197 protein-coding genes and 19 pseudogenes (2 of these 216 running past the window's edge) are annotated in these 228,715 nt (G+C 59.6%); 81 read left to right on the forward strand and 135 right to left on the reverse strand.

Going from position 1 to position 228,715, the window contains the following annotated elements; translation table 11 throughout:
- The 4 genes in view from ACSQ8V_RS23750 to ACSQ8V_RS23765 are tightly spaced (at most 57 nt apart) and all read left to right on the forward strand, a layout consistent with a single transcriptional unit that may run on beyond the window.
- Positions 1-546: the 3' end of an MFS transporter gene (locus ACSQ8V_RS23750; RefSeq protein ID WP_436207352.1), read on the forward strand. Its footprint begins 762 nt before the window's first position; the window shows 546 of its 1,308 coding nt (coding positions 763-1,308); the start codon falls outside the window, past its left edge; the stop codon is at positions 544-546.
- Between the two features lies 1 nt (position 547).
- On the forward strand, positions 548-1,612 hold the full coding sequence (locus tag ACSQ8V_RS23755) for an amidohydrolase family protein (RefSeq protein WP_436207353.1): 1,065 nt from the start codon (positions 548-550) through the stop codon (positions 1,610-1,612).
- A 31-nt stretch (positions 1,613-1,643) separates the two neighbouring features.
- The gene (locus ACSQ8V_RS23760; protein ID WP_436207354.1) at positions 1,644-3,026 is read left to right on the forward strand and encodes an MmgE/PrpD family protein; all 1,383 of its coding nucleotides are present in this window, start codon (positions 1,644-1,646) and stop codon (positions 3,024-3,026) included.
- A gap of 57 nt (positions 3,027-3,083) precedes the next feature.
- Positions 3,084-4,286, forward strand: a complete 1,203-nt coding sequence (locus tag ACSQ8V_RS23765) for an acyl-CoA dehydrogenase family protein (RefSeq protein WP_436207355.1) — start codon at positions 3,084-3,086, stop codon at positions 4,284-4,286.
- A gap of 106 nt (positions 4,287-4,392) precedes the next feature.
- Here the strand turns inward: ACSQ8V_RS23765 and ACSQ8V_RS23770 are convergent, their stop codons facing one another.
- Entirely contained in the window at positions 4,393-4,803 is a 411-nt protein-coding gene (locus ACSQ8V_RS23770; RefSeq protein WP_436207356.1) for a Zn-ribbon domain-containing OB-fold protein, read from the reverse strand.
- Positions 4,804-4,805: 2 nt separating this feature from the next.
- Entirely contained in the window at positions 4,806-5,936 is a 1,131-nt protein-coding gene (locus ACSQ8V_RS23775; protein WP_436183942.1) for a thiolase family protein, read from the reverse strand.
- 529 nt (positions 5,937-6,465) lie between these two features.
- On the opposite strand from ACSQ8V_RS23775, the gene ACSQ8V_RS23780 reads away from it, so the two are divergent.
- Together ACSQ8V_RS23780 and ACSQ8V_RS23785 are read left to right on the forward strand one after the other, a co-directional pair.
- Positions 6,466-7,182, forward strand: a complete 717-nt coding sequence (locus tag ACSQ8V_RS23780; RefSeq protein ID WP_436207357.1) for a FadR/GntR family transcriptional regulator — start codon at positions 6,466-6,468, stop codon at positions 7,180-7,182.
- A gap of 263 nt (positions 7,183-7,445) precedes the next feature.
- Entirely contained in the window at positions 7,446-8,291 is an 846-nt protein-coding gene (locus ACSQ8V_RS23785) for an oxidoreductase (RefSeq protein WP_436207997.1), read from the forward strand.
- A 109-nt stretch (positions 8,292-8,400) separates the two neighbouring features.
- Here the strand turns inward: ACSQ8V_RS23785 and ACSQ8V_RS23790 are convergent, their stop codons facing one another.
- On the reverse strand, positions 8,401-9,093 hold the full coding sequence (locus ACSQ8V_RS23790; protein WP_213766430.1) for an ABC transporter ATP-binding protein: 693 nt from the start codon (positions 9,091-9,093) through the stop codon (positions 8,401-8,403).
- Complete coding sequence (locus tag ACSQ8V_RS23795; protein WP_436207358.1) at positions 9,086-9,880, reverse strand: ABC transporter ATP-binding protein; 795 nt, start codon at positions 9,878-9,880, stop codon at positions 9,086-9,088. The genes ACSQ8V_RS23790 and ACSQ8V_RS23795 overlap by 8 nt, the downstream gene beginning before the upstream one ends.
- Before the next feature lie 159 nt (positions 9,881-10,039).
- Between ACSQ8V_RS23795 and ACSQ8V_RS23800 the strand changes: the two genes are divergently transcribed.
- From ACSQ8V_RS23800 to ACSQ8V_RS23815, 4 genes are all read left to right on the forward strand, one after another.
- Entirely contained in the window at positions 10,040-11,302 is a 1,263-nt protein-coding gene (locus ACSQ8V_RS23800; protein WP_213766434.1) for an ABC transporter substrate-binding protein, read from the forward strand.
- 21 nt (positions 11,303-11,323) lie between these two features.
- Positions 11,324-13,249: an ABC transporter permease gene (locus ACSQ8V_RS23805; protein WP_213766435.1), complete on the forward strand. Its 1,926-nt coding sequence runs from the start codon at positions 11,324-11,326 to the stop codon at positions 13,247-13,249.
- Positions 13,249-14,205, forward strand: a complete 957-nt coding sequence (locus ACSQ8V_RS23810; RefSeq protein WP_436183948.1) for a D-2-hydroxyacid dehydrogenase family protein — start codon at positions 13,249-13,251, stop codon at positions 14,203-14,205. Before ACSQ8V_RS23805 ends, ACSQ8V_RS23810 begins: the two co-directional genes overlap by 1 nt.
- 93 nt (positions 14,206-14,298) lie before the next feature.
- A complete protein-coding gene (locus ACSQ8V_RS23815; protein ID WP_436207359.1) occupies positions 14,299-14,841 on the forward strand; it encodes a DUF2889 domain-containing protein in 543 nt (180 codons plus the stop codon).
- 175 nt (positions 14,842-15,016) lie between these two features.
- Here ACSQ8V_RS23815 and ACSQ8V_RS23820 read toward each other — a convergent pair whose 3' ends face one another.
- Genes ACSQ8V_RS23820 through ACSQ8V_RS23830 form a run of 3 tightly spaced genes read right to left on the reverse strand, consistent with a single transcriptional unit; the run spans position 15,017 to position 20,874 of the window.
- Positions 15,017-16,501, reverse strand: coding sequence for an efflux transporter outer membrane subunit (locus ACSQ8V_RS23820; protein WP_436207360.1), 1,485 nt, complete (start codon positions 16,499-16,501; stop codon positions 15,017-15,019).
- Positions 16,494-17,693 (reverse strand): efflux RND transporter periplasmic adaptor subunit, encoded by a 1,200-nt coding sequence (locus ACSQ8V_RS23825; protein WP_436207361.1) that lies wholly within the window; start codon positions 17,691-17,693, stop codon positions 16,494-16,496. The genes ACSQ8V_RS23820 and ACSQ8V_RS23825 overlap by 8 nt, the downstream gene beginning before the upstream one ends.
- The gene (locus ACSQ8V_RS23830) at positions 17,683-20,874 is read right to left on the reverse strand and encodes an efflux RND transporter permease subunit (protein ID WP_213766441.1); all 3,192 of its coding nucleotides are present in this window, start codon (positions 20,872-20,874) and stop codon (positions 17,683-17,685) included. The genes ACSQ8V_RS23825 and ACSQ8V_RS23830 overlap by 11 nt, the downstream gene beginning before the upstream one ends.
- Before the next feature lie 793 nt (positions 20,875-21,667).
- Between ACSQ8V_RS23830 and ACSQ8V_RS23835 the strand changes: the two genes are divergently transcribed.
- Positions 21,668-21,976, forward strand: coding sequence for a putative quinol monooxygenase (locus ACSQ8V_RS23835; RefSeq protein ID WP_436207362.1), 309 nt, complete (start codon positions 21,668-21,670; stop codon positions 21,974-21,976).
- A gap of 36 nt (positions 21,977-22,012) precedes the next feature.
- On the opposite strand, the gene ACSQ8V_RS23840 is transcribed toward ACSQ8V_RS23835, so the two are convergent.
- Both ACSQ8V_RS23840 and ACSQ8V_RS23845 read right to left on the reverse strand, forming a co-directional pair.
- A complete protein-coding gene (locus ACSQ8V_RS23840; RefSeq protein ID WP_436207998.1) occupies positions 22,013-23,386 on the reverse strand; it encodes a putative bifunctional diguanylate cyclase/phosphodiesterase in 1,374 nt (457 codons plus the stop codon).
- Between the two features lie 9 nt (positions 23,387-23,395).
- Positions 23,396-23,866, reverse strand: a pseudogene (locus tag ACSQ8V_RS23845) (GAF domain-containing protein); the annotation flags it as partial.
- Positions 23,867-24,323: 457 nt separating this feature from the next.
- On the opposite strand from ACSQ8V_RS23845, the gene ACSQ8V_RS23850 reads away from it, so the two are divergent.
- The 4 genes from ACSQ8V_RS23850 to ACSQ8V_RS23865 all read left to right on the forward strand — a co-directional run bounded on the left by ACSQ8V_RS23850 (position 24,324) and on the right by ACSQ8V_RS23865 (position 30,925).
- Positions 24,324-27,542, forward strand: a complete 3,219-nt coding sequence (locus ACSQ8V_RS23850; RefSeq protein WP_436207363.1) for a response regulator — start codon at positions 24,324-24,326, stop codon at positions 27,540-27,542.
- A complete protein-coding gene (locus ACSQ8V_RS23855) occupies positions 27,535-28,467 on the forward strand; it encodes a diguanylate cyclase (RefSeq protein ID WP_213766446.1) in 933 nt (310 codons plus the stop codon). Before ACSQ8V_RS23850 ends, ACSQ8V_RS23855 begins: the two co-directional genes overlap by 8 nt.
- Positions 28,468-28,685: 218 nt before the next feature.
- The gene (locus ACSQ8V_RS23860) at positions 28,686-30,089 is read left to right on the forward strand and encodes an ISNCY family transposase (protein ID WP_436205574.1); all 1,404 of its coding nucleotides are present in this window, start codon (positions 28,686-28,688) and stop codon (positions 30,087-30,089) included.
- A 371-nt stretch (positions 30,090-30,460) separates the two neighbouring features.
- Complete coding sequence (locus ACSQ8V_RS23865; protein ID WP_436207364.1) at positions 30,461-30,925, forward strand: hypothetical protein; 465 nt, start codon at positions 30,461-30,463, stop codon at positions 30,923-30,925.
- On the opposite strand, the gene ACSQ8V_RS23870 is transcribed toward ACSQ8V_RS23865, so the two are convergent.
- The 4 genes from ACSQ8V_RS23870 to ACSQ8V_RS23885 are packed head-to-tail and all read right to left on the reverse strand — an operon-like array spanning position 30,891 to position 36,001.
- The gene (locus tag ACSQ8V_RS23870; protein ID WP_436184191.1) at positions 30,891-31,832 is read right to left on the reverse strand and encodes an NAD(P)-dependent oxidoreductase; all 942 of its coding nucleotides are present in this window, start codon (positions 31,830-31,832) and stop codon (positions 30,891-30,893) included. The two genes, ACSQ8V_RS23865 and ACSQ8V_RS23870, sit on opposite strands and share 35 nt — an antisense overlap.
- A 14-nt stretch (positions 31,833-31,846) precedes the next feature.
- On the reverse strand, positions 31,847-33,082 hold the full coding sequence (locus ACSQ8V_RS23875) for an alpha-hydroxy acid oxidase (protein WP_436207365.1): 1,236 nt from the start codon (positions 33,080-33,082) through the stop codon (positions 31,847-31,849).
- Between the two features lie 16 nt (positions 33,083-33,098).
- The gene (locus ACSQ8V_RS23880) at positions 33,099-34,394 is read right to left on the reverse strand and encodes an MFS transporter (protein WP_436184193.1); all 1,296 of its coding nucleotides are present in this window, start codon (positions 34,392-34,394) and stop codon (positions 33,099-33,101) included.
- 29 nt (positions 34,395-34,423) lie between these two features.
- A complete protein-coding gene (locus ACSQ8V_RS23885; protein ID WP_436207366.1) occupies positions 34,424-36,001 on the reverse strand; it encodes a UxaA family hydrolase in 1,578 nt (525 codons plus the stop codon).
- A 135-nt stretch (positions 36,002-36,136) separates the two neighbouring features.
- On the opposite strand from ACSQ8V_RS23885, the gene ACSQ8V_RS23890 reads away from it, so the two are divergent.
- Positions 36,137-36,874, forward strand: coding sequence for a GntR family transcriptional regulator (locus ACSQ8V_RS23890; protein WP_436207367.1), 738 nt, complete (start codon positions 36,137-36,139; stop codon positions 36,872-36,874).
- 685 nt (positions 36,875-37,559) lie between these two features.
- Here ACSQ8V_RS23890 and ACSQ8V_RS23895 read toward each other — a convergent pair.
- Complete coding sequence (locus ACSQ8V_RS23895) at positions 37,560-38,225, reverse strand: TetR/AcrR family transcriptional regulator (RefSeq protein WP_436184196.1); 666 nt, start codon at positions 38,223-38,225, stop codon at positions 37,560-37,562.
- A gap of 44 nt (positions 38,226-38,269) precedes the next feature.
- Here ACSQ8V_RS23895 and ACSQ8V_RS23900 point away from each other — a divergent pair, with 44 nt between their 5' ends.
- Positions 38,270-39,022 (forward strand): SDR family NAD(P)-dependent oxidoreductase, encoded by a 753-nt coding sequence (locus ACSQ8V_RS23900; RefSeq protein ID WP_436184950.1) that lies wholly within the window; start codon positions 38,270-38,272, stop codon positions 39,020-39,022.
- Between the two features lie 66 nt (positions 39,023-39,088).
- On the opposite strand, the gene ACSQ8V_RS23905 is transcribed toward ACSQ8V_RS23900, so the two are convergent.
- Complete coding sequence (locus ACSQ8V_RS23905; RefSeq protein ID WP_436207368.1) at positions 39,089-40,327, reverse strand: YbfB/YjiJ family MFS transporter; 1,239 nt, start codon at positions 40,325-40,327, stop codon at positions 39,089-39,091.
- Between the two features lie 212 nt (positions 40,328-40,539).
- Between ACSQ8V_RS23905 and ACSQ8V_RS23910 the strand changes: the two genes are divergently transcribed.
- Both ACSQ8V_RS23910 and ACSQ8V_RS23915 read left to right on the forward strand, forming a co-directional pair.
- Positions 40,540-41,028, forward strand: a complete 489-nt coding sequence (locus ACSQ8V_RS23910; RefSeq protein ID WP_436184198.1) for a MarR family winged helix-turn-helix transcriptional regulator — start codon at positions 40,540-40,542, stop codon at positions 41,026-41,028.
- Positions 41,029-41,170: 142 nt separating this feature from the next.
- Positions 41,171-41,728: a PAS domain-containing protein gene (locus tag ACSQ8V_RS23915; RefSeq protein ID WP_436207369.1), complete on the forward strand. Its 558-nt coding sequence runs from the start codon at positions 41,171-41,173 to the stop codon at positions 41,726-41,728.
- Between the two features lie 74 nt (positions 41,729-41,802).
- Here ACSQ8V_RS23915 and ACSQ8V_RS23920 read toward each other — a convergent pair.
- The 10 genes and pseudogenes from ACSQ8V_RS23920 to hisD form a co-directional block, all read right to left on the reverse strand.
- Positions 41,803-41,963: pseudogene (locus ACSQ8V_RS23920) on the reverse strand (NAD(P)/FAD-dependent oxidoreductase); the annotation flags it as partial.
- A 43-nt stretch (positions 41,964-42,006) separates the two neighbouring features.
- Positions 42,007-42,963, reverse strand: coding sequence for a 3-hydroxyacyl-CoA dehydrogenase (locus tag ACSQ8V_RS23925; RefSeq protein WP_436207370.1), 957 nt, complete (start codon positions 42,961-42,963; stop codon positions 42,007-42,009).
- Positions 42,964-42,966: 3 nt separating this feature from the next.
- A complete protein-coding gene (locus ACSQ8V_RS23930; RefSeq protein ID WP_436184201.1) occupies positions 42,967-43,857 on the reverse strand; it encodes an N-acyl homoserine lactonase family protein in 891 nt (296 codons plus the stop codon).
- 48 nt (positions 43,858-43,905) lie between these two features.
- Positions 43,906-44,451: a hypothetical protein gene (locus ACSQ8V_RS23935; protein ID WP_436184202.1), complete on the reverse strand. Its 546-nt coding sequence runs from the start codon at positions 44,449-44,451 to the stop codon at positions 43,906-43,908.
- A gap of 67 nt (positions 44,452-44,518) precedes the next feature.
- Positions 44,519-45,760: a sugar ABC transporter substrate-binding protein gene (locus ACSQ8V_RS23940; RefSeq protein ID WP_436207371.1), complete on the reverse strand. Its 1,242-nt coding sequence runs from the start codon at positions 45,758-45,760 to the stop codon at positions 44,519-44,521.
- 170 nt (positions 45,761-45,930) lie between these two features.
- Positions 45,931-46,971, reverse strand: a complete 1,041-nt coding sequence (locus ACSQ8V_RS23945; RefSeq protein ID WP_436184951.1) for an ABC transporter permease — start codon at positions 46,969-46,971, stop codon at positions 45,931-45,933.
- Positions 46,964-47,950: an ABC transporter permease gene (locus ACSQ8V_RS23950; RefSeq protein WP_436184204.1), complete on the reverse strand. Its 987-nt coding sequence runs from the start codon at positions 47,948-47,950 to the stop codon at positions 46,964-46,966. The genes ACSQ8V_RS23945 and ACSQ8V_RS23950 overlap by 8 nt, the downstream gene beginning before the upstream one ends.
- Positions 47,947-49,479, reverse strand: a complete 1,533-nt coding sequence (locus tag ACSQ8V_RS23955) for a sugar ABC transporter ATP-binding protein (protein WP_436184205.1) — start codon at positions 49,477-49,479, stop codon at positions 47,947-47,949. Before ACSQ8V_RS23955 ends, ACSQ8V_RS23950 begins: the two co-directional genes overlap by 4 nt.
- Before the next feature lie 43 nt (positions 49,480-49,522).
- Positions 49,523-50,284 carry an SDR family NAD(P)-dependent oxidoreductase gene (locus tag ACSQ8V_RS23960; protein WP_436184206.1) on the reverse strand — a complete coding sequence of 254 codons (762 nt, stop codon included), beginning with the start codon at positions 50,282-50,284 and terminating at the stop codon, positions 49,523-49,525.
- A 519-nt stretch (positions 50,285-50,803) separates the two neighbouring features.
- The gene (gene hisD, locus ACSQ8V_RS23965) at positions 50,804-52,117 is read right to left on the reverse strand and encodes a histidinol dehydrogenase (RefSeq protein WP_436184207.1); all 1,314 of its coding nucleotides are present in this window, start codon (positions 52,115-52,117) and stop codon (positions 50,804-50,806) included.
- A gap of 205 nt (positions 52,118-52,322) precedes the next feature.
- Here hisD and ACSQ8V_RS23970 point away from each other — a divergent pair.
- The 3 genes and pseudogenes from ACSQ8V_RS23970 to ACSQ8V_RS23980 form a co-directional block, all read left to right on the forward strand.
- Positions 52,323-52,466, forward strand: a pseudogene (locus ACSQ8V_RS23970) (LacI family DNA-binding transcriptional regulator); the annotation flags it as partial.
- Positions 52,446-53,354 carry a LacI family DNA-binding transcriptional regulator gene (locus tag ACSQ8V_RS23975; RefSeq protein WP_436184952.1) on the forward strand — a complete coding sequence of 303 codons (909 nt, stop codon included), beginning with the start codon at positions 52,446-52,448 and terminating at the stop codon, positions 53,352-53,354. The pseudogene ACSQ8V_RS23970 and the gene ACSQ8V_RS23975, both read left to right, overlap by 21 nt.
- Complete coding sequence (locus tag ACSQ8V_RS23980; RefSeq protein ID WP_436184953.1) at positions 53,355-53,441, forward strand: DUF3562 domain-containing protein; 87 nt, start codon at positions 53,355-53,357, stop codon at positions 53,439-53,441. It begins immediately after the preceding gene.
- A 693-nt stretch (positions 53,442-54,134) separates the two neighbouring features.
- Here the strand turns inward: ACSQ8V_RS23980 and ACSQ8V_RS23985 are convergent.
- Positions 54,135-54,599 (reverse strand): winged helix-turn-helix transcriptional regulator, encoded by a 465-nt coding sequence (locus tag ACSQ8V_RS23985; protein ID WP_436184208.1) that lies wholly within the window; start codon positions 54,597-54,599, stop codon positions 54,135-54,137.
- A 160-nt stretch (positions 54,600-54,759) separates the two neighbouring features.
- Here ACSQ8V_RS23985 and ACSQ8V_RS23990 point away from each other — a divergent pair, with 160 nt between their 5' ends.
- Positions 54,760-56,013, forward strand: coding sequence for an MFS transporter (locus ACSQ8V_RS23990; RefSeq protein ID WP_436207372.1), 1,254 nt, complete (start codon positions 54,760-54,762; stop codon positions 56,011-56,013).
- Positions 56,014-56,270: 257 nt separating this feature from the next.
- Positions 56,271-56,435: a transposase gene (locus tag ACSQ8V_RS23995; RefSeq protein ID WP_436184210.1), complete on the forward strand. Its 165-nt coding sequence runs from the start codon at positions 56,271-56,273 to the stop codon at positions 56,433-56,435.
- Positions 56,436-56,646: 211 nt separating this feature from the next.
- Here the strand turns inward: ACSQ8V_RS23995 and tnpA are convergent.
- From tnpA to ACSQ8V_RS24185, 38 genes and pseudogenes are all read right to left on the reverse strand, one after another.
- Positions 56,647-56,835: pseudogene (gene tnpA, locus ACSQ8V_RS24000) on the reverse strand (IS200/IS605 family transposase); the annotation flags it as partial.
- A 205-nt stretch (positions 56,836-57,040) separates the two neighbouring features.
- Positions 57,041-57,706 (reverse strand): ANTAR domain-containing response regulator, encoded by a 666-nt coding sequence (locus ACSQ8V_RS24005; RefSeq protein WP_436184211.1) that lies wholly within the window; start codon positions 57,704-57,706, stop codon positions 57,041-57,043.
- 1 nt (position 57,707) lies between these two features.
- Entirely contained in the window at positions 57,708-58,928 is a 1,221-nt protein-coding gene (locus ACSQ8V_RS24010; protein ID WP_436184212.1) for a transporter substrate-binding domain-containing protein, read from the reverse strand.
- A gap of 60 nt (positions 58,929-58,988) precedes the next feature.
- Complete coding sequence (locus tag ACSQ8V_RS24015; protein WP_436207373.1) at positions 58,989-60,746, reverse strand: nitrilase-related carbon-nitrogen hydrolase; 1,758 nt, start codon at positions 60,744-60,746, stop codon at positions 58,989-58,991.
- A 45-nt stretch (positions 60,747-60,791) separates the two neighbouring features.
- Positions 60,792-62,303 (reverse strand): sugar ABC transporter ATP-binding protein, encoded by a 1,512-nt coding sequence (locus ACSQ8V_RS24020; RefSeq protein ID WP_436207374.1) that lies wholly within the window; start codon positions 62,301-62,303, stop codon positions 60,792-60,794.
- 34 nt (positions 62,304-62,337) lie between these two features.
- Positions 62,338-63,564, reverse strand: coding sequence for a sugar ABC transporter substrate-binding protein (locus ACSQ8V_RS24025; protein WP_436184215.1), 1,227 nt, complete (start codon positions 63,562-63,564; stop codon positions 62,338-62,340).
- A 50-nt stretch (positions 63,565-63,614) separates the two neighbouring features.
- On the reverse strand, positions 63,615-64,649 hold the full coding sequence (locus ACSQ8V_RS24030) for an ABC transporter permease (protein ID WP_436184216.1): 1,035 nt from the start codon (positions 64,647-64,649) through the stop codon (positions 63,615-63,617).
- Entirely contained in the window at positions 64,646-65,653 is a 1,008-nt protein-coding gene (locus tag ACSQ8V_RS24035; protein WP_436207375.1) for an ABC transporter permease, read from the reverse strand. Before ACSQ8V_RS24035 ends, ACSQ8V_RS24030 begins: the two co-directional genes overlap by 4 nt.
- A gap of 157 nt (positions 65,654-65,810) precedes the next feature.
- Positions 65,811-66,308 (reverse strand): nitrile hydratase accessory protein, encoded by a 498-nt coding sequence (locus ACSQ8V_RS24040; protein ID WP_436207376.1) that lies wholly within the window; start codon positions 66,306-66,308, stop codon positions 65,811-65,813.
- Positions 66,309-66,319: 11 nt separating this feature from the next.
- Complete coding sequence (locus ACSQ8V_RS24045; RefSeq protein ID WP_436184219.1) at positions 66,320-66,673, reverse strand: SH3-like domain-containing protein; 354 nt, start codon at positions 66,671-66,673, stop codon at positions 66,320-66,322.
- Between the two features lie 2 nt (positions 66,674-66,675).
- The gene (locus ACSQ8V_RS24050; protein WP_436184220.1) at positions 66,676-66,984 is read right to left on the reverse strand and encodes a hypothetical protein; all 309 of its coding nucleotides are present in this window, start codon (positions 66,982-66,984) and stop codon (positions 66,676-66,678) included.
- Positions 66,981-67,610 (reverse strand): nitrile hydratase subunit alpha, encoded by a 630-nt coding sequence (nthA, locus tag ACSQ8V_RS24055; protein WP_436207377.1) that lies wholly within the window; start codon positions 67,608-67,610, stop codon positions 66,981-66,983. The genes ACSQ8V_RS24050 and nthA overlap by 4 nt, the downstream gene beginning before the upstream one ends.
- 305 nt (positions 67,611-67,915) lie before the next feature.
- Complete coding sequence (locus ACSQ8V_RS24060) at positions 67,916-68,662, reverse strand: CbtA family protein (RefSeq protein WP_436207378.1); 747 nt, start codon at positions 68,660-68,662, stop codon at positions 67,916-67,918.
- A 13-nt stretch (positions 68,663-68,675) separates the two neighbouring features.
- The gene (locus tag ACSQ8V_RS24065; protein ID WP_436184954.1) at positions 68,676-68,885 is read right to left on the reverse strand and encodes a CbtB domain-containing protein; all 210 of its coding nucleotides are present in this window, start codon (positions 68,883-68,885) and stop codon (positions 68,676-68,678) included.
- Between the two features lie 330 nt (positions 68,886-69,215).
- Positions 69,216-69,590, reverse strand: a complete 375-nt coding sequence (locus ACSQ8V_RS24070) for an NAD(P)-dependent oxidoreductase (protein WP_436207379.1) — start codon at positions 69,588-69,590, stop codon at positions 69,216-69,218.
- A gap of 64 nt (positions 69,591-69,654) precedes the next feature.
- Positions 69,655-69,951: pseudogene (locus ACSQ8V_RS24075) on the reverse strand (DDE-type integrase/transposase/recombinase); the annotation flags it as partial.
- 154 nt (positions 69,952-70,105) lie between these two features.
- Positions 70,106-71,110, reverse strand: coding sequence for a substrate-binding domain-containing protein (locus tag ACSQ8V_RS24080; protein WP_436184224.1), 1,005 nt, complete (start codon positions 71,108-71,110; stop codon positions 70,106-70,108).
- Between the two features lie 37 nt (positions 71,111-71,147).
- A complete protein-coding gene (locus ACSQ8V_RS24085; protein ID WP_436207380.1) occupies positions 71,148-72,071 on the reverse strand; it encodes an ABC transporter permease in 924 nt (307 codons plus the stop codon).
- A gap of 95 nt (positions 72,072-72,166) precedes the next feature.
- Positions 72,167-74,107 carry a sugar ABC transporter ATP-binding protein gene (locus tag ACSQ8V_RS24090; RefSeq protein ID WP_436184226.1) on the reverse strand — a complete coding sequence of 647 codons (1,941 nt, stop codon included), beginning with the start codon at positions 74,105-74,107 and terminating at the stop codon, positions 72,167-72,169.
- Positions 74,108-74,698: 591 nt separating this feature from the next.
- Positions 74,699-75,688: an acetamidase/formamidase family protein gene (locus ACSQ8V_RS24095; RefSeq protein ID WP_436184227.1), complete on the reverse strand. Its 990-nt coding sequence runs from the start codon at positions 75,686-75,688 to the stop codon at positions 74,699-74,701.
- Between the two features lie 50 nt (positions 75,689-75,738).
- Positions 75,739-76,347: an ANTAR domain-containing response regulator gene (locus ACSQ8V_RS24100; RefSeq protein ID WP_436207381.1), complete on the reverse strand. Its 609-nt coding sequence runs from the start codon at positions 76,345-76,347 to the stop codon at positions 75,739-75,741.
- A complete protein-coding gene (locus tag ACSQ8V_RS24105; RefSeq protein WP_436207382.1) occupies positions 76,347-77,696 on the reverse strand; it encodes a transporter substrate-binding domain-containing protein in 1,350 nt (449 codons plus the stop codon). Before ACSQ8V_RS24105 ends, ACSQ8V_RS24100 begins: the two co-directional genes overlap by 1 nt.
- A 438-nt stretch (positions 77,697-78,134) precedes the next feature.
- Positions 78,135-78,561, reverse strand: a pseudogene (locus tag ACSQ8V_RS24110) (transposase); the annotation flags it as partial.
- Positions 78,548-79,293, reverse strand: a pseudogene (locus ACSQ8V_RS24115) (cupin domain-containing protein). The pseudogenes ACSQ8V_RS24115 and ACSQ8V_RS24110, both read right to left, overlap by 14 nt.
- A 59-nt stretch (positions 79,294-79,352) precedes the next feature.
- Positions 79,353-79,484: pseudogene (locus ACSQ8V_RS24120) on the reverse strand (IS6 family transposase); the annotation flags it as partial.
- A gap of 252 nt (positions 79,485-79,736) precedes the next feature.
- Entirely contained in the window at positions 79,737-80,774 is a 1,038-nt protein-coding gene (locus tag ACSQ8V_RS24125) for an ABC transporter substrate-binding protein (RefSeq protein WP_436207383.1), read from the reverse strand.
- Positions 80,775-80,866: 92 nt separating this feature from the next.
- The gene (locus ACSQ8V_RS24130) at positions 80,867-81,604 is read right to left on the reverse strand and encodes an ABC transporter ATP-binding protein (RefSeq protein ID WP_213766913.1); all 738 of its coding nucleotides are present in this window, start codon (positions 81,602-81,604) and stop codon (positions 80,867-80,869) included.
- Positions 81,597-82,436 carry an ABC transporter permease gene (locus ACSQ8V_RS24135; RefSeq protein WP_436184232.1) on the reverse strand — a complete coding sequence of 280 codons (840 nt, stop codon included), beginning with the start codon at positions 82,434-82,436 and terminating at the stop codon, positions 81,597-81,599. Before ACSQ8V_RS24135 ends, ACSQ8V_RS24130 begins: the two co-directional genes overlap by 8 nt.
- Before the next feature lie 70 nt (positions 82,437-82,506).
- Positions 82,507-83,865 (reverse strand): LLM class flavin-dependent oxidoreductase, encoded by a 1,359-nt coding sequence (locus ACSQ8V_RS24140; RefSeq protein WP_436207384.1) that lies wholly within the window; start codon positions 83,863-83,865, stop codon positions 82,507-82,509.
- A 12-nt stretch (positions 83,866-83,877) separates the two neighbouring features.
- Positions 83,878-85,560 carry a rhodanese-like domain-containing protein gene (locus tag ACSQ8V_RS24145; protein WP_436207385.1) on the reverse strand — a complete coding sequence of 561 codons (1,683 nt, stop codon included), beginning with the start codon at positions 85,558-85,560 and terminating at the stop codon, positions 83,878-83,880.
- A gap of 42 nt (positions 85,561-85,602) precedes the next feature.
- The gene (locus tag ACSQ8V_RS24150; protein WP_436207386.1) at positions 85,603-86,826 is read right to left on the reverse strand and encodes an acyl-CoA dehydrogenase; all 1,224 of its coding nucleotides are present in this window, start codon (positions 86,824-86,826) and stop codon (positions 85,603-85,605) included.
- 31 nt (positions 86,827-86,857) lie between these two features.
- The gene (locus ACSQ8V_RS24155) at positions 86,858-88,015 is read right to left on the reverse strand and encodes an LLM class flavin-dependent oxidoreductase (RefSeq protein WP_436184236.1); all 1,158 of its coding nucleotides are present in this window, start codon (positions 88,013-88,015) and stop codon (positions 86,858-86,860) included.
- Between the two features lie 43 nt (positions 88,016-88,058).
- Entirely contained in the window at positions 88,059-89,675 is a 1,617-nt protein-coding gene (locus tag ACSQ8V_RS24160) for an ABC transporter substrate-binding protein (protein WP_436207387.1), read from the reverse strand.
- Position 89,676: 1 nt separating this feature from the next.
- Complete coding sequence (locus ACSQ8V_RS24165) at positions 89,677-90,687, reverse strand: ABC transporter ATP-binding protein (RefSeq protein WP_436207388.1); 1,011 nt, start codon at positions 90,685-90,687, stop codon at positions 89,677-89,679.
- The gene (locus ACSQ8V_RS24170; protein WP_436207389.1) at positions 90,677-91,735 is read right to left on the reverse strand and encodes an ABC transporter ATP-binding protein; all 1,059 of its coding nucleotides are present in this window, start codon (positions 91,733-91,735) and stop codon (positions 90,677-90,679) included. The genes ACSQ8V_RS24165 and ACSQ8V_RS24170 overlap by 11 nt, the downstream gene beginning before the upstream one ends.
- On the reverse strand, positions 91,732-92,601 hold the full coding sequence (locus ACSQ8V_RS24175) for an ABC transporter permease (RefSeq protein WP_436207390.1): 870 nt from the start codon (positions 92,599-92,601) through the stop codon (positions 91,732-91,734). Before ACSQ8V_RS24175 ends, ACSQ8V_RS24170 begins: the two co-directional genes overlap by 4 nt.
- Positions 92,598-93,608, reverse strand: coding sequence for an ABC transporter permease (locus tag ACSQ8V_RS24180; RefSeq protein ID WP_436207391.1), 1,011 nt, complete (start codon positions 93,606-93,608; stop codon positions 92,598-92,600). Before ACSQ8V_RS24180 ends, ACSQ8V_RS24175 begins: the two co-directional genes overlap by 4 nt.
- Positions 93,601-95,208, reverse strand: coding sequence for an ABC transporter substrate-binding protein (locus ACSQ8V_RS24185; protein WP_436207392.1), 1,608 nt, complete (start codon positions 95,206-95,208; stop codon positions 93,601-93,603). Before ACSQ8V_RS24185 ends, ACSQ8V_RS24180 begins: the two co-directional genes overlap by 8 nt.
- 310 nt (positions 95,209-95,518) lie before the next feature.
- Between ACSQ8V_RS24185 and ACSQ8V_RS24190 the strand changes: the two genes are divergently transcribed.
- On the forward strand, positions 95,519-96,334 hold the full coding sequence (locus ACSQ8V_RS24190; RefSeq protein ID WP_436207393.1) for an IclR family transcriptional regulator: 816 nt from the start codon (positions 95,519-95,521) through the stop codon (positions 96,332-96,334).
- 657 nt (positions 96,335-96,991) lie between these two features.
- Here the strand turns inward: ACSQ8V_RS24190 and ACSQ8V_RS24195 are convergent.
- The 3 genes from ACSQ8V_RS24195 to garD all read right to left on the reverse strand — a co-directional run bounded on the left by ACSQ8V_RS24195 (position 96,992) and on the right by garD (position 101,085).
- Positions 96,992-98,143 (reverse strand): porin, encoded by a 1,152-nt coding sequence (locus ACSQ8V_RS24195; RefSeq protein ID WP_213769304.1) that lies wholly within the window; start codon positions 98,141-98,143, stop codon positions 96,992-96,994.
- A gap of 636 nt (positions 98,144-98,779) precedes the next feature.
- A complete protein-coding gene (locus tag ACSQ8V_RS24200; RefSeq protein ID WP_436207394.1) occupies positions 98,780-99,412 on the reverse strand; it encodes a transposase in 633 nt (210 codons plus the stop codon).
- Positions 99,413-99,501: 89 nt separating this feature from the next.
- Positions 99,502-101,085, reverse strand: coding sequence for a galactarate dehydratase (gene garD, locus ACSQ8V_RS24205; protein ID WP_436184244.1), 1,584 nt, complete (start codon positions 101,083-101,085; stop codon positions 99,502-99,504).
- Between the two features lie 201 nt (positions 101,086-101,286).
- Here garD and kdgD point away from each other — a divergent pair, with 201 nt between their 5' ends.
- Positions 101,287-102,204, forward strand: coding sequence for a 5-dehydro-4-deoxyglucarate dehydratase (kdgD, locus tag ACSQ8V_RS24210; RefSeq protein WP_213763546.1), 918 nt, complete (start codon positions 101,287-101,289; stop codon positions 102,202-102,204).
- A gap of 129 nt (positions 102,205-102,333) precedes the next feature.
- Positions 102,334-103,695: an MFS transporter gene (locus ACSQ8V_RS24215; protein WP_213763547.1), complete on the forward strand. Its 1,362-nt coding sequence runs from the start codon at positions 102,334-102,336 to the stop codon at positions 103,693-103,695.
- Between the two features lie 155 nt (positions 103,696-103,850).
- Here the strand turns inward: ACSQ8V_RS24215 and ACSQ8V_RS24220 are convergent, their stop codons facing one another.
- Positions 103,851-104,813: a 2-hydroxyacid dehydrogenase gene (locus ACSQ8V_RS24220; protein WP_213763548.1), complete on the reverse strand. Its 963-nt coding sequence runs from the start codon at positions 104,811-104,813 to the stop codon at positions 103,851-103,853.
- 311 nt (positions 104,814-105,124) lie between these two features.
- Between ACSQ8V_RS24220 and ACSQ8V_RS24225 the strand changes: the two genes are divergently transcribed.
- The 8 genes and pseudogenes from ACSQ8V_RS24225 (at position 105,125) to ACSQ8V_RS24260 (ending at position 111,905) form a co-directional block, all read left to right on the forward strand.
- A complete protein-coding gene (locus tag ACSQ8V_RS24225) occupies positions 105,125-105,883 on the forward strand; it encodes an SDR family oxidoreductase (protein ID WP_213763549.1) in 759 nt (252 codons plus the stop codon).
- Positions 105,884-105,950: 67 nt separating this feature from the next.
- Positions 105,951-107,267, forward strand: coding sequence for an MFS transporter (locus ACSQ8V_RS24230; protein ID WP_436207395.1), 1,317 nt, complete (start codon positions 105,951-105,953; stop codon positions 107,265-107,267).
- 26 nt (positions 107,268-107,293) lie between these two features.
- On the forward strand, positions 107,294-107,683 hold the full coding sequence (locus ACSQ8V_RS24235) for a VOC family protein (protein ID WP_436184246.1): 390 nt from the start codon (positions 107,294-107,296) through the stop codon (positions 107,681-107,683).
- A gap of 108 nt (positions 107,684-107,791) precedes the next feature.
- Complete coding sequence (locus ACSQ8V_RS24240) at positions 107,792-109,036, forward strand: citrate/2-methylcitrate synthase (protein ID WP_436207396.1); 1,245 nt, start codon at positions 107,792-107,794, stop codon at positions 109,034-109,036.
- A gap of 128 nt (positions 109,037-109,164) precedes the next feature.
- A pseudogene (locus ACSQ8V_RS24245) lies at positions 109,165-110,083 on the forward strand (tyrosine-type recombinase/integrase); the annotation flags it as partial.
- Positions 110,084-110,619: 536 nt separating this feature from the next.
- Positions 110,620-111,020 (forward strand): annotated as a pseudogene (locus ACSQ8V_RS24250) (transposase); the annotation flags it as partial.
- Between the two features lie 122 nt (positions 111,021-111,142).
- Entirely contained in the window at positions 111,143-111,334 is a 192-nt protein-coding gene (locus ACSQ8V_RS24255) for an MbcA/ParS/Xre antitoxin family protein (RefSeq protein ID WP_436207397.1), read from the forward strand.
- A 22-nt stretch (positions 111,335-111,356) separates the two neighbouring features.
- Positions 111,357-111,905: an RES family NAD+ phosphorylase gene (locus ACSQ8V_RS24260; RefSeq protein WP_436207398.1), complete on the forward strand. Its 549-nt coding sequence runs from the start codon at positions 111,357-111,359 to the stop codon at positions 111,903-111,905.
- Between the two features lie 302 nt (positions 111,906-112,207).
- On the opposite strand, the gene ACSQ8V_RS24265 is transcribed toward ACSQ8V_RS24260, so the two are convergent.
- The 9 genes from ACSQ8V_RS24265 to ACSQ8V_RS24305 form a co-directional block, all read right to left on the reverse strand.
- A complete protein-coding gene (locus tag ACSQ8V_RS24265; RefSeq protein WP_436207399.1) occupies positions 112,208-112,789 on the reverse strand; it encodes a (2Fe-2S)-binding protein in 582 nt (193 codons plus the stop codon).
- Positions 112,790-112,883: 94 nt separating this feature from the next.
- Positions 112,884-115,055 carry a xanthine dehydrogenase family protein molybdopterin-binding subunit gene (locus ACSQ8V_RS24270; RefSeq protein WP_436207400.1) on the reverse strand — a complete coding sequence of 724 codons (2,172 nt, stop codon included), beginning with the start codon at positions 115,053-115,055 and terminating at the stop codon, positions 112,884-112,886.
- Complete coding sequence (locus ACSQ8V_RS24275) at positions 115,052-115,948, reverse strand: FAD binding domain-containing protein (RefSeq protein ID WP_436207401.1); 897 nt, start codon at positions 115,946-115,948, stop codon at positions 115,052-115,054. The genes ACSQ8V_RS24270 and ACSQ8V_RS24275 overlap by 4 nt, the downstream gene beginning before the upstream one ends.
- A 146-nt stretch (positions 115,949-116,094) precedes the next feature.
- On the reverse strand, positions 116,095-117,225 hold the full coding sequence (locus ACSQ8V_RS24280; protein WP_436184253.1) for a porin: 1,131 nt from the start codon (positions 117,223-117,225) through the stop codon (positions 116,095-116,097).
- 180 nt (positions 117,226-117,405) lie between these two features.
- Entirely contained in the window at positions 117,406-118,374 is a 969-nt protein-coding gene (locus ACSQ8V_RS24285) for a PDR/VanB family oxidoreductase (protein WP_436207402.1), read from the reverse strand.
- Positions 118,375-118,531: 157 nt separating this feature from the next.
- Complete coding sequence (locus ACSQ8V_RS24290) at positions 118,532-118,777, reverse strand: hypothetical protein (RefSeq protein ID WP_436207403.1); 246 nt, start codon at positions 118,775-118,777, stop codon at positions 118,532-118,534.
- Positions 118,774-119,253, reverse strand: a complete 480-nt coding sequence (locus ACSQ8V_RS24295) for an aromatic-ring-hydroxylating dioxygenase subunit beta (protein ID WP_436207404.1) — start codon at positions 119,251-119,253, stop codon at positions 118,774-118,776. Before ACSQ8V_RS24295 ends, ACSQ8V_RS24290 begins: the two co-directional genes overlap by 4 nt.
- Complete coding sequence (locus ACSQ8V_RS24300) at positions 119,250-120,422, reverse strand: aromatic ring-hydroxylating oxygenase subunit alpha (protein ID WP_436184257.1); 1,173 nt, start codon at positions 120,420-120,422, stop codon at positions 119,250-119,252. The genes ACSQ8V_RS24295 and ACSQ8V_RS24300 overlap by 4 nt, the downstream gene beginning before the upstream one ends.
- Complete coding sequence (locus ACSQ8V_RS24305) at positions 120,412-121,860, reverse strand: MmgE/PrpD family protein (RefSeq protein ID WP_436207405.1); 1,449 nt, start codon at positions 121,858-121,860, stop codon at positions 120,412-120,414. Before ACSQ8V_RS24305 ends, ACSQ8V_RS24300 begins: the two co-directional genes overlap by 11 nt.
- A gap of 307 nt (positions 121,861-122,167) precedes the next feature.
- Here ACSQ8V_RS24305 and ACSQ8V_RS24310 point away from each other — a divergent pair, with 307 nt between their 5' ends.
- Both ACSQ8V_RS24310 and ACSQ8V_RS24315 read left to right on the forward strand, forming a co-directional pair.
- A complete protein-coding gene (locus ACSQ8V_RS24310; protein WP_436184259.1) occupies positions 122,168-122,590 on the forward strand; it encodes a VOC family protein in 423 nt (140 codons plus the stop codon).
- Between the two features lie 22 nt (positions 122,591-122,612).
- On the forward strand, positions 122,613-123,452 hold the full coding sequence (locus ACSQ8V_RS24315) for an alpha/beta fold hydrolase (RefSeq protein WP_436207406.1): 840 nt from the start codon (positions 122,613-122,615) through the stop codon (positions 123,450-123,452).
- A 71-nt stretch (positions 123,453-123,523) separates the two neighbouring features.
- On the opposite strand, the gene ACSQ8V_RS24320 is transcribed toward ACSQ8V_RS24315, so the two are convergent.
- The 3 genes from ACSQ8V_RS24320 to ACSQ8V_RS24330 are packed head-to-tail and all read right to left on the reverse strand — an operon-like array spanning position 123,524 to position 125,975.
- Complete coding sequence (locus ACSQ8V_RS24320; protein WP_436207407.1) at positions 123,524-124,162, reverse strand: glutathione S-transferase family protein; 639 nt, start codon at positions 124,160-124,162, stop codon at positions 123,524-123,526.
- Between the two features lie 17 nt (positions 124,163-124,179).
- Entirely contained in the window at positions 124,180-125,049 is an 870-nt protein-coding gene (locus tag ACSQ8V_RS24325) for an aromatic ring-hydroxylating dioxygenase subunit alpha (RefSeq protein WP_436184262.1), read from the reverse strand.
- A complete protein-coding gene (locus tag ACSQ8V_RS24330; protein ID WP_436207408.1) occupies positions 125,037-125,975 on the reverse strand; it encodes a Rieske 2Fe-2S domain-containing protein in 939 nt (312 codons plus the stop codon). The genes ACSQ8V_RS24325 and ACSQ8V_RS24330 overlap by 13 nt, the downstream gene beginning before the upstream one ends.
- Positions 125,976-126,172: 197 nt before the next feature.
- Here ACSQ8V_RS24330 and ACSQ8V_RS24335 point away from each other — a divergent pair, with 197 nt between their 5' ends.
- Positions 126,173-127,159 (forward strand): LysR family transcriptional regulator, encoded by a 987-nt coding sequence (locus ACSQ8V_RS24335; RefSeq protein WP_436184264.1) that lies wholly within the window; start codon positions 126,173-126,175, stop codon positions 127,157-127,159.
- Between the two features lie 73 nt (positions 127,160-127,232).
- Here the strand turns inward: ACSQ8V_RS24335 and ACSQ8V_RS24340 are convergent, their stop codons facing one another.
- From ACSQ8V_RS24340 to ACSQ8V_RS24350, 3 genes are all read right to left on the reverse strand, one after another.
- Entirely contained in the window at positions 127,233-128,705 is a 1,473-nt protein-coding gene (locus ACSQ8V_RS24340; RefSeq protein ID WP_436207409.1) for an amidase, read from the reverse strand.
- A gap of 36 nt (positions 128,706-128,741) precedes the next feature.
- Complete coding sequence (locus ACSQ8V_RS24345) at positions 128,742-129,650, reverse strand: ABC transporter substrate-binding protein (protein WP_436207410.1); 909 nt, start codon at positions 129,648-129,650, stop codon at positions 128,742-128,744.
- Positions 129,651-129,720: 70 nt separating this feature from the next.
- The gene (locus ACSQ8V_RS24350) at positions 129,721-129,981 is read right to left on the reverse strand and encodes a hypothetical protein (RefSeq protein ID WP_436207411.1); all 261 of its coding nucleotides are present in this window, start codon (positions 129,979-129,981) and stop codon (positions 129,721-129,723) included.
- Positions 129,982-130,136: 155 nt separating this feature from the next.
- Here ACSQ8V_RS24350 and ACSQ8V_RS24355 point away from each other — a divergent pair, with 155 nt between their 5' ends.
- From ACSQ8V_RS24355 to ACSQ8V_RS24370, 4 genes are all read left to right on the forward strand, one after another.
- Positions 130,137-130,985 (forward strand): ABC transporter ATP-binding protein, encoded by an 849-nt coding sequence (locus ACSQ8V_RS24355; RefSeq protein ID WP_436184268.1) that lies wholly within the window; start codon positions 130,137-130,139, stop codon positions 130,983-130,985.
- A 2-nt stretch (positions 130,986-130,987) separates the two neighbouring features.
- Positions 130,988-131,743, forward strand: coding sequence for an ABC transporter permease (locus tag ACSQ8V_RS24360; protein ID WP_436184269.1), 756 nt, complete (start codon positions 130,988-130,990; stop codon positions 131,741-131,743).
- Positions 131,744-131,979: 236 nt separating this feature from the next.
- Complete coding sequence (locus tag ACSQ8V_RS24365) at positions 131,980-132,222, forward strand: type II toxin-antitoxin system CcdA family antitoxin (RefSeq protein WP_436207412.1); 243 nt, start codon at positions 131,980-131,982, stop codon at positions 132,220-132,222.
- Entirely contained in the window at positions 132,222-132,542 is a 321-nt protein-coding gene (locus tag ACSQ8V_RS24370; RefSeq protein WP_436184271.1) for a CcdB family protein, read from the forward strand. The genes ACSQ8V_RS24365 and ACSQ8V_RS24370 overlap by 1 nt, the downstream gene beginning before the upstream one ends.
- Positions 132,543-132,608: 66 nt before the next feature.
- Here ACSQ8V_RS24370 and ACSQ8V_RS24375 read toward each other — a convergent pair whose 3' ends face one another.
- From ACSQ8V_RS24375 to ACSQ8V_RS24405, 7 genes are read right to left on the reverse strand one after another with little or no spacing between them, the layout of a single operon-like run.
- Positions 132,609-134,105 carry an amidase gene (locus ACSQ8V_RS24375; RefSeq protein WP_436184272.1) on the reverse strand — a complete coding sequence of 499 codons (1,497 nt, stop codon included), beginning with the start codon at positions 134,103-134,105 and terminating at the stop codon, positions 132,609-132,611.
- Positions 134,106-134,159: 54 nt separating this feature from the next.
- On the reverse strand, positions 134,160-135,698 hold the full coding sequence (locus ACSQ8V_RS24380; protein WP_436207413.1) for a M81 family metallopeptidase: 1,539 nt from the start codon (positions 135,696-135,698) through the stop codon (positions 134,160-134,162).
- Between the two features lie 32 nt (positions 135,699-135,730).
- On the reverse strand, positions 135,731-137,425 hold the full coding sequence (locus ACSQ8V_RS24385; RefSeq protein ID WP_436207414.1) for a dipeptide ABC transporter ATP-binding protein: 1,695 nt from the start codon (positions 137,423-137,425) through the stop codon (positions 135,731-135,733).
- A 17-nt stretch (positions 137,426-137,442) separates the two neighbouring features.
- Complete coding sequence (locus ACSQ8V_RS24390) at positions 137,443-138,330, reverse strand: ABC transporter permease (RefSeq protein ID WP_436207415.1); 888 nt, start codon at positions 138,328-138,330, stop codon at positions 137,443-137,445.
- Between the two features lie 7 nt (positions 138,331-138,337).
- Positions 138,338-139,279 carry an ABC transporter permease gene (locus tag ACSQ8V_RS24395; protein WP_436184276.1) on the reverse strand — a complete coding sequence of 314 codons (942 nt, stop codon included), beginning with the start codon at positions 139,277-139,279 and terminating at the stop codon, positions 138,338-138,340.
- Positions 139,280-139,282: 3 nt separating this feature from the next.
- Entirely contained in the window at positions 139,283-140,875 is a 1,593-nt protein-coding gene (locus ACSQ8V_RS24400; protein WP_436207416.1) for an ABC transporter substrate-binding protein, read from the reverse strand.
- A gap of 44 nt (positions 140,876-140,919) precedes the next feature.
- A complete protein-coding gene (locus ACSQ8V_RS24405) occupies positions 140,920-142,245 on the reverse strand; it encodes a D-serine ammonia-lyase (RefSeq protein WP_436207417.1) in 1,326 nt (441 codons plus the stop codon).
- A gap of 101 nt (positions 142,246-142,346) precedes the next feature.
- On the opposite strand from ACSQ8V_RS24405, the gene ACSQ8V_RS24410 reads away from it, so the two are divergent.
- Both ACSQ8V_RS24410 and ACSQ8V_RS24415 read left to right on the forward strand, forming a co-directional pair.
- Complete coding sequence (locus ACSQ8V_RS24410) at positions 142,347-143,315, forward strand: LysR family transcriptional regulator (RefSeq protein ID WP_436207418.1); 969 nt, start codon at positions 142,347-142,349, stop codon at positions 143,313-143,315.
- A 9-nt stretch (positions 143,316-143,324) separates the two neighbouring features.
- Positions 143,325-143,521 (forward strand): annotated as a pseudogene (locus tag ACSQ8V_RS24415) (transposase); the annotation flags it as partial.
- Between the two features lie 83 nt (positions 143,522-143,604).
- Here the strand turns inward: ACSQ8V_RS24415 and ACSQ8V_RS24420 are convergent.
- Positions 143,605-144,048, reverse strand: a pseudogene (locus tag ACSQ8V_RS24420) (IS6 family transposase); the annotation flags it as partial.
- 554 nt (positions 144,049-144,602) lie between these two features.
- A pseudogene (locus tag ACSQ8V_RS24425) lies at positions 144,603-145,370 on the reverse strand (PAS domain S-box protein); the annotation flags it as partial.
- 381 nt (positions 145,371-145,751) lie between these two features.
- On the opposite strand from ACSQ8V_RS24425, the gene ACSQ8V_RS24430 reads away from it, so the two are divergent.
- From ACSQ8V_RS24430 to ACSQ8V_RS24465, 8 genes are all read left to right on the forward strand, one after another.
- A complete protein-coding gene (locus ACSQ8V_RS24430; protein WP_436207999.1) occupies positions 145,752-146,642 on the forward strand; it encodes a nitrilase family protein in 891 nt (296 codons plus the stop codon).
- Positions 146,643-146,704: 62 nt separating this feature from the next.
- Positions 146,705-147,874 (forward strand): substrate-binding protein, encoded by a 1,170-nt coding sequence (locus ACSQ8V_RS24435; protein ID WP_213766887.1) that lies wholly within the window; start codon positions 146,705-146,707, stop codon positions 147,872-147,874.
- A 75-nt stretch (positions 147,875-147,949) separates the two neighbouring features.
- Complete coding sequence (locus ACSQ8V_RS24440; RefSeq protein WP_213766888.1) at positions 147,950-148,783, forward strand: branched-chain amino acid ABC transporter permease; 834 nt, start codon at positions 147,950-147,952, stop codon at positions 148,781-148,783.
- Positions 148,776-150,635 carry an ABC transporter permease subunit gene (locus ACSQ8V_RS24445; RefSeq protein WP_436207419.1) on the forward strand — a complete coding sequence of 620 codons (1,860 nt, stop codon included), beginning with the start codon at positions 148,776-148,778 and terminating at the stop codon, positions 150,633-150,635. Before ACSQ8V_RS24440 ends, ACSQ8V_RS24445 begins: the two co-directional genes overlap by 8 nt.
- Positions 150,632-151,339: a branched-chain amino acid ABC transporter ATP-binding protein gene (locus tag ACSQ8V_RS24450; RefSeq protein WP_436207420.1), complete on the forward strand. Its 708-nt coding sequence runs from the start codon at positions 150,632-150,634 to the stop codon at positions 151,337-151,339. Before ACSQ8V_RS24445 ends, ACSQ8V_RS24450 begins: the two co-directional genes overlap by 4 nt.
- A gap of 23 nt (positions 151,340-151,362) precedes the next feature.
- Positions 151,363-152,661: an amidase gene (locus tag ACSQ8V_RS24455; RefSeq protein WP_436207421.1), complete on the forward strand. Its 1,299-nt coding sequence runs from the start codon at positions 151,363-151,365 to the stop codon at positions 152,659-152,661.
- A gap of 271 nt (positions 152,662-152,932) precedes the next feature.
- Positions 152,933-154,084 carry a transporter substrate-binding domain-containing protein gene (locus ACSQ8V_RS24460; protein ID WP_436207422.1) on the forward strand — a complete coding sequence of 384 codons (1,152 nt, stop codon included), beginning with the start codon at positions 152,933-152,935 and terminating at the stop codon, positions 154,082-154,084.
- Positions 154,081-154,713 (forward strand): ANTAR domain-containing response regulator, encoded by a 633-nt coding sequence (locus tag ACSQ8V_RS24465; RefSeq protein WP_213766893.1) that lies wholly within the window; start codon positions 154,081-154,083, stop codon positions 154,711-154,713. The genes ACSQ8V_RS24460 and ACSQ8V_RS24465 overlap by 4 nt, the downstream gene beginning before the upstream one ends.
- Before the next feature lie 503 nt (positions 154,714-155,216).
- Here ACSQ8V_RS24465 and ACSQ8V_RS24470 read toward each other — a convergent pair.
- The 9 genes and pseudogenes from ACSQ8V_RS24470 to ACSQ8V_RS24510 all read right to left on the reverse strand — a co-directional run.
- Positions 155,217-155,396 (reverse strand): annotated as a pseudogene (locus ACSQ8V_RS24470) (IS6 family transposase); the annotation flags it as partial.
- 50 nt (positions 155,397-155,446) lie between these two features.
- Positions 155,447-155,617, reverse strand: coding sequence for a hypothetical protein (locus ACSQ8V_RS24475; protein WP_436207423.1), 171 nt, complete (start codon positions 155,615-155,617; stop codon positions 155,447-155,449).
- Between the two features lie 139 nt (positions 155,618-155,756).
- Positions 155,757-156,644, reverse strand: a complete 888-nt coding sequence (gene glxR, locus ACSQ8V_RS24480) for a 2-hydroxy-3-oxopropionate reductase (RefSeq protein ID WP_436207424.1) — start codon at positions 156,642-156,644, stop codon at positions 155,757-155,759.
- A 26-nt stretch (positions 156,645-156,670) separates the two neighbouring features.
- Complete coding sequence (locus tag ACSQ8V_RS24485; protein WP_436207425.1) at positions 156,671-157,648, reverse strand: 2-hydroxyacid dehydrogenase; 978 nt, start codon at positions 157,646-157,648, stop codon at positions 156,671-156,673.
- 38 nt (positions 157,649-157,686) lie between these two features.
- Entirely contained in the window at positions 157,687-158,115 is a 429-nt protein-coding gene (locus ACSQ8V_RS24490; protein ID WP_255631597.1) for a GlcG/HbpS family heme-binding protein, read from the reverse strand.
- A gap of 24 nt (positions 158,116-158,139) precedes the next feature.
- Positions 158,140-159,141 carry a 2-keto-3-deoxygluconate permease gene (locus tag ACSQ8V_RS24495; protein WP_436207426.1) on the reverse strand — a complete coding sequence of 334 codons (1,002 nt, stop codon included), beginning with the start codon at positions 159,139-159,141 and terminating at the stop codon, positions 158,140-158,142.
- A 71-nt stretch (positions 159,142-159,212) separates the two neighbouring features.
- Positions 159,213-160,940: a methyl-accepting chemotaxis protein gene (locus tag ACSQ8V_RS24500; RefSeq protein ID WP_436207427.1), complete on the reverse strand. Its 1,728-nt coding sequence runs from the start codon at positions 160,938-160,940 to the stop codon at positions 159,213-159,215.
- 450 nt (positions 160,941-161,390) lie between these two features.
- Positions 161,391-162,308, reverse strand: a pseudogene (locus ACSQ8V_RS24505) (sensor histidine kinase); the annotation flags it as partial.
- 629 nt (positions 162,309-162,937) lie between these two features.
- On the reverse strand, positions 162,938-164,161 hold the full coding sequence (locus ACSQ8V_RS24510; RefSeq protein WP_436207428.1) for an EAL domain-containing protein: 1,224 nt from the start codon (positions 164,159-164,161) through the stop codon (positions 162,938-162,940).
- Positions 164,162-164,620: 459 nt separating this feature from the next.
- Between ACSQ8V_RS24510 and ACSQ8V_RS24515 the strand changes: the two genes are divergently transcribed.
- Together ACSQ8V_RS24515 and ACSQ8V_RS24520 are read left to right on the forward strand one after the other, a co-directional pair.
- Positions 164,621-165,178, forward strand: a complete 558-nt coding sequence (locus tag ACSQ8V_RS24515) for a recombinase family protein (protein ID WP_213766901.1) — start codon at positions 164,621-164,623, stop codon at positions 165,176-165,178.
- A gap of 98 nt (positions 165,179-165,276) precedes the next feature.
- Complete coding sequence (locus tag ACSQ8V_RS24520; RefSeq protein WP_436207429.1) at positions 165,277-165,759, forward strand: recombinase family protein; 483 nt, start codon at positions 165,277-165,279, stop codon at positions 165,757-165,759.
- A gap of 295 nt (positions 165,760-166,054) precedes the next feature.
- Here the strand turns inward: ACSQ8V_RS24520 and ACSQ8V_RS24525 are convergent, their stop codons facing one another.
- Positions 166,055-166,618: a recombinase family protein gene (locus ACSQ8V_RS24525; RefSeq protein WP_213766903.1), complete on the reverse strand. Its 564-nt coding sequence runs from the start codon at positions 166,616-166,618 to the stop codon at positions 166,055-166,057.
- Positions 166,619-167,614: 996 nt separating this feature from the next.
- Here ACSQ8V_RS24525 and ACSQ8V_RS24530 point away from each other — a divergent pair.
- Positions 167,615-168,190 (forward strand): transposase, encoded by a 576-nt coding sequence (locus ACSQ8V_RS24530; RefSeq protein WP_436207430.1) that lies wholly within the window; start codon positions 167,615-167,617, stop codon positions 168,188-168,190.
- A gap of 220 nt (positions 168,191-168,410) precedes the next feature.
- On the opposite strand, the gene ACSQ8V_RS24535 is transcribed toward ACSQ8V_RS24530, so the two are convergent.
- The 5 genes from ACSQ8V_RS24535 to ACSQ8V_RS24555 form a co-directional block, all read right to left on the reverse strand.
- A complete protein-coding gene (locus ACSQ8V_RS24535) occupies positions 168,411-170,024 on the reverse strand; it encodes an MFS transporter (RefSeq protein WP_255631603.1) in 1,614 nt (537 codons plus the stop codon).
- Positions 170,025-170,149: 125 nt separating this feature from the next.
- On the reverse strand, positions 170,150-171,274 hold the full coding sequence (locus ACSQ8V_RS24540) for a zinc-dependent alcohol dehydrogenase family protein (RefSeq protein WP_436207431.1): 1,125 nt from the start codon (positions 171,272-171,274) through the stop codon (positions 170,150-170,152).
- Positions 171,275-171,504: 230 nt separating this feature from the next.
- Entirely contained in the window at positions 171,505-172,416 is a 912-nt protein-coding gene (locus ACSQ8V_RS24545; protein WP_436184293.1) for an NAD(P)-dependent oxidoreductase, read from the reverse strand.
- Complete coding sequence (locus ACSQ8V_RS24550) at positions 172,416-172,802, reverse strand: carboxymuconolactone decarboxylase family protein (protein WP_213766908.1); 387 nt, start codon at positions 172,800-172,802, stop codon at positions 172,416-172,418. The genes ACSQ8V_RS24545 and ACSQ8V_RS24550 overlap by 1 nt, the downstream gene beginning before the upstream one ends.
- Positions 172,792-174,156, reverse strand: a complete 1,365-nt coding sequence (locus tag ACSQ8V_RS24555; protein WP_436207432.1) for an MFS transporter — start codon at positions 174,154-174,156, stop codon at positions 172,792-172,794. Before ACSQ8V_RS24555 ends, ACSQ8V_RS24550 begins: the two co-directional genes overlap by 11 nt.
- 159 nt (positions 174,157-174,315) lie before the next feature.
- Here ACSQ8V_RS24555 and ACSQ8V_RS24560 point away from each other — a divergent pair, with 159 nt between their 5' ends.
- From ACSQ8V_RS24560 to ACSQ8V_RS24585, 6 genes and pseudogenes are all read left to right on the forward strand, one after another.
- Positions 174,316-175,032 carry a GntR family transcriptional regulator gene (locus ACSQ8V_RS24560; protein WP_213766910.1) on the forward strand — a complete coding sequence of 239 codons (717 nt, stop codon included), beginning with the start codon at positions 174,316-174,318 and terminating at the stop codon, positions 175,030-175,032.
- Positions 175,033-175,342: 310 nt separating this feature from the next.
- Positions 175,343-175,593: pseudogene (locus ACSQ8V_RS24565) on the forward strand (bacteriohopanetetrol glucosamine biosynthesis glycosyltransferase HpnI); the annotation flags it as partial.
- A pseudogene (gene hpnK / locus ACSQ8V_RS24570) lies at positions 175,583-176,412 on the forward strand (hopanoid biosynthesis-associated protein HpnK). The pseudogenes ACSQ8V_RS24565 and hpnK, both read left to right, overlap by 11 nt.
- Before the next feature lie 307 nt (positions 176,413-176,719).
- Positions 176,720-179,914, forward strand: coding sequence for an efflux RND transporter permease subunit (locus ACSQ8V_RS24575; RefSeq protein WP_436207433.1), 3,195 nt, complete (start codon positions 176,720-176,722; stop codon positions 179,912-179,914).
- Between the two features lie 23 nt (positions 179,915-179,937).
- Positions 179,938-181,140, forward strand: a complete 1,203-nt coding sequence (locus ACSQ8V_RS24580; protein ID WP_436207434.1) for an efflux RND transporter periplasmic adaptor subunit — start codon at positions 179,938-179,940, stop codon at positions 181,138-181,140.
- A gap of 29 nt (positions 181,141-181,169) precedes the next feature.
- Positions 181,170-182,612, forward strand: a complete 1,443-nt coding sequence (locus ACSQ8V_RS24585; protein WP_436208000.1) for an efflux transporter outer membrane subunit — start codon at positions 181,170-181,172, stop codon at positions 182,610-182,612.
- Positions 182,613-182,777: 165 nt separating this feature from the next.
- Here the strand turns inward: ACSQ8V_RS24585 and ACSQ8V_RS24590 are convergent, their stop codons facing one another.
- From ACSQ8V_RS24590 to ACSQ8V_RS24610, 5 genes and pseudogenes are all read right to left on the reverse strand, one after another.
- Positions 182,778-183,143 carry a histidine kinase gene (locus ACSQ8V_RS24590; RefSeq protein ID WP_436208001.1) on the reverse strand — a complete coding sequence of 122 codons (366 nt, stop codon included), beginning with the start codon at positions 183,141-183,143 and terminating at the stop codon, positions 182,778-182,780.
- 89 nt (positions 183,144-183,232) lie between these two features.
- A pseudogene (locus tag ACSQ8V_RS24595) lies at positions 183,233-184,027 on the reverse strand (COG4705 family protein).
- A gap of 434 nt (positions 184,028-184,461) precedes the next feature.
- Positions 184,462-185,913, reverse strand: coding sequence for a heavy metal sensor histidine kinase (locus tag ACSQ8V_RS24600; protein ID WP_436207435.1), 1,452 nt, complete (start codon positions 185,911-185,913; stop codon positions 184,462-184,464).
- A complete protein-coding gene (locus ACSQ8V_RS24605; protein WP_436184299.1) occupies positions 185,913-186,590 on the reverse strand; it encodes a heavy metal response regulator transcription factor in 678 nt (225 codons plus the stop codon). Before ACSQ8V_RS24605 ends, ACSQ8V_RS24600 begins: the two co-directional genes overlap by 1 nt.
- 316 nt (positions 186,591-186,906) lie before the next feature.
- Positions 186,907-187,779, reverse strand: a complete 873-nt coding sequence (locus ACSQ8V_RS24610) for a class I SAM-dependent methyltransferase (protein ID WP_436207436.1) — start codon at positions 187,777-187,779, stop codon at positions 186,907-186,909.
- A 297-nt stretch (positions 187,780-188,076) separates the two neighbouring features.
- Between ACSQ8V_RS24610 and ACSQ8V_RS24615 the strand changes: the two genes are divergently transcribed.
- A complete protein-coding gene (locus ACSQ8V_RS24615) occupies positions 188,077-188,397 on the forward strand; it encodes a DUF4148 domain-containing protein (protein WP_436184301.1) in 321 nt (106 codons plus the stop codon).
- Between the two features lie 124 nt (positions 188,398-188,521).
- Here the strand turns inward: ACSQ8V_RS24615 and ACSQ8V_RS24620 are convergent, their stop codons facing one another.
- From ACSQ8V_RS24620 to ACSQ8V_RS24630, 3 genes are read right to left on the reverse strand one after another with little or no spacing between them, the layout of a single operon-like run.
- Positions 188,522-191,569 (reverse strand): efflux RND transporter permease subunit, encoded by a 3,048-nt coding sequence (locus tag ACSQ8V_RS24620; RefSeq protein WP_436207437.1) that lies wholly within the window; start codon positions 191,567-191,569, stop codon positions 188,522-188,524.
- Positions 191,566-192,648 carry an efflux RND transporter periplasmic adaptor subunit gene (locus tag ACSQ8V_RS24625; protein WP_436207438.1) on the reverse strand — a complete coding sequence of 361 codons (1,083 nt, stop codon included), beginning with the start codon at positions 192,646-192,648 and terminating at the stop codon, positions 191,566-191,568. Before ACSQ8V_RS24625 ends, ACSQ8V_RS24620 begins: the two co-directional genes overlap by 4 nt.
- Positions 192,638-194,047, reverse strand: a complete 1,410-nt coding sequence (locus ACSQ8V_RS24630; RefSeq protein WP_436207439.1) for a TolC family protein — start codon at positions 194,045-194,047, stop codon at positions 192,638-192,640. The genes ACSQ8V_RS24625 and ACSQ8V_RS24630 overlap by 11 nt, the downstream gene beginning before the upstream one ends.
- A 147-nt stretch (positions 194,048-194,194) precedes the next feature.
- Between ACSQ8V_RS24630 and ACSQ8V_RS24635 the strand changes: the two genes are divergently transcribed.
- The gene (locus ACSQ8V_RS24635) at positions 194,195-194,857 is read left to right on the forward strand and encodes a response regulator (RefSeq protein WP_436207440.1); all 663 of its coding nucleotides are present in this window, start codon (positions 194,195-194,197) and stop codon (positions 194,855-194,857) included.
- Complete coding sequence (locus tag ACSQ8V_RS24640) at positions 194,854-196,200, forward strand: ATP-binding protein (RefSeq protein ID WP_436207441.1); 1,347 nt, start codon at positions 194,854-194,856, stop codon at positions 196,198-196,200. The genes ACSQ8V_RS24635 and ACSQ8V_RS24640 overlap by 4 nt, the downstream gene beginning before the upstream one ends.
- A gap of 211 nt (positions 196,201-196,411) precedes the next feature.
- On the opposite strand, the gene ACSQ8V_RS24645 is transcribed toward ACSQ8V_RS24640, so the two are convergent.
- On the reverse strand, positions 196,412-196,705 hold the full coding sequence (locus tag ACSQ8V_RS24645; protein ID WP_436184307.1) for a DUF4148 domain-containing protein: 294 nt from the start codon (positions 196,703-196,705) through the stop codon (positions 196,412-196,414).
- Positions 196,706-197,071: 366 nt separating this feature from the next.
- On the opposite strand from ACSQ8V_RS24645, the gene ACSQ8V_RS24650 reads away from it, so the two are divergent.
- Positions 197,072-197,668: an undecaprenyl-diphosphatase gene (locus ACSQ8V_RS24650; protein ID WP_436207442.1), complete on the forward strand. Its 597-nt coding sequence runs from the start codon at positions 197,072-197,074 to the stop codon at positions 197,666-197,668.
- A gap of 58 nt (positions 197,669-197,726) precedes the next feature.
- On the opposite strand, the gene ACSQ8V_RS24655 is transcribed toward ACSQ8V_RS24650, so the two are convergent.
- The 7 genes from ACSQ8V_RS24655 to ACSQ8V_RS24685 all read right to left on the reverse strand — a co-directional run bounded on the left by ACSQ8V_RS24655 (position 197,727) and on the right by ACSQ8V_RS24685 (position 203,183).
- A complete protein-coding gene (locus ACSQ8V_RS24655; RefSeq protein ID WP_436184308.1) occupies positions 197,727-198,134 on the reverse strand; it encodes an efflux RND transporter permease subunit in 408 nt (135 codons plus the stop codon).
- Complete coding sequence (locus ACSQ8V_RS24660) at positions 198,034-198,345, reverse strand: efflux RND transporter permease subunit (protein WP_436207443.1); 312 nt, start codon at positions 198,343-198,345, stop codon at positions 198,034-198,036. The genes ACSQ8V_RS24655 and ACSQ8V_RS24660 overlap by 101 nt, the downstream gene beginning before the upstream one ends.
- Complete coding sequence (locus tag ACSQ8V_RS24665) at positions 198,273-199,106, reverse strand: efflux RND transporter permease subunit (RefSeq protein WP_436184310.1); 834 nt, start codon at positions 199,104-199,106, stop codon at positions 198,273-198,275. The genes ACSQ8V_RS24660 and ACSQ8V_RS24665 overlap by 73 nt, the downstream gene beginning before the upstream one ends.
- Entirely contained in the window at positions 199,079-199,429 is a 351-nt protein-coding gene (locus ACSQ8V_RS24670; RefSeq protein ID WP_436184311.1) for a TolC family protein, read from the reverse strand. Before ACSQ8V_RS24670 ends, ACSQ8V_RS24665 begins: the two co-directional genes overlap by 28 nt.
- A gap of 29 nt (positions 199,430-199,458) precedes the next feature.
- Positions 199,459-200,475, reverse strand: a complete 1,017-nt coding sequence (locus ACSQ8V_RS24675; protein WP_436184312.1) for an aldo/keto reductase — start codon at positions 200,473-200,475, stop codon at positions 199,459-199,461.
- Positions 200,476-200,592: 117 nt separating this feature from the next.
- Positions 200,593-201,840 (reverse strand): ABC transporter substrate-binding protein, encoded by a 1,248-nt coding sequence (locus tag ACSQ8V_RS24680; RefSeq protein ID WP_213768833.1) that lies wholly within the window; start codon positions 201,838-201,840, stop codon positions 200,593-200,595.
- 98 nt (positions 201,841-201,938) lie between these two features.
- Positions 201,939-203,183: a DUF1479 domain-containing protein gene (locus ACSQ8V_RS24685; protein WP_436207444.1), complete on the reverse strand. Its 1,245-nt coding sequence runs from the start codon at positions 203,181-203,183 to the stop codon at positions 201,939-201,941.
- Between the two features lie 87 nt (positions 203,184-203,270).
- Between ACSQ8V_RS24685 and ACSQ8V_RS24690 the strand changes: the two genes are divergently transcribed.
- Together ACSQ8V_RS24690 and ACSQ8V_RS24695 are read left to right on the forward strand one after the other, a co-directional pair.
- Positions 203,271-204,242, forward strand: a complete 972-nt coding sequence (locus tag ACSQ8V_RS24690) for a helix-turn-helix domain-containing protein (protein WP_436207445.1) — start codon at positions 203,271-203,273, stop codon at positions 204,240-204,242.
- 112 nt (positions 204,243-204,354) lie between these two features.
- A pseudogene (locus ACSQ8V_RS24695) lies at positions 204,355-204,553 on the forward strand (IS6 family transposase); the annotation flags it as partial.
- 64 nt (positions 204,554-204,617) lie between these two features.
- Here the strand turns inward: ACSQ8V_RS24695 and ACSQ8V_RS24700 are convergent.
- On the reverse strand, positions 204,618-205,526 hold the full coding sequence (locus tag ACSQ8V_RS24700) for a LysR family transcriptional regulator (protein WP_436207446.1): 909 nt from the start codon (positions 205,524-205,526) through the stop codon (positions 204,618-204,620).
- 141 nt (positions 205,527-205,667) lie between these two features.
- Here ACSQ8V_RS24700 and ACSQ8V_RS24705 point away from each other — a divergent pair, with 141 nt between their 5' ends.
- Together ACSQ8V_RS24705 and ACSQ8V_RS24710 are read left to right on the forward strand one after the other, a co-directional pair.
- A complete protein-coding gene (locus ACSQ8V_RS24705; RefSeq protein WP_436207447.1) occupies positions 205,668-206,213 on the forward strand; it encodes a carboxymuconolactone decarboxylase family protein in 546 nt (181 codons plus the stop codon).
- Positions 206,188-206,910, forward strand: a complete 723-nt coding sequence (locus ACSQ8V_RS24710; RefSeq protein WP_436207448.1) for a pyridoxamine 5'-phosphate oxidase family protein — start codon at positions 206,188-206,190, stop codon at positions 206,908-206,910. Before ACSQ8V_RS24705 ends, ACSQ8V_RS24710 begins: the two co-directional genes overlap by 26 nt.
- A gap of 288 nt (positions 206,911-207,198) precedes the next feature.
- On the opposite strand, the gene ACSQ8V_RS24715 is transcribed toward ACSQ8V_RS24710, so the two are convergent.
- Entirely contained in the window at positions 207,199-207,543 is a 345-nt protein-coding gene (locus ACSQ8V_RS24715; protein WP_436207449.1) for a DoxX family protein, read from the reverse strand.
- 2 nt (positions 207,544-207,545) lie between these two features.
- Positions 207,546-208,475 (reverse strand): NAD-dependent epimerase/dehydratase family protein, encoded by a 930-nt coding sequence (locus ACSQ8V_RS24720; protein WP_436207450.1) that lies wholly within the window; start codon positions 208,473-208,475, stop codon positions 207,546-207,548.
- 130 nt (positions 208,476-208,605) lie between these two features.
- Here ACSQ8V_RS24720 and ACSQ8V_RS24725 point away from each other — a divergent pair, with 130 nt between their 5' ends.
- The 5 genes from ACSQ8V_RS24725 to ACSQ8V_RS24745 all read left to right on the forward strand — a co-directional run bounded on the left by ACSQ8V_RS24725 (position 208,606) and on the right by ACSQ8V_RS24745 (position 213,473).
- The gene (locus ACSQ8V_RS24725; protein WP_436184320.1) at positions 208,606-209,211 is read left to right on the forward strand and encodes a TetR/AcrR family transcriptional regulator; all 606 of its coding nucleotides are present in this window, start codon (positions 208,606-208,608) and stop codon (positions 209,209-209,211) included.
- 349 nt (positions 209,212-209,560) lie between these two features.
- Positions 209,561-210,325: a class I SAM-dependent methyltransferase gene (locus ACSQ8V_RS24730; RefSeq protein WP_436207451.1), complete on the forward strand. Its 765-nt coding sequence runs from the start codon at positions 209,561-209,563 to the stop codon at positions 210,323-210,325.
- Between the two features lie 89 nt (positions 210,326-210,414).
- Positions 210,415-211,065 carry a GntR family transcriptional regulator gene (locus ACSQ8V_RS24735; RefSeq protein WP_213768843.1) on the forward strand — a complete coding sequence of 217 codons (651 nt, stop codon included), beginning with the start codon at positions 210,415-210,417 and terminating at the stop codon, positions 211,063-211,065.
- Positions 211,055-211,951: an ABC transporter ATP-binding protein gene (locus ACSQ8V_RS24740; RefSeq protein WP_213768844.1), complete on the forward strand. Its 897-nt coding sequence runs from the start codon at positions 211,055-211,057 to the stop codon at positions 211,949-211,951. The genes ACSQ8V_RS24735 and ACSQ8V_RS24740 overlap by 11 nt, the downstream gene beginning before the upstream one ends.
- A 1-nt stretch (position 211,952) precedes the next feature.
- Positions 211,953-213,473, forward strand: a complete 1,521-nt coding sequence (locus tag ACSQ8V_RS24745) for a hypothetical protein (RefSeq protein WP_436207452.1) — start codon at positions 211,953-211,955, stop codon at positions 213,471-213,473.
- Here ACSQ8V_RS24745 and ACSQ8V_RS24750 read toward each other — a convergent pair.
- The gene (locus ACSQ8V_RS24750) at positions 213,442-213,567 is read right to left on the reverse strand and encodes a dihydrofolate reductase (protein WP_436207453.1); all 126 of its coding nucleotides are present in this window, start codon (positions 213,565-213,567) and stop codon (positions 213,442-213,444) included. The genes ACSQ8V_RS24745 and ACSQ8V_RS24750 overlap by 32 nt on opposite strands.
- Positions 213,568-213,702: 135 nt before the next feature.
- Between ACSQ8V_RS24750 and ACSQ8V_RS24755 the strand changes: the two genes are divergently transcribed.
- A complete protein-coding gene (locus tag ACSQ8V_RS24755; RefSeq protein ID WP_436207454.1) occupies positions 213,703-214,161 on the forward strand; it encodes a hypothetical protein in 459 nt (152 codons plus the stop codon).
- Positions 214,162-214,640: 479 nt separating this feature from the next.
- Here ACSQ8V_RS24755 and ACSQ8V_RS24760 read toward each other — a convergent pair whose 3' ends face one another.
- Positions 214,641-215,327 (reverse strand): hypothetical protein, encoded by a 687-nt coding sequence (locus ACSQ8V_RS24760; protein WP_436207455.1) that lies wholly within the window; start codon positions 215,325-215,327, stop codon positions 214,641-214,643.
- A gap of 312 nt (positions 215,328-215,639) precedes the next feature.
- Here ACSQ8V_RS24760 and ACSQ8V_RS24765 point away from each other — a divergent pair, with 312 nt between their 5' ends.
- A complete protein-coding gene (locus ACSQ8V_RS24765; RefSeq protein WP_436207456.1) occupies positions 215,640-215,762 on the forward strand; it encodes a hypothetical protein in 123 nt (40 codons plus the stop codon).
- 30 nt (positions 215,763-215,792) lie between these two features.
- Here the strand turns inward: ACSQ8V_RS24765 and siaD are convergent, their stop codons facing one another.
- The 4 genes from siaD to ACSQ8V_RS24785 are packed head-to-tail and all read right to left on the reverse strand — an operon-like array spanning position 215,793 to position 219,241.
- Positions 215,793-216,599 (reverse strand): biofilm regulation diguanylate cyclase SiaD, encoded by an 807-nt coding sequence (gene siaD, locus ACSQ8V_RS24770; protein ID WP_436184326.1) that lies wholly within the window; start codon positions 216,597-216,599, stop codon positions 215,793-215,795.
- Entirely contained in the window at positions 216,592-216,969 is a 378-nt protein-coding gene (siaC, locus tag ACSQ8V_RS24775; protein WP_213768848.1) for a biofilm regulation phosphoprotein SiaC, read from the reverse strand. Before siaC ends, siaD begins: the two co-directional genes overlap by 8 nt.
- A gap of 20 nt (positions 216,970-216,989) precedes the next feature.
- Entirely contained in the window at positions 216,990-217,562 is a 573-nt protein-coding gene (gene siaB, locus ACSQ8V_RS24780) for a biofilm regulation protein kinase SiaB (RefSeq protein ID WP_436207457.1), read from the reverse strand.
- Entirely contained in the window at positions 217,559-219,241 is a 1,683-nt protein-coding gene (locus ACSQ8V_RS24785) for a SpoIIE family protein phosphatase (RefSeq protein ID WP_436207458.1), read from the reverse strand. The genes siaB and ACSQ8V_RS24785 overlap by 4 nt, the downstream gene beginning before the upstream one ends.
- A gap of 324 nt (positions 219,242-219,565) precedes the next feature.
- Between ACSQ8V_RS24785 and ACSQ8V_RS24790 the strand changes: the two genes are divergently transcribed.
- From ACSQ8V_RS24790 to ACSQ8V_RS24800, 3 genes are read left to right on the forward strand one after another with little or no spacing between them, the layout of a single operon-like run.
- On the forward strand, positions 219,566-219,781 hold the full coding sequence (locus tag ACSQ8V_RS24790; RefSeq protein ID WP_213768850.1) for a DUF3311 domain-containing protein: 216 nt from the start codon (positions 219,566-219,568) through the stop codon (positions 219,779-219,781).
- Positions 219,778-221,265 carry a sodium:solute symporter family protein gene (locus ACSQ8V_RS24795; RefSeq protein ID WP_213768851.1) on the forward strand — a complete coding sequence of 496 codons (1,488 nt, stop codon included), beginning with the start codon at positions 219,778-219,780 and terminating at the stop codon, positions 221,263-221,265. The genes ACSQ8V_RS24790 and ACSQ8V_RS24795 overlap by 4 nt, the downstream gene beginning before the upstream one ends.
- Positions 221,266-221,323: 58 nt before the next feature.
- Positions 221,324-222,013, forward strand: a complete 690-nt coding sequence (locus ACSQ8V_RS24800) for a cytochrome b/b6 domain-containing protein (protein ID WP_436207459.1) — start codon at positions 221,324-221,326, stop codon at positions 222,011-222,013.
- A gap of 18 nt (positions 222,014-222,031) precedes the next feature.
- On the opposite strand, the gene ACSQ8V_RS24805 is transcribed toward ACSQ8V_RS24800, so the two are convergent.
- On the reverse strand, positions 222,032-222,490 hold the full coding sequence (locus ACSQ8V_RS24805) for a CHRD domain-containing protein (protein WP_436207460.1): 459 nt from the start codon (positions 222,488-222,490) through the stop codon (positions 222,032-222,034).
- Positions 222,491-223,342: 852 nt separating this feature from the next.
- On the opposite strand from ACSQ8V_RS24805, the gene ACSQ8V_RS24810 reads away from it, so the two are divergent.
- Both ACSQ8V_RS24810 and ACSQ8V_RS24815 read left to right on the forward strand, forming a co-directional pair.
- Complete coding sequence (locus ACSQ8V_RS24810; protein WP_436208002.1) at positions 223,343-224,668, forward strand: MFS transporter; 1,326 nt, start codon at positions 223,343-223,345, stop codon at positions 224,666-224,668.
- A 494-nt stretch (positions 224,669-225,162) separates the two neighbouring features.
- Positions 225,163-226,128, forward strand: a complete 966-nt coding sequence (locus ACSQ8V_RS24815) for a hypothetical protein (RefSeq protein ID WP_436207461.1) — start codon at positions 225,163-225,165, stop codon at positions 226,126-226,128.
- A 48-nt stretch (positions 226,129-226,176) separates the two neighbouring features.
- Here ACSQ8V_RS24815 and ACSQ8V_RS24820 read toward each other — a convergent pair whose 3' ends face one another.
- Positions 226,177-227,331 (reverse strand): porin, encoded by a 1,155-nt coding sequence (locus ACSQ8V_RS24820; protein WP_213768855.1) that lies wholly within the window; start codon positions 227,329-227,331, stop codon positions 226,177-226,179.
- A gap of 598 nt (positions 227,332-227,929) precedes the next feature.
- A protein-coding gene (locus ACSQ8V_RS24825; RefSeq protein ID WP_436207462.1) for a SulP family inorganic anion transporter crosses the window boundary here: on the reverse strand, positions 227,930-228,715 show its end. The gene runs 900 nt beyond the window's last position; the window shows 786 of its 1,686 coding nt (coding positions 901-1,686); its start codon lies beyond the right edge, outside the window — the gene reads right to left on this strand; its stop codon occupies positions 227,930-227,932.

Consider the following 228,715-nt stretch of genomic DNA (forward strand, 5'->3'; position numbering starts at 1 on the left):
CAAACCGAACGCGGAATGACGATGCTCGCAAGCGGCACCGTCATGGCGCTGCCCTATCTTGGCGCGATCGTCGTGTCGATCGCGCTTGGCGTGCTGAGCGACCGGATGCTGACCGAGCAAGCGGTGGAAGCAGGACGCCGCCGTACGCTGATCGGCGTGGTGATGATCGGCGGTGCGTCCATCCTGTTCGTGCCCTGGATATCGAGCGTGTGGGTCATCGTCGGGCTGATCACGCTTGCGCTCGGTGGCGTTGCAACCGGTAACGCCCTCAATATCGCGTTGCTGGGAGACCTGTTGCCGTCGAAGTCGGATGTCGGGCGCGGCACGGCAATGCTGCTGATCGGCGGTAACGTGCTGGGCTTTCTTGCGCCTATCGTGACGGGCTACGTCGTGCAGGCGACCGGACATTTCGCCGCCGCGTTCGTGACGGCCGGTGTGCTGCTCGTGATTGGCGCGTTGTCGTCGTGGTTCCTTACACGTTCGCCTATTGGTCCAGCAAGAACCGCTGTCACGGCCGCGAACGCACCGCGGCCCGCCGGGAGTTGAGATGAACGAACCTGAAGCCGTTTCTAACACGCCAGTCGAGCCCGTGGCACCTCCGCACGTTCGTATCCGGCCCGAGTGGCTTGCGCTGCGCTCTGAGCCCGCGCTGGAGCCGGCGCTGCCGATCATCGACGCGCATCATCATCTTTGGGAACTGCCTGACAAGGTGTATCGGGTGGCTGACCTGCTCGACGACATCAGCGGCGGGCATGATATCCGCGCGACGGTGTTCATCGAGTGCAAGACCCATTACGACACGAACGCGCCCGCCGGATTCGAGGCCGTGGGCGAGGTGCGTTTCGCTTGCGATGAAGCGCGCCGGGCGCAGGCCGCGGGCGCCCGTACAAAAGTGGTTGCAGCAGTCGTCGCCAATGCGGACCTGTTGCTTGGCGACAAGGCGCGTCCGGTCCTCGAACGGATGCTCGATGTTTCCGATGCCCGCGTGCGTGGCATTCGCAATATTGCCGTGTGGCACGCCGATCCGAGCGTGCGCGCATCCGCGGCTACACCGCCGCAAGGGCTGTTGACGGATCGGCGTTTCAGAGAAGGTTTCAGGCATCTCGCTCCGCTTGGCCTGAGTTTCGATGCATGGCTGGTTCATACGCAGATCGACGAGTTGTGCGCGCTCGCTGCGGCATTTCCGGACACGCGCATCGTACTGAATCATGTTGGCGGCCCGCTCGCGCTAGGTCCTTATCGCGGGCATCGCGACGAAGTCTTCGATGCATGGCGCACCGGCGTCACAGCGCTCTCGCGTTATCACAATGTCAGCATGAAGCTCGGCGGTTTCGGCATGCCGCTCTTCGGTTTCGATTTTCAGGAGCAGCCATTGCCGCCCGATTCGCAGACGCTCGCGAACGCGATCCGGCCTTACGTGGAAACGTGCATTGATGCTTTCGGTGCGACGCGCTGCATGTTCGAGAGTAACTTTCCCGTCGACAAAGGCTGCTTCAGTTACAGCATCCTATGGAATGCTTACAAACGTATCACCGCAGGTGCCCCGGACGCCGAAAGGGCAGCGCTCTTCCACGATACCGCGGCCGGGTTTTATCGGATCGGGGCCACGTGAAGTGGATGTGGCCTGTACCCAGGAGAGAGATATGGACGGTTTGACCAGACAAGTCGGCGCGTTTGCCGCCGCCGTACGTCGTGAAGATATTCCCGACGCGGCTATAGATGGTGCGCGAATTGGAATAACCGATTGCGTGGGCGTGATGCTCGCGGGCGCGGGCGAGACTGCGCCCGCGATTGTCGCCGGCATGCTTGCGGAACTCAAGGGTCCCGACGCCGCGCCGCAAATTCCAGGCGGGCGGCGCTTGTCCGTCGCCGACGCGGCGCTTGCAAACGGCGTCTGCGCGCACGTGCTCGACTACGACGACGTCGCGTTGTCGGGTCATCCGAGCGTCGTGCTGACACCCGCGATCCTCGCGCAAGGCTGGGCGCTTGGCAGTAGCGGCCGTGACCTCCTGACGGCGTACGTCGCGGGCTATGAGACCTGGGCGCTGCTCGATGCGCTGGAACCCGGCGCGCTGCACGAGGCCGGCTTCCATCCGACAGCGGTCTATGGAACCTTGGCATGCGCCGCGGCAGTGTCGAACCTGCTTCGGCTCGACGCTGAAAAGACCACGCATGCCATTGCTATCAGTGCATCCATGGCGGCAGGTACGGTCGCGAACTTTGGTTCGATGACGAAATCCTTGCAGGTAGGCCGGGCTGCACAATCCGGTGTGCTGGCAGCCGGCCTGGCGAAGGCCGGTTACACCGGTTCGCTCGACGCCCTCGAACATCGAGCGGGCTTCATGCGTGCTCACTCGCCTTCAGGTACGCCCGACATTGATACCCGCGACTTCGAACTTGGCTCGCGCTGGCGGCTTCCGGAAAGCGGCGTGCATATCAAGCGTTATCCGATTTGCTATGCCACGCACCGGTCCATCGACGCCATGCTTGAACTTGCCGGGTCGCAGGCGATCGAGCCCGACGACGTGGAAGAAGTGCATGTCCACACCGGCGACACGCAAATGCTGATGCTGCGAAACCACGCGCCGCGAACGGGCCTCGAAGCCAAGTTCAGCATGCAGTTCGCGATGGCTGCGGCATTGATCTCGCGTCGCGTCGGCCTGGAGGAACTGACCGATGCATTCGTGCAACGCGAGGACGTGCGCCGACTGATGACGCGCGTTCGATGCACAACAACAACGCAACGCGTGCAGGACTGGGACCAGCCCTTTGCGCCGACCGATCAGGTGAGCGTGGTTCTGAAGTCGGGACGCGAGTTGCATTCGCGAGCGGTCGAGCGGCCCAAAGGCAGTTGGCAGCGGCGCATGACACGCGATGAACTGCGTGAGAAGTTCATCGATTGTGCGGTCCGTGCGCTCGGGCAAACATCGGCGGAAAGTCTGTTCGGGCAATTGTGGGCGCTGGACGATCTGCCTTCCGTACGCGGCCTGGGCATATTTTCCGGGTCATTGCACGAACCGGGGTGATCGGCCTGCGCGTCTAGCCTGCAATCCACATCATCCACTTCATTCAAGACACTATCCATGAAGACAGCAACCCCGCAAGAGTCCGATGATCCATTCATGGTTTCATTGGAAAGCCAGGACTACAGTGAACTGCGCGACGCGGTGCGCCGCATTTGCCGAGACTATCCGGGCGACTACTGGCGCAAGCTGGACAATGAGAGCGCATACCCGACCGAATTTGTCCGCGCGTTGAACGAAGCCGGTTTTCTTGGTGCGCTCATTCCGGAGGAATATGGCGGCTCGGGCATGCCGCTACGCGCGGCAGCGGTGATTCTGGAGGAGATCAACGCGAGCGGCTGCGTGGCCAGTGCGGCGCATGCGCAAATGTACATCATGGGAACGCTGCTTCGTCATGGCAGTGAGGAACAAAAACGGCGCTATCTTCCGGACATCGCATCGGGCGCGCTGCGGCTGCAGGCGTTTGGTGTCACCGAGCCCACGAGCGGATCGGATACGACGCAGCTCAAGACGCGCGCGGTACGCAAGGGCGATGTCTATGTCGTCAATGGACAGAAGGTGTGGACGTCGCGGGCCCTGCATTCAGACCTGATGCTGCTGCTCGTGCGTACTACGCCGCTCGAAGAATGCCGCAAGAAAACCGACGGCCTTTCAACCTTGCTGGTGGACCTGAGAACGGCTAAAGGCAATGGCATCGAAATCCGTCCTATCGCTACGATGATCAATCACAACACAACGGAAGTGTTCATCGAAAACCTGGAGGTGCCGGTCGCCAATCTGGTGGGCGAGGAGGGCAAGGGGTTCCGGTACATTCTGGACGGCATGAATGCAGAGCGCATCCTGGTTGCGCAGGAGTGCATTGGCGACGGCCGCTGGCTCCTGAAGAAAGCGGTCGACTATGCCAACGAGCGAGAGGTTTTCGGCCGCGCGATCGGACAGAATCAAGGCGTTCAGTTTCCGCTTGCACGCGCTTATATGGAACTCGAAGCTGCCGATCTCATGGCACGCAAGGCCGCTGCGTTGTTCCAGAGCGGCCGGCCCTGCGGCGCGGAGGCAAACATGGCTAAGCTGCTGGCGTCGGAAGCCACGTGGCACGCAGCGGACACGGCCTTGCAAACGCATGGCGGGTTTGGTTTCGCGCAGGAGTACGACATAGAGCGCAAGTGGCGCGAAGTGCGTATTTACCAGACCGCGCCAATCTCGACCAATCTTATCCTGGCGTATCTTGGCGAGCATGTGCTGGGCTTGCCGCGCTCATACTGAGCGATAACGGGTCGCGCGTTCGCAGGGTGAACGACAAGGCGGCCCGTCACATTCTGAATGCTGCGAGCGCTCGGCAACATGCCGCGTGCGCTCGCCAAGCTGCTGCCTATGCCGGCACGAACTTCGCAAGCGGGATATCCGGCGTGACATCGTCGAATTGCACTTTCATCGGCATGCCCATTGCGGCGTTTTCGGGAATGGCGCCTACAAAATTTCCAACGACCAGCGGGCCGTCCTCAAGCTGCACGAGACAGACGTGATACGGCAAGTCGTCACGGAACGCAGTCCAGTAAGCGCGGTGGAACGTCACCCACGACACCAGCGTGCCGAGTCCGCTGACGGGCTCCCAGCTTTGCGTATCTGAGAGGCAAGCGGGGCACACCGGCGTTGGCGGAAAGTGGCGATGACCGCAGGCCTTGCATACCTGTACCGATAACCGATGCGCACGCGCATGTTCCCAATAGCCTTTGGAATCCTCATCGATAACAGGCAATGGCTTGTCATAGGAAGTCAGCATGATTATCCCTTCGTGTAGATGATGGAGCGCGTGCACGGCGTGGCGGCAACGTACTGGACGACTTCGCAATCCGCTACCTGACGCGCGCCGCATTCTCCGCGCAATTGACGGACAGCTTCGACATTGAGCGCCCAGCCCTGCATGTAGGAGTTGGACAGATGCCCGCCGTCGGTATTGGTCGGCAGGCGGCCATTGAGTCCGAGCGCACCGTTCTCCACGAACGCGCCTGCTTCGCCCCGCTCGCAAAAGCCCAGCCCTTCGAGACTGAAAAGGACCGTGGGGGTGAAGTTGTCGTAGCACATGAGTGCGTCGATGTCGTCGTGTGTCACGCCAGCCATCTGATACGCGTTCGTGCCGGCCTCGCGCACCTCGTCGTACCAGAACTCCTGATCGAAGTTGCCGATCGCACTGCGTTCGAATGCGTCGCGCGCGCCCACGCCGGAAATCAGCACAGGTGGCTTATTGAGGTCGGCGGCACGCTCGCGCGTTGTGAGGATCATGCAGACTGCGCCGTCGTTGACGAGGCAGTAGTCGAGCAAACCAAGCGGTTCGACGATCCGGCGCGCCGCGGCGTGATCGTCGAGGGTGATGGGCTTTCGCATCACTGCGTCAGGATTGAGGATTGCGTTGTTGCGAAACGCGACCGACACCTCGCCAAGCTGACGGGTGGTCGTGCCGTAGCGCTCCATGTGCATACGGAACATCAGCCCATGCGATGCGCCCGGAGAGGTGAGTCCCCATGGGTCCCAGAAAGTGGCGAATTCGTCGCCACCGTAATTCATGCGTCGCGATCGACCGATGTTCGTATAAATAAGCGCGACATAGTTGGCCGCGCCCGTTTCGAGCGCGAGCATTGCCTCGGTTATCGCCATGCCGGACATGCGGCCGTGACCCGGCAACGTCATCGTCCAGCGGGGATTGAGGCCGAGTATCTCGCCCATGTGCGCGTAAAAGGGCACGCGGCAACAGAGCAGCCCGTCCACCGCGTTCTTCTCCAGCCCGCAATCGTTCAGAGCGAGCTTGAACGCTTGCACGCCGAGCGCGTAGTCGCTGACATCGGGGAAGTCACCGTACCGCGTATTGCCAACTCCGACAACGGCAACACGATTACTAAGGTCCTGCATTGGATTCATGCCTGTTTCTCCGTCGAATGTCGGATAGGAGCGCCCCCTTGGAGGCGATGTGTGGCCGGTCTTGCAGCGAATCTGGCGGCCTGTGAGGACAGGAACAGGAGGCGACAGGCGCGATGCTCAAGAACGGGAAGTTCGGCCAGGGCTGGAGTCGGCGCGAGCGATCCTGCCTCAGTCCGGATAGGTCTCATGGACCCATCGTATTGCTTATAAATATAAAATGTATTTTATGTGTCACTTGATGAAGCGGTCAAGCTGAGAATCTCTTCCGAAGAGCGCGTGCCCTGGAAGTCATCACTGCTGTGGCATTGACCGCGTTGCTGCGCGTTATCGCCTCATGTATGTCGGGGGCATGTCGCGTCAATACATTTTATATAATATAATTTTATATGGAGCCAAGGTTTACCATAGCCCTTCGGGGAAATTTCAGGGTCATTGTTCCTGGATTTTTCTCGGAGGGTCATAAGCAATGCTGACCGATATGAAAGAATTGATAAAAACCGGTCGAACGCAAAGGAGGAGAGTGACGGGTATGGTATCCAGCAACTCAGGCCGCAAAACATTGGCGCGGGTCATCGCGGATCTGGAAGGCAAGATTCTTGATGCATCGTGGCGAAAGGAAACACGGCTTCCGTCCGAGCGGGAACTCGCTGCGTCTCTGGCGGCTTCACGCACGACAGTGCGTGAAGCGATTCAGCGTCTGGTTGCGCGTGGCTTGCTTGAAACACGTCGCGGAAGCGGCCTGCATGTGAGCAGTCGCCCGCCGGCCGGGCTCAGCGCACCGTGGCTTCAATTGATTGCCGAGAACCCGCCAATGCGTGCCGACACGCTCGAGTTTCGGCTCGTCTTCGAATGCGCGGCGTCACGGTTCGCAGCTGAACGCGCCACGCAGGCCGAGCTGGCTAACCTGGACTCCATTCTTGAGAGAATGGACCATGCAGTACGCAACGAGGACGTGGAGGCGGAAGCACTGGCTGACGCCGAATTCCACACGGCGTTGGCCGGCGCCTCGCACAATCTGATGATGGGCCACTTTCACGCGAGCGTCATTGCCGAATTGCGCGAGCACATTACGAGCAACACGTTCGACGCGTCGCACATTGATGTCGACGCAAGACACCTTGCATTGATGCGTCTGGACCAGCACAGGGCGATCTACGAGGCCATTCGTGCGCGCGCACCGGAGGCGGCGTTCAACGCCATGTACGCGCACATCGACTTCGTCGGCAAGCAATTTGCGTCGATATGAATGCATCGTTTCCGACGTTGTTTGGAGGCTATAAGCTTATGTGCAATGCGGTGCAAGGAACCGCGCTTGAGGAAACGCACGGCGAGCATTCTTCGCCGGCCAGGCCGGGTTGCTTCATCTCCGCCATCGACGATCCTTGAGCCGGCAGTTCACGCGTTTTCGTTTATTGCGATACCCTTGAATTTTATCTTCCGTTGGCCGATCCGCGCGCTGAATGGCGGTGTCGCGCATCGTGTCAGCACTAACCAGGGACTACCATGCCGATTGACTCTTCCACTTCTCCCGTCTGGTTCATTACCGGCTGCTCGACCGGATTCGGTCGCGAAATCGCACTGGCCGTGCTCGCGCGCGGCTGGCGTGCCGTCGTGACCGCCCGCGATCCCGGCGCCGTTGCCGACCTCGCGAGTGCGCATCCTGAACTCGCGCTGCCGCTCAAACTCGACGTGACTTCGCCCGCTGACATGGCCGCGGCCGTGGTAAAAGTGAAGGCTTCGTTTGGCCGCATCGACGTGCTGGTCAACAATGCCGGATATGGCTACCTGTCGGCTGTAGAAGAAGGCGAGGATGACGAAGTACGCGCCATGTTCGAAGTCAATTTCTTTGGCGCGGTCACCGCGATCAAAGCCGTGTTGCCGGTGATGCGTGAGCAGGGCGCGGGACATATCATCAATATCACGTCGGTCGGGGGCCTGGTGGGCAATCCGGGCAGCGGCTACTACGCCGCGACCAAGTTCGCGCTAGAGGGCCTTGGGGAAGCGCTCGCACGCGAGACGGCCGAGTTGGGTATCAAGGTCACGACCGTCGAGCCGGGACCGTTCCGAACCGACTGGGCCGGGCGGTCATTGAAACAGACCAGCCGGTCAATCGATGCATACGCATCAATCGCCGGCAGGCGCCGCGCGCAGGTTGCTGCGCATAGCGGCCGGCAACCGGGCGATCCGGCACGCGCGGCACTGGCGATCATCGCCGCCGTCGAGGCTGCCGTGCCGCCGTCGAATCTGGTGTTGGGCAAGCCCGGGCTGGAAGCGGTCCGCGTAAAACTTGGCAGGCTCCAGAATGATCTCGACACCTGGGAAGCGACGACCGTTGGTGCAGATTTTCCGGACTGATATCCTGCACCGCTTCGTTATTCTTGTTGCCGCGCGCTCGGATCATGGTTAAGCGCGCGCTCGATTCAAGCGGGCATCTTCGTCTGATCGTTTCCAGACAATGCCCGCCTCACACGCCGAGATGCTCCAGCAATTCGTCTTCGCGTTCGATCACGTCGTCGTTCGTCAGCGTCTGGATGATCTTGCCGTCGACCATCAGGTTGTGGCGATCCGCCACCGATATCGCGAAGCGCAGGTTCTGCTCCACCAGCAGGATAGTGCGGCCATCGGCCTTGAGTTGCAGGATGACGTCCCCGATCCGATCGACAATGACGGGCGCCAGGCCCTCAGTTGGTTCGTCGAGAAGGATGAGTTGCGAACCCATATGCAACGGGCGGGCAATGGCGAGCATCTGTTGCTCTCCGCCTGACAAGGTGGATGCTTTTTGATGGCTGCGTTCGCGCAGCACCGGGAACAATTCGAAGATGCGCTCAAGCGGCCATGCAGCGGGACCGCGCACGGGCGAGATGACGAGATTTTCCTGCACGCTCAGCGTCGCAAAGATGCCGCGGTCCTCGGCAACATACCCAATGCCCGAGCGCGCGGTGCGTTCGGGGCCAAGCGGCAGCACGTCCACGCCTTTGTATCGCACTGTTCCGCTGCGCCGCCGCATGTCGCCAATAATCGCTTTCAACGTCGTGGTCTTACCCACGCCGTTACGGCCTATCAGCGTGACCACTTCCCCTGGCTGGACGTCGAAGTCGATACCGTGAAGCACTTGCGTCTCGCCATACGATGCCTGCAGGTTGCGTACTTCAAGCATGTCCGTGTCCTCCAATACCGCGTTTGCCGCCGAGATACGCTTCGATCACGCGGGGATCGGAATGCACCTCGTCATAAGAACCGACCGTCAGAACGCGGCCTTGTTGCAGCACGATAATCTGCCGCGCGAGGTCGGACACGACCCGCAGATTATGTTCGACCATGATGACCATGCGGTCCTCGGCAATGGATCGGATCAATTCTATGATCCGGCCAATATCCTGTGACGACATACCCGCGGTCGGCTCGTCGAGCAGGAGGACCTGCGGCCGCGTCGCGAGGCTGATGCCGAGTTCCAGTGAACGCTTGAGACCATAGGGCAGGGCTGATGCCTGCTGGTCGCGCCAGGAGGACGCGATGCCGACCTGATCCATGATGTCGTGGATTTCCTGACGATGGACGTCGAGCCCATGGCTGCGGCGCCAGAATTCACATCCGCTCGTCGCGCGGCGCTGCATGGGCAGGAGAAGATTTTCCGCGACGGTCATGTGGCTGAAGATGCTGCTGATCTGGAAACTGCGCACGATCCCCAGCCGTGACACGGCCTGGGGATTGAGCCGCGAGATGTCCTGATCGTGAAACAGCACTTTCCCGGCGGACGGTTTCAGGAAGCTGCTCAGCAGATTGAAAAAAGTGGTCTTGCCGGCGCCGTTGGGACCAATGATGCCGAACACGCCCGTTCCGGCAAAACGTAGATCCACGCCGGCCACAGCGACGAACCCATCGAATTCCTTGCGCAGCCCACGCGTCTCGATGACAGGTTCCCGCGTCGCGATGCCAGCCGGCACTGCAGCGGCGCTCCTCACATATTCAGCACCCGTTGACATCGCCGATCCTCCGTTAAAGACCGCAGAAATATAAAAAATAAAAATAATTGATGGGGCTAATATACAATGCATTTTCGCGGTATGGTTGAAGTTAGATCAAAAAATTCCGGAGACACAACCATGGGACTGGGAAGCGGATGGCGGCACGCAGGCTGGCTGCGCAGTTGGTCAATGAGAGCGGTTGCGTGCACTGCCGCACTTGCGGCCGCGCTTGGAGGCGCGGCTTCGGCGCAGGGTCAAATGACGGGAAAGGCGTTCACCATACTGGTAATCACTGATCTGTCGACCGTCTATTCGGATACGTCCGGCAAGGGTTCAGTCGACGCCGCAAAAATGGCGATCGCCGATTTTGGCGGCAGCGTGAACGGCGTGCCCATCAAGCTGATCGTGCTCGACAACAAGCTTGATGTCGGCATCACGGTCAACAAGACGCGGCAGTTGATTGAAACCCAGGGCGTGAACATGATTACCGACGTCACCGGGTCGGCCGCGGCAATCGAGGTAGCGAAGCTCGCGAAACAATACAAAGTGACGACTACCTTCGTGAGTCCCGGAACGACGGCGCTTACGAACGACTTCTGTACGAAGTACGCCTGGCATTACGCATGGGATACCTACGCATTGGCGAATATCGCCGCGACCAAGGTGACCAGGCTTGGCGCCAAACGCTGGTATTTCATCACGGCCGACTACGCATTCGGACACTCCCTCCTTGAACAGTTCAGCCGGGCGGCGAAAGCGGCGGGCGGCACGGTGGTGGGCAACGACATGGTGCCGTTTCCAAACGACGACTTTTCGAGTTTCCTGCTGAAAGCGCAGGCTGCGCATGCGGACGCGATCGGCATACTCGAATCAGGCCAGGACCTGCGTAATGCGGTAAAGCAGGCGGGCGAGTTCGGGCTGATGAACGGCTCGGTGCGCCTGGTCCCGGGACAGATGAACCTGACCGACGTGGCGGCTCTCGGCATCTCGGCATGGTCAGGCGCAATCCTGGCCGATCCGTGGTACTGGAACTATGACGACCGCACGCGTGAGTGGAGCGGACGTTTCCGCAAGGCTTATGGATTTGCACCCGGCAGTCTCCATGCGGGCAACTACTCCGCGGTCATGCAGGTTCTGAACACGGTCAAGCGGATTGGATCAGACGATCCGGACAAGATCGCGGCGGCGCTGGAAGGCAGCACGTTCGATGATTTCTTCGCCCGTCATGCAACGTTCAGGAAAGCTGATCATATTGTGGTTCACGACCTGTATCTTGAACAGGTCAAGAAGGCGAACGAAGTCAAGACGCCCGATGACGTTTTCACCGTGCTCGCCACCGTCGCCGGCAAGGATGCGTTCATGCCTGCGTCGGAAAGCACGTGTAAGCACGACTGGCAATAGAGCTACCGGCGGAGGGTTTCCATGTCGCAATACTATTTATCGCAGCTATTCAACGGACTCGTCAACGGTGGCTTCATTGCGTTGATGAGTCTGGGACTGAGCGTGATCTTTGGCATGATGCGAGTCGTCAATTTCGCTCATGGCGCGCTTTATATGCTCGGTGCCTTCATAGCGTTCAGCGTGGGCGCCGACTTTGGACTCTCGCTGTGGGTCGCCATGCTGGTTGCGCCCATCGTGATCGGCGGCTTTGGACTCGTGCTCGAACGCCTCTTTCTCAGGCGTCTCTACGGACTGGATCCTTCGTATAACCTGCTGCTCACGTTCGGCCTCACGCTGATCATCGAAGATACGATGCGGCATTTCTTTGCGGTGCAGGGCGCTCCGTTTCTCGTGCCCGGTGCGCTTGCGGGCGCCATCAACCTCGGTTTCATCGTCTATCCGAAGTATCGCTTCTTCGTACTCGTGTTTTCGATGGTCGTCTGCGGTGCGACCTGGCTGCTGCTCGAACGTACCCGGCTTGGCGCGCTGGTGCGTGCCGGAACCGAGCGCCCGGACCTGTTGCGCTGCTTCGGGGTCCGCGTGCCCGTGCTCGTTTCCGGCACATTCGCATTCGCGGCGGGCCTCGCGGCCATCGCGGGCGTGCTGGCCGCGCCGCTGCGCAACATCTCGCCGTTCATGGGCCAGGAGATGATCGCGACCACGTTCGCCGTCGTGGTAGCTGGCGGATTGGGATCGATTGCCGGTTCGGTCGTCATGGGCTTTGCCGTGGGCGTGCTGTCCGCGGTTGCCGCAATCTGGTATCCGCCGGCGGCCAACGCGGCGACTTACATCCTGATGATCGTTGTGTTGATCGTGCGGCCGGGCGGCATCTTCCGGGGCATCGACGTCGCGCATTTTCCGCTGCACTACACACCGATCACACCCGCGGCCCGGCGGCTCGTGATGAGCTGGAAACTCAAGCTGGTGGCGCTGGCTGCCGGGCTGATATTGCCGTGGCTGGTCTACCCGGTGCTCGCATGCGATATCGTGCTGTGGGGCTTGTGCGCGCTCGGCTTCGACATCCTCTTCGCATTCGCCGGCCTGCTGTCATTCGGACAAGCCGCCTATTGGGGCGGAAGCGCCTACATCACGGGCATCATGATCGCGAAGCTTCACTATCCGATGTGGGTTGGCTTCATTGCAGGCGTGTCGATCAGCACAATGATCGCGGTGGCCTTCGGCGCACTGATCTCTCGCAAGCAGGGCATCTATTTCTCGATGGTGACGTTCGCGCTCGCCGAGATCGTCTACTTTGTCATCAACCAGACGCCGCAATACACAGGCGGCGAAGATGGCCTGCACGGCATCACGCGCGGCTCGCTTTTCGGTCTGAGCCTCGAGAACCAGATCACCTACTATTACCTGGCGCTGTTCGTCGTCTCGCTTGCGGTCGGCTTTGTTTTCCTCGTGATCCGCTCGCCCTTCGGGCTGTCGCTCGGCGGTGCGCGCGACAGCGAGCGGCGCATGCTGAGCGTAGGCTACAACGTGCAGGGACTGCGGCTGCGCGCGTATGCGTTGTCGGCGTTTCTCATCAGCATCGCGGGGTCGCTGTTCGCGCTTAACCACGAGTTTGTCAGCCTCGAATCGGTCTACTGGCGCGCGTCGGGCGAGCCCATCATGATGACGCTGCTCGGCGGCGCCGGCACTGTGTTCGGGCCGATGCTCGGCGCAGGCATCGTCGTGTTCCTCAGGGACTTCCTGAGTACGCTCACCGACAGTGGCAGCCTCGTGCTGGGCGTGACCTTCGTGATCGTCGTGATGGTGTTCCGGCGCGGCGTGCTTGGCGAGATTCTTTTCCGGTTGCCGTCGAAGGAAGACCGGCGTGCCGAGCGCGCGCCGTCCCGCGGCAGACCGCCCATGAAAACTGGCGCTGACGACACCGCCATTCACCGGAGTTCGGAACTGTGATGAACGTAGCCCTTCTCGATGACTACCAGAACGTCGCCATGAAGATGGCCGACTGGAAAAGCCTGGCGCCGCGCGCGATAGTGACCGCCTTCCCCGATCACCTGGACGATGTCGACGCGCTGGCTGAACGCCTGCATCCGTTCGACGTGGTGGTGCTGATGCGCGAGCGAACGCGTGTGCCGCGCGCGCTGCTTGAACGGCTGCCGAATCTCAAGCTGTTGATCACGGCAGCCATGTGGAACGCTTCAGTCGATATTGTTGCCGCCACCGAGCGCGGCATCCAGGTCTGCGGGACGGACGACCTGCCGACACCCGCAGCCGAAATGGCGCTCGGCCTGATGCTCGCCCTTGCTCGCGCGATCCCGCAGGAAGAGCGCGCGATTCGCGCCGGACGCTGGCAGACGACGCTTGGCGTGGGCTTGCACGGCAGGACGCTGGGCGTGATCGGCCTTGGCAACCTGGGACGTCAAATGGCCGGCTATGGCAAGGTCCTTGGCATGAAAGTGCTTGCCTGGAGCCAGAATCTCACCAACGAGGCTGCCGCCGCGTCGGGCGCGCAACGCGTTGGTCTTGACGTGCTCCTCGCCGAGTCGGACGTGATATCGATCCACTTGAAGTTGTCGGAGCGCACGCGCGGCCTGCTTGGTGCGCGTGAATTGTCCTTGATGAAGCCGACGGCCTATCTCGTGAACACGGCGCGTGGGCCCATTGTGGATGAAAGCGCGCTGGTGGCGGCGCTTGCGGACAAGCGAATCGGCGGCGCCGCGCTGGATGTCTTCGATGTCGAACCGATGCCGGTTGACCATCCCTTTTTGGCGCTCGAAAATGTAGTGCTGGCGCCGCACGTCGGGTATGTGACTGAAGAAAATTATCAGCTGATCTATGGCGGCGTGCTCGAAGACATCGCCGCGTTCCTGGACGGAAAACTCGTGCGTCCGCTCAATACTTTATCCTGACAGGATTGCCTGGCTGGCGGCCTCTCATGAATTGGCTCGCGTGATGAATCACCGGGACCGCCGCCGAAACCATTTCCTCTTCGACGAACTTTCATGCCTCTCTCGCCCGCTGGCGAACGCCAGTTACTTCACACGCGCAAGATCGAAGCCAACGGCTATTCCCGGCCGGAAGGGCTGTACGACCTTGAAGCCCATCTGATCGATACCAAGACGCACACCAAGGAGTCGCCGGCAGGTAATCGAATGGCGGGAGAACCGATCCATGAGATGTGGCTGCGGATTACCATCGACGGAAGCCTGAACATCATGGCAGCCGAAGCTGCATTCGATGCCGTGCCGTATGCAGGACATTGCGAGAACATCGCACCCGACTATGGACGGCTCGTGGGCCTGCGCATTGCACCCGGTTTCTCGGCACAAGTGCGATCCATGTTCGCTGGCACCCAGGGATGTACCCACGTGAGCGACCTGATAGGAATACTGGCTACGCTCGCTTTTCAGACGATGGCAAATCGCCGCGCGCGCGAGGAGCAGGACGTCAAACAACCGTTCCAGTTGAATCGCTGTCACGCGTTGTCGACTAGTGGCGAGGTGGTGGCCAAATACTATCCGCGCTGGAGCGCGAAGGCCGGATAGCGACAGTTGCACAAGGTCCGTTTGTTTCGGGAGCCATGAGCGAGAAGAGGGCGTGTGAATCCCACCGCGCTCGTGGCATCAAGTCGGAACTCGACAGTCCCGACATCTCGTAGAGCAAGACCATCGAGCGCCGCTGGATCACCCGCTCCCCATGTAGTCACAACGCGACGCGTACCTACTCTTTCGGTTTGTCACTAGCCGCGACAAGCACCGGCGCCGCCGCAGTACTCGCCAGTTCTTCGCTTGACCAGCCGCCACCCAGCGCCTTGATCAATTGCACGTTCGCGCTTAGCTGACGTGTCTGGATATCGAGCACGCCGCGCTGAGCGTCGAGCGCGGCGGTCTGCGCCTGCACGACATCGAGATAACCGACCGCGCCTTGCCGATACCGGTTCAGCGCCAGATCGACGGAATACTGCGCCGAATTGCTGGCATCGCGTTGCTGCTGGAGCGCCGTGCCAAGGTCCTGCAGCAGCGAAAGATTGTCTTCGATTTGCTGGAACGCCGACAACACGACCCCGCGATAACGCGCTCCCGCTTCATCCGTCGCCGCTTTCGCCGAATTGAGCTGGGCGCGGCGCAGGCCGCCGTCGAAAACGTATTGCACGAGTTGTGGACCGATTGCCCAGAACAGGTTCGGAGCACTGATCAAATTCGAATAGGCGGTGCTTTGAAGGCCGGCTTGCGCGCTGAGTGTGATGGACGGAAAGTAGGCTGCGCGCGCCACGCCGATCTTCGCATTGGCTTCCGCCACGCGGCGTTCGGCCGCGGCAATGTCAGGGCGCCGCTGCACCAATGTCGAGGGCAAACCGGCCGGAATCACGGGTAAGGTGATCGAGGCGGTTTGCTGCGGCAAACTGAACTCGGACGCGGACACGCCCACCAGTTCGGCGATCGCGTGCTCGATCAACGCGCGTTGTGCGAGGTTTTGCGACAACTGCGATTTCGCCGACGACAACTGCGTCTGCGCGCGCGATACATCGAGCCCCGAGACAATGCCTCCTCCATGCAGCGTTTGCGTAAGTTGCAGCGCACGCGCAAACGCCGCGACGGTGTCGGTCAGCAACTGGGTTTGCTGATCAAGACCGCGCAGGCGGATATAGCTATCGGTGAGTTGAACCTGCAAGCTCAGTTGTACCGATGCAAGATCGGCCTTCGATGCCTGCGCTTCGTCCTTGCCCGCTACCACGGAATCACGCACGCGGCCCCACAGGTCGAGGTCGTAATCGATCTCGCCGCCGAGCGTGACGGAGTTGTAATCGTTGGGGCCGCCGACACGCAATGGCCGCCTGTACGACTGCCGGTCGCGTTGCGGAACGGCGTTTGCACTAATTGTCGGATAGAGCCCGGCCGAGACCTGGTCCACGAACGCCTGTGCCTGCCTGTAGTGCGCGTACGCCGCGGCAAGATCCGTGTTGTTCGCGAGCAGACGCTGTTCGAGATCGTCGAGTTGAGCGTCGTTATACATCTTCCACCAGCCGTTGCGGCTCAACTGGTCGGCGGGCTGCGCGCTGATCCAGGGTCCGACCGTGTGATATTGCGCGACGACCGGCGTAGGCGGCACCTTGTAATCTGGCGCGAGCGAACAGGCCGCCAGCGCGAAGGTGCCGGCGAGCAGCGCCGGCACGCGCAACGTAACCCTCGTAGCCAGCCTAGCCATTAGCGGCCACCTTCTTGTCGGCGCTGGCGACTTGCACGTGATCGCCGTCAACGAGGCCATCAGGCGGCGTATCGATCACGCGGTCCGCCGCGATGAGCCCCGAACCAATCTCGACCGAATCGCCGAAGTCGCGATTGATCGTCACCTTCTTGAACACGACCTGGCCGTTTTCGCCGAGCGTTGCGACCATCAGGCCACGGGCATCGAAAACCAGTGCGCTGGCGGGAACGCGTACCGCGTTTGCCTGCACCGGAAGCTTGAATTGCAAGCTGGCGAAACCACCGGGCAAGAGCTTGCCGGCTGTGTTGTCGACCAGCAATTGAACCAGCGTCGTGCCAGAAGTCGAGTTGACGGAATCCGCCGATGCAACCACGCGCGCGGTGAAACGCTGGCCGGGATATTCCGGCACGGAAAGCGTCGCGGTCGTGCCGCTGCGGACATCGGGGGCGTAACTCTGCGGCACCTGCACATACACGCGCAACTGCTTCACGTCCGAGACGGTGAACAACTCCTGTCCGATACCGCCACTCCCCGCATTGATGAGCGCGCCGACATCGGTGTCACGTGCGGTCACCACGCCGTCAAACGGCGCCAGGATACGCTCGAAGCCCTTGGTGGCGAGCAACCGGTCGACGTTGGCCTGCGCGGCCGCTACAGCCGCTTTCTTGGCGGTGTAGTCGCCGGTGCGTTCGTCGACTTCCTGCTGGGCGACCGAGTCGGTGCCGAGCAGCGCCTGCCAGCGTTTCGCGGTCGTGCCTGCGAGGGCGGCATTGGCTTGTGTGCTGGCCAGGTCCGCACGCGCCTGCAGCAGCTGCTGGTCGAGCTCCGGCGACTCGATCACCGCAAGCAATTGCCCGGCCTTCACCGGTGCGCCGATATCCACGTTCCACGACTTCAGGTAACCGCTCACGCGCGCAAAGATCGGCGCGCGCGAATACGCTTCGAGATGCGACGGCAGGTCGAGCGTCGGGCCGTTCGCCGAGCTGACCGGATGGATCACGGTGACGGTCGGGACCGTCTGCGCGCTGGTCCAGGTCTTGAGGTTGCGGGCATCGACGGCGCGCAGCGTGACGCCGGCGGCGACCACGATCAGCGCAACCGCGATACCCACCACGCCGATCACGACGAGTCGCCGGCGCGGCACGGGTTGATCGGTGACGGGTGGGGTGGTGATAACAGGTTCAGACGACATGAGCAGGACCTCCCGTAACGGGTGTCGGGGCAATCGCGCGGCCAGTGCGCGAGTGAATGATGCAGAAGATCACCGGGACCAGGAGCAGCGACGCGGTGGTAGCGAAAATCAGGCCGCCGATAACGGCGCGGCCAAGCGGTGCGTTCTGTTCACCGCCTTCGCCCAGCGCGAGGGCCATCGGCGCCATGCCGATGATCATCGAGAGGGCGGTCATGAGCACCGGGCGGAAACGGGTGAAACCGGCTTCGAGCGCAGCCTTGAACGGGTCGCCATGAACGGCCAGGCGCTCGCGGCAGAAGCTGACCACGAGGATGGAGTTGGCGGTCGCCACCCCCATGCACATGATCGCTCCCGTCAGTGCGGGCACGGACAGCGTGGTGTGAGTCGCGAACAACATCCAGACGATGCCGGCCAGCGCCGCCGGCAACGCCGTGACGATCACGAACGGATCGGCCCACGACTGGAAGTTGACCACGACGATCAGGTAGATCAACACGACCGCGCCGAGCAGGCCGAACAACATGCCGGCGAACGCGCTGTTCATGGTCTGCACCTGGCCGAGCAGCGCAACCGACGAACCCTTCGGCAGTGCGTCGGCGTTGTCCTTCACCACGCGCTGGATGTCCGACGCCACCGCGCCCAGATCGCGATCCTGCGTGGTCGCGAAGATCTCGACCATCGGCTGGATGTTGTACTGGCTCACGACTGCATTGGTGTTCGTACGCTCGACGGTCGCAAGGCCGCCCAGGATTTGTCCGCTGCTCTGCAGGCTCGAAGTGATCGGCAGGTTCTGCAGCGAGGCAAGCGAATCGAGGTTGTATTGCGGCGTCTGCATCACGATCGGATACGACACGCCGTTCGCATTGTTCAGCCAGAAAGTCGGCGCGACCTGGCTCGACCCCGCGAGGTTCACGACCAGGCTGTTCGTCACGTCACGCTCGTTGATGCCGAGCAGTTGCGCGCGGGTACGGTCGACATCGACGTTGAACGTGGGATTGTTCTGCGCTTGCTGGATCCGTGCATCGACTACGCCGGGGATCTGGCGGATCTCGCGCAGCAGCCGGTTCGCATACGCGAAGTTCGCGGGCAGGTTGTTGCCGCGAACCTGCAAGTCCACCGGTGCCGGCGAGCCGAAGTTCAGGATCTGGCTGATGATGTCCGCGGGCGGGAACGAGAACGTCACGCCCGGATAAAGACGCGGCAATTTCTCCCGCATCTGCCGCACGTACTCCGCGGTCGGACGATGATCTTCGTTCAACGCGATCTGGATGTCGCCGTCCTGCGAGCCGATCGTCCCGGTGTTGTTATAGGCGAGGTTGATACCGCTGACCGGCAGGCCGATGTTGTCGACCATCGTGGCGAGTTCGGCCGGCGGAATCATCTGACGGATCGATCCTTCCACGTCCGCGAAAATCTGCGCGGTCTTCTCGACCCGCACGCCGACCGGCGCACGCACGTGCAACAGGATCTGCCCGGCGTCCACGTCCGGGAAAAAGTTGCGGCCGAGCATAGGCACCAGCGCGAACGAGACCAGCACGAAACCGAGGAAGCAACTGACGAAGGGCGCGCGATGGTTCAGCGCCAGTTCCAGCAGCCCGTGATAGCCGGCGCGAATTTTTTCGAAGCGTCGTTCGAAACCCTGCTGGAAGCGTCCGAGCGGTCCGGGACGCTTCTTTTCGTGCGCATCTTCATCGAGATTGTGCGGATGCAGCAGGTACTTAGCCATCGTGGGAACGAGCGTTCGCGACAGGATGAACGACGCGATCATCGCGAAGATCACGGCCTCGGCCATTGGCACGAAGAGAAAACGCGCGACGCCGTCGAGGAAAAACATCGGCACGAACACAATGCAGATACATAACAGCGCCACGAACGCGGGTGTAACGATCTGCGCGGCGCCATCGAGAATGGCCTCCTCTACCTGCTTGCCTTGCTCCAGATGCCAGTTGATATTTTCGATGGTGACGGTCGCGTCGTCGACCAGGATCCCCACCGCGAGCGCAAGGCCGCCGAGCGTCATGATGTTGAGCGTCTCGCCGAGCGCGGACAAGGTCGCTATGGAACCGAGAATGGCGAGCGGAATCGAGGTCGCAATGATGACGGTCGAACGCCAACTGCCGAGGAACAACAGGATCATTAGGCTGGTCAGCGCGGCAGCGATCACGCCTTCGCGGGCCACGCCGCTAATGGCCGCGCGCACGAACAGCGACTGGTCTCCGATCGGTGCAATTTGCAGTGCGTCGGGCAATGAAGCCTTGGCGTCGAGCACGTGCTGCTTGATGCCGGCGATGATGCCGAGCGTGGACACCGAGCCATTCTTCAGCACCGACATCAGCACCGAACGCTTGCCGTCCACATGCACAATATTGGTTTGCGGCGGACTGCCGTCGCGGACATTCGCGACATCGTGGATATAAACCGTGGTGCCATTGACCGCCTTGATCGGCAGGTCACCGAGCGCCTTGAGCGCGTAAGGCGCGTTGTTCAGTTGCAGCGTGTATTCGTGATCGCCGATTTTTTCCGTACCGATCGGCGTCAGCAGGTTCTGGGCGGCGAGCGCATTGGCAACGTCCTGTGCAGACAGGCCGCGCGCCTGCAAGGCCGTCGGGTCGATGTCGATCTGTATCTGGCGAGACTTGCCACCGAACGGATAAGGAATCGACGCACCGGCCACCGTTACCAGCGCCGGACGTAACTGGTTCAGCCCCAGGTCGCCCAGGTTTTGTTCGGTGAGACCTTTGCCCGACAGCGCGAGCTGGATGATCGGCACCGTCGACGCGTTGTAGTTCAGGATCAGCGGCGGCGTAGTGCCCGGCGGCAATTGACGCAATTGCGTCTGCGAGACGGCGGTCACCTGCGCGTTCGCGTTGCTGATGTTCACGCCCGGCTGGAAGAAGATCTTGATAATGCCGAAACCATTCACCGATTCAGCTTCGATGTGCTGGATGTCGTTGACCGTCGTGGTCAGCGAGCGCTCGAACGGTGAAGTGATCCGTCCGACCATCTGGTCCGGCGGCAAGCCCGTGTATTGCCATACGACGCTGATCACGGGAATGCGGATATCGGGGAAGATATCGGTCGGCGTTCTGATCGCGGAAAGCGGCCCGATGATCAAAATGAGGATCGCCAGGACGACAAAGGTGTATGGCCGTCGGAGAGCGATACGTACTAGGCCGAGCATGAGAGTTCCAATACTTGGGGTTGAACTGAACGGTGCCCTGATGCTGCCAGGCGCAGCAGTCGGCGGGGTTCGGCCGCGGTCATCCGCGTGGCCCGGGCAATGCGCCGGGTAGGATCATTTCCGTCCTGACGCGAGACGGATTGTTGAAAAATACTCCACATGATCTTTGGTTCGTAGGCTGTTGACCGTTTGGTAACTCACTTTAATGGGCATCTGATCCGGCTAGTGCCGACACTGCTGCATCAAACCGAAACCGATTAATTCTTTCGAATTACTTTCTAATTCGTTGTTAAAAAATAAATTTGAAATCAAAACATCACCGGGCACGCGATTTTGTCTCGCAATTTTGTCTGTAACGCAGACAATCCGGGAATGTACACAAACGAAAACAAAGCTGCAGTGCACAAACTCGGATTTGGAAGGGCAATTGAACCCGACTGGCCCATTTCCGGCAGCGAATTCAAGGCCGCAAATAAGCGTCTGCCCCATAAGTAATAATGGTCCGCGGCTTTTGTACGGCGCCAGCGTAGGCTTGAACAGCGATGTTGAGAGGCGCGCTGATTTTTTTATTACTGTCGTTTACTTAAGGGATAGCTTAAAACTACATTAGCTTATGAAGCGGCAAGCATGAAGGTCGACGTGGGATGAAGAGACTTGCAGCGGTCTTGACGCGTGGGGCATGTCGCGAAACGCGAACCTGGCTGCGCTGCGAGGCGCTCGCAGCATGCGTGGCGGAACGCGGCTATGATTAGGCTCGGCAAATTCGTGCCGAACCATGAAAGGAGAATGCCGGATGATACATGTCATTGCCACTATCACGGCGCACCCTGGCAAGCGCGACGCGGTGCTGGCGCTGTTCAGTCAGAACCGGCCAGCGGTGCTGGCGGAAGAGGGATGCATCAGCTACGAAGCGGTGGTCGACGTACCGGACTTCGGGGCGATTCAGACCCCGCTCGGCGATGACACATTCGCCGTCATCGAACGCTGGGAAAGCGCCGACGCGCTGAAGGCGCATGCGGCCTCGGCACATATGGCCGAATATGGACGCAATACGAAGCCGCTGCTCGCCAGCCGTGTCATCAATGTGCTGCAAGCCTGCTAGGGCGCCGGCTCGTATTCAGGATCAGAAAGGGGGAATCTATGTCACTAATTTATCGCGGTCCAATGGACTCCCTGGAACAGGTCCGTCAATAATATTCCGCGAAAAATTGGAATACCAGGCCTCAAATACCGGCGCTGCCAGTGGTCGGGCAATGTAGTAGCCCTGAGCTTCGTCGCAGTGCCAATCTGCCACAGCTTCGTAGATCTCCTGGGTTTCGACGCCTTCAGCCACTACCCGATAGTCGAGCTTCTGCGCAAGCGCAATGACACCCTCGACGAGGGTACGCGTGTATTGGTTATCCAAAACACGACGCACAAGGCTCTGGTCGATTTTTAGCACCGTGGCCGAGTAAAGCTGTAGCTTGGACAGGTTGTTGTAGCCCGTGCCGAAATCGTCAATGGCGACGATGCTCCCCATGTCAGCGACTTTGCGAAGGTTCTCGGTGACAAGCTTCGCGTTTGCCGTTAATGCGCTTTCAGTAACCTCTAGTTCGACCCGCTTTGGTTCAATGCCGTGGGTTCGCAGCAGGGAAATGTAGCGGGGCACGAAGCCGCGCTGTTCCAGATTAAGCACTGAAACATTAATTGAAATGTTTAGGATGATGCCGGCACGTTCCCATGTAGCAAGCTGCTTTAGCGCGTGATCCATCACCCAGTCGGTGAGCGCTGACATCAGCGACGTTTTTTCGGCCAAGGGAATGAACTCAGCCGGCGAAACCTCCCCAAGCAGAGGGTGAGACCAGCGCAACAACGCTTCGACGCCCACGCAAGCACCCGTGCGCAAATCGACTCGAGGCTGGTAAGCCAGACTCAACTGATTTTCATCCTGCAATGCCTGGGGCAAGGTGTTGAGGATGAAGAACGTGCGTTCCTGGGCCGCAAACATGCGCTTGGCAAACTTCCGAAATGGAACGCGTGCCCGCCGGGCAATCTCGGAAGACGACATCAAGGCTCGTAACACATCCGTAGGTTCATCTATACGAGACAGGTCGACCAAACCGAAGGTTGGCGACAAGTCGACTGGAATCTGGTTGACGAGCAAGGGCGCATCGAAGGCCCTCAACACGGCATCGATCACCCGCATTGCAGCGCTCTCGTCGCCGTATACGAACACGGCAAAACGCGCATAGTCGACGCGGTACACGGGCTTGATATCGACGAGCGCCTGCTCCACGCGCCGGGATATTGCTGCCATCAACCGGTCAGTCGCGACAATGCCAATCGAGATCGACGTTTGATCGAGATACCCGAGTGGGACGACATTCACTAAAACCGCATGGCTGGGCGCGATCTGCCCAATTGGCCTCTCGTCGAAGATGGCGCGAACGTCGTCGCTAAATCGCGCGCGGTTCAGTAGTCGCGTGGGCGGATCGACAAACGCGATTGATCGAAGCGCTTCGATCCGGTCCATCGCCATTTCAGCCAATTGACTCAGCAAGTCCCGTTGCGATTCGTCAAATTCGGGGCGCGGTTTGGTATCGATGACGCATAGGCTACCCAGTGGAACACCCGAGCGCGTTCGCAGCGGACTGCCGGCATAAAACCGGATATTCGGCTCACCGAGTACGAGCCGGTTCTGCTTGAACCGCGGATCGAGCGTTGCGTCGGGGACAACGAGCACATCGTGACGAAGGATCGTGTGTGCACAAAAAGCGTCCTTCCGTTCAGTTTGAGCGACCTCCACGCCGACGCGCGCCTTGAACCACTGACGCTGTTCGTCGATCAACGAGATCAACGCAATGGGTGCTTTGAACAAACGCGCTGCGAGCTGGGTGATGCGATCGAGCGCGGCGTCCGGAGGCGTGTCAAGAAGGCAGGACTCCTGCAAAACATAAAGTCGATGTCTTTCGATGACTGGTGAAGGTAGCTCGTTCTGATCGGGCAGATTCACCGGTTTCTCCTACTGGAAATGATCTGTATGGAGCTGATTGAGACTTCGTTTTCGAAGGAAATAGACGCAAACAACTATACACCGATGTGAACCGGTTCGGCATTTACAGATACACGGCAAATTGAGCAGCCTGGCGAAGCTACTTAGTCGAGCGTGTATGGTCATCGCAGATCTCTAGAGGTCGACGATAAATAGATCACCGACGCAATACATACAGGCTCTAAAGGCATTGGTGACGAATGCCAATGCCAATTCCGTTCCCCAAGTACATCAATCAAAGACGAGTGCAACCAGGCGTTCGCAGCTTGGGAAAAAACGGCACGCGCTCCGCGGCTTTGGAGCCGTATCCCTGGGTGAGCTAGATTTTCAGCGCGGCAAGTCGTCCGGTACATTGGAGAAGGTTCAGCGCGTAGAATCTGCTTTCGTCTGAAACCCGATATAAGCGAATAACGTCAAAATGCCTGATAACTCGACGATTGCCACCGTGCTGCTGTCGGCCGCACTGATTGGTTGGGGGGCCGTTGATGCAGCTCGCGCGATCCGCGCCAGCCGAAGGAGGCAAAGCCGCGAGCAGCATTACCCGGATTTCGTTGATCAGTTGCAGGCCGGCCTGATCCGCGTTGAAGCGAAGGGCACGATCATCCGCGCGAGTCGATCCGCCGCGCGCATGTTCGGCTATGAGAGCGAGCTTGATATGCCGGGCCAATCCGTCCAGGGGCTTTCCATGTCGCCAGTCAAATGGGATGGCTTGAGCGACAAGATGCGCAGGGGAGAGCCGGTGCAGCAGGATGCATTTGCCGGGCGCGATCGGAACGGAAACCCGATTGCGCTGGAAATGCACGTTTGCCCACTATATAAGCCGGGTGCCGCCCGTGCGCAGTACCTCGGCGCAGATGTCATTTTCCACGACTTGACAGAACGGAACCGCCTCGTTGAGAAGGCGGCGGAAGCTGACGCGAGGGCGCATATTGCGCAAGTGGCGGCCCAGACCGCAAACGCCATGCTCGCGCAATCGCTACTCGAACAGAATGCGGTGCTTGAACATACGCCAGTCAGTGTCTGCTTTGTGAAGGACCGGGTGATCCAGCGCTGCAACAGCGGTTTCGAGCAGCTCTTCGGATACGACAAGGGTGAACCGGTCGGCAAGTCGACACGTATCCTCTATGGCAGCGATGAAGAGTGGGAGCAGGGCGGCGCGGACTATCTTGTGATCGCGGAGCATATCTATGTCGGCGATGCGCGATTCGTGCGCAAGGATGGCACGCCTATCTGGTGCGCCGATCACGGCGCCATGCTCGATCCCGATGACCCGGGCAAAGGCACGGTATGGACCGCACTCGATGTGACCGCGCGCAAGCAAGCCGAAGAGGCGATTAGCGCGGCCAAGGAAGCCGCCGAGGAGGCGTTGCAGACGAAGTCTGAATTCCTCGCCAACATGAGTCATGAAATCCGGACGCCGATGAACGGCGTGATCGGCATGAGCCGGCTGGCGCTCAAGACAAACCTCAACCCTCAGCAGCGCAACTATGTCGAGAAAATAGCAGCCTCTGCGGAGAGTCTGCTTAGCATCATCAACAACATCCTGGATTTCTCCAAGGCGGAGGCCGGTAAGGTCGTACTCGAAAGAGTCCCTTTTGAACTCGACGACATCCTGGACAATCTATCGAACCTGATCGCGCTCAAAACGGAGTCGACTGGCGTAGAGGTCGTTTTCCGGGTAGGGGCCGGCATTCCATTGCATCTGGTCGGTGACCCGTTGCGCTTAGGACAGGTGCTGGTGAACCTGGGCACCAATGCTGCCAAGTTCACCGAGCGCGGCGAGATAGTCGTCGGCGTCGATCTCCTGGAAAGTGACGAATACACTGTCATGCTGCAGTTCTCGGTCAGTGACACCGGCATCGGGATGACCGACGTACAGTTGGCGAAGCTCTTCCAGTCGTTCTCGCAGGCGGACGGCTCGATTACCCGCAAATACGGCGGTACGGGCCTGGGACTCGCGATCAGCAAGCAACTGGTTGAAATCATGGGCGGTACCATCGACGTGCAGAGCCGTATCGGTGAAGGGAGCCGCTTCAACTTCACGGCGAGTTTCGAAGTGGGACACAAGGAAATTGTCCGCGAGCGGATCACGACACTGTCGATGAAAGAGCGCCGTGTGCTGGTGGTTGACGACAACGCAGTCGCCTGCGAAGTGCTGGGCGAGATGCTGGCGTCGTTCGGCCTGCAGGTGACAACGGCTGCGTCCGGGCTCGCAGCGCTCGACGAGCTGGTCGTTTCCTCGAACGCCGGCCAGCCGATCGACCTGGTACTGATGGACTGGCGCATGCCCGGCTGGGACGGCGTGGAAACGACGCGCCATATCAGGAGCGATGCACGCATTGCTGCCACGCCCGCCATCATGATGGTCACGGCCTACTCCCGCGACGATTTGCTGTCGGAGGCGCGGGATGTGCATGTGGATGGCTATCTTGCCAAGCCGGTCAACCCGTCGCTGCTGTATGACATGCTGGTCGAGACCTTGTTTCCGGCATTCAGGTCCAGCGTGCCGGTGGTGCCGGTGGTGCCGGCGCGTGAGGCGCTTGAGCACGACCGGACGTTGGATTTCGCGGGCCTCGCCGGCCGCCGGGTTCTACTCGTCGAGGACAACGCGATCAACCGGGAGGTGGCGCTCGAATTCCTCGGCCAGGCGCCGATTCACGTCGATGTCGCCGACAATGGCCGCGAAGCCGTCGCGTGCGTGCAGCGTACCCGATACGACCTCGTTCTGATGGATCTTCAGATGCCCGTGCTGGATGGCCTAAGCGCAACGCGTGAGATTCGCTCGATCGCCGGTTTTGAATCGCTGCCCATCATTGCGTTGACCGCTCATGCCATGCCCGGTGACCTGGAAGCGAGTCGGGACGCCGGCATGAACGGCCATCTCGTGAAGCCGATTGACCCGGCGGAGCTGATGCAGGTCCTCTTCACCTGGATGGCGCCACAAGGGCGCACGGGTGACACGCCCACGAACGACACACGATCGAACCTCTCGCGAACGGTCGTTGAACACAGACATAGCCGGCTTCCGGAACTCGCTGGCGTCGACTGGCAAGTTGCGCTGCAGCGGACTAACCGCAACCCGGCGCTGTTGCAGAGGCTGATACGCACCTTCCGGGACGACCACCTTCACACGGCACAGACACTCCTCGCGCGCGCGGGAGAGGGTGACCTTGACGCTGTCGGGCGTATTTCCCACGGACTGAAATCTTCCGCCGCTTACCTTGGCGCAGGGCGTTTGTCGTGGCTTTCCAGCGAGGTTGAACAGGCGGTGCGACGCGGTGCGAGCGACGAAGCCCTGGCGCTAGTACCCGACATGGCCGATACATTGTCAGCCTTCATACGGAGTCTGGTTCAACTGGATGAAGTCGATTCCACGGTATCTGGACCATCGGATCCGGCTGTGTTCGGTCCGCTGATGAACCGGCTTGCCGATCTGCTGCGTGACGACGACGCGCGTGCGGAGGACGTTCTGATCGAACTTCAGGCCGCCATGGGACCGGGGGCGGCGGGGGAAACCCAACTGGCCGCTGTCAGAACCGCGGTTGTCGATATCGAGTACCGTAGTGCTCTTGAGTTGCTTGCTGCACTGGCATCGTCGGTCGGGATGCAATTAGAAACGGGAGGGCCGCTTGAGTAAAAAAGATATGCAGAAGGTGCTGGTAGTGGATGATGCGGCGATCAACCGGCAAGTGCTTGGCGACCTGCTGAAGACCGACCATACCGTGATTCTCGCGAAGAACGGCGAGCAGGCGCTGGCGCTGGCAACGCAGCACGTTCCGGATCTGATCCTTCTCGACGTCGTCATGCCCGAAGTCAGCGGCTACGACGTGCTGAACCGGCTGAAGTCTGATCCGCGCACGGCGGCCATCGCTGTGATCTTTATCACCGGACTCGACACACCGGAGGACGAAGCTCATGGACTGACCTTGGGCGCCTCGGACTACATCACCAAGCCGTTCAATCTCACCGTGGTCCTGGCCCGAGTGCGCTGTCACCTGCAGCTTGCTCGACAGCGGCGCATGCTCGAGACACTGGCGAATATCGACGGCCTCACGGAGCTCGCGAACCGGCGCCATTTCGATGAGCGTTATGCGCTCGAATGGGCGCGTGCGACGCGCGACCGGCAACCGCTTTCGGTGGCGATTCTCGACATCGATTTCTTCAAGAACTACAACGACCAGGCAGGACACGCGATGGGCGACAGAGTCTTGCAAGCTGTGGCCTCCGTACTGACAGACGGGCTGAATCGCGCTACAGATCTGGTAGCGCGATTCGGCGGTGAAGAGTTCGCATTGCTGATGCCGGGCACCGGCGCTGAATCTGCTTTGCAACTGGCTGAAAGGTTGCGCGAGGCCACTGGCCGCTTGGCGATGCGGCGCCTGGATTCAACCGAGGCCGACCGTATTACCGTGAGCCTCGGCGGGGCTACGTTGCGACTCGGCAATAATGAATCGGCGGCCGAGTTGTTGAAAGCTGCCGACGATCATCTTTATCGGGCGAAGAACGAGGGGCGCAATCGGGTCGTATGGCGAGAAGGCAGCCTAAACGCAGGCGCGGTATAGCGATTTCAGGGGTCTATATTGGCCTGACTTAGAGAGAGGCAAGCTGAGCATACGGTGAGGTGTTGATTCATCGCTTTATTTAATTTTACATAAGATAAATTATCAACAATCGACGTGTAGCAGCAATATCCTAATGTCGTGTTTGAGCAAGATAGGAATGTCGTGTTTTGGTGCTGGTGCGATGCTGGGAGCTTCCGATCCAACGATGGGAGCTCGCCATGCAGCCAACCGACCTGGTGACGTTGAACATGCGCGAACTCGACCGACTCAAAGTGATTCAAGCTGTGATGGACCGGATGCTCAAACCGGGCCTGGCCGCCGAGCGTTTGCACCTGACGGTGCGTCAGATCGAGCGGCTGGTGCTTCGGTATAAACAGACCGGGCCGGGCGGCGTTGGATCGGCTGCCCGAGGACGTCCTGGTAATCGAAAGCTCGATGAAGCCACGGCTTACCGGGCGCTAATTTTGATCCGAGACCGCTACGCCGATTTCGGCCCGACACTGGCCTGCGAGAAGCTGCGTGAATCTCACGGTCTGACGCTTTCAAAGGAAACCGTGCGGCACCTGATGACTGACGCGGGCCTGTGGATTCCGCGCAAGCAGCGCCCGCCCAAGATCCACCAGCCGAGGAACCGGCGTTCGTGCCTGGGCGAACTGATCCAGATCGATGGCAGCGATCATCGGTGGTTTGAGGAACGCGCGCCGGCCTGCACGCTGCTGGTGTTTATTGACGACGCGACCAGTCGGCTGATGACGCTGCACTTCACCGCGACCGAGTCGACCTTCAGTTATTTCGAAGCGACGCGCCAGTACATCGAAGCGTATGGCAAACCGGTCGCACTCTACAGCGACCGCGCGAGCGTGTTCCACTGCAACCACCCGGCGAGCACGCCCGGCAAGGGTGTAACCCAATACGGACGGGCCTTGTACGAGTTGAACGTGGATACGTTATGTGCCAACAGCAGCCAGGCCAAGGGGCGCGTGGAGCGCGCCAACCTGACCTTGCAGGACCGCTTGGTGAAGGAGTTGCGACTGCGCAAGATCGACACGAAGGAAGCGGCGAACGCTTATGCGCCCCACTTCATTGCCGACTTCAATGGCCGCTTTGGCAAGGCACCGAGGAGTGCGTACAACGCGCACCGGCCGCTCAGGGCGGATGAGAATCTTGATCTGATTCTGACCTGTCGGGTCTCGCGCTGCGTGTCGGCGACGTTGACCGTCCAGTATGACCGGGTGATGTATTTGCTGGACGATACGCCGGCCAACCGCGGCCTGATTCACCACTACCTGGACGTGGTCGAATACCCCGATGGGCGCATCGAGATCCGGGCCAATGGTGCCGCCCTGACCTATCGCCAGTACGATCGCTTGTCCGATATTGACCAAGGGGTGGTGGTGGATAACAAGCGGCTGGGACACGTGCTGGAGGTGGCGCGGCAGGTGCAGCTGGAGCGGGACAACCGGCGCATCTCGGGTTCGCCGTCGAGGACTAATCAGGGCGAGCCGGCGAAGCCGAAGATGCGGGCCAACAACACGCGCAAGCAGCGCGCGCTCACGCAAGCGGACCTGAACGGCATCATCTTGAGAACGGCCGAAAGGCGGGTAGCCGCGGTGGGGAAATGACCCTTTCAAGAGAGATTTAGAAGGCTGAAACCAACCTCAAACCAACCCAAAACCCGACATTTCTAATTAGCCCGCCCCCCGACATCTGAATCTGGCCTCGACACGACGACAAAATCGTGAATCATTCTTTTCATCTGTGAGGGCGACCGGCTTCGCAGGGTGCGAAAAATTTTATGAGATCAAAGCCTTAGCCGCGGGATTCGAAGTCTCGAACACTAATCGACAAATTTAATGCGAATTGACGACTTTATTTCGTTCGGACTGCAAATATAAATGTCAATCTGACTCCTCGCAGTCTCGATCAAGTCAGGACTGGCATGGTTTTCGAATTGACAAAGTTCTTCGCTCCCTCGCCTATGTAACGCCCAGCTATGAACCTCGCCGGGAACTACACCGGCAGCATCGGAACGGCGGTGGCAAATCATGCGGTATTGGGATGCGCGGGGAACGGACGTATCGCCGCCACCGCGAGAAAGGATTACGCGGCTGCAGCGGCGGCTGCGCTGGCGGGTGAAAATCAGGCAGGCAAAGTGTATGAGCTGGCCGGCGACGAATCATTCAATCTCACCGAGTTTGCCGCGGAAATAGCACGTCAAAGCGGCAAGGCCGTCGAATACCGGAACCTCAGTGCCGCCGAGTACGAAGCAGCGCTGATTGGCTTCGGCCTGCCAGCGAGGTTCGCAGCACTGCTTGCCGATTCCAAGACGGGTGCTTCCAAAGGGGGCGTGTTCGACGACTCCAAGCAACTGAGTACGCTGATCGGCCGCCCGACGCGGAGCCTGTCTGAGGCGGTGAAGCTGGCTATTGCGACTCCGCCCGCACCGGGACCCCATTGAGCTCTCCGAGCACATCGAAAAGATGGGCGACAAACTTGTCGCCATATCCGAGGTTATTCGCCAGTAGAAAAAGCTGCCGAACCGCGTCCGCCACGATCGCCGTGGACGAATAAGACGCGGCCAGGCTGCCGTATGAGCGCATATCCTTGGCGGCGTTGCGCAGCGCAAATTGCTGGCCACCGTCGTCACCGTTCAGCACGAACGGAATGATCCGGTCGAAAGTCTTGCTATGTGCGCCGCTGAGCCGGCATACATCCGCAAATGCGCCCAGATCGAGCCCGGCTTTTGCCGCTGTGCCGAAGGCTTCCGCCAGCACTGCGGCATTGGCCTGCGCGATAAAGTTGTGAATCAGTTTTGCTCTGTAACCCGACCCGATCGCGCCAAGGTGATGCACTGACTCTGAATAGGTCGCAAACACCGGCCTGACTTTATCGAGCGCATCCGCATCGCCACCCACCAGCACATTCAGTCGGCCCTCTGCGGCCTCCTTCGGCGTGCGATTCACGGGTGCATCGATAAACTTCGCACCCTTTGCCGCAAGCGCCGCTTCGGCCTCCGGTGCCAGTTCCGGATCGGACGTCGAGCTATCGACGACGATAAGTCCCGGATGCGCTCCAGCGATCAAACCATCTTCACGTAAAAGGACGTCCCTTACTTGGGGCGTGCCCGTCACACAGATGATCACGACGTCGGCCTTTTGCGCCATCGCTGCTGCGCTTGCCACTTCTACCGCACCTCGCGAAATCAACCGCTCGATCTTTTCCCGATTGCGATGCGCCAACACCGTCAACGGGAAGCCATGCCGCAAAAGGTTATGAGCAATCGCCTCACCCATCAAACCCAATCCGATCATGCCGACCCGCAGTGGGTTCGCGGGTGTTTCAGTCACTGCGTCAATACCAGTCATCTCGTTTGAATCCACTATGAGATACGGCGCACATTGGAAGCGGGTGCCTTGCTCGATGTAAATGGCTCGACATTGCGTGAAGGCCACGTGACATACCGGCCATCCAGATCTGCCATGCTCCGGCAACCTAGCAGTCCAATCACGCGATCCACTTCGCTTTTCAAGATAGTAACCGCGCGGGCAGCGCCTTCCGCACCACCGGCGGCGAGCCCGTAGGTTGTCGCACGTCCGCAGAGCACTGCATCGGCGCCCAGTGCAATCGCCTTTACGATGTCAGACCCGCGCCGAAAGCCGCCGTCGAGCATGACGGCGAGACTACCCCCCACCTCGGCAACGACGTCCGGCAGCACCTCCATGGACGACACCGAGCCATCGAGTTGTCTGCCGCCGTGATTCGACAGGATGATTCCGTCGGCGCCGACCTCGGCCGCCAGCGCGGCATCTTCGCGCCCCAATATGCCTTTGATGATCAGTTTATTAGGCCAGATATCGCGCAGCCACCGGATGTCATTCCACGACAACGACGGGTCCAGTTCCCGGGCGAGTGCCGACGCCGCCCCTTTGACGCTGTCTTGCCCCGGAGGCAACAAGCTCCCGAGATTCGCGAACCTGGGCGTGCCACCGGGCACAAGCACATCCATGATCCAGCGCGGATGCAGCAGTACGTTCAACTTGTTGCGCCAGTCGAGCGTCAGCGGCCGCGCGTAATTACGCAAATCCCACTCGCGCTTCCCGTAAATGGCGCTGTCGGTCGTCACGACGAGTGCCTCGATATCCGCCTGCCTCGCCCGCTCGGCCAAGTCTGCGACGAACTGGCGTGTCCGGTACATATAGACCTGCATCCAGATACGAGCGCCCACACGCCGCACAATGTCCTCGAGCGATGTCGTCGACGCGATGCTGAGGATGAAGGGTATGTCCGCCTGCGCCGCCGCACGGGCCAATAAGATGTCGCCTTCGTGCGCCAGCAAACCGCTGAAACCGGTAGGTGCAATCACGAATGGCGCCCCGCAATACTTGCCGAACAACGTTGTGCCGATGTTCCGCTCCGCAACATCGACAAGCGTACGCGGCAAGAAGCCGATGCTGTCGAAGACGCTGCGATTACGGTTCAGTGTGACCTCGTCTTCGGCGCCACCTTCAACGTACTCGAGGCAAAAGTTCGGCACGCGGCGGCGAGCAATGCCGCGTAACTCCTCGATGCTCAGCGCACGTTCCGGATCGCTGCCAGTATATAAACGGCGTTTCACTTTCATCACTCCAGCGTCATACCGGCACTTTCCGCTGATAGTTGAGCGACAGCGTGCACAAGATATGGAAGCCCGCGACCGCCACGAAGAACATCAACGCGAGGAAGTAGGAACCGGTTCGCTGAACGATGAAGCCGATGAAAATCGGTACAAAGATGCCCGCGATGTTGCCGACAAAGTTCATGATGCCGGTCAATGCACCGGTCCGTGCACGCGATGCGAGCAACGAAGGCGTCGCCCAATTGCAGCCACCGCACCACCGCACGAAGAACAGGGAGACGCACAACAAGGCCACAACCCAGAGCGGATCCTTGACATAGGCCACTGCGAACATCGACGCCGCGACACACACGGCGCCAATCGATTGCATCGAACGATAGACCAGATTGGACGAACCGCCAGCCATCTTCCATCGGTCAGCAATCTGTCCGGCAACGATTTCTCCGACGAAGCCAAAGAAAAAGATGATGAAAGTGGCACCGCCCAGCGTCTTGATATCGAAGCCGTGAACCTTGTACAGATAGGTCGGCAACCAAGTCATCAAGCCGAAGAAAATCAGATTGGTGCAGGTATGGCACAGGCACATTGCCCACACCGAACGGAAGCGGAAGAAGTTCCAGAAAGAAGAACCGGAATCGACATTGGGTTCCGCTGCATCTTCACGCGCCAGCGCGTCTTCGATATGCGCTGCTTCTGCGTCGTCGATGAACGGATGCTCGCGCGGTGAATTGCGGATGTACCACCAGGCCCAGATACCGCACAGCACGGTTCCAACACCGGCAACCAGGAATGCCTGCCGCCAGGATCCAAGCCAGGCGATCAGCGCTGCCACCACGACTGCACCGATGCCCGATCCCAACGAACAACCCGCATCGAGCAACGACGCGCCGCGCGTACGTTCGTTCGGTGTCAGCCACAGGGAGTTCAGTTTGCTGCCTGCCGGATAGATCGGCCCTTCGGCGATGCCGAGACCGAGACGCGTCAACAGCAGGAAAAACCATCCCGTGCTCAGCGCAGCCAGGCCTTGGAAAAACCCCCAACCGATCGTAGCGGCCGCGACAATGATGCGGGGCTTGAACCGATCCGACAGCAGTCCCGAAGGGATCTGCATGAGCAGATAGGTCCAGAAGAACGAACTGAAGATCAGTCCTTGTCGCTCAGGCGACAGCGAGAACTCCTGAGAGATAATCGGCATGGCGACCGATAATGCTGCCCGGTCGATGTAGTTGATCGATACCAAGGTCAACAAGATGAAAAAGATCTTCCATCGAACACTGGACATCGGTGCGACACGCGCGTATTCGGTACTCATCTGCTCGTCTCCTTACTTTTTATATACTCTTAGGTAATGGCGCTCAGTTGCCAGGGTACGAATTCGTTCTGTCCATAACCATGCTGCTCGCTGCGCGAACGTTTTCCGGAGGCTGTTTCGAGCATCAGTTGGAATAGCTCGGCACCCAACGCTTCGATCGTTTTGCTGCCTTCGAGGATTTCGCCGCAGTTCAGATCCATGTCGTCCGACTGGCGCTTCCATAATGCCGTATTCGTCGCGAGCTTCACCGACGGCGTCGGAGCGCAGCCGTAAGCCGATCCACGTCCCGTCGTAAAGCAGATCAGGTTCGCGCCACCCGCAACCTGACCCGTCGCCGAGATCGGGTCATAACCGGGCGTGTCCATGAAGACCAAACCGTGTTCACGCACCGGTTGCGCGTATTCGTACACCTCGGTGAGGTTTGTCGAACCGCCTTTGGCGATGCCGCCCAGCGATTTTTCCAACACCGTGGTCAGGCCGCCGGCCTTGTTTCCTGCAGACGGATTGTTGTTCATCTGCGCGCCGTGCCGGTCGCAATACGCTTCCCACCAGCGGATGCGATCGACCAGCTTGCGTCCGATCTCCGGCGTGCGCGCACGCCGCGTCAGCAAGTGTTCAGCACCGTAAATTTCCGGGGTTTCCGACAGGATGGCAGTCCCTCCGGCCTTCACCAGCAAATCCACTGCGGCTCCCAACACCGGGTTTGCGGTGATGCCCGAGAATCCGTCCGATCCGCCGCATTGCAGCCCCACCACCAGATGACTGGCCGGCACGAGCTGGCGATGGACGTCGTTCGCGGTGGGCAGCATGCCGGTGATCAGCTCGATACCCTTGGCAATCGTCTTGGTCGTTCCGCCCGTCTCCTGAATCGTGAACGTGCGAAGACGATCGTGTTCCTTGAGGCCCTGGGTTTCGAGCAGCTTGGAGATCTGGTTGGTTTCGCAACCGAGACCGATCACGACCACACCGGCAAAATTGGGATGAACAGCATAGCCTCCGAGCGTGCGCTGGAGCAGCGCCAGCCCTTCCCCCTCGGCGTCGACCGCGCAGCCGACGCCGTGCGTCAATGCGACCACCCCATCGACATTCGGAAAAGCAGCGAGTACTTCAGGGTGGATATCGCGCCGAAAGTAGTCGGCAATTGCGCGGGCAACGGTCGCCGAACAATTTACCGAGGTTAATATTCCGATATAGTTGCGCGTCGCCACACGACCGTCGCTACGGACGATGCCGTCGAACGTGGCGGGCGTCTTCGACGCAATCGTTTCGTGCGCATCCTGGGCGTACGCGTAGTCTCTGGCAAAATCGGCTATCGCCAGATTATGCGTATGTACGTGCTGACCGCGATGAATCGGCTGGCTGGCGAAACCGATGATCTGCCCGTAACGGCGCACGGCCTCACCGGTCGAGATGTCGCGTGTCGCCACCTTGTGGCCCGGAGGAATCAGGCCAGAAACGGTCAACTCCTCACTAGGAATGACCATGCCTGAAACCAATTGATCGAGCGAAACGACCACATCGTCGGAACGGTTCAGGCGGATCACCCGCGCCGTGCGGTCGCTAACAGAAGCAAGCGCGACGGTCGGATCGACAAGCTTGTCTTGCATTGGGGACTCCGGTGCTTTTTAGACGTCTTTATATACTAATATATTAATCAACCAGACACCTAACCGAACATAGGGGTAAGCCCTATCGACGACCAAGGAACGTTGCGGTGAAAGTTTTGAGAAACGAGCAATGCAATGAGATCAGAGAAAGACCCTACCCAGTTCCTAGCGCGCCTCATGGCGTCCGAAAGCGTTCTTGATCGATCGCAGGCGTTGTCGCCGCAGATCTATGACTTGCTGCGCCAATCGATCATTACGATGGCCTTGGAGCCGAACGACGTCATCTATGAGCGGGCGATCTCTGAGAAATTCGGCATTTCGCGCACGCCGGTGCGTGAGGCCTTGCTGCGTTTATCGCGGGAAGAGCTGGTGGTGATCGTCGCGCAGTCGGGGACTTTTGTAGCACCGGTGAAGCGCGACCAGTTCATCGAAAGCGCGTTCATTCGCACCACGCTCGAAACCGCCGCGATCGGGCGGGCCGCCGAAATCATCACCGATGCGGAAATCGATCAACTGCACGATATCTATGAAGCGCATCGCCGTGCGATCCAGCGAGAGAACTGGGTCGCGGCGATTCGCAAGGATCATGAGTTCCACTCGACCATCGGCCGCGCGGCACGTCTGCCCAAGACGCTGCAAATGCTGGAACTGGTGCGCGTGCCGATCGACCGGGTACGGCACATCGCTGTGCGTGATGGCGTCGTTGCAAGGGTGACGCTGCTGCAACACGAGAAGGTATTGGACGCGCTCGGCAAGCGCGACCCGCTCGCGGCGCAGACGGCGCTACGCGAGCATCTTGACGATGCGTTTGCCCGGCAGTTGCAGGTTTTTGATGATCGGACGGAGCTTTTTGAGGGCACTGCAGTTTCTTAGATCCTATGTAGCAGGAGGTCGCTCAACTGACTCGTACAACTAACTGGTTGCGGGTTTCCCGATGGGGCTAAATTTGTCTGCGAGCCCCGTTGGGACTCGGTATTCGCAAAACCACTCATCTCTTCGCGTCTCACCTCTGATGATCGCCATTCATCATGGCTCGCAAGCTCTCACAACTATGCTACGGACGATCAGGCTCGAAACCCGTAACAGTTGATTGTCAACCTGAATCGGTCCTTCCTTGCTGCACCAGTATTCCGGATTGACAGAATCACGTCGAACGACGGGACCCGCACGTTATCGCGTCGTAGTCAAGAACCCTCTTTAAAGCCAAGACCAACAGCTGCTGCGTTTCTGGCATATCGTCGCGGCGTTTCGGGACCGCTAGCGGGATATCGACAAGCAATTCCCGCTTGTCGATTGTCGTGACATCGGCGACCAGACGTCACACCGGATAGTCGCTGGCGCTCGTTACAGGCCTCGATGCAGTTCGTGGCAACCTTTCATTTATACAAAACGAAGTGGGCCCAAACAATTTGACCTGCTTCGAGATGAATGGACGCAAATCACTAGCCCGAACTTGACCACAGCGATTGAGAATGCGACGGCCAATGAATACGGGGCCGCCCCCAGATGTGTGCTCCGCTAACAAACGAGAAGGGGACGCCTGACGGCTGCCCTTTCGTTAGCGCCCCGCAGAAATTCGGCGGGGCCGGGCAGGCCAACCTATCAACGCGCGCTCGGCTGATTCCCTGAGTTGTACCTCGGACATGCCTTCCGCCGCCTGCAGAGCGAGTCCATTGAACACCATGAGCAGGTATCTTGCGAGAGCGGCTGGATCAGAGGACGCAGGGAGATCACCGTCCTCTTGCGCGCGCATGAGCCGTTCGGTGAGCAAGTCCCTCGTTCTACTACGCAGGTGGATTAGTGCGAGCGGCACATCTCCGTTATTCACCCCGGTCGACATTCCGGCCTGGATCAGCAAACAACCGCGAGGCTCGTTCGGATCGACGAGCCATTCGATTGCGCCAAAGAGCATTCGCTCCGCCACCTCGCGTGCGGTGGTGCCGGCCAGCAAATACTCCCGGTGTCCGGCGCGTCGCTCACGGTACCGATCCAGAACCGCATCGAAGAGGCCGCGCTTGCTGCCAAAGGCCGCATAGATGCTGGGCGAATTGAGCCCCATCGCCTTCGTCAGCTCGGCCATCGAAGCGCCTTCGTAGCCATGGCGCCAGAACACCTCCATCGCACGATCGAGCACGTCTGCTTCTTCAAAAACCCGGGGTCGCGCCATCGTGAGCCCATTCCGATAAATTTTATGATCGTTACATAATTCACTTGCCCAGTCCATTCGAGCATGGTTATATGACGATCATCACAAAACTGGAGGGTTCGATGGGTACATCTCTGCAAGGCAAAGTGGCTCTCATCACAGGCGGGGGTGAAGGCATCGGTCTGGCCTCCGCGAAGCGGATGGTCGAAGAAGGTGCTTCGGTCTTCATCGTCGGCCGGCGCCAGGCCATATTGGATGCGGCAGTCGCCGAAATTGGCGGCGACGTCGTGGCTCTGCAGGCCGACGTGTCCAAACCAGCGGAGCTCGATCGCGTCTACGAAGCGGTTCGCATCGCGAAGGGCAAGGTGGACATCCTGGTCGCGAACGCCGGCGTTCAGACAAGGGAAGCGCTCGGGTCGATCACGGAAGAAGGGATCGACTACCAGATAGGCATCAATTTCAAGGGCGTCATCTATACCGTTCAGCAGGCCCTGCCGCTGCTGACCGACGGCGCGTCGATTATTTTGTTGTCGTCCGCGACGGCCGTGAAGGGTTTGCCCGCCCGCACAGTTTATTCGGCGATCAAGGCCGCCATTCGCAGCTTTGCCCGGACTTGGGCCTCGGAGCTCAAAGCGCGCCGGATCCGCGTCAATGCCGTCAGCCCAGGCCCCATCCTGACACCTCTGTTGAAGGCTTCCTTGGTTGATGAAAAGGTCAAGGAAGCCTACATGACGAACATCGTCGGCGCGGTCCCGCTGGGGCGCCCGGGCGAGCCGGAGGAAATTGGGGCGATCGTGGCTTTCCTCGCTTCCGATGCGGCCAGCTATATCAACGGAGCCGACATTCAGGCGGACGGAGGCTTTGCGCAGGTTTAGGGCATTGATCCTTCACAGAGTAAGGGGAGTCGCGGTGTCCTGCGATTCCACTTGCTCTTCCTAGTCTCACCCCTGCTCCGCCGGTTCGGGTTGAAGCATCGCGACGAAAGTGGCGATCGCCAGGATGCCCACCGAAAGCCAGAGCCCGGCCCGCAGGCCACTGGCCCCATCGGACAGCGCGCCGCTCAGCACTGGACCGATGCATTGACCCAACCCGAAAGCGATCGTCAGCGCTGCAATCGCGGCTGTCCATGCATGCGGCTTGGCCGCACGGCGCGCGAACGATGTCACAGCGGCGAGGACGGCGAGAAAAGAGCCCCCAAAGAGTATTGCAGAAAGATACGCACCGATGACCCCGCCCCATATCAGCGGCACCGCGGCCCCGACCGTCACGCCGGCGAGCGTAGCCGCCGTTCCCCAACCGCCTTTCAGCCGGCCGAGGATTGGTCCCCACGCAAACGCGGCAACCACGGACGCGAGACCGAGTATCGACCAGAAGCGAGTGATGTCCGCGCTCGAGAATCCTTCTTCACTGCGCAGGTAGGCGATGATGAAAGTTGCATAGGCGATGTATCCGGCACCAAACAGACCGTAGGCCAGCAGCTTGCGCGCCATGAAACGCGGCGACCAGCCCCCGCGGGCCGTACCGGCCGCCGCGTAGGAAGGTTCGGGAGCGTGTCGCACCACGAGCGCGCCGAATAGTGTAGCCGCGAGCGCCAGTGCGCCCAATACGAGCCAGCCACTGCGCCATCCGAGTGCCCCAAGCAAAGGCGGCACCGCGAGTGCGGACGCCATCACGCCAACGCCTGCGCCCGAAAAATAAAGTCCCAACAGTGTCGGCGCGCGGCTTCTCGAGCCGCCCACTGCCGCTGCGGAGGTCAAGGTCGCCCCGGACACGAAGGCAAGCGCGCCAGTGAAGCCTGCTGCCAGACGCAATGCCAGTAGCACCGCAAAGTTGGCGGTCAGACCCGACGCGCCAACAGTGAGCGACGTCAACAGCAGGCTGACGACGAAAACCACCTTGTCTCCCGCACGCTTTCCCAAGGGCGCGGCCGCCAACGCTCCCACCAGATAGCCCGCCGCATTGGCGGTGCTCATCGAACCTGCGTCCGCGAAACTCCACCCGAGATCGGCGCGCATCGCAGGCAGCAGCAGCGCATAAGCGAAGCGAGCCAGGCCGAGCGCCACCGCCGGTCCCATCGCCAGGCCAATCACGACCCATAACGGCGTCAGGGCCACAACAGGCGCTCCAGTTGCCACGCGCCGTGCGGAGTCGCCGGCAGCATTGGGTGCGATGTTAGTCATCCTCGCGATCCCGTTTGAGGTTTCGGCGCTCGGTCATCCGAGTCGTTTTCTTTCTTCAAATCAACGCGTATGAGCGGCATGTCGGCCTTCCTGAACAACAGCGGTGGAGTCCCAATACGACTCGCGACAATTATCAGCATATGCTGGTGTTGTGTCAATTGGCTGCACATGCATACAATTCGTTCTGACCATGAATTGATCGGAAAAAAGCGATGACGAGACAGAAGACGGAAACGAAAGCGAACAGCGGCTGTTGCAACTGCACGGGCCTTCGCAAAGCAACGCGCCGCATATCGCAGCTTTACGACAAGGCACTGGCGCCGAGCGGCATGAAGATCACGCAACGCGCGATCCTCGCGCAAATCGGCCGTTCGGAATCCACGAGTGTCGGATTGCTGGCGGACGCGCTGGTCATGGATTCAGGCGCGCTGGCCCACACGCTCAAGCCGCTCGAACGCGGCGGCTTGATCGCAGTCGAAGTGGACCCGGCCGACCGGCGGCACCGGCTGATCAGCTTGACTGCGCAAGGCCGTGCCAAGCTCGCGGAAACGAATGCGCTTTGGGCCCAGGCAGAGAAGAACTTTGAGTCCGCGTTCGGACACGCCGAAGCAGAATCCCTGCGCACATTGGTGCAATTTCTGATTTCAGACGATTTCGCTGCTCGCTTCGAAAAGAGTCTTGCGGCTTCTGCCCGCAAGTGAAGCCGGCTCGACGACGCTGGGGCACAGAAACGTTGCTATCTGAGTCACGCTTTGCAGGTTGCACAGCAGATGCAGGCATGCTGTTCTTATTAATAAATAGGGAATTCTCATTTATTGAAAATGTCTCGATCTCACCAGCTATTTGCACCAGAGCCCGTTTTCCTACCCTGCTGGAGAGTTCGAAAAAGGCCTACCCATCGAGCTGGCCAACGGAGTCATTCACCCAGACGATGTGGCGCGGGTCAACGCGCGGATTCAGAGAACCGTCGAGAAAGGTGAACCGTATAAGTCTGAGTATCGGATAAAGCGCAACGACGGAACCTATCTGTGGATATTGGCAAGTGGTCGATGTGAGTTCGATATAGTGCCAACCGGACCACTGCCCTTCTTGGTACTTTTATCGAACAGAAGGCAGGCGTGCGCTTTTCTCGTGTCTATGTTTGGCAAATCGCGCCCAATCTCGGATTGGGCCATCGGCTGGCAAGCGACAAACGTTGAAATACGCGCGGGCGAGTGGCGCCAGGACCACTTGCCGTCGAGTTTCACCCGCGCGCCCGGTCACACCAATCTATCGCTCACGCGCGGGTGCCAAGCCGAGTCGATCTGCTGTGTTCCTGAAATCAATGTTGGTCAGCGAGCGCGGACGCTTCCCACCATCAAAGCGACTTTCCGCACGCCTAGGCGAACGTCAGGCTACTGATGCCGCTATCAGTCGTTAGATCTCAAGCGTCGAACCCGGAGCCAGTTGCCCGCGCCGCTGAGGAAACGCAGGAAGAGAATCCGCGGGCCAGCCTCGAGAAGTACGATACCGATGCCCCGCTTCGGGTCGAGTTTGTGAAGTCCAACGCGTGCAGTACGCGCGCCGTGTCCCGAAGTTCAGCAAAAAGCTCGACTCCCGTCGCTCCACCACTGACGATGGCAATCTGACGCAGCGGACGCTGGATTTGGTTACCTCCTACGAGTCGGATGATCAGAGGCCTAACGTGAGTCTTTGTCCAGCCTCCCGACTGCGAACTCCATGAGTCGTTCATCGCGCCAATGGCGTCGAGAATCGAGTTCATCCTTGGACAAATGCTGTCGACGGTCTTGTTCGACTTGAACAATCAACTCAGCAGTCCATGGACCGTCGGCCGACCGCGACTGCGCAATCTCGTAGTAGAGGGGGCCGAGCCGTTGCGCATAATCCGCTACGCCGCCGGGCGCATTGAGGTCAATGGTCTCAAACGGACCCATGAAGGACCAGCGCCATCCCAAACCGTCGCGAACGGTTTTGTCGATGTCCTCGCAGGAGGCCACTCCTTCTTTGTGAAGCGCCCATGCTTCACGGAGAAGTGCTGCCTGAAGCCGGTTGAGGACAAAGCCTTGAACTTCTTTGCGAACATGGACGACGCTTTGCCCCACATCCTTCATCAACTGGTCTACGCATTCGACTGTGAAGGCCGACGTCTGAGTCGACGGCACAAGCTCGACCACGGGAACCAAGTACGGAGGATTCACAGGGTGCGCAATGATGACTCGCGGTGAAATCCCTAGGTCGTTAGCAAAATCCGATGCGGGAATCCCAGAGCTCGAGCTGCCGATGATGACGTCTGCATCCCCAATCGCATCAAGCTCTTCCAACAGCTTGCGCTTCACGTCCGGTCTCTCGAGGACCGACTCCTGAACGTATGCTGCACCGACTACAGCTTCGCGCAAAGAATGCACAGGCTCCAGGCGGCTTGCTACCACTTCGGCGGATTCGCGAAGAAGCCCGCGCTCCTGCAGCGCGGAAAGTTGCTTCTTCGCCCACGTCATCGCCTTTTCGGACATGGCTGGGTTGGCGTCATACACGCGGACTTTCAAGCCCGCCCGCGCGAAAACAATGCCCCACCCAGCACCGACCAATCCGGCACCGACAATAGCTACAGGCTTGCTGCTCTCACAAATCGAAGTCATATGTCATTTCACCTTTGAATCATGTTCTCGGCCAAGGCTGATTTCACTGATTCGCAAGTTGTTGCTGGTAATTCTCGAAGGGAAAACGTCCCGCACACGTTCTTCGTGAATCGGAATCACGCGCTTCATCTCGTACTGTACTGCCTTCATCATCTCTTCGGTGGCGAGGATAAGGTTCGTCTGGCTGCCGACAGCAAGGCCGACCGGGGTGTAAATCTTTTCGGCATCTACAACCGACCCGTCGTTCTCCAGGTTATTAAAAGAATAAATCAAATCTCCTGCCAAGACCCAACTGTCTTGCGACGGGCTCTTACCGTCATTGCGGACATGCACCCACTGGCAACCATAAGTGTGACTGTCGAACGCCGCCCGCAGGTCGATTCCCGGCAGGACGTTCTCGCGGTCACCATCAATAACCACTAGGCGGCCCTGTTTTGCCAGGTCGACTGCGCGCAGGATGTCCGACGAGTCGACAGCCGTCATCAGCCAACGCATACGTTCTGGCAGGGACATTGCCCAAACCCATTTCGACAGCTCACGTTCCTGAATATAGAAGGTCGCGTTCGGGAAGTCGTCGGTGTTACCCATGTGGTCAAAGTGAGCATGGGTGATGAAGACGGTATCGACGTCTTCGGGTGCCACTCCGCATTCAGCGAGCACCTCTTTCGGGGAATGCCAGTTCTCAACACCGAAACGGTCGCCCAGCACGCCACCATATTCTTTGTGGTTGTAGCCGACATCGACCATCGCAATGTGTCCGTTGCCCTTGATAAGCACATAACAATACGGCAGCTTGACGTAGCCCTGATTGTGAGCACCGTAAATAACGCCGCTCTTGTGATACTTCTCGACATAACTGTATTCGAGGACCCAAATCGAGTAATCCGTGCTCATATCTAGTCTCCTTTTATGTTTTGCTAACAATCGCTTTGACAGAAATCCTTAACTGTTGCAGCAGCAACAAGCCTGACTAAAGTCGACGGGATTCATTCCCATCGAACTGTCCGAGGCCCATCGGACCATCGCATTCGCTCGCTTCAACTGTTCGCTCCAAAGCCAGACCCGCTCGCGAACTTCATTTTCACCACCGAGAGAGTGGGTGAACTGGTCTGTGACGCCATTTACGAGCCCCATCGCTCGACAGAGCACCCAGTGACGACGCTTAGCACCATTCGGGGCGTTGATTGAGCGGAGCGCGTCCGTGCACTCAAGCGCCTGCTCCAACGGAGGCTTGAACGCCTCAAAATCCGCGTCGAATCGTCCACGAGCTTGGGCGAGCAAGAGCAGGCCCGCCAATTGGCCAATCAAACGGCCGAGCTGGTTGTACTGCGGCCGCATGACTAGTGCATACGCAATAAGCTCGTCTTGCTTAACCGTAATTTCGCCGTCTAGTTCTTCGGTCTCAGATGGCGCGTCCAGCACGTCGCAGCCTGAGAAGTGAACGAGCGGCAGTTTGAATTCCGCATCGAGAAGATTTGCTTGCCCCATGTGTAACTCCTTATGCGACGCTGGTTGAGAAATCGTGGCTCAACCAGCGCCCTCAAAGCGTGTCCCGTTACTTGACCGAGGCGGCGACCTTGGTCAGCTTGTACGCATCAGCGGCTCGCGTGCATTTTTGACAATTGATGCCAGGCTCGCCTGGAGCAGCGATGACGGCGTCTGCCGGCAGCGGCTGGATAGTCGCCCCCGGAGTAGGCTCGCCGTTCAGCGCCGAGCGCAGAGAGAGTTCCGGAAGCAGGCGGGGATTGAATACTTCGGTCACGAACGAGTCAGGCACTTTGCCAGATGGGAACGCGTTGCAGCCATTCTCGAGCTTGTCACCCGTGCACAGCTTGACCTGTTCGGCAGGAACCCAAGGCAGCGGATATTCGATGTTGTGGGTTTCGAGCTTTCTTTTTCCCTGAAGAACTTCCATCATCAACTTGAAAGCGAACGCTGCGGTTGCCGGCGGCGAGCCGGAGGACACGCCTTGCAGTCCCTTGCTTCGCATGTCCGAATTGCCGAGAGCCAGACGAAAGCCGTTAGAGTTTTCTCCGGTAACGGGAACGAGCTTTTTACCGGACGCCTGGAGTGCTTTGATTGCGCCATCTTCGCCTGCCTCAGCCCAGATGCCATCGACATCTGGGTGGGCTGCAAGTGCCTTCGCCGTTTCTTGCTGCGTCGTACGGTCATCCCAATAGCCGTAGTACTCGGCAACCACGTGAATGTCCGGGTACTTCTTGAAGACGCTCATCGCGCCATCGTAATGGCGCTTGTCGACCGAGTTGCCGGGAACACCACGGCTCATGAAAATATTGCCCTTGCCATGTAGCGCATTCGCTAGTTGCTGTGCGGTATTCTCGCCAAAACCCGCTGTAATGTAGCTCACGTTATACGCGCATGGCTCGGTTACGGTCGCGTCATACATGAAGAACAGCGTTCCCTTTTCACACCCTCGCTTGACAACACGGTTGAGTGCCGTCGGCGAAATCGGGAAGCTAATCACGCCATCAGCGTTCGCAGCAATCATGCTCTCGTAAGCGGAAATCTGCGCTTGGACATCCGTTCCGGAAATGACCTCCTTGAGCTCCACCAACTTGTCGTACGGCGGCGTTTTTGCCAACGCCTTAACTACATTAGCGGCTTCCGATTGCCATGCGTTTCCGCTATAGCTAAGGCTCAGATAAATGACGTATTTATCCTTGTTCGGCTTCGCTTGGGCGTTAGCCGTCCCGACACCCCAATACCCCGCGGCGGCTATAGCGCCAACCAATGCGCCGACGCGAGCCCACTGGGCAACAGACTTCAGACTTTGCATGATGCGTCTCCTTATGACAATGCCATTTATAAAATCACTGCTGGTTCACGAAATCGGCATTTCTCTTGATGACTCGCTCTCGCGTGTAAGCACTAATTCATCGACAATTATTAGATATCCTATTCGAATTAGATCGGATTATCGTGTCATCCGATGAACAGCCTCCTAAATTATTGACGTCGCCGACCCATTGACCTAATCCAGTCAAGTGCGCCTTCGTGCTGGAGCAGGATGGCGGCAAGAATCAGACCGCCCGAAATCATGGTTCTCCAACCTTGAGCGAGTCCGAGAGACGTAATCACCATGTCGAATATCGTCAAAAGGATGGCGCCCCCGATTGTCCCGAGAAAGGTTCCTCTTCCACCGAGAATCGATGAGCCACCAATGACGACCGCGGCAATCGAAGGAAGGAGGTACGAGTCACCCATGCGCAGGGTAGCCCCGTTGGAGTAGCCCACAAGCATCATTCCCGCAAAGCCGGCAAGCGCGGATGAAAGTGCGTAGGTGATGACAGTAATGACGTTAATCCGCATGCCAGCAATCTTCGCAGCTACGGGATTACTGCCCATTGCGTAGAGCCGCTGACCAAACGAGGTGCGAGACTGCATGAAGACTGCGATTACGCAAAAGATAACGACAAAGATGTTGACACTCGGTACCCCGCCGACACGCCCCGCCATCAAGGTAGAAAGCGAATTCGGTGCAGCGCCGCTCGGCGTGCCACCGGTAGCTCCAAGACAGATGCTATAGACGATGATGCCCGATGCCAGGGTCATAATGAACGGCGGGATTCGAAGTAGCGTGACGCCTAGCCCGTTCACAACTCCAACGAGGGAGCAGGCGACGAGCACTGCCGGAATCTGCCACCAGAACTCTGCCGGAGAGAGTGTGCTCATCCATGCTGCCGCCAGGACCCCGCCGACGGTGATGACCGAAGGAATCGAAAGGTCTAGTCCTCCGATAAGAACGGTCAGGCCTTGGCCGTAGGAAACAACGATTAAGAAGGACGCAAGCGTCAGAATCGTTTGCAGCTGACGAATGCTACCGAACTCGGGGTTGATGAACTTGGAAAGAAACAACGCAAGGACGCAGACTGCATAGACGCCGATGGCGCTGACAGTCTCTCGTTGAAGTCGGACTGCTCCGCGCTTGTCCTCGCCTCGCACGAAACCTGTGCCCGCCTTACCCGACTCATCTCTTAAATTAAGCATGTTCACGATTCCTCCGCGCCATGTACGTGATGAGGTTGACGAAGATGACGGCAACAACCATGACGAATCCTTGAAAGAGTCCAGTGTAGAAAGACTGGATGCCAGAAGAGAAAAGTACTTTCTGAAGCAGCATCAGCGTCGCAGCTCCAATCATGCTGCCGTACAGACCGCCTTGTCCGCCCGTAAAGGCCGTCCCACCGAGTGCAACAGACGCGAAGACCAGCAGCAGCAGAGTTGACCCAGCGTTCGGGTCTCCCGAGGCGGTCTGCGCGGATAACATGAAGCCGGCTAGACCGTACAGAGCTCCCGCCAGTACAAAGGCGATGCATTTGGTTCGTTTGACATTGATGCCGGAGAGTGCGGCCGCGGTCTGGTCCTTGCCCACTGCATACAGCGCAACACCTGTGTTGGTACGGCGAAAGATTGCCCATAGCGCCGCAACGGCAAGAGCCACAAGCCCCGACGCCGGGACCACGCCCCAAAGGCTGTTGGTCAGCGTATCGCTAATCCAATCGGAGACACTGCCTCCAGGGGCGTCCAGTATCACCAACGCGAGGCCTCTCGTGAGAATCATCATCGCAAGAGTGACTGCTATCGACTGAAGTCCCCCGTATGCGACGAAGATTCCATTGCAAAGTCCGACTGCGGCTCCGATAGCGATTGCAATCACCACGCTCATTAGGGCGCCGCTCGCTCCGTCCATCGGGTGAGTGGCAAGCACTACGTTTACTAGCGAGAGAACGCCTGCAACGGAGAGGTCAAAGCCACCCAGCAAAATCACGAACGTCGCACCGGCCGCCGCGATGGCTAGCGGAATTGAGTTGTTCACCAGGTCGCCAAAAGCGGATGCCGAAAGTGCGCCAGCCTCCATTCGAGAGTAGACCGCGTAGAGCACTACGTAGAGGATGACCACCGTGGTCAACCCATTCGTCAGCAATCCGCGAGCGGACGTGAGTCTTGTTCCAGTAGCGGTACTCATGCTGCTCTCCTCGGTTTGCTGGCATCAAGATGCCCCGTCGCAGCAGCGACAATGCGGCGCTCTTCAATCTCTTCGCCTTCCAGTTGCGCGGTAATCCGACCGTCGTAGACCACCAGGCATTGGTCACACAACTGGACTATCTCCGACAGTTCCGACGAGTACAGCAGGACGGCGCCCCCGGCTGCCGCGTACCGCTGTATTGCTTCGTAGATGGCTTGCTTGGTGCCGACATCCACCCCGCGAGTCGGGTCGAACAACAACAGGGTTCTGGCGCCGGTGCTAAGCACTCGTGCGAGGAGCGCCTTTTGCTGGTTTCCGCCCGACAGGTCGCCGATTTGGAAGTTGAAGTAGCGGTCCGCGAGGTCAACTTCGCGCGCAACCTCCCTCATTAGCTTCAGTCCTCGTGCGCGTCGCACTACACCGAAACTCGTGACCTTGCTTAATGCGCCCAAGGTCACGTTTTTCTGCACGGAGAGGGTCGGAAAGATGCCTTGAGTTTTGCGCTCTTCCGGCAGCAAGCAGACTTCAATTCCAGCTTTTAATGCTTGCGACGGCGATTTCACTTTCACCGTCTTTCCGTCGACCTGCACGGTCCCACTTTCAATTGCGGTTAAACCAAAGAGCGCGTGAAACAGGTCACCCTGCCCTTGGCCATCAAGACCTGCGACGCCAATGATTCCGCCCACGGGGACCTCGAAGGAGGCTTTCTTAATAGCTCCAGCATGAAGGTCGGTAACCTTCAGGCGTGGTTCAGTTGCTCGATTAATGTTTGACCTATCCCGCGAAAAGGTTGCGAGGCTGGAGCCGACCATCATTTCGAAGATGGCCGCGTTATCCGTATCACAAAGGTCGGTTGTAGCGATACTGCGACCGCTCCTGAGCACGGTGCCACGGGCGCAGAGCTCACGGATTTCATTCAGCCGATGGGAGATGTACAGTACGGATGTGCCACGCCCCGTCTCCGCGCGAATGAGCGCGAATAGCCAATCGGTGGACGACAGAACGGCGGTCGGCTCGTCGAGGATGAGGAGCTTTGGCTCCTTGCTCATTGCTCGAACAATTTCGAGTCGTTGACGGTCGGCAAGCGAAAGCTGCGAGACCTGCGCACGTGGATGGAGTTGCAAGCCGTATCGGGTGAGCGTAGCCGCCGCACGGTCTTCGTTGTCACGACGCGAAATCAGCCGCATTGGCCCTTTCTCAAGCCGAGGAAGTGCCAGATTTTCTGCGACCGTCAGGTTTGGCAGGAGACTCAGCTCCTGAAACGCGGTAGCGACACCTTGGGCGCGAGCGTCCAGAATAGATTGTGGCTTGTAAGGCGAACCGACCAGCTCGGTGGCACCTGAATCAGGCCTTACGACTCCGCTCAATATTTTGACGAGCGTCGACTTCCCTGCTCCATTCTCGCCGAGAAGAGCATGAACTTCTCCCGGCAGAATCGTAAATGTTACCCCTCCTAATGCAACGGTCGGTCCGTATGATTTTTGTAGACCCGTCACGTTCAGCGTAGGAATCACCGATGCGGCATCCATCACTGCTGTCTCCTTAAATTTCGAGGCTTGATAGCCCCAAGCGCTAAGCTGCTGTCCAGCCTCCATCCAGCATCAGAGCACTTCCTGTGATGAGCGATGACGCGTCGCTCGCAAGAAAAACAACGGCACCCATCGTTTCTTCAATGCGCCCCACACGTCCAAGTGCAATCTTTGATGTGACCCAATCCTTGAAACCCGGCTTTCGGAACATGTCTTCCGTGAAGCTCGTCTCGATGAACGTCGGACACACGGTATTGACTCTGATACCGTTGGGTCCCAATTCCCACGCAAGGGCTTTAGTCATTCCTTCAATGGCATGTTTGCTAGCGCAGTAGACAGTTCGCCCTGGACTACCGACATGCCCCATCTGTGACGACACATTAATCAGTGAACCGTGCCTCTCTGCCTTGAGGAGACCTCTCGCGACCGCACGGGCCACGTAGAAAGTGGCTTTGACATTCAGCGCAATGATGGCGTCAATGTCTTCATCCTCTACGTTCACAAGCTCCATCGGGCGGTTCATTCCGGCGCTATTAACCAGCACATCGAATGGACCCCGTACCTCTAACACTTCCGAGACCCAGGCAGAGTCTGTCACGTCGAGCGCGAGGAATTCGCTCGAGCCCCCCGCGGCATTGATGGCCACACTTGCAGCTTCAATCTCTGCCGCAGTACGTGCCACCAAGGTCACGTGGGCACCCGCCTGTGCAAGAGCTGCTGCAGCGGCAAACCCAATACCCCTCCCGGCGCCCGTCACCAGAGCGGACTTGCCGTCCAGTCGGAACGTCGGCGTCATCGGTACCATTCGGAATCCTCAATTACGTAAGTTCTGCTGTCAGCACTGCGGCTTGAATTACCTAGACCGTGGTCTTCGCTATGCGCGACATCTGCCGCGCGCATTTCAGCCGACAGTGATACCGGCTTGCGCGTGCTGTGGTCCACATAAACATGAACGAACACTCCGTGAGCAAAGGACATCCCGCTATCGTCCTGAATAGGCTTATTTCGTAGGTCACACCGCTATTGCCGATTTTCGCGGCACGAAGCCAGCAGGTGACAAGGTCCAGAGAACTGGACTTCATCGAAATACTCACAACTGGCATGTACGACCAGGCCAACGACCTTGCTGCAACCGGGGCCCAGCAGACCCCGGGACAAGCCAACCATTGACGGCGGCATCGAACAGCGTGTAGTGAACTGCATTATTCACATGCCCGTAGATGTCGATGTCTTTCCACTGGGTGTTAATCGTGCAAAAACTAGTGGAAGTCGCTGCGAGGACGAGGCTCGGTCCGTGTCATGGGCATCCACGCCTGCGTTGCCGTTACGCCGGCACAGCCGTACCGTACGGGACGTCGCGGTGGCCGAATCGACGAACGCGGATGTTCGCCTGTTCACCGTGTGCAATCATCCCTTCGATGGCGCACAGCCGCGAGCAATAGGACCCAATGAGCGCGCTCGCTTCGTCGGTCAGCACCTTCTGGTACGTGCACGTCTTGATGAACTTTCCAACCCAGAGGCCACCTGTGTAACGAGCCGCTTTGCCGGTCGGCAACGTGTGATTCGTTCCGATGACCTTGTCGCCGAACGCAACGTTGGTACGTGCACCGAGGAATAGCGCACCATAGTTCTTCATGTTCTTCAGGAAGTAGTCCGGGTCTCGCGTCATGACCTGCACGTGCTCAGACGCAATTCGGTCGGCTTCCTCTACCATTTCATCGACCGTGTCCGTCACAATGACAGCACCGTAGTCGCGCCAGGATACGCCGGCTGTGTTCGCAGTCGGGAGAATCTTCAGAATGCGCTCGACCTCGGCCATCGTGTCCTTCGCCAACTGCATTGAGTTTGTGAGCAGGACGGCCGGGGTATTGAATCCATGCTCAGCCTGACCCAGTAGGTCAGTTGCGCACATCTCCGCATCGACGCTGTCATCGGCAATAATCAACGTCTCCGACGGTCCCGCGATGAGGTCAATACCAATTCGACCGAACAGTTGGCGCTTGGCTTCCGCCACATACGTGTTGCCCGGACCGACGACCATCGAAACGGAGTCAATCGTCTGGGTGCCGAGCGCCATCGCTGCGATAGCCTGCACGCCGCCGAATGTGTAGATTTCGTCAGCGCCGCCGAGATGCATAGCTGCGACAACAGCCGGGTTCGGTGTGCCGCCCACCGGAGGCGAGGCGGTGATGATGCGGGGAACGCCGGCAACCTTCGCCGTTACAACGCCCATGTGGGCCGACGCAACCAGCGGAAACTTCCCGCCCGGAACGTAGCAGGCGACACTGTCGACCGGCATGTTCTTATGTCCGAGAACAACGCCCGGAAGCGTTTCGACCTCGACATCGCGGATGGACTCGCGTTGGGCTTGCGCGAAGTTGCGGACCTGGGCTTGGGCAAATTTGATGTCGTTGAGCTGGCCTTCAGACAGCGAGCTCACACAGCGTGCAATCTCATCTTCGGACAGACGGAAACTCGCGGGAGACCAGTTGTCGAACTTTTTCGAAAGTTCGACAACTGCCGCATCTCCACGTGCATCAACGTCGGCGAGGATACCCGTGACAACATCGCGAACCTTCGCGGCGTCTTGCGAAGACTCTTCGGCACTGCGGCCGTGCTTGAGGATTTGAATTGCCATTTGCACTTCCTTTCTGAAGGTTGACCATTGCTGCCCTCCTGGCGGAAGGCGTCGTGCTGCGATGTCCGCGAATGTAGCGCAAATACTTTATGCAAAAAGTGTGCAAATAATAGACACTTACCCTAAAAGCCTTATTGCATGAGGTTTGATACTTTTTCCTTTGTCACCAATCGATGCAAAATTATGCAAACAAATGCCAAAGATGATGCGCGCTAGGAAGCCGAAGGTACGGCTTGAGGACGTTGCCCAGCGACTCGGCATCTCCGTGTCCACGGTATCGCGTTCGCTAGCGGGGCATCCTGCCATCAGCGGTGAGACGCGTGGTGCCGTGCAGGCGGTTGCAGCGGAGTTGGGATACCGAATTCCGTCGCAAGGTCGGCGGACTCGAAAGTCAGCGACGAAGTTGATTGGTGTCGTAGTCGGCGCATTGCACAACCGCTTCATGACGTTGCTGCTAACCCATCTTCACGATGCGCTTCAAGAGTTCGATTTTCAGGTAATGCTGATGATTGATTCGATGAACGACTCCGAAAATCTGCTCGCGTTTCGGCCGCTCATTGACGGTTACTTGGACGGGATGATATTTGCGACTGCCACACTCGACTCTCCCGTCGTGGCAGAGATGCAGAGGCGGGGTGTACCGCTCGTGCTGGTCGTCCGGTCCGTTGATGACGTTCGGGTCGACACGGTGGAGATTGATAATGTTCATGCAGGTGCAGTGTCTGTTGAGCACCTTTATCAACTCGGGCACCGCCGAATCGGTCTGGTCATGGGGCCGCAGAACACGTCCACGAGTCGAGACCGTACGAAGGGGGCGTTGAAGTGGCTGCAAGACGTGGGTATTCAACCAGCCTCAGTGCCATTGATTTACGGCGACTACACGAGCGAGGCAGGCTACTCCAGCGCGATAGCAATGCTTAACGACTCGAACCCTGTGACGGCCATCGTGGCAGGCAACGACACAGTCGCTCTCGGCGTGCTTGAAGCAGCAAAGAGGCAAGGTATCCACGTCCCAGAGAAGTTATCGATTATCGGTTTTGATGACATGCCGTTGGCGGGCTCGCCACTCGTAGCGCTCACCTCCATTAGACAACCTGTCGAAAGTATGGCGCGAACCGCTGCTCGGCGACTGGTAGAACGCATCCGGGCCGGCGGCATGGGAGCGCCAGTGCATGACGTGCTGCCAATTCAGTTGGTCCGCCGAGAAACAACTGGGCCGTGTCCGAAGTCTGATTAGGTGTATGCAGACGCGCTTGAGGACTGCGGCCGCGATGCACGAATCATGGACTATGTGTCGCTGTTTGCGGCCAAGCGGGTGCGGTAGAAGTTAAAGTGCCCGTCTGCCGCCTAATCTTGGAAGGGTTGGTAGCTTGTACCTCTGCGCCTTCGCCAGCGAACGGCTGCTCAGCGCGAGTGGACAGAACGAGACTGAATCCAATTTTGTCCACCGCTAGCGCCTATCGCAGTAACTTTGCAGCCGCGTTAGCTCTCGGTCATTCTCTTCGGGTATGCGCAGACCATCGACGAGCCGATTGCAGCACACGGTGGCGGTGGGCTGCTAACGTATCCACAACCGAGCGGGGGGCGCGAGCTTTCTCACTCTCACTCGCTAGCCACAAATCCCCGCCCCCCAATATCAGTGAATGATTTGAGCGACCGTGGCGTGCGGGCGCAAAGCCGTAGACCGCATTAATAGTGTCAACGTTGAGACGATAAAAACGTCAACTTCGACACTGATTGCTCCGGCGTTAAAACAAATACATAAAGATCAATGACTTGTCTCCAATGAAATAAAATTCGTCAACGTTCATATAACGCGCAGGCGTGGGCGCGTCTGTCATAGACCGTCCGCTCGGCGGCAGACATCGTGCTCAGCTCCGACACGAACCATAGCGAATCAGTCGTCGATACTCGCGACCACCACGGGGTAGGATGGTTTTTCCGGCGTCTGAGGAAAAGCGCCGCATCTAAGATGCACCGCGCAGCGAGCAATACGATGACGCTGCAGCCGTTCCCGTTACCCCCTATTTCTGTGTGTTGTGACCTTCTTCACGACCGTATCGGCCGTTGCCAACCGCACGCCGTCGGCGCCGCGCAATATCAGTTTCGGCACCGGCTTGCCACTTGTTCGGTTGATTAACTGAGAATGCTTTTCGCCTTGTGCGAATAGGTTAGCTTCACCCCATTGCCGCAAGGTCACAATCACCGGAAACAGAGCTTCGCCTTTCGGCGTCAGCACATATTCCTGATACGCGGAACCGTCCGACGCGGGGACCACATCGAGCACGCCTGCTTCAACAAGCAGCCGCAACCGATCGGTGAGTATATTGCGCGCGATGTCGAGACTTTCCTGGAACTCGCCGAAGCGGCGCACGCCGTCGAACGCATCGCGCACGATAAGCAACGCCCACCGCTCGCCGACGATATCAAGTGCCCGTGCGACCGGGCACGACGAATCCGCAAGACTTTTGCGTCGGGCCATTCCAACACCTCCCTATTGAAACGAAACGAAATCCGTCGAAGCTACGTGCTTGACGCTGGCAGCCACATGTTCAGACCAGTTGCATTTTAAAACAAGTCTGTCTACACTCAATCTAGTTTCATTTTGCAACTAGATAATCAGATTGACGGAGGGATGACACATGGATGCTGGAAGCGCGCACTCCGTCGAGGCGGACCGGATCGAATCTCCCGCAGTTGAGGCGCGGCACTCCGTACCGACCGCGCTCGTCTTCCTGCTGGCGGTTTCTTGTGCGGTGAGCGTCGCAAACGTCTACTACGCACAACCGCTGCTCGACTCGATTGCCGGCGACTTCCACATCAGCCATGCCGCAGTGGGCGGCGTCATCACAGCGACGCAACTCGGCTGTGCGCTGGCCTTGCTGCTGGTCGTACCGCTCGGTGACCTTCTAAACCGGAAGCGCCTGATTTGCGTGCAACTGGTGTTTCTGGTCGCCGCGTTGGCGGTAGTCGGATTCTCCCGGTCGTCGGCGACGCTACTGGTCGGCATGATAGGAGTCGGTATGCTCGGCACCGCAATGACGCAGGGATTGATCGCGTACGCAGCCACGCTCGCGCATGAATCGGAGCGCGGTCGGATTGTCGGAGCGGCGCAAAGCGGTGTGGTGATCGGCTTGTTGATGGCTCGCTCACTCGCGGGCGTCCTCACCGATCTGGCGGGCTGGCGCGCTGTGTACTTCATATCGGGGCTATTGGCGGCCATCATGTTGATCGTGCTGTGGAGTACGCTACCGACACCCCATGGGCGCCCCGTCAAACTGACCTACCTCCAACTGCTGCGATCGATGTTCACGCTGCTTGCATCGGAGCGCGTGCTGCAGGTTCGCGGTATGGTCGGGCTTCTCATGTTTGGGGCATTCAGTATCTTCTGGAGCGCTCTGGTGCTACCGCTTAGCGCGCCACCCTTCTCCATGTCGCACACGCAAATCGGTGCATTTGGGTTGGTCGGCGCGCTCGGGGCACTGACAGCCGCCAAAGCGGGACATCTGGCCGATCGCGGTCTCGGACAGTGGACAACCGGCGTCGCGCTGGTATGCCTGCTCGCGTCGTGGATACCGATCGGCTTCATGCAGCACAGCATGCTGGCTTTGATAGCAGGCATCGTGCTGCTCGATGCCGGTGGTCAGGCGATTCATGTGATCAACCAGAGCATGATTTTCAGTGTGCGGCCCGAAGCACATGGCCGTCTGGTCGGTTGTTACATGCTGTTCTATTCAGCAGGTAGCGGTCTTGGCGCAGCGGCGTCCACCTACGTTTATGTGCACACAGGCTGGATTGGCGTCTGCACCCTGGGCTTCGCGGTTAGCGTCGCCGCGCTCTCGTTGTGGGCGGTAACGTTGCCTCTTCTGATGTCAGCGCGCAGCACTTCGCCATGACCCGCCTATCCCTCGTCCGATCAGCCTCATTCAACTGAACCGCCACGCCATGTGTTGAAGTCTGTTACTAGCGCTAGCCATGTCCATAGGAACTCTAAACGCGCCCGTTAATTCCGCTAGCGCGGGTTTCCGCCTACTTCGTCCGACACAGCGTGGAGGAAGTGGTGCAGTGTTTGCTCGTTCGAAGCTACGAACTACCTTAAAACAAGATGTTTTTTTCACCTCTTCATCGTATATTATTTTCGATGGACACCACTTTGTCAGAGTCTCCAGAGAAGATGCTGGGTAGTCGAGCAGGCCGTCCGAATTACGCACGGGAGCTTCGGGACCGGCTGGCGGCAGCAGCGTGCGAGCCGGGCGTCTCGGTCGCGAGACTGGCCCGTGAGAATGGCATCAACGCGAACATGCTGTACACCCGGTGACGGCGATATCTTGCCGAGCAGCAAGCTCCGTCTACCAGCCTCCTCCCGGTCGTACCGCTGAGTGACGCGCCGACGCAGGTCGTTGCGTCATCGTCGGGCGATCCGCAAGGGTCAGGTATGAAGCCGCCGTGTCCTGGGGGCACGATCGGGATCCGCATCGGCCGTGCGGTGGTTAAGGTAGACGGCCTGGTCGACGCTGACTGAACGAGAAATGAACATGATCCCTGTCCGTCCCGATCTCCAGAAACTTCACCTGGTAGCGCTCCGCAATCTCAAGGCATACCTCTTTTAGAACTTCGTCAACCCGATTGTCGAATACCGCCCGGCGGTACTTTGCCGAAAACACGAGGTGGTACAGCAACACCGTCACGTCGTGGCTCTTGTGGATGTATTCGCTCATCCACAAAGTCTACTTCTACGGCGCAAGGGGCGGGGAATTCGACCCGAAGAGATTAACGTTGACCGCCCATGCCGATCCGCCGACGCTCAATGAGCGCACCGCATTGTTTGCCGTAGAATCGACCGTCTGTGTCGATTGGGCGCCCCCGGCTCCCTTGGAGGCGGCCGGCCAACGGTCGATTTATATCGCTAGACTGGCGAAAGCATTATGTTCTTGCTCTCGTCGTTGCGTCCGAACTAGCCGGAGCGGATGATGAACGGTCATCATGGTCTGAGGGTAATTCAGACTTGCAGCCGTTAATATCGACGTGCGAGAGCAGATCGATGCTCATTTGCTCAAGACTGATTTGCCGCTTCATGGCAAGCGTGCGCAGTGCCGCGTATGCATCCCGCTCGTTGATTTGCCGCTCTCTCATCAGTTGCAATTGCGCAGAGATTACGAACCGGCGAGCCTTTACTCGCTCCTCCAACTGATCCACGCGACTTTCGAGACCCCGCCGGGAAAGATGAGCATTTTCCGCAAGCACGCATGCGGAAAGCACTCCGTCATATCGGATCGGCTTGCGCATATAGCCCGCGACGTCTTGCTCGATGATCCACTGAAGCCGCGATGGCGTCTCGGTCCCGAGTATTGCAATCCTGGGTACGTCCGGCCAACGCAACTCTTTGCCATGATTTTGCAGCGACGCATGATCTCCATCGAAAACAATGAAATCAAAGGATATTAACGTTAGCGGTTCCGGGAAAAAATTGAAGAAGTCGACCTCCGCTCCCTGTCGCCGAAGCTGCTGCTCCAGGTTGATCTGATCCTTGCTCTCGCAATAGAGTGCGCAGATTCGCTTGCCTCGCAGCGACAAGGTCGTTTTCTTCACATTACATCTCCCCGCCGTCGTGCAGCGTAGACGCAATGCCGTTCGGCTGTGCCAGGTCGGATAAATCCACCCAGGTCAGGTACGGATCAGGCTTGACCGGTTCGGGAGATTGCCAAAAGATCTCGAACTGTCCATCAGCACCACAGCGCGCTATGCGTGGCGTGAGAAAGCTGTGATTGTTGTCCGTATCGATGCGAACTTCGCCCTGGGGCGCGGCGACCGTCTGTGCATAAACCGCGTTGCGCACGGCCACGGTTTCGTCGGTCCCGCATGCGTTGATCGACCGGCTGAGAAAAACGCCGATCAGGTAAGCCGCCTCCGTGTCGACCGAGGGTGAGCTTTCAGTCCCGAAGCGTTCGTGATAATCATGTAGAAACCGAATGTTTTCGGGACTGTCTATCGACTGGAAGTAGACTGACGAAACCAGATACCCCTCGACCGCCTTCGCACCGACCAGTTTGACTTCGGGCTCGCAGAGGGTCAGGCTTAGTCTCGCGACGTCATCGGATTTCAGGAACGGATGCGCGCGCTCAGCACGCTGCCAGGCGTCATAAAAACAGTAAGCAGACTCACCAACAAGCGTGTTGAGCACGATCGCGGGACGCTTCTCCACAATGTCCTCGATGATCGATTCGATCGCGCGCTCGCCTATCGGCACGAGCCGCTCGCCCGCGACCCGCCCGCCCACATCGTGCATGGCTTCTCTCGCAATCCGGTTGATCTCCCACGACCACACGTAGTTCGAGCCGACGTTATACATCTTCGATTCGTAGTGGTTCACGACGTGCCGGATCAACGGTATGACGTGTTGATTGGGAGCCGCGCCCAGATAAATGACGTTGCCGCTGCTTTCGAAACCTTCGTATCGTGGCGAGTGCCAGAGCAGCGCGTTCGCACCTTCGATCAGCGGCAATACGCGTTTCCTCGATGCAGACGTGTAGCAGCCGATCACATGCCTCACGCCGACCCCATGCAGCAACTCGCTGCAAAACGCGTAATACTGGTCGAGCGATCCGCCCGGGTCGCGAATCACCGGCTCAAGGAAGAACTCGCTCGCTTCGTGCGCGTTGGCTTGCTCAATTGCCATCAATACGCCGTTAAGCATTTCGCGGCCGATCGCACCATATGTTCCGGTCAGCGAGTACAAAATTCCGACTGGGATGATTGCGCGCCCTGCCGCTTTGGAATCTGGCGACCTCACTCCGGTCGATGCTTGCAACATTTCGGTCTCCTTTGCTTTACGGCTGGCGTCCGGTCGATGCGATCCGGACGGCTTGCCGGATCACTGCTTGATCAACGGCGCGTAGTGGTGAGGCAGTCGCATCTTCAGCAGGTCCTTGTTGCGCACTACGTTGGTTGGATAAGGTGTGTCGAGGTTACCGGTGTCGATAAGAAGCGTCGCAGTGGCTTCGTCATCGTGAACGAGCGCCTCCCGGCGCGGAAACGCGAAGGTATCGGGACCGAACACACCGGACTCCCCCAATCGGCCGCTTTCGGGATCGAAGCGGTTTGCATAGGCAAAGTAAACGTTGTTCTCGCCCGCGCGCACCCGAAAATGATGCCAGTGAAAAGGATCGGCGGACACTGGAATGGGGTGGCTCTGGCGGATAGCCGAACCTGGATGCGTTCCGGTGAACCTGCCTGCAAGTGCGCTTGGACAAGCGATGACATCGCAACCGGACAGTGCAAGCACTCGCGCTGACTCCGGGAATAATGCATCGTAGCCGATCAATATTCCTATGCGCCCAATGGCGGTGTCGAAAGTGCGCCAGGAGTCTCCCATCGACGCCCATGGCAGGTCCTCGTCGTGCAAATGAATCTTGCGGTACGACCCGATCAGTCCCTCCGGTCCCGCCAGGACCGCGCAATTGAAGCGCGCTTCCCCGGCTGCTTCAGCCATGCCTGCCACGAGATAGACGCCATGCCGCATCGCCAGCCTGACCAGGCGGTCGGTGGCCGCGCCGGGCACCGGCTCGGCCACGGGCACGGTGCCTTCGAACCCTGACATCGATAATTCCGGGAACACGATGAGCGAAGGCTTGTCATGCTCCATCACCTTCGTGATTACCGCCTCGATCTGGTCGAGGTTCACCGAGGTCCTTGCGTGACGCCGAAGCTGCACCACCATCACTTTCGAGCTTTGTCCGGCTGATAGCGGGGAGATGCCGTACAACCTGAGGAACTCGAGCGGATTCCAGGTGAACGGGTTCGTCATCAACTGAAGATACTTGTCGGGCCTGCGTCGCTCGAAAGCCGCGCGCGGACTGTCCGCTGCCATGGGAGACGAAGTAAGTCTAGCGAACACAATGCCGTCGCCATCGTCCCTCGATGCCAGCACCTTTCCGTTCTGGTCGATAACGCAACTCCCGCCGCTGAATTGCACGCCGCGCTCGAGACCCCATCGGTTGCTCTCGATAAGAAAGCAGCCGTTCTCGGCCGCGCGGCTGATCCAGTACGGCGCGGGCGTGCGTTCGGCCAACCAGTTGCTGATGTGACAGATGATCTCAGCCCCGTCCAGCGCAACGAGCCGTGCAGTCTCCACGAAGTGGATGTCCATGCAGATCAACAGCGCGATCCGGCCAATAGGCGTGGCGAATACCTGATGGCCGTAATCGCCCGACGCAGCCCATCGCGGCTCCGAAATATAAGGATGAGTCTTGCGATGAACACCCACCACGCCATCCGGCCCGATCAGCACGGCGCTGTTGTAGTACAGGTCCGTGTCGGCATCTCTCTCGGGCATGCCGATCACCACATGGCAGTCATATTGCTTGGCGATCGCGCCGAATCGATCCGTCGTGGGTCCGGGAATGATTTCGACAAAAGGCGCGACTTCTTCCCGATCAACCCAGCAGTACCCCGTGGTCGCCATCTCCGGCACTGTGATCAGGCGCGCACCCCCTTGCGCGGCTTCCTCCACAAGCGCCGCCAATGCGTCGAGGTTGGCGTCTTTGGCGAACATCGACGGTTCGAACTGGACCGCTGCAACTCTCAAATTTTCTATCATGGATTGCGTTCTCTTAAGCGTGCCTCGCCCCATACGATCTGCACGCTGGCGTTTAAAAACATGGGCAATTAAATCGCTTTACGCGGCGTTTCCCGTCATCAGCGCGACGAGGCGGCGTTCGTCCATGTCCTCGCGCTGCACGTCCGCGGCGACCGCGCCTCCATACATGACGACGCAGCGATGCGCAAGCCGCATCAGTTCGGCGAGCTCGGTCGAGTAGACGAGGACCGACCCGCCGTTCGACGCGAAATCCTCGATTGCCTGGTAGATGATTTCCTTGGTGCCAACGTCCACGCCGCGCGTAGGATCGAAGAGCAGCAGAGTCCTGGCACCGGTCAGCAGCGCCCGCGCGATTAAGGCTTTCTGCTGGTTGCCGCCAGACAGGTTGCCTATCCTGAAACGCAAATAGCGCGGCTCCAGTTCGACTTGCGGCGCGACGGTGCGGATCGACGCCGCTTCGCGCCTGGCCGAGATCGCGCCCCATCGGCTGAGTCGCCGAAGCACCGGCTGAGTGATGTTCGCCGCGGTGGAGAGATTCGGAAATATCCCTTCGCTCTTCCGGTCCTCGGCGACGAACGCAATGCCGCCTTGCGTCGCGAGCGCCTGGGCGGGATTGCTGAAGCGAACCGAACGGCCTTGCAGCACGATTTGTCCGCTCGATGGCACCATCTGCCCGGCAAGCGTGCGAAAGAGTTCGCGTTGCCCCTGCCCTTCGAGCGCAGCCACGCCAACGACTTCCCCGGCCCCCAGCTTAAGCGATACCGAATCGAAACCCTTGCCCGCGAGATCGTTCAGCACCAGGGCGTCTACACGTACCGCCTCGTCCGCGCGCTGGCGGGGACGGAGATGATCATTGGCGAGTCTGCCGACCATCATTTCGAAGATCTCGGCGTCGCTTACATCGGCGAGCGCAACTGTCGATATGCTGCGGCCGCTGCGCAGTACGGTAGCGGTCGTCGCGAGCTCGCGAATCTCCGCCAGTCGATGCGAGATGTACAGCACCGCGGTCCCTTGCGAGGTCGCCCGACGCACCAGGCCGAAAAGCCAGTCGACATCGGCGAGTGCGCCCGTCGGCTCGTCGAGAATGAGAAGCCGCGGTTGCCGATGCATCGCCCGAACGATCTCGAGGCGCTGGCGCGATGCAAGGGACAAGCTCTCGACGCTGGCCGTTACATCGATATCGTGCACGTTGTGATCCGCGAGGATCTGCGTGGTTGCCGACGCCATGCGTTCAATCGAACTCAATCCGCCGCGCCCTTTCAAGGACCGCGGCAGGAAGAAGTTTTGCGCCACCGATAAATTAGGCGCGAGACTCAGTTCCTGAAACGCCGTCGATACCCCCGCGTTGCGCGCGTCGAGCAAACGCGCTGGCGCGAACGGCTGGCCATCGAGCGACATGCTGCCCGTGTCCGGCTTTACGACGCCGGAAAGCACCTTCACCAGCGTCGACTTTCCTGCGCCGTTCTCGCCGAGCAGCGCCTGGATTTCTCCGGGACAAATGCGCAGCGAGACGTCTTCGAGCGCGACGGTCGCGCCGTACGACTTCGAGACCGAGCGCATTTCGACCGTGATTTGTTCTGACGTGTTCATGTCCGTCCCTCGGTTGGGTCTTGCGACAGCGACTTCACGGTTTGACGGTTGCCTTGACCACGGTCAGCTTGTACTGGTCGGGTGCGGCCTTGCAGTCGCCGCAATTGATACCCGGTTCGTTCGCCGCGACAGGTACAGCGGCTGGCAGCGGCTGGATCGTCATGCCCGGCGTGGGCAGGCCCTTGAGCGCCGAATCGAGCGTAATTTCGGGCAAGTAGTTCTTGTTGTATATCTCCGCCGAAAAGCCGTCCGGAACGAGGCCGGCCGCGAACGTGTTGCAGCCGTCTGCAATAACCTTTCCATTGCACAGTTTCATCTGGTCAGCCGTGGCCCACGGAAGCGGATACTCGACGTTCGTCGGTTTGAGATTGCGCTTTCCCGTGAGGATTTCCATCATGAGCTTGAACGCGTAGCCGGCGGTCGCAGGCGGCGATCCGGACGACACCCCTTTGAAGCCGCGTTTGACATCGTCCTGATTCAGAAAGCCCAGACGAAAGCCATTCATGTTTTCTCCAGTGATCGGCGGAATTTTTCCTTTTCCGTCGGCGAAAGCCTTGAGGACGCCCGCTTCTCCCAGTTCGGACCACACGCCGTCTACGTCCGGATGCGCGGCCAGCGCCTTTGCAGTTTCCTTTTGACTTACGCGGTCGTCCCACATGCCGTAGTACTCCGAAACGACCTTGATGCCCGGGTACTGGGAAAATATGTGCTTGGCGCCGTCGGCGTGCCGCTTGTCGACCGACGTTCCCGGCACGCCGCGATTCATGAAGATCGTGCCTTTGCCACCAAGTTCGTTGACGAGCGCTTGCGCCGTATTTTCTCCGAACCCGGCGGAGATGTAACTCACGTTGTAGGCGCATGGCTCGGTGACGGTCGAGTCGTACATGAAGAACTTCACGCCCTTCTCACAGCCGCGCTTTACGGTCCGGTTCAATGCCGTGGGGGATATCGGAAAACTGATGATCCCGTCGGCCTTCGCGTCGATCATGCTTTCGTATGCCGCGATCTGCGCTTGTGGATCCGTACCCGAAATGACCACTTTCAAATCGACCATCTTGTCGTAGGGCGGAGTGGCCGCGAGCGCCTTGATCTCGTTCGACGTCTCGCTCATCCAGTTGTTTCCGGAGTAGCTGAGGCTCAGGAATATCTTGTACTTCTTCCCGGCGGGAGGAGTCTGGGCGGAAGCCGTCGATACCGCTCCGGCCAAGGTGACCGCTGCCATCGCGGCGCTCAACACGTTGAGCCATGATTTAACTTTCATATGTTATCCTAATCGATATGGATTGAGTAGTTTCTAAATTGGATCGGGGTTTATCTGAACAGGTCGAGTGCCTTTTTACGCAATCCCGCAAGCGGTCCGCCAGGCGACGTCTGCAGCAACAGCGCGATGACGATCACAAGACCCGAGACAATCAGGCGCCAACCCTGTTCGAGTCCGGTTGCCGAGATGAGGGAATCGAGCGTGGTCAGGAACAGTGTGCCGACCATGGTGCCGACAAACGTTCCGCGACCTCCCAGGATGGAAGAGCCGCCAACCACCACCGCCGCAATGGAAGGAAGCAAATAGGGTTCGCCCATGCTGAGCGTCGCGCCTCCGGAGTATCCGGTGAGCAGGATCCCGCCAGCCGCCGCGCACATGGCGCTCACCGCGTAGGCCAGGACCAGCGTGCGCGTCACGGGCACGCCGGAGACGCGCGCCGCACCCGGGCTGCCGCCGACAGCGTATAGATTGCGCCCGAACACGGTGCGGGTCTGGACCAGCAGGCCAACCACGCAGATCGACACGAACAGGATCACGACGTAAGGAACACCGCCCGCAGACCCCTTCATCAAATCTTCGAGGAACTGGGGCGATGCGCCCAGCGTGCTGCCGCTCGTATAACCCAGTGCGAGGGAGCCGACGATAATCCCCATGCCCATCGTCATGATGAATGGCGGGATCTTGAGGCGCGCCACGCCGACGCCGCTGATGCAACCCACTATACCGGCGGCAAGCATAACGCCGGGTATCAGATACCACGCACCCGCGTCGCCGGTTTCGACCAGTGCCGTGGTCATCACGCCGCCGAACATGAACATGGCGGCTACGGAAAGATCCAGCCCGCCGGAAAGGACCACGACACCCTGTCCAAACGATACCAGCAGCAAGAACGTTCCGAGAGTCAGGACGGTCTGTACCTGCGACCACGACCCAAGACTCGAACTGATGAGCCGCGAGCCCGCGAGCATGGCTATGGTCAACACCAAAAGCAATGCTGCAGTGACAAGGTCGGGGTCGAGCTTGCTTGCGCGCCGCGTATCGCGTCGCAATTCAACCAACGGGGAGGTATTCGATTTGGTGTTCATGCGCTGGCTCCGTTGTGGCGAATGCGATGCAGGGCGCGTTCGCAGAGAATGGCGGCGATGAGAAGCAAGCCCTGGAATAGCCCGGTATAGAACGACGAGACTCCGACCGCGAACAGCATCTTCTGCATCAGCAACAGGACGGCCGCGCCGACCATCGACCCGATCAGTCCGCCTTGTCCGCCGCCGAGACTCGTGCCGCCGAGCGCGACCGCCGCGAAGGACAGCAGTAGAAAGGGAAGCCCCGAGTTCGGATCGCCGGTGGATGTCTGCGCGCTCAGCATGAAGCCCGCGGCGCCGTAGAACACGCCGGCGATCACAAATGCAAGGCAACGTGTTTTCCTGACGGATATGCCCGAAAGCCCCGCGGCCGTTTCGTCAGCGCCTAAGGCGTAGAAAGCGATCCCCACGTCCGTGCGCCGCAATACCAGCCAGGCGATTGCAAATACTGCCACGAACATTCCGGTGACTGGAAACCCGGCGAGCGTTCCCGTGAGCGTAGTGCTGACGAAGTCCGCGACACTGCCGCCCGGCACCGGCAGGATCAGCAATGCGATTCCCTGGAAGATGATCATCGTTCCGAGCGTTGCAGCGATGGTCTGAATGCCTCGATAAGCCACCAGATAGCCGTTCAACAGTCCGATGAGCGCGCCCACCGCCAGGCAGAGAGCGAAGCTCACGGCGCCGCCCAGCGGTCCAGCGATGGGATAGGCCGCGACGATCACATTCGCCACCGAGATCGTCCCGACCAGCGACAGGTCGAAGCCTCGTGTAAGCACCACGACGGTTTGCCCCGCTGCCGCCAGAATCAGCGGCGCGGCGTTGTTCGTCAGGCTCGTGATGGAATACGGGCTGAACGCGCCGTGATCGTAGACTCCGTAAAGCGCGAACATCACCATGTAGACGAGTGCCGCGAGCGTCGCGCCTCCCGTCAACACGTCTTTCATCCGCGAAGCCTGGGGTTTGGCCGGCGCCGGTGGTTCAAGCGTATTGATCGAAGTGGTCATGGGTCGGAGGTAGCGTCAGGTTAAAAAAAAGCCCCGCGACTCCCTGAAGGAGTGCGAGGCGTCGTTGCCATATGAGCTGCTGAGTCCAGTGCCAGACAGCGCGATTCGAATTAGCAGCCCATCATTGGGCCTTCAAATCCCGCCTGAACCAATATTGCTATTTGATTGCGCGCGCCGTTACCACTGCTGCGGGCTTCGGCACTGTCCGTCGGGCAGAAGATCCGTCGGACGCAGCGTGGTGGTGGTGATGGCCGTCATGATCGTGCTCGTGCTCGTGGCCCGCGGATTCCGCGGCTCTCGATGCATTCGCCAGCACCACCGGATCGCCATGCCTCGTGTTGAGATAGGCGCTGTGCCAAAGAGCCTGACGCTCGCTGACAGCTTGCTCCGATACACAGAGCCGCGCCCCGAGCATCGATTCGAGCGTGGTCATCCATTGCCGATAGTAAGCGTCGCCGACCGACTCGCCATCGCGCACGGGCTGCGATGCAATCGTCGATGAAAACGCGTCCACCCACTCGGTCCAGCTGAACACGCCCCCTCGCGAAAGCTGCAGCGCGGTTGCGAACGCCTCCGCTTGCCAGGGTTCGCCGAAGCCAAGTTCCGGCTCCCGGAGCAACCCTGCCCGCTGCTCCTTGTTCATGCTCGCATTCATGATCGACTCCTTTATAGAGCGCCCGCAATATAGTCGTCCCACAGATCCAGGTACACGCTGTGTCGCGGGGAAGCGCCGGCGCCCCAGAGTTCGGTCGCATCGAACCTGACACTATAGAGATGCTGTGGCAGCTCGCCTTTTCCATGCGCGACCGTGTCTGGATAAACGAACGATCCATAGCACTTCTGGATCGTGCCGACGCGTCCGCGCGCGTAGCGTGGCAACCGCGTATGACCGCTCGGGCTGAGGTTGGCCACCATGATCTTGTCGCCCGCCTTGAAGCGCTCGGGCCTGTCAGTCGGACGCACGTAGTCCGGGTTCGATTTGACGCGTGCGAGCACATCTTCTTTCTTGACGAGTTGCATGATCACGCTCCTTGCCTGAGTTGCTCGACCTTTGCGTCGATTTCGGCCTCGGTGAGCAGGCCGTTGTTGATCGCGAGCGTTTCCATCGCGTGGTACCAATGCACGTAGTACGAGGTGCTCAGGTACTCAGCCGGGTCCATGATCTCGACCGCGTGTCGAAATTCGTCGATGGGGCAAAGTCCCCCTGCGAAGTAGAGTCCTATAGTGGAGAAGACTTGGCGTTCCCAGTCCGACTTGAACACCGGTTCATTGGGGTCGAGCTTGATCGGACCTAGTCCATGCATGCCGCCGACATCGTGAATTCCGTTCATTTTCCTGCTCCGGAAGAAGCGTGCGTGACAGGTTTCAGCAACGCGGTGCCGATCATGGAATCCCGCGTTACCAACGAAGCGAGTTCTGCTTCATTCATGCCTTCCGAGCCCTTTGGCCGCTCCGGCATGACGATATAGCGAATCTCCGCGTTGCTGTCCCACACCCGGATCTCGACGTTGTCGGCAATCTTCACGCCGAATTCATCGAGCACGGAAACCGGGTCGATCACAGCGCGGGACCGATATTGCGGCGCCTTGAAATACGTAGGCGGCAAGCCGAGCACAGGCCACGGATAACACGAACACAGCGTGCACACGACCAGGTTGTGAACTTCCGGTGTGTTCTCCGCAACATGAAGATGGGCGCCTTCCATGCCGGTGTAACCCAGGCCATGGATCGCGGCCGTTGCATCTTCGAGCAGATACGCCTTGAATTCCGGGTCCGTCCAGGCTTTAGCAATGACCGCAGCACCATTCTTGGGTCCGAGCCGGTGCTCGAACACATCGATAATCTCGTCGACCGCAGCGGGGTCGAGTATTCCCTTCTCGATCAGCAGCGATTGGATCGCCTTGATTCGCAAGGTGGGGGGGGATGGCGGAACAGTCTTTTCATCATCGTTTTGCATGTGATTCTCCTGTTTCGAGACATTGATTGACGAGGCAGCGCAATCCAGGCGAACAACGCAGCGAGCAAAAAAAGCCCAACAACTCTTGCGAGTGCCGGGCATCGTTGCCACGCTGTACCACGCTAGATCCGTAATACAAAGGGGAGCAGATTACGACGTCTTCATGGAAAAACGCCGTTTAAAGTTCTCGATACCAACCGGCGTCGTTGCCGGAAAAGCCCGCAAAAAACTGCTTGATCGAAGCGCTATTCACAGATTCAAGTTACTGCAAAAAAATTGCCCGCAACAACGATCATTAATCTTTTTTATAAGCGCACGGGCGAACTCAACCCGCGAACAAACCCTTGCTCCTTGACGCTACGCGCGACAAGCGCGCCGAACAACAAACCGATCGTGGTCCACATCACGACCTGCATGCCGAGGGCTGCGATCCGGAACTTCCACAGCACAACGGCAGGAAACGCGGAAGGAACTTCATTGATGACTGGTAAGGAAAGCTCAATAACAGAAATGATAACGACGTAAGCCACGCATCCAGCGATAGTCGCGTTCCAGTTCCCCAGTCGTGCAATCGTTGCCAGCCTGATCCTTGACGCAAAAACCGCCGCCGCAATGGACATCGCAAGCATGGTGAAGTAAAGGCCGGTGCGCATGCCGATTGTTTCAGGGTCTCCCACCGACGGTGGATTCGCCGGGTACTTGAGACCAGGAACGACCACAATAACAACGAACGCAATAAGCGCCAGCAATGCCGACAGACCACGGGCGTCGATACGTCCAACCCGTCCGTAGGCGTAGGCCATGACCATCGAGAAGAGGCCGCCGACGGCGGCGCCGTACACCATGACCCCCGTCAGGAGCCCCAATCCTGCTTGCGTGGGGCGGCTGACCAGTTCGGGTTCGGCCGGCTCGCCTTTTGCAGCATCCATTTTCTGCTCGAACGAGATCGCCTGATCGACCTGGGGTTCGCCGACGACCCTGCCGAACGCGAACGTCACGAGGCCCGCCACGACGCCTGCCAGCATTCCGCGCAACAACCATTTTCCGACCATGGGACACCTCTTGTCAGTGGCAAGGAAATCCGAGCAAGTGCCGTCCGTCGTGGACAAACTCGTGTACATACATGCCTTTGAAGATGGCAGTCGCGCCCTGCTCCGCCCCGACGAAGTAGATCGCCAGCAAGAGCAATAGTCCGACAAACAGCGCCCACGGCAGAAGCTCGCGAACGGGTATGGGCGCGGGCAACGAAACAGGGTTGGTCACAGCTTGATTCATCATTGATAGCTCCAGGAATATCTGCGTTTCAATTATTCGGTCGCGAACCCGAACCAGGCCATAAAACACAAAAGCCCCGGCTCAGTTAAGAGTGTCGGGGCCTTGTTGCCACTGCACGAAAGTGCGTAGGATAATTTTTGGTGTCGATGCAACTCGCAGCATTACAGCGTCGGCTTCGTTGCCGATGGACCACACATGCAGGAGTTGCTAGTCACACGAGGTCGACCTGAATACTGCCAACCACGACGTAACGATATAACAGAATTCGCGACGAGGGTAGCGTTTCAAAATAAAATTCCTGGCTGTGTCCTTGGCGCCGCACTCTACTTTCTATACCGGCAATTCGCGAATCGGCACACCGTCGAGCCACGTGCCGATTGCTTCCACAATTTGCGGATACGCCACGCGGTAGGTGTTTTCGGTCACATAGCCAACATGCGGCGTCGCCAGCACATTCGGCAAAAAGCGGAACGGATGCCGGGGCGCGAGCGGTTCTTCATCGAACACATCGAGTGTTGCGCCGGCAATTTGCCCCGCCTGCAACGCGTCGATCAACGCGGCTTCCGACACGATCCGTCCCCGCGATGTATTGATCAGATAAGCACTCCGCTTCATTAGCGCAAGCTCGCTCTCGCCGACAATTCCGCGCGTGCGCTCGCCAAGTTTAAAGTGAATCGAAAGTACATCGGCGTCGCGGACCTCCACCGAAGTAATGGGTTATGTCGGGATAAGGCCATCTTGATGAGCAACCCTAAATGACAAGGACTGCTCACATAACCATCGAATAAAATTGCTCGGCGGCGGATGGACGGCTTCCATTATCGGTTTTCATCTGCCCCTTCCTGATCATATGCATTACTTCGATGCCGGACAGGATTATGCGGGCGCAACGAAAATCCTTGAAGCCCAGCATCGGTCGGGTGATGCGTTTGATGGCCCGATGGTCTTGCTCGACCACGTTATTCAGGTACTTGACTTGACGGATCGTGATGGGCGTCTCCCGCTCGGAGTTCACCCCGTGCAGCGCAGCCAGATTAGCGCCGCTTTTGTCGATGGTTATCGTCTCGGATAACTAGACGTCAATGAACGCGTCCAGGGTTGCGGCATCGACTAAACCCTTCTCGATTAATAAGGTTTCGAGAGCTTTCACACGCAAAGCTGGGTCAGTTTCGGTCGGTCCAGAATGAGGTTTTGGCATGATTCATCCTTTTTGATACACGTCAGTTGGCGCTCGGGAAGGTCATTTTTTGCAATGTGGGCAAAAGCTGCTGGACGTTGTCCTTCGTCACGATTGTCATCGGCAGGACAATCTTTTTTGGCGATGCCTTCCCCGCCCAATGATCGACAAGCGCCTCGACAGATTTTTGCCCCATCATATACGGCTGCTGCATGCCGGCAACGACCAATGAGCCATTTTCCAACATGTCGACAAATTCCGGCAGACCGTCGAATCCAGCCAGAGCCACGTCGTTTTCCCTGTGTGCTACATGAATAGCGCGAGCGGCGCCGAGCACCGGCTGATCAATCTCAACGAACACCGCATGCATGTCCGGGTGAGCGGTCATCATGTCCTGAACGAAGCGAAAGGTTTCATCGGTCGTGTAACGCTGCATTTGGTTCAGCGCAACTTCCTTTACGCCTGCTTCTCTCATCGCCCGTCGGAATCCTTCAGTACGCCATTGTCCGATTTGTCGCGCAAGTGAAATCGTGCAGATGCCGTATCCTCCCTTCTCCCAGCCTTTTGCTTTAAGCTCTTGCGCAAGTTTCTTGCCAGTTTCATACGCGCCAGTTTCATTGTCGGAGACGACGAATGAGACATATTCCCCCGAATTCGTTCCGATGTCCGCAATGACAACCGGTACTTTGGCGCGAGCGGCTACGGCAAGCACGCTCGGTGCCGTCGACGAATCGGTCGGCGAAAGGACAATACCCGCCACGCCTTGAGCGATGGCATCTTGAACGTTCTTCAGTTGCGTCGCTGCATCGTTATGCGAATCGTAGCTTGTCACCGTTCCACCATCATTTTTGGCGGTCTCGGTAACGGCTTTCGACACAGTCCGCCAGAACGGGATATCAAAACTTGGTGCCAGATAGGCGATGTGCTTTCCAGCCGCCCCTGTCCCATCAGCGAACGCTTGTGGCGATTCGATGGCCGAAACGCCGATCGTTGCGATCATCAAAGTAGTCGCACAGCGACGACCAATAAAGTTTAAAAGACGTTTCATGTAAGCTCCAGACGGGAAAAAATAAAGGTTGAGGATTTCAATGCTTTACTGGGTTTCGGCTCGTGCGACTCGAGGCGAAACGCTCGGCCAGCACCGCGATAATGATGATTGCCCCGATGGCGCTGCCCTGCCAATACGGACCAACATTCAAAAGATTCAGTGCGTTGCGGATCATGACCATGATCACAACACCTAAAAACGTTCCGATCATCGAACCGCGTCCGCCGAATAGGCTTGCCCCGCCAATGACGACAGCGGCGACCGCATCGAGCTCAAGGCCTGTCCCGGCAACGGGGTCAATCGACATCAAACGTGAACTCAACATCACGCCAGCAACGCCTGAGAGAACGCCAGAAAGTACATATGCGAGCAACATATAGAACGATACTTTTAGCCCGCTTGCTCGCGCTGCCTCAATGTTCGAGCCGATGGCGTAAATCGTTCGCCCACCTTTTGTGAACGAAAGATAGGCCCATGCGAGCGCGAACAGAATGACCACGAACAGGAAATTCAGCGGCAATCCGAAGAGCTCAGATGAACCGAGAACAGCAAAGGAATCCGGCAGCGACGAAATCGCGTTTCCGTTACTAACGATGTAGGCGAGCGACCGTCCGATAGACATCATGCCAAGCGTCACAATGAACGGCGCGATTTTTCCGAAAGTCGCGAGGAAGCCATTAACCAACCCTAGTAAGCCTCCGCAAACTAATGCCGCAAGCATCGCCACGGGCACAGGAAGCCCCGTTGATGTCATCGCAAGCCCAAGGACCACTGACGAGATCCCGGTCAACGCACCGACCGACAGGTCGATGCCTGCAACAAGAATCACAAACGTTTGTCCGATCGCGACGATGCCCGTTACGACCGATTGATCCATTAGATTCGCAACGTTTCCGTATGAAAGAAAGTGCGGCGATACGACGGATATAACGATGGTAAGGACGACGAGTACAGCAAACATTCGGCACTCGATCTGAAATCGATATGCGAAGGCCCTTATCGCTGGCCAGGAGTGTGTAGACATTTGCGCCTTTTCCGCATTGGTTGATAGGACTTTCATACTGTTGATTCCTTCTCACATTGCCGTATCTGAAGTTGAGAACCACAAAACTGACGCATGCTCTCCTCAACGCGCATCCAGAGCTCGTCCGAGCTGCAACGAATTGACTGGCTATCGACCGTGCTGCCGATGTAACCAAAACCGTGGCCATTCTGGTTACACACAGGAAAACTGATGGTCGAGAAATGTTCGTCTTTGCAATACGAGCTGGCTATGTCGAGCTTCTGCAATGCCGTAAAGATCCCCGTGTCGTGAATTAGCGGAAAACGGTTCGGTTGCACACCGATGTCAAGAGCTTCATCTCCTGCCTTGTCAAAGCAGAACACCGTATCCCGCTCGACTTGGAACCAATAAGCGCATCCACCCGCAAATTGGGCCACGTCGTTGAGCACCTTGCGCAACCCGCTAGCCGATGAACGAGGTGCCGATAGCATCGTTAGAATTTCCGGATCGAGCAGTTCGCTCGATGTTTCGGCGACTGATGAGCCGTCGCTCAATACCACAATTCGGTCAGCGAGACCAAGCACCTCTTCAAAGTCGGATGAAACACAAATTACGCCGACGCCCTTATCTGCGATTTTCCGAATGATTTGGTAAATGACGTTTCGTGTTCCGATGTCCACCCCACGCGTCGGTTCATCGAGCAACAGCACCATCGGGCTCAGAAGCAGCCATCTTGCAAAAATGATTTTTTGTTGTTGTCCGCCACTTAAACCCAATATCGGTGCGTCTAGCACATGCGCTGGCATGTCGAGCTCAGTCAACAGCGCACGAATAGCGTCGCGATGCTTTTGGTAGTTACGTCGAAAATCACGGTCGTGTCCAAGATGAGCAAGCAGCAGGTTCTCAGTCACTGAAAAATCGGGGATGATTCCCTGCCTTCTCCTATCTTCACCGATCATTCCGAGCCCCATTGAAACTGCAGCTTTCGGCGTGCGTGCATTAAACGGGGCGCCGTTCAAAATCACTTCACCGCTGTCTCGACGCCTTAGACCAAAGAGCGTTTCAAGCGTCTCCGACCTGCCCGCGCCAACCAAGCCAGCAAGGCCTAAAATTTCCCCCGCGTGTAGCGTGAAGGAAACGTCTTTGACAGCGGGCGCACAAGCCAAATTTCGCACTGTAAGCAAAGGCTGGCGCTTAGCTAATTCTTGCCCTGTGGGATGTTTGCGCTCGTAAAGATTCTCGATGTCTCGACCGACCATCATCCGAACAAGACTATTCGGCGTGAGGCTCGCAATTGGTACGCTCGCCTCTATCGTCCGACCGTCACGCATCACTGTTACCGCGTCGGTGATATCGAAAATCTCTTCAAGCCGGTGTGACACAAATGCAAGCGCTTTCCCGCGCGAACGCAACATCCGCATGACTACAAAAAGGCTCGATACCTCTGTTGGCGACAATGAGGCGGTTGGTTCGTCAAAGATGATGAGATCCGAATCCTGCTGTAACGCTCGCCCGATTTCAATGATCTGACGCTGCGCCATAGAAAGGTCGCCTGCTCGTTTGGTGAGCGATATCTGCGCCGCCTGCCCCAGCTCCTCCAAAATTTCCCGGGTCAATGAACGCATTTGAGCCCACTGGATAGCCCCCTGAATCCCGAAGCGAGGAAGGCACACGTTTTCCATGACAGACATGTCGGGAGCGATGCTCGTTTCTTGCATCACGAGTGAAACGCCTCGGCGCATCGCTTCTCTCGGGGAGGCAAAGTCAACTTCCTCGCCACGAAGAAGAAGCGTCCCTTCGGTACGGCGCACATGGCCGCTTAGGATTCGCGACAACGTCGATTTACCTGCACCGTTGACACCAACTAGCGCGTGCACCTCGCCACATCGCAAGGTCAACGACGCGTCCTTCAATGCCGCCACTGGGCCAAACATTTTGGTCACGTTGCAAGCGACGACAAGCTCTTCGATAGATTTAGGGAGCGCGGAAGTCATGACTGTTCATCCTTAGGCGTTTAATAGTCGTCGGCGACTTTTACGATCGCAAAGCGGGTGGCGTCTAATTGGTAGAGCCCAGCGTGAACTGTTCATCGCGCAACGCCAATCGCGAAGCTACTAGGTCGACGCTACTTTATGAGCGAAAGTGTCGGTTAATCGATTAAGGCAACAAAGGCGACACACGCTTGTCGATAACTAGATCGACACTCGAAAGCGCTAACACCGTCTCTATCGAGCTCGCGTAAAACTTGTCGTCACTTAGATACACAGAGCGACGCGTCTCAAAAAGAGAGAATTGCAACGTTGGACAATTTGACCGCGTCGCAGCTAATGGGCGAATTGGTCTGGGCTAGCTCTCCAAGCGAACATTTCAGCGTTCAGAACTTGAAAAAAAAGCCCTTCGCACTTACAAAGTGCAAAGGGCTTTGTCGCCACGCCTAGCGCGTCCACGCAAGGCAAGTTAGTAAAATCAGAAGAAGTCCGCCAAAATCTGCTTTCTTCCTAACAACTGCTACTTCATCTATGGCTTAATTTACAAGCTACAAAAAAATCGTGTCAACACACTTCTGCATAAAGTTTTCCGTCTAGCTAACTCTTCAGATAATGCTTTTGTATGGCAGCTCCAACTGAATATTTTGGGTCAACGAAATTTCCCAACCGGACCTTTCCAACTTGGCTAAGAATCATGTACGCATCCCATTTGTCAAATCCATATTCCGCAGCCATCCAAAGAACGAGCTCTTTGTAGGCTATGCGAGTTGCATCTTCCAAAGGTCGGGCACTCCCTATTGTCATTAACAGATCTTCGGTTTCGAGGCGCGGCCATGCGATCTGCCAGCTCTTTATTAGATCAATATGGATAGTCGTGCGACTCGCAAACTCGACTGCCGTGCCGCAAAGCTCACCGTCACCCTGGCAGGCATGCGCGTCCCCAATGAACAATCTAGCCCCAGGTGATCGGACCGGCAGATAGGTGATGCTCCCCGGACCCATGTCCGGAACATCCATGTTGCCCCCATGATTGTCCGGCGTCAGTGAATTGATCGAATCTATCTCTGGCGAAACACTGAGAGTTCCGATGTGCGGTTTGTATGGCAGTCGCACTCGTTTGCTCCAGTACACGCCCTCCTCGTCGAGGTCGACCTTACGCGTTATTTCGGGTAACGGGTCGTTAAGAATCGCCGTATAGTCGGTTCCTGTAAGCGCTCCAAAGCCAGGAATAAGACACGTCGTCCCACGTGGATTGTCCCCTCGCGGCAGCATCGATTCGATGTACACGGCGAGAACGTCACCTTTTTCGGCGCCGTTCACCATAATCGGGCCGTTTTGTGGATTCAGAAAAGGAATCCTCAGATGCCGGCTCGGAAGGTCTTTTTCCGTCTTGAGCTTGCCTTCGTACGCATCCAATGTGTCGACGACCACCCTGTCTCCCGGGGCGATAGTCAAAACAGGAGTGGAGTACGGTCCAATTGTGTAGTGAAATTCCGCCTGGCGTTCCTCCGAAAGTTCGTGGGTTTTGCCAACTTCGCCACGCGCAACGCCGCGCGTGTGCATGATAGATGTTTTGAGCCAGTTCATCGCATGTGTCAGGAAAGGAAAAATGTTAATGGTTGAAACTATGCCCGGCCTCAACCTGTTCCGGAGTCGTTCGTTTTCCAGTCATCGAGAGATTCTCCGCATACGAGGGCGACGCATAGCTCTTCAATTGATATTGCGTGATTCATGCTAATTTCTCGAATGCGGTCAAAGGCTTGATCTTCACTGAGGTTGCACCGCTTCATTGTCTGCACCAGCGCCTTGAACACAATACGTCGGGATTTCACACGATCTTTTAAATCGTTAAGTTCCAAATCCGTCGCGCCATTTTGTTGGTGCACGTGTTCAGCCTGCATCAATGCGAGATACGTACCATTCGACCGAATCGGCTTGACTAGAAACGCGGAAATCCCTTGCAAAAAGCTCCAGTGAATGCGTTCGGGAGTTTCCAGGCCAATCAGTGCGATCAATGGAATACTCGGCTTGCCGGCAACCCAAGGAAATGCGTGCCTTCGATGCGTATCAGCGTCGAAAAAACAAACCTGCACCGCTGGCCAATCCACACCTGTTACGCTCGTTCTGCAATCGACCGTCATACCTAAACGCGCTAGCTGCGATTCCAGCGCTCGCCTATCTCGGTCGTCCTTGTGCACGATCAACGCATAGCGACCTCTGAACACGGGCATGGACCTTGTTTTCATCACACTGCCCTCAATTTCCGGTGCGGCTTTTCGTTCAGCGCGTACTGGTCCGTCGACCAACCGTGCGCGTCCCGTTTCGCATCAAACCAGACAAGGTAAGGATCGGGTTTGACCGGCTCGGGCGCCGTGTGAATAATCTCAAATTGTCCGGACTGATTGGACCTGGCGAGCCGAGGAGTAAGGAACGTATGGCGATTCTCACCGTCGACCCAGACAGGGCCTTGAGGCGCATCAAATCGGCACGCAGTCACGGCTTCGCGCACTTTCCCTGGTTCTGCCGAACCACAAGCCCTAACAGCCCGCGCCAGCAGATGTACAGCGATGTACGACGCTTCTGCGTCTGACACCGTCACGCCAGATTGACCAAATTGAGCGTGGTAAGCGTTTAGAAATTCGTGATTGGCATTCGTCTCTACGCTTTGAAAGTACACCGACGAAGCGATATGCCCGGCCCTTGCGTCTCGCGGCGCCGCATTGAGTTCCATTTCAGAGATGTTGCAGCTAGCGATAGGAGGATGCTTAGCCGTTTTATCCGACCACTGCAATCGTTGTTCGCTGTACGCAACCAGAAGCGCAGCTGTTGTCGCTCCAATCACTGACGAAAATATGAAGTCGGGCTTCAAATCATGAATCTCTTGCATCACGCGTTGCAGGTCCGTTCCTCCCAGCTCAATATGCCGCTCTGCCAAGATTCGACCGCCGTTCGACTCAACAATGTCTCGCATCACGCGATTACATTCCCAAGACCATACATAGTTAGAGCCGAGTGAATACACGCGCTTGCCGTGCGCTGACATCATGTACCCCGCTAGCGGTACGATGTGTTGGTTCGGTGCAGCGCCAAGGTAGACCACACTATCGCTGCACTCGAAGCCTTCGTAGTGCGATGGATACCAAAGCAAGGCATCGGCACGTTCAAAAACCGGAATGACTTCCTTCCGGCTCGATGATGTATAGCACCCAACGACATGGCCGATTTTTTGATTTTCAACCAACTCCCGGCTTAGCGCAAAGTATCCTTCCAGGCGCCCACCGGGATCTGCTTCGACCGGTTTAAGATAGAAGGGAAAAGACGGATCCTCATTGACCTGACGAACGGCCAGCAGCGCGCCGGAAAGCATCGCTCGACCAATGTTTCCGTAGTCGCCAGTGGTCGAACACAGAAGCCCAACGGGAATCGCCGTGCGAACTGTCATTTCATGCCTATTCATTAACAATATGGTCGAAAAAAAGCCCATCGAGCCTGTATGGCTAGATGGGCTTTTTTGCCTCTCCTGGTCAAAAATACCGGAGCAGTTGGTCGAGCAGTGTTTGGGGCGTTGCCTGTGGCGCTTCTTGAGCATTATCATAGACTGAATATCGATGTTGTCAAAGCATTTCAAAAAAGGAGCCCCTCTCTGTGCTTGAAAGCTTAGGTCTGACGGAAACGAAAATATTGGCGCTGCCCGGCGAGACCTTTCCACTCTAATCAGTTAGCGAAGCTGTTAGCAATCGTGCGCGACGTCAGCGTTGGCATTCGCAAAGACACGTGTGTTTTGTCGGTTTGAGTTGTCGATCTGACGTTGGTAGTGTGCAATTTCGATTGCTAAAGCTTAGTACTACAGCGGTAACCATTTATTCACGGTGGTGTACAGCCGAGCTTGCGATAGTGGGCTTGTTGCGCCCGGCACTGGTGGGTTCGGCGCCAGATTGACCATGACAGGATATGGTCGATCGACCAGATTGTTCGCCACAGCACACGGCACAGCAGCCGACGGATCTCCTGTACGCTGAGTGGAACCACGCCGTCAGGCGTTTTTTTTACCACGTACCCGAAAGACGGCAAGCATGGCGTGAGCGAGCAGCGCGAGAGTGATATGGCGATACCAGCCCTGCCATCGACGCACTTCATACTGATCAAGTCCGCATTCGCCCTTGGCTGCTTCAAAGCCAATCTCGATCTCCCACCTACGGCCCGCGACGCTGACCAACGTCTGCCGTGTAGCCTTGCGCCGTGGCGTAGACGACGTAGTAAGCATGTTCGCGCCTCTCATCCAGGCTGCGCCTCACCAGCAGGTAATGCCCGAAGCGGCGTTCCTCAGGCGTGATCTGCAAACGCCAAAGCGGAGTAAGCGCCCAGTCGTACAGACGCTCATCTTTGGCGCCCGCGCCTGCCGAGAGACGCCGCCATGCCCTGGCCGGCAAGCTCTCTGCGATCTTGTCAGCGCGAACGTACGTCAGCCACATCGTGCACTCTCCCGCGAGCTCGTTTAGTTGCCATTCGACCTGGCTCTCCGTGCATCATGCGCAGTGCGGGGACAAGCCGCGAATCGCCTAGCGCCCGCAGCCAACCAGCAGGAAATTCTCCGGAAGCCGCAAGATGAGCGCGCAGTAGTTCGATAAACATCAACTGTGCGAGTTGCGTGGACGCTGTACCCGAGCCGGGTTTTTCCTCGGCCTGCTCGCGGACGAGCCTCTCGATCAGCCATTTCAGGTCTGCTGCATGGGCGGACGACGCCTGGACATGAATCAACGGCGGCATTGCGGTGGCGAGAAAATCCCCGTTCACTGAGTCGAGCACGATGTATCCGCCTAACTGGACACAGTCTTGTCCATCGCCGAGTGTCACAAATTTCTTCCCCGGTCCGAAAAATAGAGATTTCGCATCGAGCGGTGCAATCGCAAGGTCACTTGCGAGCACGAACGCGCGTTTCGCGGAAAGGAGCACCACGTCTCCCGTTTCGACGCGGTTGCCAGGTCGTCGCCCTCGACACGCAGCCAGCATGCGCCCTTGACCAAAGCAGCGAATTTGATCTTGTCGGGTGCCGAAAAGCGCAAGGCCCATGGATCGCCAGCAGCGAAGCCACCGGCGAGGACGGTTTGAGCGCCCACCAGCGTGAGGACATTGGAAAACAGATCGTTTGGCATGTCCGCACTATTGCGCAAGTAAAGCGGCTTTTCAAGCATTCACCGTCCGGATCTCTGCGCCTAAAGTGCTTTCTTTGGCGACGAACACGTCGCTATGACGTAACTTTATCGGGAGATAAGCCATGCGTTACATCAAGCTCATACCGGCGCACGCACATCAGCATCTCGTCAAACGAATAGTGAAGGCGCTTAAACACACGCGCTAAGGCCAGCGTAAGGGTCTGTCCCAACGGGTATTGGCTTTGTTTATCGGCGTAAATCGTAGCGGGCTGTCTTATCGCGATAGAACCTCTTGAACGTTACCGCTTTAATAATCGCTCCCCAAATTTGCAACCGCTCCCCGAATTTTTGTCATTTAAAGTGCGATTACTCGTATTGATTTGACCGCTCTATTCCACGCTGGACATGGCCTCCGGATTGACGGAATCGCGTCGAACGAAGATTGCGCCATGCGTGAGCGACAAGACGCCTTTCTTAAACAATCAATCCTTGGCCTTGATCGGCCAGACCGCTTTCTGCGCGGCGTTGAATTGCGGATCATATTCGACATCGACCTTGACCTTCTTCTTGATTGCATGGCCGTCGTACAAGATGTCGGCGATCTTCTGCTCTTGATCGATCAGACCTTTGTCGAACTTGACGAAGCTGCCACTGCGCACTTCATATTCGAACGCCGCGCGCTCGTCGGAGATTTTCAGCGTGTCCTTCAGAATGCCGATCACCTCGTCGCGGTGCGCGTCATGCCACGCCCAATAACCTGAAAGACGCGAGAAAAAATCCTGAAGCGCAGCCGTCTTCGCCGGGTCCTCCAGCACCGCCGACGTCGTGGTCCATACGTTGAGCGCCGGAATCTGCGTGTCGCGGTCGCGCAGCAGAATAGTGCCCGCGCCCGACTTGATGGTCGGCAGTATGGGGCCGAGCGCGCCTGCGTACACGTCGACTTCGCCCGCATTGAAGCCTGCCGCGGACGTCGCGCCATCGGCGAACTTGATGGCATCAATGTCCTTTTCCGTCACGCCGGCCTTGATTAGCGTCGCGAGGTATTGCGAATGGTTGTAGCCGCCATAGTTGTAGCCGACCTTGTGGCCTTTGATCTCCTGCACGTTCTTGATGTTCGCGCTCGAACGAACCGCCGTGATAACCGGCGGATAATCCTTCGAATAGGCGTTGCGCCACGCGGCGACAATATGCAGCGGCGTCGAATCCTTCGTCCAATCGGTGCGTGCGTTGGCCTGTTCGATCGTGAGCGACGTGTCGCCCATATGCCCCAGGTCGATGCGGTTTGCATACAGCGAGGACAGATTGGCGGCGGGCCCAGTCAGCAGTACCCATTCGATCTGGTATGGCGTCCCGTTGACCACGCCGGACTTGCGGATCATCGCGGGGAATGCCGGGTCTTGATACGCAATCACGAGCTTGGTGCTTTTCAGGTCCGGCGCATTCTGGGCACCGGCCGTGCCGGAAAGTGTCAACGCGGTAACGGCGAAGAGACCCGCCAGGCCGGCGAGCAAAGATTTCATCAGCGACATAAATACCTTGGTTGAGCTGTGGAAAATGAGCTGTGGAAAATGAGCTATGGAAAATGAGCGATGGAGAAGTCGATTGAAAAACGTCAGGAGAGACTGAGCGAAAACTGTCTGAGCAGGTCGCGTTTAAGTGAATTGAACTCTGGCGATGTCACGTCGCGCTCGCGCGCCAGATCGACGTGCGTCTCGTGACAGATCCGTCCTTTCGACAAGATCACGATGCGGTCCGCAAGCAGCAGTGCCTCATCGAGATCGTGCGTGACGATCACAACGCCGAAGCGGTATTTCGCCCATAGCTTCAGCACGAGGCTCTGGATGCTGCGGCGGGTAAACGCGTCAAGCGCGCTGAACGGTTCGTCAAGCAGCATGAGATCGGGACGGCGATACAGCGCCCGTGCAACCGCCACGCGCTGTGCCTGTCCGCCCGAAAGACTCACGGGCCAGCTTTCCAGTTTGTCTTCGAGGCCGACGTCCTGCAGCGCGGTGAGCGCGCGTTCGCGCGCATCAGGCTTGAGGGAATCGTCGAGAAGGACGTTCTTCCATACGCGCAGCGCCTGAATCAGACGCGGCTCCTGAAATACAACCGACGTGTTGCCCGTCACTTCGGTCCGTCCGCCCGACGCCGATTCGAGCCCGGCGAGCAAGCGCAGCACCGTGGTCTTGCCCGTACCCGACGGCCCGACCAGCGCGACCACCTCCCCTTTTCGAACGGTGATATCGACGTTATCGAGCACCGTGTTCTCACCATAGCGCTTCCGCACGCCGGACAGCCTTGCAACGACGGGTGCGGCCTCATGTTCCGTTTGATAAGCGAGTTCAGACATGAGCCGCCCTCCAGACCAGAACCTTGCGTTCAATGAAACGCAGCAACGCATCCACGCCGATCCCGAGAACCGCATAGACCAGAATGCCCGCGATGATGATGTCCGTGCGCTGAAATTGATTCGCGTTATTCAGGATGTAGCCAATGCCCGCGTTCGCGTTGATCTGTTCGGCCGCGACCAGCGCCAGCAGCGCAATGGCTGCCGAATAGCGCACGCCCACGAGAATGCCGGGTAACGCCGTCGGCAGGATGATGAGCCGGATCTGATGCGCGCGCGACAGGCGAAACGTGCGCCCGAGTTCCAGCAACTTCGGGTCGATGCCGCGTATGGCGTGATAAGTGCTGAGATACATCGGCGAGATGGCCGCGCCCACAATCAGCGCGATCTTGGACACCTCGCCAATGCCGAACCACACCACAAAAATAGGCACGAGCGCGATGAAGGGAATAGTCCGCACCATCTGCAGGACGGTATCGAAGCCACGCTCGGCGGACTTGCTCAGACCCGCCGCCACGCCGAGCAGCAAGCCCGCACCGCCACCGATCAGCAAACCCACGGCCGCACGTGCCAGCGATATCCTCAGCGCATCCTGGAGATCGCCGGACTGCCACAGCTCCCGATAAGCCGCGAGCACCGACGCGGGCGCAGGCAGCACGAACTCGCTCGCCAGTCCCAGGGACGAAACAAGTTGCCACACGACAATCAGCAGCACCGGCACGACGGCCCGCAAGAGCGGCTCGCGCAATATCACGCGACGCGGCGCCGGCGCCAACGCCGGTGGAGCAAGATCCGGTGCGGCAGTCGCCTTCAAAGTGGATTCTCTGCTAGACATAAGCACCTTTGAAATGAAATAAATGAATTGAGTGACCGATACGAAGACAAGGAATGGCACTCAATAGCGTTCACGAAAGCGCTCCAGGCGTGTGCTCGATCAGGCGTGCATCGAGATCGGCATAGCGGCTTGGCGGACGCGCAAGCCCGTAGTGTTCGCGCAAGGTGGTGCCTTCGTAATCGCGGCGGAAGATGCCCTTGCGCTGCAATAGCGGCACCACGTGATCGACGAACGCCGCGAGCCCTGAAGGGAACACGTCCGCGTTGAGGTTGAAGCCATCGGTGGCACGACCGGTGAACCAGCGTTCAATATCGTCCGCGATCGTCTCGGGCGTGCCCACGATCATCCGATGTGCGCCGGGATTGCGGTCCAGCAAATCGCGCACCGTCAGGTTGTCGCTGCGTGCAAGCAGGACAGTCGCGCGGATGAATCCGTTGGAGACATCGGCGCGGTTGCCTTTGTCGATTAATGCGTAGGGCAACGGTGCGTCCAGTTGCAGATCGTCAACGTCGATACCCAGCGCACGCGCGAACTTGGCGAGTTCGGCGCGGCGATCAAGCAGCGAGTCCATGTCGGCCTTGCGCTGGCGCGCTTCGGCCAGCGTCCCGCCAATGACGGGATACAGCCCCGGCAGCACGAGCAGATGATCGGCATGACGTCCCTGCGCCACGGCGCGCGCCTTGATGTCGCCATAAAATTCCTGCGCACCCTCGAACGTGGTCTGCGCGGTGAAGACCGCATCGGCGTAACGAGCGGCGAGCGCGACGCCCGCCTCCGATCCGCCGGCCTGCACGAGCACCGGCCGTCCTTGTGGACTGCGCGGAAGATTGAGCGGCCCGCGCACCTGGAAGTGATGGCCGGCGTGTTCGATCGCATGCACGCGAGCCGGATCGGCGTAGCGTCCGCTCGCGCGGTCGGCGATCAGCGCGTCGTCTTCCCAGCTATCCCACAGCTTCAGCACGACATCGACAAATTCCTCGGCACGCGCATAACGCGCCGCTTTATCCGGAGCGCCCGACATGCTGAAGTTAGCCGCCGCGTTCGGGTCGTAGGTCGTCACGGCGTTCCAGGCAACCCGGCCTGCGCTCAAGTGATCCACCGACGCAAAACGCCGCGCGAGGTTGTATGGATCGTTGAAAGTAGTCGATGCCGTGCCGATCAGGCCGACGTGTCGCGTAACACCCGCGAGCGCGGTGAGGAGCACGGTGGGTTCGAGCGACTGGGCCGGTCCGTGCGCGTGGCCGCTTAACGCAACGGCATCGGAGAGAAACACGGCGTCGAGCTTGCCACGCTCCGCGGTCTGCGCGATCTCGGTGAAAAATTGGAGATCGATGATCGACTTCGCGTTGTCGAGCGTACGCCAGCCGGCCGGATGACGACCCGTGCCGGTGATGTTGGTGTTTAGGTGCAAGGTTCGTGGCGGACGCATGGTTTTATCGCTTTACAAGAGGTTGGGCGAGCCTTGCAGCGCCGCGAGGCGCTGTTCGCTGCGAGCGTGCGTTGGCGTGTCGAAATCGATCACGTCGATCGACGCAATGCCATCGCGTTCGAGCTGCCCGACCAGTTGCAACTCCCACGCGAGATAAATCTGCATCTGCTTCGCAGCGTGGTCAGGGGCGTGGTGATACGGGCTGTACCACGCGTCGTCGTCGCCGGTGAGGTTGCCTTCGTCGCCGGCGGTGTGCGGCAGACCGAGCGACAGCCAGCGCTGCGTGCCGCCAAGGAGCGCCGCCACACCGCTGATACGCCCGCGCAACTGGCTGGCGAGCAGCCCGGCGAGGACGCCGTCGGAGGACGTGAGGACAAGCTGTCGCGACGGGTCGTCCCGTGGGCCGAGCCGGTCCAGCCAATCTTCCAGCGCGCTCGCCGCCACGAAGCGCGCCCCGGCAATATGCGCGGTGCGAAACGCGAGGCTGCTGTCCACGTCCACGACCTGCGCGCCGCCAGCCTCTAGTGCGAGCGCGAGCTGGTCGGCGTTGATCCAGCGCGTACGCTCAGGCGTACCGAATATCGGCACGGGCTCGGGGCCGGTTTCGAGCGCCCGGTGCGCGTCGTCTGCGGCCAGCACGAACACGTTGAGATAGCCCAGTTGCACGAGCCACGACGCCGTCATGCGTGCGCGAACGCCGTCGTCGTCGGCGAGAACGACGCGGGCGTGGAGCGTGCCGACGTATTCATCGGTGGCCTGAACGAGCTGGCCGCCAGGTGCCGAACGCCAGCCCGCGCGATGACCCGCAACGTACTCCAGCGGATCGCGGACATCGAACCGGTACAGCGTCTGCACGCTCGCTTCGGCTTCGAAGCGCGTCAGCGTGGCGCGATCGATCTCGACCACGCCAGCTCGCACAGCGGCGCGCTTGGCCAGCGTGCGCGCCTGTTCGAGCGCAGCGCCCTCGGCGCGAGGCGCCGTGCGAATCTGGCCGTGTTCGAGGTCGAGGCCTGACAACAGCCACGACATCGATCCCCCGGAGAGCGCGGCGACCGGATTCGGAATGCCCGCGTTCACGAGCGATTGCGCGCCCAGAATGCTGCGCGTGCGCCCGGCGCAATTCACCACGATCAGCGTCTCGGGCGACGGCGCCGCCGCGAGCGCGCGATAGACCAGTTCAGCGCCCGCGCATTCGACGCCGCCCGGAATGTTCATCGTCTTGAATTCGGGGAACGGACGGCTGTCGAGCACAACGAGATCCTCGCCCGCGTCCTGCAAGCGCTTGAGCGTCAATGCATCGATGTTCGGCGTTTTCAGCCGATGCTCGATCACCTCGCCGAACGCCTTGCCCGGCACGTTGGTGCCGCTGAACACTTCGAATCCGGCCGCTTCCCAGCCGCTCACGCCGCCCGCCAGTATCGACACGTCCGTATAGCCGAAGCCTGCCAGCAAGGCCGCCGCGCGCGACGTATATTCGCCCGCTTCATCGACCAGGACGATGGGCGTGGCAAAGCGTGGCACCAGTTGCCCGACGAGCAGGCCCAGACGTCCAACCGGCGCGATGGACGAATAGAACAGGCGGCGGCGTGCCGTGACGCCCTCCTCGCGGACATCGAGAATGGCAAGTTCGCGGCGTTCGGCCAGCGCGGCGCGCAATGCGGCGGGAGTGATCGATGGTGTGGTCGCGTGACTCATCGTGAGGTGGCCTTGTTTGATTTAGCGATAGGGAATGACGGCTCAGAAGAACGCCGCGGAAGGCAAAGGCACGCCGTTGACCGCATGGTTGCCAATGGCGCGCGCCTTGTAGAGACCGGGGTTGTGCGAGGCGATCGTGCGGATGTTGCGCCAGTGGCGATCAAGTTGCGCGGCCTGGCGCGCGGCGGACGCGCCGCCGACATCGAATAGCCGGGTTGCCGACTGGAGCGCCAGTTGATCGATCACGACCTTGGCCTTCGCACTGCGCAGCGCGGCTTCAACGAACAACGCTTCGTCGGGCTTGCCCGCCAGCACGCTGTCGAACGCCGCGCCGAGCACGCTTGCCGCGTTCAGTACCGCGGCCTCGGCCACGAACGCCGCGCTTTGCAGCTCGCCAACAGCTTCCTGCAACAGCGGGTCGTCGGCGGGACGCGCGGCCACCGCGTGGTAATAGTTGCGTTCGCGCTTCTGCACGAGCGTCACAGCGTCTTTCGCAATGCGCCGCAGGATGCCCGCGACGATCGTCGTGAGATAAAGCTGTGCGAACGTGGCCTGATGCGCGATCTTCGTATCGTCTGCGAGAACGAGCACGTCAACCGCCGCGACTTCGACATTGGTGAACACCGTCGTGCCGCTCGCCGTGTTGCGCTGGCCAATGCCATCCCAGTCATCCCGCACATCGACGCCCGGCTGCCTGACCGACACGCGCGCGCCGACGAACTGCCCGTCCGGCGTCTTGGCATTCACAATGATGTGATCGAAGTAAAGATTCCCCGTGCTGTAGTACTTCGTCCCCGTCAGCCGATAACCGCTTTCCGCAGGCTCGAGCCGCGTGTTGCCGTCGCCGTCGCCGATATGCTGCGTACCGAGTTCGCTCGCACCGAGACCGAAGAGGCCGCCGTCCTGCACGAGAGGGTTCCATCGCTGGTATTGCGGTAGATGGCGCGCGCGCAACGCCTTTTCGATAAACGCGAAGTGATTGCGCAGGATGTGCGGAATGTTCGAATCGGCCTCGGCCAGATCCAGCACCAGCTCGTACAACTGCGGCAGCGTGGCGCCTGCCCCGCCCTCCTCTTTGGGCAAGCGGAACACGCCCAGACGCGCCGCGCGCACGAGTGCAATGGGCTCGCTCGCGTCGGCCTCGCCACGCTCGCGAGCTTCGGCGCCTGCCGCGATGGCCGCCACTAGTTCACGCAGTTCGGGTGAGCCAGGTTGCACGGCGCTGTCACGTAATGCGGCCGTCAATGTCGAATCGGTCGTTCCCATCTCTAGGATTCCTTAAAAAATGATGTGGAGTTCACGCGTCCGATTGCACGCGCACTCTGAGTCCGGCCTGTTCCATCAGCGGCAGGACAGCCTCGCCGAAATATTTGAGATCCGGCTCGAAATCGAAGAAAGTCAGCTGGACGCCGTCGATACCCGCCGCCTTCAACCGCAGCAGGTCGTCCACCACGTGTTCCGGCGAGCCGATGATCTGAATGTTGCCCCCCAGCACGCGCTGCTCGCGTTGATGGTTTTTCCAGGCTTTCGCGTCGCTGCGGCGACCCGTGAAACCATCGACCGCCCCGAAATCCGCGTGCGACGCGATCGCGTCGAGATAAGCGTGCGCCTCGCGCTCGGTCGGACGGCAGACGATCGTCGGGTTGATGAGCGTGCGGACCTCGCGGCCATTCGCGCGCGCCGCCGCCTGAACCTGCGCGGTGTGTGCAGGCAGCACGTCCAGCGCTGCGTCGATCTGCGCGCCGGCGGAACTCGTAATAAAGATCAGGTCCGAATGCTTCGCGGCGTAGTCGATCCCGGCAGCAGAACTCGTCGCGTTCACGAGCACCGGGCGCCCAAAGCGCGGCTTCGGCGAAACGAACGCATTGCGCGTGCGATACCACTTGCCGTCGAAGGTCAGGTTGTCGTCGAGCGACCAGAGTTGCTGCATCAGGTCAACGAACTCGGCGGCCATTTCGTAGCGCGTGTCGTGCTCGAAGTGACCGTCGCGGCCGAACATCTCGGCTTCATCGATAGAATGCCCCGTGACCATGTTCAGGCCCCAGCGGCCGCCGGAGATATGGTCGAGCGTCGCGCCGAATTTCGCGAGATGCAGCGGATGCCAGTTGCCATAGAGAATGTGCAGCGTCGATATCAGCAGGATGCGCTCGGTGATCGACGCGAGTGACGCGAGCGTCATGAACGAGTCGAGCGATTCGCGGCGGTAACGCATGTCGCCGCCATGACCGTCCTTGCCCAGCCATTGCGCGAGACCGAAGACCAGGTCGAAGCCGAGCGCCTCGGCATGGCGCGTGAGACGCGCGTTGTACTCGAAGGTCCAGTCGGTCGTGCGCGGCAGGGTCGACATGGACCAGCCGCCGCTCTGGATCGGCAGGAAGAGGCCGAGCATCAGCGGCTGGGCGAGCGCACGAGAAAGCGGGCTATCAGGGAAACTGGCGGGAGACGGAATCGACATAACGCACCGGATAGAAAGGTGAAGCGTGAATGGGTAGTGGGCGTCAGGCTTCGCGCACGGACGCGAGTGACGAATAGGCGCCCATCGGTGAATTGCTGAAACCGCCAATGCTCGCCGCATGGATCGCGTAGAAATGCAGTTCGAGCAGGTTGACGGAAGGCACCTGTTCCTGCGCAATCTGCTGCAACTGGTCAATGAAAGGCTTGCGCGCCACTGGGTCGCTGACCGACACCAGCCCTTCGATTGCACGGTCCATCTCGGGCGTGGAATAGCCCGTCGCATTGCTCGATGTCGAACCCGGCTTGATGGCCTTGGTCCAGTAACGGCGCGTCACGCCAAGCTGCGGATCGGCGAAGGCTGAGTACCAGTTGATGGTCGTATCGAAGTCATAGTCCGCGTAGACGCGGCGGTTGAACGTCGGCACGTCGGTTGGCACGAGCGACATTTCCACGCCGATATGGCGCAGCTCCGCCTGGATAAATTGCGCGGTCAGGACGTACTGGTTGCCGAACGGCAGCGGCAGATTGTTGATGCGCAGCCGCACGCCGTCCGCGCCCCGGCGCAAACCCGCGGCGTCGAGCAGCGCTTCGGCGCGGGCCGGATCGTAGTCGTACTGCGGCAGGCCCGGCTTGAAAAAGCGGGTCTGATAACTCGGGATCGGACCCTGCGCCGTTTTAGCGAGTCCGTACCACACGACTTTCGCCAGGGCGTCGCGGTTGATCGCATGCGCGATGGCCTGACGAACGCGAAGATCCTGAAAGGGCTTGCGACGCAGATTGAAATCGAGGAACGAGATGGGCGCGATGCCATCGAACACATGACTCGACACGACAAAACGCGAGTCGCTGCGCAGCCGGACGAGATCGGGCAACGCAACGGCGTCAGTCGGCGCATAGCGCAATTCGCCGGACTGGAGCGCAGTCAGCCGCGCGCCCTGATCCGGAATGATCCGGAACACGATGCGCGCAAAATGGGGCTGGTTCGCCTTGTCCCAGTAGTCCAGATTGCGCTCCAGCACCACGTAGTTGCCGCGCACCCATTCCTTGAAAACGTACGGCCCGTTGCCTACTGGATGCGCGTTGAGCGGATTCGTGAGCGGCTGGCTGCCGGCATAGAGATGCTTGGGCAGGATCTGCGTCTCGTAACCGCCGAGCGCCGACCACACGGCTGGCACGGGCGACGAAAACCGGAACACAGCCGTGTGGTCGTCCGGGGTATCAACGGCGTCGAGTGTCGCGAACGTCGCATTGCCGCGCGGATGAAAATGCTTCGTGACTTCCATCAGGGAGTACTGAACATCGGCTGATGTGAATGGCTTGCCGTCGTGCCATTTGACGTCATGACGAAGGTGAAACGTGATCGTCTTGCGATCCGCCGATTCTTCCCAGGATTGCGCGAGTTGCGGCACGGGGCGGAAGGCGTCGTCGTAGGTGACGAGGCCATCGAACAGATTGACGGACACGATCACCGCCGGATTCGAGATGTTCAGCCCGGCCACCCAGCCCGCCGGTTCCGGCACGATCACGGCTTGCAGCACGTCGCTCTGCGCGGCCTCGTTTGCGACGCTCTGCGCGGCCTCGCTCGCGAATGCCACGCCCGGCACGACGGGCGCAACCGCTGCTGCTGCGGCCATCTGAAAAAACTGACGACGGGTGATCAACTCAGATACTCCTGGAGGCGGTGGTTTCGGTAACTTCATGGATCGGCCACGTTTTGCCGGCAGACGACGGCTGCAGCGCGATGTCGTCATACAGATGACACGCGACGACATGCCCGCCGCCTAGCTCGCTCAGCGCAGGCGGCGTCTCCCGGCACACCGGCATCGCTCGCGGGCAACGCTGCTCGAAGCGGCAGCCGCGAGGCGGCGCATAAGGATTCGGCAGTTCCGCCGAAGAAGGCATGGGCAGACGCGCGCCCCGCCCCGGAATCGATTCGATCAGCAGTTGCGTATAGGGATGCGCCGCGTGATGCCAAAGTTCATCGCGTGAAAGGATTTCGACGATCTGGCCGAGATACATCACCGCAATGCGATCGGCCACATAGCTCACTGCCGCGAGATCGTGGCTGATGAAAAGCCCCGTGATCGCACGCTCGCGCTGCAGGTCCGCAAGCAGGTTGAGTACCTGTGCCTGCAGCGAGACATCCAGCGCAGAAACGGGTTCGTCGCAAATCAGCACGTCGGGATCGAGACTCAGCGCGCGGGCGATATTGACGCGCTGCCGCTGGCCGCCCGATAGCTCGTGCGGCAGCCGGCCGGCAAGTGCCGGCGCAAGACCGACCCGATGCAAGAGCGCATCGACGCGCTCGCGCCGTTCCGCCGAGCTACCGATACGATGAACGTCGAGCGGAATGGTCAGCGTCCTGCGCACGGTCTTGCGTGGATCGAGCGCGCTCAGCGGGTCCTGGAAGACCATCTGCATGCGTCGTCGCCATGTCAGCGACTGCCGGTGCGTAAGTCCGTTGATGTCCTTGCCGTCGAGCCGCACGGTGCCACCGGCCAGATCGACCAGTCCCACGATCGCACGCCCGAGCGAGCTTTTTCCGCAGCCCGATTCACCCACGAGTCCCAGCGTTTCGCCCCGCGCCACGCCAAGCGACAGGTCATCGACGGCGTTCAGCACGCCGCGCCGGGTCCGATAGCAAACGCTTAAATTCTCGATGTCAAGCAGCATCGCTCTTCCCTTCCGCCGCACCTTCTGCCACCACTTCCGCAAGACGGATTCTGTCCGGCGCCACGCCATCCGGGTTTGCATTGACGATGCAGCTCACGCCGCCGTCGCCGAGCCGACGCCACGCAGGCACCGCTTCGCGGCATGCTGCCTGTGCAAGCTCACAGCGCGGCGCGAACGCGCAGCCATTTGCGACCGTGCCGGGCGCAGGCACCACGCCTGCTATCTCGGCGAGCCGAGTGCGCGCGCTATCGCGCCGAGGACGAGCGGCGAGCAGGCGTTGCGTATAGGGATGGCGAGGGTCGTCGAACAATGGGGCGACAGGCCGCTCCTCGATCTTGCGTCCGGCGTACATGACCGCCACACGATGCGCGATCTGGCCCACGATCCCCAGGTCATGCGTGATCAGCAGCAGCGCCATGCCGGTCTGTTGCTGAAGTGTCGCGAGCAGCGCAAGAATCTGTGCCTGAATCGTCACGTCGAGTGCAGTGGTGGGTTCATCGGCGATAAGCAGTTGGGGACGCCCCGCGAGCGCCATCGCAATCAGCACGCGCTGACGCATGCCGCCCGAGAGCCGATGCGGATAGTCATCCACACGCCGCGCCGGTTCCGGAATGCCCACCTGACGTAGCAGCGCCAGCGTCTCGCTGAGTGCGGCGCGCCGTGCCAGACCCTGATGCAGTTTCAGCGCCTCGCCGATCTGCTGGCCGACCGTGCGGACCGGGTTGAGTGAAGCCATTGGGTCCTGAAAGATCATGCCGATCCGGCCACCCCGCAGTTGACGCCACGACGGTTCCGGGAGATCGAGCAAGTCCGTGCCCGCAAACTGCAAACGCGTTGCGCTCACGCGTGTGCGCTCGCTATCGAGCAGGCCCATCAGCGCTAACGCGGTCGTGGATTTTCCGCAGCCTGATTCGCCCACCAGCGCGAGAGTCTCGCCCGGGTGAATGCTAAGCGACAACCCGCTCACCGCAGACGCGGGCTTGAGGCCACGCCCGGTATCGAACGCAATGTTCAAGTCTTCCACGACGAGCAGAGGCGCGGTGCTCATCGCGTCCTCCTGCGGTGCGGATTCGCGAGATCGTTAAGCCCATTGCCAACGAGGTTCAGCGCGAGGACCGTGAGCAGCACCGCGCCGCCCGGCAACGCGGTCATGTACCACGCCGTTTGCAGCGCCTCCCGGCCCGAGCCGATCATGCTGCCCCAGGTAATCACGTTCGGGTCGCCCAGACCGAGAAACGACAGCACGGCTTCGGTCAGAATCGCATTGCCCGCGAGAATCGACAGCATCACGATGGCGGTGGTCGCCACGTTCGGCAGCACGTGCGTGAACACGATGCGCCGTTTCGTCATGCCGATGACGACCGCCGCCTCGATGAATTCCATGCGGCTGACCCGCAGCGCTTCGGCGCGCACGAGCCGCGCGACCTGCGGCCAGTTCGTCAGTGCAACACCCAGCACGATGGTCGGTACGCTCGGATGCAGCACGACGACCAGCACGATGGTGAAGAGGAGCGCCGGCATGGTCTGGAACAGTTCGGTGAGCCGCATCAGCAGGTTGTCGACGAGACCGCCGTAGAAGCCTGCCACCGCGCCGATCACGAGACCTGCAAGCGTGGCAAGCAAGCCCGCCGCCACACCGATTTCGAGCGACACCCGCGCGCCATAGGCAATACCGCTGAGCATGTCGCGGCCCATCATGTCGGTGCCAAGTGGAAACGCCGGGTCGGAACCCGGCCACACGAAAGGCGTCCCGACCATGTCGAGCGGATCGTTATGGGTCAGCCAAGGCGCGCCGAGCGCGAGCACCAGCACCGCCAGCAGCATCAGCGTGCCGACGCTCAGGCTGGGCGCATGCGTCACGCGCCGCCAGAGTCGCTGCGGCCAGCGCGTGGTGGCGAGCACGAGATCGCTCATCGCTCCACCTCGATACGCGGGTCGAACCAGCCATAGGCAAGATCGACGATCAGGTTGACGACGAGTACGAGCACCGAACTGAAGAACAAAATGCCGAGCAGCAAGTTCAGGTCGCGTGAGGCAACCGCGTCGAGCGCGAGTTGCCCGAGGCCGGGCCAGCTGAACACCGTTTCGATCGCGACCGATCCGCTGAAGAGTGCGCCGAACTGCAGCGCGGTCATCGTGACAATTGGCAGCAGTGCGTTCGGCACCACGTGCGCACGAATGGTCGCGACGCGCGACAGACCTTTCGCGCGCGCCGTGCGCACGAAATCGAGGCCGCTCACTTCCAGCACGGAGGCGCGCATGAGCCGTGCATAGATCGCAAGGTAATACGCCGCGAGACAGAACACCGGCAGCACCATGTGCGCCACAAGATCGCGCAGCATCGCCCAGCCGCTCGCGGCAACACCGGGCGTGAGGATGCCGCCGGCCGGCAGCCAGTGCAGATGCGCGGAGAACAACACCATCAGCATTAGTCCGAGCCAGAAGAGCGGCGTCGCGAAGCCGAGCGTGGCGAGGATGGACACGGCAACGTCGACCCACCTGTGTCGCGATACCGCCGCGATCGTTCCCGCCAGGCAACCGAGCACGAGCGCGATCACGAGCGCGCTAATCATCAGCAGCGCGGTCGCGGGCAATCGGCCGATGATCAGTTGCAGCACGGACTCGTTGTATCGGAAGGACCAGCCCAGATCGAGATGGACGATGCGCCCGAGGTACGCCAGGAACTGCAGCCCGAGCGGCTGGTCAGTGCCGAACTGGTGACGTAGCGCGGCAAGATATTCGGGCGTGGCCGCGCCCGCCTCGCCCGCCATGACATCGGCGAGATCGCCGGGTGCGAGCCGCAGCCAGAAGAAATTCATCACGGCGATGACCGCGACGAGCGGCACGGCCTGAAGCAGCCTGCGCACCGGATACGGCAGCGAGCGGCGCACCCGTGTTGCGCGAACGTGCAGATCAGCCACGGGCAGGCGCACCGAGATTGACGCTGTCAAGCGACGCGTAGACGCCGATCGGCGTCGTGTTGACGTTCTGAAGTGTGCGCGAATAGATCCGGAAGAACTTCAGTTCGGCCAGCGAGATCGATGGCAGATCACGCTGTGCAAGCACCTGCAACTGATGGATCGCCTGCGTGCGCTGCTCGGGGTCCTGCGCGGTCTGGATCGTTTCGACAATCGCATCCATTTCCGGCGACGTGTAGCCCGAACCGTTGCTCCACGGCGCGCCGCTGATGATGTTTTTCGACCAGAAACGGCGGATTACGCCAATCTGCGGATCGGCGAAGGCAGCGTAGAACACGTTCATCGTGTCGAAGTCGTGGTCGGTGTAGATTTTGCGCAGATAGGTCGGCAGGTCGTAGTTTTCCAGCGTGACTTCCACGCCGATGCGCTTCAACTGCTGCTGAATGAACTGGCCCGCGCGCTGAAAATCCTCGCCGTAGGTATGGTTCAGGTGATTGAAGCGCATGCGCACGCCGTCCGCGCCACGCGGGAATCCGGCGGCATCGAGCAGTGCCTCTGCCTTCTTTGGATCGTACGGATATTGCGGCGTGTCGGCCGTGTAAAAACGCGACTGATAACTGGGAACCGGTCCCGTGGCGGGCGTCGCGAAGTCGTAGAACACCGTCTTCGTCAGTTGCTTCAGGTTGATCGCATGCGCGATTGCCTGACGCACGCGCACATCCTGGAACCGCTTCTGGCGCAGATTGAAGTCCATGAAGAACATGGGAGCGTTCGAGCGCCAGCCTTTCGTATCGATAACCAGATCCGGATTCTGCTCGAGCCGCCGCGCTTCGACGAGCGACACGGGCGTGAGCGGTGCGTATTGCACATTGCCGTTCTGCAATGCGATGCTGCGCGCACTCGCATCGGGGATGATGCGAAAAATCAGTTCATCGACATGCGGCTTGCCTTTGTCCCAGTAATCCGGATTCTTCACGAGGCGAATATAGTTGCCGCGGTTCCATTCCTTGAACACGAACGCGCCCGTGCCAACCGGCTTTGCGTTATACGGATTCGTCAGTGGATCGGTTCCGGCGTAGAGATGCTTAGGGAAAATGAACGCGGAAGACGTATCGAGATACGACCAGATCACCGGCGACGGCTGCGCAAGGCGGAACACGACAGTATGCGGATCGGGAGTATCAACCGCGACGATCTGCGCGAAGGTGGGCCGTGCGATCGGATGGACCTTCTTGGAGACTTCCATGATCGAGTACTGCACGTCCGCCGATGTGAACGGCACGCCGTCGTGCCATTTCACGTCGTTGCGTAACGTGAACGTGATCGTGCGGCGATCCGCCGATTCGGTCCACAACGTGGCGAGTTGCGGCACGGGGTGAAACGCTTCGTCGTAAGTGATCAGGCCGTCGAACAGATTGCTGGACACCACGTTCGTCGGATTGGCAGGCGTCGATCCCGCTGCAAGACCGGCCGGCTCCGGCAGCGTATTCGCGACGAGCGTCGTGCCGGTTGCTCCACTCGATGCGCTCCAGGCGCCCTGGCCGAGCAAACTCCCGCCGGTTATCATGCCGGCCTTGATCAGAAAGTCTCTTCGTGTAGACATTCGATATTCCGTTTCTATCTGTTAGGCATACTTAATAGACATCACTCGTCCGCTGCCCTATTTACATGGCGCTCATCACCCCGTGGGGCCGCGTATGCACTGTTTCAGCCAATTAGCAGGCGTTGTACGCTGCCGGAAAGAACATCGGGCTGTACAATATTTCGGAATGATTTTTCCGTTTTTTGAATTCTATGGGGCTTTCCCCAACTCACCAACCAAGCAATTCATATATGCAATTCTGCTCAATCGGCTTTGACGCGTACCCGCAAGACTGCCGGCTTATCCCTTGCTCAGCCGGAGTTTGCTAGACATGGCGGACGTTATCCGAGACGAAGGCGTCACCGAGCGACGCGATACCGACAGCGGCGCGCTTGCCCGCGGGTTGAACATCCTTTCGCGGCTGCATGAGGCGGGCCGGCCGCTGAGCCTTCAGGAGATTGCGGACAGCGTGGCCTTGCCCGCGAGCACTTGTCACCGGCTGCTTCAGTCGCTCGATCTCGCCGGTTATGTCTACCGGGAAGCTGCGCTGTATTGCCCGACACCCCGCGCGGCGTGCCCGCTGCCACTTGAGCATCCGCTGAGTCGCTTGCGCCGGGATACGACGCCACTCATGCGTGACTTGCAGGAGCGCCATGGTCCGTCCGTGCTGTTGATCGTGTTCTTTGGCAATTTGCGGGCGACGCTGGAATGCGTCGCGGGCAACTACAGCGTCGCGCCGTATTTCGACACAACGGTTACCGCGCCGCTGCATGCGTCGGTTTCAGGAAAGATTCTGCTGAGTCATCGCACACCCGAGCAACGCGACGCGTTGATCGGACCGGAGCCCTACGCAGCGCGCACGGAACGCACCGTCACGGACCGGACCACGCTTTTTGCGGAGCTGGACTTGGTACGGGGCCGGGGCTGGGCGACTAACGACAACGAGAACGTCGCCGGCATCAGCGCGGTGGGAACGGCGCTGACCGCACCGTCCGGCCGCGCGCTGGGCGCTATTGTCGTGACTGGTCCGAACCGGTTTTTTCACGACGGCGACGCGGCCATGCGACAAGACCTGATGAAAGCATCGGGCCTACTGAATTCCACGTCCAATGCAGTACGGGCAATGGCGCAGATGCTGGGGATTTAGGCACACCAGCGCCACTAGCTCAGTTCGTACGCACATAGAGCAAGAAGCAACAAGAACCGATCACTGGAGTTGAGATGAAAAATTGTATCGGTTGCGTTAGTGGCTTTTAGTTGCAAAGGACACAAGCAATGCATCCCGTGCCAACAAATTACCCCCGAACCAAATCCCATCCCCGAGAGCGACCGCGGGCACGAGTCTTTATTGCTATCGTTTTAAGCAAATGTTCGCCGGTTTTCCAAGCGCGGTGAGCAGGCGTAACAGAAGCGGCTCGGATCGCGACGGATTGTCGTAGAAATGCGAAGCGGGTGATAGCCGCTACAATCCAAAAAATCGGTCATAACCTTATGTAAAATACAACCGCCACAAGTGTCGCCAAAACTTGCCTAGTCCTTCTTTCGGGAGTTCATGAAGACGGTAGCTTTGCAGATTCACTGATTGTTGCCGATTTCAGCGACCTCAAGGCTGCTAGCGAGCCGTTCTATCCGGATGGCGCCTTGGCAAGCGTCAAGATGCACCGGTTCGCGAACCGGTGGTAACAGATTCTGGCGTTTCCTGTTCGTGGAGAGATGTTCGTCGCGCAGGGACACGACGTTTACGGCCTCAAAAAAAACGCGCGCACGATCGTTTCATGCGCGCGTGTACTAATGGAAAATCACCTTAGAAGCGGTGACGCATGCCCACCGCGACGACCGTCTGATTGGCGGTTGAGGACGGCGACAACGTGTTGATCGACGCAACGTTCGCACCGAAGTTGCCGAGTTCACCCGATGCGTGCTGATACACGCCTTCCAGGTACACGTCAGTACGCTTGCTCAGCGAGTAATCACCTTGCAGCGATGCTGTTTGCCACTTCGGATCGCCCGAACCGTTCGAACCCGACACCTTGCCGTCGGTGAACGTGTATGCAGCTGCAAGGCTTATGGCCGGCGTCAGCGCATAACGGCCATTCACTTCGTAGTTGTCCATATGCAGGTTCGTGCCGGCCACGCCCGGCAGCGTCGTGCCGCCGACGTTCACGCCGGTGATGCCATCCAGTTGCGTATGCGTGTACACGAGACCGACGTTAGCCGGGCCGTAAGCGTAGTTGAGTCCGGCGCCGTAGGTGCGTTGCTGTTGTGCGGCGATCGCTGCCGTGCCGTCGCCTTGTGATATAGCGCCACCCACGTTGTTGCTGCCTGAGTTGTTCAGTTGCAGGTAAGCGGCTGCGACGCTCAGCGGACCATTGCCATACGAAGCACCTGCGCTCCATGCACGATTGTTCGAGAACTGGCCGGCTGCGTTGCTGAAGCCATAGAGGCCGCCGAACTTCACGCCGCCGTAGTTCGCGCTCTGGTACTTCACTGCGTTCTTGACCGAGAACGAGTTGTCGAGGTTGTCGTTATCGAACGGGTGAGCGGCAAGGTTGTTGCCATAGCCTGCGCCGGCCTCCGACAGCGGCGCCAAATAGTCGACCACCGAGTCGTATTGACGGCCCAGCGTCACCGTACCGTACTGGTTGCTTTGCAGACCGACGAAAGCCTGACGATTGAAGATCGTATTGTTTTCGCTGAACTGGCCGTTGTTCAGGTTGAAGCCGCTTTCCAACGTGAAGATTGCGTGCAGACCGCTGCCCAGATCTTCACTGCCGCGCAAGCCGAAGTACGTGTTCGATACCGAGCCGCTGCCTTGTTGCCAGTTGCTATGGCCGCCCTGGTTGTTTGCAAACACAAGGCCGGCATCTAGCGTGCCGTAAAGCGTGACGCTGCTTTGTGCGTGAGCGGTGATGGCGAACACGCTCATGAGGCTCGCGGCGATGAGGGTTTTCTTCATGATTTTTAAAGCTCCGAAACATTGCGACAGAATCATATTCAAGTAATCGCCGATGATCTATTGGCGATCCGCTGCGCAGTGTATTCCCGCGGATGAATTCCCTTTAGGCGCGTCTCACGCAATAATGTTTTCTGAATCCGGAATAGCGAAAGCACCAGCAGATAAGTGCAGGTAGATAAAGGGGAAACTACGTTCACATCGGATGTATAAAGTTTGTGTCAAGCGCTATCCGTTGCGTATATGCCACGTCGCCGTGACAGGATTTCCCGGTAAGGCTCTACAGGATTTTGCAGATATAAACGGCGAAAAAGTTTCACATCATTTAACGCAATTAATTCTTCCTCTGATTGCTATTGTCGTGCGCGGCGCTAACTCCGACAGTAAGTCGCCCTTTGAACAAGGGTGTCTTTTTCATCTTTTTAGCGCGGCCTTTAGGCCGCGTTTTTTATATTAATTCCCGCTTATGCAAAACTAAATAGGCTGGACCGCCTAGCAGGCTGCGGAAATACAGGCCGACTTTACTGAGCCATGAGCGTGATCAGAATTTTCGGCGGGGGATGTCTCATAGTTTGGAATATGGATCGGTTAATTTTGGTTTTCGGACCTGTTTATGACGTTCTCTTGCGCATTTTTGGTTCACTGCGGCTGCAACGGACAGAGTTGTCCCAAGGTGCGCATGCGCACGAGGTTGTACGCGGCCATCGTCAGCACGAACATCTGATCGACCTTCTTCAAGCCGCGCACCATCACCTGGCGCATACCGCCGATGCTCTTGGCCCAGCCAAAACCCTGTTCGATCAGCTTGCGCTTTTGCTGCGACACCGCATAGCCCGCACTTCCGGCGATTGACTCGGGCACTGCCGACTGGCGGCCTGACTTGTTTTGCGCCACGTGAGGCGTGATGTTCATTTCCTGGCAAGCCTTGATGAACTCTGTGAAGACGGTGGGCACCCACACGGCATCGTCCATCGACAGCCCGATAAACCAACGAAACAGCAGGTTATATTGAACCTGCTCCATCAACTGGCGCTCCGAGCGAACGCTATAGAGCACTTGCAACAGCATCGCGCGCAGCAGCTTCTCCGGGGCAATGCTGGGCCGCCCACCTTTGATATCAGCCTCGTACATGCCGGCAAACAAGCGATCCATCTTGGCCAGCGCGGCGTTGGCCATCTTGCGAATCGAGCGCAGCGGATGATCTGCTGGAACAAAGTCCTCCAGCTTACGCAAGGTGAACAAGTTCTCGGCAAACGTATCGGCGCCGCGCATCGCTTCTCTCAGTTGGGGGTCTTTACTAACGGCGAGGTCGACCGACCATGCACGTGCGTTGTCCCTATCTGCCGGGCAAATCGCCTGTCTCAGGTCACCGGCGCCGGATTGAAAAGCACCAGCGCGTTATGCAGCTTCAACTTTTCGGCGCACGTTTGTTTGCGACCGCTCGCGACGTCCAGCATCAAGCGAAAGAGCTCCCAGCCGACATCTTCGATTGTCGCGTCGCCCGTGGCGATCCGGCCCGCATCGATATCCATCAGATCGTGCCAGCGGCGGGCCAGGTCACTGCGCGTGGCCATCTTGATGACCGGGACTTCGGCCAGGCTGTAGGGCGTGCCACGCCCCGTGGTGAACACATGCAGATTGATGCCGGCTGCCAGCTGCAGCGTGCCGCAAATGAAATCACTGGCGGGCGTGGCCGCATAAATCAAGCCCTTCTGCCTGACCTTTTCTCCGGGCGAGAGCACGCCCGAGATGGCGGAGTTTCCGGACTTGATGATCGAGCCCATCGCCTTTTCGACGATGTTCGACAATCCGCCTTTCTTGTTGCCCGGTGTCGTGTTCGCACTGCGATCGGCCCCACCGCGCTTCAGGTAATCGTCGTACCACTGCATCTCGCGGATGATGGCATGCGCCACTTCCGGCGTGGCCGCCCGGCTCGTCAGTTGATCGACGCCATCACGTACCTCCGTCACCTCCGAGAACATTACGGTTGCGCCGGCGCGCACGAGCAGGTCAGTCGCAAAACCGACGGCGGGATTGGCGGTCAACCCCGAAAAAGCATCGCTGCCGCCGCATTGCACTCCGATAACCAGATCCGATGCGGGACACGTCTCGCGACGACGATTGTTCAGCCGGGCGAGATGCGATTCGGCCATTGTCATGATCGACCTAATCATGGATTCGAACCCGACGTGCTCGTCGTCCTGCAGCACCACGGTGCCGCCGTTCAATGCACCTTCGTTGTCACCGATATCAGCTACGTCATTGTCCAAGGAAGCGATCGGGATCGTGCCGGGGGGCATCAGCCGCTCGGGCTGCAGTTTCTCGCAGCCCAGGCTCACCATCATGACTTCACCGCCAAAGTTGGGGTTCAAGCTGATATTGCGGACGGTGCGAATCGGGATCATCGCGTCAGGGGCGTCGATTGCGACCCCGCACCCATAGGTGTGGCCCAGCCCCACTACGTCATCAACGTTCGGGAATCGCGGCAGCAGTTCTGTCTTGATCCGCGTCACCGCGTGCGCTACGACGTCCGCGACGCATTGCACGGTCGTTGTTATCGCCAGAATGTTGCGCGAACCGACTGAACCGTCCGCATTCCGGTAACCCTCGAACGTGTAGCCCTCAAGCGAGGGCATGTCGGGCGCCTTGCGCGTGGCAATCGGCAAATTGTTCAGCTCCGGCGGCGCCGGCATCCGGATCACATGCTCGTTAATCCAGCTGCCTTTCGGCAGCGCCCTGTTCGCGTAGCCAATCACGACGTTATAGCGAATCACCTCATCGCCTTCGGCCAAATCCACCAGTGCGACTTTATGGCCCTGCGGTACGCGCTCGCGCAGGACGAGCCCATCCGCAAACACTGCCCCTTCGCCCAGGCCGCCGTCGTTGACAACGATCGCGACGTTATCGGCGCCATGCACCAAGATGTAATGCGGAGACTGTTCCATGTGATCAAGTCCTTAACGCGCCGACTATGTACGGCACGTAGATATCATACGACATCCTATGACACCTTCGTCACCTCGGCGACATAGCGTTTACCCTTTTCGTTATATGCGTACTAGATTTTGGCTTGAATACGTTCATTTCATGTTGTACGATGACGTATAAGAAAAATGCGAACCCAAATCAAACATCTGGTGTCCATCATGACAACTCCGCAAGAACTGAAGGCGATTGTTTCCGAAGGCCTGCTCTCCTTTCCTCTCACCGACTTTGACAAGAACGGCGACTTCCGAGCCGATACGTTCGCGGAGCGACTCGAGTGGCTCGCGCCTTACGGCGCAACCGCCCTTTTCGTAGCCGGCGGAACGGGCGAGTTTTTCTCGCTGACCCAAGCGGAATACTCCAGCGTCGTCAAGACTGCGGCAGAAACCTGCAAAGGCAAAGTACCTATCCTGGCTGGCGCCGGCGGAGCTACGCGCGTCGCAATCCAGTATGCGAAGGAAGCCGAACGCCTGGGTGCAAACGGGATCCTGCTCATGCCGCACTACCTGACCGAAGCCAGCATCGATGGAATTGCCAGGCACGTCGAGGAAGTGTGCAAGGCAGTGCCCAATATAGGCGTGATCGTCTATAACCGTGCTAACTCCAAACTGAACGCGGACGCACTCGAGCGCCTGGCGGATTCCTGCCCCAATCTGATCGGCTTTAAAGATGGCGTGGGCGAGATCGAGAACATGGTGACCATCCGTCGCCGTCTTGGCGACCGGTTTTCCTATCTGGGCGGCCTGCCGACAGCGGAAGTCTATGCGGCGGCCTATAAGGCGCTGGGGGTGCCCGTCTATTCGTCCGCCGTGTTCAACTTCATTCCGAAAACCGCGATGGACTTTTATCGCGCCATTGCAGCGGAAGACCACGTAACGACTGACAGGCTCATCGATCAGTTTTTCCTGCCCTATCTGGCCATCCGGAACCGGAAAGCGGGCTACGCCGTCAGCATTGTGAAGGCAGGCGCCACGCTGGTCGGGCACAGCGGCGGCCCGGTTCGCGCACCGCTGACGGACCTGACTGAAGACGAAATGGCGCAACTCGATGGGCTTATCAAGTCGCTCGGCGCTCAGTGACCATCAGCCGAGCTCAACCAGCACTATTCAGATTGAGTGGCTGCCCCGGTGCTCGCCGACGTTGTGCTGGCGGGCATTTTTTCGTGGTGACGCCACACAACCCGACACATATCAACGCGAAAAGCCCAAATGGAACTCAGCCGAACTGCCAGCTCCGCAGGCGTGGTCAAGCGCACTAAAGTCAGATACGTCATCTTGCTGATGATTTTCGTCATCACGACGTTCAATTACGCGGACCGGGCAACGCTATCCATTACCGGCTCGGCCATGCGAACCGAGTTTGGCTTTGACGCCATCAAGATGGGCTATATCTTCTCGGCCTTCAGCTGGGCGTATGTGCTCTCGCAGTTGCCTGCAGGCTGGCTTCTTGATCGATTCGGAGCCCGCCGCGTCTATGCAGCAAGCATCTTCCTTTGGTCAGTCTTCACCTTTCTGCAAAGCTCGATCGGGCTTGCCGGCACGGCTGCCAGCGCGGTGATCGCGCTGTTCGTTTTACGTTTTGCGATGGGCATGGCAGAGGCACCCGCTTTCCCCGCCAATGCGAAGGTGGTCGCAAGCTGGTTTCCAACCGCTGAACGTGGAACTGCATCCGCGATCTTTAATTCTGCTCAATATTTTGCGGCTGTCATTTTTACGCCGCTCATGGCGTGGATTACTCACACATACGGTTGGCAACATGTCTACATGGTGATGGGTGCAGGTGGAATCCTGCTGGCACTGACATGGCTTAAAGTCATGAAGAACCCGGGTGATCATCCGGGTGTCAACAAGGCGGAGCTTGAGCACATAGAGAAAGGCGGTGGTCTTGTTTCCCCTGCATCGAAGGGAAATGCCGGCGTGGCGCGCCAGGTCGGTAGCTGGTTTTACGTTCGCCAGTTGCTCACTAATCGCATGTTGCTGGGCGTTTATCTCGCCCAGTATTGCATTAATGTGCTGACCTACTTCTTCCTCACGTGGTTTCCCATCTACCTCGTGCAGGCGCGCCATATGACGATCCTGCAGGCCGGACTGACTGCTTCCCTGCCTGCCATTTGCGGATTTACCGGCGGCGTTCTCGGCGGTGTCTTTTCCGATGCATTGATACGCCGGGGTCACTCGCTCACCCTCGCACGGAAACTCCCGATCGTCGGCGGGATGCTCTTATCCGTTTCAATCATTGGCTGCAACTACGTAACGACCGACTGGGTCGTCGTTGCGTTGATGTCGCTGGCATTTTTTGGAAAGGGTATTGGCGCATTGGGCTGGGCCGTCGTTGCCGATACGTCACCTAAGGAGGCCATTGGCCTGTCCGGATCCATCTTCAACATGTTCGGCAATGTGGCAGGCATCGTCACGCCAATCGTGATCGGTTACCTGGTGGCCACGAGCGGCGGCTCTTTTAACGGCGCCCTGGTCTTTGTCGGCATCAACGCCGTGCTGACGATTTTTAGCTATCTCGTCATTGTCAAACGCATCCAGCGCGTGGTCTTGCGCGATCCGGCCATCGCATGAAATCACTGAGCGTTCTCAAACCTGAGTGAACACAAAGTCCGATTCAGGTAGGAAAGACGAGAAGAGCATCGAATCAAGCAACTTGCGATTGGCGCGCAGTTGAAACATCTTCAGCCGCGCGCGCATTGCGAGCTTTAAGTCGGGGAAGTCCGGCCTCAGACCTGATTCAAGGCCGGCCGCCCGTCCAGCACAGCGGCGATATTGTCTAGCGCCGTAAGCCCCATCTGGTCGCGGGTCTCCATCGTGGCGCTTGCCATATGGGGCGACAGAAACACGTTGTCGAGTTCTGCGAAGCGCTTGTCAACATGCGGCTCGTTCCGGTACACGTCCAGACCCGCGCTGAACAAATGTCCTGAAGTCAGGGCTTCGTAGAGCGCATCTTCGTCCACCAGGCCACCACGCGCCGCGTTAATAAAAACTGCGCCTGCGGGCAAGCGTTCAAACTCGTTTTTCGTCATCAACGGGACGCTTCCCGCCGGCACGTGCAGCGTGAGCACCTGACAATGCGGCAGCATGTCGTCGAGGCTGGCGTAAAACGTTGCGCCATTCTCCAGCGACGGAGCCGCACGGCCGATGTCCGTGTAAATCACGCGCATGCCGAAGGCTTGCGCACGCTTCGCGACGGACCGGCCGATACGCCCGAATCCGACAATGCCGAGCGTCTTGCCATTCACGCGGGTACCCAGCATCTCGGTCATGCCGAACGATTTGCCCCAGCCTTTGCGCATGATTCGTTCGTACTCCGACGCACGGCGGCAGGCGGCCAGCACAAGCAGCATGGAGAAATCGGCCGTGCATTCGGTCAACGCATCGGGTGCGTTGGTGACGACGATTCCCCTCGCCCGCGCTGCAGCCACGTCCATATGATCGAAGCCCGCGCTCGCGTTCGCAACGATCCTGACCGTCGAGGGCAGCGCCGCAATGTGCTCCGCCTGCAAACCGGACTTCTTCCCGATCAGGACGGCCGGCACGTCGTGCTTCTTGCAGAAGTCGACGACAGACCACGAGTCCATGTCCGACTCGGTGACGAAGGCATGGAATTCGGCCTCTGCGCGATTCGCCACAACGGTGGGAACCTTTCGCGCAATCAACAGCCTGGTGCGTTTATTTTCCGACATGGTTTTCCTTGGATGGAGAGATGTCGAGAGACTACGGACCCGCAGACAGCGCCGTCAATGTTGATTGAATGAATCAACTTATCGGAAATGAATCGTCCCTTATTTGCCCTGGTTCGTCACGGGACCTCCGCTACGCCGCAATCTGCGGACACCCTCAATCCTGTAAGTGGCAATCAGCGCATCAGGAAAACCCTATGACGGCATGTGTCAGCAAGGCTTCGGATGTTGATTCATTGAATCAAGATTGCTCAATGCATGCACGAATGCAACTCTGTTTGCCATACCTAACTGACTTGTCGAGAGGAAGTGACATGCCTGCATCGAACAAATTCGCAGCCGTGACGGGCGCCGGTTCCGGCATCGGCCGCGCCGCCGCCGTGGCGCTCGCCAACGCGGGCTTCGCCGTCACGCTGATCGGGCGCAGAAGCGGCCCGCTGTCGGAAACAAAGGAGGCAATAACCACGGCCGGCGGAGAAGCACTTGTAGTCCAGGCCGACGTTGCCGACGCCGCATCAGTCGAGCATGCGTTTTCACAGATTTCCCAGGCATTCGGCCGGCTCGACGTGCTCTTCAACAATGCGGGCCGCAACGCGGGAGCCGTTCCCCTGGAAGATTACGAGGTCGATTTCTGGAACGACGTTGTAGCCACCAATCTGACCGGGGTCTTCCTGTGCGCTCAAGCGGCTTATCGCTTGATGAAAGCGCAGTCGCCTCAAGGCGGCCGGATCATCAACAACGGATCGATCTCGGCCCACTCGCCGAGGCCCCATACGATCGCGTACTCCGCAACGAAACATGCCGTCACCGGCATTACCAAATCGATTGCGCTGGACGGACGCGCATTCAACATCGCCTGTAGCCAGATCGATATTGGCAACGCGGCGACATCGCTCACGGAACGCATGAACAGCGGCGTCATGCAGGCAAATGGAAGCATGGCGCCCGAAGCAAGAATGGATGTGACGCACGTGGCGAATGCGGTTGTGCACATGGCCAGTCTTCCGCTCGATGTCAATGTTCTCAACATGACCATCATGGCGACCACCATGCCGTTTGTCGGCCGCGGATAAGTCTGCCGCTGATAAATCACCCTTTCGCCAAATAAAAAAATAACTGGCTAATGTTCAGGAGACACCGATGAAAGTCGTAGAGGAACACACCCTGCCGGCACGACACCCGGCTTACGCGGATTCCACGAAGCGCTCCAGAGTGCGATACGTCGTGCTCTCGATGTTGCTCATGGCAACCATTCTGAATTACGTGGACCGCTCGGCACTCGGCATCGTTGCGCCCGGTCTCTCGAAGAGCTTGTCGCTCGACAAGATGCAGATGGGTGAGCTATTTGCGGCATTCGGCCTGGCTTACTCCATTGCGCTGGTGCCCGGGGGCGTGCTGACCGACATTCTCGGCTCGCGCCTCGCCTACGGCTTGTCTCTGCTCGGATGGTCATTCGCCACGCTGACCCAGGGGCTCGCGACCGGCTATCACATGCTGCTGGGATCGCGGCTCGCTATAGGCGCACTGGAAGCGCCCGCCTTCCCCTCGAACGCACGCGCCGTGACGCTGTGGTTTCCCGCTGGCGAGCGCGGCTTTGCGACCAGTGTCTATGTCATGGGGCAATATATTGGAACGCCCTTGTTTACCGGCCTGTTGCTGTGGATCTCGGCCACCTATGGCTGGCGCTCGGTCTTTTACGTGACGGGCGGCTTCGGCATTCTGTTCAGTCTTATCTGGTACCGGGTTTATCGGGATCCGCATCGACACGGAGGCGTCAATGCTGCCGAGTTGCAATACATCAATGAAGGCGCTACGGCTGCGCGAAAGCCTCGCGAGAAGTTCAACTGGCGCGTCGCCCTCAGGTTGCTTGGCTACCGGCAAATTCTCGCCATCTGCCTGGGCAAGTTCTGCAACAACACCCTGCTGGTCTTCTTCACCACGTGGTTCATGACCTATCTGATCGAAGCGCGTCACATGTCGATCATCAAGGTCGGAATTTTCCAGGCACTTCCGTTTATTGGCGCGACGCTCGGCATTCTCTCGGCAGGCTACCTCTCGGACTTCTTCATCCGGCGCGGTGTGTCAATTTCCACTGCGCGCAAAACGCCGCTCATCATCGGCACGTTGCTCGGTGCGTCTATCGTGCTCGTCAATTTCGTCGATTCGAATGAGGGAGTGATCGCTATCCTGACGATCGCGTTCTTCGCGCAGGGTGTCGGGTCGATGTCGTGGGCTGCCGTCTCTGAAATCGCGCCTCGTCAGTATGTCGGACTGACCAGCAGCATCACCAGCCTGGCAGCCAACATCGCCGCCATCACTACGCCGCTTATGATCGGCTACATCACCCACCACACCGGGCACTTCTACTGGGCACTCAATCTGATGGGCGCGATATGCCTGATCGGGACGCTCTCTTATTCCGTGCTGCTGGGGAAGCTTTCCCGCATCGAACTGTAACGCTCTCGACTATCAGGTGAAAACGAATGATTGAATTCAGGTGGGATCATCTGCAACTGTGCTCGGCGGACCCCGAAGCCACGGCTGCCTGGTTTGCGCGCTGTCTGAACGCCGAGATCGTGCGTCGTCCAGGGCGAGTGGATTTGCGCATTGGCAGCATTAACCTTTTCATCACGTCGATGGCGAACCCCCAAACTGTCCACCCTCATGGCGGGCAAAAGCAGGGCATCGATCATTTCGGCGTGGTCGTGGACGATCTCGATGCCGCTTTCGAGCACCTGCTGCGCTGCGAGGCGGAAATCGTCGAGCCGGTCAAACAGGTTCGCCCGGGCGTCAGAGCCTGCTTCGTGCGATCGCCGGGAGACATTCTGGTCGAGATCCTGGAGCGACGGCCCGCCGAGATGACTTTTACCTGAAAAAACGTCAGTATTGGCACTGGATCGGTCGCGCTCCCTTGCTGGACGCGATCCGCATCGTACTGGCTCACTGCCCTGTTCCGCCGCATCACCTTGCTTGGCCACCCTATGCGAAACTGGATCACTCTGACTGAAGCGGCTCGGCAACTCGGAGTGCAGGCGCAGACTGTCTATGCGTATGTCAGTCGAGGCACCATCGCGGTCATGCCGGATCCGCACGACCCCCGCAAGAGCCTTTATCGTGCGGAGGACGTGGTCGGTCTGTGTCGCAAAAAACAGGTGGGACGCAAGCGCGAAGCCCTTGCCGCCGGAACGATATTCGGTGCGGAGCCCTGCATCTACAGCAGCATCACCACCTTCTCAAAAGGCCGGGCGTACTACCGGGGACTCGACAGCATCCGGCTTTCGGACACAGCGACGCTCGAGGACGTGGCAACCCTTCTCTGGAATGCGAGCGCACCTGTTTCCTTCGAGGTCGGCGACGTGCCGGTACTGGGTGACGAGCGAGGCAGGCAATGCGCGTTCACATCGCTGGCGGCGCTTGCGGCCTGCGGGCATTCGACTCTTGGACGCACCGACAGCGCACTCCATGTCGAAGCCGGGCGTCTCGTGGCACTCATCGCGCAAGCATTCGGCGCGCGAAGTGACGCGAATGCACAAACGACCCATGAACGGTTCGCGCTTGGTTGGGGTCTGGATGGCGATGGCGCCGAACTCGTCCGGCGCGCCATGGTCCTCGTGGCCGACCACGAGATCACGAGTTCGGCGTTCGCCGCCAGGATTACCGCCTCCACCGGCGCGTCGTTGCCGGGATGCCTGCTGACGGGCCTCGCGACACTCTCCGGCCCGCTGCATGGAGACGCGTCGGGCCACTTGCGGGCCGTGTTCGACGACGTCTTGAGACTCGGTGCGGAGTACGTCGTTGCCCATCACTTGCAGTCGGCCATTCCGATCCCGGGGTTTGGACATCATCTGTATCCGGATGGCGATCCACGGGCAGCCGCGTTGCTCGAGGTGCTGAATCCCCCTCAGGAGCTTATGTCGTTCATGGACAAGGCGGTTGAGCTGACTGGGCTCAAGCCTAATATCGACGTTGCACTTGCTGCTTTGGCGGCGCAGCTGGAGTTGCCACGCGACGCCTCGTTCGCCTTGTTCGCAACGGCCCGAAGCGTGGGTCTGCTCGCGCATTGCATCGAGCAGCTCCGGGTGGGCAAGGTCATACGGCCAAGAGGCCGCTATACCGGCCGCGCATTGGAGGACGCCGGCCCGACGCTTCCTGCGGAAGGCGACGAGAAGACGCTTGATCCGGCCACGCTCGATAAGAATCGGTTGTTCAAGGCGGTGGAGCGTTGAGAAAAAAAACGTAAAGCCGGATCTCCGCTTAAACAAAGAGAAGCAGGCGAAAATATCGGCCTGTCATACGCAACATCGCTACGAATCGAGTTCCCTGAGGCGTTGCGAGTCGCCGGTTCGAAGGCTTACTGCTCCTCAATAGGCGCTTTCTGGCCGACCCGCACCCCGCACATCGCTGGGGTCATGACCGGTCGTAAAGTGGCCCGTGCAGACGCCCACTGGCGGCCGTTCGCGGGCCCGCTCTCGCCAGCTAGCGAGCGTCAGGCGTTCGTGATTCTGAATACGCTCTTCGCGTGGCTCGTCAACGCGGGCTACCTGGCCGGCAATCCGCTGTCTCTGTCTCGTCAACGGGCACGCAAGGCCAAGCCCCGCGTGACGCGCTTCCTCGAGGACGATCTCTGGCAGGCCGTCAAAACCTCGATCGACGCGATGCCCCGTAACACCGCACGCGAGCAGGAACACTACGCGCGGGTGCGCTGGCTGATCTCGCTCTTGTTCTTGTATTTGATGGGTCTGCGCATTTCGGAAGTCTTGAGCAATCCGATGGGCGGCTTTTTTAGGCGACGCGATCGCGACGGCCAGGACCGCTGGTGGCTGGCCATTACCGGCAAAGGCGACAAAGAACGTTTACTGCCGGCGACGACCGAACTGATGGCTGAGCTGACACGCTATCGCCGACACTACGGTCTGGCTGCCCTCCCCTATGGCGGCGAAACGACACCGCTGCTGTTGCCGATCGGCGGCACATACCGGACGATGACACGCGGCGCCGTACACCTGATCATCAAACAGGTGTTCGACAATGCGATCGGGCACTTGCAGTCGACCGGCGAAGCGCACGAGCGCGCCGCAGAACGGCTGCGCCAGGCTTCTGCCCATTGGCTGCGGCATACGACAGGCTCTCGCATGATGAACGGACAAGTCGATCTGCGATACGTCCGGGACAACCTGGGGCACGAATCGATCTCGACCACCAGCCAATATTTACATGCGGACGATGATGATCGGCATCGTGCAACCGAGGCCGGACTGACGCTCAATTGGTAGCAAGATGACTATCCTGTCGTATCCCGTCAATCGCGTGCACGAACTCCTGCCGCTGGCCCGTTAAAACACCTCTACGCCATGGACATTCTAGATTCGCTTCGGCAGGCGCCTAGCACCGAGCTATATCGTCTCTATCTTACAATCGGCAAAATGCTTGATGACCCGCGACGTATTCTCGAAATACGTCAACGCCTGCATCTGGGGATGTCCGTCAACTACATTGGCGACAACCCGCTTGGGCCGCCGGCACAAGGCACCATCGTTGAACTCCGCCAGACACAGGCAGTAATTCAAGACAGCGTAACTCGAAGCCGTTGGAGCGTGCTTTACGCGGCAATCATTCCGGACACCGCGAGTGGCCCGGATCGTGTCGAACCGGCATCACCACCGAGAACGCAGCGTGATGAGTTCTTCATCGGCGACACAGTCGGTTTCACGGATAAGCACCTAACAGACTGCGGAAATACCTCACTCCGAAGTCACCCAAAAGGTCAGTTCAAACGTTGTTAGTAAAGACCCCACAACTGTGAGAAGCGATGCGCGGCGCCGATACGTTTGCCGAGAACTTGTTCACCTTGCGTAAGCTGGAGGACTTTGTTCCAGCAGATCATCCGCTGCGCTCGATTCGCAAGATGGCCAACGCCGCGCTGGCCAAGATGGATCGCTTGTTTGCCGGCATGTACGAGGCTGATATCAAAGGTGGGCGGCCCAGCATTGCCCCGGAGAAGCTGCTGCGCGCGATGCTGTTGCAAGTGCTCTATAGCGTTCGCTCGGAGCGCCAGTTGATGGAGCAGGTTCAATATAACCTGCTGTTTCGTTGGTTTATCGGGCTGTCGATGGACGATGCCGTGTGGGTGCCCACGCAATCATCGAGTTCTTCAACGAGGTTGTGAGCATTGCCGAGAAGAAGTGCTGGCTTTCCAGCGCGACGCTGTCCAAGGCTGTCGTGCGCGCTCAAGGTGAGCCAGACCATTCTCGCTGACGTGCTGGGGATCAGCGCACGTCGGCGTCGCGTTTAGTCTCGGGCGGCTATCAGCTTGAGGAGTCGCGGCGTAAGGAATGGGAAATGGCGCTTCTCTTTATGCGACTATTTCGCTCTTCGACGCAATCGTGGGATCAGGCAAAAAGGCGCAAGCCTGGCTGACGGGCGAAAATCTCGCATTAAATGCGCGTCCCGTTGATTTGATTCGTTCCGCGCAAGGACTTGTAAATGTCGTCGAATACCTGGACCTCTACCGCGGTCGCATCTGAAGCGCAGCACCGAGTGGCGACGATGTCGCTCGTCGACAGCCTTGCTGAGCAAGCGCAACTCGAAGCGCTTCTTGACGCGTCAAAGCCTCCCGTTCCCGCGTCCGCACTAGGACTGCATTGGTTGCTTTTCACGCCGTTTCGCTATCCGACCTCTAAACACGGCTCTCGATTTCACCGACCCTACGATCCAGGTGTTTTCTATGCGGCGCATGAACGCAGTACGGCCTGCGCGGAATTGGGGTATTGGCGCTGGAAGTTCCTCACCGAATCGCCCGCGCTAGGTTCAATCGACACCTTGCCGCAAACACTCTTCATGGTAGAAGTACAAGGCAGTGCGGTCGATGTACGGGACTCAGCGTTTTCGTCGGACGGCTCGCACTTTCTTGACAAAACCGATCACACCTATTGCCAGGCGTTAGCGGCCATCGCTCGCGAAGCTCGGATCGATGCGATTGTGTACCGGTCCGTGCAAGATCCGGCAGGGGGTGGCTGCAGCAGTACTTGCCCCTACTGCGTTAGCCAGGAAGGCGCCGATCAGCCCGGAGACCTGGAATCTTTCAGTCACTCTTGATCGTGTTATCTGGCAAAAGAATGACGTCTTGTCACCGGAAGGATTCGAATTTCCGGTGACGTTGTGGTGTTGACGGAATGCCCCGGGGTGAGCCTTTTGGTGGGTCCTAAAAATAGCCGTGTCAGTTGCGAATCGGGTGATCTGCTGCGCATCACTGATTTGCATCCGGGCGGCAATTTCATGCGGATAAACTGGAAAAAACGCAAAAAATCGACAGCCATAAGAAGTGCAACCAGCCGCACACCTTCTGGCTAGAGCCATTCAACAGATTGGGCTCCTCTGAGATTGCACAGTAACAAGCGCTATTTTCCCTCTGAGCAGTCGTCACATCGGCTGCCGGCGGTCTCACCCTTGACGCCTTCATCATGCTGCTGCGCTTCGACGCAAGGGCCGAAGAGTACAGCCGCAGCGCGCTGGAGCGCGCCGTATCCCGTGCAACGGCAGAGGTTTCCACACATCTGGTTGGTCGCATCCGCAGCACTGATCAACGGTGCTTTCCAATAGAGCCAGGTCAGTGTCATCATCATCCCGGCCGAGCAATAGCCGCACTGGACTGCTCCACTGCGCGCCAGTGCAGTGCGAACCGGAATGCATCGGGAATCGAATTCCAGACCCTCAAGCGTTGTAATGGCCTGGCCGTCGAGCTGCCATGCCATGACGAGGCAAGCGTTGACTGGATGGTCGTTAAGCCAGACCATGCAGGCTCCGCACCGCCCTACCTCACAGCCCGGCTTCGCCGCCGGCAGCACGAAGTCCTCGCGCAGGATCGAAAGAAGCGTCCGCTCGGGTGGGCAACGAACCACGACCGGCTTCTCATTCACGCGGAAGCTGATCGGTTCAAAACGCTCCGGACTAACCGGGCCTGTCCCGACCGCGGCACTCATGTCACCCGACTCGCTCATACTTCCTGCTCCAAAAAATCCAGAACATCGTCCGGCGTAAACGGCAGCTTGAACACCGGCGTACCGAGTGCGCTGGCTATCGCGTTGGCGACTGTGGGGGCCCGAAATTCGCACCGATTTCCCCGGCGCCACGGGGTCCATGCCTGTCGCCCGGCATCAGGTTCTCGATTGCGATGACTTCGGTTTGCGGCGCGTCCGCGAATGTCGGTATGAAATAGCTGTCGAAGTTGCGCGCGAGGTAGCGGCCTTTCGCCATAGGCAGCGCTTCAATGGTCACCAGTCCCTGACCGATCAGAGCGCCGCCTTCCATCTGCCCGAGAAAACCCTGCCTCGAAACCACCGGCCCGAGCGCCGCCGCAACGACAAGCCGATCGACTGAAATGGCGCCTGTCCAGGTGTCGATGATCACATGAGCGAGCGCCGCGCACGCACCGAAGACATAGTGCGCTCCCGCAATCTCGGTGGGCGTTTCTTCGCCGGCAAGGTCGATCGGCAGGACGGGCCGGCGCTCTCCCAGGCGCGCGGCCAATTCCACGAAGCTCATGTAACGCTCATCGTCACACCAGATGCCGCCGGGACCGAGCCGAAGCGCTGCGACAGGCACCTCGTTCAGCGAGGCGGCCTCCTTGCATAGCTGTGCGCTCCAGTGCGCTCCTTCCGCAGCGATAGCCCGCCACACCAGCGTGGTAGCCCGCGAAGCGGCTACTGCGCCGCTGTCGGGCAGCGCCGAATCACCGATCACGGCGCGCACGTCGCCTGCATCGCACCCGAGTTCGAGTGCCGTCAGCCGGCAAATGCTGCCGATCAGATTCTGGCCCAGCTCGCAGAAGCTGGCGCGCAGTTCGATGCATCCATCGGCGGCCAGCGCAAGTGCCAGCTTCGCGCCATTCGGGCCGCCCTTTCCATAGCCGTCGCTGCGCTGAATCGGCGCCATGCCCACGCCGTGCAGATATCGATCGTCGCGCCATCGTCGCGGGCCCTGCCACAGCGCGTGCCGCGAAATGACGTCGAGCGCGCGAGAGGCGCCATCGAACGGCACGACGACCTGATCGAGCGGCCCGGGATCGTCCGGCTGCTTCAGATTCATACGGCGAAATTCAAGTGGATCGATCTGGGCAAGCGCTGCCAGTTGCTCGATCTGCTGCTCGAGGGCGAATTGCACCTGGACCGCACCGAATCCCCTGAACGCGCCGGCGATACCGTTGTTCGTGTAGACGAGACGAGACTCGAGCGCGACAGCGTCGTACTTGTAGGGACCGGACGAGTGTTCGCGCGCACCATCCAGCACTTCCGGGCCATAAGACGCGTAGGCGCCGGTGTCGGCAGTGATCCACGCCTCGTGAAATCGAAGCCGGCCATGCGCATCGCAACCTGTTCGCATGCGGATGGTCATCGAATGGCGCTTCACGCTCAGATCGACCGATTGAGGACGCTGTAGATGCAGGCGAACCGGGCGCCCGGTCTTCCATGCGAGCAGCGCGAGGATCGGCTGAACAGACAGCTCGTCCTTACCGCCGTGCGAACCGCCGACGGGCGAACCGACCACGCGGACGCGCTCGCTATGCAAGGCCAGCATGCCCGCGATCATCTTCCGGTCGCGCTCCGGATTGTGGCAGCCAAAGTAGATGAGGATCCCGCCATTGCCATCGGGTTCGGCGACACCGCTTTCCGTTTCAAGATACGCATGCATCTGCCGGGGAGTGCGATAGTCGCGATCGACGATGTGGTCGCACTCGAGCGCCGCTGCGGCGGTATTGCCGTGACGGTGGTGGCGTTCGTACAGCAGGTTCGGACGCTCATGCAGTTGTGGCGCATCGTGCTGCGTGGCAAGTTCGGTATCGAACACCGAAGGAAGAAGCGCGTAGCTGACATCGATCAGCGCAAGCGCCTGTTGCGCCAACTCCCGTGTGTCTGCCGCCACCGCTGCAATCGGGTCGCCTATGAAACGGCATTTGTCGATGCACAGGAATGGCCGGTCCACGATTCGCAAGCCGTGATGCTTCGAGCCGGGAATATCGGCGTGAGTGACGACCGCGTGAACGCCGGGCAAAGCCATCGCAGCACGCGTGTCGATGGCAAGAATCTTCGCGTGAGCGTGTGGGGACCCGAGGATGGCTGCGTGCAACTGGTCCGGCCTGATGCGATCGCCCGGATATCCGGGATTCCCGCCGAGCTTGGCCAGTGCGTCGGGCCGGGGATCGTCCGGCGCACTGAGGGTCATGTGATCGAGCATGATATGCGGCGTCATGCGGCGATCGACGGTCTGTCACCTTTCGTGGTCATCGCCCTCACATGTCCGGATATGACACGACTGGCAATCCGGGCCAGCGCAGGGTTCTCGGGTAGATCGCACCTGCATGCGTCGCGTATCACGTCGGGCGTCACGCTATGTGCAGATAGGCTCTCCATGATCCGGCACGTCTGGGCAAGCATACGGGCAACAAGCCCGGCGCCCGTGGCGGCAATGCAAACATCGCCAAGGCGTCCGCCCTCCAGCAGATTTGCTCTAAGCGCAATCGCGATTCGGGACGGTGTGAAGGCTGCGCGGCGCCCCACCTTTTCGTAGAAACCGATGAACCCCGTCGACACGCTCGATGCAGTGTCCGCGGGTCCAGTCAGCGCATGGGCGGGCAAATGGACGGCCACGATCAAAGGACACTCCTGATTCGACATCAAGATATTGAGCAACACCCTGTCCCCATTGTGCAATTCGACCGCCGCTCGCATGGCCAGCAAGGGCGCCAACGTGTCGCCGAAGCGCCAGCCGATGTTTCCACCGAGCGTTGCGAGGTTTCGGACGGACAGCGAGGCCAGTTCATCGCACGCTGCCGCTAGCAGCGGTGCCTGCTTCCGAATCAAGGGATCACGTCGCAAAGCCTCGAGCTTGATGCCACACCCGATACGAAGCCCGCCGGAATCGAAATCCTGAGTGATGTCAGTACCCAATAGCGGCGCTACATCGATAAGCGTAAGGGCAGGCGGCGGTGTTTCGCCCCACGATAGCCGCAGTGCCGTTCCGCCCGCCGCGTAGGTCGAACCGGAACCAGGGGCGGACTTGGCCTGGTGCGCTTGAGCGACGCTGGCGGGCCTCAAGATGTACATCGGACAGATGCCTGAACTGACCGCTGCGGATAGATACATCGCATGTTCGTCATGAATTCATCTCGCTCGACATGGTTAAAATCCACACGCGACGAAAGTACAGGCTGCCCCATGTCAGGTTGAGAGAGCGCTTATTCAGTAGCCCGGGTCGTTGATCCCCAAGCTCCCTTTCTCCCCGTTGAAACTCAGAACATGTGGAGCAAGCCGACGCGTACGTCTGTCTGATGACCCGTCGACGACGGCTCGAACGAGTCGCCAATGACAGCATCAGCGCCGTGTGCCCTCAGGATGTCGGTGCCCGTGTACACCGTCGTGCGCTTGGACAGAGCGTAATTCACACCAACCGAAAACTGGTTCCAGTGAGCCGATTCCAGCTTGCTGTATTGATAGTCGAGAATGCCCTGCAACGCGGGGCTGAACGCGTAGGTGCCGCCGCCTTCGTAGACACGCAATGTCGCTGTTTCACCAAAACCCTTCATTTGTGTATCGACGACATCAACCTTGCCCGTGATTTTGCCGAGCGTGTAGCTCACTCCCGCGCCAAAGATCGACTTGCTGTCGAGATTGAACGACGTCGAAGAAAACGAATCGCTCACCGTCCCGTTCGCGGAAACCGTGGCAACGGACTGGCCAAGCAGAGAGGTCACGCCCAACTGGCCATACGGGTCCACTCCGTTGAGCGTATTGGGATTGTTGATGCGTGTGTAATACCCTGCGGCATAAATCGAACCGCCCGAGTACGAAATGCCGCCGGAATAGCCGCTATTCTGATGAAAATTACCCGCGGTGTTGCCGAACGCATACATTGCCTCGACTTCAATCCCTTTCATGTCGGGACTCTGATACTTGATCGCGTTGTCGAGCCTGAGACCGAACAGTTGACCGTCCAGGTCACCCAGGTGTCCGCCATACCCGGTCACGCACGCACCAAGGCCGAGGCAGTTCGTCATGAAAAAGTCTGAACCTGCGTCGTACTGGTGACCGAGCGTCAGCGTTCCATAGGTTTGACTCCGCAAACCCACGTACGCTTGCCGGCCGAACTCCGCACCGAACTGCCCGAGCTTGCCGGTACCAAGAGAGAAACCGTTCTCCAACTGAAAGATTGCCGCGAGGCCGCCACCCAGATCCTCGCTTCCCTTCAGACCCCAGCGATTACCATAATAGATGCCGTCGTCTTCCCGGATACTATGAGCGCCACCTTCATTGGATACGTAGGTGATGCCACTGTCGATGATGCCATAAAGGGTAACACTGCTTTGAGCGAAGGCAGGCGTCACGCAAAGACAGGACGCGAAAAACAAAACCGTCTTTTTCATAGTAATCCTAATTTAGTTATAAAAAAATACTTCGATATAAAAACGTCGCTTTTCGGTTATCGGCGTGATTCCGCCGTGCCCTCATTCACCATCTCCTCCCCGTGGCGCTCATCTCCAGGCCGATGCCGGCCACCGCTTTCCGTCATGCCCGGACTGGCTGCCTCTAATGCGAACTCATTCTCACAAATCGAGGACCAGAAGCGGTGTTTTTGAACGAGAGCAGCACACGGTCAGCATGTCGTTGCGCTCATGTTCTTCGTCCGACATGCAGTAGTCGCGATGATCGGGAACACCTTCGAGTAAGCCGGTCATGCAGCAGCCGCATATACCTTGCTCACAGGAAACCGGGATATCGATTCCGTTATCGAGCAGTACCTTTGCAATGCTATTTCCCGGAGTTACCCGAAACGTGACACCGCTGCTCGCCACCCGGACATCGAACCCGTCCGGCCCTTCATGCTCGGTGGACGTCGCCGAAGCCGGGCTGAAATTCTCTTTGTGAATACAGTCCCGGTTCCATCCGGCGGCGACGGCGGCGTCGATCACCGAAGTCATGAAGCCTTCGGGACCGCAAACATAAATATCGGAATCCGTCGGGTATCGGGAAAGCACATCGGCCACTCGAAGCCGACTGTCAGCGTCGTTAAAATAAAAGTACGTGCGATCAACCAGGCCCGACGCGGCGATGCGGTCCCGAAACGCCGCGTTAGCCAATGAGCGCGCGCTGTAGTGCAAGTAGAACTCCGCGTTACGCTGCGCGAGCGCTTCCGCCATCGCGAGAATCGGCGTAATACCAATGCCGCCGGCAAACAAAATGACGCGGCGATTTTCGCGCGTCAGCATAAAAAGATTCCGCGGCACGCCGATAGTCAGGTGATCGCCCACCTGAATCTTCTTGTGGATATACGACGATCCGCCCCGTGAAGCCGGGCTGAGTAATACGCCGATCGTGTAGGCACCCGAACGTTCCCGGCATGCGAGCAGCGAATATTGCCTCACCATGCCGTCCGGCAACTTGACGTCAATATGCGCGCCTGCTTCGAAAGCCGGCAACGATCCGCCGTCCGTGCTTGCCAGTTCGAGCGCCACAATCCCCTGCGCTTCCTGTCGGCGACCGACCACCGACACTGAAAACCCGTCTTCTTTCATTTCCTTCCTCACTGGGCCGGAAGCATTGCTTCTCATGCCGGCCAAGCAGTAACGCTTATCAATGGAATCAGCGTACCGCGACAATTTATTCAGATAGCTGAAAATAACCTGGACATTGAGTCAGCCAAACTTTGTCAGGACGCGATTCCGACGTTCGTCAGTCGGCGGACCCAAGTCCACGCGGAACCATATGCGCCGTCAATTCGACGCTGCCCGCGCTGGTCAGTCCGCTCAGTTGAAACGCATCCATGAATACCGACAGTCCCGTCGCGAGATCATCGATGCGCAGGCGCGGCGCGTTCCCCTGCCTGTCGACCGATAACCGGACTCCCGCGAACTCGTTGGAGAGTACTTCGCTCCAGGCAGCCGGAACAGCATCCGATGCCCGCTCGAATACTTTCACAGCAGGAACGGTGTTGCTTCCAACACCTCGTTGTTTCTAAGCAAGTTGACTTTCTTGCCGAGTATCTGCCATGTGTTATCGCGACGTTGCAGGAGAAATTCGCAACGCGCCGAATGAATGGTCTGACGATGACGCGCCAGTTCCAAGAGCAGCATCATGCACGTCACTCTAAGCGTCCGGCTCTCGTCGTTCGCCTCGCCGAGTCCCACATTCGAAATGAGCCGATGCACACGCGAAGCCGGATCTTGTGCGTACGCATGCCCCGACTGCAACCGGGCGATGCGTTTCGCCAGCGCCGCCTTATCGTCGTGGATGATCGACACGTGTTGCGTTGGATCGATATCGTCATGCCCGGCGGGCACCCAGTACACCGCATTCTCATGAAAGAGCGCGAGCCAGGCGTCGAACCTGCCGGTATCCAGCAAACGCGCCTCCATGAACAAAAAATCCTCGATTTCCGGACGATCCGTATTCATGCCGCGACCTCTGCGCGAGGAACCGATGCAACATCGCTCATAAGCCGCTTCCAGTTTTGATACATGCCTCTGTGCTGGGTTTCATCGGACATGCCGCCGGTCATATAGCCACCGCGCATCGATTCACGATCCAGGCCCCGCGAGAAAACCAGCCAATCTACGGCGCCGCTTTGCAAGCCTCGCTGGGTGCGCTCGAAGATATCCAGATCGTCGGCGAAGAAAGTACCGGCAGCGCCGAATTCAAACTCCTGGTCGCGCATGCGCCGCATGTTCACTTCGTCGGGAACGTCCTGCAAACGCACCACCTTCGTGTAGATCTCGGTACGATCGACGGCAATCGGACGAACCGTGCGAATCTGACTGCGGAGGACAATCAGATTGGGGAAAATCACCAGATTGAAGCCACCTGACAGGCCAGCGTCGGCTGGCATCGGACCCCAATCGGTGTGATCCGTTACACCGTGTCCATCCATGGCGATTACGCAGCCCTTTCCCTGCCGGTATATCTGCATCGCTTCGGGTGTGACCGCACTCGCATGCAGCGCGCCGACGTGATACGGATCGACGCCGTTTTCGAGTTGATATTTCCAGTTACCGTTGTAAGCGCACTTCTGCGTTCCCTTGAAAAGATCGATCTTCCCGGTGGGTGAAACGGCCGCATAGGCGTCGAGAAACTTCGCTACGCCACCGAGGTGTTCCAGCAGAGAGACGCCCTCCTCTTTCATGCAGCCGAAAATGAAGCCCTGGTACACGGCCACGCGGGCAACCTTGACGAGCCCAAGCGAGGACTTGTCGAACGACTTCCCGTACCCTTGAGGCATCGGGACGCCGATCAGCGCGCCCGAGTTGTCGTAGGTCCACGAATGATAAGGACATCGAAAGAACTTGCTATTGCCGCTCTCGTGTTGGCAGACCACAGGACCACGGTGCCGGCAGCGGTTAATCAACGCGGTGACCGTCCCGTCTTCGAGGCGCGACACCACGACTGGATGCTTGCCGAGGTAGGTTGTCACGTAGTCGCCCGATTGCGGCAATTCCGCCTCGTGAGCCAGATAAACCCAGGTGGTATCGAAGATGCGCGACATCTCGAGTTCGTAGACGTCCGGATCGGTGTAGACGGATCGGTGGACCGCATCGGCGCGGATCAAATTCTCCATGTCAACTGGCATGACTTCCTCGTGAGTTTGTGTCATCGGATACAGATTCAAAAATGGGCGAGATGTTGTCGAGCGACTCGAGGCTGCGCACGTGCTGGACGATTTCCTCGCGACGCGCAGGCGTCATTGGGACCGACGCGTCGTCGAGATTGCGATGAAACTTGATCGCGACGTCGTCAAACGACAAGGGGCGCGACGGATGTCCGGCCGGCGCGTCGATCCGGTGCGCGAGTCTGCGGCCGTCCTTGAGCCAAAGATTCACGACGCCGGGCTCCAGCCCGGTCCGATTCGCAAGCTCCGGCATGACGATATGCTCGAAACGCGCGGCCATCGACAGCACGCCGGGGTCGTTGCGCCCAGCCTCGCCGAAATCGGCTATGCCGATACGGCCCCGCACCAGCGCATGGGCCACCATGAACGGAATGCTGTTCATTGCCGCCGACGCACCCGGCGGATGGCGCCGCATCTCCGACGGTTCGCACATGACGCGGCCCCAGGGACCGACATAGAGAACGACTTTTTCTATCGCGCCGGGGTCGCCGCCCGCGCTGTCGAGGAGAATCAGCGCGGCTTCGACGAACGCGTGGGCAACGAGGGTCCCCGGCATGGACTTGAAGCAGCGCGTCAGTGAACGATAATCGCGTCCCAATCCATCGGTGAGCGCTTCTGCCGCGTAGTTGCCGCCAAAGTAGGCGTTGAACAATCCGGCCACGCCTGTCAGCACATCGGCCCGTGCCTGGATCCCGAAGCTCGCCATCATCGCGCTCTGGACGCCGGCCTGATTGGACAGCCCGGAATATAAAAACTTTCCCATGCTCAACGGTGCATGAACAACCGTTTCCTCGGTTCCGGCCGCCTGCATCAACGCAAGTCCGAGGGCATCGAGCATCGACTCCTCCGACAATCGGATGATGTTTCCACAAGCGGCCGCAGCGCTGAAATAGCCGAATATCTGGCTCGCCAGCATGATCGGCAGACCCTCGCCGAAATGCGGAGCCAGCGCCGCGGCAAGACGGGCCTGCAGTTCACAGCCCACGGCAACCGCACTCAGTAGCACCCTGCCGGCGCCGGGTAGACGATGCGCCTGCGCCATGGCAACCGCTGCCGGCACCACGCAAGCCGCCACATGGATCTGCGGATATTCGATGATGTCGTCGTAATCGAGCGCCCTGGCATGCGCGGCGTTGGCAAGCGCCGCGTAGCCAGGCGCAAGACGCTGCCCGGTCGACCAGACGGTCGATGCGCCTGGCCCGGACGCCGCTGCGCAATAAGCGGTGACCGGCGCGCAGCCTGCGTTCATGCGCTCACCGGCGAGCGCCAGGCCCAGCACGTCGAGTATCGACTGCTTGGCCTGTTGCACGACTTCGGGAGGGAGCTGCGTGAACTCGAGGCCGGAAGCAAAAGCGGCAAACAGAGCCGATGCGCCGTCCCGGCGATCTGGATGAAACATGAACCCTCGCTTGATTGCATGTGCAGCCATGCGAACGCCGCCCCGCCGCGCGCATGGTTTGCTCATCTGTATGACCTGGACGCCCTTTTTTGGAAGGGCACCAGTCGAATGTAAAGGCCAACCGTTGCGCGAGGCAATTCGGATCATTAATCCGTTGCGTCAGCTTTCCTGATTCGACGCGCGAACCGTTCAGCTCACGGCTCTGGTTAAGAAAAACCAGTGGTATCGGGGCGATGAATGTGATCCAGCCGTCAGGCCTTCTGTTTTAAGCTGGACTCTTCAAACCGATGGAAGGACCTCCACGACCATGCCTCCGATCAACGCACGCTTCAACGGGATCGACCATGTCGTTTTCAAGGTGACCGATATCGGCCGTACAACGGAGTTCTACCGTTCGGTGCTGGGTCTGCGTGTCGAACGGATCTTCGAGAAGATCGGCCTGCATCAGGTGCGCTGTGGCACCAATCTGATCGACCTGCTCGAACTGCCGCCGGGCGCGGCCTTGCCTCCGCCCGCGGAGCGCGGCATCGAACATGTGTGCCTGAGTATCGAGGCGGATATGGACGAGTTGCTTCGCGACCTCGCTTCGCATGAGGTGGCTGTCATCCGGGGGCCGATGGAGGTTTATGGAGCAAGGGGATTCGGCACGTCCATCTACATTCTGGATCCCGATTCATACGAGATCGAATTGAAGGTGGGCTATTCGCAGAATCCGGCGCGCTTTGCATGACCTGGCGAACAAGGAGAGGGTGATGTCGACAGCTTTATCCGAAACATTTACGCACGATGGACTTTCCCTCCACTACCTTCGATGGGGACCGGCCGACGCTCCGCCACTCGTGCTGCTGCACGGGCTACGTGCCTACGCGTACTGGTTCGAGGAATTCGCGGAGGTGGCCGTCGCCCGCTTTCAGGTCATCTCGCTCGATCAGCGCGGCCGGGGAGCGTCCGACTGGGCGCCGGATGGGCAATACAACACCGACGCCTACGTCGCGGATCTCGCAGCACTCGCCGATCATCTGAAGCTCGACCGGTTTGTCCTGCTCGGGCACTCCATGGGCGGCACCAACGCGCTGAATTACGCGGCGAGCCATCCGGATCGCGTAGCCGCGCTGGTGATCGTCGATAGTGCCCCGGAACTCGACATGGCCGGTCTTACGCGAATCAGAAGCGAACTTGCGCGCACGCCGAACGCCTTTGGCTCGCGTGCCGAGGCACTGACGTTCCTGCGAGAAATGCACCCGCGCGCAGGCGAGCGCAGCATTGCCACGCGCATGGAGTGGATGTTGCGGCGGCGTGAGACGGGCGAACTCGACTGGCGTATCGATCCCGCGATCTTCGACCCACGCCTGACGCCCGATCCGCCGCAGCGTTCGTGGGATGCGCTGGCAAAGGTCGCCTGTCCGACCCTGATGGTCCGCGGCGCTATCTCGGACCTCGTGACGGCACAGATCGCCGATCGGATGATCGATACGCTCCGGTCAGGCGAACGAGTGGATATAGAGCAGGCCGCGCATATGGTGGTCGAAGACAATCCCGTCGCCTTCACCTCGGCGGTGCTCGGATTCCTCGATAAAAAGGTTCCGCGCTGAGGGCCGTGCCGGACGCCGGGGCTGACGAGTACCGTCAGCCCGAAAAGTCTCTCAGCGAACTTGAACGGTCCTTAAAACGCTCCGGCAAAGTTCGGCAGAACGCCCGGCATGACGATAAATCCCCCCAGCTCCTTGAAACGGTTGATCCACCGCCACAATGCCGGATAGGGGCTCAACGAAAGCTCCGCATCCTGGGCGAGCGCCGCGCAGGGAAACACCGAGATATCCGCAATAGTAGGCTCCTCGCCAAGCAGCCATCGACGCCCCGTCAATTCCCCTTCGGCCAGATGATCCTCAAGCACTTCGAGCGCGCGGCGGGCAGCCCGGAGATCGTCTTCTGTCGCCATGCCGCGTGCCGTGATGGCGGCCATCCGCAGTCGCGATATCGTGGCGAGCTCGTGCTCGGAGAAGGCGAGCCATCCCGCGGTCTGTGCGTTACGCACGGGATCGTCGGGAAGCCATTTCCCTGTCGGATCGTAGCGTTTCGCAAGATAGACGAGAATCGCCGATGACTTCCAGATGATCTGGTGATCGTCTTCGAGAACGGGAATCTCGCCCAGGGGATTGAGCGTCAGAAATTCTGGAGACTGGTGCTCCCGGCCCGGGTGCACATCGATTTTGACGGGCGTGTACTGCAGACCCAGCATGGACAGCAGAAGACGCGCCTTGTAACAGTCGCTCGACAGGATGTAATCGTAGAGTTTGATCATTTTTCTTGGGGAAAGGGCTACAACGCGCGCTCGATGCCGAACTCAAGACCCGAGCGGTCCAGCCACCTGCGATACGCCATCGAGCTTGCGTCCGAGCGCATGGGCAACTCGCGACGAGGATTGACGGGCAGCTTGCGGGGAAACTGGTTGATCAGAACCATCCGGTCCTGCGCAAAGATCTCGTGATAGAAATGCAGGATCCCTGTGTCGCTGTTCCCGCTGTCATGAACACACGCAAACGAATGAACGATGCATCGGTCCTCTTCGACAGGCTGGATGAACAGGCCGATGACGTCTTTCTTTCCAACCTGAATCAGGCTGTCCTTGTAAATCAATGCGATAAAAGGCGAGGCGATCCTGTAGTCGTAGAAAATCGTCGATCCGCCGCCGGCAGCCGCGGAAGCCATCGGCTGAAAAAAACTGCAGCCAACGGCCCATAGTTCGGCACCCTCTTCTCTCATCTCGACCGAGTAACGCGGGACTTCGGCGGACTCATATCCGCCGAGGGTTCCGGTATGAATGAACGAGAAGTGAGAGAGGTCGAAGAAATTCTCAATGACCCGCTGCCCCGAAGTCGGCACTCCTATGCGTCCGCGATAGATGAAGCGGCGCCCCGGCTCCGCGAATTCAGGAATGGCGAGAATGTCTCGCCTGGGCTTTCCCGGCGTGACCCAGATGAACCCGTACTGCTCGCGTACGTCGGGCAGCGGGACCTGCTCGCCCGACTCGCGAACGAAGCTGCAATGCACGGTGTTATCGTGGTCGCGGCTGACTATGATGTCCTGGCCGAGCAATCGCGTCCGTTCGCTGCGCCCGGGCGCAATCTCTTTGCCGAAAGAAACCACGTACCAGTCATCGCGCGCAACCGTGTCGTCTATTGCCTGCATTTCGTTTCCTCATTATGCGTCATGCGCGCGAGCGCTTCGCTCGCGCGATGGGTTCGCCATTCGGCAATCGCGCTTTGCATCCAGACGTGACGCTCATCGCCGAACGCGTTCGATAAACCGTTCCTCACCGCAACGGCCGCCCGGTTTATCTCGATGCGCCGTTCGGCCGGGGCGGGTTCCATCGAGACTACGTGGACGCCGCACGTCGCTTCGTCCGATGGGAAAACGAACGCGCCAAATGTGCTCTGACCACTCGCGCCTTCCGATTCCACCATCAGGCCGCCCGCGCGATCAAGCGATGCGACGAAAGAGCCGCGTTCGTCCGTGCCCTTGAAAACGAGACGCTCCGGCGTGCTCGAATCCGACACATCGATTTGCGCCGGCGCGTGGCTCCCTGAAGAAGTCGACGCATGCGGTGCAACGCTGATGAGCGCCGCCAGGGCTGCATCGACCGGTACGGGAAAATAAAGCGTGCGAACGGGGTAGGTCCTGGGGCCGTCGAGCGGCGGACTGCCCGCCGGTTGCCCCAGGTTGAGCCAGACATAGCCGTTGCTCTCGGTCACGGCATAGCGCTGGGCGCATGCGGCTTTCGGTGGCACGATATCGGGATGTGCCGGCATGTGGATGCATTGGCCATCGGTGCCGAAGGTCCATCCATGATAAGGGCATAACAGACTCTCGCCGCGCACCGCACCAAATGAGAGCCGCATTCCCCGATGTGGGCAACGGTCGCCCCATGCACTGGCGTGTCCAGAAGCCGAACGCCACAACGCGATGCGTTGTGAGTGCACGGTAACCGGCATGACGGTGGCAGGCATCAGGTCGTCCGAAGCCGCGACCGCGTACCAGGAATCTGGCGCATCGTGCTGTAATTGCTGAGAGGGAATCATTGGCGGGACGATGTGAAATGGAATGAGGGTGACCATGTGGGAAGCCTGATGCAAATCATCAGGCTGTGCAATTTCTAAAAAAAGACGACTGCGTCATAAATCCCGACTTAGCACGCACTGAAAGTCCGATGCATGAATATAGGCATGTTTCATGCTCTATTTCGTCGCGCGTTGCGCTGAACCTGAAAACCGTTCGCCCAGTGCAAGACATAACGGAAAGTTGGAGCAAGACCATGAGCATGCTTCTCTCGTTCGCCAGTTCGTTCTCCTCGCTCCCCTCGAGTTCAGCGCCGCCGCCTGACGACGCGCTGGAAATTCCCCGCATCACGCTCAGGCAACTCACTTACTTCGCTGCCGCGGCACGACATGGCAGCGCCCTGCGCGCAGCGGAAGAACTGAACATCTCGCCGCCGGCAATATCGGGCGCTATTGCCAGTCTGGAAAGCGTCTTGCAGGAACAGTTGTTTATCAGGCGGCACGCCCGCGGGCTGGTCCTGACGCCGGCCGGTCAACATCTCTTCTTCGAGGCGCGCGACGTCATCAGCCGGGTGAGTGATATTGAGTCGGCGCGTCACAGGCATCCCGACAAACGACGGCGCCAGCTTTCGCTAGGGTGTCTGGGGGACATCGCTGCCGACCTCCTGCCGCCGCTGATCCGTCAGTTCCAGTCAGCAAATCCGGGGGTCGAGATCCGCTGGCAGAGCGACAGTCATCCGCTCTTGATGTCGAAGATGGAAGAAGGTTCTCTCGATCTGATTTTCGTACTCGATTTCGAGGTTGCACCGACTTACCAATGCACGATCCTGCAACCCTCGCCAGTATGCTGCGTCCTGCCCGCCAACCATCCGCTTGCCAACTCGCTTACATCACTCAAACAGCTCGATCAGGAACCGTTCATCATGCTGGACATCCCAAAGACGAGAGACTATTTCCTCTCCATCTTCGGCGATCTGGGTATTCAACCCAATGTCAGCCAGCGCGCGTCGTCGGCGGAGATGGTGCGCAGTCTCGTGGGAAATGGTTTCGGCTACTCGCTTCTCAACTTCAACGCATCGAAACGCAAGGACATCGTCTTCAGGCCGTTCGATAATTACACGAGTGCGTCGAACCTCGTTGCGATTCGCCCTTATCGCCGGCATCCTTTGCCGCTCATCGAGAACTTCATCTCGACGACGCAGACATACATGAATGATCATTGGGGCAATGGCACCGCTCACTGATCGGCAAGCGTCCCGGAACTGCCTGCGTCCATGCAGGACCATCGCAGTCGTGCCGAAGTCACGTGACGGCCTTTTATCGAGCAGATGGCGCAGCAGGCAGATCGAGACCTGGCGGCACGCAGCGGCGGGTCCACATCGTGGCTTTATCGTAGAGACGCGCGAGTGCGAGACAGGACAGTTCGTCATTCATACGCCCGATCAGTTGCATTCCCATAGGCAGCCCGGCACGGTTGAAACCCACTGGAACGCTGATGACGGGGCAGCCCGACATCGTTCCGGGAATAACCGTCTCCATCCATCGATGATAAGTGTCCATCGTCCGGCCGCCAATTCTCGTGGGCCAGATCTGCCCGGCATCGAACGCAAAAACCTGTGCCGAGGGCAACGCGACGGCATCGTAAGACGCGTGCCAGGTATTCATGGTCCGAAACCACGCGGTGCGAAATGCCATGGCGCTCGCCACGTGCTCCGCGCTATAGCCCAACCCGCGCTCCACTTCCCAGATAGCGTCGGGCTTCATCAACGCCCGGGTGGCGGGATCGCGATAGTACGGTCCCAACTGGACACTCATGATCCAGGCGCGCAGCGTCAGCCAGTTCTCCCAGATTTCCTCAGCAGGGAAATCCAGCTTCAGTGGCTCGACCGTGACGCCCAGTTGTTCGAATACATCCAGCCCGGCTTCGCATAGGGAGATCACTTCGTCCTCGCAGGCCAGATGCCCGCCGAGGTCGCCCAGCCAGCCTATGCGGCGGTTCCGCAATTGAACCGGCATGCCGTGCGCGAAGTCGGAAAAAATGGTGGCGGACTCGTTGATCGACAGCGGCGCGCGCGGATCGGGGCCGGCCTGAACCGATAGCAACATCGCCAGATCCTCGACCGTGCGCGCCATCGGGCCGACAACTCCCAGCGTGGCGCTGAACAGGTCGGGCCCGGCTTCAGGTATGCGCCCAAACGAAGGGCGCAGGCCGAACACATTGTTGAAGGCAGCCGGATTGCGCAGCGATCCTGCATGGTCGCTGCCGTCGGCAACCGGCAACATGCGCGTGGCGAGCGCGGCAGCCGCGCCGCCGCTGCTCCCGCCCGCGCACTTGCTGCTGTCGTACGGGTTACGCGTCGTCCCGAACACAGGATTGAACGCATGCGATCCCAGGCCGAATTCGGAGGTATTGGTCTTGCCGATAAAGACCGCGCCCGCCGCCCGCATGCGCTCGACCTGGATCGAGTCGACCTCTGCAATGCGATTGCGGAAGATCGGCGAACCCGAGGTCCATATCATTCCCTTGACCGGATCCAGGTCCTTTACCGCGGCCGGAAAACCGTGCATCCATCCGCGAGGGCCGGCGTTCGCAAGCTCGCGGTCCCGCTCGCGAGCCTCGTGCAGCAGAACGTCACGCGGTCTCAAGGAAACGATCGCGTTGATTTCCGGATTGACCCGGTCGATGCGATCGAGATACGACTCCATCACCTCCACGCACGACACGGTCCGGCTACGAATCGCTTCGGCGAGTTCGCAAGCGGTCGTGAGAACAATCGAATTCGATGACATTGGCGCGTTCCGGTTCGACATCGCGTTTATCCGCATTCAAGGCACGAAAGACCGGTCGATAACCGACTGAGGATCGATGCGGTCAGCCGCAAAACCCTGCGACTGCGATACCCACTTCCATGCATCGCCGACGAGCGCCGGATCGAATCGCCCGAGCCCCGTGCGCGCGGAAATTTCATTGATCACGAGGGGCTTCATCGCCTTGATCTCCTCGACGCTGATCGCAACGTTGGTATCCGGGACCATCTCGTGCAGGTCCTCCGCAGCCTTCTCCGGATGATCGACGACGAACTGCATGGCACGCAGGTAAGCGCGCGCAAACTTCTTCACGGTGTCCGGGTGATCCTGGATGATGCGGCCAGAGGCCAGCACCGACCAGTTGTAGCCCTGCAGCCCGACGTTGAACCAGGGCAAGACCGTCAGCCGGGTGGTGGTGCCCGTCAGCAATGTGGAGAAATTGGGTTCTTCGGTGGTCCATGCAATGACGGCATCGACCTTGCCCGCCAATAGCATCGGTCCGAGCGCGTTGTCATCGACCTTGAGCAGACGAACCGAATTCGGGTCAAGCCCATTCATCTTCGCGATCACCGGCCATAGTGCGTTCGATCCCGAAAACGCCGCCGTTGCAACCGTCTTGCCTGCGAGATCCTTAATGGCCGAGATCCCGCTCCCCGATTTCGTGATGATCGCATCCGGCGACTTGGAGTAGACCGCCACGATCGCCTTTGCCGGAATCGGGGTAGTCGCCTGAGCGCTCATCAGCGAGGCCATGCTCGCCCCGCCAAAATCATCCGTGCCGCTTGCAACCCGCGTGACGGCGTCCGCTCCGCCGCGACCGATATCGATTGAAACATCGAGACCCTCTGCTGCGAAGAACCCTTCCTTGATACCGACATGGGTAAAGCTGATATAGCCGGACGGAAACCAGTCCAGGACGAATCGCACTTTCTCGGCCGCTCCAGCAGGGAGCGAAGCAAGAGCCAGGAGACAGATTGCGAATAAGCCGGTGAAACGTTTATTCATTGAAACCCCGCATTGTGTTGTTGATCGGCAGCACGGCAAAGCCGGGGCTGGCGGCCGGGCTCTCCGGCTTCGGAGCAAAGACTATTCTCTTCAATATTGCCGTGCGTTTTTTTGACAAGCCATTAGTTCGATTTTTCTGATTTAGGTAACATGGCCCGGGACCCGCTCGTTCGTGCATGACGGCCGATATGTTCCAGCCATTCACCGGAGCAAACGGCGGCGCGAAGCAGCGCTCGACAGCGTCGCTCATCATTGCCCTCCATGCTCAGATAACTTGACTCAAACCCCCGTAAAACTTCATTTCGCGCTGCATGGTGGATCGTTAAGATGCGGAGGCCAACGGGGTATCACCCACACTTATCCACGCTATTCATAGCGCCTCCGGCTCGTATCGCTCGTTGAGACTCCATGAAAAACGAACTTCCTGATTGTCAGAATCTCGCTCCGGAAGCAGTGCACTTGCTTGCGGCCCGTGAAATCGCGCGGCCCGCCATCTCCCTGAACGCCGTGACGCAAACGTTCGTGTCGACCGACGGCACCACCGTGACCGCTCTTGATCGCGTCGACCTTTCGATCCAGCGACACGAGTTCGTATCCATCATCGGTCCCTCGGGATGCGGCAAGTCCACGCTTTTGCGCCTGCTTGCCGGACTGCTGCCGCCGACCTCAGGCGAGGTCGAGATATTCGGGCTCAAGGTGGCGGAACCTCGTGACGATATCGGATTCGTGTTCCAGAGGCCAACCCTCCTGCCCTGGTTGAACGTGCTGGAAAACGTGACCTTTCCGATCCGGCACAAGGGCGGGCGAGTCACACCGCAGGTCCAGGAACAGGGCATGGCGCTGCTGAGCTCCACGGGCCTGGCCGACTTTGCGCGCAAGATGCCTCATGAATTGTCGGGCGGCATGCAGCAGCGCGTTTCCATCGTCCGCGCGCTGTTGCAGGACCCGGACATTCTCTTGATGGACGAGCCGTTTTCCGCACTCGATGCACTGACCCGCGATGAGATGTCGCTCGAGCTCCTGCGGGTGTTGAGGACGCGGCCGAAGACGGTGGTGTTCGTTACGCATTCGATTGCCGAAGCTGTGCTGCTATCCAACCGGATCGTGGTCATGGCGGCCAGGCCGGGACGGGTGCGAAACCTGATCGACGTTCCGCTCTCGCTGCCTCGCACGCTGGACACAATGGCTGATCCGTTGTTCGGGAAAATCGCCAACGATATCCGGGAACAATTGTTTTCCCGCCCCAGGGAAACTTGACTATGAAACCGTTTATCTATCGCTATTCGCCTGTCATCCTGCTGCTCGCCATCCTGGTGGCATGGCAGGCAGCTTGCAAGCTGTTGCATCTTCCGGTGTACGTATTGCCCGACCCGGCCCAGATCGCAGCGGCGGCCATGGACATTGCGCCGATGCGATGGCTCGACAACATATGGGCCACGTTACAAGTCGTTTTTCTGGGATTTGGAATCTCGCTGCTCGTGAGCATTCCGCTCGCTATCGCCGTGGCAAATTCACCGTTGCTTTCCCGGACGATCGTGCCGCTACTGGTTGTCGTGCAATCGACGCCTGTTGTCGCCATTGCGCCGATCGTCGTGGTCACGCTCGGTGCAGGCACGCTCCCCCGTGTCCTGATCACCTGCCTGATCACCTTCTTTCCGCTGGTGGTATCGACAATCACAGGGCTTCGCGCTACGCCGGCCGATCTTGTGGAGTTGTCGCGGTCATTAAGAGCGCCGCAGCTTCGGCAGATCATGCAGATTCGCATACCGTATGCCGTTCCGTACATCATGAGCGCCGCGAAAGTCTCGATCACGCTGGCGGTGATAGGGTCGGTCGTTGCCGAGTTCGTGGCGTCGAATGAGGGGCTGGGCTACATGATTCAGTACGCCACTTCGCAATTCAAGCTCGCAGAAGCATTTGCCGCGCTGTTCGTGCTGCTTTGTATTTCGCTCGCGCTCTATCGGGTCGTGGTCATCGTCGAACGGGTCTTTTTCAACTGGTCGTTGCCTCGATAGGGCAAGCCAGCGCCGTTACCGGCATCTTCACCGGGCGGCCGAGCCGGGCAAACGCCTGACTAAAGCCGATTCCTCCCATTGAGCAACTACTTGCCGTGACATGACTTGGCGGTCTCACAAGCGAAGTGCGACTACCCGGCTTTGTACCGGTTCGCTCAGAGGAAAGCGTTCTTGTCGGCGATTATGGCAAATGAATGTGGACTATAATGCACATGTTTTTCAACATGGAGATGCGCATGGGAAAGGCATTCGAAGTCCGGGCGCGCAAGTCCACGAACGTCACATTGCCGCCTGAAGTCCTGGATCGGGCCAAGGAGCTCGGGATCAATCTTTCGCGCGCGAGCGAGCGCGGTGTGCGCGAAGAAATTCAGGAGGCTGAGGCTCGCCGTTGGGCCGACGACAATGCGGAGCTGGTCGCGGCATACACTGCAATGGTTGACCGCGACGGGCTGCCGCTCGCGAAGTACAGGACGTTTTAATGGCGCGTTTTGATCTCTACGGTAACCCCGACGATGAGACGCGGCGCCTTGCACCGTACCTGCTCGACGTACAGAGTACGCATGTCGGAATCTTGCCGGCGCGCATCGTGATTCCTCTGCGGCCTGCCGCGGATCTCGGGTTCTCAGGCAAACCGTCCGACTTGCTGCCAGTCTTCGAGATCAATGGCGAGAAACACTTCCTCGACACGCCTGCCATGAGTGCTGTTCCGGTGAACGCGCTCGGCAAGCGCATTGGCTCGCTTGCCGAGCGCCGCGATGCCATCCTGGCAGCGCTCGACCGGATCTTCGGCGCCTATTGATCGAAGGCGGGGTGGCGTCGGCCGGTCTCACAGGCTAAAACTGACCAAGGGCCAGCCTTAGACCCGTCAAGCTGTCCGTGTGCCATCCAAAGGCGGATGCGTCACGATCGACTTCAGCGCCGCCACGGCCTGGGACAATGTCGCAAGATCCGGGCGCGGGCGCCGCATGGAGGGGTCGGTGGCGAATGCCGCTTCGAACGACTGGGCGATGTCGAGCAGACGCCGGTCGCCACGAAACGCGCCCACCAGTTGCAGGCCGAAGGGCATACCCGCATGGTCGAGCCCGCAAGGCAGCGACAGTGCGGGATTGGTGGCCAGCGTGATCACATAGGTGAGCCCGAGCCACCGGTAGTAGTTCGCGAGCGGCCGCCCGTTCATCTCGGCCAGATAGAGCTGCTCCCACGGAAACGGCGAGATGGGAGAAGTCGGGGACACGATCAAATCGTAGCGCGCGAACTGCGCCTGGAAACGCCGGAACAAGCGCGTTTGTTCAGCGTGCGCCCAGGCGACGTCGGCAAGCGACATCGCTTGTCCCATCTCATAGTTGCTGCGCGTGTTCGGACCGAGCGAGGCCGGGTCGCGCTGGTACGCTTCCTGGAAACTCGCGACGAAGTTCTGTGCGCGAATCACGTCGAAGCAGCGGTCGGCTTCGCCCAGGTCGACGTCGAGCGGCTCGCACACCGTCACGAACTTCGACAGCGCCGCGATCTTCGCGCGGAACGTGGCCCGCAGCGCGTCGTCGACGTCGCAGATGCCGAAGTCTTCGGTGTAGGCCACCCGCAGCGTGCCGAGATCGATCTCGCGCGGCTGCAGGAAGGTATCCGGCGCGATGTCGTAGCTGAGCGGATCGCCCGCTTCGATCCCCGCGCTCGCGGCCAGTTGCAGGCGGGTATCGGCGACATCGCGGCCCATCGGCCCGACCACCGAGATCGGCGTCCAGCCGAGGGGCTTGCGCCCGCTCGGCACGAGTCCCGGCGACGGCCGCAAACCCACCACGCCGCAGAGCGCGGCCGGAATGCGCAGCGAGCCGCCCGTGTCGGAACCGGTGCAGAGCGGCAGCATGTCGGTGGCGAGCGCCACGGCCGAGCCGCCGGACGAACCGCCCGCATTGAGCATCGGATTGAACGGATTGCCGGTCGCGCCCCAGACCGGATTGCGTGTGTTCGCGCCCGCGCCCCACTCCGGCACGTTGGTCTTGCCCGTGAGAATGGCGCCCGCCGCGCGCAGACGCGCGACGAAGCCGTTGTCCGCCTCCGGCACGTTGGCGCGAAACGACGGCGATCCGTAAGTGGTGAGCAGGCCCGCGGTTTCCTCCAGGTCCTTCACGCCGAGCGGCAAGCCGTGCAGCAGACCGAGCGGCTCGCCGCGCATGACGGCATCCGTGGCGCGGCAAGCCTCCTCGCGGGCGCGCTCGAAACACGTCGCGGTCACCGCGTTTACCGCGGGATTGATCGCCTCGATCTGCGCGATGCAGGCGTCGAGCAGTTCGAGCGGCGAGACCTGCCTGTTGCCAATCAGACGTCGCGCGCTCAGCGCCGACAGAGAAACCAGGGAGTTGTCCATGTCTTGTGGGTCAAGCGCGGTGGGGGAAGCGAAACGTTAGCGAGATCTGCCGTTTCAGCGCAGCGGCGCAGCGGCGGGTGGCACGGGTGCAACGAACGGTACGCCGCGCGCGCCAAGCCGCATGCCGGCCGGCAGCTTCGTCCACGGCAGTTGTTCGAGCCGCATCGGCATGGGTCCGGGCGCCGCGCCGACGATGATCGTCTGCGCGATCGGCGCGAAGTCCGCGCGAAAATGCACTGCGCTCTTCACGACCAGAATAGCCTCTTCCGTAGGCTCGATGCCGACGAGCCGAAACAGCGACTGATCGGCCATCTGCACCTTGTACGACGCGACCACGATGCGCACGCCGCCCACCCGCAGGCAGGCGGCCGGACCGACGTCGAGGTTGAAGCCGGCGTAGTACGGGCCGGTCGCACGGATCTTGCCGTCCGAAAGCGCCTCGATCACGAAGTCGCCCTCGTAGGGCGCGTCGCCGGCCACGCCGGAGCGGCCGCCGAGCGCGAGCCGGATGGTGTCGCCCACGCGATGCGCGTGGATAGCGGCCGCAGCCTCTGGATCGACGATCAGGCCGATCGACGCGCGCGTCGCGCCCTGCGCGATCAGCGCGCGCAGCATGCCGGTGGTGTCGGAATTGGCGCCGGCGCCGGGATTGTCCTGACCGTCGGCGATGATCACGGGCTTCGTCGCCGTGCGGCTCAGTTCCATTGCATGGCGCACGGCATCGTCAGCCGCGAAGAGCGTGCCCGCGAACTCGGCTTCGGCGTCGTTCGCGGCTTGCGCGAGTCGCGCGGCGGCGGCATCGGCAATCGCCGGATCGTCCGCATACGCCCAGATCACCGGCGAGCATTCGGCGAAGTCGGCGGCGGGAAAGCCGGTGGTGAACGACAGGTCCGCGCCGCTTTCCGTCTCGATAGTATCGAGCAGCGCATAGAGCCGCGCGGCCGGCTGGATGTCGGTGCACTGCCAGCAGATCGGCACGAGAAACGGCAGGCGCCGCACCGCGAACGCGGCACGCGCGCCGCGCTGCCAGCGCTTTTCCAGCAGCGCGAACGCGCGCGCGCCGGTGCGGGCCATGTCGACGTGCGGATAGGTCCGGTAGGCTGTGAGCGCGTCCGCGCTCGCCAGCATCTGCGCCGTCACGTTGGCGTGCAGGTCGAGGCTGCCGACCACCGGCACGTCTTTGCCCACCAGCGAGCGCACGCGGCGCAGCAGTTCGCCTTCGCCGTCGTCGAGATGCGTGGTCACCATGGCGCCGTGCAGGTCGAGATAAACGGCATCGACCGGCAGCGCGGCCTCGATGCCTGCGAGGATCTCCCCCGCGATCTGTTCGTAGGCGGCTTCGGCCACATGCGCCGACGGACTCGCCGCGCACCATACGGTTGGAATCAGCACGCAGCCGGCGCGGCGGGCAGCGTCGACAAAGCCGGCGGCCGGAATGTTGGCGCCGCCGATCACCTCGAATACCGCGTCGCCTCGCGTGAGGCCGGGCCAGCCGCCGCCGCGCTCGAAGGCGAGCAGGTCGGCCCGCGTGGGGGCGAAGGTATTGGTTTCGTGCTGAAAACCGCAGAAGACGATGCGCTTCGTGCTGACCATGACTATGAATTCTCTCTCGGGTGGATGGATGCTCAGGCCGCCGGCCGGAAGTTCCGGAAGTCCCAGTGACGGCCGGGCGCCGCATGAATCAGCGCGCGGGTGTAAGCCTCCCGCGGCTGCGTGAGGACCGCGTGCGCCGGGCCAGCCTCGACAATGCGCCCATGCTGCATCACGACAATGGTGTCGCAGATCTGCGCGGCCACGCGCAGATCGTGGGTAATGAAGAGCACGCCGATGCCCACGCGCCGGCGCACTTCGTCGAGCAGTGCGAGCACTTGCGCCTGCACGGAGACGTCGAGCGCCGAGACCGCTTCGTCGGCCACCAGCACGTCGGGTTCCATCACCAGCGCGCGGGCAATGCAGATGCGTTGCCGCTGGCCGCCGGAGAACTGATGCGGGAAGCGGTCGATAGCGTCGACGGGCAGCCCCACCAGATCGAGCGCGCGCTCGGCCTTCAGGCGCGCCTCGGCGCGGGATGCGCCATAGTTGAGCAGCCCTTCCACGATCGACTCGCCCACGCGCAAACGCGGATTGAGGCTGCGATACGGGTCCTGGAACACGATCTGGATACGTTTCCTGAGCGGACGCAGCCGGCTGCGCGAGGCGGTGGCGATATCGTCGCCATGAAGCAGCACGGCGCCGGTGGTGGGATCGATCAGCCGCACCGCACAGCGCGCGACGGTCGACTTGCCCGAGCCCGATTCGCCGACGATCCCGACCACCTCCCCGCGCCGCACGGTCAGCGAGATGTCGGTCGCGGCGGCCACGGGCTGCACGCGGGAAAAGCGCGACGCGCTGCCGTAGGTCTTGCCGAGCGCGCGGATCTCGAGCACCGCTTCGCCCGCGGGCGCCACGCGCTGCAGCGGCACGAGGCTCGGCACCGACGACACCAGCAAGCGTGTATACGCCTCGCGCGGCCGGGCGAGCAGCTCGTCGCGCGCACCCGACTCCACCACGCGGCCCTGGTTCATCACGACGATGCGATCGGCGATCTCCGCCACCACGCCGAAGTCGTGCGTGATGAAGATGACCGCCGTGCGATGCCGCTGCTGCAGCTCGCGGATCAGCGCGAGGATCTGCTTTTGCGTGGTGACATCGAGCGCGGTGGTGGGTTCGTCGGCGATCAGCACGCGCGGCTGCAGGATCAGCGCCATCGCGATCACGATGCGCTGGCGCTGCCCGCCCGACAACTGGTGCGGAAAAGACCGGTAGATGCGCGGCACATCGGGCAGGTGCACGGACTCGAGCATCGCCAGCACCCTTGCGCGCCGTTCGGCACGCGCGAGCCTCGTATGCAGGCGCAGCACTTCCTCCACCTGCTGGCCCACACGCTGCACGGGGTTGAGCGCGGTCATCGGCTCCTGGAACACCATCGCCATGCGCGAGGCGCGCAGGATCCGCAGGCGCTCGTCGCTCGCGGCCAGCACGTCCTCGCCGTCGATCAGGATGCGCCCTTCGCTTGCCTGCAGCGCCTCGCGGGGCAACAGGCCCATCGTCGCGAGCGAGGTGACCGACTTGCCCGACCCGGATTCCCCGACGATGCACACCGTCTCGCCTGCCCGCACGGAAAAGCTCAGTTGCTCAACCACGGCCCGGCCCGGCACGCCGTCGGCGTCGCGCACCCGCACGGTCAGTCCCTGCAGTTCCACGACTGGCGCGTTCGCATCGACGGGCGGCTCGCTGGCAGGGGGGATCGTGGAGATCGTCGGTATCGTGGGGATCGGCATGGCGCGAAGGGTCCGGTTCAAAGGCGGCGCGCGAGGCGCGGATCGAGCGCATCGCGCAACGCGTCGGCAAGCACGTTGACGGTCAGCACCGTGATGGAAAGCAGCGCACCGGGATACAGCACGAGGCCGGGGATCAGTTGGAAATAGGTGCGGCCGTCGGCCATGATGTTGCCCCATGACGGGATGTCGGGCGGCACGCCGGCGCCGAGAAAGCTCAGGATCGCTTCCGTGATGATCGCCGAGGCGAAGATGTACGTGCCCTGCACGATCATCGGCGCGATAGTGTTCGGCACGAGATGGCGCAGCATCAGCCGCAAGGTGGGCGTGCCGAGCGAGATCGCGGCTTCCACGTAGGCCTCGTGGCGCACGCCGAGGATCACGCCGCGCACGAGCCGCACCACGCGCGGTATCTCGGGAATCGTGATGGCGACGAGCACCGTCGTCAGGCTGGAACCCGAGAGCGACACCAGTGCGATGGCGAGCAGGATGCCGGGAATCGCCATCAGGCCGTCCATCACGCGCATCACGATTGCATCGAACCAGCGGAAATAGCCCGCGGGCACGCCGATCAGCAATCCCGCGGCGAGGCTGAACAGGGTGACGCCGAGCCCCACCACGAGCGACACCCGCGCGCCGTACACCACACGGGAATAGACGTCGCGGCCGAAGGCGTCGGTGCCGAGCCAGTGCGCGGCGCTGAGGCCTTGCAGGCGCGAGCCGGGATCGAGCTGGGTGGGATCGGTGGTGCCGAGCAGCGGCGCGCACAGCGCCATGACCACGATCAGCGCGAGCAGCACCAGCGCGAGCAACACTGGCCAGCCGCGCAGAGCGCGCCGCAGGCGCGAGACCGGGCGCACGTCGGCGGGAGGAACAGGCAAATCGGGAAGGTCGATCACGGTGGACATGTCAGCCTCAGTAACGAATGCGCGGATCGAACACGGTATAGAGCGCGTCGACCACCAGATTGACGATCACATAAAAGAATGAGAACAACAGGATCAGCGCCTGGATCACCGGATAGTCGCGCGCGAGCACGGCCTCCACCACCAGCCGCCCCAGGCCCGGCAGGTTGAAGACGGATTCCGTCACCACCACGCCGCTGATCAGCATTGCCACGCCCACGCCGACGATCGTCACGATAGGCACCGCGGCATTGCCGAGCGCGTGCCCGAGCAGCACGCCGCGTTCGGTCAGGCCCTTGGCGCGCGCGGTACGGATGAAGTCCTCGCCCAGCACCTCGATGATGCTGGTGCGCGTCATGCGCGCTATCAGCGCCACGTAGACGGTGGACAGGCCGACAGTCGGCAGCGTCAGCCCCATGAGAAACGGTCCGAGGCCGGCGGCGAGCGGCTGGTAGCCCTGTACCGGAAACCAGTGCAGCTTGAGCGAAAACAGCAGGATCAGCGCGTAGCCGGTGACGAACACGGGCACCGAGAAGCCAAGCACGGACGCCGCCATCACCGCACGATCGAGCAGGCGGCCGCGGCGCCACGCGGCCAGGATGCCGAGCGGGATCGCGATCAGCACCGAGAGCGTGATGGTGGTGGCGCACAGCGCCAGCGACGGCCCGATGCGATCGGCCACCATCGCCGCAACCGGCTGCCCCGAGATCAGCGAAGTGCCGAGATCGCCGTGCAGCAACTGCCCGATCCAGCGGAAGAACTGCTGGTAGATCGGCTCGGTCAGGCCCATCGCCTGGCGGATCTGCTCGATCTGCTCGGGCGTGGCGGAGTCACCGGCGAGGATCGCGGCGGGGTCGCCGGGGGTCAGGCGCAAGAGCGCGAACACGATCAGCGCGACCATCCCCATGACCGGCACGGTCGCGGCCAGACGGCGCAGGAGGAAGGCCGTCATCGCTCAGGTTCCTTTCTTCAGGTTCCAGAAGAGCGGCACGGGGCTCTTCACGATACCGCTCAGCTTCTTGCTGTACGCGCTCGGCATATAGTACTCACCGAGCGGCACGAGCACGCCTTCGTCGATCACGAGCTTCTGGATCTGGTCGGTGATCTGCTTGCGTTTGGCCTGGTCTGTGGTCTTGATGAAGTCGCCGCGCAGGGTCTCGATGGCGGGCACGTCGGGCCAGCCAAACCATGCGCGCTTGCCGTTTGCGGCCACGCCGAAGGCGGTAAGCGGATCACGCACTTCGACACCGTCGTTGTTGGTCGAGAAGATGCTCCAGCCGCCCTTGTCGATCGGCGCCTGCGACGCGCGGCGCGACACCACCGTCTGCCAGTCCATCGCCTCCATCTTCACGTTGAAGCCGGCATTCTTGAGCGCCTGTCCGATCACGACGGGCTGCGGCGACAAGTTCGCCACGTCCGTGGTCTGCAGGATCACGACCGGCGTGCCGTCGTAATGCGCCTGCTTGAGCAGCGCGCGCGCCTGGGCCAGGTTGCCGGTCGCCGCGATGTCCGCGCCCGCGTTGCTGGCGTAGAGTCCGTTGCAGCCGAAGATCGCCACGCAGCGCGTGTAGTACTTCGGATTGCCGACCAGTGCCTTCAATACGTCTTCCTGCTTCACCGCGATCATCGCGGCCTGCCGGATCAGCTTGTTGTCGAACGGCGGGTTCAGGAAGTTGAAGCGCATCACCGTCTGGGTATTCTCCGGCGAGAGGTTCTCCACTTTTACCGCGTTGTTGCCTTCGAGCATCGGCACCATCTCGAAGGGCACGGTCTGCATGTAGTCGATCTCGCCGCTCGTCAGCGCGTTCACGCCGGTCATCGAATCAGGCATGGCGATCCACTTCACGCGGTCCACGTACACCTTCTTGCCACCCGCGAGACCGCTCGGCGGTTCATTGCGCGGCACGTAGTCCTTGTTTTTCTCGAACACCGCCTGCAGGCCCGGCTTGTATTCCGCGGCCACGAACTTGAACGGCCCCGAGCCGATAAATTCCTTGAGCGGCGTGGTGGACGGGGTCGCCGCAATGCGCGCCGGCATCATGAACGCAGGCGAACCGCTCGGCTTGCTCAGCGCCTGCAGCGCGAGATCGGTCGGCTCCTTGAACGACATGGAGAAGGTGTTGTCGTCGATCGCCTTCATCTCGGTCATGAGCGGGATCATCAGTTGCCCGAGCTTGTCCTGCTCGGCCCAGCGCTTGATCGAGGCAACGCAGTCGGCCGCCGTCACCTTGGTGCCGTCGTGCCATTTAAGGCCGGGCCGCAGCGTGAAGGTGTAGGTCTTGCCGTCGGCCGACACGGTCCACTTCTCGGCCATCTGCGGCTTGACCTGGCCGTTCGCGTCGAGCGCCAGGACTGTGTCGAAGATCATGTAGCCGAAATCACGCGTGGCGTGCGCCGTTGTCATCACCGGATCGAGCACCCGCAGGCTCGATTGCATGACAGCCGTCACGGTCTGGGCGGAAACACCCGGCGCGGCGCCAAGCAGTGCCGCGGCGCAGGCGGCGGCCAGGAGGAGTGTGCGGACGGTCGGACGAGTGGGCTGAGTCATGTCGATGGTCGGATGGTCGAAGTGGGTGATTGGGATGGCGCGGGTCAGCGCGTGTGATCGTCGACTGCGGCGGCCTGCTTGCCGCGCTCGAGGAAGCCGGCGTATTCGTCCTCAGGAACCAGCAGGCCGCCCGTGGTCCAGACGAGGTGGCGGGCGTCGTCCATTACATCGGCAAGGCGGTGGTGGGCAAGATATGCCTTGCCCTCGGCTTCGGCGAACAGCATGCGAGGGCCGCTGAAACCCGCCGCCGCCGATGGCTCGAGCCGCAGCCCGGCGTCGCGGCGGGCGCGGTAGAGGTCGGCGAAGAAGGTGTCGTCGGTGCCGGTCATCATGCCGGACAGGAGCGGTCGCATCACCGAGACCGCCAGCTCGGAGGCGCGCGGCACGGCAAGCCCGTCGGCATCGGTGTGATTGTCCATGCCGGCGTCGTATATGGTGATGCCGGCGCGGCCGGGATTCGCCATGCGCGTGAGGAAACAGGCCGACGCCTGCGGTTCGACGAAGAAGCAATGCACCGCGTCGCCATACATGGCCTTGAGCCCATAGGCGATACCCGCGGGCGCGCCGCCTACGCCGCAAGGCAGGTAGACGAAAAGCGGATGCCGGGCGTCGATTGCGCAGTCGGCCGCCTCGAATTGCGCATGCAGGCGAAAGGCCGCGACGCTGTAGCCGTAGAAGAGCGAACCCGACTGCTCGTCGTCGACGAAGTAGACGCGCTCGTCGTTCAACGCCTGGTGGCGGCCTGCCTGCACCGCTTCACCGTAGTCGCCGTCGTGCTCCACCACGCGCACGCCGTTCGCCCTCAGGCGCGCCTTCTTCCACGCTTTCGCATCGGCCGACATGTGCACCGTCGCGCGAAAGCCCAGCGCGGCCGCGATCAGCCCGATCGACAATCCCAGATTGCCGGTGGACCCGACCGCCACTTCATACCCTGCAAAGAGCGCGCGCGCTTCATCCGATGCAAGCACGATCCGGTCGTCATCGGCGCCTTTGAGCAGGCCGTGCCGCAAGGACAGCGCTTCGGCGAACTCGAGCACTTCGTGAAAACCGCCGCGCGCCTTGATCGAACCCGCTACCGGCAGCGCATGATCGGCCTTGACCCAATAGCTGCCGCGCCCGCCCTGGGCATGCAGCGCGGCGCCGAGCACGGGCGCCTCGAGCAGTGGCGACTCGATGATCCCCTCGCTCGGCCCGAGTTCCGGGAAGAGGCGCGCAAGCAGCGGCGCGCAGGCGGCAAGGCGGCGTTCCGCCATTTTTGCCTGTGCGATACTCGCCCAGCCGGTACCGGCCGAAGGCTCGCCGTAAGCAGGGTTGAGCCACAATTGCGGCGCGTGTGGTGAAGCGAGGGACAAAGCAGGCGCGAAAGACATGACCGATTGAGGCGTGACCGACGTGTTGGAATGCCCGCATTGTTTCCTGCCGAAATTCGCGCAACAAACGCTTGTTAATAACTCGCCCATAAGTTTCAGTAATGAGCAGACCGCTTTCCTCCTCCCTTCTTTCGTGGCTGCGCTGCTTTGACGCCGCCGCCCTTCACTGCAGTTTCACGCTCGCCGCGTCCGAGCTGCACATCACGCAGAGCGCGGTCAGCCAGCAGGTGAAGCATCTCGAGGACTGGCTCGGCCGGCCGCTCTTTCACCGCACGCCGCGCATGCTGACGCTGACCCGCGAGGGTGTGCGGCTGCATGCGGTGGTGAGCGAGACGCTGCAGACGCTCGAGACCACGCTCGAGCAATTGCGCCGCCGGCCGAGCCAGGAAGAGATCACGCTGAACTGCTCACCGTCGTTCGCGATGCGGTGGCTGACGCCGCGCATCGGCGAATTCTTGCGCGACCATCCGGAGCTGAGCCTGCGTATCTACGGGGAATTCCACGCGCTGGACCGCGCGCAGATGACCCAGCGCCAGATCGAGGCGGGCATCCGCTTCGACCGCGGCGGCTATACCGACGTCCGCGCGACCGAATTCCTCGAAGAGTGGCTGATGCCGGTGGCGAGTCCCGCTTTTCTCGCGGATCACCCCGGTATACGCGCGCCAGCCGACCTGCCGCATGCGCTTCTGCTGCACGATATGTCGCCGTGGGAAGGCGCGTCGGACAATGAAGAATGGGATCACTGGCTGACCGGCGCGGGCGTCACGCCACCGGAGAAGCACGAGGGTCAGCGCTTCAATCTCTCGCAACTCGCGATCGGCGCGGCGGTCAGCGGTCAGGGCATCGCCATGGGACGCCTGTCGCTGGTGCTTGACGACCTGATCTCGGGACGCCTGATCGACGTCTTCAATCTGCACGTGCGCTCGGCTGCCGCGTATCGTTTCGTCACCCAGCCCGCGGCGCGCGATGAAACGATGCTGATCGAGGCCTGGCTCAGGCGCGAAAGCGGCGTGTTTCGCGCCGAATGCCAGGAATGGGTGCGGGCGCAACGCTGCACGCAGATCGAGTGAACGCATGGTTTATCAGCGACGGCAGCGACAATTGAAGATGCGAGGACGTTCAAGTCGGGACGCGAGTTCGCTGCATTTCCCGGACTCGTTCCAAGGCAAAACGTTACGGGCGGAAAGGTTCGATTGGGCTCTATCTCAAAGCAAGGAGCCCGCACCTGCGCGCGCTGTTGATGCATGGTGCGCGCTCCGCCATGTGTCACGCCAAGGTACCTGTTTGCGTGGCAGAAAGGAATTCAAGAGCCAGGCTTGCCATTCACTGCCTGACGCAGGCGCAGCGCACTACGTCGACATCGAGGGTTATCGTCTCGGGTACACCGTTCTGAGCGATCGACTTTTCAAAGAAGCGCCGCGCTGCCACCTTGTCGCGCTTGGCTCTGAACAGGAAATCAATGGTTTTGTCCGCCTTGTCCACCGCCCGATAGAGGTACTTCCACCGGCCTTTGACTTTGATATACGTTTCGTCCGTCCGCCAGCTCTTGCCTGCCGGCTGCTTGTACTTACGGGACATCTTCTCGAACAGCGGCACCAACTCGATCACCCAGCGATGCACAGTGGAATGATCAACCTCAATACCGCGCTCGGCCATCATTTCTTCGAGGTTACGCAAACTCAGTGAGTAGGCGACGTACCACCGCACGCACTGCACCATCACATCGAGCGGATAGTGAAGGCGCTTTAGCACTCGGGCGATGCCCGCAACAAGCGTTTTTCGCGGGGTTTTGGTCTTCTTCATTGGCCGGCCAAAGCATATTGTCAGACTCGAATACTACCCCTCCCGCTTTAACACGACAGAAGCCTGTCAGCTGCGTCGGCGATGATGTGGAACGCACTGCGCACGGCGGGCGAGCGCTATGGACGCGGCGGATACGGATCACTACTTGCGTGATGGGCGACGGGTGGCGTGCCCACCCGTCGCATCTTTCTGTCACGGCAAGGAACTTCAGGACAGGTTGCGAGGAATAATAATTAGGAAACCTACAAAACTGGCAATATATCAAATCTATCTGATAACCTAACTAACCACCGTCTAGTCGATATGTTGCACCAACCGTCGAACGCGGCACCGGACTTTGACGATGCACATGCGCTGGGGAAGCCGCCATTGATGGCATGAAGATGGTCCCGGATGTTTGACTCGCACATCTGTGCGCGATTAACGCCTGGGAGAGCGCGAGGCGCCTCGAATCGCCCAAAGGGCGTCATTGAGTTCGTCTATCGCGTAGGGCTTGCGCAGCGTCTTGGACGGAAATTCAAACAACAGATCGTCGGGCAATTCATCTCCCGACGCACATAACGATCGTCCAGCATCGCGTTGGCCAGTTCAATGGTGAGACGTCCACCCGCGGGCATTGCGTCGCGCGCATTGATCGCCAGGTTCAGCACCACATTCTCGAGCTGGTGGGTATCGACCAGCGTATTCCACAGGCCGGCAGCAACGACCGTCTCCACGTTGATCGTCTCGCCCAGCGCACGAGCCAGCATGCTGTCGATCCCGCGAACCATCGCGGCCAGGTTCACCACGACAGGGCGTAACGCCTGTCGCCGACCGAACGCCAGCAGTTGTGAGGCGAGCTTCGCGCCGCGCTCGACAGCATCGATTGCGTGGGCGAGTCGCACGCCACTCCAGGCATCCCGGCGATGCCGGTTCTCCAGTAATTCGAGATTCCCCCTCAGCACCTGCAGTACGTTGTTGAAGTCGTGGGCAACACCGCCCGTCAGCTTGCCAATTGCTTCCATTTTCTGCGCCTGGAACAGCGCCGCCCGCGTTTGTTCCAGCAGCTCATTGGCCTCACGCCGCTCGGTGATGTCCTGCGTGATCTTTGCAAAGCCGACGAGCGCTCCGTCGTGTTCGCGGATTGCGTCAATGATCACGTGGGCCCAGAAAGTCGTCCCGTCGCGACGTACTCGCCAGCCTTCTGCCTCGAAGCGGCCATCGCGCGTGGCTGTCTCCAGACCACGCTGCGGTACCCCGGCAGCGGCGTCTTCTGGCGTATAGAATCTCGAGAAATGTGAACCGACGATCTCCTCCTCGCTATATCCCTTGATGCGCCGTGCAATTGGCCGAATTGGACCGATGCCGAAGCTATCGCGGTCAATTCGTTGCCGCCCCGCGACCTTTAGCGATGGGCGCCATCCACTAGCGTCGAACAATCAGAAGGCCATGGGTCGATCGGATCTCGGCGTCGTCGAGCATCGGTTGAGAAAGTGCGCCGACGCCGAAAATGGCAAAGACGGAGTTATTAAGGAAGGTCTGAACAACTCATTTTTGCGCTTGACATCCTGAATTTGGCTTCATAAATTCGCTTCCATTGAACCGCCATATTTTCTGGTGGCTCCACGGCAACGATGCCGTGCTACATATGGAAGGCTATGCAGCCCCCGAACTTGCGTCCAACGCTGGTTCGGGGGCTTTTTGCATTTGGAGAAGAAATGGAGATGTTGCAGCACAACCCTACAGAACGTGGCCTCGAAAGCCCGGTCGTCGCATGCATTCAGATGGAGCCGCGTGTCGGAGCGAAGCGCGAGAACGTGGCGCGGTCGGTCCATTACATTGAAGAAGCCGCGAAAAGCGGCGCATCCCTGGTGGTCTTGCCTGAGCTGACCAACACCGGCTATGTCTTTGCCAGCCGTGAGGAAGCGTTCGCGCTGGCAGAGGATCTCCCGGGTGGCGAAACGGCACAGGCCTGGGCAGACGCGGCGAAGCGCCTGGGCGTTCATGTCGTTGCTGGCATCGCCGAGCGCGACGGCAAGCGGCTTTATAACTCGGCCATTTTCATCAGTCCGTCAGGGCTCATCGGCGTCTACCGCAAGCTCCATCTCTGGGATCGCGAGCACCTTTTCTTCGAGCCCGGCAACCGGGGCGTCCCAGTTTTCGATACATCTTTTGGACGAGTCTCAATCGCGATCTGCTACGACGGATGGTTTCCCGAGGTGTATCGACTGGCCGCCACGCAAGGCGCGGACGTCGTCTGCGTACCGACGAACTGGGTGCCCATGCCAGGGCAGCCTGCCGATCGGCCCGCGATGGCCGCAACCCTCACGATGGCCGCCGCGCATAGCAACGGCCTGATGATCGTCTGTGCAAACCGGATGGGGACCGAGCGTGGTCAACCATTCATCGGCCAGAGCCTGATCGTGAGTGGCGATGGATGGCCTCTGGCCGGACCGGCCAGTTGCGACCAGGAAGAAATCCTGTACGCCGCGATTGATCTGCAACGCATCCGCTCCGCGCGCACGCTCAACACATTCAACCACGTGCTGCGCGATCGGCGCACTGACGTGTACGACCCGATGCTGGGCACCGGCTGGCCTTCCTCACGCGCGTGAGATATCCGCCTGCGTTCGCATGATCCACAAAACCTAATCCGACTACTCGTGAAGGGGAAACCATGAAGCCGTTCAAACAACAAATCCTCGTTGGTGCCATCGCGGCACTAGCCGCCATCAACGCCTGCACCAACGCGTTCGCCGCCGATCCCATCAAGATCGGCGTTGCAGTCGGCCTGTCCGGCGCCAACAGCGTGGTGGCCCCAGCCGTGGTGCAGTCCTCACAACTCGCGGTCGACGAGATTAACGCCACCGGAGGTATCCTCGGCCGCAAGGTCCAACTCGAAATCGCCGACGATGCGTCCGGCGCCGTTGGTGCGCAAAAGGCCTACGACACGCTGGTCTTTCAGAAGAACGTGGATGCCATAATTTCGATGGAGACGAGCGCTGCCCGCAACGCCGCGCTTCCGATCATCGCGCGAGGCAAAAAGCCATTCATCTATACGTCGTTCTATGAAGGTCATTCGTGCAGCCCATGGATGTATGTGAACGGGTGGGTGCCGGACCAACAGGTCGCCCCCGTGGTCGACTATTTCATGAAGAGCAAGGGCGCGAAGAACTTCTATCTGGTCGGTAACGACTATGCATTCGGCCGTGGCATGCTCAACTTCACTGCGAAATACATCGCTATGCACGGCGGCAATGTGGTCGGTGAGGAATACTTACCGGTTGATGGTACCGACTGGACGCCGATTCTATCCAAGATCCGCTCGGCGCATCCCGATGCGCTGATCAGTGCGACGGCAGGCGGTGCACCCAACGTGGCGCTCGCCAAGCAGTTGAGGGGATCGGGGCTGACGCTGCCTTACGGCAATCTGGCGATCGACGAAGGTACCGCGAAAAGTATGGGAGACGTTGCCACCGGCATCTACATGTCCGGCTCCTATCTGACGAGTATCGACACGCCCGGGAACAAGAAATTTATCGCCGCCATGGATAAGGCGTTTGGCAAGGATATAAAGACACCGAACGAACTGTCTGAGCCGCAATACGAGGCCTTCTTCCTGTACAAGGCAGCGGTCGAGAAAGCCGGTTCTACGGATCCAGCAAAGGTAATCAAAGCGCTGGGGCAGGTATCGTTCGACGGACCGCGCGGACCGGTGTCGATGAACAAGAGCCGCCATACGCCCCTCGCAATGCGTCTGGGCCAGATTCAACCCGACGGTACGGTGAAGATCCTTCAGACGTTCTCCGACGTCGATCCGGAAGAGCAATGCCCTGGCATCAAATAAACGCGGTTTGGGACAAAGCATCCGCCTGAACGCCCGGCCTCGCCGGTGCGCAGGCGGATGTGACTGGAGACGACAATGGTTCTAGCACTAGATATTTTGACCACCGCGGCGGTGCTGTTCATCGTGACCGCCGGGTTAATGCTGATTTTCGGCGTGATGAAAATCGTCAATTTCGCCCACGGCGCGTTGCTGACGATGGGCGCGTACGCCAGCTTTGTGGTCACCCAACTGAAGCTGAACCCGTGGGTCGGCTTGCCGCTGGCGCTTGTGGTCGGCGCCGCCGTCGGCATGCTCGTCGAGCAGGTGATCGTGCGTCCCCTATACAAGCGCCCGCTCGACGCGATCCTCGCCACCTGGGGCTTGGGAATCGTCATCGGACAGCTCATTGTCATGGCCTTCGGCCGCGAGGTCCAGTTCGTGGAAACGCCACTGAAAGGCGTCTTCTCCATCGCAGGCACCGACTATTCCGCCTATCGCTTGTTGTTGATCCCAATCGCGCTCGGTCTCTGCGCCCTCATGACCGCGCTTCTCACCGGAACGCGCTTTGGCGTCAAGACCCGTGCGGTGATCATGAATGAGGACTTGGCCCGGGGGCTCGGCATTCATTCAGGCCGCATTCGATTTATTACGTTCAGTATCGGCGCTGCTCTGGGTTCCCTGGCCGGCACGCTCATTACGCCGTTGTCGAGCGTCGATCCCGACATGGGGCTGACCTGGCTGGTGAGTGCCTTCATGCTGGTCATGGTTTCGGGTTATTCGATGGTGAGCCTGCTGGTCACTTGCCTCTTATTCGGTGCTTGCCAGGTTCTGGTCAGCACGTTCGTCAGCCCGGTACTGGGTGGACTGACCATCGCGGTGCTGGCTGCGCTCACGCTGCGCATTCGTCCAAAAGGGTTCTCTCATGGCTAAAGTCAACGCACCGCCGAATCGTGCCGGAGTCGATTCCTCGCAGGGCGAGGAGCGAGTGCACAATCGGCGAAAGATGCATGGGCGCGGATTGCTCATGGTCGGGGGCTTCGCTGCCCTGCTTCTGGCCGCAGGTCCGTTAGTATTCAGCACGTATTTGTTGAACATCCTCATTCAGGCATTCTTCTTTTCGATCGTTGCCGTGACAGTGGATGTCCTTTGGGGATACACGGGGTATCTGACGTTCGGGCAATCGGCCTTCTTTGGTCTTGGGGCCTACGCGGCGGGTCTGGTCTTCACACACGGCGGTTTCTCGGCCGGTTACGTGGTGCTGGCGCTGGGTGCGGCCATCGTGGTGACCGCAGCCGTCGCTGCACTGCTCGGTTGGCTATCCTTCTATCGAGGCGCCTCACCGTTTTTCGCGACCGTGATGTCGCTCGTGCTGCCGATCGTGCTCAGCCAATTGCTGCTGTCCGGTGGTGAATGGACCGGTTCGAGTTCGGGGTTGACCGGCTACGAGACGTTCGATCTGTCTCTTCAGGCCTGGTACTGGATCGCTGGGGCCGCCTTGCTGGTCATCGCAACGCTGGCCTGGCTATTCGTGCGCAGCGATGGCGGCCGCGTGCTGGCGGCCATTCGCGACAATGAATCACGCTGCTCGTACCTTGGTATCAATACGTCGCTTGTCAAGATCATCCTGCTGGTTGCGACCGCGATAATCGCCGGCCTCGCCGGCTTCGGCTACGGCGCGTTTAGCGGCGTGGTCGCTCCTGAACTGACCGGATTTGTTCTCGGTACCCAACTGATCATCTGGGTCGCTCTCGGTGGTCGGGGAACGTTGTGGGGACCGGTTGTCGGTGCACTCCTGATCAACGTTGGGACAGCCTATCTCAGCAGTAGCATGCCATTTGCGTGGCAACTAATCCTCGGAGCCGCATTTGTGACGGTGATCGTACTGTTGCCGCAAGGTCTGGTGCCGTTGCTTCTGAAACCATTCCTCCGTCTCACCGGCAACGGTCTTGTACCTGCACTCGTCGAGCGGACCATCCGGGCGGAGCACAAACATGCACCATCAGAATCTGCGCTGGAGATGAACGGCGTCGCCAAACATTTTGGCAGCCTCAAGGTGCTGCAAGGGATCGACCTGAATGCCACCGCCGGCGAGCTGGTTGGCCTGATCGGTCCGAACGGCGCCGGCAAGACGACATTGATGCGCTGCATGAGCGACGGCGCGGAACGTTCTGCGGGTACGGTCGTGCTGTGTGGTCACGATATCCGGCAACTGCCGCCTGACAGGTGTGTTCACTTCGGGTTGGGCCGCAAGTTCCAGAACGCGAACATCTTTGACACCCTTACCGTGTCGGAATGCCTGAGAATCGCGGGCACGATCATCGAACGACCCTCGCTGTTTCAGCGAGCGCATACGCTTGCCTTGCCTCCGTATGCGCTCGAGGTGGTTCGCACCACGGGTCTCGATCAAAAGCTGAACGTGGTGGCAAAGGATCTCTCGCACGGGGAACAGCAGGCGCTGGAGCTGGCGATGGTGCTTTCGTTAGAGCCACGGATCGTGTTGCTCGACGAGCCGACCGCAGGATTGACCAAAACGGAGCGCACGCAAATTGGCAACGTGCTCGCCAGATTGGCACACCAGTATCAGCTATGTTGTCTGCTGGTCGAACACGATCTCGATTTCGTTGCCGAGATTGCCACCCGCATCGTGGTTCTGCATCAGGGCCGTATTGTGATGCAGGGCAACTTCGATGAAGTGGTCAACTCGGAGCTGGTGAAGACGATCTATGCCGGAACCGCGCAGAGTACTGTAACCGACGGAACCACATCTAGGGAGGCGTCATGAGCCAGATCGCATTGAACCTGCAGGACGTGACCAGCGGATACAAGGCGTCGGTTGTGCTTCGCAGGCTGTCGATGACCGTCGCTAATGGCGAGGCCGTCGCCCTGCTGGGCAAGAACGGCATGGGCAAGACCACCTTGCTCAAGACGATCATGGGTTATCTGCCGAAGAAAACCGGCTCTATCAGCATGCATGGGCAGGACGTTACCCGCATGGCGCCGCATCGGATCGCCCGGGCTGGAATCGCCTATGCTCCCCAGGAACATGCGTTGTTTCAGGACCTCACTATCCGCGACAATCTTCGCCTGGGGCTTGCAAAGACATCGATATTTGACGAGCGTTTTGCCGAGATCGAGCCGATTTTCCCGGTATTCAAGAGCCGCTTGAAACAGTACGCCGGTACGCTCTCCGGTGGCGAACAGAAGATGCTGCTGGTCGCCCGTGCCCTCATGATGCGCCCAGCGATTATTCTGCTTGATGAAATCACGGAAGGCTTGCAGCCGTCCGTGATTGACAGGTTAGCCGAAGCGTTGCTGTGGGAGCGCAGGTGTCACGGCACCACGCTTCTGCTAATCGAGCAGAACGTTCCTTTCGCGCTGAAGGTCGCTGACCGCTATGCTGTGCTGAAGCAGGGCGAAATAATCGATCACGGTAACGCGAAGGACAAAGAAGCTGCAGGCTCGATCTTCGAACACCTGCGTGTCTGACACTCCCCAATTACTGAGATCTGGTGAACACAAATTCATTTTATCGACCTGCCTCTGGACTAGATCTGCTCACGCGGATTGGCAACGCCCCGCAAGAGCGCAGTCGCATTATCCTCGACACACTCGCGCGCATAGAGGAGGTCGATCCGGAAGTACGGGCAATGACCGCCGTCGCCCGGCGCGAAGCCTTAATGGTTTCGGCAGTTGCAGCCAAGGGTGCGCTGGCAGGCATGCCAATAGCCGTGAAGGATATTTTCGACACCGATGATCTTGTCACCAGCTATGGCTCGCCGATCTACGAAGGCCACCAGCCCAGATCCGATGCAGCAATCGTCACCCTGTTGCGCCGCAATGGCGGCATCGTCGTTGGCAAGACCGTGACCAGCGAGTTCGCCTACATGGCGCCGACCGTGACACGCAATCCGTGTGACATGGCGCGCACCGCCGGCGGATCGTCATCAGGTTCGGCTGCTGCGGTGGCGGCCGGCATGGCACCTTTTGCAATTGGTTCACAGACCGGCGGCTCAACCATCCGGCCCGCGTCATTTTGCGGCATTGCCGGCTACAAGCCGACGCTCGGCATGCTGCCGACCGTCGGCATGAAGTGCTTCTCGTGGTCGTTCGACACCGTCGGCCTGTTTGCCGCCGGTGTGCGCGACGTGGCTTACCTCGCCCAGGTCCTGTCAGGCCGCCAGCTCGCCGTGGGCGGCGTAACGTTTAGCCCGGTGTTCGGCGTTCCGGATAGCTACCCGTGGACGGAGCCGTCAGCCAATGCAAGCGCCGCGCTTGATACCGCCGTACGGGCGATTGAGCGCGCGGGTGGCCGCGTGCGGCGGGTGCGCTTCGGTTCGTGGATGGCGGACATGATCTGCGTACACGACACGATTCAGAGCTACGAAGCCTGGCAGACGTTGAGATACGAGTACGATCATCATCGTGTTGAACTGTCGCCGAAGCTGGCGGAGTTTCTCGACCGGGCAGCCTCGGTTGACACAGCAACTTACGCCAAGGCGTGCATTTTGATGGAACAGGCGAAAGACAGGCTATCCGAGCTCTTCGATGGCATCACCGGATTGCTGACGCCGAGCGCCCCCGATGAGGCGCCTGACGGGCTGGGTTCGACCGGCGATCCGGCGTTCAATCGCAACTGGACCTTGCTGGGATGTCCGTGCGTGAACGTCCCCGGACTCCGGGGCGCCCGTGGCGGTCCGATCGGCGTGCAAGTCATCGGCCGTCCCTGGGAGGATGCACGATGCCTCGACGCTGCTGCGTTCGTCGAGCGGGCGATCGCTGCAAGGACAGGGCATCATCCCGCGATGTAGGCAGCGAACGAAGCGCTGCAACGCGGAGGCCCAATGGGGACGATCATGCGGCAATCGGACAAGGCGGCGTCGGCACACGCTGGATGGTGCGACGACGCATCTAACGGCAGGACAGGGTGACTGCGGTGCGGAAACAGGTCTCCCCTACTATGGATGGAGCAATACCATGACAATCGGAAGCTCATACGACTCTCCTTCGGTGCGGGGGGCGGCACTGGCGGCTGCTCGCAGACAATGCGCGGAAGACACGCGCCCAACCGCTTCGACGGATGTGCATTACGGCACGGGCGAAGATGGCTGGCGCATCGGCGTCCTGTACTCACGGACGGGCGTAACCGCAGCAACCGAATCCGAGCACTTCTTTGGCACCGTCCTCGCAATCGAAGAGGTCAACGCCGCCGGCGGCGTCGACGGGCGTCTGCTCGACCCGGTCGCGTACGATCCGAAGAGCGATCCAGATCAATACCGGCGGCTTGCCACGCGTATGCTGCAGGAAGACGACGTGACGGTGATTTTCGGCTGCTCCACTTCGTCAAGCCGAAAAGCGGTGCTGCCGGTCATTGAGCGCAACAACGCGCTGCTGTGGTATTGCTCGATTTACGAAGGATTCGAGTATTCGCCGAACGTGATCTACACGGGGGCGGTACCCAACCAGAACAGCATGCAACTGGCTGCCTATCTGCTCCGCAATCACGGCCGTCGTTTCTTTCTGGTGGGCGCTGACTATATCTATCCGCGAGAATCGAACCGGATCATGCGAGACATGGTCGAGCAGCACGGCGGCGAAATCGTGGAAGAAGTTTATCTACCCAGCGACGCAGATCCGTCGGCAATAGAAGCCGTCGTGCAGGAGATTAAGGCCGTCGAACCCGACGTGGTTTTCTCGACGCTGATCGGCCGCGGAGCACGTGCGTTCTACAAGCTGTACCGCGAGCATGACATTGATCCCCGACGCATCCCGATCGCCAGCCTGACGATGGCAGAAGGCGAGACGCGGATGATCGGTCCGGAATTGTGCGGTGGCCACATCATTTCTGCCAGCTACGTCAACTCCCTGAACAACGAGAGCAACAAGCGCTTCCTGAAATCGTGGCAGGCGCGCTTCGGAGATCAGCCCGCCAGCATGTGGTCCGAGATGGCTTACAACCAGGTGCACCTCTTTGCACTGGCCTTGGCTCGCGCCAGAAGCCTTGACACGGCAAAACTGGTAGAGGCGGCCCGCGATGTTGAATTTGATTCACCGGAGGGACTGCTGAAAATCGATCGCGAAAACAACCATTCGATCTTGACTCCTCGCATCGCCGTTTGTCGGCCCGACGGCGCGTTCGACGTGGTGTGGGAAGGTCGCAGTCCGATCAAACCGGATCCCTATCTGACATCGTACGGCTTCGCGGAGTTCTGGCTCGACGGAGAACCGGTATGAACACGGGGGCACGTCGGCTGTTTGACGATCTGCGCACGCTACGCGTCCTCGTGATCCATCCGCCGGGGGATGATCGCAGTGTCTTGGAGGAGCAGTTGCGCCGGATTGGCTGTCCAGTACGCGTGGTCTGGCCGTTTCCGTCGCAACTGCCGGTAGACGTGGACGTAATTTTCTTCCTCGTGGGCCCGGAACTTCGCAGTACGGGGAGTTGGTGTGCGGCCGACACCGAAGCGACCCTCATCGCATTGTCCGACTACGAAAATCCAACCGCGTTAAAAATGCTCGTTGATACCCAGGCGCACGGCGTGATCACGAAGCCGTACCGCTCCACCGGGATCCTTGGCACACTGGTGCTGGCACGCGCATCTTCCGGCTATCAGCAGCGACTGCATCACAAGATCGGTAAGCTCGAGGAAGCGATCAAGGCGCGACGCCATATCGAGAAGGCCATTCGCATCCTGATGGATGCTCATCGGCTGAGCGAAAATGACGCCTATGAACACATGCGCTCGCGCGCTACAAGCCTCCGGGTGACGGTAGGCGAGATCGCTACGATGGTCATCGACGCACACGAAGCGATGGAAAAGCTCGGTCTAGGGAAAGCATCCAAACCCGGCGCAACGGGATGAATTCGCCTACCTGAGCGCCGGCTGGACCGGCTCGATGCATTGCACGGCGACATGCTCGCGCTTGCGCAGGAATTGTCGCGGGAAACGACCGACCGGATCACGGGGATGCGCAAGGAGGAGATCGTCGCGGCCGGCCGCAGGCGAATTCAAACTACCCCGGCGCTGACGCTAACGACCATGATCCGCTCGATGGCCGCGCAGTCTTCGAGGGGCGTATACCGAGATAAAAATCTCACTGTTGCGTGCATAAACTTGTCACTTCGCGTTTTGGGGTTGAGCGCCAGTTTTGCGCATCGGGTGTTCCCTTAAAAGCTATCGGACGAAAACAAGCGACAGAGCTCTGTCATCATCGGCATCTCACGTGATGCTTCGCCGGTTGATCGCGATGTGCCCTTCCCTTCGCAGCACCGGGCGGTTTGAAGCCTGCTCCTGCAATCCGGCTTCGGGAGGCCTACTTCCATCTTCAGTACAGCACCACAAGCTTTCGCTTGTGTTCGCGACACACTTTCGTCCATCCGCCAGCTCTTGCCTACCGGCTGCTTGTACTTACGGAACGTCCTCTCGAACAGCGGCACCAACTTGATCACCCAGCGATGCACAGTGGAATGATCAACCTCAATACCGCGCTCGGCCATCATTTCTTCGAGGTTACGCAAACTCAGTGAATAGGCGACGTACCACCGCCGTATAGCATCGGGCAATAGAACGGCTGGATCGGCTTAACGACATGCAATCACGTCAGATGATCAGGCATTTGCGACGCAACCGCCACAAATCCCAAGAAGGCAACGTCCCCGCCGGCGCATCGAGCGCCGATGTCATGCTCGCGCGGACGGATGCCAAGCGCATGCCACAACGTCAGCAGCGAAAGCAGGCGCCGTTGAACCTTACTGTCGATATCCATAAGCAGGCCGCTCGGTCACCCGCAACAGAGCAGGTAAAACGACTGCGTGAGCGCTACCTATAGTGGTCACCGTTATGCAAAAATCCTTATTGCGATAGAGCCAGCCATGCCCGCACCCGGAGCGATGACCTTCACCCGGTTATTCGCCGGCGATCCGATGGTTCGACATGAGCTCGATTGCCTGGCACAGCGCCGAGTGATCCAGCTTACCGTTTCCGTGCGCCGCGCAGGTGTTCATCAATTCCTGCGCGGAAGCGGTATGAGGTAGCGCAAGACCCAGCGCTCTCGCCGCTTGCAACGCAAGATTCAAATCCTTCTGATGCAGCTCGATGCGAAAACCAGGGTCGAAGGTACGCTTGATCATGCGTTCGCCGTGGACCTCAAGGATTCGCGACGCGGCGAATCCGCCCATCAACGCCTGACGTACCTTAGAAGGGTCTGCGCCCGCCTTGGAAGCGAACAGCAATGCTTCGGATACCGCCTGGATGTTCAGGGCCACGATGATCTGATTGGCGACCTTGGTTGTCTGTCCGTCGCCGTTTTCCCCAACGAGCGTGATGTTCTTGCCCATCAGTTCGAACATGGGTTTCACCGTCAGGAACGTTTCCTCTGGCCCGCCCACCATGATGGTGAGGGTTGCCGCCTTCGCGCCCACTTCGCCGCCGGACACAGGCGCATCGAGATATGTCGAACCCAACGCGTTGATTCGGGCGGCAAAGTCCTTGGTTGCCATGGGCGAGATCGAACTCATGTCCACCACGATCTGGCCTTTCCCGAGCCCGCTCGCCACGCCGTTTTCGTAGAACAGAACGTGTTCCACGTCGGGTGTATCGGGCACCATGATGAAGATGAATTCCGAATGCTCGGCCACTTCCCGGGCTGAAGCGCATTGTGTTGCGCCCGCTTCCAGCAGGGACGCGGGTACGGAACTGCGGGCATGCACGAATAGCTGGTGTCCCCCGCGCAGCAGATTCGCAGCCATCGGCGCACCCATAATGCCCGGCCCGATAAATCCTACCTTTGCCATGATGTTCTCTTCCTTAGCTGTTGCTGTTACTTGAGTACTTGTAAATTGATGCAGTTGAGCGGCGCTTCGCCCGAGAGGACACGAATCACGTTGTCGGTGACAATCTTGCCCATTGCAAGCCGCGTCTGCGTAGTGGCGGACGCAATGTGCGGAACGATCACCACGTTGTCGAGTTCCGCAAGCCCAGGCGCTAACACGGGCTCGTCCTCGAACACATCGAGCCCAGCTCCCCAGATGACGTTTTGTTTCAAAGCCGCGACGAGCGCTTTCTCATCCACGAGCGGACCCCGCGCCGCGTTGATCAGCACGGCCGTCGGCTTCATCGCGGAGAGCTCCGCGGCACCAATATAGTGATGCGTTTCAGGCAGCAGCGGCAGGTGCAGCGACAGGTAATCGGACTCCCGCAAGAGCGTGGTCTTGTCCACAAAACGGGCATTGTATTGCCGTTCGAATTCCGCGTTTGGCTTTGCGTCCGTGTAGATGATGTTCATATCGAATGCGGCGGCCTTGCGCGCGAACTTCGAACCAATGCGGCCCAGGCCGGCGACGCCGAGCGTCGTATTGTCGACGTCCTGGCCGATGAACGCCATCGGCGCCCAGCCATGCCACCGGCCCGCGCGGACATAGCGTTCCGACTCGGAGATGCGCCGCGCGGTGGCCAACAGCAACGCCCATGCATGCGTTGCGGTGGCGTCGTCCAGCACGCCGGGCGTGTTAGTCATGATCACGCCACGCGCAGTTGCCGCGTCGAGATCGAAGTTGTTGAATCCCACTGCATAGTTGGCAATGATCTTGCATTGCGGCCCGGCGGCATCGAGCACCTCGCCGTCAATCTTGTCCGTGAGCAGGCTGATTACTGCATCGCGGCGTCGCACCGCTTGCAGCAACTCTTCTTTCGTAAGCGCGCGATCGTGCGGGTTGACTTCGACGTCGTAACGTTCCCGTAGCGTATCGATCGTCTGCTGCGGGATCATTCGGGTGACGTAGACGCTGGACTTTGACATTGTCGGATTCCTGGATTGGCTTGATATGGCTCGTACGATTACGAGCGTGATGTCGATAGCTGGACGAAACCTGTACCTTCGTCCGCCAGCAGTTGATCTTCGGCCGGTGCGAGACCACTGACGCCAAGAGCACCGATCGTCCGGCCCGTGCCGTCTTCGATCAGCGCGCCGCCGGGCAACGCGGTCAGCAAGGCATCGCAAAAATAGCCTATAGCGAGATCCTCGCGGCGCAGCCGCTCGAGAAACGCCGTGGTCGTTGAGCCCATGCGAGTGGATGTGAAGGCCTTCTGTTGGGCGAGCGCGATGCTGCGCACCGGCGCGCCATCAGCGCGGACAAACCCGATAAGAAACCCGTGCGCATCACACACAGCGACGCACACGGGCTTGCTGAAACGTTCCCTTGCCTGTGCCACGCAGTGGTCGAGAAGACGTTGCACAAGTTCGAGATCAAGCTCTACCATGGCCATGCAGTGCCTCGGGTTGAATGCGGGTTAGCGATTGATGACAGGCTGCGGACTCTCGGCGACGGACTCGCTGGTGGCCGCTGCCTGTTGTGCGTCGAGCGCGCGTCGTTTGACGCGGCGATGAATGAAAGCGGTCAGGATTGGCGTCAAGATGGCGGTCACGATCACGGCGGCCGCAACCTGGATGGTCGCAATGGGAGCAATGGCGGCGTATGTCGGATCGGCAATTGCCACCGCCTGCGGCGTGCCGGCCGCGTTCCCGGCGGTGCTCGACGCTGCAGCACCCGCGACACCCGAGCCGCCCAGCAGGCGGTCGGCGGTGATGCAGACGATCCCGGTAATGACCACAACCGCTATACCCAGGAGGATACCCGGCAGGCCAGCGGTCGTGACCGATTTAAGGTTGATACCCTCGCCTAGCGTAAAGGCCATGAACGGCACGATGATCGGCTCGTGATTGCCGAAGAAATCGCGTAATTCCTCGTCCAGATTGCCGAGAAGCGCGCCTGCTGCGATCGGGGCAATGACCGACACCATGGTCAGCCAGGGAATGACCGCGAGCCCGGCACCCACCAGCACAAGCATCGTGACGAAGGGACCGGTTTCGATACTCTGGGCGACATATGTGCCGGCGTCCTCCTTGGTCCCGAAAGTGCTGGTAAGCGCGAGGAACATGCCGCCGTTGGTGTCGTTCATCGCCGCGAGCAGCGCTAGCGTCGTGAGGCCAAGAAAGTTTCCGTGGAACAAGTGCGCAATGCCAAGCGCCAGCAACACCGCAACGCCGACCTTGGCGAATAGAATGCCAAAGCCGCGCTTGAGCATCTTGGGCGCCGCGCGCAACGTCATCTTGGTGCCGGCCGTGAAGAGATACATAGCCAGGATAGTGGGATATCCGACGTTCGTTAACGCCTGTGTAAAGCCGCCAATCTTTAGCGCGTTCGGTGCAAAGGTATTCAGCAACATGCCAATAAAGAGCGGCACGACCATCAAACCACCCGGTACTCGATTCACCGCTTGATAAATGCGCACTGTTGTCTCCTCCTGAAGCTTCGGGGGTCGCCGTTCGGGCAACGGATACTCGGCTCGATTTTCGATGCCGGTTAGAACGTCTGCCAATCAGTCGCGGTCGCAAGCGCGGGAGAACCGGTTGCCGTGGATGCCAACCTGGATGGCTGTGCAAGGATGGGCCGCGCCTTGGTGGGCGTCACCACGACTGTCTTGCCCGTCGGCCGACGCGTTGCCGGGACGAGAGGCGCGGGCGTTGAGCCAGAGCCACCGACCTTGAAAATAGCCGCAGCTTCACGTAGTGCTTGCGTTTGTTCAGCCACTGACTGCGCTGCTGCCGAGGCTTCTTCCACCAAGGCGGCATTTTGCTGGGTCACCTCGTCCATCTGGTTAACTGCCTGGTTGACCTGTTCGATACCGGTGCTCTGCTCGGCAGAAGCATCGGCAATCTCCCTCATGATCGCGCTCACACGAGCAATTGCCCCGATGATCTCGGAGTTGGTCGAGCCAGAGCGTTCGACCAACTCCGAGCCTGCTTCCACGCGGGCGGTCGACTCGCTGATTAAACCTTTGATTTCCTTGGCGGCCCCGGCGCTGCGTTGGGCGAGTGAGCGCACTTCGCTTGCGACCACCGCGAAGCCGCGTCCCTGCTCGCCCGCGCGCGCGGCTTCGACCGCCGCGTTCAACGCCAGAATGTTGGTCTGGAATGCAATACCTTCGATCACCCCTACGATCTCGGCGATCTTGCGCGAATCGCCAACGATGTTCTGCATTGTCCCGACCACCTGCTCCGTCAGCTTGCCGCCTTGCTCAGCCAGTCCCGATGCACCTTGCGCGAGTTGGCTTGCCTGCTTTGCGCTTTCAGCCGTCTGCTTCACCGTCGACGTCAACTGCTCCATGCTAGCCGCCGTTTCCTCCAGCGAGGCTGCCTGCTCTTCCGTACGCTGTGACAGATCACTGTTGCCCGTGGCAATTTCGATCACACCAACGTTTATCGATTCCGTACCATCGCGCACGGTGCCGACCATCGCAATCAGCGAGTCCTGCATCTTTTGCAACGCGGCACTTAGTTTGCCCATCTCGTTGTCGCCCTTCGTAACGATCCGGCCGGTCAGATCACCCTCCGCGATACGGTCAAAATGGGCAATGGCGGCGTTAACTGGATCGACTATGGCACGCACCAGCGCCGCGCGGGCTCCCCATCCCGCCAATAGTCCAAGCCCGAGCCCAACGGCGACTACAAAGCTGACCGCCTTGAAGCGGTCTTGGGCCTCTTGATAGCGTTGCGCACCGCGATCAAGCTGAACTTTTTCGACCGCGCCCATCGCTTTGCCGTACATGTTGTAAAGCGCGGGCAGCGTGTGCGCCTGTAACTGCAAGAAGGTTGGTCTGTCGCCAGCCTTGATCGCAGCGAGTGCAGGCTCCAGGCCTTCACGCAGGAACGTCGTGCGCTTGTCCTGCATGTCCTTGACGAGTCGCTGTTCCTCGTCGCCGGAGCCGGCTTGACTCAAAAAGTGGGACAAACGATCATTTGACAACTCCACGTAATGATCGAAGCGCTGGAGGACGGCCTTCGCGCCATCTTGATCGTTTAGTTCGGCAAGCGACGCGTAGGTCGCAAGCGCGAGACGTGCATTCAACAATTGCCCCGCCGTGCCTTCGAGATCTGCCACTGCAGGTGTGTCGACGGTGTACATCAGTTGCAACGATTCGTTACTAGCGCGCATGGACAAAAGTCCAATCGCGGCCCCTACCACTAAAGCGAGCCCGAAAAAGACAACTATCAGGCTCAGGCTGGCGCGAATCGACAGGCTCTTCAACATATTGCGGCTCTCCCGCTAGATGATTATTTGACGCGCTGCCAATCGCGCGCTTTTTTCGCGAAGTGCGCAGCGCCGATATTCTGCAATTAAGCAGGGACTACTTAGGTCAACGACCAATGGGTGGAAAACTTTAGGACTCTTGGTAAGTTTCGTTGTCGTACTTGACCGGGGCATCATCAACTCGGCGAAATTCTTCAGCACCTTGGATCTGAAGACGTCCGGCCAGCCCTTACTGGACGACCTTCGTACCACCGGGGGTGAGGCATAAGCTCTGCATTTACGCTCACCTGATCCATATTCAATTCCGTCGTCGCTTTGAGTGCGAGGCCCAGCACAACGTTGGATTGATGTAGCTCATCAGCCGCTCAGCCCGCCGCGGCAACGGCATGGCAAGCGGACCGCAGGTCGATCCGCCCCTCTGCTTATGGATGGCGCCCCCTCTCGCGCCTTTCAATATGAAAGAGGCGTGCTGAAACAAATAGTACTGTCAACGTCGCTGGAAACTTCAGCCGCTGTGCATTCCGCGTACTGCTGCGCTACCGGCAAGAGAATGCGCACGCATAGACCACCGTCCGGGTGATTATGGACGTCGCAGCGCCCGCCGCTATCGTGGGCGAGGCGCGCTACTATCGCGAGCCCCAGACCATAGTGCCCTTTACCGGCATATGCGTCACCGAGCCGCACAAATGGCTTCATGGCTGCGGCCATTCGGTCCTCCGGGATACCTGCACCGTGATCCCGGACGCTGATGATCCAGTTCCTTTCGTCGCGCGAGGTCGAGATATCGATAGGGGGGGCCCCATGTTCGAGCGCGTTGTCGACCAAATTTGTTATCAGCCGATCGAGCACTGTGCGATCGAGTGTGAACAGCGGACCGGCCTTTGGATCAAGCCTGACCCGTGGTACCTCGGCGCTATGGGTAATCGAAAACCGTTCGCGCAGGAAAGTCTCGACAGCAACGGGAGCCCCTGCATCTGCCCTTTGACCGGCGAGAACGAGAAACTGATGGACGATATCCACGAGCGAATCTATATCGCGGGTGAAATCCATTCGATCATTTTCTGTGCCAATCACAGCGGCGCGCTGCTTGAGTCGTATAAGCGGAGCCTTTAGGTCATGCGCGACGCCCGCCAGCACTACGGCCTCATGATCGCTGGCTTCGTTCATGTGCCGCATCATCTCGTTGAACGACGTGATCAGATCACGCAACTCTAGCGGTCCCTGCACGATAACCCCTTCAGGACGCCCGCCTACGCCGAATTCGTATGCAGCGTCCTCGACGCGCGACATTGACTGCAATAGCTGTCGTTTCGCGAGCAGCAACAGAATCAGCGTCAACAATAGTATCTTCAATGCCTCGACGACAAAGTCGAAGTACTGCACGTGTATGAATGACATGATTAAAGTTGCTGACCTGCTTTGCGATCATAGGTATCGCTGACGGGCGTCAGTCGGTACTGCAATTTTCCTTGGTTCAAACCAACATAGAAGCGACGAGTAGCCTCCACTCTTGCTGAGTTGTTTCCGATTCTTTCCACCGTCCAGGGTGCTTGAAAAACGCACAATCGAGTATTTCCTCGAGACAACGAATCGGGCGGACATCGACAGGCCCCCATCAAGGAAACTTGCCTCCCTCTCCAGCATCTTTTCCAATGGGCGCGTCGCTGACATTGCCCGCCACTGTTACGCTAAGTGCGCGTCCGGGCGAGTTCTCTCCACTGCTATTGCTCGTGAATGTGAATCAGGCCGGAGGGCTCGCGAGACGTCCGTGCCGATGGCCGACAACTGACCCAGTGGCTTCCCGTTCGCAGGCGAAATCACGGTCATTAGCGCAAACGACACCGCCGAAACCGCGAGACAGCTCCCCGCGCTGTACCGTGCCAGGTGTTCCCGGCATGTCACGAGGTGCTGCTCGGTTCGTTCGCATGGAATGATGGGGCTCGTGTCAATCCCCTCCCCATATGAGTTGTGATCTCGCTGCACGACTATCGACGGCGTTACATGCGGGGGCCCGACTTCGAAAACAGATACCCTTGGAGCCAGTCAGCGCCACTCGAACGCGAAACCTCCGCATCGTCCGCGCTTTCGACACCCTCGATAACCACGCTGGCCGCGCAAGTTTTAGCTAAGCCCACCAACTGTCGGAAGCGCTCGGCCCCGCGTACGTCCCGCCCCGCTTGTCGCAAATAGACTGCGTCTATCTTGACGATGTCGACACCAAGCTCTACCAGCGCGTGTACGTTGCTATGGCCGGCACCAACGTCATCAAGCGCCACCCGACAGCCCAAAGACTGCAGCGATTTCACGAAGACCCGTACCTCCGTAGTCGCCATTAGGGGGGTAGTCTCCGTGATCTCTATAATTAACCTAGCGGCGATGTCCGGTTCTTCACTGAGCGTTTTTACGATAAATGCCCACCATGCATCGAGCGTCGCGCTTTGCGCCGATACGTTGCATCCCAGACTGATGTCCCGATTGAGCCGCAAGGCGTCAATCACTGATTCAACCACCCATTGATCCAGCCTTCGCACGAGCCCAAGTCGCTCAAGGGCCGCAACCATAGCGCCGACACGAGTGGCAACGCCTTCTTCTATCTGACAGAGCAACGCTTCGAAATATCTGACTGTCGATTCGCCGTTGGCATCGTGAACAGGCTCCCACTCGAAACCAAGCCGATCTTCGTCCATCGCGTTGAAGAGTGTTGCAGCAACGCTCATATCGGCAACATAGCGCTCCCGCCACTCCTGGCCACTGCGACCTTCCGCAATTGCGTTCACCCCTACTGCTGCGATGTTGAAAGGGGCGTCATTCCAGAGAGCCACCCTCGCGGCTATCACCGGGAAAACAGTACCTTCGCTAGTCTCGACCGGCCTATCGCCCAAGGAAAAAAAGATACGTTCAAGGAGAACGGTTGCTCGAGGCGCATGCATTTCTCCCCATGGGTGAGAGCCGGGCGGAGAATCGAAGACAAACAGGAGATGTGCTCCGCTCATCGTCAGTATTCCGCCGTCCGCTTGGCACACCTGGCGCGCTCGCTCATGCACGACGTTACGCATGCTGGAAGCTATAACCGAGCCATGGGCACTTTCTACTTGGGAGAAGTTGGTGATCGAGGCAACGATGCAAATCGCATCAGGACAAGATGGCTCGCCAGCGGAGTCCACCCCGAGGCGGGACAGGGGCGCGATCAAGGCTGGCAGGAGATACAGACGATTGCTCATGCGGCCACCACCCGGGCATGGTAGCCATTACTTGAAATGACGACCGGGAAGTACCGCCGCGCCTGAAGTAATTCAAGTATCGGACTCGGCAACACACCGCAATGCTCCGTGAGGCAGATCGGCGCGAAGTTGTGTTCCGGGACGCACGAGCGTTCGCAAGCGACCTGCCCGGCAACGATGTAATCAGCGGCCTGAAGGCCCGCGGTACGCCTGATTGCGCGTCGAATGGAAGGTGCAAAAAGGGTCGCTTATGTCACTATTCATTTTAACTGCTGAACTTGCAGATAACTAACGGAAATCCGGGGCTTTGGTGCGCTCGCCAACACACAAACCGACAAGGGCGAAAGGGACCCTTTATGTCAAAAATTGTGTGAATGCCTGTTGATGAAATGAGACTGACGCTGTTTGTCGCTTTGTTTCCGAAGTCTGAATCGTTCTATCTTAGCAATCCTCGAAATCATGAAAATCGGCTACGCACGTGTATCGACAGAAGAGCAAAACCTTGATCTCCAAATCTCCGCACTGACCGTCGCGGGATGCGATACGCTCTATGAAGATCACGGCGTCTCCGGGACCACGTTTTCCCGGCCGGGTTTGGACGCGGCATTACTGAAGTTGGGAAAGAACGATACCCTCGTGGTCTGGCGTCTCGATCGATTGGGGCGCTCATTGAGCAAGCTAGTCGAATTGATGGAGAGCCTGAACAAGCGCGAAGTGCACTTTGTTTCGCTGACGGAATCGATCAGCACGACATCTTCGGGTGGGATGTTTATGTTTCACATGATGGCCGCCCTCGCGCAGTTTGAGCGGTCTCTGATCAGCGAGCGCACCATCGCTGGTATGAAGGCGGCCCGCGATCGAGGACAAAGGATCGGTCGGCAACGCTCGCTGACGCCCCAGCAATGCGAAGAGGCCGTTCTTCTTTTAACCGATGGCTCAACTGCCGATGTTGCGGCTAAGTTCAACGTCCATCCGCGAACGCTTCAACGCATGCTTCGTAGAGCAATAGACTCATGAAGCAAAATCGGGGGGTCCGCCAACCGCCTCGGAGGGTAAAATCCTGGTGTCTTGAACATTCGATGAAGTGCCCATGTCAAAACACACTCGCTTAATCAATGAAAATTGGGCATGCTCAAGCGTCGCTCGATGACCGGAAGCTCGACTCACAAATATCCGTATTGAGAAACTTCAGATATTATGGTTTCCTAACCAATTGCGGAATTGTCGGCAGGGAATTTGTACATCAAGGTCTCGACGCTGCGCTCGCAGTCCTTTCCAAGGGCGACGCTCTGATGGTTTGCCGACTTGACCGTCTGGGATGCTCGTTACCGAGACTCGTCGAACTAGTCAATCAATTGAGGCACAGAGGCATCGGAGTCGCGTCGCTCTCGGAATCGATCGATACATTCGGTGCACGAAGCGATCTCTTCTTTCGCGTCATGGGCGCACTCGCCCGTGTTGAGCACAACATGATCGGTGAGCGCATCCGGGTCGGCATGCATGCAGCGCATGTGCTCGGTCGGCATGTCGGGAGACGGAGATCGCTGAGCGCCGGCAATGCGAGGAAGCGAGGCAGATGCTTGATTCACATCCATTGACAAGAGTCGCAGAGCGATTCCAAATTCACCATGCACACTCAGGCGGAGCATGCGCAGAGGAAACAATAGACCTTCAGGAGCGGTATTTGTTCGTGACGATGAGTGAAGAATGCCGTCGATGAGCCCAGATTAACAAGAGGTTGCTCCTCCCTTTGCACGTTGGATCCTAAGTTCGAGCCGCCTGCTGCTGCATGCCTATCGGTCTTATGGAAAACTCGGCGTCGCTCCGTCAGTAGCTTAGCAGCCGTTCCGGTGAACCTGACCATCGTAAATAGCGGGTCATGGTCCCAAAATCCTACTGCGGCATTGCGCCCCTGTCGCGCACTCGGCGCAACAGCGTACGCGGATGAATTTGGAACCGCTGTGCAACCAGCGCCGTACTTTGCGATACCAGGAGTTCAAGTGCCTCGTCGCACTGATCTGGCGTCAACGAACGTCGACGACCAAGCGGTCGGCCACGGGCTCGAGCAGCAGCCATTCCCGCACGCGTCCTTTCCCCAATTAATGCGCGTTCAAACTGGGCCAGTGCGGCCATGATATGAAAAACCAGCACGCCTCCCGATGAAGTTGTGTTGATGCATTCCGTAAGCGATGCAAATTGGATCCCAGCGCTGCCCAACTGGTCAACAAGCTCCACCAGCTTGCGAAGAGACCGCCCTAATCGATCGAGCCGCCAGACAACAAGCGTATCGCCTTCCCGTAATGTCGCGAGGGCGGAGTCGAGCCCTGGTCGGACAAATTTGGACCCGGAAATTCCATGATCCGAGAATACCTTATCGCATCCTACCCCGTTCAGTGCCGCAATCTGCAAATCCAAACTCTGGTCTTCCGTTGACACCCGTGCGTATCCAATTTTCATTTTTAGTAGATTTTATAAAGTTTCAACTACACTAAACCGTATGCCTTGAAGCAGACGGACCTTAAGCCTATATCGTTATACAGAAGTGGCCCGGGGTCGCTCCGAAGGGCCTGACTGGATAAGAACGAAGAGAGGTGCTAGGAGTTGAAAAAATAACGGGCTATTCAAGATTTTCCGCATCTAGCCAGATACTTTTATTATCATTTATTTGATCAGGCAATATTTTGACGAAGCCACCCCATGCAGCACCTTTTCAACGAATCAATGCCGTTGTATTTTCCAAGGCATTTGAACGTCTGACAATACGCTTATGACGGCAGGTTATTCGCAACCAGTGACCGTGCAATATGCAACTCGCTCTGCAATTTCAATGAGCGCTCACGATTGACTGGAACTGATCGAACAAGAACATTTCTACCGCGAGCCTCGTGGCCGCTCGGCGTCTTGGCGTGCGTAAATTTCCTTTGCTTGAGACGACCCCGACTATGCCGTCTGTCAGCTTGTGGTCGATCTGAACGTCGTGCTTTGGAAAGTTGCGACCTTTCAGTACGACCCATATGGAACCGGCACCCCGCCCTTTCACGGGTCTCATGACAAGATCAGGGTAGTTCGAACGCACGATTTCCCAATAGGCGTGATGAAACGCGGTATGGGCCGTATGCAGGACGAGTTGATAGCCGCGGCGTGCCTGCTTGATCGCGTGTTCGATTACTCTCAACTGGTTGCGGGTTTTTCGATGGGGCTGAATTTGTCTGCGAGCCTCGTTGGGACTGGTTGAGACACTTTGCACGCTCGGATCGATTAAAGTTCAGATTTGCGAACATGTCGGATGACTGGAAGTCAATACAGGCAAGCGATTCCAACGAAATTAAGCCTTGAGCAGTTTGAACAATTTGTCTTGCCGCATCTGAGCCAAGGCAGGCGGGGACCCGCTCCAACGCTGGCGTTGCACACCCTCTTCAATTACGTCCTGCAGATGCTTTACACCGGCTGCCAGTGGAAAGCACTGGCGATCAAGATGAACGCCCGAGGCCTCCCCGAGATTCACTACACACTATCTATCCGGCGAAGAAAGGCGGCGACAACCTGGGATACAGCGGACACAAACATCTCGAGGGCAACAAGGTCGTGGCCTTTTGTGATCGTGACTGCAACATCATCTCGCCATTCATTGCCGCTGCGGGCAATCGCAATGAATCGCCTTTGCTGCGTGATGCGCTGCCCAAACTAAGTGAGATGGCCCGCGCCATCGGCATGAACCTACGCGGTTCAACGGTGAGCCTGGACGGCGTCTACGACTGCCGGGCCAATCGTCGGGCCATCTTCAACCGGAACATGCGTCCCGATATTCCCGAAAATCGGCGGGGTCGTAAAACACCCAAGCGGGGTTGCAAGCGGCACTTCGACGCGACGATCTTCGAGGAGCGCTTTCGCACGATCGAGCGCGTGTTCGCCTGGGAGGACAAGTTTCGCCGTCTGCTGCTTCGCTTTGAGCGGATTAGTCAGGTGCACTATGCGTTCGAAGCGCTCGCCTACACACTAATCAATCTGCGGCACTACTGCCGCAGTTAAGATCGAGCACCGGACGCTCGTGTTTTCTCGCGGCGCATTGCACCGTGGTTCCGCTCGTTTGCAGCATGCCGACGTATTCGCAAAACCACTCATCTCTTCGCGTCTCACGCCTGATCATCGCCATTCATCATGGCTCGCAGGCTCTCACAACCATGCTACGGCCGATCAGGCTCGAAACCCGCAACCGGTTGGCAGCCTTGTTATCCCCCTGCCCGTTCCCTCAAAATTCCGCATTAAGATCGACATCCTTAGTCTCGCGCAGAAAAAACAGCGCGACCACGAATGACCCGATGATCCAGGCCATCGGATACCACAATCCAAAATAGATATTGCCCTTCTGTGCCGACAGCGCAAACGAGAACGTGGGTAGAAGTCCGCCAATCCAGCCGCTTGCGAAGTGATACGGAAAAGACATCGATGTATAGCGGATTCGCGTGGGAAACAGTTCCACCAGGGCAGGCGCGGTCGGCACCAGCGTGAGCGCCATGTAAGCCAGCAAGACCACCAGCAGCATGAACACCATCGGCTTGTTGAACGACGCCGGATCCGCCTTCTGCGGATAGCGTGCCGCATCGAGCGCGCTCCTGAGCGAGGTGTTGAACGCAACCGCCCTGGCGCCTGCCTGCGCCTTGTCCAGGCCCTTCGCATCGTAAGACTGCACGCTCGAGCCACCGATATGAATGGCGGTGGTCTCGCCTGTCCCACCCGAACGGATCTCGTAGCTTACGCCCGCCGCCGAGAGCGCCTGCTTGGCGATGTCGCAGGAACTCGTGAAGTGGCGGGAGCCAACCGGATTGAACATGAACGAACACTCGGCGGGATCCGCGTCGATGACGATCGGTGCGCTCGACTGCGCGCTTGCAAGCGCCGGGTTCGCGTACTGCGTCATCGCCTTGAAAATCGGGAACAGCGTCACTGCGGTGAGCAGGAAGCCGATCAACAATACCGGCTTGCGCCCGAACCGGTCGCAAAGCCATCCGGCCCCGAGAAACATGGGAATGCACGTAAGCGTGGCGAGCGTCACCACGATGTTGGCTTCCTGCGGATCGACCTTCAAGGTCTGGGTAAGGAAGAAGGTGGGATAGAGCACCGCAGTGTAGTACACACAGGTCATGCCGCCGCAGATGGCGAACAGCGCGACCAGCAGCCGCTTGATGTTGGCCCATTCGAGAAAGGTTTCACTAAGCGGCGCGCGCGACAGGCGGCTCTCGCTCTTGAGCAGTTCGAATGCAGGCGACTCGTGCATGTTCAGCCGTATCCTCACGGAGATCAGCAGCAGCACGATCGAGAAAATGAACGGGATGCGCCAGCCCCAGGCGTCGAAGTGATCTCCCGTCAGCCAGCGCACGAGCAGGATGACCGCGAAGGACAGCAACAAGCCGACGGTGCCTGTCGACGAGATCCATGATGTGTTAAGCCCGCGCCGGTTCCTTGGCGAGTGTTCGGCCACGTAGGTCGCGGCGCCGCCGTATTCTCCGCCGAGCGCCGTTCCCTGCAGCATGCGCAAGGCGATGAGCAGGATCGGTGCGAAGATGCCGATGGAATCGTAGCCGGGCAGGCAGCCGACGCCTACCGTCGCTACGCCCATGATGATGACGGTGACAAGGAAGGTCTTCTTGCGGCCGATCCTGTCGCCGACGCGGCCGAACACCACCGCACCGAACGGCCGCATGATGAAGCCGACGCCAAAGGTCAGCAGCGCGAAAATGAACCCGGTGGTTGGATCCACGCCCGCGAAGAACTTCTTCGCGATCACCGTGGCAAGTGACCCGTACAGCGTGAAGTCGTACCACTCGAACACCGTGCCGATGGATGCGGCGGCGATCACCCGCATCGTCGATTGCGTGACCGGCACGACACCCGGCGCGATAGCGGCAGGAGGCGTGTGCGCCGTTTCCGAGCGTGTCGAATTCATTGTTATCTCCGTCTTTTTATGGGTTGAACGCTGGCGGCGGGTGCCTACATCGTCACGATTTGCCGGATGGCGGTGCCCTGCTGCAACCGGTCCATGCCAAGGTTGATGTCATCGAGCGGCAGCCGATGCGTGACGAGACGATCGATGGGCAACCGGCCCCGCCGATAAAGTTCGATGTAGCGTGGCAGGTCACGCACAGGCACGCTGCTGCCCATGTAGCTGCCGCGCACGGTCTTCTCTTCGCCCACCAGCGACACGGCAGAAATCGACAACATGGCGTGCGGGGCGGGCAATCCCGCCGTGACCAGTTGGCCGCCGCGTCGCGTGATCTTGTAGCCAAGCTCGAGCGCGCTCGCGGCGCCCGCCATCTCCAGCACCACGTCCACACCGCCGTGGGTGGCGTCGCGGATCGCATCGGCCACGCCCTCCTGCTTCGCGTTGAAGGTGTCGGTTGCACCGAGCGAGCGGGCTATCTCGAGCTTGCTGTCGTTGGTATCGATGGCGACCACGCGTTCCGCGCCAGCAGCAAGCGCGCCGAGCATGGCGGCGAGGCCCACGCCGCCCATGCCGATCACCGCCACGCTCGACCCAAGCTGGATACGAGCCGAGTTCACCGCGGCACCCACGCCCGTGAGCACGGCGCAGCCGAACAGCGCGGCTTCGTCGAGGGCGATGTCGGGCGAGACCTTGACCAGAGAATGGCGCGATACGGTGGCGTATTCCGCGAATCCGGAAATGCCGGAATGGTGATTGACCGCGGCGCCGCCTAGCGAAAGCCGGCGGCCGCCGCCAAGCAGCGTTCCGGCCGCGCCCGCCGCCGCGCCCGGTTCGCACAATGCCGGCCGGCCCTCCGCGCAAGGCAGGCAATGGCCGCAACTCGCCACGAACACCGAGACCACGTGATCGCCCTTCGCCAGATCATGCACATGCGGCCCGATTTCCTCGACGACGCCCGCGGACTCGTGACCGAGCACCATCGGCAGCGGCCGCGGTCTCAAGCCTTCGATCACGGACAGGTCCGAATGGCAGATGCCGGCCGCGGCAATCCGGACCAGAACCTCGCCCGGGCCGGGAGGGGCGAGTTCGACTTCCTCGATCCGCAGCGGCTTGCTGTCGACATAGGGTCCGGGCAGCCCGGATTGTTCGAGTACCGCAGCGCGAATCTTCATGTCTCGTTTTACCGTGTCTGTTTGGTGCGTGTTTACCGGATTTTTAATATTCGATATTATTGTAGGACAATCCGACTGAATGATCATCTAGGTATTTGCACTAGCACAGCACGTGGTCGAGCTGATCCGCGCGGCGCAGCGACGAGCCCGTTAGCGGGTGCATGTCTTGTCGCTGCAGGCACAACAAAACACATGCCTTCCTGCACGAGAGGCAGGAAGGCCGATGCGTCTCAGCTGGAGCCTTGTTCGGACAGCGTCAGGCCTGCGATCGTCTCGCTGAACCTTGCCATTTCGGTGTGGTCTCGGCCTTGTCCAAGGTTTTTCGCCGCGCCCGCCCACAACTCACGGCACAAGGCGGAAAATGGCGCCGCGACGCCTCCGTCATGAGCCACTTCGAGTGCAATGCCAAGATCCTTGGCCATGAGGTCGAGTCCGAAATTGCTATTGAACGCGCGGGAGAGCACGAATTGCCGGAATTTCTTCTGTGTGCTGTTGTTCATCCCCGTCGACGCATTCAGGACGTCGACCATCTTTCCCGCGTCCAACCCGAACTGACTGCCGATGATGAGCGCCTCCACGCCAATCAGAAATCCTCCCGCCGATACGAGGTTGTTCAGCGCTTTCATCGCCTGTCCCGCCCCGATGGCACCGACTTCGGTGATGGTCGTTCCCATCGCGCGCAGCAAGGGCATGGCTCGCTGGAGCGCGTCCGCCGATCCGCCGGTCATGATTGCCAGCTCGCCCGTCTTCGCGCGCGACACACCACCGGAGACCGGCGCATCGATCATCATGATCCCATCGCTTTCCAGACTTGCGGCCAAAGCTTGCGTCATGCTGGGAATGCCGGATGTCATGTCGATCAGAAGCGCGTGACTCGCCAGCACCGCACGAACCGGCGTCACCACGTCCACCACATGCTTGCTGGTCGGCAGCATGGTGATGACGGCATCGGCGGACTCGGCCGCCTGCTCCAGAGTCTGCGCTGCCTCGCCGCCGACATCGGCGGCAAAGCGGGTCGCGCGCTCGGGCGTGACGTCATACACCGAGACGCGAAAGCCCGCGGCAACCAGACGGGCGGCCATCGGCCAGCCCATGTTGCCGATGCCCAGGAAGGCAATCTTCTTAAACGTATCGCTGCTCATTACAACGCCCCTTCCTTGACGAGTACCTCATGTGCCGCCTTGAATGCGCCCAGGCCTGAAGGGATGCCTGCATAGGCGGTAGCGTGCAGCAAGGCCGCCTTGATCTCTTCGACGCTGACGCCGTTGTTCAACGCGCCTTTCACGTGCAGCTTCAATTCGTCCGTATGGCCCGAGATGGTGAGCATGGCAAGATTCATCAGGCTGCGGGTCTTGCGGTCGAGCGTGTCGTCGCCCCATGCCCATCCCCAGGCCCAGGCCGTCGTAGCACGCTGAAAGGACATCATGAAGGGGTCGGCTCTTTGCATCGACGCGTCGACATACTCGGCGCCCAGCACGGCACGGCGAATGGGCATACCTTTATCGAAGAGCGCGCTATCATCGGACATAGTTTGGATTCCTTGTTTCATCGGTTGGGTTGGAGGTATCGACCTGTTCCAGAGAACGGCCGGTGGTACGGGGACCAATCGCGGCAACAATTGCGGCAACGACCAGCCAGCACGCGGATATATAGGCAAAGACGCTCATATAGCCGACGCTCACGTATAGGAAGCTGATAATGAAAGGGCCGATGACATTGGTCAGCCGGCCAAGCCCGTAGCAAAGACCCGCGCCCGCGGAGCGCAAATGCGTGGGATAGGACTCGGGCGTGTAGATGTAAAGCGTCGCATTCATCAACTGGATGGTGATGATGACCAGCGCGCCGAAGACGACGATAAAACCGGCCGAAGGGGCGAGACCGTAAGCCACACCGGCAATCGCAATAACGACGGCATCGACAGCGACGATCCACTTGCGTTCGAACCGCTCGATCAGGAAGGTGCCGAGCCAGGCGCCGAGCGGATTGCAAATGGCGATCAGGCTGGAGTACTCGAGCGACTTGGTAATCGTGAATCCGTGTTGCACCAGCAACGTGGGCACCCAGGAGACGAAGCCATAGAAGCCGAGTGTCTGGAAAATCCACGCCAGCGACAGCCCGACTGTCCTGCGACGGTACTCGGGATCGAACAACTGTCCGTAGGAAAACTTGGGCTCGGGCGTCATCGTCAAAGGTGCGACCGCGCCAGGCGGTTTCATGCCTGCTGCCCGTTCAAGTTTCTCGAGCGAGCGCATCGCTTCGTCCACTCGTCCCTGCCCGAGCAACCAGCGTGGCGATTCCATCAACCTGAGCGCGAAGGGGATGGCGAGCAACCCGAAGCTGCCCCATACGAAGATCAGACGCCAACCCCAGGGTGCAACCGGAATCAGGAACCTCGCAACCCAGGCTGTGGCCGGAATACCGATCAAGCCGAGTGTAAAGATCAGACTCATGTACTTCCCGCGCAAGCGCGCCGGAAAGAACTCGCTGATGTAGACATTGGCGATGACCGTCATTCCTGAAAGCCCGATTCCCGTGAGGAATCGGAACACGGCAAGCGACATCACGTTCCACGACAACGCATTGAGAAGCGAGAAGATCGTATAGATCGCAATACTCAGTATGAATGCGGGCTTGCGGCCAAGGCGGTGCGCAAGGACACCACCGCCGGTGCCGCCGATGAACATGCCGCCGAAACTGGTCGCCGTGATCAACGCGACATCACTCACCGGGATATGCCACGCTCCAATGATCGCAGGCGCTGCATAGGCGAACGTGTTCAGATCGGCAAGTTCGAAGAAGTAAGCGAAGCACAAGGCGAAGATTGCCACCCGGTGGAAGCTTGTGATCGGCAGCCGATCCATGCGCTGACTGATGTCGTTCATGTCTCATATCTCGTCGTTATATTTCGTTGGCCCGTCCAGCATCATCAGATCGCCAGATTGTCCGGCAATATGGCATATAGCAGATTGTCCGTCAATCCGCTATTTCGCCTGAAAGGTGGATGTACAATGGCGAAACCCCCACATACGTTTGGACGAAGAATGAGCAGTTCTCTGAAGGTCGTGCCGCAGCCCGTGCGGAAACAAGTGGAGGATGGCCTGCGCGCCGCGATCGTCTCAGGCCGCTTTTTGCCGGGAGATCACTTGCCGGACAGAATGTTGTGCGAGACGTTCGGCACGAGCCGTAGCGTCGTGCGCGAGGCAGTCAGGTTGCTGGAAGCGGAGGGCTTGGTGACGGTTCACGCGAACCGCGGGCCGTTTGTCGCGATGCTGTCTGTCGAGGAAGCGACGGATATCTATGAGGTACGCGCGGCGCTGGAGGCGCTGGCAGGCGAAGGATTCGCCGTGCGCGCAACCGATGCGGAGCGTGCCGAACTGCGCGCGGTGTACAAGGAGTTGCGCGGTATCCGGTCGATGAAGTCGCGCGATGGACTGCTCGATGTGAAGCGCCGCTTCTATGAAATCCTGACACGCGGAAGCCGCAACGCCCTGGCCACCCAGATGCTGGAACGACTGCTGATCCGCAACGCCCAGTTGCGGGCCACTTCCTTGTCCAGTGAAAGTCGGCTGCCGCAGACTGTCAAGGAAATCGGCCGGATTATGGACGCCATCGAAGAAAGGGATGCCGCGGCCACTGGTGCGGCGTGCCGTGCGCACGTTCGTGCTGCGGCGGATGTCGCCCTCCGGATCCTCAGGGAGCGCGATGCCAGGGCGATAAGTGCACAGGAAGGTCCGCAGCCGGCAAGCGCCGCGATCTGACCGGGTGTCTCCATCGTGTTCCGTCCGGTTCTGTTGCTGTAAGCGGGAGGAAACGACAATTATCGACATGAGGAGTACTGCTTATGACACAAGCGAGTAAAATTGCTGGGCCGCAGACGGACGGCGGGGTCTTGCCGACGATCTTCCCTTTGCCCTCCATCAATCGATAACGCGCACACAAGCGTTTCTGTGCCCTCCAAGCAATGTCCTGCACCGCTTCGGAGGTTCGCTCTGCACGGCGTTGCAGACTGGTCCGACAAGCGACCCGCACCTGTGGGCAACGCTCGCGAGCGCCTCAATAACGGCGTGCGGCTGCGTCGCGCGCGTGCTGCTGCATCTGCGCGCCGCGCGTCACCAGCGCACCTTCTGGCGCGATTTACCGCTCGTATCGCTCGCGATACCCTGCTCGCCTTGCAATGGCTCGCAGCGTTGTTCGGCTCGCATGTCGTATGGCGCGGCGCACGTGTGCCAGTGGCGCAATCTGCATCACAATCCGCATCAGCGAGGCAGCGTACGGTGTTGGCCTCACTGGATGAAGTGGAGACTTCGGATGGCCGATAGAGCGCGAGGCCTGATCATTACGGCGGACGATTTCGGCCTGCATTCACGGGTCAACGTGGCGGTCGAGCGAGCGCACCGACACGGCGTGTTGACGGCAGCGAGCCTCATGGTCGGTGCACCTGGCGCAGCGGACGCAATCGCGCGCGCCTACCGTCTGCCGAAATTGCGGGTCGGCCTGCATGTGGTGTTAGCCGATGGGAACGCGATTATGCCGCGCGCGAAAATTCCGGCGTTGCTGGACGAGCATGGCCGCTTTGGCAGCAACATGGCGCGTGATGGCGTGCTATTTTTCTTCTCGAGGCGGGTACGCAGACAATTAGGTCAGGAGATTCGCGTGCAGTTCGACGCGTTTGCGAAGACGGGTTGACGCTCGATCACGTCAACACCCACAAGCATTTTCATTTGCATCCAACGGTGCTCGGGTTGATTCTCGAGATCGGGCCAGACTACGGAATGCGATCGATGCGGTTGCCGTTTGAAATGGGCGCGCCGCTGTGGATGAAACCATGGATCTCGATGGCGCGCGCTCGGCTGTCGCGTGAGGGGATTGCACATAACGACTATGTGGTTGGGATCGCAAGGAGCGGGAATATGGATGAGCCCACATTGCTTGCCGCCATTAAGGCATTGCCGCACGGTGTCGTGGAGATTTATTGTCATCCGGCGATCGACGGTGATCGTCCGTTGAGCGATGGGATGCAGTTTTATCGTCATGAGGATGAATTGCAAGCACTGTTGTCGCCGTGCGTTGCGGCGGCGATCGGCGCTGCTGCCGTCCGTGTTGGCGGATTCTCCGATGTGCTGTGCATGCCGCTATGACAATTCGATAAGGCATCGCTCGCGTAAGCCGGAAACAATCCGAGCAATTCGGAACGGTACAGTGCCAGACGCCGTATCCAATTTTCGTAGCTAGTTCTTGATCCAGCAGCCCTGAGTTCGAACTCAGGCGCTCTCCGCTAATACCCCAACGTCTTTAATGTTTCCATTGCGCCTAACCGTCTTCCGCGCCCGAAGATAACAACTTTGTCACCTTGCGGTCAGTACCGGGTAAAGATCAGTTCGTCACACTAGCCACACGTTTCGACGTCTCCGCTTTCAAAGGCGGCTTATCTTCCGGGAATTTCCAATGTGGATTGTCAGACTGGCCCTGCGCAGGCCCTATACCTTCATTGTGCTTGCGATCCTGCTGTTTATGATCGGACCGCTCGCCATCATGCGTACCCCAACGGATATCTTTCCGGATATCAATATTCCGGTGGTCAGCATTGTCTGGTCGTATAGCGGATTCTCCGCAGAAGACATGGCGAACCGGATTACGTCGAACTATGAACGCGCGCTGACTTCGGATGTTGAAGACATCGAACACATTGAATCGCAGTCGTTGAACGGCGTCTCCGTCATCAAGATATTCTTCCATCCCGGCGCGGACATCAACCGCGCTATTGCCGAAGCCGGCTCGAATTCCGAGTCCATTCTGCGCGTACTGCCACCAGGCACTTTGCCGCCGAACATCATCACCTACAACGCGTCGACCGTCCCCATCCTGCAACTCGGACTATCGAGCAATACGCTGCCTGAGCAAACGCTCTACGACCTAGGCAACAGCTTCATTCGCACGCAGCTTGCCACGGTGCAGGGCGCGGCCGTCCCGCTGCCCTTCGGCGGCAAGATCCGCCAGATCATGATCGACATCGACCCACGCGCATTGCAGGCCAAAGGCTTGTCGCCCAGCGACGTGGTCAATGCCGTCAATGCCCAGAACCTGATCCTGCCCGGTGGCACGGCGAAGATCGGCGCGCGCGAATACAACGTGCAGATGAACGGCAGCACGGACAGCGTCGCAGCGCTCAACAACCTGCCGATCAAAACGGTCAAGGGCGGCGTCGTGTACGTACGGGACGTCGCGCAGGTGCGAGACGGGTATGCGCCGCAAACCAACATCGTGCGCAGCGACGGCAAACGCGCCGCGCTGCTCACGGTGGAAAAGACCGGTAGCACGTCGACGCTCACGATCATTGGACAGATCAAGTCCATGCTGCCAAAGATTGCGGCGGGACTACCGAAGGCGCTGCATATCAAGGCGCTTTCGGATCAGTCGGTATTCGTGAAATCGGCCGTCACCGGTGTCGTGCGGGAAGCGTTGATCGCGGCATGCCTGACTGCCCTGATGATCCTGCTGTTCCTCGGCAGCTGGCGCGCAACGCTGATCATTGCCGTCACCATTCCTCTCTCGGTATTGACCTCGCTGATCGCGCTGTCCGCGCTCGGGCAAACCATCAACATCATGACCCTCGGAGGGCTGGCGCTGGCGGTCGGGATCCTGGTCGACGATGCGACGGTTGCGATCGAAAACATCACGCACCATCTGGAACGGGGGGCCTCGCTGCACGACGCCATTCTCAACGGATCGGGAGAAATCGCGGTACCGACCTTCGTCTCAACGCTCTCTATCTGCATCGTGTTCGTGCCAATGTTCCTGCTCTCAGGCGTCGCGCGATATCTGTTTGTACCGCTGGCTGAAGCCGTTGTGTTTGCAATGTGCGCATCCTACTTCTTCTCGCGCACGCTGATCCCGACACTCGCGATGTACCTGTTGAAAATGCCCTCGAAAGACCGCAAGCCAGCACGCGGACCATTCGCTTTCCTGATGCAATTCCAGGCTGCGTTCGAGCGTCGTTTCGAAGCATTGCGCCACGGCTATAAGGCAACGCTCAACCGCGCCATTGAAAGCCGCCGCCGCTTCCTGCTGGTGTTCATGCTGCTCTGCGTCGGGTCGTTCGCGCTCGTACCCTTTACAGGCCGCGACTTTTTTCCGGCTGTGGATACGGGTGAGATCCGACTTCACATGCGTGCCCCCACCGGCACCCGGATCGAACAAACGGCGCGTCTTGCGGACGAGGTCGAAGCGAAGATCCGAACAGTCATTCCAAAGTCGGACGAAGCCGCATTGCTCGATAACATTGGCGTTCCGGTAAGCGGCATCAACCTGACCTATGACTCGTCAGCGCCGGTCGGATCGGAAGACGCAGACATCATGATCACGCTGAAAAAAGGGCATGCGCCTACGGCGGACTATGTCACGAAATTGCGCAACGTGCTAACTGCGTCGTTCCCTGGCACGACCTTCGCGTTCCTCCCGGCGGATATCGTCAGCCAGATCCTGAACTTCGGCCTACCCGCGCCAATAGACATCCAGATCGTCGGCAACAAGCTCGAACAGAACCGCGTGGTGGCGAACAACTTGCTGGCGAAGCTGAGAACGGTGCGCGGTCTCGTCGATGCCCGGATTCAGCAGCCCGGAGACGAGCCCGCGATCAACATCAACGTAGATCGGACCAAGGCGATGCAAGCCGGCCTCACGCAACGTGACGTTGCGCAAAACCTGCTGATCGCGCTATCAGGCAGTTCGCAGACAACGCCTAACTTCTGGCTCGATCCGAAGAACGGCGTGAGTTATCCGTTGATGACTGAAGTGCCGCAATACGACATCCATTCGCTGCAGACGCTGGCGAATGTACCCCTGACGAAGGGCGCAGCGTCCTCCTCGCCACAAAGCCTGTTGGGTTCATTGGGCACGATGTCGCGCGGCACCCAACAGGCCGTGATCTCGCATTACAACGTGCAGCCCGTGCTCGATATCTTCGCTTCAGCGCAAGGACGCGACCTGGGCGGCGTGGCGTCGGACGTGACCCGGCTCGTGGACCAGGCACAGGCACAGTTACCCGCCGGCTCGTCGATCGTCATCCGCGGCCAGGTGCAGTCGATGAACGAATCGTTCAGCGGCCTGGGACTCGGACTCGTATTCGCCATCGCGCTGGTCTATCTGTTGATGGTCGTGAACTTCCAGTCATGGATCGACCCGCTGATCATCATCAGCGGCTTGCCTGCGTCACTGGCGGGTATCGCGTGGATGCTCTTCGCCACGCACACCACGCTGAGCGTACCGGCGCTCACAGGGACCATCCTGTGCATCGGCATTGCAACGGCCAACAGCATTCTTGTCATCAACACCGCACGCGAGATGCTGCAAGGCGGTGCGCCTCCGCTGACCGCTGCGCTCGAGGCCGGCTTCAACCGCTTCCGGCCCGTGCTGATGACCGCGCTCGCGATGTTGATCGGCATGTTGCCGATGGCGCTCGGACTGGGTGACGGTGGTGAACAGAATGCACCGCTTGGGCGTGCCGTGATCGGTGGCCTGGCGATCGGCACGGTTTCCACCCTTCTGTTTGTCCCGGTCGTATTCGGCATGGTCCACGCTTGGATCGAAAAGCGCCGCATGAAAAAAGCGGTGTCGGCACAAACCACTCCGGCCATTCAGTGACTGCCTTTAAACGAGCAAAGACCATGAACCATCGTAACGACCTGCACGAACCAGCGCCGTTGGCTGATAAGACGCCCGACAAGCCTGCCATCCGGAGACGCTTCATGATGCCGCTGGCATTCGGCGCCGTTGCTGCCGCGTTGCTTGTGGTTGGCATCGTTCCGCGACTGCAGGCCAGCACCGCGCTGACCTCGCAAGCCGCCGCGCAACGTGCGCTTAGCGTCTCGGTTATCAAGCCGCGCAATGCGCCTGCGGTCCAGGAACTCCTGCTGCCCGGCTCGGTGATGCCCTACGCCGATGCCTCGATCTATGCCCGCACGAGCGGTTATCTCGAGCACTGGTACACCGATATTGGCGCCAGGGTGAAAACAGGGCAAACGCTGGCTGTCATCCAGACACCGGAGCTCGATGCACAGCTTCAGCAGGCTCGTGCCGACGTGGCGACGGCGCAGGCTAACTTCAACTACGCAAAAGTCAGCGCGCAACGCTGGCAGGACATGCTGAAGACGCAGTCAGTCTCGCAACAGGACACCGACACGAAGGTCAGCGACATGGAAGCGAAGCGCGCCATGCTGCAGTCCGCCCAGGCCAATGTGCAACGTCTCTCAGAGCTTGTGTCGTACGAGAAGGTGAGCGCGCCCTTCGACGGCGTGGTGACGGCGCGCAACGTTGATGTGGGCGCGCTCGTCACTGCGGGCGGTTCGCCAGGGCTGGCCGCCATGCCCGGTGAACTCTTTCATGTGGAGCAGACGGACACGTTGCGGGTGTTCGCCGACGTTCCGCAAAACGATGCGCCGTATGTCACGCCTGGCACCGAGGTGTATCTGAGTGTGCAGCAATATCCGGGCAGGCGTTTCGCCGCGAAAGTCGCACGCAGTGCCGGCGCGATCGATCCGGTCAGCCGCACGATGCACGTCGAAGTCGATGTCGACAACCGCGACGGCGCGCTGCTCCCCGGCGCGTATGCACAGGTGCATCTGGCACTGCAGAACGCCAGCCCCGCACTCGACCTGCCGGTGAGCGCGCTCCTGTTCAGACCCAATGGCGTGACCGTCGCGGTGGTCGACAGTAGCGGTAAGACCGCGCTCAAGACGGTCAGTATCGGGCGGGATTTCGGCACCCACGTGGAAGTCACAACCGGACTCACAGCGACCGACCGCGTGATCGACAACCCGGGGGACGCTATCAGCCCGGGCGAGCCGGTGCAGATAGCGTCCGCTTCCTGAGGATCCTGCTCATGCCGCTCATGCCGCTTATGCTTATGTCGCCACCCGCCCTCGCCCGCAAGACGCTGCTCATCTGCCTGGGCGTCACACTCAGCGCTTGCTCCACCCTGCCGGCTTACCAGAAGCCGGACGTTTCCGTACCGGCACACTATGCCGGCACCGCGGGTTGGGCACTTGCCGCCCCCGCGGATACCCAGCCGCGTGGCCCATGGTGGACCGCCTTCGGCGACCCGACGTTGAACGAACTCGAAAGCCGTATCGATGTATCGAACCAGACTGTGCAGAAAGCAGTTGCGCAGTTGCAGCAAGCACGCGCGTTCGTCGACTATCAGCGCGCCGGCTTCTTCCCGACCGTCACCGCGGGCGCGTCCGAGAGCCGCTTCCGCACGTCGCAGAATGTGCAGGGCCATTCGATTGCGGGCAAGACCATACCCGACTATTCGACCGGTTTGAGCGCTTCGTGGGAACCCGACCTGTTTGGCCGCGTGAAAGATGCAACCGTCAACGCGCAAGCGAGTGCGGCTGCAAGCGAAGCCGATCTTGCAGCCGTGCGCCTTTCGATGACGAGCGACCTGGCCGTCGATTACTTCGACCTGCGCTCACTCGATACACAGAAGAAACTCCTCGACGACACCGTCACCGCGTATGCCGATGCGCTGCGCATTTTGAACCAGCAACTGAAAAATGGCGCAATTGATGCTTCCGCGGTCGCGCTGGCCTCGACCCAACTGGAAAGTACACGAACACAGGACACGGATATCGACGTTCAGCGTGCGCAGCTTCAGCACGCGATCGCCACGTTGATTGGCGAACCGGCATCGACGTTCTCCATCGCGGCCAGGCCGCAGCCCTTCGTTTTGCCGTCTATTCCACCCAGCGTGCCCTCACAGCTTCTCGAACGCCGCCCTGACATTGCTGCTGCCGAACGCCGCGTATTCGCGGCCAATGCGCAGATTGGCGAGGCCCATGCCGCGTTCTTTCCCGATCTCACGCTATCGGCAAGCGCCGGACTCGAAAGCACGTTCTTTGCGCCGTGGCTCACCGCCCCCAGCCTCTTCTGGTCAATCGGTCCCCAGCTTGTCGGCACATTGTTTGACGGTGGAAGGCGCGATGCGCAATTGAAGAGCGCCAACTCCCAATATGATGCCTCGGTCGCCGACTACCGGCAGACCGTGCTCGTGGCGTTTCAACAGGTCGAGGACAATTTGTCCGCGCTGCAGTCGCTTCAGAGCGAAGCCGCAAGTCAACAACGCGCAACGTCCGCTGCCGAGCTTGCGTTGAAGTTGACGACCAATCGGTTCCAGGCCGGAGCGGTGAGCTATCTCGATGTCGTGACTGCACAGACCATCGCGTTGACGAATCAGCGCACCGCCGACCAGATCGATGCGCGCAGGCTTGATGCAAACGTGTTGTTATTGAAGGCGCTTGGCGGTGGCTGGCAAGGGCTTGCGCCCGGACAAACCACCGAATAAAGGCGCATATCATGAGGAATCCGATCCTACGCGACGAGGTGAGGAAGGTGATAAGTGCCGCATTTCGCGAGTTTTGCTCTTTATGAAAAACGTAATCTGTGTGACGGTGGCGGCTGTTCTGATCGAGCAGCCGAGCCACGATTGCGTAGCCGACGCCACATCTCGTTAACGCCCGCTTGCCTGGTCAATGACGGCTAATAGATCGCTTAGTGCCTGCTTGCAGGACGCCGCGTTCGGCGCCTTCTCACGCAAGGCACTGAGCGCCTGATCGATAGACTTATCAACCTTGTGCCGGTCGGCTGCCCCACGCGGCTTCAACGACGGTTCCGCGTCGTCCCACGAGGTCTCCAGATCTTTGATTCTCGTGCGCGCTCCTGCGAGATCGCCTTTGTTCACCATGATGGCTGTATCGGCGACTATGCGCCGGAACCCGGGCAAGTCACCGAGCTTCGATGGCGCGGCTTGTGCGGTGCTCACGAACGATATCGACGTCGGAGCGCAAAACGTGCTGATGGCCGTCAGTCCAGGCATAGCAAAGATCAGGGGTTTGAGGTATCGCCAGGAAATCATGATTGCCGCTCCGTTTTCAATAAAATTATTAAGGTGAAGTGCCGATCGGATTACGACTTGCTCACGGCACGCAATGATTTTGTGCGGGACGGCCGGCTAATGCTGACGTAGATCACAAGGACAACGATCACCGAGAGAAATACAATGCTCGTCCCAACGCTGCCCCAGCCAAGTCCGCCATACTTCCTCGACTGCGAGATGAGATCCCCGAGTGAAGCGCCAAGCGGCCGCGTTAAAATGTAAGCAATCCAGAACATCAACACTGAGTCAGCGCCAAGGAAATAGGCAAGCGAAGTCAACGCGATCAGCCCGCCAGACACCACCGTCCCCAGGGCAAATCCGAGTCCCAATGCCTCAGTAGCCAAATTCCCGGCTGCGGTACCGAGCGCAAACGTAACGAGGATGGCCGCCCAGTAAAAAAATTCTCGTGGACATGTGTTGATTGAGTGGATCGACAGCGTGCCCTCCGCGCGGTACCACGCGAGGAAAACGGCGGCGAGACAGACCGCGAACACCGACGTGCTGATATACAAGCTGACCGACAGCCCGTCGGTCAGCGCATCGGTTATCTGAGTACCGACAATGCTGACTAGCACCACCGTCAGCCAGTAGCTCCACGGTACATAAGCGCGCGATCGAATCTGCAGCGCCAATGCCGCGATCAGCTACACCGCACATATGAGGCTGGTGACAAGCGTTCCAAACCCCACGCCCACTGCAAGATAATCGGCGCCAGTTTCACCCTCCGTGGTGGACAAGAGCTTGATGACCCCAAAGATAGTCGTGACTTCAGGGACCTTATTAAAGCGGTCGTCTCCAACTTCAACGGGATATGCGCGAGTCATCATAATGAGTTTCCGAGTGAGGGTTTGCGGCCGCATCACGATTATGAAAGCCAAATGTAACGATAAAATATTATGGGAAGCTTATTAGTTCTGGCTGCCTGCGCAAATTTTGTGACAGCCTCTCTGCAGCTGATCCCGGCATGGCGCGCACGGCGCGACCGATCGCGACATTCCGCGACGAAGTCTGGCTTACGTTGGGGGCGGTGATGCAGCTCGAACCGGCCGCGATCGAAGGCGATCGATAAGGCTTACGATCGCGCGGGGGGGTGGATCGCTATGCACCCTCATGGGCTAAAGGCAGACTTTTTGGTTTGCCTCAAAGGATCGGCTGACTCGCCCGGCTTTGGCGGCGGCTGGGCCGCCGTATGCCCGGGCCGCCATCCTCAGGACGATTAGCCCTGCGGCGCGAAGTTGCGGTCGATTGACATGGTTGATCAGGCCACACGCGATGGCACGCCAGTGGCAGGCTTTTCCACTGGAAAAGTCAGCACGAAGCGTGTGACGCCCGGTCCGCTTTCCGCATGGGCACTCCCGCCGTGCAAGTCCATGATGGTTCGCACTATCGCCAGTCCAAGTCCGGCTGACCCGCTTGTCGAACTGCTGCTCGTGCGCGAAGGATCCGCCCGGTAAAACCGGTCGAACACTCGTTCGAGCATCGCTGAATCGAGCGGGACGCCCTGATTTGTTACGGAGACACGCAGCGTGTCGCCCTGGGTCTGGGTATCGAGCGTGATGGTGCCGCCCCGAGGCGTATAACGTACCGCATTCGCGAGCAGGTTGCTGACGGCTCGCCGGAACAATTCGACATCCGCCGCAAGCCGTCCGCCGCCACTCTCGCGCAGATGAACCCCGGCATCGTCGGCAATGCCTTCGAAATACTCTGCGATCTTCAGCAGTTCGTCTTCGACACTGAACTCGACCTTGTGCTTTGCGAAAGTCGGATGTTCAGCACGCGCCAGAAATAGCACGTTCTCGATCATGCGTGAAAGGCGGTCGCACTCCTCGAGATTCGATGCGAGCACAGCCTGATATTCCTCGCTCGAGCGCGGGCGCGCGAGCGCAACCTCCGTCGCACCGCGCAGATTGCCCAAGGGCGTGCGCATGTCGTGCGCGAGGTCCGCCGTGAAGCGGGAAAGCCGCGTGAAACCACGCTCAAACCCGGCAAACATGGTGTTGAGCGACAGGACCAGTGACTGAAGCTCCTGCGGCACGTGACCCACCTTGATCCGGGAAGCAAGGTTGTCGATGGTAAAATTTTCGGCACTGCGCGCTATCTCTCGCAGCGGATTGAGCGCCCGCCGCAACAGCAGATAGCTCATCAAGAACGCTAGCAAGACGCCGGCCGAACCAGCGAAGCGCAACCGGTCGCGATATTGGTCCAGCAGCAACTTCCGATCGTGCATATTGCGCGTCACGATAATCGTCACATAAGATCCATCGCTCAGGCGGGCCAGTGCGGCGAGGCGGCGGAACGGCATGTCGTTGGTTGCCAAGCGTTCCACGATCGACGCCGTGGTGATCTGCTGCGACGCCCCAACTGTTCCAGGCGGCCACGAAAGTTCATCAGCCGTCTCGACCCGGTTGTGCTCGAGCAGCACGAGGTTGGACGGATCAAGGATTTCGACCGACAAAGCCTCGTTGCCAAGCACCTGGCTTTCGACCCGCTCCTTGTGTGCACGAAGGTCTCCAGTACCGGCTAGTTCTCCGATCAGACGGCGAGTATGACGGGCGGCCAGCACGATGTCGAGATCGTCCTGGGTGCGCACTTCATGCGCGAGCGCCAGATAGACGTAGGTGCCGATCATTGCGAAAACCGCAAGCGTGGTTGCGGCAAAAACCAGTGCGAGCGTTGCCGTCAACGAGCAAGCCCGATTGCGGCCCCTCATCAATCGTCCTCCCGCGTGTCGATCACATAGCCAACGCCGCGAACAGTCGCAATCAGCTTGACGTCGAAATCGTCGTCGACCTTGGCACGCAGACGCCGGATCGCGACTTCCACTACATTGGTGTCGCTGTCGAAATTCATGTCCCACACATACGAGGCGATCTGCGTTCGGCTCATGACCTCGCCCTTCTTTCGCGCGAGCAATTGCAGCAACGAGAACTCGCGCGGTGTCAGATCGATGCGCTTGCCGGCGCGGCGCACTTTGTGCCGCATGACATCGATTTCCAGGTCCGCGACGGTGATCAGATCGCTTTCACGCGGCGGTCCACGCCGCGCCAGAGTACGAACGCGCGCGAGTAACTCGACGAATGCGAACGGCTTGACGAGGTAATCGTCGCCGCCAAGTTCAAGTCCGTGCACGCGGTCGCTGACGTCGTCACGGGCAGTCAGGAACAATACCGGCGTAGTCTTCAGGGTTCGAACATTCTTGAGCACGGCCCATCCGTCCATGGTCGGCAACATGACATCGAGCACGATGACGTCGTAGTCCTCTTCGCGGGCGAGAATCAGGCCTTCGGCGCCGTCGGAAGCGGTGTCGACTGAATAGCCCGCTTCCTCGAGTCCCTTCTTGATGTAAGCGAGCGCCTTCTGCTCGTCCTCAATGACCAGAATTCGCATATTTGCACCTCACCGTCACATTATTTGCCATTCCACGATAGTACGCCGGCCGTGCCGGGTCACGATTACGGGGAAAATCCTGACCGCATTTTGCGGGAGTACGAGTGACAGCCGACCGACCATTTGATTACAAGATTGATATGTGGACTCGCGGCACTTGCGCCACCCGGTCTTCCTATGTGACGTAAGCAGCGAGCGGAGGTAAGCGTGGTTTCGGTGATCACGGGGAGGTCAAGGGCAGGTCCAGGGCGACAAGCCTGTTGTTCACGCGCGCAAACGATCGAGAGACCCGGGACATTTAGCCAGCTTGCCGGAATTACGCAGGTGGTTTCCGAGCTGTGAGATATGCGACACGGTCCGCGGTGACGAACTGCTGAGCCTCCACCCTTGGACGAAAGATTGTCTCGAACAACGCCCGTTCTTCAACGGAGAACCGTTCCTCGAGAATGCTTCTCAGCGGCGGTGCCCAAGGGTGGGGGGAGCTGTCCAGAAACACCTCCCACGAATGGACAGCCGACGGGTAAATATCGACATGAAATTCCATGTGGATATCAACGAATCCGGCATTCAGCGCGAGCCGAACCAAATCGCGTTCATTAAAATTTGTAATGAGACTACTGGCAATTTTTTCTTCAGTATAGGGAAACTGAGCGCCTTTCCAACGGCTGAGAAGGGGAAAGAAGCGATCGTCTGATCCCGGAGGCTGGGAGTCGACCAGTTGTTTTAGCGAGGCAGCTTCAAAAGCATCGCCTCGAAGGATGGGTTCGCCGATCGAGAATCGTCCTCCGGGCCTTAGGACACGGCGAATCTCAAGAAACGCCTCCTCGCTATTGGTAACGTAGGCAAGAACCGCACTCGTGGTAACGACGTCGATAGATGTGTCGTCAATGTCTCTTAGCGCGTCAGCGGAACATTCAATAAATCTGCACTGGTCCTGAACGTTCCGTTGAATCGCCAGCGTTTCGGCATGACGCAGCAATGGTGCCAAAATATCAGTGAGAATCACGCGTAGCGAGGGGCCAATTGCATCGATGGCCCGGAATGCTATCTGCCCATCTCCCGTCCCGATGTCGACAAGCGCCACCCCGGCGCAAAGCTGGGCGCCGCTCAGAACTCGATTCGCGATCAGGTCAATTGAGGTGCGCAAAACCTGTTCGTGTTCGGGATCGTTACCGAAACGCGTATGCATGCTGTCACTAAAAAGAAAAACACGCGATGGCGCCTCAGTCGCACGCCGCGTTTACAACGCGTAATTCGGGCAGTGTCCCACTCGAATGCTTAAGCGCCGCTTAAGCATTCAAACCATCAGGGCAATCGGTTGAACAGAAGGCGACTGAACACATTTTACGCAGCTAATAATTCGTTAAGGATAACTACGTATTCTGGATGCATGCATCGCCATGGTTGGAGTCAAACCAGCCATTTTTGCGTTGCATGACCGGTCACCGAATTCGCCGGACGACTACTCATTCTAGGAATTGACACCATGAAATCACTGGTAATTTCGTTGCTCGCAGCCTCGGCCCTGACGCTTCCCCTTGCCTCTTTCGCACAGACCGCCAACGATCCGGTTACCCGGGCGCAAGTACGCTCCGAATTGATCCAGGCGGAACAGCAAGGCACAGTGCCGCCGTCGAAGACAAACTATCCCGCCGGTCGAGATACCGCGCAGAACATGAACCGCCAGGCGGGACCACGAAGCGCTGACGCAAACAGCAGTTATGGCCCTTCAACAAACGGGTCGAACCAGTCAAGCGCACGAAGCGTTTTTCCAGTCCCGCATGAATCCCTCTTCTCGCACCATTAATCAAGGTCTTGTGTCTGCGGGACCAGGGCATTGCTTCACGTGGTTGCGTAGTTGACTAACAGGGGCGCTCTTCAGCGCCCCGTTTTCGTTCAATGATTTCCCCGCTCATGGATGCATCGGTCCATCAGCGCCGCGGTTTCATCAGCCACCGCAACAATACCGGCAACAGCAGCAGCACCAGCGGCAACTGCACCATCAAACCGGAAATGATCGCTACCGCCAGCGGTTGTTGCATGGCCGATCCCTGGCCCAGTGCAAACGCCAGCGGCAGCAACGCAAGAATGGCCGCGATAGTCGTCATGGCAATCGGCCGCAAGCGATTCCGGCCCGCTTCTATCAAAGCCCGATCGAGCGGCATCTCTTCATCGCGCATCAACCCCTGCAGCTCCGATACATAGAAGATCGCCACCTCCGTGACAATGCCGATGATCATCGTCATGCCCATCATCGCGGAGATGTTGAGCTCTATGCTGGTGACCCAGAGGCCGACAAACACCGCTCCGGTTGCCAGCAAGGGCATCGCAAGCACGGCTAGCGCAATGCGAAAACGCTCGTAGAGAAACAGCAGCAGGCCAAATACCAGCGCGACGGCCGCGCCGAATACGGTCATCAACCCCTTGAAGGCAATCTGCTGCTGTTGATACAAACCACCTAGTTCGTAGTACACGCCGGCGGGCAGCAGCTTGGCCGTAGCAAGCACTTTCTGCACGTCGGCAATGGTCGAGCCGAGGTCGCGCCCATCGATACGCGCCGTCACCGCCACCATACGCTTCAGGTTGTCCCGGCTCACTTCCGGCTGGCCCGTCACGGTCACGCGCGAAGCCACGCGATCCAGCGCGAACAGATGGCCGTCCGGCGCGCGGATCTGTAACTGGCCGAGCTGGGTATCGGTGAGTGCGAGCGCACCGGCCACCCGAACGCGAATGCCGACCGTCTTCGGTCCATTCTGGAACTGCGTGGCAATATTGCCTTGCACCATGTCGGAGACGGCCTGCGCGATGCTCTGCGAGTCCATGCCTTCGGCCGCCGCCGCATCCGGCCGGATGCGCAGTTCAAGCGCGTCACCGGCGGGATTGATGCCGTCGTTCACATCCACCACGCCCTGGACCTTGCCGATCGCCGCCGCCACGTTCCGCGCGGTCGAGTTGAGGGTGATCTGGTCGTCGGAATAAATCTTGATCTGCACAGGTTGCGGCACCGCGGTCAGATCGCCGATCAGGTCCTCCATCAGTTGAGCCAGTTCGATACTGACCCCGGGCACGTCTGTTTCCACTTTCGAGCGAATCTCCTCCATCACGGTTTCGATAGGCTCGCGCTTGCCGGACTTCAGGCGCACGAAAAAGTCTCCCCGGTTAGGCTCGTTCAGATCGCCGCCCAAGCCTGCGCCGGTTCGCCGCGAGTAAGTGGCGACATTCGGATTCGCACTGACAATCGCCTCGACCTGCTTCATCAGCCGGTCGGTTTCGCTGATCGATGTACCCGGCTCGGTGTGATAGTCGAGCACAAAACCGCCTTCGTCCATGGTCGGCATGAACCCGCTGCCCACCCGGGTGAAAGCGAACGCGGCAACAATAACAAGCGGTACGAGGCCGATCAGGACGAGCGCGGGCCGTGCGCTGACGCGGTCGATCAGCATTGCGTAACGCGTATTCATCCACGTCGCCAGACGGGTCTCGGTGTGCTCCTCCGCGTCCTTCGGCTTGAGCCATCGGTCACAGAGGATGGGCACGGCGAGCCAGGTGACCATGAACGAAATGAGGAGCGCGCTTGCCATGGTGACGGACAGCGCCTTGAAGAACGCGCCGGTCACGCCGGACAGGAAAGCAAGGGGCACGAAGATGATCAGCGTCGCCGCGGACGACCCGGCAAGCGGCCGCGTGAATTCGAGCGCGGCTGCCATCACGCGGCCATGAAACGCGTTCGCGCCGCCCTCGCGCATGCGCCGCACAATGTGCTCGATCATCACGATCGCGTCGTCGATCACCAGGCCCACCGCGGCCGCCATGCCGCCGAGCGTCATGATGTTGAAGCCCATGCCGAACACATCGAGCAAGAGAATGGTCGCGGCCATCACGACCGGCACCAGCGCCACCGCAATCGCGGTGATCTTCCAGTTGCGCAGGAACGCGAACAGCGTCAGCGCGGCGAGCACCACGCCGATCATGATGGCGTCGCGCACGCTCGTGGCCGCAGCAGTCACCAGCTCGCTCTGGTCGTACCAGTTGGCGAGGCGCACGCCCGGCGGCATCTGCGACTGGAATGCGCTCAGCTTCGCGCGGATCGCCTTCGCCATGGCGACACTGTTCGCACCGGGTTGCTGGTAGATGTTGACGAGCACCGCGTCCTGCCCGTCGGCCGTCACGCGCATCCATTGCGGCGTGACGCCTGCGCGCACTGTGGCAATATCGCCGAGCCGGATTTGCGTGGGTCCGTTCGCCGATACCACCACGTTCCTCAGATCGTCGAGCTTCGTAATGGTCGCGTCGGCAATGACCAGGTAGAGCTTGTAGTGATCCTCGATCCGGCCGGCCGCCATCAGTACGTTGCTCGCGCCGATCGCCTTGGATACATCGGCGAGCGAGAGCTTGTAGACCGCGAGCCGGGCGGGGTCCACGGCCACTTCGAACTCGTCGGTCGCGCCGCCTGTCACATCCACGCGCGCCACCCCTTCCACCGACGACAACAGCGGCCGCATCTGGAACTGCGCCAGATCGTGCAGTGTAGAAAGCGATTGCTGCTTCGACGTCAGGCTATAGGCAAGGACCGGGAACACCGTCGGATCCATGCGGCGGACCTGCATTGACGTGCCTTGCGGTAACGTACCAAGGATCTCGCTGATCGACGATTGCGCCTGCAGCGTGGCCTGCGCCATGTCCGTGCCCCAGTCGAAGTTCACCGATATCTCAGCGGACCCGCGGCTCGTCTTCGACTCGACATCGAGTACGTTGGGCACGCGCCGCAGCGCCTCTTCCACCGGCATGGTGACGAGCGTCGCCATCTGCTCGGCGGGACGGTCGCCAGCGTCGAGAGAGACAACGGCGCGCGGGAACGCCACGTTCGGGAACAGCGATATCGGCAGCCGGAACGCGGTCAGTGCGCCGGCCACAGCGAGCAACCCGATCACGAACAGCAATGAGCGCCGGTGAGCCTGCATCCATTGGCCGAATTTCATCGTGGTGCGCCTCCCCCGCCTTGCACCACCATGCCGTCCTTCAACTCATAGTTGCCGCTGACCACCACCGCTTGCGTCGCATTGAGCGGACCGTCGACGCCGTAGCGGTCGCGATCCTCTATCTGCGTCACCACATTCACGCGATGCGCCTTGTTACCGGACGCGACCTGGAACACGAAATCGCCGTGACCGTCCTTGAGTACGGCCGAGCGCGGGACGACCCAGTGCATGCCGCGGTTCGTATCGATATCGGCAGCCACGTGCGTGCCCGGAATGAAGGCGCTATTGCCGAGCGGCACGTTCGCGCCCACATCGACGAGCTGGCTTTGCGGGTCGATGGACGCACCCACCAGGACCACGCGCCCGGTCATGGAGACCTTCGCGAGCGAGGTTGACAAGCCCCGCAAGCGGACCTCATCGTCGGCATGGATGTTGATGGCGTCCGAGGGTTCGACCGCCAGCATCACGTTGCCGCGCGTCTGCCGGCCGCTGTCCGCGCCGGCAAGCCGCATGATCGGCGCACCTGCCTGAACCTGGTCGCCCTGTCCCACCGAGGTCTGCAACACCACGCCGTCGATGGGCGACGCAACGACCTTGGCTCCGCTCGTGATCCCGCTCTGTGCCTGCGACGCCAGCGCCTCGCGGGCATCCTGGGCCGCCTTGCGAGCGGCAGCCAGTTGCGAGGCGGTGGCAAGGCCCTTGTCGAACAGCGACTGGGTGCGCGCGAGCTCGCCGTCGGACAGTGTCGCGGCGCTTCTTGCCTGCGTGGCGGCTAGCACGGCAGCAGGGTCGGCCTGCACGACAAACAGCGGATCGCCACGCTTGACCGGCTGACCCGTCTGCACGTGCAGTTGCATGATCCGCGCGACGTAGGGCAGGTTGATTGAAGTGAGGTTAGCCGCCGATGCCGCGACGATGCCGTACGCGCGCACCGGTTGCGCAATCGGTGCGCGCTGGACCGGGGCGGTCGATACAGCGACGACGGTGTCGTCGGCAAGAGCGTTGTTTGCTTCGAAGAAAACGCTGAAGCAAAAACACAGGGCGATGCAAGCGTGCATCGAAAGCCGGTTAATTTGCATGGGCTTCGGTCAGGTTCAGGTCGGAAGTAAAGGCGTCGGGGATCGCACTGCCCAGCAGCGCTTGCAAGCCAACGCGCTGTTCGGCCCGCGATTCGCGAAGCGTCGCGATATCCACACGTTTGGTCAGCGCGGCCGACATGGCATCCGTGTAAGCGCCGAGCGTCAGGTTGTGCTCGGCAAAAGCCCCGCTCGCGTCGCGTGCCGCACGCTCCGTCCCGGGCAGCGCCGCTTCGGTCTGCTCGAGCTGGCGCGAGAGAATGGCGTCGTCGGCACGCAGATGAGCTACGTCGGCGAATACCTGGTTCAGGCGGTTTTGATATTCATCGCGCAGGCGCTGGCGCGTGCTTTGCTCGATCGCAATATTGCCGCGGTTGCGGTTGAAGATGGGCAGGCTCAGGTTGATCTGGAATCCTGACGTGTAGACATTCGATGTATCGCGTTGACGGTCAAACCCCACGGTCAGAGACGGAAACTGGCTCATGATCGCCGCACGATACTTTTGCTCCTGCGCCTCGTAGCCCGCTTGCAGGGCCAGCAAATCGGGCCGCCGGCGCGGCAGCGCGGCGACCGCGCTATTCACGGTGGTGTCGTCGAGTGGCGCGTCTTCTGGCTCGCCCACGAGCTGCAATTGCACGTCGGGCGACAAACCCAGCAGCTGGTTCAGGTCATGATGCGTCTGCTCGGCCGCGCGTTCAGCATCGGTATAGAGCTTGCGCGCGTCGCTATACGAAGTCAGGGCAGCGGTCAGCGTGTCTTCGGTCAGGTTGCCCTCGCGTTGGGCATCGGACATGCGTTCATAACGCGTGCGCGACAAATTGCGTTGTTGCTGCAGCAACGGCAGCGTGTCCTCTTGAAAGCGCGCCTTGATGAACAGTTGTTTTGCCTGCGCCACGACCTGCCATTCCTGCCAGAGCAGGCCCAGATCTGTCTTTGCAACAGTTGCGTCGGCCGACTGCTTGTTCGCGCCACGCGCGAAGATCGCCAGCACGTCCATGGTCAAGCCATAATTGAACGCACGCGTCGCCCCTTCCATGCCTGGGTAATCGCTGGACACGGCTAATTGCGGATCGGGCAGCAATCCTGCCGAAAATGCCTGTGCCCGCGCAATACCCAGGTCGTCGCGAGCGAGCTTGAGATCGGGATTGTTCGCCACGGCCAGCATGGCGACCTCCTCCATGTCGAGGCCGTCCGAGGGATCGAAGCGATGTGCAGTAAGCTCGGGCAGGGGCATGGTCGCCGGGTCGATCTGCACGCGTGAGAGCGTAGTGAGCGTGGTTGATGTATCCCGCGGCGCAAGCGGTTCGCGGTGATACCAGGTGCAGCCGGCGAGCAGCGCCAGGCACGTGCCGGCGCAAACTAGCTTGTACAGGTACACACTCGGGGCGGTGAATACAGGCAAAGCTGGCTCCAGGGCGAAGAAAGTGAACGGGCAAGATTCATCGAAGGAGCGATTGATTCTAGGAAGCCCGTGCTTAAGGAACGCTTAAGCACCTGCCGCCGACAATTCATGCTCGATACTTGTTGGTAGGAACGGGGAGACTTCACGATGCGGCTATTACTGGTGGAAGACGACGAGATGATTGCCGAGACTGTGGTCGACTCCATGCGCCGGCTGGGTTACGCGATCGATTGGGCGGCGGACGGCCGCGCCGCCGAGCTGTCGCTTGGCAATGGGGTGTACGACCTCGTGCTGCTCGACCTCGGCTTGCCGAAACGCGATGGCATCCAGGTGTTGAACACGTACCGCAAGGCAGGCGGCGCGGCGTCCGTCATCATCCTGACCGCACGCGATGCCGTGGATGACCGCGTTCGCGGGCTCGATGCAGGCGCCGACGACTACCTCATGAAACCCTTCGATCTCGACGAACTCGCCGCACGCGTGCGCGCGGCGCTGCGACGTCGTACCGGACAAAAGCAGCCCATCTATACACATGGCCAACTTGCCCTCGATCCCGCCTCGCACGAGGCGAGCAAGGCCGGTGTGCCGTTGCCGCTGGTGCCGCGCGAGTTCGCGTTGCTTCAGGTTCTGATCGAGGAGCCCACACGCGTATTCAGGCGCGCGGAACTGGAAGAGAAGCTGTACGGATGGGGTGAGGAAGTGGGCAGCAATACCATTGAGGTGCATGTCCACAGTCTCAGGCGCAAGATTGGCGCTGAGCAGATATTGACGATCCGGGGCGTAGGCTACCGGCTCAAGGGAATCGAATGACATCCATCCGCCGCTGGCTGCTCGGCTGGCTGATCTTCGGACTGGCCGCCACGTCGCTAGTGGCAGCCTACGGCATCTTTCACACCGCGCGCCGCGAAGCGGGCGAGTTATTCGACTACGAACTGCGCACCGTCGCGCTGTCGTTGCCCGCGAATATTGCCACTGCCGACGCTGCTGAGCAGCGCAGCCACGAGTTCGACGGCATAGCCGACGACCTGATTGCAATCGATATCTGGGACAAGCAAGGCCAGCTTGTTTACCACTCGCTCAAGGAGCCGGCGTTACCGCGTATCGCTGAAGGATTCCAGTCGATTGAACGCGGTGAATATCGATGGCGCGTGTTTGGCCTGCAGCAGTCGGATCGGTACATCCAGGTGGCGCAGCCGTTCTCCGTTCGCGAAGATCTTGCGCTGCGGCTCGCCTGGCGCACGTTGTGGCCGCTGGCCCTGGTGGTGCCGGTGACCATTGCGCTGGTGTTGTTTGTCGTGGCTCGGGGGCTTGCGCCGATCGGTGGGTTGTCGCGGGCGTTATCGCGGCGCTCGCTTGACTCGCTTGAACCGTTGCAAGTGGGCACACGGGTACCCGTGGAGATCCGTCCACTGGTCGATGCGTTGAACGACTTGCTGCTGCGTTTAAGCGACGCGTCGCAGGCGCAGCGGATCTTTGTTGCCGACGCGGCGCACGAGTTGCGTACGCCGCTAACCGCATTGAAGTTGCAACTTCAGGCGGCACGACGCGACGGGACGTTGCAAGGCGATGGCCAGACGCTCGAACGTCTTGAGGAACGGCTGAACCGGATCATTCACCTTGCCCATCAGTTATTAGCGATGGCTCGTGAGGACGCGAACCGCGCGGCTTCCATGACGCACATGAGTCTGCGCCGTCTTGCGGAGCGGTCCGTGAGTGATCTGTCGTTGCTGGCGGAGGCCAAGCGCATTGATCTCGGACTGGAAGAGCGGGCGGGCAATGCATCGGACGACTATGTGGTAATGGGCGATGAACATGCGCTGGGTATCCTGTTGAACAATCTGGTCGATAACGCGATTCGCCATACGCCCGAGGGCGGTAAGGTTGATGTGATCCTCGCGCGCGATCCACAGGGCGTGAGCGTTGAAGTCACAGACACAGGTCCGGGCATTGCGCCCGATGAACTGGACCGGGTGTTCGACCGGTTCTATCGCGGTACCGGTACGCAGGGCTCGGGCAGCGGGCTGGGTCTCGCGATTGCATCGAGCATTGCGGGGCGGCACGGGGCTAAGCTCGATGTGAGCAACCGCGACGGAGGGGGTTTGATCGTGAGCGTGGCAGCGCTCACGCCGGGCGATGGCAAGCTGTCGGCATGATTTCGAAGAAAACTGAAAGTCCCGCGTCAGGATAGAAACATGGTCGACAGTGCCGGCCTGCGTCCGACCCGGATCAGGCGTTATTGCGCTGTGGACATCAAGACGATGGGGTGATTTCGCCCCTGTTGCGCCGGCTTCCATCTGAAGCAGCGCGAAGGCCGCATCGACTGAAATGATGCGGCCAGCGATCCTCTTGACCGCTCGCCCGGCCTTAGTTCGCTGCATCTTGGCCTGGCAACCCCGAAGCCGATGTTGCGGCACTGCTTCCCTGCGCACCGCTCTCCGATGCATACGCGCTGTTGGCCGCTTGCACTCGTTGTTCCGCCGCTTGTATCTCGTCGGGATAATGAATTTGCTTGCTTGCGGGCTGATAGCCCGCACGCTCCAACTGAACAAGTTCCGCGCGCACTTGGGCTCGCGTGACCGGACCGTTGGTGGCCTGTGCGAACGAAACGGCTGGAACAATCAGAACTGCAGACAGTATTGCGCAGATAAATTTTTTCATGATAAAAACCTCGTCGGATGTGGCTCCAGCCACCATGATTGAAGCCCGTGCTCTTCATGCTCTTCACCGCGATACATAGAAACAGCGAAACAGCGAAGAACAGGACTTCATTTTGCGCAACGCGTAGTGACTACATCCTGACGCGACGATTACAAGCTTGTTATCTGCGTGGCTTGCGGTTTCGCCGCGCGTCGAGGTCCCGCTTTACGGAGCGAATCCGGTGTTCAGATCAGCTTCGCTGACTGTCACCACGCGTTTCCTTCGACACCGTTGAAACCTGCATTCCCGCGTTCATAAGGCTCAGCTAATCCTGAAACGATAAGCTTATCTATCATTCACCCATCATTCACTCATCTATCGCCCGCTATGGAAGCACTGAACCGCAGCCTGTTCTTACTGATCAACGCATCTGTTCAGCCAGAGTCTGTCACCGTGGCATTGGCCATGCTGTTCGGCGAGTACGCTATCTGGCTCGTGCCCGCGACACTGGTCGTGTGCTGGCTGCGTGGAAACGACATCGTGCGCGAGCGTCTGATCGAGGCCAGCGCGTCGGCGCTGGTCGCTTTGCTGGCCGCACAGATCATTGGCCTGACGTGGCCGCATCCGCGGCCTTTCATGATTGGCCTGGGGCATACGCTGATCGCGCATGGAGCGGATTCATCGCTTCCCAGCGACCACCTGACGTTCCTGTGGACGGTTGCCTTTAGTCTGGCGATGCATCCCGAAGCACGCCGCGCGGGCTGGGTACTCGCGCTCCTTGGCCTGCCAATGGCGTGGGCACGAATCTATATCGGAGTGCATTTCCCGCTCGATATAGCCGGCGCAGCGCTCGTCTCTGGAATCAGCGCCTGGCTTTGTGCGCTCACGGGCCGCTGGTTTGCGGCCCCGGTTGTGCGAGCCGCAATGCTTGCGTATCGGCCGCTGTTCGGACCGTTGATCCGGCGCGGCTGGGTGTCACGATAGCCCTGGATAGCCTGCCGCGGCGCCACTCACCAACGAGCCCGGCAGGCGTACACATCCACTACTGAACCTGAACCGGCACGCCTTGCTTCGCCACACCGCTGCCGCGCTTGCGGTCGATCCGCTGAGCGAGCTGGTCAAACCAGAGGTGAACTACCGGCGTGGTGAACAGTGTAAGCATCTGCGAGACGATCAAGCCGCCAACAATTGCAATGCCGAGCGGCACCCGCAACTCCGCGCCCGCGCCATGGCCGAGCGCCAACGGCAAAGCTCCGAACAACGCGGCCAGCGTCATCATCATGATCGGCCTGAACCGCAGCACGCACGCCTCGCGGATTGCATCGTGGGGAGACAGGTCCTGTTTCCGTTCAGCAACCAGCGCGAAGTCGATCATCATGATCGCGTTCTTCCTCACGATCCCGATCAGCAGGATCATGCCCATGATCGACAGATCCTGGCCGCATGACATCAGCGCGATGCAACGCGCCCACACCGGCAGATGGCAAGGTCGAAATGATGGTCAGTGGATGAATTGCGCTTTCGTACAAGATCCCGAGTATCAGGTACACCACCACGAGCGCGGCAGGTATCAGGCAAGGCTCGTTTTTCAACGACGCCTGGAACGCCTGCGCTGTTCCCTGGAACGTGCCGGTGAGCGAGTCCGGCTTGCCCACCGCCACCTCTGCCCGATGAATGCGTTCACGGCATTACCCAGCGACTGCCCCGAAGCGAGATTGAACGAGATAGTCACAGAGGGAAACAAGTTTTGGTGATTGACCGAGATCGGCGACACGCCGTTCTCGACTTTCGCGAGCGTGCTTAACGGCACCAGTGCATTGGTGAGCGGAGAACGTACGTATAAGTGCGCGAGCGCATCGGCCGTCAACTGGAACTTCGGATCCACTTCTTCTATGACGTGATACTGGTTGAGTTGCGTGAACAGCGTTGCGACCTGACGCTGGCCGAACGCGTCGTAGAGCGTGTCGTCAATGGCTTGCGCGGTAATGCCGAAACGCGACGCCGTGCTGCGATCAATCACCAGGGTGGCGCTGGTCGCCGACGCCTGCTGGTCCGAAGTGACATCGGTCAGTTCCGGCAACGCAGAAAGCCGCTGGGTCATCACCTGTGCCCAATGATTTAACAAGTTGACGTCAGGCGCCTGCAATGTGTACTGGTATTGCGCCGCGCTGATCCGGCCGCCACCTAGTCGCGCCTGCACCAGCGTGTCCTCTGCCTGGTACAGCGTGCGCTGTGCATCGAGTACGGTCAGGAAGTCGACTGTGCCGAACTTGTACTGCGCCTCGGCAAGCGTCGCGGCCTGGCGCGCTGCGTCGGCGGCGGTCTGGTCGAAGGCTTCCGCAAGCTGCTGTTGCTGCGCAGCCGTCAGCGAATCTTCAACGTCCTGCAGCGCGGTCACGATCGTCTGCCGGTAGTCCGCCACGCCTTGGTCACGGCCGCCTGGTTCGCATGAAGCTCGCCGTGCAACGCGCCGCCATCGAAGATGGGTACGGCAAGGGCGGTCGCGAGGCTGGCAAACGGACTCGTCAGGAAATGTGATAGCGAACCGCCGCTCAAACCGCCATCGGCCGTGAGCAGGAGGGTCGGAAAGTACGCCGCGCGAGCGGCACCGACGCTGTAGTTCGCAGACTGAAGGGTCGCTTCCTTCGAGCGTATACCGGGGCGTGCTTCCAGCAAGCTCGACCGATGATCCTGTCCGATGGTGTTGTTCGGATACTTGATCAGCGATGCACCGGCGGAATTCATCTACAGCCGGTGCAGTCTGGAGCCAGGCGCTATTGAGGCGTCGGCGCATCCTCTCGGATCAGCTCGCGGCGCTTTAGTTCGGTCCAGAACGCCGATGGAATGTCAGTCCGGAAGGTTTGCAGATTGTCTTCCAATTGTGCAACCGTCCGCACGCCCGGGATGTTGGTCGGGATCGCGGGATGGCCCAGAACGAATTGCAGGGCTGCCGCTTTGAGCGGCACCGAGTACTCCCGGCACACCTGTTCGATCTTGCGCACCCGTTCGAGAATCGCTTCTGGCGCAGGCGAATAATTGTACTTCGCACCCGGCAGCGCGCCGGTCGCCAGAATGCCGCTGTTGTAACCGCCACCGAGAATCACCGACACCTGCTTCTCTTCGCACAGTGGCAGAAAACCGTCGAGCGCGTCCTGCTCGAGCAGCGTATAGCGACCCGCCAGCAACAGGCAGTCAAAGTCTTGCCGGCGAATCGCCTCATGCGCGACTTGCCACTCGTTGACACCAATCCCCACGGCCTTCACAACACCCTCGTCACGAAGTTTCAGCAGTGCTTTCGCCGCACCTGTCATCGCTGCCTCGAACATCTCGGGCTGACGCTTCCCGTGTGTAAATACGTCGATGTCGTGAATCAGCGCGATGTCGATATGTTCCAGCGCAAGCCGCTGCAGACTGTCTTCGATCGACCGCATCGTGCCGTCATAGCTGTAGTCGAAGACGCATTCGAACGGCAGCCCGTCAACCCACGGCTCAAAGTTGATCTCGGCGCGCTTGCGGGGTTTCAGAAGGCGTCCAACCTTGGTCGACAGCACATATTGGTCGCGCGGATACCAACGCAGCCCCTGGCCACAGCGTGCCTCACTCAACCCGTGGCCGTACATGGGTGCGGTGTCGAAGTAGCGTACGCCCGCGTCCCATGCTGCCTTGATCAAGGCAGCCGAATCCTCTTCGCTGATAGGCCTGAAGATGTTGCCGATCGGCGCGGCGCCAAAGCCCATTACGGTTGTTTTGAGCCCCGAACGCGGCCATTTACGTTTTGCTACCGGATCCATCCTCGTCTCCTTTGTCGACCAGAGTTAGTGCTTCAGCACTTACTCTGGTCCCATGCAACTGGTTGCTGCCATGAGTATAGATATTCGATTCAAGCCTGGTTCACGCGAAGCTCCCGCTTACTTGACCTTCGCCGCAACGGCAAGTTTGCGCACCCCCTCTTTCGGATCCTCGTTCGAATTCATGAAATTCGTTACGACGTCGGTAATCGCGCCAGCAGTAACCGATGACTGAAGTTCGCCGAAGGCCAACGACGGCAGGAATCCCCCCGATTTAATCGTGGCCTGCTCGTCTGCGCGTGATTTCTTGGCGCAGCCATCGAACTTGTCCATGGGCACATCCAGCCGGACGGGAATTGACCCCTTGTAGAGACTGAATTGCTGCTGGAAATCAGGCGACATGATCGTCTTGGCGAGTGCAAGCTGCCCGGGAGTCGCCTCCGTTTTGCCATTCTGCTGAAAGAACACGAACGCATCCACGGTGTACGTGTAGGCATTCGCCGTACCGGGCGCCGCTGCGCAGATATAGTCGACATCGGCCTTCTTGTTCGCATTTGCGAACTCCCCTTTCGCCCAGTCGCCCATGAATTGCATCCCGCCCGAGCCGGAAATAACCATTGCCGTCGCGAGATTCCAGTCACGGCCAGAGTAGCCTTTGTCGAAGTAAGTCCGGATCTTCTGGACGGTCTCGAACACCTGCACCATCTGCGGCGAGGTCAGCGTTTTCTGGTCGAGTTCAACAAGGGCTTTCTTGTAGAAATCGGGTCCCTGAGAAAGCACCACGGTCTCCCAGATCGTCATGTCTTGCCAAGGCTGGCCGCCATGCGCAACGGGCGTGATACCCGCTGCGCGAAACTTGTCGGCGAGCGCAAAAAACTCCGGCCACGTCGTGGGCGCCGACCCGCCGACTTTATCGAGGTCGGCTTTGTTAATCCACAACCAATTGATTCGGTGTACAGAGAATGGCGCAGCGATATAGTGACCCCCTGCCTTCATGGAGCTGTCTATTTGCGCTGGCGAATGCGCTTTCCAGTCGGTAGCAGACTGATCTATATTGACCAATACCCCCTGAGCGGCCCAGTCCTGAATAAGAGGCCCCTTGATCTGCGCGGCCGACGGTGCGTTGCCCGCGATGACCTGGGTCTTTAGCGCCGTCATGGCTGCCGCGCCCGCTCCTCCCGCTATGGCGAAGTCCTTCCACTCGTAGCCCTGTTTGCTCATATCGTCCTTCAGCACCCGGATTGCCTTCGATTCTCCTCCGGAAGTCCACCAGTGCAGTACCGAAAGCTGTTCGGCGCCAAGTACGGCATGCGTTCCAGCCACGAGCAGCGCAACAGCCGCCGCAACCGATGTCAGTGATCGTTTCATTGCAGTCTCCGAAGTTTTAGTTATTGATCGAGCGGCGCATTCGCCGCTAGGGCGAACGCGCGTGCTCGATTTCATGCGTGACAGACATCTTTGCCGATCTACAGGTCAAACCCAAGTTGCGCCTTGCCGAGCGCTGTCAGATCGTCAGCCGTGGCGCGTCCGGTGAAATCCACTTCGAAATGGTCGGTAGGAAAATCGGGCGGGCTCTCACCCTTAAGGAAGCTTGGCAACTGACGCTTGAGGTAAGCGTCGTTCTTGGCGCACGCAGGCGCCGAGGCGATGTACATCACGTTGCTGTATCCCGCCCCCCTATGCTCGTCTTCAACAGCATGGATCACATCGCTATGCCAAAACACGGTGTCGCCCGCGTCCATTTTGGGGATCGACGACAGCGCCTCGAACAATGGCGCGTGAAATTCCGGCTTGATCGACAGCGCCCGCCCGGGCATGGCGCCGCATAGGTCGTCCTCTGCGACATCGTCCTGAAGCGCGCGCAGCAGGATGTACACCATCGAATTGGCGATGGGCACGAGTTGAAGCGTGCCGTCGCCTGGTCCTTGCGGCGTCAAGGCAGTCCAGCCCTGGAAGGTGCGGAACATCGAGCACACGGCGGGCGACGCGATCTCCTGCACGTCAGGCCGGAACGCTGCATCGAACGGATCGTAGTCTCGCCAGTTGCCCGCAAACACGTGGCGATATACCTTTCGGAAATTGCTTTCGATCCAGCGCTCGACCGACCCGCCGTCGCAATGCGCGGACAAGCCAAGCGACGCGGAGCCCGGCGGCCTGCGACGCAGACGATCGGCGTATACAGGCACGCGCTCCGGATCGAAGTGCACGCGCCCCTCGCTCTCATTGCGCCACAGTCGGTTCAGGAACACACGCGCCTCGGTCAGTGCCTCCGATTGACGGGCCAGCACTTGTGGCTTCGACCAATACACGCCGTAGATCTGCGGCTTGCTGGACGCCAACTGACCAAAGTATTTGTCTTCGGCGCGATTTTCCAGCCGCTTGTCGAGATTATTACGCTCGACATAGTGGGCAATGTCCTCGTCCCAGTTTTGCACCAGCGCGCGGGGAAAGACATTGCGAATCACGCACGCGCCGCGCGCCTTGACGATCGCGATCTGGTCCGCGGTGACACGGTTTTCGGTAATGTCGGAAAACTGGATCTCGGGAATGACGGCTTCTCCACGATCGCGCTGCGTGGAAATTCGCTTCGCCTCGGCGCTAATCGCTTCTTCGACTTCGGCGAAAACCGCTCGGTAATTCGGCAACGCCGCGCGCAACTCTTTTTTCGCTTGCCGGATTGCGGCCGGCAAATCGTCAATGATCAACGCCATGATTGTCTCCATTTGATATGCCCGAGCATATGACGTGCGTGCGCGCCTTGGTGATACTATTCAGACAATCTATTTGCGCTTTCAGCCATGAAGCCAGCCTATGAACATGTCGAGTTCGGCGAGGACTGTTCGCTCCGGGTTTACCATCGGCGGCTTCCGCGTATTCCGTTCGAATGGCATCACCATCCGGAGTACGAGTTAACGCTGACAATGAACAGTCATGGCAAGCGTTATATCGGCGACTCTGTCAATGAATACGAGGCGGAGGATCTCGTGCTCGTGCCGCCAGATCTCCCGCACACCTGGGCGTCGAATCGTTCGATCGAGCCATCCTCGCCACAGGTCGCCATCGTTATCTGGTTCGACGGCGATTGGGCACGGCGTATGGCGGATTGTTGCCCCGAATATGAACCGCTGCGCAAGCTGTTACGCAGGGCCGCATGTGGGCTGGCCTTCGAGCCGCCTGCTGGTAAATCGATGCACGGCCGCCTGGAGCAATTACTATCAAGTGGGGCGCGCGAGCGCCTTAGCTGCGCCCTCGATATTTTGTGCACCCTCGCCGACGCGCCGGGCCAGCCGCTGGCCTCACCGAGTGCTTTTAACCATCCAACCGCCGGCCCATCGGGTCACGAGCCCGAACGGATCAACCGGGTCCTTTCGATGATCGACGCCCGCTTTGCCGAGCCGCTGCGCCTGTCAGAGCTCTGCGCGGCCGCCAGCCTGTCGGAACGCACGCTCGCGCGTTACTTTGTTCAGCATATCGGCGAGAGCGTCGGTCGGTATATCACCCGGGTTCGTATTGGTCATGCGTGCCGAATGCTAGCTGATACCACCCTGCCCGTTGCTGTCATCGCTGCTCGTTCGGGCTTCGCGAACGTCGCCAATTTCAATCGGCAGTTCAGGACCACGAAGCAAACGACGCCGGCCGAATATCGACGGCTATTCGCCGCCGGCTCTCCGGATAAGGACGCAGCGGTTCGCTTGACCGAACGATCTCCTTCACTTCAAAGGAAGCGGAAATCAGCCGGTGAGCGAAACGACGAAGAGACCGCTTATTAGTATCGACGCCGGCGATATTTTCGTTAATCACATCATGCGCTTTCAAATGGAGGCAGTGAATGGGTTAGAGTCGCCGGGCTATGCGAATTGATGGCCGATGACGAGTAAGCTGAAGAGCGTGGACAAGCTGATCGATCAAGACCACCGCAACATCAAGTCCCGGACGAAGGCCGTGCTTGGCTTCAGGCAGTTCAGGAGCGCCGCAACCAGGATTTCAGGCATCGAGCTGATACATCGCCTATCTCGTGACGCTTAACCTTAAAGACAGCGCTACGCCGACCGTTTGGAATGCGGTCCTCTCGGATCAATAAGCCATCCTATCAAAATTAGCTTCCTCCACAATTTCCGCTATTTGCTACAGAGCCCCGGGGGCGGCTACACTGGCCCGACCGACGCGGCGACCTTTTCAAACACATCGCGCAGGCGCGGGGCGGCGAAGTCAAGAAAGCGGCGCATCTTGAGCGGCATCTGTCCGCGCGAAACATGGACAAGGTTCACAGGCACCGGGTTCGGTTCGAATGCATCGAGGATGATGCGCAGCGCATCCGCCTCGACCGCTTCGGCAACCTGATAGTGCAGTAGCCGCGTTATCCCCACGCCGCGGATCGCGGCTTGTGCTGCAGCCTCCGTCGTCGTCACGGACAGACGCGGCACAACAGGAACATCAAAGGTGGCTCCCGATCCTGGCGCCTTGAAGCGCCAATCGGGCGAAGGCAACGGCGTATCGACGGCGACGCACGGCAGTTTCAGCAGATCGTCCGGGGTCCGAGGCACACCACGCCCGCCCATGAGCGCGGGGCTTGCGCACACCACCGTACGCATAAGGCCAACCTGTGTCGCCACCATCGCGCTATCGGGGAGCTTTCCGACACGCACGGCCATATCAACATGAGCGTCGATCAGGTCGATGTTGCGATCAGTCAGCATCAGGCGGACGTTGATTTCGGAAAACAGGGCAAGGAAGTCCGCCACCACGGGCAGGACGTGCAGTCGACCTAACTGAATTGGCGCGGTAATGACAAGTTCGCCCTTTGGCATAGTGAATTCGCCAGCAGCCTCCCGTTCGGCTTCCTCAACTTGTTCGAGAATGCGCCGCGCAGCGGCGACATACGCAATGCCTGCATCCGTCAGCATGAGCTTGCGTGTTGTGCGGATCAGAAGGCGCGTGCCCAGGAGTGTTTCGAGGTCCGTGATTTTCCGGCTCAACGTTGCCAAGGGCACCTTCAAAGCACGTCCTGCTGCCGAAAGGCTTCCGGTCTCGGTCACGGTCACCAGCATCGACATGGCCTCAAAGCGGTCCATCCATCCTCCCATTTTTCGGTGAAATGATTCCCAAGATTACCGGATTATCTATGGAAGTGAAAAGCAGGATGATGTTTCCCAGCCGAACCAATTCCGGTTTGCGCATCCCAAAGGAGAGTCCCCATGTCCCGCATTTCGATTCCAGCCCTTGACGCCGCCCCGGAAGCCTCCAGGCCCACGCTTGATGCCGTTCACAAGCAGCTCGGCGTCGTGCCGAACCTGTTCCGTCTGATCGGCAGCAGCCCCGCCGCGCTCAGCGCCTTTACTGGCTTGCAGGGCGCGCTGTCGAAAACCCTCGACATGAAGACCCGCGAACGGATCGCGCTGGCCGTCGCCCAAGTAAACGGTTGCGATTACTGCCTGTCAGCTCACACCTATCTCGGTCTGAATCTGGCGAAGATCAGCCCAGAGGAAATCGCGCTGAACCGCAAGGGCGAGTCCGGCGACGCCAAGGCGAACGCGGCCGTCCAGTTCGCCGCCAAGGTGGCGAAGGAGCGCGGCCACGTCAGCGATGGCGATATCAAGGCTGTCCGCGATGCCGGTTTCACCGACGCTCAGGTTGTGGAGATCGTCGCGTTGGTCGCGGAAAACAGCTTCACGAACTACCTCAACGAAGTCGCGAAGACGGAAATCGACTTTCCCGTTGTGCGAGCGGCAGAAGCCGCGTGACGCCAATCGGGCCAGGGCGGCGCAGCCCCCGGGCCCGCTTTATTTCCAGCAGCGGAGGTTCGTCATGTCCTATGGCTTTCTCGATGTCGCCGTGACGCCCAGCGTCCGGACCGTGCAGGCCAAGATGGGCGCCGATCGCATGTGGCAGGACTTCAAGGGACACCGCGACTTCGACCGCTTCACGGAGAACGAAGCCGCGTTCATTGCCGATCGCGACAGCTTCTACATGGCGACGGTTTCAGAGACGGGTTGGCCTTATGTCCAGCATCGAGGTGGCCCGCGCGGCTTCCTGAAACTCGTCGATGAACACACGCTTGCCTTTGCCGACTATCGTGGCAATCGCCAATACATCAGCACCGGCAACCTTGCGGCGAATGATCGGGCTTGCCTGTTCCTGATGGACTACGCCCACCGCGCGCGGCTCAAGGTCTATGCGCGGGTGGAAACCCTTGCGCTCGATGATGACCCTGCACTGACCGAACTTGTCACTGTGCCCGACTACCGGGCTAAGCTCGAACGCATCTTCCGGTTGCGTCTGGAAACATTCGATTGGAATTGCCCGCAGCACATCACGCCGCGCTTCACCGAGCAGGAAGTTGCCGAGGTCGTTGGCCCACTTCGCGACCGCCTGGCTCAGCTCAACACTGAAAACGCTGAACTACGCGCTCGCCTCGCCAACCCAGGAGATTCCGAATGAACACTCGGCGTCCAGCGCTGTCCCACGCCCGAGACCGCGGTTAGAAAGGGTCGCGCTCGCTGCCCCCTGCATGAGTGGCCGTTTGCCGTGGCACGTAAACCGGTGATCTGCGGCGGGCAACCCGGAGCGCCCAGCCATCGCAACAAAAAGCAGACACATGACGCACGTGATCAAATTGGCGTTGCTCCAATGCCGCTATTCCGTGTGCGCATTTCAAGTACCTGCAGCATGGATTGCCCGCACGGGCTGTTAGCGTCCCGGGCTCACGCGCCTGGTGACGAGTAAGCCTCAACCGCGGAGCGCCAACGTAGCCACAACGAGAGCCGAGAAGATCAGCGCCGGGGCGAGATGTTGAAACGGTTCCCGATTTCGTAGCAATGTGAAGAGCGCGCCAACCATGATCGCGCCGGCCAACGTCAGGCCTAAAACTCTGGTTTGTTGTCCAAAAAGAAGTGCTGCACTGAGCAACTCGAAAGCGCCACAGAGCAACCGAAACCATGCCGGGTAACCCCAGCGTGCGAAGTCGCGCTTCACCGCGCCGCGTCCGGCGAGATTGACTACCCCGGCAACCGCGAACAGAACTGCTACGATCATCGCGAGAATCGATTCGAAAGATCCAGTGTTTAACGCCATCGTCATGCTCCGTTGCCTGGCTGATAGTGCTTCTGCACTGAGAGGTCCGCAATCAGGCCGGGGCCGTGGGGTTCCCACGCAAGAACTCGCCGGGCATGCTGGCCGCTTACCGTCTGGTCGAGCGCCAGTGCGTCAGCGAACGGTCCAAGCGATTTGCGAGCATCGTCGAGCGGCCAGGGTTCGACGCGATCGGCGCCGGCCGAGGCCCGAATCGCTTCACCCATCTCGGCAACGGCAACGGCATCTTCCGCGACCACGTTGAAGATCTGTCCCGCGACTCGACCGTCCCCACTTGCCGCCCGCTCCACCGCGCTCAGGTAGGCCGTGGCGAGATCATCGACGTGAACGGCAGGCCAGTGGTTGCGACCATCGCCGACGATCCTCACACTGCCGATCTGACGGACCATACCGGCAAGCATGCCGAAGACGCCGCCACCGTAGCCGTGCACCATCGCCGGCCTGAGGATCACCGCGGCGATCGAGCGGCGTGCTGCCAGCGCCAGCACCTGCTGCTCCACCGCGGGCCGCCAGGCGACAAGTCGTGTCGGGTTCAACGCCGATGCTTCAGTCGCGGCCTCTCCCTCCGTATTGCCGTAGACCCAGGTGCCCGACGTGTAGACAAACGCCGCGCCCGGATGCAAATGCGAAAGCATTGCTACAACTGCGGCCTCATCAGCAGCGGCAGCGGCAGCGGCAGCATCGTTGGTCGACGCCATGTGCACCACGCCATCAGCGGCACCGGCAGTCGCCGCGAAAGACTGTGGCTCACGCAAGTCGCCGCCATGCAGTTTCACGCCGAGACGTGCCAGCGCGCTGGCGGCCGGCGAGTTCTCCTCGCGCACCAGCGTCGTCACTTGATGCCCGAGGCTGATTGCTTTGCGCGCGACCGCTTGCCCGATGTAGCCCGTACCACCTGTAATAAATAGTTCCATAGCGTTCTCCTCGATGATTGCCTGCGAAGTTGATAAGTCACACGAACGAGACTCATCGGTCTCGTTTCGACAAATCTAAACGAGACTACCCAGTCTTGTCAACTACTCGATGATCTGTTATTTATCTGACATGAACACGACCTCTCTCCCCGACCTGAGCCCGCTGCAACGCCGTAAGCGGTCCGCCATCCTCGACGGCGCGAAAACCGTCTTTCTAAGCCAGGGTTTCGGCCTTGCAACGATGGACGATGTCGCCGCGGCCGCCGGCGTCGGCAAACAGACGGTCTACCGCCACTTCAAGTCGAAGGAGGCGCTCTTCGTTGATCTGGTGAGCTCGATGTGCGCTCAGGTGGGTGGATTTCTTGCCGGCGCTCAGGACGAGCAATCCGATGGATCACCCGAAGTCGAGTTGCGCGAGTTGGGATCGGTGCTGGCACGAAGCCTTATTACGCTGGACAATCTGCGGCTTTACCGCGCCATCGTTGCCGAAGCCGAGCGTCTTCCGGAACTTGGCCAGGTGTTTTACGAAAATGGTGCAAAGGTCGTGCGTGCCTTCGCCGCAAAAATTTTGCGAAAGCGATTTGACGAATCGACTGCTGCATTGCGGGCAGCGACATTCGTTCAGTTGGTGCTAGGCGACGCGTATCTGGAACTGTCAATTGGCTACACGGTGCCCAATGTTGAAGCGCGCTTCGCGCTGCAGATTGACGAGGCGGTGGCGGCGGCACTTCGCTAAGGAGCCCTGCATAAGATACCGAGCCACTGCGTGCGGAGCGCAGCAGCAGGTAGTGCGGGGAAACGGAATTAGCTAGACTGAGTGCCATTGCAAATCAAAGACTTGCCAACGAATTCGGTCACGCGCCAGATGACGCGGAACCGAATAGATTGGACTTGTCGGATTGTGACGCAAATTTGGTGGACTGGCCGGAGGGTAGGATTGGCCCGTCGTACGCCGGTTGTGAAAGGCTGCGTGCCGCCAATTTCAGACGTTCGACGCCGCGACGAATTCACTGCACAAATCCGTAGGCGCCATAAACTAACTGACTGGCCGCGCACAAGATTACGGTTTCCTTCACAGGTTTCTCATGAGCCTATCCGCAGAAAGTTTCTACGATGACATGGCGTCCTCTTATCACATGATTTTCGATGATTGGGAACGGGCAATCGAGCGTCAGCGAGCGATCCTGACGCGACTTATGCCTACGCCAGCAGTCCTTGGGACCGTTCTTGATTGCGCGTGCGGGATTGGCACTCAGGCGTTAGGCCTTGCGCGCGCGGGCTACGATGTGGAAGGTACGGACATATCGAAGGCGGCAGTCGACCGAGCCTCGCGTGAGGCGTCCCAGCGAAAGCTTGATGTGAAGTTCCGGGTCGATGACATGAGGCTGCTTGCGACGTGTGAATCGCAACGGTACGGCGCGGTTGTCGCTTTCGATAACGCCATTCCGCACCTGGATAGCGACGAGGATGTGGCCAAGGCGCTCACCGCAATGCGAAGGAGTCTACGAACGGGCGGAAAGACGTTTATTAGCTTAAGGGACTATGGCGAGTTGCTGATTCAACGCCCAAGCATGATAGGACCAGCCATGTTCGTGGACAACGGCCTTCGCCGCATCGTGCATCAGGTATGGGACTGGCACGATGAGCGTCGTTATTCAGTTCACTTATATATCACTCGACAAACGAGTAGCCTCGACTGGCAGTCGAGCCATTTCGTTGGCCATTATCGGGCTATCACACCTGACGAAGTCGCGTCTCTTGCCTCGCAGGTCGGATTCGATGACGTACGGGTTCTTTCGCCTGCTATCAGTGGTTACTACCAACCGATCGTCACGGCCACGACTGCGTAGTCCACCTGGAGCGTCAGCAATGCTTCAGGGGACGCGGGACGCGGACCGCTATCCGGTAATTCCCGGCCAAGCGGACCTTCGACGCCGCGATGAAGATCGTGAACAATCTCCGACCGGTTTTAGCTTCTGAAAAGAACCTGGCTTATCTGATGCGCGTGCGATTCGATGCTATGCGCAGGATGATCAAGCATCCTTCTGATCGGTCGGAAACATTGATCGTGGGCGCCAGCAGACACGACCGCCTCCTCGCCCGCTGTGAGCAGACCAAAAACGACATCCCTGACAAAGATGAATGCCCGTTGACGCCTTGGCGTACCATGTGTCACATTATGAATATGACACTATTCGATTACAAACCGCAATCGGGTCAGTCGATATTCGACGCCGTGGTCTTTGCCGCCAAGCGCGCCTTCATCAGCGGCGAGTACCTGCCTGGGCAGGAGTTTCCGTCGGTCAGGGCGCTGGCCGCGGATCTGAAAATTCACCCAAACACGGCCCACAAGATCATCCAGCACCTGATCCACGAAGGTTGGCTGGAGGCGCGGCCGGGGATTGGGACGATCGTTTGTGAGCCGCCCCAGGCGCGTCCGGGCGAAAAGGCGCAGTTGCTGGGGCACGAAGTCGAGGCACTGGTGGTTGGCGCGCGTCGCGTCGGCCTGACGCAGGCGGAATTGCTCGACGCCATCATTGAGCGTTGGAACCGGATCGATATAGCGAGGGGAATACAAAATGATCATTGAGGCCCGGAATATCGAGAAGCGCTTCGGCCGGGACGAGGCGCTCAGCGGTCTGAGTTTTTCGGTCGCGGAGGGGAGCGTCTATGCGTTGATTGGAGCCAATGGCGCCGGCAAAACGACCACGATTAAGATGATGATGAACATCTTGACGCCGACGCGGGGTGATCTCACCTTGATGGGGACGCCATCACGTGAACTCACAAGCTGCCACCTTAGCCAGATCGGCTACGTCTCGGAGAGCCAGGTGCTTCCAGGGCAAATGACCGTGGGTGCTTATCTTAATTACCTGAGACCGTTCTATTCGAACTGGGACGAAGCGCTCGAAAAGGCCATGTTGAGGCGGTTCAAGCTGCCGATGGAGCGTAAAATCCGCGCCCTTTCACATGGTATGCGTATCAAGGTCGCGCTTGTTGCCGCCCTGGCCTTCAAACCAAAGTTGCTAGTGCTCGATGAGCCGTTCAACGGCCTGGACTCGCTGGTGCGCGACGACCTGATCGAAAGCGTGCTGAGCCATGCCGAAGGCCTCACGATCTTCATCTCATCGCACGACCTGAACGAAATCGAGGGTTTCGTTAGCGACGTCGGTTTTCTCAACCAGGGCCGCCTGTTGTTCGAAAATTCGATCGAGGTCTTGAACGCGCGCGTCCGCTCGATTCGCGTCACGTTGCAATCAACGGTCCGTCCTCCCGGTACCTGGCCCGGAGCGTGGATCGATCCCGGCACCTCGGGCAATGTCCTGAGTTTTGTGCATACGGCGTTCACTGAAGACCGGCTGGCATCTGAAATCGCCGCCGCATTCGGTGACGTCAAATTCGTTCAGGCCGAGCCAATGGACTTAAGGTCGATATTCACCGCGTTTGCGCGGGCCGAACAAATGAAGGGGGGGTGATATGTGGCTGCATATTTTGAAAAAAGATCTGAAACTGCATTGGCCGTACGTAGCAGTAGTAATGGCTCTGAAAGTCGCGGCGACCTGGACGATCCTGCAACTGGGGATGTTCTCCTGGCAACCGCAATTGGCGGTGTTGCACGCGTTCATCGATCTGGCGTTCGCTGGAGCGGCGGGCTTCGCAATCATTGTGGTTGTACATAGTGACCCCGTTGTGTCGAACAATGACGACTGGCTGATCCGGCCGATCCGTCGAAGCGACCTCGCGCTAGATAAACTTGGTTTCGCCGCGCTCGTGACCCTAATGCCGACCTTCGTTTTCGACCTTGGCGTCGGCCTGATGCATGGGCTAGATGTGCTGCCGGCGATGGGCGCGGCGACCTATACAGCTCTCGTCACATTCATCGGCGTCGGTCTGCCCGCATTAGCCGTCGGCACGATCACGGCTAGCTGGCATCAGGCCGCAGGCATCGTTTTCGCCATCGTTCTAACATGGACTGCTGGCATCTTAACGATCAATTACCAGACGGCTGACCTCGACAACTGGCCTTTCCAACTGGTGCTCAAGGCTATCCTTGTCTTTGCGGCCGCACTCGTTCTCGGCCTACAATACGGCCGCCGAAACACGGCAACTTCGCGTGGGGTCTTCGCCGTGGCGGCGATTTGTGCGCTCGCGGTGACGTTCACGCCGAGAACAACCGGCTATCAGATTCAACGCGTCATTGATGATGGCAAAGTGGCGGCGGCCGGCCCGATCCGCCTGTCGTTCGATGACCAGTCCAAGGCGAAAGTGATCGGCAAGGCCCCGCAGTACATGGTCCCCGTGATCTACGTTCCGCTTAAGGTGGTGGTCGACCCGGACCGTATAGTCACTATCAATTACGTCGACCTAAGTATCGTGAGCGGCGACGGCAAGCCGTTATATCGCGGCGCCGTATCGCTCGTGCCGCGCTACCTGCGCAACCAGGTCAGCAACGTCCTGGGTGATACCTTCGACAGCGCAAGCAATGGCCACAAGTCGAACTATCAAGCGGTCAATCTGCCGCCGGACGTATACGCGAAATTCAAGGATACGCCGGGGCGGTTGTCTCTGACCTATCAACTGAGCTCCTACGCCCCAGCAGGGGTTATTAAAGCCCCGCTGCCTTTGGGCGCCCGGCAGAAGGTTGCCGGTTTCGGCGTATGCGAAACGCGGCTCAATCCCAGCGATGACCGGTTCGTCGAACTCTATTGTTTCCCGGCCACGGATAGTTCAAATTGCATTTCAGCAACGGTGCTCGATCTCGCCGGTGCTTCGATCGGCGCGCCGCAAACACGATGTTCGACAACATTTAAGCAGTGGGGCCTCAATACGAAGGCTCTGACTGACCCCGGCCAGTTGGTGGTGACACTCCCTGCGGCGAACGGTGCCGGTACCCGGCCGCTTACCCTTACGAGCTATAAGGTAGCTAGTCACTTCACGCAGACAGTTATCCTTCCCCAGGTGAGGCTTATGGATTTGACGGCAGCCGCCAGGTCGTGATGTCGGGCACCTTCCATGGAATGTCGTTGGCCGCACCGATCACTCGATTTTTCGCCATCGCAGCGATTATTGAAATCGTCTTGCCATTCAACATTCGCTCATCTCGCTTTTGGGTTGTGAGACTATTCTAACGACTACAAAAGTAGTCGGCTGCGAGTGGCGGCTATGGAGGAAGCCGAAGGGCTGATGTACGCCGGGCCCCACCAACAAGTATCAGGCGCAAGCCGCCATGAAAGGACGCTCGACGGCACTGACTACGTCGTCGACAATTGATCGCCATTTCGCCAGCGATATCGTACCCATGTTAATAAGAGCCTTCACCACGTTTCTCTGCATCGCTTTGTTCGCGGGCGGCACAGCAGCTTCGGAGCAGTCGCAGAGGCCACCGGGACCGGCAATGATGGTTCATTTCGATTACTACCCTAGGGACCGGCCGCAAATTCGCGTTCTGGAACATCGGCTAGAAAGCGCGATAAAGCGTGCGGGTGCTGGCGAACTTGGTGAGACGGAGTTTCATGTTGACGGCAATGATGGCTATTTGTATATGTACGGCCCCGATCCCGATCGACTCTATGAGTTGACGGGTCCAGTCCTGAAGTCATCCAAATTGATGACCGACGCCGAAGTCACGAAGCACTATGGTTCCCGCACGGAAAGGTTCGTGATACACCTAGACGGCGTGCGATAACGACGCAATTTCCGAACTTGCGCACATCGTTCAGCGGGAGTTCCAATTCGAATTTCGTATTGACGCTTCGCGCACCAATCGGTCGCGACCGTCCGCTACCGAGAACGTTGAAAGGCCGCTCCGGGTCGTCAAGCGCCTCTCATTATCTCGAACCACCGCTTTCTGCGTGGTCCTCGCCTGGTCGGCAGTCAGCCGACTGAGGCCTTCTACGCCCGCGCCTCGGCCAGCCGCACGCAGAAACTTCTGCGACGACGACCAATTCCGGGAAATCCAATCAATTCAGTACTTTCGTGTCTAGATAACTGCGTGCCAGTCTAAGTAATTCCGTTTACCGACAGTCGCGCACCGGTTTCCATATGATCCAGGCGCGTTTCTAAAATTGTGAGTGTCGCAATGAGGACGCGCGACATCTCTGAATGAAAGTGTTGGCGCCAGGCACTGCAGCGCGGTGCAGTCGCACGTGCTGCCGGAGAAGTGGGTTACTTGGGCGGCGGCAGCGAAGGGTCGAGCCTGGCCGAATTCCTGACAAACTGATCCGTCATCGCGGCCGCGACCGGGTTTGAGCCCGTGCCTGGCTTCGAGCCGCGTTGGTCCATGGCGGCGCGAGCGGCGGACATATCCGGCGGAGGCAACGATGGATCGAGCTTCGCCGATTCCCGGACCAGTTCATCCGTTTCCGGTGTCGCGCCTTGAGTCGTCATAGCGTGACGATTCAGACCGTCTCGTCCATGCTGGCCGCGCTGCGCCGAGACCACCTTCGGCGCACCTGAGTCCTGCACGTTCACCGACGCGACTACCGTCGACGGCGCCTTCTTCGGTTGTGCCTCCGGTCTCGGTTGCCCGGTGACTTGTGCGGCGGCCGGACTGGATGGGAGCACGGCCGTCTTAGGCACGGGTGCTACTGCCGGAGCGGGAACCACCGGCGGCTGCGCGATGGCTGTGCTTTGCGTGATTGCGCCGGATGGCTTCGACTGGCCGATGCTGCCTTCTGTCACGTGATCGCTGGCGAGCGAATCGACGACAGGAGTGCGTGCGGATTCATCCATGGCGGCCGTGGCTTCTGCCATTGCACGGTGGTCTGCCTGAAGGAACATCAGGTACGTGGTCCCTGCTGCACCGACCAGGAGCCCTCCAATAATCATCAAAATATTTCGGGTGTTCATCATACTTACCGATGGTCCTGCAAACGATATGAGCCAATCATGATAAACGACTGATCGCGGATTTCATCAGACCAATCCAGCAATGGCAGACCTGACGAACAGGAATAGGCGGGCGATATCCAGAGAACTCCCAGGTCGTCCGTCCTGCTGTAGAAGCGGGCATTCGCGCAGGCCTGCTGTTCAAGCGATAAGCGACGGTCAAATGCCTTCAAAGACGCGCCGGACGTATGACCGCAACTGCCCGGCCGGAACCGCAGCCCTATCTATGTATGGGTCAATCTGAATTCAAACCCGACATCGCTTACGAACTATGCCATGACGTTCGAAGCGTGCCGATCGACGCTATCGAGGTTGCTGGCTGATGCGGCGATGATCGATGTCACGGAAGCGGTTAGCCCGACGGGTAGCCTGGCAGGCACGGGTATCAAGCCTGAGTGACTTACGCCTGATGCGACGAACGAAATTTTCTTATTGCGACAGAGCCCGATTACGCCCTTCGCGTTTGGCCTTTAGCAAAAGGGCATCCGCACGCTGGAGTGTGTCCTCCCATTCCTCCCCGGCGCGATGTTCGGCTACCCCGATGCTAACGGTGATGGAAACAGCCCGTCCCTCGACGTTCATGGAATGATCTGGAATCCCTTGGCAGATTCTGCCGATCACGCCCAACGCACTGTCTTGCGTAGATTTTGGCAGCAACACCAGGAACTCCTCTCCTCCCCACCGGCCGCACACGTCGTACTCGCGCATCTGGCTCTTCATGAAGTGAGCGACCTCTTGCAGTACGGCGTCACCGGCTTCATGGCCGTACGTATCATTGACTTGCTTGAAATGGTCCACATCGACGATGGCCAGCACGAACGGCTCACGATGCCGGTTAGCGCGCTCGACTTCTCCCTTGAGCCTTTCCATTAACAGCCGCCGGTTCGGCAGGCCCGTGAGTGGATCGTGCGTGGACGCCTCTTTCAGCGCCAGATTCAGCTCGACCATCATTTGCTGATACCGGTCGGAAATCCGGGCGACCTTTTGCAATTGGCGCAGTTGCTTTTCAAAACGCGCGACGAGTCCGTTGTCCTGTTCCCGTGCCACGCTTTGATAAGCGTCCGACACCCTTGTGATCCGCTCGAGCCGAGTAAGCTGCTCGCCGTAGTGCTGCCAGAGTTGCGCGAGCATTTCGCTCAGGTCGGACGGCGTATCGGCAGACTTCGCCAGGAGCGACTGGACCCGCTCCTCCAACGCAAGATGATGACGTTTGATCACGCCGTCCGTCTTATTCATGACTAACGATCAGGAACGGGAAAGTGCAGTCTTCCTTGAACTCCTCTGCCAGTTCGGCAAGCCGTTCGTTGCGCTTGTCATAGTGCCATTTGACCGAGACAGCGCTTCCTTTCACGTGCGCGTCTTCCAGCAGGTCGAAGATGTCCATCATCGCCTTGATGCTGCTGGTGTTGAGATAGAGCAGTTGCAATTCCAGGCGAAGCGAGTCGGCAGAATGGGCCAGGTAATCCTCGACCCACTGGATGATTTCGCCGAATAGCTCGAACGCATTCTCCGGATAAGAATCCCCTTGCATCTTCAGTACGCCTGCCTGCCAGTCGGCCTGTATGGCCGGAGTGGACTGGCTTGCGGGAACATTGATATTCTTCACGATTCGGTGCCCGATAGTATTCAGATTACCGCGCGCAGGCTAAAGAACGCGCGATCGTCGCCATGCTCAATCAGAGCAGCCTGGAGCGGCTCGCTAGCCTTTCTTGCGATTTCCAATAAGCCCAGACCGGCCCCGCCAGTAAGCGCCGGGTCTCTCGGCTTGCGCAGTTGTTCCTTGTAAACAGCTTTCAGTGCGGCTTTATCCAGCGTGGCAAGCGCGTTGATACGGCTCATCACTGCGTGTCCGTCGCCCACCTCGACCAGATTGCCCGCCGAGACAATATAGCGGCCGCTCTCGTCGCGCGAGATCACCACGGTGGCGGCGGTTTCCGCCTCTGCGTAGCCGTGGCGTGCCACGTAGTGCCGGATATTCTGGGTCATTTCAATATAAGCTGCGAAAACATCCATGGCCGCAGCCGGGAGCGCCTGGTCCGCCGCCAGGTAGTTCTTCAACGCATTGCCGATCTCCTCGATCAGGCTGCGTGAAATCGGCCCGTTGAAGCACAGCATGATGCGCTCACGATCAAAGTTCTCGCGCAACGCGTAAAGATCTGGGGAGTACATGGAGGCCCCGGCGTAGGTGGATGTAGTCATATTGGACGGAACGACACTATGGTTATGTCGTCGCGTTGCGACTGGTTGCCCTGGTAGCGGGCAAGGGTATCGGCGAACGCATCGGGTTGCTCTGTCAGGGGAAGGTCCGCATGGGCCACCAGCGCCTGCTTGAAGCGTTCGTTGCCAAAGCAAAAACCGTCGACCCCGCCAGCCTGGTCCAGATAACCATCGGTCACGAGATAGTAAGTACGCCCCGCCTTGAGCGAAAGCCCTGTATTGGCGAACTCACCCATGCGCTTGTGAGCCAGTGGACGCCGGGCTCCCTTGATCTCTTCGACCCGGCCGTCATCGCAGATATAGAGCGACATTTTTGCACCCGAAAAGGCCATATGCCCCGCCGCACGATCGACATAGATGAGCGCGGCGTCCGCATGCGTTGCCAGCGCGCTGTCGAGATGTGAAGCGCTCAACATGGCGCGCAGCGCCGTATCGGTACGGCCCAGGATGGCGGCCGGATCATGCAGCCCCACTTCCGCAATGGCGTGACTGATCGCGGCGTGAGCCAGCATCGTCATGAGTGCGCCGGGTACGCCATGACCCGCGCAATCCACGACCCCTATCAGGAAATTATCACCATCCTGATGGAAAACATAAAAGTCACCCCCCACTACATCGCGCGGTTTCCAGAGCACGAAATAGTTCGCACCAAAAAAGCGGGCGAGCTGCCGATGCGGCAAAACGGCAGTCTGTATCAGGCCTGCATAATCGATGGAGTCAGCGATTTTCTTGTGAGTCGCCGCCATCTCAAGGTTGGCCGCCGCCAGCGTCGCCGTGTGGCGCTCGACTGCTGCGGCCATGCCATTGAATCCCCTTGCCAGTATGGACAGCTCGTCATTACCTGTCTCCCGGTTGCGCACGCCGTATTTGCCCGTGGTGACATGTTCCATATTCCCGACCAGTTGATAGACCGGATTGACGATTCGCCTGCGAATATAAAATCCGAATGAAACCATGCCAATAACAGCAGCGCTCACGACAAAAAGCGCCAGGCGTACATACATCAGCTGACGTCGCTCCAGGTTTTGCAGTGCGTTGGCGGTACGCGCGTCCACAGCGGCCAGAAAAGTCTGGATTGGCGCCATGATGCTCGCCTTTTCGACCTGGTACGACTCGCCATAAAGGAGCGAACGCGCATAGCCCGGATCTGGCGTCCGCCTGATCGTCAGGTTGCCGGCGGAATCCATGAACTGACCCTCCATGGCTGCGAAGGCCTCTTTCTCCATGTTGACGAGTTTGTCCGAGCGCGACTGGGATTGTTGAAGCAAATCGAATTCGTGTGCGGTGAAACCGGCGCGGCGCATGAGTTCCTTGAGCGGCACCGCTCGTGCTCCCGGAAGGTGCGGGTCATGAGGCAGCCACCAATAAGTGCTGGTGTAGTCGGCCGGCCGGGGTCTTTTCCCATTGCGGATATCGAGGATCTCGAAGTACTGACTTTCGTAGAGCCGGTTTCCCGTTGAAATATACGTGCTTGCCATGCGCGTCAGGTCGTCGGAGCTTTGCCGCAATTCATCCGCCAGCTTGAACGACTCGAATCGCCTTTCCTGGCCGCGGATTGTGTCGTGCTCGACGTCGAGGATCTGGTACAGGATAAATAGAAGCAGCAGCAACAGAACGCTCAGCGTGGCCGTGGCAATGGTCGTGAGAGTTTTGATTTTCATGGCGGTCCGCCTGCACTTCTTCGTTTGTCCTGGAGTGGCCAGTGCCGGCGAAAATAATCTCGTGGGACGATACCGACGCTGATTCACAGCGGCTGCATGCCATTCCCACAAGAACATTACGGCATCCGGCCATCGTTCTTGAGGGAAACGGACAAATCACAAAGTTGGTGCAAGATCGAATGAGGCGTCAAGAATGGTGCCCAAGGCCGACTGGCGCGTGGGCGTTTTTTTGACCGACTTTGCCGAATCAACGAATAAAGCATAGAGTCAGCGAGACAAAAGCAGGTCCGCGACAAAGGCTACGCAGCTTAGGGGGTATTCGTCATGCTTTTTCGAATTATGGCGGCGCTGCCGTTCATCGGCATTCTCATCGGCATTCCATTCGTCAATCAGGTTGATCCGCTCATCCTCGGCATGCCGTTCGTGCTCGCGTGGATCGTGATCTGGATCGTGTTGAGCGCGATCATCATGGGGATCATCTATCGGCTGGATCCGGCCAACCGCCACGCCGTCAACGAAGCCGGGGAGGCCCGCTCATGAGCAGCGCCCTACTCATCATCATTGCGGTGACCGTGCTGGCGCTCTATCTGGGCGTGCGTGCACGGCGCGGTCACGACATGAATCTCGAGCAATGGACTGTCGGCGGCCGCAGCTTCGGCACGGCGTTCGTATTCCTCCTGATGGCCGGAGAAATCTACACAACCTTCACTTTCCTGGGCGGCAGCGGCTTCGCCTATGGCAAGGGCGCGCCGGTCTACTACATTCTCGCTTACGGAACCCTCGCCTACATCCTCTCGTACTGGATGCTGCCGCCGATCTGGCGCTACGCGAAAAAACATCGGCTCGTCTCCCAACCCCATTACTTCGCGCGCAAATACGACAGCCCCGCGCTCGGCGTGCTGGTCGCGGTGGTCGGCGTGGTCGCGCTGATCCCCTATCTCGTACTGCAGCTCAAGGGCCTTGGCATCATCGTGGCGACGACATCGTATGGCGTGATATCGCCGACCGTCGCCGTCTGGATCGGCGCGCTTGTCGTCACCGCTTACGTCATCCTGTCGGGCGTACGGGGCTCGGCGTGGAATTCTGTCGTGAAGGACGTCCTGATCCTGAGCGTCGTGCTGGTGCTGGGCATCTACCTGCCCTATCACCTTTACGGCGGCATCGGCCCGATGTTCCATGCGATCGATGCCGCGAAACCCGGCTTCCTCACCTTCCCGGCGAAGGGATCGAGCGTGGCGTGGTTCCAGTCCACGGTGCTGCTGACGGCGCTTGGCTTCTTCATGTGGCCGCATACATTTGGTTCTGTATATACGGCTCGCGATGAACGGATCTTCCGGCGCAACGCGATCATCCTGCCTGTCTATCAATTGATCCTGCTGTTCGTGTTCTTCGTGGGATTCGCGGCCACGCTCAAGGTGCCGGGCCTGAAAGGCGGTGACATCGACCTGTCGTTGTTCCGTCTGTCCATCCAGAGTTTCGATCCCTGGATCGTCGGTGTGATCGGCGCCGCCGGCGTGCTGACGGCGCTCGTTCCCGGTTCGATGATCCTTACCTCGGCGGCGACCCTGCTTGCAAACGACGTATATCGAGGCGCGATGAACCGTCAGGCATCCGATGCGTTTGTCGGCCGGCTTGCACGCTGGCTCGTGCCTGTCGTGGCCCTCGTCGCCATCTGGTTCACGCTGCAGGGCGGCAACACGATCGTCTCGCTGCTGCTGATGGGCTATAGCTTCGTGACCCAACTGTTTCCCGCCTTGATCGCCAGCCTGATGCATCGAAGCCGTGCGACGAAACAGGGTGCAATGGGCGGGATCATCGCAGGCGTGGCCGTTGTCGTGGTGACCACGACGATGCATCTGGGCATCGGACAGATGTTTCCGTTCCTCCCCGACGCGGCGAAGGACATCAATATCGGTTTCCTCGCGCTGGCGTTGAATATCATCGTGTTCGTGGTCGTCAGTGCGCTTACGCAACCGCGCGTGGCAAGCGGCGCCGCACATGAAACCGACGGCGCGCTGCGTTGAGTGGCGTTCGGTTTGATCTGCCGCTGCGTTCATTGCGACCGTAACCAACACAGTCAATATGGACGCTGATGAACCCGTCAACTCGCAGAAGCAAGCAACTCGCCCGGTGCTTGTCTGGGACGTGCCAACGAGGTTGTTTCACTGGCTGGTCGTCGTGCTGGTGGCGGCCGCCTATGCGACCGCGAAGCTGAACTGGATGGACTGGCACGTCCGGATTGGCGAGGCGCTGCTGGCGCTGGTGCTGTTCCGCTTGCTATGGGGTTTCTTCGGCAGCGAGACCGCGCGGTTTCATGGCTTTCTGCGCGCACCCGCCGCCGCGTGGCGCCATCTGCGCCACGTATTCCACCGCGAAGCCGACCTGCAGGTGGGCCATAACCCCGCCGGCGGGTGGATGGTCCTGCTGCTGCTGGCCTTGCTGCTGGGCGAGACACTGAGCGGGCTTTACGTCAACAACGATGTGGCGGACGACGGGCCTTTGACCCAATGGGTTCCCGCGTGGGCCGCCAACGCCATCACGGCGCTGCACACAATCCTCTGGGACGCTTTGCTGGCGGCCGTGGCCCTGCACCTGCTGGCTATCGCGTTATACGCGATAGCCAAGGGCCACAACCTGCTGCGCCCCATGCTTACCGGACGCAAGCTTCTGCCCGCGCGCATCAACCCGCCACGGCCGGCATCAGCCATGCTGGCGCTGCTTTTGCTGATTGTCAGCGCCGTGGCAACAACGCTTCTCGCGATGTATCTCTAAGCGCGATGCAGGCCGAGCTCAGTTTGCCTTGGGCGGTAACACCTGACCGCGGATTTCGCCGGCGGGATGATCCTTGGTATGCACATTGATGTACATCTGACCCGCAACGAACTCTTGTGCGTCCGCCGGGGACAGCGTGGCAGTGCCGTTGACAGGGCTAGTGACAGCGGCCCCTTTCTCGGACAGCCAGACTTTCACGGGCGCGTTCTTGCCGGACGCGGCGGGACCATGGAAATGCGCCATGGTGGCGTCGCCGGACAGGCCGCTAAAGGTGATGGCCCACGTGACGACCCGCGTATCGGGATCGTAAGAGATGTTGGCGCTGCCGGTACCCGAGGTCTGGACAGGCGGCACTTGCTGCGCGCCGGTGAGCGGCACGGTAAATGAGACCGGCGCTGCCTGTGCAAACGTCATTGCCCCTGCACACATGGCGCCGACGAGAACCATGAGAGCCCGTCGCGAGATTGAAACACCCATTTGATTATCTCCTGTCGATATCGCCAAGCCGAGCAAGGCTGTTTGCGCTCACTTCATCAAGGCGAGAAAACTCAAACTGGCCCGTTCCTGCAAGCAGTTGATAGGGCCACTCGCCCTACTGCCCCGCACGGTCCAGTACCTGGACAAATTCAGGCTAGATGATGCTCGCACAGGCATGATCTGACAAGCGCGGAAGTCCTTAGGTTAGCGGCGTCATCGCGAAGGTCGCGCAGTTTGAGCGCAGTGCCGGAATGGCAATGCCTGCCCTCGCCCATTCGCTTCTCGCTACCGCTCAAGCGACCATTGCGCTGTCACAAAAGAGCTTTACGCTAAGCGCGCTCTTGGCGAAGCGACGCTTGGTCTATGCCTCCACGGCAACGCAGCTTAGCGGCTAGCGAGAACCTTGGCGTTCATATCCTTGGCTAAAGAACTCGCTAAGGAACTCGCGCCAGCACAGCCGTCTCCGGGCATTGAATCAATCCGCGTCCGACGCGACCACGCTCGTCTTTGAATCGAGACTCGATATAGAAGCGCAGCACCAAAGCGCAACGCCGTTAATCTCAGTCAATCGCCAGCGATGCGTTGGTATTCCCCCGCATTGCTGAATATCGCGATGATGTGCGAGATTGCAGAGGGTCCCGCGGCGGTGAGATCGCCGGTTGCATCATTTTGATTTGATTTTCAAAGCTCCCTTGCATGGCGACATATTGAGCTTGCGCGACAAGAAGCGGCGGGCGCGGAGATCGACTTTACAGTTCTTTCGAAAAATAAGAGGCTTGCATGTCCAGCGAGAAAGCAGCGGAAATTGCGGCACGGCTTGATCGGCTGCCACCCTCGCGTACTGTCTGGACCATGGTGATCCTGATTTCGCTTGGTGGTGTGTTCGAGTTCTATGACCTCTTCTTCACGGGCTACGTCGCACCGGGCATGGTTCAGTCCGGGTTATTCAAGCCGGAGTCGCTAGGCTTCTTCGCGGCCCTCCAGCCCCTCGCGGTGGCGGGTTTCGGCACCTTCGTCTTTGCCACCTTTGCGGGACTGTGGGTCGGAACGCTGGTGCTGGGTTACGTGGCGGACCGGTTTGGACGGCGCCTGATCTTCACGTACTCACTACTTTGGTACATGGTCTGCACGGTGATCATGGCATTCCAGCACTCCGGATTCGCACTCGATATCTGGCGCTTTATCGCGGGCATCGGAATTGGCGTCGAGCTGGTCACGATCGACACGTACATCTCCGAGCTAATTCCCAGCCAGGAGCGCGGCCGCGCATACGCGATGAACCAGTTCATCACCTTCGCCGTCGTGCCGGTGGTTGCATTTCTTGCCTATGCGCTGAACGGGACGCAGCCGCTTGGCCTCGACTATTGGCGAGTGGTGATCCTGATCGGGTCGGTTGGCGCCGTGGTCGTCTGGATCTTGCGTCGCCATATTCCGGAAAGCCCCCGTTGGCTCGCGCGTCATGGCCGGATCGATGAAGCTGAGGCTATCGTTGCGGACATCGAACGCCGGGTCGCCGCCGAGAAAGGCATTAGCCTGCCGCCGCCGCAAGCAGTCGCGCCCGAGAAAGAAGGACGCGGCTCGCTCAAGGAAATCTTCGCGCCGGGTTACCGGCGCCGGACGATCATTCTGTCGATCTTCAACATGGCCCAGGTGATCGGCTTCTATGGCTTCGCTGCGTGGGTACCGACCCTGCTGATCCATCGCGGCATCCATGTCACGGCGAGCCTGGGATATGCGTTCGTCATTGCGATTGCCAACCCCTTCGGTCCGCTGCTGGGTATGTTGTTCGCTGACAAGATAGAACGGAAAACGCAGATCTGCGGCGGCCTCATCACGATGGGCATCGTCATCGCGATATTTTCCCAGGTCTCCGCTCCATGGCTTCTGATCGGGCTCGGCGTAGTGTTCACACTGGCCTCGAACATCATGTCCTATGCCTACCACGGCTATCAGGCCGAACTCTATCCGACCCGCGTGCGCGCCCGCGCGATCGGCTTTGTCTATTCCTGGAGCCGGATTTCCGCAGCCTTCGCAGGGCTCGCGATCGGCATCCTGTTGCAGGGGTATGGTGTGGCCGGGGTCGCGGTCTTTATCGCCATGTCCATGCTCGTGGGAATCTGCATGATCCTGCTTGGACCCTCCACCAGAGGACTGGCGCTAGAGACAATCAACCATTGAGTGCTGCGCGGGCGATGTGGATCGGGGCTTGCGCCTGCCAGTAATCAGCGATCGACGATCGATGTCGACCAAGGCAGCGGGGCTGATGAAGCTGGTCAAGTTCTCTCAGGCCGATCATGTTCAGGATACCTTGATATATGATCAAGTCGATCTCAATTCAGACCGGCAATCCGTCACTCAAGTCAGATGACCACATCGAGCAATGATGCTGCATGTGGTCACTGCCGTCTGTCGCTCACCCATGCCTTTTCGCCATCAAGTATCCATCGGTCAAAGAACGCCTAAGCCGGCCTGAAAAGTTTCAAAGTCTTCCACGCAATGGGAATTCGATCTGAAATGCGCAATGGTTACCGACCGTGACAAAACAGGTCGGATAGAAAGTTCAGTCGTTAGAATCCGCCTACCCATTGATCGCACGATACGGTTCGGCGCTTCTCTCTCGCATGACACTTTTATCGACTGCAATACGACCAAAGAAGCCGATAAGCAGCTGCGTGTCAGCGGTGCTGTTCGCGTTCGGGCTGCTTTGGGCCGTGCCGTCGGACGCGCAGGAATTCTCCGTGTCGGCCGGTACAGGCCGTGCCAACGCGCCAAGCGAGTCGACCTACTCGTGGAGTTTCACCTATCTACAGGCGCTGGACGCGAACAACGCGCTCAGCTACTCGTGGATAAACGAAGGACATTACACGAATCATCACCGGGATGGTTTCGCGCTCCAATACTGGCGGCGGATCTGGTTCTTTAATGATCGGCTGGCGCTGGCGGGCGGCGTGGGTGGATACAATTATTTCGATACAACAGCTTCCGACGAAGGCAGGCGTTACGCCGATGTGCATGGTTGGGCCTTGATCTATAGCCTCACCGCAACGTGGTACACGCGCACACCGTGGTTTTATCAAGCGCGGGTGAACCGGATAGATACATTCCATAGCATCGACACAACCAGTGCAATGCTGAGCGTTGGCTATCAACTCGGCGCAACCAATCATTCCGGCAGCATCCCGGACTATCTTGCACAAGGCTCGGGTAGCCGGAACGAACTCACCGTACTCGCAGGAAAAACCGAAGTGAACAGCCTGCATTCGCCGGGCGCGTTTGCGAAGAGCGTTGAGTATCGCCATGGCTTCGGGTCTTATGTCGACGCTACCGTGACATGGCTGGATGAGGGACCGACCGCGCTCACCCGGCGCAACGGCGTGGCGACCGAGTTATGGGCCAGCCGCGGATTTTTCGACGAGCGGCTCCGGCTCGCAGTGGGTGCCGGGCCGTATGTTGCCATCGATACCTATAAAATCCCGGGCGGCACGAATACGGCCGACAAGGTCTCCGCGCTCGTCACAATGACGGCAAGCTATCAGTTCGCGAGACACTGGCTCGTCCGCGCCTCTTGGAATCGCGTGCTGACGGGCTACAACAAAGATAGCGACGTGTTTCTCGCCGGCATAGGCTACCGTTTCTGAACATGCGGCATCGGCCACGCATGCCGCATGTTTAAACGGTTCCCATCCTCAGAACTTATGACGCATGCCTAGGATAAACATTTCCTGGCTCGCCGTGCCATTGAAGCCATACGAGCCGATTGACGCCTGCGCCGCCGACGTCGTGCCGTCCGGATTGAGCTGAGTCCCACTGGCATGCTGGTACGCGCCAACCGCGTAAAGATCGGTACGCTTCGACAGCGAATAATCCGCCCCAAGGCTCGCCTGGTTATAGGTGGCCGACGTGTTACCACTCGCCTTCTCATACGAGTAACCTACGGCAAACAGCATGGCCGGGGTTGCCTGGTAGTTGAGGAACGCATTGCCAATGTTGTACTTCTCGGTGCTCGTGAAGGTTGAATCACCATCGTTTTTATATTGCGCATTGCTGTATGAACCGCCGACCGTGAAAGGACCGAGCGCGTACTGAATGGCCGCACGCGCAATGCCCAGTGATTTTGCTGTCACGTAGCCGCTGTTGATTGCACCATCGAAGATTGCGTCCGACGATGAGGTCGGATCCCATCCGGCACGGAATGCTCCCGCAGTCGGGCTGGGGTTCGTGGCGAGGAAATAACCGGCCGCGATACCGAGGGGACCGTTGTTGTAGGTGAGCGCACCGCTGTAGGTGTACCCCTGCCCAGTGCGGCCGGCCAGACCGCTGAAAGCGTACAGCCCTTCGAACTGCAAGCCCGAATAATTGGGCGAGACGTACTTCACGGCATTGGATACGCGCAAGCTATTGTCATAGTTGTCCACGTCACCCGGGGTCGCGAAAATACTCCCAAAATAATTGTCGCCGGTGAGCGGCTGAACCATGTCAACAAGCGGATCGTATTGCCGGCCAAGCGTCACCGTGCCCCAACTGTCACCCGACAGGCCCACAAACGCCTGACGCCCGAATTCGCGACCGCCCTGGCCTAACTGGCCCGTGCCAATATCAAAGCCATTCTCCAAATCGAAGATCGCCTTGATACCGCCACCGAGATCTTCCGAACCCTTCAAGCCCCAGCGGTCACCCGACAACGTCCCATCGATAAAACCCCACCGGCCGCCGTCACTGGTTTTTACGTAACCGACGCCCGCATCGATTGTTCCGTACAAGGTAACGCTGGACTGCGCCTGTACGCCACCTGCTACGCCAAGGAGCGCCAATGAGATCACGCTTAGAGAACTCTTCTTCATTTCTTTCTCCACGCTAAGACACGGGAAAGGCATTCGGTTTATACCGTATTTGGAAATAATCCGGCCATCCGAATGAGAGAAAATTATTTTGATTGGTATGCCTAAAGAGATTGGAAATAAACAAAACGAAAAACGAACGTCAAGGCACTGTAATGGAGAGAGACCGCAAGCAAGCTCACGGTCTCAAGCTCGCACTGAAAATGTTTGGCAACAACTTTCGTGGAGAACGCGAGCCGAAGTTAATCTAGTCCAAAAAAAGAACTAGTTCAATACCACGTACATAATCAAATGTTGTTTTCTGGTACTGGTAGTCACGCGTTGAAGTCGCGGAACAAAGATTGCTTAACGGCTTGTCTTTTGGCTGTCGCGATCCATCGGGGTTTATCGACTGGATAAATTGCACCATTCTGGAGCGTTTTTTCGCGCCCCCCGGCAAATGATCCCGCTCAGATTTATGCCGCGTCCCGATCCGGACAATGATTGGCGATTGCTGTTCGACGCGGCCATCACATCAATCTGGTGAACTGGCAGACCCGCAATCGGCGTTGTTCCAGGCGACGCTGTTTCATGCCCCGCCCGGGGCATGTTCAATGCGTATTCAATGAGCGCTCGATACTGCCGACGGATCGAATCCGGCCGCTACAAGCGCCTGATGCAGCGTCTCCAGGATGTGCGATTCTCCCAGCACCGCGGTGATTCCGTGTCGGTCCATATCGGCTCGCAGATACTGGTTGACGCGCGCAAACAGCACGTTGACGCCGCGCTGCTTCAGACTCTCGCAGAATTCAGCGAGCGTGCGGGCCGCCGAATAGTCGAGGTCCGTGATCGCGCCCGCGTCGACGATGAACCAGTGAATAGTCGTGGGTGCGCGATCGAGCAGGCGGCGCACGTCGTCGACGAAAAAATGATCGTTCGCGAAAAACAGGTCGGCGCCAAAGCGATAAACAATCAATCCAGGAGCAGTTTCGGCGCCCGGCGTGGCAGGCACCGGTACCCAGCGCCCCCCGGCCGCCGGCGTGGGCGCAAGCATCATGGTATGCGGATGATAGCTATGACGCACATGGCGCAGCAACGACAACGCAACCGCCAGCAGTATTCCGTCCTCAACGCCGATCACCACCACCGCCAGGGCCGTGACGAGCGCCAGCGTGAGTTCTCCGGGGCTCTCACGACGGATGGCGTACAGACTCTTCACGTCGATCAGCCCGATCGCGATCGTGAACACAATGGCCGCCAGCACGCAGTGCGGAAGATACTGCAGCCACTTGCTGAAGAACAGCAACACCACACCGACCACAACCGCAAACACCACTTGCGCGAACTGGCTGCGTGCGCCGGCGCGATCGGCCATGGCGGTCTGGGTCGGACTGCCGTTGACCACGAA

This window comes from Caballeronia sp. LjRoot31, assembly GCF_964253885.1.
In the GTDB taxonomy this organism is placed as follows: Bacteria; Pseudomonadota; Gammaproteobacteria; order Burkholderiales; family Burkholderiaceae; genus Caballeronia.

What these genes read in the sequence shown, in the direction of transcription:
- ACSQ8V_RS23755 (WP_436207353.1), top strand. Translation starts at nt 548, where the DNA reads ATGAACGAACCTGAAGCCGTTTCTAACACGCCAGTCGAGCCCGTGGCA.
- ACSQ8V_RS23760 (WP_436207354.1), top strand. Translation starts at nt 1,644, where the DNA reads ATGGACGGTTTGACCAGACAAGTCGGCGCGTTTGCCGCCGCCGTACGT.
- ACSQ8V_RS23765 (WP_436207355.1), top strand. Translation starts at nt 3,084, where the DNA reads ATGAAGACAGCAACCCCGCAAGAGTCCGATGATCCATTCATGGTTTCA.
- ACSQ8V_RS23770 (WP_436207356.1), bottom strand. Translation starts at nt 4,803, where the DNA reads ATGCTGACTTCCTATGACAAGCCATTGCCTGTTATCGATGAGGATTCC.
- ACSQ8V_RS23775 (WP_436183942.1), bottom strand. Translation starts at nt 5,936, where the DNA reads ATGAATCCAATGCAGGACCTTAGTAATCGTGTTGCCGTTGTCGGAGTT.
- ACSQ8V_RS23780 (WP_436207357.1), top strand. Translation starts at nt 6,466, where the DNA reads ATGGTATCCAGCAACTCAGGCCGCAAAACATTGGCGCGGGTCATCGCG.
- ACSQ8V_RS23790 (WP_213766430.1), bottom strand. Translation starts at nt 9,093, where the DNA reads ATGCTTGAAGTACGCAACCTGCAGGCATCGTATGGCGAGACGCAAGTG.
- ACSQ8V_RS23800 (WP_213766434.1), top strand. Translation starts at nt 10,040, where the DNA reads ATGGGACTGGGAAGCGGATGGCGGCACGCAGGCTGGCTGCGCAGTTGG.
- ACSQ8V_RS23805 (WP_213766435.1), top strand. Translation starts at nt 11,324, where the DNA reads ATGTCGCAATACTATTTATCGCAGCTATTCAACGGACTCGTCAACGGT.
- ACSQ8V_RS23810 (WP_436183948.1), top strand. Translation starts at nt 13,249, where the DNA reads ATGAACGTAGCCCTTCTCGATGACTACCAGAACGTCGCCATGAAGATG.
- ACSQ8V_RS23815 (WP_436207359.1), top strand. Translation starts at nt 14,299, where the DNA reads ATGCCTCTCTCGCCCGCTGGCGAACGCCAGTTACTTCACACGCGCAAG.
- ACSQ8V_RS23820 (WP_436207360.1), bottom strand. Translation starts at nt 16,501, where the DNA reads ATGGCTAGGCTGGCTACGAGGGTTACGTTGCGCGTGCCGGCGCTGCTC.
- ACSQ8V_RS23825 (WP_436207361.1), bottom strand. Translation starts at nt 17,693, where the DNA reads ATGTCGTCTGAACCTGTTATCACCACCCCACCCGTCACCGATCAACCC.
- ACSQ8V_RS23830 (WP_213766441.1), bottom strand. Translation starts at nt 20,874, where the DNA reads ATGCTCGGCCTAGTACGTATCGCTCTCCGACGGCCATACACCTTTGTC.
- ACSQ8V_RS23835 (WP_436207362.1), top strand. Translation starts at nt 21,668, where the DNA reads ATGATACATGTCATTGCCACTATCACGGCGCACCCTGGCAAGCGCGAC.
- ACSQ8V_RS23840 (WP_436207998.1), bottom strand. Translation starts at nt 23,386, where the DNA reads ATGGACCGGATCGAAGCGCTTCGATCAATCGCGTTTGTCGATCCGCCC.
- ACSQ8V_RS23850 (WP_436207363.1), top strand. Translation starts at nt 24,324, where the DNA reads ATGCCTGATAACTCGACGATTGCCACCGTGCTGCTGTCGGCCGCACTG.
- ACSQ8V_RS23860 (WP_436205574.1), top strand. Translation starts at nt 28,686, where the DNA reads ATGCAGCCAACCGACCTGGTGACGTTGAACATGCGCGAACTCGACCGA.
- ACSQ8V_RS23865 (WP_436207364.1), top strand. Translation starts at nt 30,461, where the DNA reads ATGAACCTCGCCGGGAACTACACCGGCAGCATCGGAACGGCGGTGGCA.
- ACSQ8V_RS23870 (WP_436184191.1), bottom strand. Translation starts at nt 31,832, where the DNA reads ATGACTGGTATTGACGCAGTGACTGAAACACCCGCGAACCCACTGCGG.
- ACSQ8V_RS23880 (WP_436184193.1), bottom strand. Translation starts at nt 34,394, where the DNA reads ATGAGTACCGAATACGCGCGTGTCGCACCGATGTCCAGTGTTCGATGG.
- ACSQ8V_RS23885 (WP_436207366.1), bottom strand. Translation starts at nt 36,001, where the DNA reads ATGCAAGACAAGCTTGTCGATCCGACCGTCGCGCTTGCTTCTGTTAGC.
- ACSQ8V_RS23890 (WP_436207367.1), top strand. Translation starts at nt 36,137, where the DNA reads ATGAGATCAGAGAAAGACCCTACCCAGTTCCTAGCGCGCCTCATGGCG.
- ACSQ8V_RS23895 (WP_436184196.1), bottom strand. Translation starts at nt 38,225, where the DNA reads ATGGACTGGGCAAGTGAATTATGTAACGATCATAAAATTTATCGGAAT.
- ACSQ8V_RS23900 (WP_436184950.1), top strand. Translation starts at nt 38,270, where the DNA reads ATGGGTACATCTCTGCAAGGCAAAGTGGCTCTCATCACAGGCGGGGGT.
- ACSQ8V_RS23905 (WP_436207368.1), bottom strand. Translation starts at nt 40,327, where the DNA reads ATGACTAACATCGCACCCAATGCTGCCGGCGACTCCGCACGGCGCGTG.
- ACSQ8V_RS23910 (WP_436184198.1), top strand. Translation starts at nt 40,540, where the DNA reads ATGACGAGACAGAAGACGGAAACGAAAGCGAACAGCGGCTGTTGCAAC.
- ACSQ8V_RS23925 (WP_436207370.1), bottom strand. Translation starts at nt 42,963, where the DNA reads ATGACTTCGATTTGTGAGAGCAGCAAGCCTGTAGCTATTGTCGGTGCC.
- ACSQ8V_RS23930 (WP_436184201.1), bottom strand. Translation starts at nt 43,857, where the DNA reads ATGAGCACGGATTACTCGATTTGGGTCCTCGAATACAGTTATGTCGAG.
- ACSQ8V_RS23935 (WP_436184202.1), bottom strand. Translation starts at nt 44,451, where the DNA reads ATGGGGCAAGCAAATCTTCTCGATGCGGAATTCAAACTGCCGCTCGTT.
- ACSQ8V_RS23940 (WP_436207371.1), bottom strand. Translation starts at nt 45,760, where the DNA reads ATGCAAAGTCTGAAGTCTGTTGCCCAGTGGGCTCGCGTCGGCGCATTG.
- ACSQ8V_RS23945 (WP_436184951.1), bottom strand. Translation starts at nt 46,971, where the DNA reads ATGCTTAATTTAAGAGATGAGTCGGGTAAGGCGGGCACAGGTTTCGTG.
- ACSQ8V_RS23950 (WP_436184204.1), bottom strand. Translation starts at nt 47,950, where the DNA reads ATGAGTACCGCTACTGGAACAAGACTCACGTCCGCTCGCGGATTGCTG.
- ACSQ8V_RS23955 (WP_436184205.1), bottom strand. Translation starts at nt 49,479, where the DNA reads ATGGATGCCGCATCGGTGATTCCTACGCTGAACGTGACGGGTCTACAA.
- ACSQ8V_RS23960 (WP_436184206.1), bottom strand. Translation starts at nt 50,284, where the DNA reads ATGGTACCGATGACGCCGACGTTCCGACTGGACGGCAAGTCCGCTCTG.
- hisD (WP_436184207.1), bottom strand. Translation starts at nt 52,117, where the DNA reads ATGGCAATTCAAATCCTCAAGCACGGCCGCAGTGCCGAAGAGTCTTCG.
- ACSQ8V_RS23985 (WP_436184208.1), bottom strand. Translation starts at nt 54,599, where the DNA reads ATGGCCCGACGCAAAAGTCTTGCGGATTCGTCGTGCCCGGTCGCACGG.
- ACSQ8V_RS23990 (WP_436207372.1), top strand. Translation starts at nt 54,760, where the DNA reads ATGGATGCTGGAAGCGCGCACTCCGTCGAGGCGGACCGGATCGAATCT.
- ACSQ8V_RS24010 (WP_436184212.1), bottom strand. Translation starts at nt 58,928, where the DNA reads ATGTTGCAAGCATCGACCGGAGTGAGGTCGCCAGATTCCAAAGCGGCA.
- ACSQ8V_RS24015 (WP_436207373.1), bottom strand. Translation starts at nt 60,746, where the DNA reads ATGGGGCGAGGCACGCTTAAGAGAACGCAATCCATGATAGAAAATTTG.
- ACSQ8V_RS24020 (WP_436207374.1), bottom strand. Translation starts at nt 62,303, where the DNA reads ATGAACACGTCAGAACAAATCACGGTCGAAATGCGCTCGGTCTCGAAG.
- ACSQ8V_RS24025 (WP_436184215.1), bottom strand. Translation starts at nt 63,564, where the DNA reads ATGAAAGTTAAATCATGGCTCAACGTGTTGAGCGCCGCGATGGCAGCG.
- ACSQ8V_RS24030 (WP_436184216.1), bottom strand. Translation starts at nt 64,649, where the DNA reads ATGAACACCAAATCGAATACCTCCCCGTTGGTTGAATTGCGACGCGAT.
- ACSQ8V_RS24035 (WP_436207375.1), bottom strand. Translation starts at nt 65,653, where the DNA reads ATGACCACTTCGATCAATACGCTTGAACCACCGGCGCCGGCCAAACCC.
- ACSQ8V_RS24040 (WP_436207376.1), bottom strand. Translation starts at nt 66,308, where the DNA reads ATGAATGCGAGCATGAACAAGGAGCAGCGGGCAGGGTTGCTCCGGGAG.
- ACSQ8V_RS24045 (WP_436184219.1), bottom strand. Translation starts at nt 66,673, where the DNA reads ATGCAACTCGTCAAGAAAGAAGATGTGCTCGCACGCGTCAAATCGAAC.
- ACSQ8V_RS24050 (WP_436184220.1), bottom strand. Translation starts at nt 66,984, where the DNA reads ATGAACGGAATTCACGATGTCGGCGGCATGCATGGACTAGGTCCGATC.
- nthA (WP_436207377.1), bottom strand. Translation starts at nt 67,610, where the DNA reads ATGCAAAACGATGATGAAAAGACTGTTCCGCCATCCCCCCCCACCTTG.
- ACSQ8V_RS24060 (WP_436207378.1), bottom strand. Translation starts at nt 68,662, where the DNA reads ATGGTCGGAAAATGGTTGTTGCGCGGAATGCTGGCAGGCGTCGTGGCG.
- ACSQ8V_RS24065 (WP_436184954.1), bottom strand. Translation starts at nt 68,885, where the DNA reads ATGAATCAAGCTGTGACCAACCCTGTTTCGTTGCCCGCGCCCATACCC.
- ACSQ8V_RS24080 (WP_436184224.1), bottom strand. Translation starts at nt 71,110, where the DNA reads ATGAAACGTCTTTTAAACTTTATTGGTCGTCGCTGTGCGACTACTTTG.
- ACSQ8V_RS24085 (WP_436207380.1), bottom strand. Translation starts at nt 72,071, where the DNA reads ATGTTTGCTGTACTCGTCGTCCTTACCATCGTTATATCCGTCGTATCG.
- ACSQ8V_RS24090 (WP_436184226.1), bottom strand. Translation starts at nt 74,107, where the DNA reads ATGACTTCCGCGCTCCCTAAATCTATCGAAGAGCTTGTCGTCGCTTGC.
- ACSQ8V_RS24095 (WP_436184227.1), bottom strand. Translation starts at nt 75,688, where the DNA reads ATGAACTGGCTCAAAACATCTATCATGCACACGCGCGGCGTTGCGCGT.
- ACSQ8V_RS24100 (WP_436207381.1), bottom strand. Translation starts at nt 76,347, where the DNA reads ATGAAAACAAGGTCCATGCCCGTGTTCAGAGGTCGCTATGCGTTGATC.
- ACSQ8V_RS24105 (WP_436207382.1), bottom strand. Translation starts at nt 77,696, where the DNA reads ATGATAATGCTCAAGAAGCGCCACAGGCAACGCCCCAAACACTGCTCG.
- ACSQ8V_RS24125 (WP_436207383.1), bottom strand. Translation starts at nt 80,774, where the DNA reads ATGAAATCTTTGCTCGCCGGCCTGGCGGGTCTCTTCGCCGTTACCGCG.
- ACSQ8V_RS24130 (WP_213766913.1), bottom strand. Translation starts at nt 81,604, where the DNA reads ATGTCTGAACTCGCTTATCAAACGGAACATGAGGCCGCACCCGTCGTT.
- ACSQ8V_RS24135 (WP_436184232.1), bottom strand. Translation starts at nt 82,436, where the DNA reads ATGTCTAGCAGAGAATCCACTTTGAAGGCGACTGCCGCACCGGATCTT.
- ACSQ8V_RS24140 (WP_436207384.1), bottom strand. Translation starts at nt 83,865, where the DNA reads ATGCGTCCGCCACGAACCTTGCACCTAAACACCAACATCACCGGCACG.
- ACSQ8V_RS24145 (WP_436207385.1), bottom strand. Translation starts at nt 85,560, where the DNA reads ATGAGTCACGCGACCACACCATCGATCACTCCCGCCGCATTGCGCGCC.
- ACSQ8V_RS24150 (WP_436207386.1), bottom strand. Translation starts at nt 86,826, where the DNA reads ATGGGAACGACCGATTCGACATTGACGGCCGCATTACGTGACAGCGCC.
- ACSQ8V_RS24155 (WP_436184236.1), bottom strand. Translation starts at nt 88,015, where the DNA reads ATGTCGATTCCGTCTCCCGCCAGTTTCCCTGATAGCCCGCTTTCTCGT.
- ACSQ8V_RS24165 (WP_436207388.1), bottom strand. Translation starts at nt 90,687, where the DNA reads ATGCTGCTTGACATCGAGAATTTAAGCGTTTGCTATCGGACCCGGCGC.
- ACSQ8V_RS24170 (WP_436207389.1), bottom strand. Translation starts at nt 91,735, where the DNA reads ATGAGCACCGCGCCTCTGCTCGTCGTGGAAGACTTGAACATTGCGTTC.
- ACSQ8V_RS24175 (WP_436207390.1), bottom strand. Translation starts at nt 92,601, where the DNA reads ATGAGCGATCTCGTGCTCGCCACCACGCGCTGGCCGCAGCGACTCTGG.
- ACSQ8V_RS24185 (WP_436207392.1), bottom strand. Translation starts at nt 95,208, where the DNA reads ATGTCTACACGAAGAGACTTTCTGATCAAGGCCGGCATGATAACCGGC.
- ACSQ8V_RS24190 (WP_436207393.1), top strand. Translation starts at nt 95,519, where the DNA reads ATGGCGGACGTTATCCGAGACGAAGGCGTCACCGAGCGACGCGATACC.
- ACSQ8V_RS24195 (WP_213769304.1), bottom strand. Translation starts at nt 98,143, where the DNA reads ATGAAGAAAACCCTCATCGCCGCGAGCCTCATGAGCGTGTTCGCCATC.
- ACSQ8V_RS24200 (WP_436207394.1), bottom strand. Translation starts at nt 99,412, where the DNA reads ATGCGCGGCGCCGATACGTTTGCCGAGAACTTGTTCACCTTGCGTAAG.
- garD (WP_436184244.1), bottom strand. Translation starts at nt 101,085, where the DNA reads ATGGAACAGTCTCCGCATTACATCTTGGTGCATGGCGCCGATAACGTC.
- kdgD (WP_213763546.1), top strand. Translation starts at nt 101,287, where the DNA reads ATGACAACTCCGCAAGAACTGAAGGCGATTGTTTCCGAAGGCCTGCTC.
- ACSQ8V_RS24215 (WP_213763547.1), top strand. Translation starts at nt 102,334, where the DNA reads ATGGAACTCAGCCGAACTGCCAGCTCCGCAGGCGTGGTCAAGCGCACT.
- ACSQ8V_RS24220 (WP_213763548.1), bottom strand. Translation starts at nt 104,813, where the DNA reads ATGTCGGAAAATAAACGCACCAGGCTGTTGATTGCGCGAAAGGTTCCC.
- ACSQ8V_RS24225 (WP_213763549.1), top strand. Translation starts at nt 105,125, where the DNA reads ATGCCTGCATCGAACAAATTCGCAGCCGTGACGGGCGCCGGTTCCGGC.
- ACSQ8V_RS24230 (WP_436207395.1), top strand. Translation starts at nt 105,951, where the DNA reads ATGAAAGTCGTAGAGGAACACACCCTGCCGGCACGACACCCGGCTTAC.
- ACSQ8V_RS24235 (WP_436184246.1), top strand. Translation starts at nt 107,294, where the DNA reads ATGATTGAATTCAGGTGGGATCATCTGCAACTGTGCTCGGCGGACCCC.
- ACSQ8V_RS24240 (WP_436207396.1), top strand. Translation starts at nt 107,792, where the DNA reads ATGCGAAACTGGATCACTCTGACTGAAGCGGCTCGGCAACTCGGAGTG.
- ACSQ8V_RS24255 (WP_436207397.1), top strand. Translation starts at nt 111,143, where the DNA reads ATGGGAAATGGCGCTTCTCTTTATGCGACTATTTCGCTCTTCGACGCA.
- ACSQ8V_RS24260 (WP_436207398.1), top strand. Translation starts at nt 111,357, where the DNA reads ATGTCGCTCGTCGACAGCCTTGCTGAGCAAGCGCAACTCGAAGCGCTT.
- ACSQ8V_RS24265 (WP_436207399.1), bottom strand. Translation starts at nt 112,789, where the DNA reads ATGAGTGCCGCGGTCGGGACAGGCCCGGTTAGTCCGGAGCGTTTTGAA.
- ACSQ8V_RS24270 (WP_436207400.1), bottom strand. Translation starts at nt 115,055, where the DNA reads ATGACGCCGCATATCATGCTCGATCACATGACCCTCAGTGCGCCGGAC.
- ACSQ8V_RS24275 (WP_436207401.1), bottom strand. Translation starts at nt 115,948, where the DNA reads ATGTATCTATCCGCAGCGGTCAGTTCAGGCATCTGTCCGATGTACATC.
- ACSQ8V_RS24280 (WP_436184253.1), bottom strand. Translation starts at nt 117,225, where the DNA reads ATGAAAAAGACGGTTTTGTTTTTCGCGTCCTGTCTTTGCGTGACGCCT.
- ACSQ8V_RS24285 (WP_436207402.1), bottom strand. Translation starts at nt 118,374, where the DNA reads ATGAAAGAAGACGGGTTTTCAGTGTCGGTGGTCGGTCGCCGACAGGAA.
- ACSQ8V_RS24295 (WP_436207404.1), bottom strand. Translation starts at nt 119,253, where the DNA reads ATGAATACGGATCGTCCGGAAATCGAGGATTTTTTGTTCATGGAGGCG.
- ACSQ8V_RS24300 (WP_436184257.1), bottom strand. Translation starts at nt 120,422, where the DNA reads ATGCCAGTTGACATGGAGAATTTGATCCGCGCCGATGCGGTCCACCGA.
- ACSQ8V_RS24305 (WP_436207405.1), bottom strand. Translation starts at nt 121,860, where the DNA reads ATGTTTCATCCAGATCGCCGGGACGGCGCATCGGCTCTGTTTGCCGCT.
- ACSQ8V_RS24310 (WP_436184259.1), top strand. Translation starts at nt 122,168, where the DNA reads ATGCCTCCGATCAACGCACGCTTCAACGGGATCGACCATGTCGTTTTC.
- ACSQ8V_RS24315 (WP_436207406.1), top strand. Translation starts at nt 122,613, where the DNA reads ATGTCGACAGCTTTATCCGAAACATTTACGCACGATGGACTTTCCCTC.
- ACSQ8V_RS24320 (WP_436207407.1), bottom strand. Translation starts at nt 124,162, where the DNA reads ATGATCAAACTCTACGATTACATCCTGTCGAGCGACTGTTACAAGGCG.
- ACSQ8V_RS24325 (WP_436184262.1), bottom strand. Translation starts at nt 125,049, where the DNA reads ATGCAGGCAATAGACGACACGGTTGCGCGCGATGACTGGTACGTGGTT.
- ACSQ8V_RS24330 (WP_436207408.1), bottom strand. Translation starts at nt 125,975, where the DNA reads ATGGTCACCCTCATTCCATTTCACATCGTCCCGCCAATGATTCCCTCT.
- ACSQ8V_RS24335 (WP_436184264.1), top strand. Translation starts at nt 126,173, where the DNA reads ATGAGCATGCTTCTCTCGTTCGCCAGTTCGTTCTCCTCGCTCCCCTCG.
- ACSQ8V_RS24340 (WP_436207409.1), bottom strand. Translation starts at nt 128,705, where the DNA reads ATGTCATCGAATTCGATTGTTCTCACGACCGCTTGCGAACTCGCCGAA.
- ACSQ8V_RS24350 (WP_436207411.1), bottom strand. Translation starts at nt 129,981, where the DNA reads ATGATGAGCGACGCTGTCGAGCGCTGCTTCGCGCCGCCGTTTGCTCCG.
- ACSQ8V_RS24355 (WP_436184268.1), top strand. Translation starts at nt 130,137, where the DNA reads ATGAAAAACGAACTTCCTGATTGTCAGAATCTCGCTCCGGAAGCAGTG.
- ACSQ8V_RS24360 (WP_436184269.1), top strand. Translation starts at nt 130,988, where the DNA reads ATGAAACCGTTTATCTATCGCTATTCGCCTGTCATCCTGCTGCTCGCC.
- ACSQ8V_RS24365 (WP_436207412.1), top strand. Translation starts at nt 131,980, where the DNA reads ATGGGAAAGGCATTCGAAGTCCGGGCGCGCAAGTCCACGAACGTCACA.
- ACSQ8V_RS24370 (WP_436184271.1), top strand. Translation starts at nt 132,222, where the DNA reads ATGGCGCGTTTTGATCTCTACGGTAACCCCGACGATGAGACGCGGCGC.
- ACSQ8V_RS24375 (WP_436184272.1), bottom strand. Translation starts at nt 134,105, where the DNA reads ATGGACAACTCCCTGGTTTCTCTGTCGGCGCTGAGCGCGCGACGTCTG.
- ACSQ8V_RS24380 (WP_436207413.1), bottom strand. Translation starts at nt 135,698, where the DNA reads ATGGTCAGCACGAAGCGCATCGTCTTCTGCGGTTTTCAGCACGAAACC.
- ACSQ8V_RS24385 (WP_436207414.1), bottom strand. Translation starts at nt 137,425, where the DNA reads ATGCCGATCCCCACGATACCGACGATCTCCACGATCCCCCCTGCCAGC.
- ACSQ8V_RS24390 (WP_436207415.1), bottom strand. Translation starts at nt 138,330, where the DNA reads ATGTCCACCGTGATCGACCTTCCCGATTTGCCTGTTCCTCCCGCCGAC.
- ACSQ8V_RS24395 (WP_436184276.1), bottom strand. Translation starts at nt 139,279, where the DNA reads ATGACGGCCTTCCTCCTGCGCCGTCTGGCCGCGACCGTGCCGGTCATG.
- ACSQ8V_RS24400 (WP_436207416.1), bottom strand. Translation starts at nt 140,875, where the DNA reads ATGACTCAGCCCACTCGTCCGACCGTCCGCACACTCCTCCTGGCCGCC.
- ACSQ8V_RS24405 (WP_436207417.1), bottom strand. Translation starts at nt 142,245, where the DNA reads ATGTCTTTCGCGCCTGCTTTGTCCCTCGCTTCACCACACGCGCCGCAA.
- ACSQ8V_RS24410 (WP_436207418.1), top strand. Translation starts at nt 142,347, where the DNA reads ATGAGCAGACCGCTTTCCTCCTCCCTTCTTTCGTGGCTGCGCTGCTTT.
- ACSQ8V_RS24430 (WP_436207999.1), top strand. Translation starts at nt 145,752, where the DNA reads ATGTTGCAGCACAACCCTACAGAACGTGGCCTCGAAAGCCCGGTCGTC.
- ACSQ8V_RS24435 (WP_213766887.1), top strand. Translation starts at nt 146,705, where the DNA reads ATGAAGCCGTTCAAACAACAAATCCTCGTTGGTGCCATCGCGGCACTA.
- ACSQ8V_RS24440 (WP_213766888.1), top strand. Translation starts at nt 147,950, where the DNA reads ATGGTTCTAGCACTAGATATTTTGACCACCGCGGCGGTGCTGTTCATC.
- ACSQ8V_RS24445 (WP_436207419.1), top strand. Translation starts at nt 148,776, where the DNA reads ATGGCTAAAGTCAACGCACCGCCGAATCGTGCCGGAGTCGATTCCTCG.
- ACSQ8V_RS24450 (WP_436207420.1), top strand. Translation starts at nt 150,632, where the DNA reads ATGAGCCAGATCGCATTGAACCTGCAGGACGTGACCAGCGGATACAAG.
- ACSQ8V_RS24465 (WP_213766893.1), top strand. Translation starts at nt 154,081, where the DNA reads ATGAACACGGGGGCACGTCGGCTGTTTGACGATCTGCGCACGCTACGC.
- ACSQ8V_RS24475 (WP_436207423.1), bottom strand. Translation starts at nt 155,617, where the DNA reads ATGGATATCGACAGTAAGGTTCAACGGCGCCTGCTTTCGCTGCTGACG.
- glxR (WP_436207424.1), bottom strand. Translation starts at nt 156,644, where the DNA reads ATGGCAAAGGTAGGATTTATCGGGCCGGGCATTATGGGTGCGCCGATG.
- ACSQ8V_RS24485 (WP_436207425.1), bottom strand. Translation starts at nt 157,648, where the DNA reads ATGTCAAAGTCCAGCGTCTACGTCACCCGAATGATCCCGCAGCAGACG.
- ACSQ8V_RS24490 (WP_255631597.1), bottom strand. Translation starts at nt 158,115, where the DNA reads ATGGCCATGGTAGAGCTTGATCTCGAACTTGTGCAACGTCTTCTCGAC.
- ACSQ8V_RS24500 (WP_436207427.1), bottom strand. Translation starts at nt 160,940, where the DNA reads ATGTTGAAGAGCCTGTCGATTCGCGCCAGCCTGAGCCTGATAGTTGTC.
- ACSQ8V_RS24510 (WP_436207428.1), bottom strand. Translation starts at nt 164,161, where the DNA reads ATGAGCAATCGTCTGTATCTCCTGCCAGCCTTGATCGCGCCCCTGTCC.
- ACSQ8V_RS24515 (WP_213766901.1), top strand. Translation starts at nt 164,621, where the DNA reads ATGAAAATCGGCTACGCACGTGTATCGACAGAAGAGCAAAACCTTGAT.
- ACSQ8V_RS24520 (WP_436207429.1), top strand. Translation starts at nt 165,277, where the DNA reads ATGAAAATTGGGCATGCTCAAGCGTCGCTCGATGACCGGAAGCTCGAC.
- ACSQ8V_RS24525 (WP_213766903.1), bottom strand. Translation starts at nt 166,618, where the DNA reads ATGAAAATTGGATACGCACGGGTGTCAACGGAAGACCAGAGTTTGGAT.
- ACSQ8V_RS24535 (WP_255631603.1), bottom strand. Translation starts at nt 170,024, where the DNA reads ATGCGGGTGATCGCCGCCGCATCCATCGGCACGGTGTTCGAGTGGTAC.
- ACSQ8V_RS24540 (WP_436207431.1), bottom strand. Translation starts at nt 171,274, where the DNA reads ATGAAGATTCGCGCTGCGGTACTCGAACAATCCGGGCTGCCCGGACCC.
- ACSQ8V_RS24545 (WP_436184293.1), bottom strand. Translation starts at nt 172,416, where the DNA reads ATGAGCAGCGATACGTTTAAGAAGATTGCCTTCCTGGGCATCGGCAAC.
- ACSQ8V_RS24550 (WP_213766908.1), bottom strand. Translation starts at nt 172,802, where the DNA reads ATGTCCGATGATAGCGCGCTCTTCGATAAAGGTATGCCCATTCGCCGT.
- ACSQ8V_RS24555 (WP_436207432.1), bottom strand. Translation starts at nt 174,156, where the DNA reads ATGAACGACATCAGTCAGCGCATGGATCGGCTGCCGATCACAAGCTTC.
- ACSQ8V_RS24560 (WP_213766910.1), top strand. Translation starts at nt 174,316, where the DNA reads ATGAGCAGTTCTCTGAAGGTCGTGCCGCAGCCCGTGCGGAAACAAGTG.
- ACSQ8V_RS24575 (WP_436207433.1), top strand. Translation starts at nt 176,720, where the DNA reads ATGTGGATTGTCAGACTGGCCCTGCGCAGGCCCTATACCTTCATTGTG.
- ACSQ8V_RS24580 (WP_436207434.1), top strand. Translation starts at nt 179,938, where the DNA reads ATGAACCATCGTAACGACCTGCACGAACCAGCGCCGTTGGCTGATAAG.
- ACSQ8V_RS24585 (WP_436208000.1), top strand. Translation starts at nt 181,170, where the DNA reads ATGCTTATGTCGCCACCCGCCCTCGCCCGCAAGACGCTGCTCATCTGC.
- ACSQ8V_RS24590 (WP_436208001.1), bottom strand. Translation starts at nt 183,143, where the DNA reads ATGCCTGGACTGACGGCCATCAGCACGTTTTGCGCTCCGACGTCGATA.
- ACSQ8V_RS24600 (WP_436207435.1), bottom strand. Translation starts at nt 185,913, where the DNA reads ATGAGGGGCCGCAATCGGGCTTGCTCGTTGACGGCAACGCTCGCACTG.
- ACSQ8V_RS24605 (WP_436184299.1), bottom strand. Translation starts at nt 186,590, where the DNA reads ATGCGAATTCTGGTCATTGAGGACGAGCAGAAGGCGCTCGCTTACATC.
- ACSQ8V_RS24610 (WP_436207436.1), bottom strand. Translation starts at nt 187,779, where the DNA reads ATGCATACGCGTTTCGGTAACGATCCCGAACACGAACAGGTTTTGCGC.
- ACSQ8V_RS24615 (WP_436184301.1), top strand. Translation starts at nt 188,077, where the DNA reads ATGAAATCACTGGTAATTTCGTTGCTCGCAGCCTCGGCCCTGACGCTT.
- ACSQ8V_RS24620 (WP_436207437.1), bottom strand. Translation starts at nt 191,569, where the DNA reads ATGAAATTCGGCCAATGGATGCAGGCTCACCGGCGCTCATTGCTGTTC.
- ACSQ8V_RS24625 (WP_436207438.1), bottom strand. Translation starts at nt 192,648, where the DNA reads ATGCAAATTAACCGGCTTTCGATGCACGCTTGCATCGCCCTGTGTTTT.
- ACSQ8V_RS24635 (WP_436207440.1), top strand. Translation starts at nt 194,195, where the DNA reads ATGCGGCTATTACTGGTGGAAGACGACGAGATGATTGCCGAGACTGTG.
- ACSQ8V_RS24640 (WP_436207441.1), top strand. Translation starts at nt 194,854, where the DNA reads ATGACATCCATCCGCCGCTGGCTGCTCGGCTGGCTGATCTTCGGACTG.
- ACSQ8V_RS24645 (WP_436184307.1), bottom strand. Translation starts at nt 196,705, where the DNA reads ATGAAAAAATTTATCTGCGCAATACTGTCTGCAGTTCTGATTGTTCCA.
- ACSQ8V_RS24650 (WP_436207442.1), top strand. Translation starts at nt 197,072, where the DNA reads ATGGAAGCACTGAACCGCAGCCTGTTCTTACTGATCAACGCATCTGTT.
- ACSQ8V_RS24655 (WP_436184308.1), bottom strand. Translation starts at nt 198,134, where the DNA reads ATGTCATGCGGCCAGGATCTGTCGATCATGGGCATGATCCTGCTGATC.
- ACSQ8V_RS24670 (WP_436184311.1), bottom strand. Translation starts at nt 199,429, where the DNA reads ATGAATTCCGCCGGTGCATCGCTGATCAAGTATCCGAACAACACCATC.
- ACSQ8V_RS24675 (WP_436184312.1), bottom strand. Translation starts at nt 200,475, where the DNA reads ATGGATCCGGTAGCAAAACGTAAATGGCCGCGTTCGGGGCTCAAAACA.
- ACSQ8V_RS24680 (WP_213768833.1), bottom strand. Translation starts at nt 201,840, where the DNA reads ATGAAACGATCACTGACATCGGTTGCGGCGGCTGTTGCGCTGCTCGTG.
- ACSQ8V_RS24685 (WP_436207444.1), bottom strand. Translation starts at nt 203,183, where the DNA reads ATGGCGTTGATCATTGACGATTTGCCGGCCGCAATCCGGCAAGCGAAA.
- ACSQ8V_RS24690 (WP_436207445.1), top strand. Translation starts at nt 203,271, where the DNA reads ATGAAGCCAGCCTATGAACATGTCGAGTTCGGCGAGGACTGTTCGCTC.
- ACSQ8V_RS24700 (WP_436207446.1), bottom strand. Translation starts at nt 205,526, where the DNA reads ATGTCGATGCTGGTGACCGTGACCGAGACCGGAAGCCTTTCGGCAGCA.
- ACSQ8V_RS24705 (WP_436207447.1), top strand. Translation starts at nt 205,668, where the DNA reads ATGTCCCGCATTTCGATTCCAGCCCTTGACGCCGCCCCGGAAGCCTCC.
- ACSQ8V_RS24715 (WP_436207449.1), bottom strand. Translation starts at nt 207,543, where the DNA reads ATGGCGTTAAACACTGGATCTTTCGAATCGATTCTCGCGATGATCGTA.
- ACSQ8V_RS24720 (WP_436207450.1), bottom strand. Translation starts at nt 208,475, where the DNA reads ATGGAACTATTTATTACAGGTGGTACGGGCTACATCGGGCAAGCGGTC.
- ACSQ8V_RS24725 (WP_436184320.1), top strand. Translation starts at nt 208,606, where the DNA reads ATGAACACGACCTCTCTCCCCGACCTGAGCCCGCTGCAACGCCGTAAG.
- ACSQ8V_RS24730 (WP_436207451.1), top strand. Translation starts at nt 209,561, where the DNA reads ATGAGCCTATCCGCAGAAAGTTTCTACGATGACATGGCGTCCTCTTAT.
- ACSQ8V_RS24735 (WP_213768843.1), top strand. Translation starts at nt 210,415, where the DNA reads ATGAAGATCGTGAACAATCTCCGACCGGTTTTAGCTTCTGAAAAGAAC.
- ACSQ8V_RS24740 (WP_213768844.1), top strand. Translation starts at nt 211,055, where the DNA reads ATGATCATTGAGGCCCGGAATATCGAGAAGCGCTTCGGCCGGGACGAG.
- ACSQ8V_RS24745 (WP_436207452.1), top strand. Translation starts at nt 211,953, where the DNA reads ATGTGGCTGCATATTTTGAAAAAAGATCTGAAACTGCATTGGCCGTAC.
- ACSQ8V_RS24750 (WP_436207453.1), bottom strand. Translation starts at nt 213,567, where the DNA reads ATGTTGAATGGCAAGACGATTTCAATAATCGCTGCGATGGCGAAAAAT.
- ACSQ8V_RS24755 (WP_436207454.1), top strand. Translation starts at nt 213,703, where the DNA reads ATGAAAGGACGCTCGACGGCACTGACTACGTCGTCGACAATTGATCGC.
- ACSQ8V_RS24760 (WP_436207455.1), bottom strand. Translation starts at nt 215,327, where the DNA reads ATGATGAACACCCGAAATATTTTGATGATTATTGGAGGGCTCCTGGTC.
- ACSQ8V_RS24765 (WP_436207456.1), top strand. Translation starts at nt 215,640, where the DNA reads ATGACGTTCGAAGCGTGCCGATCGACGCTATCGAGGTTGCTGGCTGAT.
- siaD (WP_436184326.1), bottom strand. Translation starts at nt 216,599, where the DNA reads ATGAATAAGACGGACGGCGTGATCAAACGTCATCATCTTGCGTTGGAG.
- siaB (WP_436207457.1), bottom strand. Translation starts at nt 217,562, where the DNA reads ATGACTACATCCACCTACGCCGGGGCCTCCATGTACTCCCCAGATCTT.
- ACSQ8V_RS24785 (WP_436207458.1), bottom strand. Translation starts at nt 219,241, where the DNA reads ATGAAAATCAAAACTCTCACGACCATTGCCACGGCCACGCTGAGCGTT.
- ACSQ8V_RS24790 (WP_213768850.1), top strand. Translation starts at nt 219,566, where the DNA reads ATGCTTTTTCGAATTATGGCGGCGCTGCCGTTCATCGGCATTCTCATC.
- ACSQ8V_RS24795 (WP_213768851.1), top strand. Translation starts at nt 219,778, where the DNA reads ATGAGCAGCGCCCTACTCATCATCATTGCGGTGACCGTGCTGGCGCTC.
- ACSQ8V_RS24800 (WP_436207459.1), top strand. Translation starts at nt 221,324, where the DNA reads ATGGACGCTGATGAACCCGTCAACTCGCAGAAGCAAGCAACTCGCCCG.
- ACSQ8V_RS24805 (WP_436207460.1), bottom strand. Translation starts at nt 222,490, where the DNA reads ATGGGTGTTTCAATCTCGCGACGGGCTCTCATGGTTCTCGTCGGCGCC.
- ACSQ8V_RS24810 (WP_436208002.1), top strand. Translation starts at nt 223,343, where the DNA reads ATGGTGATCCTGATTTCGCTTGGTGGTGTGTTCGAGTTCTATGACCTC.
- ACSQ8V_RS24820 (WP_213768855.1), bottom strand. Translation starts at nt 227,331, where the DNA reads ATGAAGAAGAGTTCTCTAAGCGTGATCTCATTGGCGCTCCTTGGCGTA.